General features: G+C 65.7%; 189 protein-coding genes and 3 pseudogenes (1 of these 192 cut by a window edge). 87 read left to right on the forward strand and 105 right to left on the reverse strand.

The features are described 5' to 3' along the window. Positions 1-411: 411 nt before the first annotated feature. The 3 genes from AC6CIE_RS16325 to AC6CIE_RS16335 form a co-directional block, all read right to left on the reverse strand. Positions 412-1,398 carry a LysR substrate-binding domain-containing protein gene (locus tag AC6CIE_RS16325; protein WP_498092867.1) on the reverse strand — a complete coding sequence of 329 codons (987 nt, stop codon included), beginning with the start codon at positions 1,396-1,398 and terminating at the stop codon, positions 412-414. Between the two features lie 103 nt (positions 1,399-1,501). Further along, positions 1,502-1,933: a RidA family protein gene (locus tag AC6CIE_RS16330; RefSeq protein WP_498092869.1), complete on the reverse strand. Its 432-nt coding sequence runs from the start codon at positions 1,931-1,933 to the stop codon at positions 1,502-1,504. A 106-nt stretch (positions 1,934-2,039) separates the two neighbouring features. Beyond that, complete coding sequence (locus AC6CIE_RS16335) at positions 2,040-3,497, reverse strand: 2-hydroxymuconic semialdehyde dehydrogenase (protein ID WP_498092871.1); 1,458 nt, start codon at positions 3,495-3,497, stop codon at positions 2,040-2,042. A 153-nt stretch (positions 3,498-3,650) separates the two neighbouring features. Between AC6CIE_RS16335 and AC6CIE_RS16340 the strand changes: the two genes are divergently transcribed. Next, positions 3,651-4,136: a MarR family winged helix-turn-helix transcriptional regulator gene (locus AC6CIE_RS16340; RefSeq protein ID WP_175122589.1), complete on the forward strand. Its 486-nt coding sequence runs from the start codon at positions 3,651-3,653 to the stop codon at positions 4,134-4,136. 291 nt (positions 4,137-4,427) lie between these two features. On the opposite strand, the pseudogene AC6CIE_RS16345 reads toward AC6CIE_RS16340, so the two are convergent. The 7 genes and pseudogenes from AC6CIE_RS16345 to AC6CIE_RS16375 form a co-directional block, all read right to left on the reverse strand. Continuing rightward, positions 4,428-5,321, reverse strand: a pseudogene (locus tag AC6CIE_RS16345) (YihY/virulence factor BrkB family protein); the annotation flags it as partial. Between the two features lie 240 nt (positions 5,322-5,561). Then, entirely contained in the window at positions 5,562-7,202 is a 1,641-nt protein-coding gene (gene groL, locus AC6CIE_RS16350) for a chaperonin GroEL (RefSeq protein WP_175122591.1), read from the reverse strand. Between the two features lie 39 nt (positions 7,203-7,241). After that, a complete protein-coding gene (gene groES / locus AC6CIE_RS16355) occupies positions 7,242-7,529 on the reverse strand; it encodes a co-chaperone GroES (protein ID WP_006221616.1) in 288 nt (95 codons plus the stop codon). 230 nt (positions 7,530-7,759) lie between these two features. Further along, the gene (locus tag AC6CIE_RS16360; RefSeq protein WP_498092873.1) at positions 7,760-9,046 is read right to left on the reverse strand and encodes an aspartate aminotransferase family protein; all 1,287 of its coding nucleotides are present in this window, start codon (positions 9,044-9,046) and stop codon (positions 7,760-7,762) included. 60 nt (positions 9,047-9,106) lie between these two features. Then, positions 9,107-10,588, reverse strand: a complete 1,482-nt coding sequence (locus AC6CIE_RS16365) for an NAD-dependent succinate-semialdehyde dehydrogenase (RefSeq protein ID WP_498092875.1) — start codon at positions 10,586-10,588, stop codon at positions 9,107-9,109. 11 nt (positions 10,589-10,599) lie between these two features. Next, on the reverse strand, positions 10,600-10,950 hold the full coding sequence (locus tag AC6CIE_RS16370; protein WP_175156048.1) for a cupin domain-containing protein: 351 nt from the start codon (positions 10,948-10,950) through the stop codon (positions 10,600-10,602). 113 nt (positions 10,951-11,063) lie between these two features. Next, positions 11,064-11,948, reverse strand: coding sequence for a LysR substrate-binding domain-containing protein (locus tag AC6CIE_RS16375; protein WP_498093383.1), 885 nt, complete (start codon positions 11,946-11,948; stop codon positions 11,064-11,066). 163 nt (positions 11,949-12,111) lie between these two features. Between AC6CIE_RS16375 and AC6CIE_RS16380 the strand changes: the two genes are divergently transcribed. The 6 genes from AC6CIE_RS16380 to AC6CIE_RS16405 all read left to right on the forward strand — a co-directional run bounded on the left by AC6CIE_RS16380 (position 12,112) and on the right by AC6CIE_RS16405 (position 19,139). Further along, positions 12,112-13,578 carry an aldehyde dehydrogenase family protein gene (locus AC6CIE_RS16380; protein WP_498092877.1) on the forward strand — a complete coding sequence of 489 codons (1,467 nt, stop codon included), beginning with the start codon at positions 12,112-12,114 and terminating at the stop codon, positions 13,576-13,578. 58 nt (positions 13,579-13,636) lie between these two features. Further along, positions 13,637-14,305, forward strand: coding sequence for a haloacid dehalogenase type II (locus AC6CIE_RS16385; protein WP_175156046.1), 669 nt, complete (start codon positions 13,637-13,639; stop codon positions 14,303-14,305). After that, positions 14,302-15,573, forward strand: coding sequence for an NAD(P)/FAD-dependent oxidoreductase (locus AC6CIE_RS16390; protein ID WP_498092879.1), 1,272 nt, complete (start codon positions 14,302-14,304; stop codon positions 15,571-15,573). The genes AC6CIE_RS16385 and AC6CIE_RS16390 overlap by 4 nt, the downstream gene beginning before the upstream one ends. A gap of 83 nt (positions 15,574-15,656) precedes the next feature. Then, positions 15,657-16,607 carry an ABC transporter permease gene (locus AC6CIE_RS16395; protein ID WP_498092881.1) on the forward strand — a complete coding sequence of 317 codons (951 nt, stop codon included), beginning with the start codon at positions 15,657-15,659 and terminating at the stop codon, positions 16,605-16,607. Between the two features lies 1 nt (position 16,608). Next, entirely contained in the window at positions 16,609-17,463 is an 855-nt protein-coding gene (locus AC6CIE_RS16400; RefSeq protein WP_498092883.1) for an ABC transporter permease, read from the forward strand. A 2-nt stretch (positions 17,464-17,465) separates the two neighbouring features. Then, positions 17,466-19,139 (forward strand): ABC transporter ATP-binding protein, encoded by a 1,674-nt coding sequence (locus AC6CIE_RS16405; protein WP_498092885.1) that lies wholly within the window; start codon positions 17,466-17,468, stop codon positions 19,137-19,139. A 49-nt stretch (positions 19,140-19,188) separates the two neighbouring features. Here AC6CIE_RS16405 and AC6CIE_RS16410 read toward each other — a convergent pair whose 3' ends face one another. After that, complete coding sequence (locus AC6CIE_RS16410) at positions 19,189-20,595, reverse strand: ABC transporter substrate-binding protein (RefSeq protein ID WP_498092887.1); 1,407 nt, start codon at positions 20,593-20,595, stop codon at positions 19,189-19,191. A 376-nt stretch (positions 20,596-20,971) separates the two neighbouring features. Here AC6CIE_RS16410 and AC6CIE_RS16415 point away from each other — a divergent pair, with 376 nt between their 5' ends. The 5 genes from AC6CIE_RS16415 to AC6CIE_RS16435 all read left to right on the forward strand — a co-directional run bounded on the left by AC6CIE_RS16415 (position 20,972) and on the right by AC6CIE_RS16435 (position 28,829). Beyond that, a complete protein-coding gene (locus AC6CIE_RS16415) occupies positions 20,972-23,026 on the forward strand; it encodes a hydantoinase/oxoprolinase family protein (protein WP_498092889.1) in 2,055 nt (684 codons plus the stop codon). Between the two features lie 3 nt (positions 23,027-23,029). Continuing rightward, positions 23,030-25,030 (forward strand): hydantoinase B/oxoprolinase family protein, encoded by a 2,001-nt coding sequence (locus AC6CIE_RS16420; protein ID WP_498092891.1) that lies wholly within the window; start codon positions 23,030-23,032, stop codon positions 25,028-25,030. A 195-nt stretch (positions 25,031-25,225) separates the two neighbouring features. After that, on the forward strand, positions 25,226-26,557 hold the full coding sequence (locus AC6CIE_RS16425; protein WP_498092893.1) for an NAD(P)/FAD-dependent oxidoreductase: 1,332 nt from the start codon (positions 25,226-25,228) through the stop codon (positions 26,555-26,557). A gap of 123 nt (positions 26,558-26,680) precedes the next feature. After that, positions 26,681-27,685 (forward strand): Bug family tripartite tricarboxylate transporter substrate binding protein, encoded by a 1,005-nt coding sequence (locus AC6CIE_RS16430; protein ID WP_498092895.1) that lies wholly within the window; start codon positions 26,681-26,683, stop codon positions 27,683-27,685. Positions 27,686-27,740: 55 nt separating this feature from the next. Next, complete coding sequence (locus AC6CIE_RS16435) at positions 27,741-28,829, forward strand: tartrate dehydrogenase (protein WP_498092897.1); 1,089 nt, start codon at positions 27,741-27,743, stop codon at positions 28,827-28,829. 33 nt (positions 28,830-28,862) lie between these two features. Here the strand turns inward: AC6CIE_RS16435 and AC6CIE_RS16440 are convergent, their stop codons facing one another. Both AC6CIE_RS16440 and AC6CIE_RS16445 read right to left on the reverse strand, forming a co-directional pair. Continuing rightward, positions 28,863-30,215 (reverse strand): ATP-binding protein, encoded by a 1,353-nt coding sequence (locus tag AC6CIE_RS16440; RefSeq protein ID WP_498092899.1) that lies wholly within the window; start codon positions 30,213-30,215, stop codon positions 28,863-28,865. A gap of 31 nt (positions 30,216-30,246) precedes the next feature. Continuing rightward, entirely contained in the window at positions 30,247-30,912 is a 666-nt protein-coding gene (locus AC6CIE_RS16445) for a response regulator (protein WP_498092901.1), read from the reverse strand. A gap of 277 nt (positions 30,913-31,189) precedes the next feature. On the opposite strand from AC6CIE_RS16445, the gene AC6CIE_RS16450 reads away from it, so the two are divergent. After that, positions 31,190-32,851: a methyl-accepting chemotaxis protein gene (locus AC6CIE_RS16450; RefSeq protein WP_498092903.1), complete on the forward strand. Its 1,662-nt coding sequence runs from the start codon at positions 31,190-31,192 to the stop codon at positions 32,849-32,851. A 207-nt stretch (positions 32,852-33,058) separates the two neighbouring features. Here the strand turns inward: AC6CIE_RS16450 and AC6CIE_RS16455 are convergent, their stop codons facing one another. Next, positions 33,059-33,928 (reverse strand): LysR family transcriptional regulator, encoded by an 870-nt coding sequence (locus tag AC6CIE_RS16455; protein ID WP_279970733.1) that lies wholly within the window; start codon positions 33,926-33,928, stop codon positions 33,059-33,061. A gap of 148 nt (positions 33,929-34,076) precedes the next feature. Between AC6CIE_RS16455 and AC6CIE_RS16460 the strand changes: the two genes are divergently transcribed. Beyond that, a complete protein-coding gene (locus AC6CIE_RS16460) occupies positions 34,077-35,531 on the forward strand; it encodes an MFS transporter (protein ID WP_498092905.1) in 1,455 nt (484 codons plus the stop codon). Between the two features lie 79 nt (positions 35,532-35,610). Further along, positions 35,611-36,351 (forward strand): SDR family NAD(P)-dependent oxidoreductase, encoded by a 741-nt coding sequence (locus tag AC6CIE_RS16465; protein WP_498093385.1) that lies wholly within the window; start codon positions 35,611-35,613, stop codon positions 36,349-36,351. Positions 36,352-36,484: 133 nt separating this feature from the next. Here AC6CIE_RS16465 and AC6CIE_RS16470 read toward each other — a convergent pair whose 3' ends face one another. Then, complete coding sequence (locus tag AC6CIE_RS16470; RefSeq protein ID WP_498092907.1) at positions 36,485-37,438, reverse strand: aromatic alcohol reductase; 954 nt, start codon at positions 37,436-37,438, stop codon at positions 36,485-36,487. 93 nt (positions 37,439-37,531) lie between these two features. Here AC6CIE_RS16470 and AC6CIE_RS16475 point away from each other — a divergent pair, with 93 nt between their 5' ends. Beyond that, on the forward strand, positions 37,532-37,957 hold the full coding sequence (locus AC6CIE_RS16475) for a winged helix-turn-helix transcriptional regulator (RefSeq protein WP_218342934.1): 426 nt from the start codon (positions 37,532-37,534) through the stop codon (positions 37,955-37,957). Positions 37,958-38,049: 92 nt separating this feature from the next. On the opposite strand, the gene AC6CIE_RS16480 is transcribed toward AC6CIE_RS16475, so the two are convergent. Next, the gene (locus tag AC6CIE_RS16480) at positions 38,050-38,997 is read right to left on the reverse strand and encodes an amidohydrolase family protein (protein WP_498092909.1); all 948 of its coding nucleotides are present in this window, start codon (positions 38,995-38,997) and stop codon (positions 38,050-38,052) included. A gap of 46 nt (positions 38,998-39,043) precedes the next feature. Beyond that, positions 39,044-40,048 carry a tripartite tricarboxylate transporter substrate-binding protein gene (locus AC6CIE_RS16485; RefSeq protein ID WP_498092911.1) on the reverse strand — a complete coding sequence of 335 codons (1,005 nt, stop codon included), beginning with the start codon at positions 40,046-40,048 and terminating at the stop codon, positions 39,044-39,046. A 150-nt stretch (positions 40,049-40,198) separates the two neighbouring features. Here AC6CIE_RS16485 and AC6CIE_RS16490 point away from each other — a divergent pair, with 150 nt between their 5' ends. Further along, positions 40,199-41,089, forward strand: a complete 891-nt coding sequence (locus tag AC6CIE_RS16490; RefSeq protein ID WP_498092913.1) for a LysR family transcriptional regulator — start codon at positions 40,199-40,201, stop codon at positions 41,087-41,089. 75 nt (positions 41,090-41,164) lie between these two features. Here AC6CIE_RS16490 and AC6CIE_RS16495 read toward each other — a convergent pair whose 3' ends face one another. Further along, a complete protein-coding gene (locus AC6CIE_RS16495; protein ID WP_498093387.1) occupies positions 41,165-42,394 on the reverse strand; it encodes an MFS transporter in 1,230 nt (409 codons plus the stop codon). Between the two features lie 97 nt (positions 42,395-42,491). Here AC6CIE_RS16495 and AC6CIE_RS16500 point away from each other — a divergent pair, with 97 nt between their 5' ends. Together AC6CIE_RS16500 and AC6CIE_RS16505 are read left to right on the forward strand one after the other, a co-directional pair. Continuing rightward, complete coding sequence (locus tag AC6CIE_RS16500) at positions 42,492-43,322, forward strand: AraC family transcriptional regulator (RefSeq protein WP_498092915.1); 831 nt, start codon at positions 42,492-42,494, stop codon at positions 43,320-43,322. A 206-nt stretch (positions 43,323-43,528) separates the two neighbouring features. Next, positions 43,529-44,512 (forward strand): Bug family tripartite tricarboxylate transporter substrate binding protein, encoded by a 984-nt coding sequence (locus tag AC6CIE_RS16505; RefSeq protein ID WP_175122599.1) that lies wholly within the window; start codon positions 43,529-43,531, stop codon positions 44,510-44,512. A gap of 26 nt (positions 44,513-44,538) precedes the next feature. Here the strand turns inward: AC6CIE_RS16505 and AC6CIE_RS16510 are convergent, their stop codons facing one another. After that, positions 44,539-46,089: a hypothetical protein gene (locus AC6CIE_RS16510; protein WP_498092917.1), complete on the reverse strand. Its 1,551-nt coding sequence runs from the start codon at positions 46,087-46,089 to the stop codon at positions 44,539-44,541. Between the two features lie 247 nt (positions 46,090-46,336). Here AC6CIE_RS16510 and AC6CIE_RS16515 point away from each other — a divergent pair, with 247 nt between their 5' ends. Continuing rightward, on the forward strand, positions 46,337-47,284 hold the full coding sequence (locus tag AC6CIE_RS16515) for an alpha/beta hydrolase (protein ID WP_498092919.1): 948 nt from the start codon (positions 46,337-46,339) through the stop codon (positions 47,282-47,284). 90 nt (positions 47,285-47,374) lie between these two features. On the opposite strand, the gene AC6CIE_RS16520 is transcribed toward AC6CIE_RS16515, so the two are convergent. From AC6CIE_RS16520 to AC6CIE_RS16550, 7 genes are all read right to left on the reverse strand, one after another. Continuing rightward, positions 47,375-47,842, reverse strand: coding sequence for a YybH family protein (locus tag AC6CIE_RS16520; RefSeq protein WP_175122611.1), 468 nt, complete (start codon positions 47,840-47,842; stop codon positions 47,375-47,377). Between the two features lie 17 nt (positions 47,843-47,859). Then, positions 47,860-48,855 carry an ABC transporter ATP-binding protein gene (locus tag AC6CIE_RS16525; protein WP_218342943.1) on the reverse strand — a complete coding sequence of 332 codons (996 nt, stop codon included), beginning with the start codon at positions 48,853-48,855 and terminating at the stop codon, positions 47,860-47,862. Further along, on the reverse strand, positions 48,852-49,841 hold the full coding sequence (locus AC6CIE_RS16530; RefSeq protein ID WP_498092921.1) for an ABC transporter ATP-binding protein: 990 nt from the start codon (positions 49,839-49,841) through the stop codon (positions 48,852-48,854). Before AC6CIE_RS16530 ends, AC6CIE_RS16525 begins: the two co-directional genes overlap by 4 nt. Beyond that, positions 49,838-50,767, reverse strand: coding sequence for an ABC transporter permease (locus AC6CIE_RS16535; RefSeq protein WP_175184589.1), 930 nt, complete (start codon positions 50,765-50,767; stop codon positions 49,838-49,840). The genes AC6CIE_RS16530 and AC6CIE_RS16535 overlap by 4 nt, the downstream gene beginning before the upstream one ends. Next, positions 50,764-51,711, reverse strand: a complete 948-nt coding sequence (locus tag AC6CIE_RS16540; protein WP_254594196.1) for an ABC transporter permease — start codon at positions 51,709-51,711, stop codon at positions 50,764-50,766. The genes AC6CIE_RS16535 and AC6CIE_RS16540 overlap by 4 nt, the downstream gene beginning before the upstream one ends. Then, on the reverse strand, positions 51,698-53,176 hold the full coding sequence (locus tag AC6CIE_RS16545) for an ABC transporter substrate-binding protein (protein ID WP_498092923.1): 1,479 nt from the start codon (positions 53,174-53,176) through the stop codon (positions 51,698-51,700). The genes AC6CIE_RS16540 and AC6CIE_RS16545 overlap by 14 nt, the downstream gene beginning before the upstream one ends. A gap of 117 nt (positions 53,177-53,293) precedes the next feature. Then, positions 53,294-55,582, reverse strand: a complete 2,289-nt coding sequence (locus AC6CIE_RS16550; protein ID WP_498092925.1) for a molybdopterin-dependent oxidoreductase — start codon at positions 55,580-55,582, stop codon at positions 53,294-53,296. Between the two features lie 152 nt (positions 55,583-55,734). On the opposite strand from AC6CIE_RS16550, the gene pdxR reads away from it, so the two are divergent. Continuing rightward, entirely contained in the window at positions 55,735-57,231 is a 1,497-nt protein-coding gene (pdxR, locus tag AC6CIE_RS16555) for a MocR-like pyridoxine biosynthesis transcription factor PdxR (RefSeq protein WP_498093389.1), read from the forward strand. Here pdxR and AC6CIE_RS16560 read toward each other — a convergent pair. The 6 genes from AC6CIE_RS16560 to AC6CIE_RS16585 all read right to left on the reverse strand — a co-directional run bounded on the left by AC6CIE_RS16560 (position 57,220) and on the right by AC6CIE_RS16585 (position 62,851). Beyond that, positions 57,220-58,443, reverse strand: coding sequence for a benzoate/H(+) symporter BenE family transporter (locus AC6CIE_RS16560; protein WP_175184585.1), 1,224 nt, complete (start codon positions 58,441-58,443; stop codon positions 57,220-57,222). The genes pdxR and AC6CIE_RS16560 overlap by 12 nt on opposite strands. Positions 58,444-58,573: 130 nt before the next feature. After that, positions 58,574-60,124, reverse strand: coding sequence for a cryptochrome/photolyase family protein (locus AC6CIE_RS16565; protein WP_498092927.1), 1,551 nt, complete (start codon positions 60,122-60,124; stop codon positions 58,574-58,576). A gap of 16 nt (positions 60,125-60,140) precedes the next feature. After that, positions 60,141-60,749, reverse strand: coding sequence for a lipocalin family protein (locus AC6CIE_RS16570; protein ID WP_239211903.1), 609 nt, complete (start codon positions 60,747-60,749; stop codon positions 60,141-60,143). 151 nt (positions 60,750-60,900) lie between these two features. Further along, the gene (locus tag AC6CIE_RS16575; protein WP_498092929.1) at positions 60,901-61,626 is read right to left on the reverse strand and encodes an anti-sigma factor; all 726 of its coding nucleotides are present in this window, start codon (positions 61,624-61,626) and stop codon (positions 60,901-60,903) included. Beyond that, positions 61,623-62,192 (reverse strand): sigma-70 family RNA polymerase sigma factor, encoded by a 570-nt coding sequence (locus tag AC6CIE_RS16580; protein ID WP_498092931.1) that lies wholly within the window; start codon positions 62,190-62,192, stop codon positions 61,623-61,625. Before AC6CIE_RS16580 ends, AC6CIE_RS16575 begins: the two co-directional genes overlap by 4 nt. 113 nt (positions 62,193-62,305) lie before the next feature. After that, a complete protein-coding gene (locus AC6CIE_RS16585) occupies positions 62,306-62,851 on the reverse strand; it encodes a DUF3455 domain-containing protein (protein WP_498093391.1) in 546 nt (181 codons plus the stop codon). A gap of 214 nt (positions 62,852-63,065) precedes the next feature. Here AC6CIE_RS16585 and AC6CIE_RS16590 point away from each other — a divergent pair, with 214 nt between their 5' ends. The 12 genes from AC6CIE_RS16590 to AC6CIE_RS16645 all read left to right on the forward strand — a co-directional run bounded on the left by AC6CIE_RS16590 (position 63,066) and on the right by AC6CIE_RS16645 (position 78,677). Further along, positions 63,066-63,611, forward strand: a complete 546-nt coding sequence (locus AC6CIE_RS16590) for an RNA polymerase sigma factor (protein ID WP_175122623.1) — start codon at positions 63,066-63,068, stop codon at positions 63,609-63,611. Continuing rightward, positions 63,608-64,279 carry an anti-sigma factor gene (locus AC6CIE_RS16595; protein ID WP_175122624.1) on the forward strand — a complete coding sequence of 224 codons (672 nt, stop codon included), beginning with the start codon at positions 63,608-63,610 and terminating at the stop codon, positions 64,277-64,279. The genes AC6CIE_RS16590 and AC6CIE_RS16595 overlap by 4 nt, the downstream gene beginning before the upstream one ends. Before the next feature lie 117 nt (positions 64,280-64,396). Further along, on the forward strand, positions 64,397-65,329 hold the full coding sequence (locus AC6CIE_RS16600) for an acyl-CoA desaturase (protein ID WP_286937391.1): 933 nt from the start codon (positions 64,397-64,399) through the stop codon (positions 65,327-65,329). Between the two features lie 2 nt (positions 65,330-65,331). Further along, the gene (locus tag AC6CIE_RS16605; protein WP_175184580.1) at positions 65,332-66,597 is read left to right on the forward strand and encodes an NAD(P)/FAD-dependent oxidoreductase; all 1,266 of its coding nucleotides are present in this window, start codon (positions 65,332-65,334) and stop codon (positions 66,595-66,597) included. Continuing rightward, positions 66,594-67,370 carry a DUF1365 domain-containing protein gene (locus AC6CIE_RS16610; RefSeq protein ID WP_498092933.1) on the forward strand — a complete coding sequence of 259 codons (777 nt, stop codon included), beginning with the start codon at positions 66,594-66,596 and terminating at the stop codon, positions 67,368-67,370. Before AC6CIE_RS16605 ends, AC6CIE_RS16610 begins: the two co-directional genes overlap by 4 nt. Further along, entirely contained in the window at positions 67,367-68,641 is a 1,275-nt protein-coding gene (locus AC6CIE_RS16615) for a class I SAM-dependent methyltransferase (protein ID WP_498092935.1), read from the forward strand. The genes AC6CIE_RS16610 and AC6CIE_RS16615 overlap by 4 nt, the downstream gene beginning before the upstream one ends. Further along, entirely contained in the window at positions 68,638-69,405 is a 768-nt protein-coding gene (locus AC6CIE_RS16620; protein ID WP_175184578.1) for a DUF1295 domain-containing protein, read from the forward strand. The genes AC6CIE_RS16615 and AC6CIE_RS16620 overlap by 4 nt, the downstream gene beginning before the upstream one ends. Positions 69,406-69,416: 11 nt before the next feature. Continuing rightward, on the forward strand, positions 69,417-70,499 hold the full coding sequence (locus tag AC6CIE_RS16625; protein WP_498092937.1) for an SAM-dependent methyltransferase: 1,083 nt from the start codon (positions 69,417-69,419) through the stop codon (positions 70,497-70,499). Between the two features lie 11 nt (positions 70,500-70,510). Continuing rightward, positions 70,511-71,029: a lipocalin family protein gene (locus tag AC6CIE_RS16630; protein WP_175122630.1), complete on the forward strand. Its 519-nt coding sequence runs from the start codon at positions 70,511-70,513 to the stop codon at positions 71,027-71,029. Positions 71,030-71,114: 85 nt separating this feature from the next. After that, positions 71,115-71,474, forward strand: a complete 360-nt coding sequence (locus AC6CIE_RS16635) for a Rap1a/Tai family immunity protein (RefSeq protein WP_498092939.1) — start codon at positions 71,115-71,117, stop codon at positions 71,472-71,474. A 271-nt stretch (positions 71,475-71,745) separates the two neighbouring features. Next, on the forward strand, positions 71,746-77,841 hold the full coding sequence (locus AC6CIE_RS16640; RefSeq protein ID WP_498092941.1) for an autotransporter outer membrane beta-barrel domain-containing protein: 6,096 nt from the start codon (positions 71,746-71,748) through the stop codon (positions 77,839-77,841). Positions 77,842-77,936: 95 nt separating this feature from the next. Next, positions 77,937-78,677 (forward strand): hypothetical protein, encoded by a 741-nt coding sequence (locus AC6CIE_RS16645; protein WP_498092943.1) that lies wholly within the window; start codon positions 77,937-77,939, stop codon positions 78,675-78,677. A gap of 80 nt (positions 78,678-78,757) precedes the next feature. On the opposite strand, the gene AC6CIE_RS16650 is transcribed toward AC6CIE_RS16645, so the two are convergent. The 8 genes from AC6CIE_RS16650 to AC6CIE_RS16685 form a co-directional block, all read right to left on the reverse strand. Next, the gene (locus tag AC6CIE_RS16650) at positions 78,758-82,063 is read right to left on the reverse strand and encodes an autotransporter outer membrane beta-barrel domain-containing protein (RefSeq protein ID WP_498092945.1); all 3,306 of its coding nucleotides are present in this window, start codon (positions 82,061-82,063) and stop codon (positions 78,758-78,760) included. A gap of 422 nt (positions 82,064-82,485) precedes the next feature. Beyond that, the gene (locus AC6CIE_RS16655; protein WP_498092947.1) at positions 82,486-84,549 is read right to left on the reverse strand and encodes a tetratricopeptide repeat protein; all 2,064 of its coding nucleotides are present in this window, start codon (positions 84,547-84,549) and stop codon (positions 82,486-82,488) included. A gap of 65 nt (positions 84,550-84,614) precedes the next feature. Next, complete coding sequence (locus AC6CIE_RS16660; RefSeq protein ID WP_498092949.1) at positions 84,615-86,969, reverse strand: TonB-dependent siderophore receptor; 2,355 nt, start codon at positions 86,967-86,969, stop codon at positions 84,615-84,617. Between the two features lie 201 nt (positions 86,970-87,170). Further along, positions 87,171-88,121: a FecR domain-containing protein gene (locus tag AC6CIE_RS16665; protein ID WP_498092951.1), complete on the reverse strand. Its 951-nt coding sequence runs from the start codon at positions 88,119-88,121 to the stop codon at positions 87,171-87,173. Further along, complete coding sequence (locus AC6CIE_RS16670; RefSeq protein ID WP_498092953.1) at positions 88,118-88,627, reverse strand: sigma-70 family RNA polymerase sigma factor; 510 nt, start codon at positions 88,625-88,627, stop codon at positions 88,118-88,120. The genes AC6CIE_RS16665 and AC6CIE_RS16670 overlap by 4 nt, the downstream gene beginning before the upstream one ends. A 155-nt stretch (positions 88,628-88,782) precedes the next feature. Further along, positions 88,783-91,566 carry an autotransporter family protein gene (locus AC6CIE_RS16675; RefSeq protein ID WP_498092955.1) on the reverse strand — a complete coding sequence of 928 codons (2,784 nt, stop codon included), beginning with the start codon at positions 91,564-91,566 and terminating at the stop codon, positions 88,783-88,785. Between the two features lie 127 nt (positions 91,567-91,693). Continuing rightward, complete coding sequence (locus AC6CIE_RS16680) at positions 91,694-92,704, reverse strand: Bug family tripartite tricarboxylate transporter substrate binding protein (protein WP_498092957.1); 1,011 nt, start codon at positions 92,702-92,704, stop codon at positions 91,694-91,696. A 45-nt stretch (positions 92,705-92,749) separates the two neighbouring features. Continuing rightward, complete coding sequence (locus AC6CIE_RS16685) at positions 92,750-93,892, reverse strand: mandelate racemase/muconate lactonizing enzyme family protein (RefSeq protein ID WP_367353099.1); 1,143 nt, start codon at positions 93,890-93,892, stop codon at positions 92,750-92,752. Positions 93,893-93,974: 82 nt separating this feature from the next. Here AC6CIE_RS16685 and AC6CIE_RS16690 point away from each other — a divergent pair, with 82 nt between their 5' ends. Beyond that, positions 93,975-94,868: a LysR family transcriptional regulator gene (locus AC6CIE_RS16690; protein WP_367353098.1), complete on the forward strand. Its 894-nt coding sequence runs from the start codon at positions 93,975-93,977 to the stop codon at positions 94,866-94,868. Positions 94,869-94,897: 29 nt separating this feature from the next. Further along, the gene (locus AC6CIE_RS16695; protein ID WP_498092960.1) at positions 94,898-96,532 is read left to right on the forward strand and encodes a thiamine pyrophosphate-binding protein; all 1,635 of its coding nucleotides are present in this window, start codon (positions 94,898-94,900) and stop codon (positions 96,530-96,532) included. Positions 96,533-96,612: 80 nt separating this feature from the next. Here the strand turns inward: AC6CIE_RS16695 and AC6CIE_RS16700 are convergent, their stop codons facing one another. After that, on the reverse strand, positions 96,613-97,794 hold the full coding sequence (locus AC6CIE_RS16700) for an MFS transporter (RefSeq protein WP_498092962.1): 1,182 nt from the start codon (positions 97,792-97,794) through the stop codon (positions 96,613-96,615). A 283-nt stretch (positions 97,795-98,077) separates the two neighbouring features. On the opposite strand from AC6CIE_RS16700, the gene hisD reads away from it, so the two are divergent. The 5 genes from hisD to AC6CIE_RS16725 all read left to right on the forward strand — a co-directional run bounded on the left by hisD (position 98,078) and on the right by AC6CIE_RS16725 (position 103,053). Further along, a complete protein-coding gene (gene hisD, locus AC6CIE_RS16705) occupies positions 98,078-99,397 on the forward strand; it encodes a histidinol dehydrogenase (protein ID WP_452001925.1) in 1,320 nt (439 codons plus the stop codon). Continuing rightward, on the forward strand, positions 99,394-100,161 hold the full coding sequence (locus AC6CIE_RS16710; RefSeq protein ID WP_498092965.1) for an SDR family NAD(P)-dependent oxidoreductase: 768 nt from the start codon (positions 99,394-99,396) through the stop codon (positions 100,159-100,161). The genes hisD and AC6CIE_RS16710 overlap by 4 nt, the downstream gene beginning before the upstream one ends. Beyond that, on the forward strand, positions 100,158-101,171 hold the full coding sequence (locus AC6CIE_RS16715; RefSeq protein WP_498092967.1) for a LacI family DNA-binding transcriptional regulator: 1,014 nt from the start codon (positions 100,158-100,160) through the stop codon (positions 101,169-101,171). The genes AC6CIE_RS16710 and AC6CIE_RS16715 overlap by 4 nt, the downstream gene beginning before the upstream one ends. An 81-nt stretch (positions 101,172-101,252) precedes the next feature. Then, positions 101,253-102,239: a Bug family tripartite tricarboxylate transporter substrate binding protein gene (locus tag AC6CIE_RS16720; RefSeq protein ID WP_498092969.1), complete on the forward strand. Its 987-nt coding sequence runs from the start codon at positions 101,253-101,255 to the stop codon at positions 102,237-102,239. 25 nt (positions 102,240-102,264) lie between these two features. Continuing rightward, positions 102,265-103,053, forward strand: a complete 789-nt coding sequence (locus AC6CIE_RS16725) for an HpcH/HpaI aldolase family protein (RefSeq protein ID WP_498092971.1) — start codon at positions 102,265-102,267, stop codon at positions 103,051-103,053. Positions 103,054-103,055: 2 nt separating this feature from the next. On the opposite strand, the gene AC6CIE_RS16730 is transcribed toward AC6CIE_RS16725, so the two are convergent. From AC6CIE_RS16730 to AC6CIE_RS16745, 4 genes are all read right to left on the reverse strand, one after another. Then, positions 103,056-103,952, reverse strand: a complete 897-nt coding sequence (locus tag AC6CIE_RS16730; protein ID WP_498092973.1) for a glycerophosphodiester phosphodiesterase — start codon at positions 103,950-103,952, stop codon at positions 103,056-103,058. Then, positions 103,942-105,546, reverse strand: coding sequence for a hypothetical protein (locus tag AC6CIE_RS16735; RefSeq protein ID WP_175137588.1), 1,605 nt, complete (start codon positions 105,544-105,546; stop codon positions 103,942-103,944). Before AC6CIE_RS16735 ends, AC6CIE_RS16730 begins: the two co-directional genes overlap by 11 nt. Before the next feature lie 2 nt (positions 105,547-105,548). Then, complete coding sequence (locus AC6CIE_RS16740) at positions 105,549-106,421, reverse strand: hypothetical protein (RefSeq protein ID WP_498092975.1); 873 nt, start codon at positions 106,419-106,421, stop codon at positions 105,549-105,551. Positions 106,422-106,605: 184 nt separating this feature from the next. After that, positions 106,606-107,064: a hypothetical protein gene (locus AC6CIE_RS16745; protein ID WP_175122654.1), complete on the reverse strand. Its 459-nt coding sequence runs from the start codon at positions 107,062-107,064 to the stop codon at positions 106,606-106,608. 229 nt (positions 107,065-107,293) lie between these two features. Between AC6CIE_RS16745 and AC6CIE_RS16750 the strand changes: the two genes are divergently transcribed. The 4 genes from AC6CIE_RS16750 to AC6CIE_RS16765 all read left to right on the forward strand — a co-directional run bounded on the left by AC6CIE_RS16750 (position 107,294) and on the right by AC6CIE_RS16765 (position 111,026). Then, positions 107,294-107,887 carry a hypothetical protein gene (locus tag AC6CIE_RS16750; protein ID WP_498092977.1) on the forward strand — a complete coding sequence of 198 codons (594 nt, stop codon included), beginning with the start codon at positions 107,294-107,296 and terminating at the stop codon, positions 107,885-107,887. Between the two features lie 27 nt (positions 107,888-107,914). Next, positions 107,915-108,580: an RNA polymerase sigma factor gene (locus AC6CIE_RS16755; RefSeq protein WP_175122656.1), complete on the forward strand. Its 666-nt coding sequence runs from the start codon at positions 107,915-107,917 to the stop codon at positions 108,578-108,580. After that, the gene (locus tag AC6CIE_RS16760) at positions 108,580-109,308 is read left to right on the forward strand and encodes a hypothetical protein (protein WP_498092979.1); all 729 of its coding nucleotides are present in this window, start codon (positions 108,580-108,582) and stop codon (positions 109,306-109,308) included. Before AC6CIE_RS16755 ends, AC6CIE_RS16760 begins: the two co-directional genes overlap by 1 nt. A 65-nt stretch (positions 109,309-109,373) precedes the next feature. After that, positions 109,374-111,026, forward strand: a complete 1,653-nt coding sequence (locus AC6CIE_RS16765; protein ID WP_498092981.1) for a caspase family protein — start codon at positions 109,374-109,376, stop codon at positions 111,024-111,026. Positions 111,027-111,062: 36 nt separating this feature from the next. Here AC6CIE_RS16765 and AC6CIE_RS16770 read toward each other — a convergent pair whose 3' ends face one another. The 8 genes from AC6CIE_RS16770 to AC6CIE_RS16805 all read right to left on the reverse strand — a co-directional run bounded on the left by AC6CIE_RS16770 (position 111,063) and on the right by AC6CIE_RS16805 (position 116,938). Beyond that, entirely contained in the window at positions 111,063-111,449 is a 387-nt protein-coding gene (locus AC6CIE_RS16770) for a VOC family protein (RefSeq protein WP_498092983.1), read from the reverse strand. 171 nt (positions 111,450-111,620) lie between these two features. Then, positions 111,621-112,415, reverse strand: coding sequence for an SDR family NAD(P)-dependent oxidoreductase (locus tag AC6CIE_RS16775; RefSeq protein WP_498092985.1), 795 nt, complete (start codon positions 112,413-112,415; stop codon positions 111,621-111,623). 18 nt (positions 112,416-112,433) lie between these two features. Then, on the reverse strand, positions 112,434-112,940 hold the full coding sequence (locus AC6CIE_RS16780) for a 2,4'-dihydroxyacetophenone dioxygenase family protein (protein WP_481144585.1): 507 nt from the start codon (positions 112,938-112,940) through the stop codon (positions 112,434-112,436). A gap of 21 nt (positions 112,941-112,961) precedes the next feature. Further along, positions 112,962-113,981, reverse strand: coding sequence for a LacI family DNA-binding transcriptional regulator (locus AC6CIE_RS16785; RefSeq protein ID WP_498092988.1), 1,020 nt, complete (start codon positions 113,979-113,981; stop codon positions 112,962-112,964). 59 nt (positions 113,982-114,040) lie between these two features. Further along, positions 114,041-114,571: a VOC family protein gene (locus AC6CIE_RS16790; RefSeq protein WP_498092990.1), complete on the reverse strand. Its 531-nt coding sequence runs from the start codon at positions 114,569-114,571 to the stop codon at positions 114,041-114,043. Positions 114,572-114,597: 26 nt separating this feature from the next. Further along, complete coding sequence (locus AC6CIE_RS16795; protein ID WP_498092992.1) at positions 114,598-115,362, reverse strand: SDR family NAD(P)-dependent oxidoreductase; 765 nt, start codon at positions 115,360-115,362, stop codon at positions 114,598-114,600. A gap of 53 nt (positions 115,363-115,415) precedes the next feature. Further along, positions 115,416-116,378, reverse strand: a complete 963-nt coding sequence (locus AC6CIE_RS16800) for a Bug family tripartite tricarboxylate transporter substrate binding protein (protein ID WP_498092994.1) — start codon at positions 116,376-116,378, stop codon at positions 115,416-115,418. Positions 116,379-116,497: 119 nt separating this feature from the next. Then, positions 116,498-116,938, reverse strand: coding sequence for a nuclear transport factor 2 family protein (locus AC6CIE_RS16805; protein WP_481144581.1), 441 nt, complete (start codon positions 116,936-116,938; stop codon positions 116,498-116,500). Between the two features lie 241 nt (positions 116,939-117,179). On the opposite strand from AC6CIE_RS16805, the gene AC6CIE_RS16810 reads away from it, so the two are divergent. After that, positions 117,180-117,740, forward strand: a complete 561-nt coding sequence (locus AC6CIE_RS16810; protein WP_498092996.1) for a TetR/AcrR family transcriptional regulator — start codon at positions 117,180-117,182, stop codon at positions 117,738-117,740. 43 nt (positions 117,741-117,783) lie between these two features. Continuing rightward, positions 117,784-118,692 (forward strand): SDR family oxidoreductase, encoded by a 909-nt coding sequence (locus AC6CIE_RS16815; RefSeq protein ID WP_498092998.1) that lies wholly within the window; start codon positions 117,784-117,786, stop codon positions 118,690-118,692. Positions 118,693-118,767: 75 nt separating this feature from the next. On the opposite strand, the gene AC6CIE_RS16820 is transcribed toward AC6CIE_RS16815, so the two are convergent. Continuing rightward, complete coding sequence (locus AC6CIE_RS16820; RefSeq protein WP_498093000.1) at positions 118,768-120,564, reverse strand: methyl-accepting chemotaxis protein; 1,797 nt, start codon at positions 120,562-120,564, stop codon at positions 118,768-118,770. A 298-nt stretch (positions 120,565-120,862) separates the two neighbouring features. On the opposite strand from AC6CIE_RS16820, the gene AC6CIE_RS16825 reads away from it, so the two are divergent. Together AC6CIE_RS16825 and araD are read left to right on the forward strand one after the other, a co-directional pair. Next, positions 120,863-121,948: a mannonate dehydratase gene (locus AC6CIE_RS16825; protein WP_175122659.1), complete on the forward strand. Its 1,086-nt coding sequence runs from the start codon at positions 120,863-120,865 to the stop codon at positions 121,946-121,948. 6 nt (positions 121,949-121,954) lie between these two features. Continuing rightward, positions 121,955-123,688 carry an L-arabinonate dehydratase gene (gene araD / locus AC6CIE_RS16830; protein WP_498093002.1) on the forward strand — a complete coding sequence of 578 codons (1,734 nt, stop codon included), beginning with the start codon at positions 121,955-121,957 and terminating at the stop codon, positions 123,686-123,688. A 73-nt stretch (positions 123,689-123,761) separates the two neighbouring features. On the opposite strand, the gene AC6CIE_RS16835 is transcribed toward araD, so the two are convergent. Beyond that, complete coding sequence (locus AC6CIE_RS16835) at positions 123,762-124,748, reverse strand: LacI family DNA-binding transcriptional regulator (RefSeq protein WP_254594926.1); 987 nt, start codon at positions 124,746-124,748, stop codon at positions 123,762-123,764. Between the two features lie 229 nt (positions 124,749-124,977). On the opposite strand from AC6CIE_RS16835, the gene AC6CIE_RS16840 reads away from it, so the two are divergent. Next, complete coding sequence (locus AC6CIE_RS16840; RefSeq protein ID WP_175122662.1) at positions 124,978-125,955, forward strand: Bug family tripartite tricarboxylate transporter substrate binding protein; 978 nt, start codon at positions 124,978-124,980, stop codon at positions 125,953-125,955. A gap of 38 nt (positions 125,956-125,993) precedes the next feature. Next, positions 125,994-127,190: an L-talarate/galactarate dehydratase gene (locus AC6CIE_RS16845; protein ID WP_286937448.1), complete on the forward strand. Its 1,197-nt coding sequence runs from the start codon at positions 125,994-125,996 to the stop codon at positions 127,188-127,190. 138 nt (positions 127,191-127,328) lie between these two features. On the opposite strand, the gene AC6CIE_RS16850 is transcribed toward AC6CIE_RS16845, so the two are convergent. The 3 genes from AC6CIE_RS16850 to AC6CIE_RS16860 are packed head-to-tail and all read right to left on the reverse strand — an operon-like array spanning position 127,329 to position 128,920. Further along, positions 127,329-127,622 (reverse strand): Dabb family protein, encoded by a 294-nt coding sequence (locus AC6CIE_RS16850; RefSeq protein WP_175122664.1) that lies wholly within the window; start codon positions 127,620-127,622, stop codon positions 127,329-127,331. Beyond that, the gene (locus AC6CIE_RS16855; protein WP_498093005.1) at positions 127,619-128,086 is read right to left on the reverse strand and encodes a nuclear transport factor 2 family protein; all 468 of its coding nucleotides are present in this window, start codon (positions 128,084-128,086) and stop codon (positions 127,619-127,621) included. Before AC6CIE_RS16855 ends, AC6CIE_RS16850 begins: the two co-directional genes overlap by 4 nt. Before the next feature lie 24 nt (positions 128,087-128,110). Continuing rightward, entirely contained in the window at positions 128,111-128,920 is an 810-nt protein-coding gene (locus AC6CIE_RS16860) for an RraA family protein (RefSeq protein ID WP_498093007.1), read from the reverse strand. A gap of 203 nt (positions 128,921-129,123) precedes the next feature. Between AC6CIE_RS16860 and AC6CIE_RS16865 the strand changes: the two genes are divergently transcribed. Beyond that, positions 129,124-130,710, forward strand: a complete 1,587-nt coding sequence (locus tag AC6CIE_RS16865; RefSeq protein WP_498093009.1) for an IclR family transcriptional regulator domain-containing protein — start codon at positions 129,124-129,126, stop codon at positions 130,708-130,710. Positions 130,711-130,785: 75 nt separating this feature from the next. Here the strand turns inward: AC6CIE_RS16865 and AC6CIE_RS16870 are convergent, their stop codons facing one another. From AC6CIE_RS16870 to AC6CIE_RS16900, 7 genes are all read right to left on the reverse strand, one after another. Continuing rightward, positions 130,786-131,520: an SDR family NAD(P)-dependent oxidoreductase gene (locus tag AC6CIE_RS16870; protein WP_175122668.1), complete on the reverse strand. Its 735-nt coding sequence runs from the start codon at positions 131,518-131,520 to the stop codon at positions 130,786-130,788. Between the two features lie 13 nt (positions 131,521-131,533). Continuing rightward, a complete protein-coding gene (locus AC6CIE_RS16875; RefSeq protein WP_498093011.1) occupies positions 131,534-132,523 on the reverse strand; it encodes a sensor domain-containing diguanylate cyclase in 990 nt (329 codons plus the stop codon). Positions 132,524-132,599: 76 nt separating this feature from the next. Beyond that, a complete protein-coding gene (locus AC6CIE_RS16880; RefSeq protein ID WP_498093013.1) occupies positions 132,600-134,177 on the reverse strand; it encodes a serine hydrolase in 1,578 nt (525 codons plus the stop codon). Between the two features lie 7 nt (positions 134,178-134,184). Beyond that, on the reverse strand, positions 134,185-135,357 hold the full coding sequence (locus AC6CIE_RS16885; RefSeq protein WP_498093015.1) for a hypothetical protein: 1,173 nt from the start codon (positions 135,355-135,357) through the stop codon (positions 134,185-134,187). Then, the gene (gene ampH, locus AC6CIE_RS16890; RefSeq protein WP_343738660.1) at positions 135,354-136,499 is read right to left on the reverse strand and encodes a D-alanyl-D-alanine-carboxypeptidase/endopeptidase AmpH; all 1,146 of its coding nucleotides are present in this window, start codon (positions 136,497-136,499) and stop codon (positions 135,354-135,356) included. Before ampH ends, AC6CIE_RS16885 begins: the two co-directional genes overlap by 4 nt. 150 nt (positions 136,500-136,649) lie before the next feature. After that, positions 136,650-137,564, reverse strand: a complete 915-nt coding sequence (locus AC6CIE_RS16895; protein ID WP_254594928.1) for a GAF domain-containing DNA-binding protein — start codon at positions 137,562-137,564, stop codon at positions 136,650-136,652. A gap of 132 nt (positions 137,565-137,696) precedes the next feature. Then, on the reverse strand, positions 137,697-138,698 hold the full coding sequence (locus AC6CIE_RS16900; RefSeq protein WP_175122672.1) for a LacI family DNA-binding transcriptional regulator: 1,002 nt from the start codon (positions 138,696-138,698) through the stop codon (positions 137,697-137,699). A gap of 208 nt (positions 138,699-138,906) precedes the next feature. Here AC6CIE_RS16900 and AC6CIE_RS16905 point away from each other — a divergent pair, with 208 nt between their 5' ends. From AC6CIE_RS16905 to AC6CIE_RS16935, 7 genes are all read left to right on the forward strand, one after another. Continuing rightward, positions 138,907-140,049: an L-talarate/galactarate dehydratase gene (locus tag AC6CIE_RS16905; RefSeq protein ID WP_175137596.1), complete on the forward strand. Its 1,143-nt coding sequence runs from the start codon at positions 138,907-138,909 to the stop codon at positions 140,047-140,049. Between the two features lie 82 nt (positions 140,050-140,131). Beyond that, positions 140,132-141,094, forward strand: a complete 963-nt coding sequence (locus AC6CIE_RS16910) for a Bug family tripartite tricarboxylate transporter substrate binding protein (RefSeq protein ID WP_175122674.1) — start codon at positions 140,132-140,134, stop codon at positions 141,092-141,094. Between the two features lie 74 nt (positions 141,095-141,168). Then, complete coding sequence (locus AC6CIE_RS16915) at positions 141,169-142,803, forward strand: Na+/H+ antiporter (RefSeq protein WP_175122675.1); 1,635 nt, start codon at positions 141,169-141,171, stop codon at positions 142,801-142,803. Positions 142,804-143,037: 234 nt separating this feature from the next. Then, a complete protein-coding gene (locus AC6CIE_RS16920) occupies positions 143,038-144,183 on the forward strand; it encodes a muconate/chloromuconate family cycloisomerase (RefSeq protein ID WP_498093018.1) in 1,146 nt (381 codons plus the stop codon). 74 nt (positions 144,184-144,257) lie between these two features. Continuing rightward, positions 144,258-145,193, forward strand: coding sequence for a catechol 1,2-dioxygenase (gene catA / locus AC6CIE_RS16925; RefSeq protein ID WP_175137599.1), 936 nt, complete (start codon positions 144,258-144,260; stop codon positions 145,191-145,193). Between the two features lie 91 nt (positions 145,194-145,284). After that, positions 145,285-146,628 (forward strand): MFS transporter, encoded by a 1,344-nt coding sequence (locus AC6CIE_RS16930; RefSeq protein WP_498093020.1) that lies wholly within the window; start codon positions 145,285-145,287, stop codon positions 146,626-146,628. A 12-nt stretch (positions 146,629-146,640) separates the two neighbouring features. Beyond that, a complete protein-coding gene (locus AC6CIE_RS16935) occupies positions 146,641-147,420 on the forward strand; it encodes a 1,6-dihydroxycyclohexa-2,4-diene-1-carboxylate dehydrogenase (protein ID WP_175137600.1) in 780 nt (259 codons plus the stop codon). A 2-nt stretch (positions 147,421-147,422) separates the two neighbouring features. Here AC6CIE_RS16935 and AC6CIE_RS16940 read toward each other — a convergent pair whose 3' ends face one another. Both AC6CIE_RS16940 and AC6CIE_RS16945 read right to left on the reverse strand, forming a co-directional pair. Further along, on the reverse strand, positions 147,423-148,298 hold the full coding sequence (locus tag AC6CIE_RS16940) for a hypothetical protein (RefSeq protein WP_495602901.1): 876 nt from the start codon (positions 148,296-148,298) through the stop codon (positions 147,423-147,425). Between the two features lie 9 nt (positions 148,299-148,307). Beyond that, entirely contained in the window at positions 148,308-151,313 is a 3,006-nt protein-coding gene (locus tag AC6CIE_RS16945; protein WP_498093023.1) for a T6SS effector BTH_I2691 family protein, read from the reverse strand. 347 nt (positions 151,314-151,660) lie between these two features. On the opposite strand from AC6CIE_RS16945, the gene AC6CIE_RS16950 reads away from it, so the two are divergent. Further along, positions 151,661-152,179 carry a nucleotidyltransferase family protein gene (locus AC6CIE_RS16950; RefSeq protein WP_239214731.1) on the forward strand — a complete coding sequence of 173 codons (519 nt, stop codon included), beginning with the start codon at positions 151,661-151,663 and terminating at the stop codon, positions 152,177-152,179. 60 nt (positions 152,180-152,239) lie between these two features. Here AC6CIE_RS16950 and AC6CIE_RS16955 read toward each other — a convergent pair whose 3' ends face one another. Continuing rightward, entirely contained in the window at positions 152,240-152,698 is a 459-nt protein-coding gene (locus tag AC6CIE_RS16955) for a response regulator (RefSeq protein ID WP_239214730.1), read from the reverse strand. Between the two features lie 319 nt (positions 152,699-153,017). Between AC6CIE_RS16955 and AC6CIE_RS16960 the strand changes: the two genes are divergently transcribed. The 4 genes from AC6CIE_RS16960 to AC6CIE_RS16975 are packed head-to-tail and all read left to right on the forward strand — an operon-like array spanning position 153,018 to position 159,129. After that, positions 153,018-156,449 (forward strand): response regulator, encoded by a 3,432-nt coding sequence (locus AC6CIE_RS16960; protein ID WP_498093025.1) that lies wholly within the window; start codon positions 153,018-153,020, stop codon positions 156,447-156,449. A 33-nt stretch (positions 156,450-156,482) separates the two neighbouring features. After that, positions 156,483-157,322 carry a CheR family methyltransferase gene (locus AC6CIE_RS16965; protein WP_218342983.1) on the forward strand — a complete coding sequence of 280 codons (840 nt, stop codon included), beginning with the start codon at positions 156,483-156,485 and terminating at the stop codon, positions 157,320-157,322. Positions 157,323-157,345: 23 nt separating this feature from the next. Further along, positions 157,346-157,933: a chemotaxis protein CheB gene (locus AC6CIE_RS16970; protein ID WP_498093027.1), complete on the forward strand. Its 588-nt coding sequence runs from the start codon at positions 157,346-157,348 to the stop codon at positions 157,931-157,933. Positions 157,934-157,953: 20 nt separating this feature from the next. Further along, the gene (locus tag AC6CIE_RS16975; RefSeq protein ID WP_175122685.1) at positions 157,954-159,129 is read left to right on the forward strand and encodes a hybrid sensor histidine kinase/response regulator; all 1,176 of its coding nucleotides are present in this window, start codon (positions 157,954-157,956) and stop codon (positions 159,127-159,129) included. Here AC6CIE_RS16975 and AC6CIE_RS16980 read toward each other — a convergent pair. Then, entirely contained in the window at positions 159,126-159,794 is a 669-nt protein-coding gene (locus AC6CIE_RS16980; protein WP_498093029.1) for a nucleotidyltransferase family protein, read from the reverse strand. The genes AC6CIE_RS16975 and AC6CIE_RS16980 overlap by 4 nt on opposite strands. A gap of 186 nt (positions 159,795-159,980) precedes the next feature. On the opposite strand from AC6CIE_RS16980, the gene paoA reads away from it, so the two are divergent. The 5 genes from paoA (at position 159,981) to AC6CIE_RS17005 (ending at position 165,460) form a co-directional block, all read left to right on the forward strand. After that, a complete protein-coding gene (gene paoA / locus AC6CIE_RS16985) occupies positions 159,981-160,637 on the forward strand; it encodes an aldehyde dehydrogenase iron-sulfur subunit PaoA (RefSeq protein ID WP_217469429.1) in 657 nt (218 codons plus the stop codon). Next, positions 160,634-161,584, forward strand: a complete 951-nt coding sequence (locus tag AC6CIE_RS16990; protein WP_175122688.1) for an FAD binding domain-containing protein — start codon at positions 160,634-160,636, stop codon at positions 161,582-161,584. Before paoA ends, AC6CIE_RS16990 begins: the two co-directional genes overlap by 4 nt. Before the next feature lie 4 nt (positions 161,585-161,588). After that, entirely contained in the window at positions 161,589-163,790 is a 2,202-nt protein-coding gene (gene paoC / locus AC6CIE_RS16995) for an aldehyde oxidoreductase molybdenum-binding subunit PaoC (RefSeq protein WP_498093031.1), read from the forward strand. A gap of 30 nt (positions 163,791-163,820) precedes the next feature. Next, positions 163,821-164,270 carry a DUF6389 family protein gene (locus AC6CIE_RS17000; protein ID WP_498093033.1) on the forward strand — a complete coding sequence of 150 codons (450 nt, stop codon included), beginning with the start codon at positions 163,821-163,823 and terminating at the stop codon, positions 164,268-164,270. Between the two features lie 143 nt (positions 164,271-164,413). Then, positions 164,414-165,460, forward strand: coding sequence for a hypothetical protein (locus tag AC6CIE_RS17005; RefSeq protein WP_498093035.1), 1,047 nt, complete (start codon positions 164,414-164,416; stop codon positions 165,458-165,460). A gap of 12 nt (positions 165,461-165,472) precedes the next feature. Here the strand turns inward: AC6CIE_RS17005 and AC6CIE_RS17010 are convergent, their stop codons facing one another. Beyond that, positions 165,473-166,516 carry a hypothetical protein gene (locus tag AC6CIE_RS17010; RefSeq protein ID WP_498093037.1) on the reverse strand — a complete coding sequence of 348 codons (1,044 nt, stop codon included), beginning with the start codon at positions 166,514-166,516 and terminating at the stop codon, positions 165,473-165,475. 330 nt (positions 166,517-166,846) lie between these two features. Between AC6CIE_RS17010 and AC6CIE_RS17015 the strand changes: the two genes are divergently transcribed. From AC6CIE_RS17015 to AC6CIE_RS17035, 5 genes are all read left to right on the forward strand, one after another. Further along, entirely contained in the window at positions 166,847-167,896 is a 1,050-nt protein-coding gene (locus tag AC6CIE_RS17015; RefSeq protein ID WP_498093039.1) for a hypothetical protein, read from the forward strand. A gap of 363 nt (positions 167,897-168,259) precedes the next feature. Continuing rightward, the gene (locus tag AC6CIE_RS17020) at positions 168,260-170,422 is read left to right on the forward strand and encodes a TonB-dependent receptor (RefSeq protein WP_498093041.1); all 2,163 of its coding nucleotides are present in this window, start codon (positions 168,260-168,262) and stop codon (positions 170,420-170,422) included. Continuing rightward, the gene (locus AC6CIE_RS17025) at positions 170,422-171,621 is read left to right on the forward strand and encodes a PepSY-associated TM helix domain-containing protein (protein ID WP_239214704.1); all 1,200 of its coding nucleotides are present in this window, start codon (positions 170,422-170,424) and stop codon (positions 171,619-171,621) included. Before AC6CIE_RS17020 ends, AC6CIE_RS17025 begins: the two co-directional genes overlap by 1 nt. Positions 171,622-172,075: 454 nt before the next feature. Next, on the forward strand, positions 172,076-173,530 hold the full coding sequence (locus AC6CIE_RS17030; RefSeq protein WP_286937487.1) for a DUF1254 domain-containing protein: 1,455 nt from the start codon (positions 172,076-172,078) through the stop codon (positions 173,528-173,530). Positions 173,531-173,615: 85 nt separating this feature from the next. Then, a complete protein-coding gene (locus tag AC6CIE_RS17035) occupies positions 173,616-174,392 on the forward strand; it encodes a hypothetical protein (protein WP_498093043.1) in 777 nt (258 codons plus the stop codon). Positions 174,393-174,413: 21 nt separating this feature from the next. On the opposite strand, the gene AC6CIE_RS17040 is transcribed toward AC6CIE_RS17035, so the two are convergent. Continuing rightward, positions 174,414-175,028 (reverse strand): ABC transporter ATP-binding protein, encoded by a 615-nt coding sequence (locus AC6CIE_RS17040; RefSeq protein WP_175184512.1) that lies wholly within the window; start codon positions 175,026-175,028, stop codon positions 174,414-174,416. A gap of 141 nt (positions 175,029-175,169) precedes the next feature. Here AC6CIE_RS17040 and AC6CIE_RS17045 point away from each other — a divergent pair, with 141 nt between their 5' ends. After that, positions 175,170-175,955, forward strand: coding sequence for an enoyl-CoA hydratase (locus AC6CIE_RS17045; protein WP_498093045.1), 786 nt, complete (start codon positions 175,170-175,172; stop codon positions 175,953-175,955). 315 nt (positions 175,956-176,270) lie between these two features. On the opposite strand, the gene AC6CIE_RS17050 is transcribed toward AC6CIE_RS17045, so the two are convergent. From AC6CIE_RS17050 to AC6CIE_RS17060, 3 genes are all read right to left on the reverse strand, one after another. Next, positions 176,271-176,447 (reverse strand): DUF3606 domain-containing protein, encoded by a 177-nt coding sequence (locus AC6CIE_RS17050; RefSeq protein WP_175184510.1) that lies wholly within the window; start codon positions 176,445-176,447, stop codon positions 176,271-176,273. 71 nt (positions 176,448-176,518) lie between these two features. Continuing rightward, positions 176,519-178,600, reverse strand: a complete 2,082-nt coding sequence (locus AC6CIE_RS17055; protein WP_498093047.1) for a DUF8189 domain-containing protein — start codon at positions 178,598-178,600, stop codon at positions 176,519-176,521. 171 nt (positions 178,601-178,771) lie between these two features. Next, complete coding sequence (locus AC6CIE_RS17060) at positions 178,772-179,992, reverse strand: MFS transporter (protein ID WP_175122702.1); 1,221 nt, start codon at positions 179,990-179,992, stop codon at positions 178,772-178,774. A 795-nt stretch (positions 179,993-180,787) separates the two neighbouring features. Between AC6CIE_RS17060 and AC6CIE_RS17065 the strand changes: the two are divergent. Together AC6CIE_RS17065 and AC6CIE_RS17070 are read left to right on the forward strand one after the other, a co-directional pair. Continuing rightward, a pseudogene (locus AC6CIE_RS17065) lies at positions 180,788-181,192 on the forward strand (hypothetical protein); the annotation flags it as partial. 225 nt (positions 181,193-181,417) lie between these two features. Next, positions 181,418-181,921, forward strand: a pseudogene (locus tag AC6CIE_RS17070) (YadA C-terminal domain-containing protein); the annotation flags it as partial. A gap of 11 nt (positions 181,922-181,932) precedes the next feature. On the opposite strand, the gene AC6CIE_RS17075 reads toward AC6CIE_RS17070, so the two are convergent. The 19 genes from AC6CIE_RS17075 to AC6CIE_RS17165 all read right to left on the reverse strand — a co-directional run bounded on the left by AC6CIE_RS17075 (position 181,933) and on the right by AC6CIE_RS17165 (position 205,489). Then, the gene (locus AC6CIE_RS17075) at positions 181,933-185,058 is read right to left on the reverse strand and encodes a DUF6519 domain-containing protein (RefSeq protein WP_498093049.1); all 3,126 of its coding nucleotides are present in this window, start codon (positions 185,056-185,058) and stop codon (positions 181,933-181,935) included. 25 nt (positions 185,059-185,083) lie between these two features. Next, positions 185,084-187,186 (reverse strand): phage tail protein, encoded by a 2,103-nt coding sequence (locus AC6CIE_RS17080; RefSeq protein WP_498093051.1) that lies wholly within the window; start codon positions 187,184-187,186, stop codon positions 185,084-185,086. After that, positions 187,183-190,368, reverse strand: coding sequence for a putative baseplate assembly protein (locus tag AC6CIE_RS17085; protein WP_498093053.1), 3,186 nt, complete (start codon positions 190,366-190,368; stop codon positions 187,183-187,185). Before AC6CIE_RS17085 ends, AC6CIE_RS17080 begins: the two co-directional genes overlap by 4 nt. Beyond that, positions 190,365-192,821 carry a baseplate J/gp47 family protein gene (locus AC6CIE_RS17090; RefSeq protein ID WP_498093055.1) on the reverse strand — a complete coding sequence of 819 codons (2,457 nt, stop codon included), beginning with the start codon at positions 192,819-192,821 and terminating at the stop codon, positions 190,365-190,367. Before AC6CIE_RS17090 ends, AC6CIE_RS17085 begins: the two co-directional genes overlap by 4 nt. Beyond that, positions 192,818-193,180, reverse strand: a complete 363-nt coding sequence (locus AC6CIE_RS17095) for a GPW/gp25 family protein (protein WP_175122708.1) — start codon at positions 193,178-193,180, stop codon at positions 192,818-192,820. Before AC6CIE_RS17095 ends, AC6CIE_RS17090 begins: the two co-directional genes overlap by 4 nt. A 12-nt stretch (positions 193,181-193,192) precedes the next feature. Then, positions 193,193-193,516: a hypothetical protein gene (locus AC6CIE_RS17100; protein WP_175137628.1), complete on the reverse strand. Its 324-nt coding sequence runs from the start codon at positions 193,514-193,516 to the stop codon at positions 193,193-193,195. Between the two features lie 13 nt (positions 193,517-193,529). Further along, the gene (locus AC6CIE_RS17105) at positions 193,530-194,045 is read right to left on the reverse strand and encodes a phage baseplate assembly protein V (RefSeq protein WP_175122710.1); all 516 of its coding nucleotides are present in this window, start codon (positions 194,043-194,045) and stop codon (positions 193,530-193,532) included. Beyond that, complete coding sequence (locus tag AC6CIE_RS17110; protein ID WP_175122711.1) at positions 194,042-195,169, reverse strand: hypothetical protein; 1,128 nt, start codon at positions 195,167-195,169, stop codon at positions 194,042-194,044. Before AC6CIE_RS17110 ends, AC6CIE_RS17105 begins: the two co-directional genes overlap by 4 nt. Further along, positions 195,162-195,506, reverse strand: a complete 345-nt coding sequence (locus tag AC6CIE_RS17115; protein ID WP_498093058.1) for a LysM domain-containing protein — start codon at positions 195,504-195,506, stop codon at positions 195,162-195,164. Before AC6CIE_RS17115 ends, AC6CIE_RS17110 begins: the two co-directional genes overlap by 8 nt. Then, positions 195,503-196,156, reverse strand: coding sequence for a hypothetical protein (locus tag AC6CIE_RS17120; protein WP_498093060.1), 654 nt, complete (start codon positions 196,154-196,156; stop codon positions 195,503-195,505). The genes AC6CIE_RS17115 and AC6CIE_RS17120 overlap by 4 nt, the downstream gene beginning before the upstream one ends. Continuing rightward, complete coding sequence (locus AC6CIE_RS17125; protein WP_175137629.1) at positions 196,153-196,422, reverse strand: hypothetical protein; 270 nt, start codon at positions 196,420-196,422, stop codon at positions 196,153-196,155. Before AC6CIE_RS17125 ends, AC6CIE_RS17120 begins: the two co-directional genes overlap by 4 nt. Positions 196,423-196,430: 8 nt before the next feature. Beyond that, a complete protein-coding gene (locus tag AC6CIE_RS17130; RefSeq protein WP_498093062.1) occupies positions 196,431-197,579 on the reverse strand; it encodes an eCIS core domain-containing protein in 1,149 nt (382 codons plus the stop codon). A gap of 8 nt (positions 197,580-197,587) precedes the next feature. Then, a complete protein-coding gene (locus tag AC6CIE_RS17135) occupies positions 197,588-197,836 on the reverse strand; it encodes a hypothetical protein (RefSeq protein WP_498093064.1) in 249 nt (82 codons plus the stop codon). After that, positions 197,827-199,770 carry an ATP-binding protein gene (locus AC6CIE_RS17140; RefSeq protein ID WP_498093066.1) on the reverse strand — a complete coding sequence of 648 codons (1,944 nt, stop codon included), beginning with the start codon at positions 199,768-199,770 and terminating at the stop codon, positions 197,827-197,829. Before AC6CIE_RS17140 ends, AC6CIE_RS17135 begins: the two co-directional genes overlap by 10 nt. Beyond that, positions 199,767-201,059, reverse strand: a complete 1,293-nt coding sequence (locus AC6CIE_RS17145; protein ID WP_498093068.1) for a Pvc16 family protein — start codon at positions 201,057-201,059, stop codon at positions 199,767-199,769. The genes AC6CIE_RS17140 and AC6CIE_RS17145 overlap by 4 nt, the downstream gene beginning before the upstream one ends. Beyond that, positions 201,056-201,880: a hypothetical protein gene (locus tag AC6CIE_RS17150; RefSeq protein WP_175137633.1), complete on the reverse strand. Its 825-nt coding sequence runs from the start codon at positions 201,878-201,880 to the stop codon at positions 201,056-201,058. Before AC6CIE_RS17150 ends, AC6CIE_RS17145 begins: the two co-directional genes overlap by 4 nt. Continuing rightward, positions 201,877-202,602 carry a hypothetical protein gene (locus tag AC6CIE_RS17155; RefSeq protein ID WP_498093070.1) on the reverse strand — a complete coding sequence of 242 codons (726 nt, stop codon included), beginning with the start codon at positions 202,600-202,602 and terminating at the stop codon, positions 201,877-201,879. The genes AC6CIE_RS17150 and AC6CIE_RS17155 overlap by 4 nt, the downstream gene beginning before the upstream one ends. Positions 202,603-202,614: 12 nt before the next feature. Further along, positions 202,615-203,139 carry a phage tail protein gene (locus AC6CIE_RS17160; protein WP_175137634.1) on the reverse strand — a complete coding sequence of 175 codons (525 nt, stop codon included), beginning with the start codon at positions 203,137-203,139 and terminating at the stop codon, positions 202,615-202,617. Positions 203,140-203,206: 67 nt separating this feature from the next. Continuing rightward, positions 203,207-205,489 (reverse strand): phage tail sheath family protein, encoded by a 2,283-nt coding sequence (locus AC6CIE_RS17165; protein ID WP_498093072.1) that lies wholly within the window; start codon positions 205,487-205,489, stop codon positions 203,207-203,209. Between the two features lie 460 nt (positions 205,490-205,949). Here AC6CIE_RS17165 and AC6CIE_RS17170 point away from each other — a divergent pair, with 460 nt between their 5' ends. Beyond that, positions 205,950-208,523 (forward strand): carbohydrate-binding family V/XII, encoded by a 2,574-nt coding sequence (locus tag AC6CIE_RS17170; RefSeq protein WP_498093074.1) that lies wholly within the window; start codon positions 205,950-205,952, stop codon positions 208,521-208,523. Positions 208,524-208,597: 74 nt separating this feature from the next. On the opposite strand, the gene AC6CIE_RS17175 is transcribed toward AC6CIE_RS17170, so the two are convergent. From AC6CIE_RS17175 to AC6CIE_RS17190, 4 genes are all read right to left on the reverse strand, one after another. Beyond that, positions 208,598-209,791 (reverse strand): hypothetical protein, encoded by a 1,194-nt coding sequence (locus AC6CIE_RS17175; RefSeq protein ID WP_175184500.1) that lies wholly within the window; start codon positions 209,789-209,791, stop codon positions 208,598-208,600. A 55-nt stretch (positions 209,792-209,846) separates the two neighbouring features. Continuing rightward, positions 209,847-210,575 (reverse strand): hypothetical protein, encoded by a 729-nt coding sequence (locus AC6CIE_RS17180; protein ID WP_498093076.1) that lies wholly within the window; start codon positions 210,573-210,575, stop codon positions 209,847-209,849. Positions 210,576-210,613: 38 nt separating this feature from the next. Further along, on the reverse strand, positions 210,614-212,341 hold the full coding sequence (locus tag AC6CIE_RS17185; protein WP_498093078.1) for an alpha/beta hydrolase: 1,728 nt from the start codon (positions 212,339-212,341) through the stop codon (positions 210,614-210,616). Positions 212,342-212,443: 102 nt separating this feature from the next. Continuing rightward, complete coding sequence (locus tag AC6CIE_RS17190; RefSeq protein WP_498093080.1) at positions 212,444-213,103, reverse strand: glutathione S-transferase family protein; 660 nt, start codon at positions 213,101-213,103, stop codon at positions 212,444-212,446. Between the two features lie 167 nt (positions 213,104-213,270). On the opposite strand from AC6CIE_RS17190, the gene AC6CIE_RS17195 reads away from it, so the two are divergent. Next, positions 213,271-214,035, forward strand: a complete 765-nt coding sequence (locus AC6CIE_RS17195) for a class II aldolase/adducin family protein (protein ID WP_175137640.1) — start codon at positions 213,271-213,273, stop codon at positions 214,033-214,035. Positions 214,036-214,079: 44 nt separating this feature from the next. Here the strand turns inward: AC6CIE_RS17195 and AC6CIE_RS17200 are convergent, their stop codons facing one another. The 3 genes from AC6CIE_RS17200 to AC6CIE_RS17210 form a co-directional block, all read right to left on the reverse strand. After that, entirely contained in the window at positions 214,080-214,868 is a 789-nt protein-coding gene (locus AC6CIE_RS17200) for a hypothetical protein (RefSeq protein WP_498093082.1), read from the reverse strand. A 163-nt stretch (positions 214,869-215,031) separates the two neighbouring features. Continuing rightward, on the reverse strand, positions 215,032-215,493 hold the full coding sequence (locus AC6CIE_RS17205; protein WP_175122728.1) for an SRPBCC family protein: 462 nt from the start codon (positions 215,491-215,493) through the stop codon (positions 215,032-215,034). A 159-nt stretch (positions 215,494-215,652) separates the two neighbouring features. Further along, complete coding sequence (locus tag AC6CIE_RS17210) at positions 215,653-217,221, reverse strand: FAD-dependent monooxygenase (protein ID WP_498093084.1); 1,569 nt, start codon at positions 217,219-217,221, stop codon at positions 215,653-215,655. 332 nt (positions 217,222-217,553) lie between these two features. Between AC6CIE_RS17210 and uvrA the strand changes: the two genes are divergently transcribed. After that, positions 217,554-220,190 carry an excinuclease ABC subunit UvrA gene (uvrA, locus tag AC6CIE_RS17215; protein WP_498093086.1) on the forward strand — a complete coding sequence of 879 codons (2,637 nt, stop codon included), beginning with the start codon at positions 217,554-217,556 and terminating at the stop codon, positions 220,188-220,190. A gap of 6 nt (positions 220,191-220,196) precedes the next feature. Next, positions 220,197-220,646 carry a GNAT family N-acetyltransferase gene (locus AC6CIE_RS17220; protein WP_498093088.1) on the forward strand — a complete coding sequence of 150 codons (450 nt, stop codon included), beginning with the start codon at positions 220,197-220,199 and terminating at the stop codon, positions 220,644-220,646. 25 nt (positions 220,647-220,671) lie between these two features. Here AC6CIE_RS17220 and AC6CIE_RS17225 read toward each other — a convergent pair whose 3' ends face one another. Then, complete coding sequence (locus tag AC6CIE_RS17225) at positions 220,672-221,454, reverse strand: bestrophin-like domain (protein WP_498093090.1); 783 nt, start codon at positions 221,452-221,454, stop codon at positions 220,672-220,674. A gap of 155 nt (positions 221,455-221,609) precedes the next feature. Here AC6CIE_RS17225 and AC6CIE_RS17230 point away from each other — a divergent pair, with 155 nt between their 5' ends. The 3 genes from AC6CIE_RS17230 (at position 221,610) to AC6CIE_RS17240 (ending at position 224,428) form a co-directional block, all read left to right on the forward strand. Then, the gene (locus tag AC6CIE_RS17230) at positions 221,610-222,659 is read left to right on the forward strand and encodes an NADP(H)-dependent aldo-keto reductase (protein WP_175137646.1); all 1,050 of its coding nucleotides are present in this window, start codon (positions 221,610-221,612) and stop codon (positions 222,657-222,659) included. Between the two features lie 285 nt (positions 222,660-222,944). Beyond that, positions 222,945-224,009, forward strand: a complete 1,065-nt coding sequence (locus AC6CIE_RS17235; protein WP_498093092.1) for a polymorphic toxin type 44 domain-containing protein — start codon at positions 222,945-222,947, stop codon at positions 224,007-224,009. 8 nt (positions 224,010-224,017) lie between these two features. After that, positions 224,018-224,428 carry a hypothetical protein gene (locus AC6CIE_RS17240; RefSeq protein ID WP_498093094.1) on the forward strand — a complete coding sequence of 137 codons (411 nt, stop codon included), beginning with the start codon at positions 224,018-224,020 and terminating at the stop codon, positions 224,426-224,428. Between the two features lie 433 nt (positions 224,429-224,861). Here AC6CIE_RS17240 and AC6CIE_RS17245 read toward each other — a convergent pair whose 3' ends face one another. Then, positions 224,862-225,665: a metallophosphoesterase gene (locus AC6CIE_RS17245; protein ID WP_498093096.1), complete on the reverse strand. Its 804-nt coding sequence runs from the start codon at positions 225,663-225,665 to the stop codon at positions 224,862-224,864. Between the two features lie 109 nt (positions 225,666-225,774). On the opposite strand from AC6CIE_RS17245, the gene AC6CIE_RS17250 reads away from it, so the two are divergent. Both AC6CIE_RS17250 and AC6CIE_RS17255 read left to right on the forward strand, forming a co-directional pair. Beyond that, complete coding sequence (locus AC6CIE_RS17250) at positions 225,775-226,179, forward strand: lysozyme inhibitor LprI family protein (RefSeq protein ID WP_175122735.1); 405 nt, start codon at positions 225,775-225,777, stop codon at positions 226,177-226,179. After that, positions 226,176-226,895, forward strand: coding sequence for a DNA-3-methyladenine glycosylase I (locus AC6CIE_RS17255; RefSeq protein WP_498093098.1), 720 nt, complete (start codon positions 226,176-226,178; stop codon positions 226,893-226,895). Before AC6CIE_RS17250 ends, AC6CIE_RS17255 begins: the two co-directional genes overlap by 4 nt. Positions 226,896-226,972: 77 nt before the next feature. On the opposite strand, the gene AC6CIE_RS17260 is transcribed toward AC6CIE_RS17255, so the two are convergent. Both AC6CIE_RS17260 and gvpU read right to left on the reverse strand, forming a co-directional pair. After that, complete coding sequence (locus AC6CIE_RS17260) at positions 226,973-227,668, reverse strand: pentapeptide repeat-containing protein (protein ID WP_239212992.1); 696 nt, start codon at positions 227,666-227,668, stop codon at positions 226,973-226,975. 5 nt (positions 227,669-227,673) lie between these two features. Further along, complete coding sequence (gene gvpU, locus AC6CIE_RS17265) at positions 227,674-228,120, reverse strand: gas vesicle accessory protein GvpU (RefSeq protein WP_175122738.1); 447 nt, start codon at positions 228,118-228,120, stop codon at positions 227,674-227,676. Positions 228,121-228,291: 171 nt separating this feature from the next. Between gvpU and AC6CIE_RS17270 the strand changes: the two genes are divergently transcribed. Continuing rightward, positions 228,292-228,666 (forward strand): hypothetical protein, encoded by a 375-nt coding sequence (locus tag AC6CIE_RS17270; protein ID WP_495602957.1) that lies wholly within the window; start codon positions 228,292-228,294, stop codon positions 228,664-228,666. Positions 228,667-228,717: 51 nt separating this feature from the next. Here AC6CIE_RS17270 and AC6CIE_RS17275 read toward each other — a convergent pair whose 3' ends face one another. Then, entirely contained in the window at positions 228,718-230,070 is a 1,353-nt protein-coding gene (locus tag AC6CIE_RS17275; protein ID WP_175184481.1) for a ParB/Srx family N-terminal domain-containing protein, read from the reverse strand. 190 nt (positions 230,071-230,260) lie between these two features. Between AC6CIE_RS17275 and AC6CIE_RS17280 the strand changes: the two genes are divergently transcribed. Beyond that, positions 230,261-230,686: the 5' portion of an ankyrin repeat domain-containing protein gene (locus AC6CIE_RS17280; RefSeq protein ID WP_239212988.1), read on the forward strand. The gene runs 258 nt beyond the window's last position; the window shows 426 of its 684 coding nt (coding positions 1-426); the start codon lies at positions 230,261-230,263; its stop codon lies off the right edge, out of view.

Here is a 230,686-nt window from a genome sequence, read left to right on the forward strand (position 1 = left end):
ACGCACCCGGCTGCGATGAAATCAGCTTGGCGGCCGGCGGGGCGGGTTGGGTTCTTGAGGTTTTTGTCCGCGTCGGCGCGGGTTTGAAGCGGCTTGCGGTGCCCGCCCCACACCGGCCGCGCGGGCGGCCTGGTGGGGCTTACGCGGCGTCTTGCGTCGTCGTTATGACGCTTCGCGTGTGGCTGCGATTAGGAGGGTGCGTGACGCCGCAGCGCCGGCCTCAAACCGGGAGTGTCAGAATTTTTGTGTTCTAAGCATTTGCTCTGACGTGCATCATTAGCTAGCCAGCCGGCTCTCATACGAGGTGTCTGACACCCCTGCATTGACGTACCGCATTGAGCCGGTGCCTCCCCGGTGTCTGACACCGGCCTACGAAGCTCGGTCGCCATCAGCCATCGTGCGGCTCCGGTCTTAAATATTGCTCGTCGGATCTTCCGTCGGCGCTAGCCGCTGTGCCGTAATCTGCTTCAAATAATCCACCAGCCGCTGACAAGCCGGCGTCAACGGCCGATCGGCTCTGATCGAATACCCCACATCCCCAAACGCGCCAAACACATTCGTAGGCAGGCGTGCCAGGATGCCCATCGAAAGAAACTGCGCCGCAGCGTCATAGGGAATAAGCGCCAGCGCGTCGCTATGCATCAGCACGCCAATGTTGGTCAAGAGTGACAGCGACTCAACATGCCGCGCAGGCAAACGCAATCCCGCGTCAAAGAACGTGCGCTCTATCGACGCTCGCAGCGGCGACGTCGGCGCGGGCAGGATCCAGATGTGATCCATCAAATCCGCCAAGGCCACATCCGGGGCGCCAGCCATCGGATGACGGGCGCCGACGACCAGGCACAGGTCTTCGTGGTAGAGCTTGTGATGATCGACAGCGACGCCGGAGATCGAAGCCATATCCGCGCCGGGCAGGCGGCCGACGACGATATCTACGTCGCCGGTGGCGAGCGCGGGCAGCAATTGCGCGGAGGGGCCTTCGCGGACAGTGACCTGGATACCGGGGTGTTCGGTCATGAGGCGCGCGATGGCTTCGGGCAGGAGTTTGGCGGAGGCGGCAATCAAGGTGCCGACGACGACGTGGCCGCTGGCGCCGCCCAGGACGGCGTCGATGTCGTCGGCCATGTAGCGCACTTCGGCCATCATGGCGTGCACGCGGCGGCCCAGCACGAGGGCGAGTTCGGTGGGGGTGACGCCGCGGTTGGAGCGTTCGAACAAGGTCGAGCCGAAGAACGCTTCGAGGTCGTGGATGGCCTTGGTGACGGTGGGTTGCGTCAGGTGCAGTTCGCTGGCGGCGCGCGACAGCGAGCGGCGCGCCAGGACGCGTTCGAAGATCTGGAGCTGATGCAGCTTGAGCTTGTGGCTCAGCGCGTTGGGCGTTATGCGGAAGTTCGACATCCGTGCGGCCGCCCCGGCGCGCAGCCGTGGACGATGATCCTGTTCCCTGGGTGAGTCCGACATGCCGCCGCCCTTGGTGCGTTGTCCGGATCGCCGGGGTGGGCTAGCGGGCGGCGGGCTTGTAGGCGACGGCTTTTATTTCGATCAGCAAATGCGGGTGCGGCAGCTGGTGCACCGCAACCGTGGTGCGCGCCGGACCGTCGGCGTCGAAGAACTCGCCGTAGGTCTGATTGTATCCACCGAAGTCGTTCATGTTGACCAGGAAAGTGCTGATCTCGACGACGTCGGCAAGCGTGGCGCCGGCGGTGGCGAGGATGTCGCGGATGTTCTCGATGACGGCGCGGGTCTGTGCGCGGATGTCTAGCGTGGTGGTGCCCATGGCGTCGACCTCGGCGCCGGCGATGCGGTTGTCGGGCAGGCGCGAGCTGGTGCCGGAGACGTACAGGAAGTCGCCGGCGCGTTTGATGTGGGGATACTTGCCGCGGGGCGTGGCCTTGCCGGGGACGACGGTGGCGGTGGGGATAGGCTGGTTCATCTTGCGGTCCTTTGTGTCGAGGTGGCAGCGCTTGATGCTGACGTTGCCGGTGCGGGGTAGTGCTGTCGGAGCTTGATGCAGAGGTTTGAGGGGCGTTCTCGCGTTATCAGAGCTTGATGCAGACGTTGGTGGGTTCGGTGTAGAAGTGCAGCGAGTGGCGTCCGCCTTCGCGGCCGATGCCGGAAAGGCCGCTGCCGCCGAATGGCGTACGCAAGTCGCGGAGGAACCAGCAATTGACCCACGCAAGGCCGACCCGCATGGCCTGGGCGACACGGTGGCCGCGCGTGAGGTTCTGGGTCCAGACGGCGGCGGCCAGGCCGTAGCGGGTGTCGTTGGCCAGGCGGATGGCTTCGTCCTCGGTGTCGAAGGGGGCGATGTGGCAGACGGGGCCGAAGACTTCTTCCTTGATGCAGCGGGCGTCTTCGGACAGGCCGGTCCAGATGGTGGGTTGCACGTAGGCGCCTTCATCGCGGGCGTCGCCGAAGACGGGCACGCCGCCGCCGGTGACGACCGTTGCGCCTTCCTCGCGGGCGAGGGCGAAGTAGGACAGCACTTTTTCGCGATGCTCGCGCGAGACGAGCGGTCCCATTTCGGTGTCTGGGTCCAGCGGCCAGCCGATGCGCATGGCGCGCGCGCGGTCCGCGAGCGCGCCGACGAAGCGGTCGTAGATCGGGCGCTCGACGTAGACACGCTCGGTGCACAGGCAGACCTGGCCGCAGTTGGCAAAGACCGAGCGCGTGACGCCGTCGACGGCCGCGTCGAAGTCGGCGTCGGCGAAGACCAGTGCGGCGTTCTTGCCGCCGAGCTCGAACGACACGGGTTTCACGCCGGGCGCTACAGCGCGCATGATGGCGGCGCCGGTGGAGGATTCGCCGGTGAAGGTGATGCCGTCGATGTCGGGATGCGTGGTCATGAATTCGCCGGCCGAGTTCGGGCCAAAGCCATGCGTCAGGTTCAGGACGCCGGGCGGCAGGCCGGCGTCGTGCGCGACTTCGGCGAGCAGGGTGGCGGTGGACGGCGTGACTTCGGACGGCTTCATGATGACGGTGTTGCCGAACGCCAGCGCGGGCGCGACTTTCCAGGTCAGCAGCAGGAGCGGCAGGTTCCAGGGCGAAATCACGCCGACCACGCCGAGCGGCTTGCGGTAGGCGTAGTTCAACGCCTGGCGGCCGTCGGGCGTGTCGGTCATATAGCTTTCCATGTCCAGCGTGCGCGCCAGTTCCGCAAAGGTGCGGAAATTGGCCGCGCCGCGCGGGATGTCGATCTTGCCGGCCCAGCCGATGGGCTTGCCGGTGTCGCCGATCTCGGCTTGCAGGAAGTCGTCGAACCGGCGCTCTATGCCGTCTGCCAGCGCCAGCAGGTAGTCGGTGCGCGCCGCCACGGGCAGCGCCGCCCAGGCGGGCAAGGCGCGCCGCGCCGCGATGACGGCGCGGTCGACCTGGTCGCGGCTGGCTTCATGCACCTGTGCGATCAGTTGCCCGTCTACCGGACTGTGTTTGTCGAAGGTGGACGCGCCGTTTTCGAAGCGGCCGTCCAGGTAGTTGCGCAGTTGGCGAGTCGGCATCGGCGTATTCCCGTTGGAGTCAGATGGGGTGGTTCATATAAATACGTATACGTACTATATTGGCGGATATTAGGCAGAGGGCGAATCCAAGTCAATGCGCATTTGCGAGGACGGCTGCGCCTACAATCGCCAGGCACATTCCATGGACGCCAGATGACCGCCGCTTCCCGATCCGCCCGACCGGCTTCCGCCCGGACCCTTAAGGAATTTGACCTGACGCATGTGGCGTCGCACTTGCTGCGCCGTGCGCATTTCCGGGCCGAGGCGCTTTTCACGCAGGCGTTTCCGGACGAAGACCTGACCCCGCGCCAGAAGGCGTTGCTGGTCACGGTCTATCAGAATCCCGGCGCGACGCAGAATCGCATCGCCGAGCTGATCGCGCTGGATCGGAATTCCTTTGCGGAAATGATCGCGCGGATGACGAAGAAGGGGTACGTGCGCCGGACGCGGTCGGCGGAAGATGGACGCGCTTATGCGCTGGAGATTACGCCGGAAGGGGCGGCGCTGCTCGCGCGTGTCCTGCCCCGAGACGCGGAGGTGGAGGCGCAGGTGCTGGCGCCAATTCCGGAGGAATTGCGGCCGGTGTTCCTGCAGTGTTTGCGTCTGATGGCAGGTTTGGAAACCGCGCCCGCGCCTTGATGCGGACGCCGCAGATATCGCGGCGAGTCAGCTCTCGCTTTTGGGAACTGGCGCAGGCGGGGGCGTTTGAGAAGACGCTTGCGAGGGCGCTTGTGGATAGGTCGGCGCAGGCGCTTGAGGATGCGCCTGCGGAGGCATTTGCGAAGACGCTTGCGAAGGCGCCTGTGGATATGTCGACGCGGGCGTTTGAGTATGCGTCTGCGGAGTCATGTGCGAAGACGCTGGAGGGACCGGGTGTGCGCTTGCCGGTGCAGGCGTCGGCGACGACGTGCGCGGCGGCATCTGCGCGGCTGCCTGCCGCGGCCGTTCCACCTTCCCAAACCGCAACGCAAACTGGCGCGTGAACACGGCGCCAAAGAAGAAGATCTGCGCGGAATACCAGATCCACAGCAGCAGGGCGATCAGCGAACCCGCGGCGCCGTAAGCGGACACTGCGGCGCCGCGGCTCAAGTACAGCCCGATGCCCCACTTGCCCAAGAGGAACAGGGCGGCCGTCACGACGGCGCCCGGGATGACGTCCGGCCACGAAATCCTGGCGCTGGGCAGCAGCTTGAAGATCACGGCAAACAGCGCCGCCACGACCGAAAACGAAAACAGGTTGGACGCCCACTCCGCCACGATCGAGAAGGTCGAATTGGCCCAGAGCGAGCCATAGATGCCGCGCGCAGCAGCAAGCGCGGCGTTCACGGTCAACGACACCAGCAGGAACAGCGCCAGCACCAGCACCAGACCGAACGACAGCAGGCGGCTTCGCACCAGCCCTTTAATGCCGCTCTTCTGGTTGGCCTGCACTTCCCACAACTCATCCAGGCTGGCCTGCAATTCCGCGAAGGCGGTGGTGGCGCTGAAGATCAGCACGCCGATCGACACCATGGCCGCAATCCAGCCGCTGCCGGATTCGTGCGCACTGGCAAGTACCGTCTGGATCACCTCGGCGCCGCGCTCGCCGATCAGGTCGCGCAACTGCGCAAACAGTTCGGAACGCACGGCTTCTTCGCCAAAGAACGCGCCCGCCACCGCAATCACCAGCAGCAGCATCGGGGCCAGCGAAAACACCATGTACAGCGCCAGTGCGGCGCCCTTGCTGGACGCGCGATGGCTGGACCATTGCTTGGCTGAGTCCATCAGCAAACCGCCGATCTGTGAGGGTCGCAGTACTTGCAGAACGGTTCTGGGCAGTCGCATGGCGCAATGTCTCGGTAGGGCGAGCCTTCATTGTAGGGACGCGTACAAGCCCCAGATACGGTCAGATTGTTGGCAAACGTTTTCAAACGCCGGGATATTTGCCGCTACTGAAACAACACGCAAAGTATCGGGCGCCATTTCGGTGCGCAAAAAAAAAACCCCCGGGGCGAAGGACCGGGGGTTTTTCGGATACTGCATTCCCCGGCCGAAGCCGGGGAGGCCTTGCAAGAACAGCGGGACTTAGAAGTCCATGCCGCCCATGCCGCCCATGCCGCCGGGCATGGCCGGAGCAGCGGGCTTGTCTTCAGCCAGTTCAACAACGGCGGCTTCGGCCGTCAGCAGCAGGCTGGCGACGGAGGCAGCGTTTTGCAGGGCGGTGCGGGTCACCTTGGTGGGATCCAGCACGCCTTGCTCGACCAGGTCGGTGTACTCGCCGGTCGCGGCGTTGTAGCCGTAGTTGCCCTTGCCGCCCAGCACGTTGCTGACCACCACGCTGGCTTCTTCGCCGGCGTTCGTGACGATGGTGCGCAGGGGTTCTTCCACAGCACGCAGGATCAGCTTGATGCCGGCGTTCTGGTCAGGCGTGTCGCCCTTCAGGTCAGCGATGGCTTGCTTGGCACGCAGCAGCGCAACGCCGCCACCAGCCACAACGCCTTCTTCCACTGCAGCGCGGGTGGCGTGCAGGGCGTCTTCGACGCGAGCCTTCTTTTCCTTCATTTCGACTTCGGTGGCAGCGCCAACGCGAATCACGGCAACACCGCCGGCCAGCTTGGCCACGCGTTCTTGCAGCTTTTCACGGTCGTAGTCGGACGTGGCTTCTTCGATCTGCACGCGCACTTGCTTGACGCGGGCTTCGATGGACTTGCTGTCGCCAGCGCCGTCGATGATCGTGGTGTTTTCCTTGCCCACTTCGATGCGCTTGGCTTGGCCCAGTTCAGCCAGACCGGCCTTTTCCAGCGACATGCCGGTTTCTTCGGAGATCACCGTGCCGCCCGTCAGGATGGCGATGTCTTCCAGCATGGCCTTGCGGCGGTCGCCGAAGCCCGGGGCCTTGACGGCGGTGGTCTTCAGGATGCCACGGATGTTGTTCACAACCAGGGTGGCCAGCGCTTCGCCTTCGACGTCTTCCGCGATGATCAGCAGGGGACGGCTCGACTTGGCAACTTGTTCCAGCACGGGCAGCAGGTCGCGGATGTTGCTGATCTTCTTGTCGAAGATCAGGACGAACGGGTCGTCCAGGACGGCAACTTGCTTGTCCGGGTTGTTGATGAAGTAGGGCGACAGGTAGCCGCGGTCGAATTGCATGCCTTCGACGACGTCCAGCTCGTTTTCCAGCGACTTGCCGTCTTCGACGGTGATGACGCCTTCCTTGCCGACCTTGTCCATCGCGTCAGCGATGATCTGGCCGATGGAGGTGTCGCTGTTGGCCGAGATGGAACCGACTTGGGCGATTTCCTTGCTGGTCGTGACCGGCTTGGATTGCTTTTGCAGTTCAGCGACGGCGGCGGCGACAGCCTTGTCGATGCCGCGCTTCAGGTCGATCGGGTTGAAACCGGCAGCAACGTACTTCAGGCCTTCCTGAACGATGGCCTGGGCCAGCACGGTGGCGGTCGTGGTGCCGTCACCGGCGTTGTCGGAGGTCTTGGACGCGACGTCCTTGACGAGTTGGGCGCCGATGTTTTCGAACTTGTCCTTCAGTTCGATTTCCTTGGCGACGGACACGCCGTCCTTGGTCACGGTCGGGGCGCCGAACGAGCGCTCCAGCACGACGTTGCGACCCTTGGGGCCCAGGGTGGTCTTGACAGCGTTGGCGAGAACGTTCACGCCACGGACGATGCGCACACGAGCGTCATCACCGAACAATACTTGCTTGGCAGCCATTTCTTAGCTTCCTTCGAAAATTCGTTTGAGGCGGGAGATTTACTGAACCACGGCGAGGATTTCGTCCTCGCGGATGACGAGCAGTTCTTCGCCATCAACCTTCACGGACTGGCCGGCGTACTTGCCGAACAGAACCTTGTCACCAGCCTTCAGGTCGACCGGCAGGATCTTGCCGTCTTCGGTCTTCTTGCCGGGGCCGACGGCCACGACTTCACCCTGGTCGGGCTTTTCAGCGGCGCTGTCGGGGATGACGATGCCCGAGGCAGTCTTGCGCTCGTTTTCGAGGCGTTTGACGATCACGCGATCGCCCAGGGGACGCAAGGCCATGAGGAACTCCTGTTAACTAAATGAAAGAGGTGGTCGGTTGCCCGGGAGGCGTTAGCACTCACCGGAGTCGAGTGCTAATTATAGGGATGATGTTCTGAGGTTCAAGGGGGGGCGGGGCGCTGTTACATATTTGGGCGCCAGGGCAGGGATCCCGGCGTCTTGGTGATCAGATAAAAAACGGGGCGCCGGCGGTAGACACCGCCGAACGCCCCGTTTTGTGCAAGGTTGGCCTACTTTCTGCGAGCTTTAACGATGGCGTCGCGCAAAATCTGTAGCGCTTCTCGTGCCAGTTCGGGTGGGGTATTCAGGGGGGCCAGCAAACGTACATTGTTGCGCTCCACCCCACACTTGATGACGAGCAGCCCCCCTTCGCGGCATCGATCGATCACCGCTTGAGCGAACGCAGCATCCGGCCGGAAAGGATCGCCGTCCATCACGAATTCCAGCGCGAGCATGGCGCCCTCGCCGCGCACGGTGCCAATTTCGGGGAACTCGGCAGCCATGGAATCCAGGCCAGCGCGCAGTGATGCGCCGAGTTCGCGACCTCGTGCAAGCAGGTCCTCTTCCTCAAAGACGTCAAGGACCGCGAGGGCTGCCGCGCAACCAAGGGGATTGCCTGCGTACGTGCCGCCGAGGCCGCCTGGCGCAGGCGCGTCCATGATCTCTGCGCGCCCCACGACACCGGCAAGAGGCAAGCCCCCGGCGAGGCTTTTCGCAACGGTCACCAGGTCGGGTTGGATTCCTGCAGTTTGGAAGCCAAACATCGTGCCGGTACGCCCGAACCCGGCTTGTATTTCATCCACGATGAGCACAATGCCGTGCTTCGTGGTGAGGGCACGAAGCGCTTTCAGGAATTCGGCGCCGGCAGGCAAAAATCCGCCGTCGCCCTGGACCGGTTCAAGAATGATGGCTGCGACGCGTTCCGGCAGGATTTGCGTCGCGAAGAGATTGTCCAGTGCCCGGAGGGCGTCCTGGCTGGACACGCCACGGTACGGATCGGGATAAGCCGTGTGATACACCTCGCCCGCAAACGGCCCGAAATTCTGCTTATAAGGCGCGCTGAATCCGGTCAGCGTGGATCCCAGAAGCGTTCGCCCATGAAAGCCGCCCCGGAACGCGATGATGCCCGGCACGTTGCGGTAGGCGCGAGCAATCTTCACGGCGTTTTCCACCGCTTCCGCGCCTGTGGTCACCAGCAGGGTTTTGTAGGCCTCATCGCCGCCCACCAATTTGTTCAGCCGGGCTGCAAGATCAACGTACACGTCGTAGCCCGCGACTTGGAATGCGGCGTGCGAGACGCGTTCCAGCTGTCCGCGCACGGCCTCGACCACCTTGGGATGATTATGTCCGACGTTGAGCACGCCGATTCCGCCTACGAAGTCGATGTACCGTCGGCCTTCGACATCCCAGACCAGGGAGCCTTTGGCCTTGTCGATGAAGATGGGATGAGCGGTGACGACGCCGTGAGGAACACTCTGTGTGCGCGCGTCGACGTGGGATTGATTTCCGCGTGGCATGACTTTGATACCTTGAAAATTAGAGATGAGGGCTGTTCAGGCTTTAGGCAGGGAAGCGTGTCAATCGAGCTGACCCTGGCAGACATACTTGATGTGCATGTACTCATCCAGGCCGTGACGCGACCCTTCGCGGCCATAGCCCGAGTCTTTAACCCCGCCGAACGGGGCAGCTTCGGCGGCGACCGCACCTTCGTTGATGCCGACAATTCCCGCCTGCAGTTCGTCTGCCAGTCGCCAGATCCGGCGAACGTCGCGCGAATAGAAATACGCGGCAAGCCCGAAGGGTGTGGCATTGGCGGCCTCAACCACTTGCGATTCGTCGGCAAAGCGCGTGATCGGTGCGATCGGGCCGAAGGTCTCTTCGCAGGAGCACGCCATGGCGGCGTCCACATTCGTCAATACCGTGGGTGCGTAATAGAACGCACCCTGTTGGCCTGCACGAACCAGGCGCTCGCCACCCGTCTCAATCTTCGCGCCCCGCGCGACCGCATCCCGTACATGCCGCTCGATCTTGTCGACCGCCCGCGCGTTGATCATCGGGCCGATCTGGGAAGCCGGCTCATCGGCCGGGCCGACCTTCAGGTTCGACACGCGATCGACCAGTTTTTTGACGAACGCGTCATGCACGGCGTCCTGGACGTAAATACGGTTGGGACAGACGCACGTCTGCCCGCCATTGCGGAACTTCGCCGCCATCAAACCGTCGACAGCAGCATCGATGTCGGCGTCGTCGAAGACGATGAACGGTGCGTTACCTCCCAGTTCAAGCGACAGCTTCTTGAGCGTGTCTGCCGACCGGCGGGCCAGATGCTTGCCGACCGGGGTTGAGCCGGTAAAGGTGATCTTGCGCACGCGGGCGTCGTCCAGCCAGACGTCCACGACTTCACTTGCGCGCTCGCGTGAGGCCGTGACGATGTTGAGAACGCCGGCTGGAACGCCGGCCTCCTGCGCAAGCTTGACTAGCGCGAGCGAGGTCAGCGGCGTGTCTTCGGCCGGTTTGCAGACGACCGTGCACCCGGCAGCCAAGGCAGGGGCGATCTTGCGGGCGATCATCGCGGCCGGAAAGTTCCACGGCGTGACCGCGGCAATCACGCCCACCGGCTCACGCAGTGCAAACATGCGGCGTCCTGGGGTTGGCGCGGCGATGATCTCGCCGTCGGCGCGTGTGGCCTCTTCGGCAAACCACTCGACATAACTGGCGGCATAAGCGACTTCGCCCTTGCCTTCCGCGAGGGGTTTGCCCTGTTCGGTCGAAATAAGGCGTCCGAGGTCTTCCTCGTTCGCGACGATCAAGTCATTCCACCGCTTGATGATCTGGGCCCGTTGTTTGGCAGGCACTTTGCGCCAGCTACTGAACGCCGAGTGAGCGGCCTGCAACGCCGCTTCGGCATCCTGCGCGCCGCTGTCGGCGACCGTGGCGAACGTCTCGCCCGTTGCGGGATTGGACACAGGGAAAGTGCGGCCCTCTGCGGCGGCGCGCCAATGGCCGTCGATGAAGTTCGACTCTTGCAGGAGGTCCGCGCGCTGGAAGCGGAATGGCATGTGGATTCTCCTCACTGGGCAAACACGACAAACACTTTGCGCAGTGTCTGCTTGATTTCCCAGACGCCGCGCGTGTGCGCGGGGAAGAACAGGGTGTCGCCCGCCCGGATTTCATGGGCATCTTCGCCCTCCGGCGTAAAGGTGCACTCACCTGCCAGGATGTGCATCAGCTCGGCATTGGCCAACTGGCGGTTGAAGCGTCCCGGCGAGCATTCCCAGACGCCCGTTCGGTTCTCTCCCGCGCCGTCCAGCGGCACATGCAGGGTTCCGGTACGACTGGGGGGTTGGGTTTGCGATGCGGCGAGGGGGCCGTCATCGGGTAACGCGATACCCGATGATTGCTTGAGGACGGTGATGCTCATGTGAGGCTCCGGAAAGCTGCAACTTGCAGCCGAACACGCGAAGCCTAAGAGTGCCCGTCAGATGTCGTCAAATAATAATTTGGCGCGAGCCTATGCAGTTTCGATATGCGGCGCTACATGACGCATTCGCGCATCGCGGAAGCAAAAGCCTTGGCCAGCATGTTGGTGGGACTGTTGAGCGGGTACACAAGATACGTCGGAAATTGGACGTCTGGTTTGAAGGTCAGCATGGCGATCTGCCCGCCGTAATTGCGCGCGACGAGAGGGTTCGCCACGCTGACGCCCATGCCGCAAGCGACCATGTGGCAGATGGCCGCAGCGAAATGCGATTCGTACGCCAGCACACGCTTTTCTTCGCCGTCCACCTGGCATGCGGCGTCGATTTTTTTGCGCATGGTGTCGCTGGCCCGCAAGGACAGGAATTTTTCGCCTGCCAGGTCCTTGGCGGTGATGGGCCGCTTCTTTTTGGCCAGGCGATGGTCCGGATGGGTGATGCAAACGCCCACGTTGTCCTTCACCACCTCGTACTCAATGCTGGTGTTGTTGAAGATCTCGGAGGCGATGCCGACATCTGCGTAGCCGGTCGTGACCCATTGGCAGACGCTGACGGAATCGGTCACCTCCAACGTCACGTCCACGTCGGGATACGCTTTCGAAAAGAGATTGATGGCGTCCGGGGCGACGACCATGGCCATCGAAGGCACGGACGCGATTCGCAGCCGCCCGGCACCGCGCTTTCGAATTGCGTCGGCCGATGACTCCAGTCCGCGCAGGCCGGCAAAGGTTCGTTCGACGTCGCGGAAAAAAACTTGCCCCTCGAGGGTAGGGACCAGTTTGCCCGCATGTCGCTCAAACAGCTTGAGGCCGATACGCCGCTCCAGCTGCCCGATCACCCGGCTGATGTTCGGCTGAGACGTATGTAGCTCTTTGGCCGCCTGGGTCATGGAAAGTGACAGCATGACCGCTCGAAAGGCCTCGACTTGGCGGAAGTTCAGCATCGGCATACCCCATATCAAAAGCGTATACGGTCCGATTGTATGTGAATTAGTCATATGCCTGGGTTTTTTCTAGAATCCTTCAAGGGTCGTAGATTTCAGCCTGATGAACAGTCAAAAGACCTGCAGTTAGAGCTTGTGGCCCGCGCGCCGAAGGACGGATACGATGGATTTCGAACCAGACTCGATAAGGGTTCCAACGGGGCATTTCATCGGTGGGCAGCTAGTCACCGGCGGCCCCGCCATCGACGTCCTGCGGCCGTCCGACAGCCGTGTCATGGGGGCTATCCCCGACGCGACAGCGGACCAGGTTGATCGTGCGGTGCAAAACGCGCATGAGGCCTGGCGCACCAGCGGCTGGGGTAGCCGGGCGCCTCGGGAGCGGGCGCGAGTGCTGATGCGCTGGGCCGATCTGCTGGAGGCAAACGCCATGGAGTTGGCGCAGCTCGAGGCGCTGGGTTCCACGCGTCTCATCAAGGACGCCTATCAATTCGACCTTCCCTTTACGGCCGAGTGCATCCGCTTTTTTGCCGAATGCGCAGACAAGTTTGGTGGCGATGCCGTGCCAACCCGCGCGGATAGCTTGGGAATGGTGTTGCCGGAGCCCTATGGTGTCGTGGGTGCCGTGGCGCCCTGGAATTTTCCGCTGTCGATGGCGTCCTGGAAATGTGCCCCCGCGCTGGCGGCGGGAAACGCCATCGTCCTCAAGCCTTCCGAGTTGACCCCTTTTTCCGCCCTGCGATTTGCCGAACTGGCCGTGGAAGCAGGCTTGCCGGCTGGGGTTTTCAACGTCGTTCAAGGACGGGGAAGCCAAGCCGGCGCCGCGCTGGTGCGTCACCCGTTGATCGGCAAGATTTCGTTCACGGGATCGACTGCAACGGGCGCCGCCATCATGAGCGACTGTGCAAGGCATGGCACCAAGCCCGTGACCTTGGAGCTTGGCGGCAAAAGTCCCCAGCTCGTCTTTGACGATGCAGGCGATGTGCCGGATCTTGCGGCCCGGATCGTAAAGGGGTTCACCTCCAACGCGGGCCAGGCGTGCGTGTCGGGAACGCGGTTGATCGTTCAGCAGGGCATCTCCTCGCAGCTTGTCGATGAGATCACACGGCAGATTGCCCATTTCCAGCCGGGCCCGACGTGGCGCGCGGCGACGAATTTTCCCCCCTTGATCAACGAGACGCAGGCCAGGAAAGTCCATGCTGCGGTGCAAGGCGCGATGGCCGACGGCGCCCAGGCGCTGTGCGGCGGCGACTTTTTCGACGTGGATTTGGGCGGACATTTCTATCAGCCCACGCTCCTGGCGGGCGTGGATGCCGGCATGGCCGCGGTACGTGAGGAAATCTTCGGCCCTGTCCTCACCGTGCAGACCTTCGGCGATGAGGAGGAGGGCCTGGCTCTGGCCGACCATCCGACCTACGGCCTGGCGGCGGGCGTTCACACGCAGAACATCAGCCGGGCGCTGCGTGCGGTCCGCCGAATTCAAGCGGGCACGGTGTGGGTAAACAGGTTCGGACGTACGTGGGATTTCATCCTGCCCACCGGCGGATTCAAAGGATCGGGATTGGGCAAGGACCTCGGGCGCCAAGCCTTTGAGGCGAACCTCCGATACAAGAGCGTGCTTGTCGACTTCTAGCAGTTCTATGCTGGCTTGAGCCAGCAAACCCTTCCAGCGATTTTTCGAAGGCAACATCATGGCCATCTTCAAACCGAAGTACATCACGTTCGACTGCTACGGCACGTTGACCAACTTTGACATGGCGGGCGCTGCCCGCGCCCGCTACCAGGACCGCGTCAGTGCGGCTGACATGCCGGGGTTCATCGAGAGTTTTCGCGGCTATCGCCTGGACGAGGTGCTTGGCGCCTGGAAGCCGTTCCGCGAGGTCATCTGCAACGCCGTCGAGCGCACGTGCAAGCGGTGGGCCGTCGCCTACGATGAGGCCGATGGCCTCGCTATCTACAATGCCGTGCCCACCTGGGGGCCGCATCCCGATGTGCCCGCCGGCCTGTCGGAGGTCGCGAAGGAATTCCCTCTCGTCATCTTCTCGAACGCCGCCAATGCGCAGATCGGCCACAACGTCGAAAAACTGGGCGCGCCGTTTCACAAAGTTTTCACGGCCGAGCAAGCACAGTTCTACAAGCCACGGTACGGCGCCTTCGAATACATGCTCGATGCGCTGAACTGCGGGCCCGAAGATATTCTGCACGTCTCCTCCAGCCTGCGCTACGACCTGATGTCGGCGTATGACCTGGGGATTAAGAACAAGGTGTGGGTCAATCGCGGCCATGAGCCCGCCAACCCCTTCTACGAGTACACCGAGATCAAGAATATCGGTGGTCTGCCTGCCGTCGTCGGTCTATGAAGCTCGCTCCTTACTGGCTCGATACCGCGCCGGCCTTTACAGGCGGGGCAACGGACTTGCCCGCCCGTGCAGACGTCGTGGTCGTGGGCGCCGGCTTTACCGGTCTCTCCGCCGCGCGATCACTGGCGTTGGCTGGCGTGGATGTCGTGGTCCTGGAATCCGGAAGAATTCAAGGCGAGGCTTCCGGGCGCAATGGCGGACATTGCAGTCCCGGCACCGCGCAAGGGTTTGCCGACCTTATCGAGAAGTATGGGTTGGACACCGCGCTGCGCTATACCCGGGCGTATGACGACGCGGTCGAGTTCGTCGAACACGTCATTGCCGAAGAGCGCATCGATTGCGATTTTTCGCGGTGTGGCAAGTTGAAGCTCGCCAGCAAGGCCAAGCACTTTCCCGGACTGGTTCGTAATCACGACGCGCTTCGCCGGCATGTCGGCGCGCCTGTCGAGGTGCTTTCCGCGGCGCAAGTGCGCGAAGAACTGGCATCGGACGCCTTCCATGGCGGGATGCTCGATCCGCGCGGCGCCCAGATGCACATGGGCAAGTTCGGTTCTGGCCTGGCGACGGCTGCAGTGCGTCATGGTGCACGCATTCTCGAGAACACCGCGGTAACCGGCTTGACGCGTGTTGCCGGCGATCAGTACCGGGTCACCACCGGAAAAGGGGAGATCCACGCCGACCGCGTGTTGCTGGCCACCGGACGATCGGATCACGGCCCCTTCGAGTGGTGGCAGCGCCGCATCGTGCCCGTTGGCAGTTTCGTGATCGTGACCGAGCCGATTCCGGATCTGCTCGATCAGGTGCTTCCGCGGCGCCGCAACTACGTCACGAGCCTGAACTTCGGGAACTACTTCCGAACGACGCGGGATCACCGTCTGGTTTGGGGCGGGCGCGCCCGCTTTGCCAAAAGCAATCCGGCTTCCGACAGGAAGAGCGGCAAGATTCTGGAGCAAAAGCTGCAGCAGTTGCTGCCTGCGATGAACGGCGTCCGGATCGATTACTGCTGGGGAGGGCTGGTGGAGGCGACCGCGGACCGGCTACCAGGGGCAGGGCAACACGACGGCCTCTATTACGCTTTGGCCTATAGCGGACATGGCACGCAGATGTCCGTGTATCTGGGCGACCTGATGGCGGACATCGTGCGTGGCGTTCCGCGCAAAAACCCCTGGGCCCGCGAAGATTGGCCTGCAGTTCCCGGGTACGCCGGCCGCAATTGGTTCTTGCCGCTGGCGGGACTGTACTTTCGCTTCAAAGACGCGTTTTATTGATAGATCGTCCTGCGCGCTCTGGCGCGAAGCGTGCGATCCGTCAATCGAAGGACTGGTGATGGTTTTGAAAAAGGCAGGTCGATATGAATAGTCTCATTCTGCGCATGGTCTGTCGGCGCATCGGGATTGGACTAGTCACGCTGTTCATCGTGTGCGCGCTGGTGTTCTTCATGTCCAGCCTGCTTCCCGGTGATGCCGCGCAGATGGCGCTGGGACAAGCGGCGACGCCCGAGACCGTGGCTGCGCTTCGGGCTCAGCTCGGCCTGGATCAACCCGCCGTGTTGCGCTTCTTCACGTGGCTTGGCAATTTCATGACCGGCAACTTCGGCATCTCGTATGCGGGGGGCGTGCCGGTAAAGACCATCGTCGCGCCGCGGATTCCGAACTCCCTGATGCTGGCCGCCGCGGCGACGGCAGCATCGGTTCCCATCGCGCTGTTCCTGGGAATCCTGTCCGCCATGTATAGGGGGTCTCGCCTGGATCGCGTCATCGGGATCGGCACGATGTCGGTGGTGGCCGTGCCCGAGTTCCTGGTCGCCACGTTGGCGGTGCTGATCTTTGCCGTGCAACTGCGGTGGATGTCTGCGCTGTCCTTGGGAGCGGACGTCTCCACGGTCGCGGGGTTCTTCAAGGCGTATGGCCTGCCCGTACTGACCTTGTGCTGTGTGGTGGTGGCCCAGATGGCCCGGATGACACGCGCCGCGCTGATCAATCAGCTGGACGCCGCCTACGTGGAAATGTGCGTCCTCAAAGGCCTGAAGCCCACGCGCATCGTGCTGCGTCATGCCTTGCCCAATGCAATCGGCCCCATCGTCAACGCCATGGCGCTGAGCTTGTCCTACCTGCTGGGTGGGGTGATCATCGTGGAGACGATTTTCTCTTACCCGGGCCTGGCCAGCACCTTGGTCGACGCGGTGAGCAACCGGGATCTTCCCGTCGTGCAGTTTTGCGTGTTGTTCTTCAGCGCGTGCTATCTGTTGCTGTTGTTGGTCGCCGATATCTTTACGATCATCTTTAATCCAAAGCTGCGCTGACATGACGACATTTCTACACCTTCCTCGCTCATGCGGACGCTTCTTCCTGTCGCTTTCCCTGGCCGGCCGGATAGGACTGAGCATATCGGTCTTCTGGATCCTCATTGCGATTTTTGGCCCCTGGATCGCCCCGTACGGCGCACTCGATTTCGGCGACGGGCCCATCTTCGGCACCTGGACTGCCGCGAATCCCTTGGGAACCGACTTTCTGGGCCGGGATCTGCTGAGCCGGATTCTGCTGGGCGCGCGTTACTCGATCGGCCTGGCGCTGGTCGCAACATTACTGGCCAGCGTGTGCGGCACGCTGCTGGCGTTGATTTCTGTGGTGATCGGCGGATGGATTGACGAAGGACTGAGCCGGGTGATGGATTCCCTGCTGATCCTGCCCAGCAAGATCCTGGCGCTTCTGATGGTGGCCATCTACGGTTCTTCGCTGCCCGTGCTGATTCTGACGGCTGCGGTGGTGTACATGCCAGGCGCCTATCGCATTGCCCGCTCGCAAGCGCTGGGTTTGAACGAAATGGAGTACGTCACGGTTTCCCGCCTGAACGGGGAAAGCAAACTGTACATCGCGTGCAGGGACATCCTGCCCAACATGATTCATCCGATGATGGCCGACTTTGGACTGCGCTTCGTCTACAACGTGCTGATGCTCAGCGGCCTGAGCTTTCTGGGGCTGGGCGTGCAGCCGCCCAACGCGGACTGGGGATCGTTGGTACGTGAAAACCTGTCCGGCCTTGCGTCGGGGGCGCCGGCCGTGCTGATGCCTGCGGTCGCCATTGCCACGTTGACGATCGGCGCCAATCTGTTCATCGACAGCCTGGCGATCCGCAAGCGCTCGCGCGCAGGGAGTTAAAGATGACTAATCGCTTGGTTGATGTTGACGATCTGCGGGTCGTCGCCCGCGGCGCCGACGGCCGCGAGCATGAAATCGTCAAGGGCGTGAGCTTTTCCATCAATGAAGGCGAGGTGCTCGCCCTGATTGGAGAATCGGGGTCGGGAAAGACGACCATTGCGCTTTCGTTGCTGGGTTACGCCAAGCCGGGTTGCCGGATAGCGGGAGGCCGAATCCAGGTGGGGAGTTCCGAGGTGACCTCAGCCTCGCGCAAGGAGCTGTATGCGCTGCGCGGCACGCGTGTGGCGTACGTGGCGCAGAGCGCATCCGCCTCCTTCAATCCTTCCCTCAGAATCATCGACCAGGTCATCGAAGGCGTGTGCGTGCATGGGCTGATGGATCGGAAACAGGCGCGTGAAAAGGCGATCGGGCTGTTCCAATCCTTGGCGTTGCCATCTCCTCAGACGATTGGGGATCGATACCCGCATCAGGTGTCCGGTGGGCAGCTGCAGCGGCTGATGGCCGCGATGGCGCTGATGTCCGACCCGCAGGTGGTAATTTTTGACGAGCCCACGACGGCTCTGGATGTCACTACCCAGATCGAAGTGCTGAATGCGTTCAAGCAGGCGATACAAACGCTGCGCATCAGTGCGGTTTACGTGTCGCACGATCTCGCCGTCGTGTCCCAGGTCGCGGATCGGGTGTTGGTCCTGCGCAATGGCGAAATGCAGGAGCAGGGCGAAATCACGACGATCATCGAGGCGCCTTCGCATCCTTACACGCGTAGCTTGATGGCGGCCGCGCTGCCCGTATCGCGGTTGAGCGACGGCGATGCCCGGCACGCCGCGGAGCAGGCGCCCCTGCTCGAAATCCGTGGCATGACCGCGGGCTATGGCAAGCGCAATGCGGCAGGGATGCCCGCCGTGAAAATTCTGGATGATGTCAGTCTGGTTGTCCGGCGCGGCACTACCATGGGCGTGATCGGCGAGTCGGGCAGCGGAAAATCCACGTTGGCCTATGTGGTCGCCGGTTTGCTGGCGCCCGCGAGGGGCGAGGTGATCTTTGACGGCGCACCTTTGCCGGGCGAGCTTCGCGATCGGAACAAGGATCTCTATCGCCGGATTCAGCTGGTGTTTCAGAATGCCGATAAGGTATTGAATCCCTCGCACAGCGTGGCCGAAATTCTGGCCCGCCCGCTCAAGGTATTTGAACGCTGCGCACCCAACCAGATGGCCGCGCGCGTGGCGCGCATGCTGGATATGGTGAAACTGCCTTTGTCGGTGGCGCAGCGGCGTCCCGCCGAGCTGTCCGGCGGACAGAAGCAGCGCGTCAACCTGGCGCGGGCGTTGGCGGCCGACCCCGAACTCATCATCTGCGATGAAGTCACCTCGGCACTGGACACGGTGGTGGGCGCCGCCATTCTGGATCTGCTGGTGGAACTGCGTCACGAACTGCAGATGTCCTACATTTTCATCAGTCACGACATCTCGACCGTCAGAACGACTTGCGATGACATCACCGTTCTGTACCAGGGCCGGAAAGTCGATGAATGCCCGCGGGATGCGCTGCTGACGCAGCCGCGTCATGCCTACACGGACATGCTGATCGACTCCGTGCCGGAATTGCGGCAGGGGTGGCTGGAAGCGGCCAGCGTGCGAATGCGGGACCGCCGGGCGCAGGTGACCGTGCCGGCTTAGGACGGCAAATAAAAAAAGGGGGGCCGAGCCCCCCTTTTCTATTGGCCGCTTACGCCCGCCAGATGGATTCGGCCAGCCGGAATCCCATGTTCATTCCCGAGGGATTCGGCACATAGCCCCGGATGTTCTTGGACATCGCGTCCAGAATCGCCGTGAAGACCGGAATGACGGTGCCCGAACTTTCGTGAACCAGCGTCTGCATATCGCCGTAAATGGCTTTGCGCTTGTCGAAGTCTCCTTCCGCCCGGGCCGAGTCCAACAGCTGATCGAGCTTCGGCTCTTTCCAGTGCGCCTCGTTGGTGCTGGACGTCGACCGATAGAACAGATCGAAGATCATGCCCACATTGGGACGGTTGGAGATTGAACCGTAGGTGATGGGAAACTTGGTCCAGTACGTCGACCAGTAGCCATCCGTGGGCACTTGCCTGACCTTGAAGTTGAAGCCCACCTTGGCGCCGAACGCCTGCAGAAACTGTGCGCCCTCGACAGACGTGGCGATGCCGGGTTGGCAGATCACCTCAAGTGTCTGCCCCGCCAGGCCGCTCTTTTGCATGTGGTACTTGGCTTTGTCCAGGTCGAACGGACGCTGCGGCAGGCCTTCGAGGAAGTAGGGATCCCAAGGGGCGACAGGGTGGTCATTGGCGATGGCGCCGTAGCCCTGCATCACGCCATCAAGCATGCGCTTGCGGTCCTGCATGTAGCGCACGGCCGCGACGAAGTCCTGATTGCCTGCAATGGGATGGTCTTGCCGCAGGATGAGGTCGGTATACAGGGGCAGCTTGTTGACAACCAAGTTGACGTTCTTGCTCCCCTCGACCTGCTTGGCATAGCGGGTTTCGACAAGCGCGCAGATGTCGACGTCGCCGGCGAGGACAGCGTTGACGCGCGCGGCATTGTCGGTAACCCCAAAAATTTCCACCGAGTCCAGATGAGGCAGCCCGCTCTTCCAGTAATTGGGGTTGCGCTTTGCGGAGAACTTGCCGCCAGCCGTGAACGAGTCGATCTTGAAGGGGCCGGTGCCGACGGGCTTGCTGAAGTCGGTGGTTCCATTCTTCACGATGAGGAAGTAGCTGCTCCCCAGCACCGACGGCAGATCGAAGTCAGGTTTGGCGATGGTCAGCGTCAGCTCATGCTTGCCCACCGCCTTGATTTCCTTGAACCCATTGGCGATCGCGATGGCCTTGGACGCCGTTGCGGGATCCTTGTGACGCGACAGGGAATAGACCACGTCCTCGGCAGTCAGCTCCGAGCCATCATGAAACAGTACGCCCTTCTTGATCGCGATGTTCCAGTTTGATCCATCGCTGCTTTCGATGCGTTCGGCCAGCGCGAGGTCAGGCTTCATCGATGCGTTGAATTCGGTCAGCGCGTTGAACAGGCAGAACTGTTTCGTCCAGTCCGCGGAGTGGGCCCCTTTGGCAGGGTCCAGCGTGTCCGATACGGAACTGTTTTGCACTGCGATTTTGACGTTGCCCCCTTTTTTCGGCGTTTCTTGCGCCCAAGAGAGTGAGGGAAACTGGGCCAATGCACCGGCGGTCGTGCAGATGGAGATAAAGCCTCGCCTTGTCGTTTTCATGGTACTTCCCCTTCTATATATGCCTAGCGGTGTCACTGCAGCGGTTTGTGCCACGATCAAGTCTATGAGCGAAATTTCATGTCCTCAAATAAATCTTTCTCGACACTCCATGCGCTTTTGATATGGGCGTTTCGCACCCGCCAAACTCATATCAAAACCGCATGGCCTCCCGCCACATACGAATTTGTCATATGGAATCCCAGTTCTTACACTCGTCTGCAATCACAACACCTCTCGCAATAAGGTAGGCAAGACGATGGGCTTGAGAATCGGAGTTGATATTGGCGGATCGTTCGCTGACTTTGCGGTCCTGGACGAGGCGGATCGCACGATCCGGACCTTGAAGGTCTTCTCGCGCCCGGATGACCCGGGCAGTGAGGTGCTGGCAGGCATGAAGCAGCTGACCGAACGTTACGGGATTGAGCCGTCGGACGTCGCGTACTTCACGCATGGCACAACCGTCGGCGTGAATGCGGTCGTGCAGCGCAAGGGGCTCAAGCTGGGGCTGATCACGACGAAGCACTTCGAAGACGTGTTGGAGATCGCGCGCCTGAAGATCCCCGATATGTACCACCTGAAGTCCAAGCGTCCCGCTCCCCTCATCACGCGGGATCGCGTCGTGGGTGTGGTCGAGCGCATGGCTGCCGACGGCACGGTGGAAACACCCGTGGACGAAGCCAGCGTCCTGGCCGCGGCGAAAGCGCTGCAAGCCGCGGGATGCGAAGGCGTGGTGGTGTCGCTACTGCATTCCTACCGCAACCCTGCGCACGAGCTTCAGGTCAAGGAGCTGATTCAAGGCGCGCTCCCGGGCATGTTCGTGTCGTGCTCGCACGAAGTCTGGCCGATCATCCGTGAGTACGAGCGCACGCTGACCGCCGTCATCGGCGGCTACGTGCAGCCGCGCGTTTCGCACTATCTGACCAGTCTGCAGGCAGCACTGAGCAAATCGGGCGTGGGCGTCGATCTGAAGGTCACCAAATCCAATGGTGGCGTGATGAGCGCGGAGTACGGCAAGAACAACTGCGTGCAGATGATTCTCTCGGGCACGGCGTCCGGGGTGATTGGCGCGGCATACGTATCGCAGCAATGCGGCGTCAAGCGCTGCATGAGCCTGGACATTGGCGGCACCACGGCCGACATGGCGCTCATCATCGATGGCGAGCCTCAGTACGCAACGGGCGAATACATCGGAGACTTCCAGATCCACATTCCGTCGGTGTCCGTATCTTCCGTGGGAGACGGCGGCGGCTCCATCGCGTGGGTTGACCGTTTCGGGGTGCTGAAGGTGGGGCCTGACAGCGCCGGCTCCAATCCCGGACCGGTGTGTTACGGCCGCGGCGGCACGCAGCCCACCATCACCGATGCGTTCGCGGTCCTGGGCGTGATCGGCAATGCGGAGCTCGGCTACAACGCGGTCAAGGTGGACGTGCAAGCCGCTCGCGATGCCATTGCGCCCCTGGCGGAAAAGCTGGGCAAGGATCTCCTGGCCACCGCGGAAGCGATTGTCAACGTGTCCGTCTCCAGCATGTATGCGGGCGTGAGTCGCATCATCTCGCGTTTCGGTGTGGATCCGCGCGAATTTACGCTCATGCCGTTTGGGGGCGCCGGGCCGATGATGGCCTGCTACCTGGCTCGCGCCTTAAACGTCGGGCAGCTGCTGGTGCCGACCACGCCTGGCGTGTTGTCCGCGCTGGGCGGCTTGATCGCCGACTTGAAGAACGATTTTGTGAAGACCACGTACTACGACTTGACCGAGGACACCACCCGGGCGCTGCAGAAGGAAATGCACCTGCTCGAGGCCCAGGCGCGCGAATGGTTGTCCGCCGAGGGCGGAGACCCGGACAAGGCGTCGATTCAAGTGTCGGCTGACATGCGGTACCGCGGCCAATCGTTCGAAATCGACACGCCGCTCAAGCCGGACTGGCTGCGCGATGGCGACATGCGCGAGGTGAGCGCCGCTTTCCACACTGAGCACCGGCGCCTGTATGGCCACAGCGACGAGGCAGCTCCGCTTCAGGTCGTGGCATTGCGTCTGGTCATCACCTCGCATACGCCAAAGCCCCAACTGCGAGAAATCGAACGTGCGAAGGACGCCAGCATTCCGTCCAGGACCGTCGAGGTGTGGCTGGATGGCGCGCTGCGCTCGGTTCCGATGTACCGCCGTGCCGACCTGCTCGCGGGCCACACGTTTGATGGCCCGGCCATCGTGGCGCAGGACGATTGCACCACGACGGTTCTGCCTGGGTACAACGTCCATGTGGATGCGTACGGCAATCTGGAAATCAAGTCTGTGGATCAAGCTGGAGCATAGGTCATGAGTTTCGATAAATCTACCCTGCAAATTTTCGCCAATTACTGCGTGGCGGCCGCGGAAAGCATGGCCTATACCTTGATCCGCACGGCCCATTCGGCCTTCGTCAAGGAAACGGAAGACTTCTCCTGCACGCTGATGACGCCGGAAGGCCTGACGTTCGCGTCGCCCAAGACGCTGGGTGCAACGTGGTATCCCGGTCTGGACTTCGGTTCCGTGATCCAGATGACGGGACCCTTCGAGCCGGGCGATATCGGCATGACGAACGACGCGTACAGCGGCTATGTCGCCACGCACACGCCGGACATCATGATGTGGAAGCCGGTCTTCCACAACGGCGAGCTGATGTGCTTTGTTGGTGGACACATTCACAATACCGATATGGGCGGGGCAGTGCCGGCGTCCCTGTCTCGGACCCTGACCGAGGTTCAGCAAGAGGGCATCCGCTTTCCGCCGTCCAAGATCGTGCGCGCCGGCGTCTTGAATGAGGACCTCGTGCGCCTCATGGAGATCAACGTGCGCGCACCGGAGCAAAACCGGGGCGATCTGAACGCGCAGATTGCGATGTTGATGACGGGTGAGCGCCGCATCCTCGAAATCATCGAACGCTTTGGCGCGGATGCGTTCAAAGAGGGCATACAGGCGCTGCTGGACTATTCCGAAGAGCAGGCGCGCACGCTGGTGTCGGACATACCGGATGGCGACTACCCGTTCGCGGAGTACGCGGATGAGGACTCGGCCAACGGCAAGCCGCTGCGCGTGATGCTGACCCTGCGCGTTCGGGGCGGGGATCTTGAGTTCGACTTTACCGGCAGTGATCCTCAGTTGAGCTCATCGCTGAACATGCCGACAGGGGGCAAGGAGCGGCATGTGCTCGCCCTGGTGGGGCTGAACTATGTGCTCTATACGCTGAACCCCGACCTGCTGCTTAACGCGGGCATGCTGCGTGTCGCCACCTGCGTGTTGCCGGAGGGTACCGTGGTCAATCCGCTTGCGCCCGCCGCGGTGGGGATGCGTAGTCTCACCTGCAAGGTGGTTCAGTACGCCACGATCGGCGCGTTCTCCCGGGCGATTCCTGACCTGATGCCCGCGTCCCCGGCCGGCGGCATGAGCATTGTCAACGTGCGCACCACGTCTTCCGACGGCCGCAGTTTCATCGCCGCCTTGGGTCCTGTTGGCGGCGGCGCGGGTGGCGCGGCCGAGGGGGATGGCTCGGAAGCGTCGGGCGCAATCGTCGCGTTCCTGCGCAACACGCCCGTCGAGATCAACGAAGCCGAAGTGCCTATCCAGATCACGCGCTACGGACTGGTGCCGGACAGCTCGGGAGCCGGGCGGCATCGGGGTGGCCTGGGCACGGTCATGGAGTTCAAGGTGTTTGCGCCCAACTCCATCGTTACTGCCCGAAACCGAGACAAGTCTCGATTCGGATCGTGGGGCGTGCTGGGCGGAAAGGCCGGCGCGGTGTCCCGTTTCACGCGTAATCCCGACACCGCGCACGAAGAAGATCTTGGCGTGAGCGATCTGATTCACTGCCAGCCAGGCGACGTGATCCGTCTGGAGGGTTGCGGTGGCGGCGGTTACGGCCCGGCGTTCGAACGGGACCCGGAGAGCGTGCTTCGCGACGTGCAATGTGGCTATGTTTCGGTGGCCGCCGCTGAATCCGAGTATCAAGTGGTGATCGTCGACGGCCGCATCGACGCCGAGCGCACGCAAGTGCTGCGCCGCCAGGCTGAGAGCAAACGGCCGGCGCAGTATCCGCACTTCGATTACGGCCCTGGCCGGGATGCGTTCGAGCAGTCTTGGACCGCAGAGCGTTACGACTCGTTGACCAGCGTGCTGGCATCGGTGCCGCCGAACTGGCGCCATTTCCTCAAGCACAAGATCTTCAACGAGCTGGAAGTCATGGAAAAGGAGGGCACGGTGCCCGAGAGCGGCGACGTCGTTCGATCCATCTTTGAGCGGGTGCGCAAGCAATACGTCCAGCTGCAGGCGGTTGGCAATTGAGGTGAAGACTTGCGTGCGGCGGTTGCCTTGGCCGTCGCCGTGAGTCCGCCGCCTTAGCGCGTACCGCACATATTTCTTTGAAGAATGCCTTCCGACGACTTTCTGGTCGTCGGCGGGTACCGCTGCGTCTTCATTCTGTTGATCGTTGGCTGATTGATGCGCCTATCGCAAATGCAGGATTCTGCTCAGTCTAAGATGAAACAATCCTTATTGACCATTGAAACCGGCCATACGTTGCCGGAACGGCTGGACGTCGCGGTAATCGGGGGCGGCGCGGCGGGTGTTGCAACCGCCTATGAACTTGCCAAGTTGGGAAAGAAGGTCGGCGTGTTCGAGAAAGGTCGCATAGCCGCCGAGCAGAGCAGCCGCAATTGGGGATGGTGCCGCACGCTTGGTAGGGATACGCGTGAATTGAGCCTGGCCAAGCTCAGCGTTCAACGCTGGTCCGAGCTGTCGTCCGAGATCGACGCCGACGTGGGATTCCGGGCGCCAGGCATCACATTCGTGACGCGAAGCGAATCGGAGTTGGCCGGTTGGCAGACGTGGTACGAGTTCGCGCAACGGTCGGGTGTTGAATGCGAAATGCTGTCCAGGGCACAGGCAAACAGCCTGTACGCGCAGACGGGAGAGCCCTGGATCGGCGGCGTGCGGACCATGAACGATGGCTACGCAGATCCGTCGCGTGCCATCCCGTTGTTGGCCCGGTATGCCGCCACGCATGGCGTGGCCGTTTTGCAGAATTGTGCGGTCAATGATCTCTACTACAGCGCCGGGCAGCTGGCGGGGATCGTCACGGAACGCGGCATCGTTCGCGCGGACTGTGTCGTGCTGGCTGGCGGCGCCTGGTCGTCTTTGTTTTGTCTGAAGCAGAAGGTGGTGTTGCCCACCCTGAACGTCCATTCTTCCGCCTCAAAAACGCGGAATGACTTTCGGCTGCCCTTCAACGGTCCCCTGAAAGCCCCGGAGTTCGCCGTACGCGAGCGCACGGGGGGCGGCTACATTCTGGCAAAAAGCGGCCGGGGTACGGCGCATATCGTGCCCAATAGCCTGCGGTACGGCATGCGGTTCAAGGGGCTGATCGCCAGCCGCCGCAAGAATCTCAATGTACGGTTTGGCCGGGAATTTTTCTGTCAGCTTTGGAACGAATTCTCTTATCTCTATTTGAACCGGTCGCCATTCGTCAATAACCGGATCCTGGATCCGAGCCCTGATATGTCGCTGGTCCGATCTGCCTACGAAGAGGCGCAGCGCGTGTTCCCCGAGTTGGGCCCGGACATGCTGGACTACGCCTGGGGTGGGGCGATCGACAACACGCCGGACGGCATTCCCATCGTCTCCCCATGTGACGCGATACCAGGTCTCTTTCTGTGCACGGGATTCAGCGGGCATGGGTTCAGCAGCGCGACGGGCGCAGGGCGAATGTTGGCACGCCTTATCCACAGCGGCCATCTTTCCGATGAACTCAAACACCTCTCGCATGGTCGATTCCTGTCCGGTGAGGTGTTGGCCCCGAACATCATTTATTGATAGGCAGGGTATGCAGGACACGTAGGAGATTTCAACCGCGGTAATGTGCTTGTCCCGTACTGGCGCCGGCTTTGAATACCAACCGGCGCATCACCGTCGGGCAATAAAAAGGGGAAAAAAACCATGAATTGCAATCGAAGAGATTTTCTGCGAACGGTAGGCGGGTCTGCGGCCATTGCGCTGATGCCATCGGCATTTGGCGCGAATCAGTCTTCTTATCCGGATCGAACGATCCGGCTGCTGGTCCCCTTTTCAGCGGGCAGCAGCACCGATATCGCGGCGCGGACGTGGTCCGAACAGTTGGCGAAGGGCCTGAATCCGGCGTCGGTGGTCGTCGAAAATCGGGCGGGTGCGGGCGGGAACATCGGCGCCGCCGTGGTCGCGCACGCAGCCCCTGACGGATACAGCCTGCTGTACAGCTCTGCAACGACGTACTGCATCAGCCCGTTTGTTTACCCTGACCTTGCGTACAACCCTGAGCGTGACTTTGCGCCGATCGCGGTAACCATCAGCGTTCCCGTCTTTCTGGTGGTCTCCGGGGACAGCGACATCAAGAGCTTTGATGACCTGGTCAAGGCGATCAAGGCCAAGCCCGATCGGCATAGCTATGGTTCAAACGGCGTCGGCACGTCGGGTCACATCGCATGCCGGCGCTTCGCCAGTCTGATCGGGCAGCCCGATCTCTTGCATATTCCCTACAAGAACGGTTCTCAAGGCGTCATGGCGGACGTGATCGGTGGCCGTATCACTTATGCGGTCGATCCCTGGTCGGTGGTGGGTCCGCAGATCGAGTCCGGACGCCTGCGCGCGATCGGCGTCAGCAGCCGCGAGCGGTTGTCAGTTGCCCCCAACGTTCCCACGTTGACCGAACTGCTGGGCCAGGACTGCGTCGTGGTGACATGGAATGGTTTGTGGGCGCCGAAGGACGTATCGTCGGAGATCATCGCCCGGCTGCACGCCGCGATGGATCAGGGACGGGCCGCTGAAGGCCTGGCGGCGCGTTTCGAGCGTCAAGGCACGCCATTGATGCCAAGAATGACGCTTGAGCAGACCGGACAGTTCATGGCTGAAGAGACACAGCGCTGGAAATCCCTGGTCGAACTGACAGGCGTTCGAATCACAAGCTGAAGTCTTTAGGACTTTCGGCATTTTCTATTTTTGAGTCATTCCTATGAGCAACACCATGAGACGTTACCGCGTCGCCGCAATCGCAGGCGACGGCATCGGCAAAGAAGTGATGCCCGAGGGGCTGCGGGTGATGAAAGCCGCCGCGCAGCGCTTTGGCATCGAGCTTGAAATCGTGGAATACGATTGGGCAAGCTGCGACTATTACGTCGAGCACGGACAGATGATGCCCGACGATTGGAAGGACCAGCTTGCCGGCGTTGACGCCATCTACTTCGGCGCCGTGGGTTGGCCGGACACGGTCCCCGATCACGTTTCGTTGTGGGGCTCGTTGCTGAAATTCCGTCGGGAGTTCGATCAATACATCAACTTGCGCCCCGTGCGGCTGTTTGCCGGGGTGCCCTGCCCGCTGGCGGGGCGTGCGCCCGGCGACATCGATTACTTCGTGGTGCGCGAGAACACTGAAGGGGAGTACACGTCGCTGGGCGGCGTGATGTACGAAGGAACGGATCGCGAGATCGTGATTCAGGAGTCCGTCTACTCCCGCCACGGCGCGGACCGCGTCTTGAAGTATGCGTTCGACCTGGCCAATCGCAGAAGCCGCAAGCGCCTGACCGTGGCCACCAAATCCAATGGCATCGCGATCAGCATGCCGTGGTGGGACAAGCGCGCCGACGCGGTGGGTGCTGCCTATCCGGAAGTGTCCGTGGACAAGCAGCATATCGACATTCTGTCGGCCCGGTTCGTGCTCCAGCCTGACCGCTTCGATGTGGTCGTGGCTTCCAATTTGTTTGGCGATATCCTGTCGGACCTCGGGCCCGCCACGACGGGAACCATTGGCCTTGCGCCCTCCGCCAATTTGAATCCGGAACGCGCCTTTCCGTCGTTGTTCGAGCCCGTCCATGGCTCGGCGCCCGACATCTATGGCAAGAACGTTGCCAACCCTATCGCCATGATCTGGTCGGGGGCGTTGCTGCTGGACTTCCTGACTGAAGGTGACGGCGCAGGCCGAGCGGCGCACGATTGCGTGGTCAGCGCTATCGAGACGATTCTGGTGTCCGGTCCGCATACCCGGGATCTGGGCGGTGCTGCCAGCACCACTGAGGTGGGGCAAGCGATTGCCGCGCTAGTCCGTGGGGATCGCTGAGCGGCGATAGCACACGGCAGGCGGCGGTTGTTGCTAACGCACTACCGCTGCCATTGCCAGCGCGTCGAACGAGACCGAGAACGACGCTCCTTTGCCGCCGATCCCGGTTCCCACGCGTATCGTCGCCTGGTGTCTGCCGGCAATGCGGGCGACCAGTGACAGCCCGATGCCGCTGCCCGGCTCGGTCGAGCCCGGCACGCGATAGAACCGTTCGAAGATCCTGCCGCGCTCCGGAAAGGGCACGCCCGGACCGTCGTCCAGGACGGTCAGGGTGACGCGCCCTGCGGTCTCGGCGCACTGGATCAGCACAGTACCGTCGTGCGCGCTGTACCGGCAGGCGTTGTCCAGCAGGTTGCGGACCAGAATTCCCAGCAGGTCCACATGGCCCAGCACGCGGCAGGGCTGCAGATCCATCACCAGGCGCAGACCTTTCTCACTGGCGATGGTATGCAGGTCGCGCGCCACCAGTTCAGTGATTTCTTCCAGCGCGATCGCGGTCATCTGGCTTTCCACATCGCCCGACTCCATGCGGGCAAGGTCCAGCAATTGCTCGACGAGGCGGGCGCTGCGCTGCGTGGTTTGACCCATTTTCCTGAGCTGCGTCTTTAGCTCGGCCATGTCTTCGGTGTGCAGGGCGTTCTCGGTTTGAACTGTCAGCACGGCCAAGGGTGTGCGCAACTCGTGGGCCGCGTTGCTGAGGAAATTCCGTTCGTTCTCCAGGACGGATTTCAGGAGCGCGTGTTGCTGATTGAAGGCGACGATGAGGGGACGCACTTCTACGGGAACCTGCTTTTCGCAGAGCGGGCTGAGGTCGGTGGCGTGGCGTTGCCGCAAGGCGCGCGTGATCGCCGAGACCGGTTTGAGGGTGACGCTGCTGATCACCAGCGCTCCGCCACCCACCGAAAGCACCAGCACCAGGGTGATGATTGCCCCCAGGGTGAAGCGGTCGTTGAACAGCTGTTGATAATGCGAAAGGGACGCCGCGACGACCATCTGCGTTTGCGTTTCCGGGTCGACTTCGGAGTACACGCGCCAGCCATCTCCGTCCACGAACCGCGTGAAAAAACCGTGTTCTCCCAACTGCGCAAGGCGGTCGTGCGGCGCACCCTGCGAGCTGAAGATAGTTCGACCGCTCGCCAGGTCCAGCGCAATCATCACGTGCTTACCCGACGGAGAAAACCATTGCCGGTGCGGCGGGCCGAGGGCGCCTTCGGTCGCAATGTGTCCCGATGCCGCCGCTGCCGTCAGGAGCGCAATCTGCGCGGTGCTCATCAAATCCCTGTCTCGGCCGCCCGTGTTTTCGCGGATGACGTCGGTCCAGTACAACGAGAACTGAATCAGCCAAGATAGCAGCAGTGTGGTGGCGATCCCCAGCAGCAATCGCACGCGTAACGATTTCGGCCCAACCATCTGTGTCTCAGGAATCGTTCCGAAGCCGATATCCAAAACCGTGCACGGTTTGAATCAGATCGCCACCCACCTTTCTACGCAGTTGGTGCACGTAGACCGCCACGGTGTTGCTTCCGGTTGCGCCGCTGGTGCCGTAGACCTCCAGCTCAAGCGTCTCTCTGGAAACAGGGTGGCCGTTGCGCTGGACCAAGGCCTGCAAGGTTCGAAACTCGTGACTGCTCAACAGGACCTCTTTGCCGTGCAGCGTCGCGAAGTGATTGGCGGGGTGCAGGGTCAGCCCGGCACACGACATGACAGGCGCAACATTGCCCTTGCTTCGCCGGACAACCGCACGCATGCGCGCGAGCAATTCCGATACGGGAAACGGCTTGACCACGTAGTCGTCAGCGCCGGCATCCAAGCCCGCGATGCGCTCGCTCAACCGGTCCCTGGAGGTCATGATTATCACGGGCGTGATGTCGTAGCGGGCGCGCATGAAACGCAGTATGTCAAGGCCTGATCCATCGGGTAAGCCCAGGTCCAGAAGCACGACGTCGAAGTTGTGGTCGACGAGCTGCACTTTGGCCACGGCCGCTTCCTGGGCGATCACCACGTCGGCGCCATCACGTACAAGCGTCGTCGTCAATGCTTCGGCAAGCATCGAGTCGTCCTCAATCAACAAGGTTCTTGGCATTCAGCGGTCCAAATTCAATAAGCAGAGCCGAATCATTGTGGGCCAGCGGCTTTAAAAAAATCTTAATGGACCGGCGTGGGATGCGGGCAGGTGAGTCGCCGCATCGCGTGGCTGTCCGTTGTTCCAACGCCACGTGACGCCGGCAGGCGCCAGTCGGTCGTGGGCGGCGGGGGTGGTTAAGAAAAAACTAAAACGAGGTCGCCACAATGAGGAGGACACGGGTGAAAAAGCGCCTGCGTTCCGATTACCTTGAGAAGTCATTTGCGACGCAACAACAATGAAGAATCTAAGAATCTCCGCCAAACTGGCTCTGGCGTTCTCTGCAATGGTGCTGATGATGATCGTGCTTTCGAGCATCAGCTGGTATCGGTCAGGCGTGCAAAGGGATGCCACGGACAGCCTCATCAGCGCCCGCATTCCCATCAACCAGTCGCTGGCAGCCTTACGGGATCAGGTGCGTGTGCAGGGGGTGCAGATGCGCAACCTCTTGATCTTCACTGATGCCGAGCGGGTGGCCGAGGCCCATCGCAGAATCGTGGAAAGCCGCCAGGCGGTCGTCGCCGAATATGAGTTTCTAACGGGGGCGATCACGTCCGAGGAGGGGCGGCGGACGCTGGCGTCGATGAAGGATGCACGAGCCAAATTCGTGGTGAGCGGCGATGCGCTTCTCGATTTGATCCGGAGGGATCAGAAGGCCGAGGCGACGCGCAACCTGATCGATGCCTTCAGGCCGGTTCAGCTGGCCTATGAAGCATTGATTCATGCGCAGATCGAGGTGCAGGCCAGGCTGACGCAAACGAGCAGCGCGTTGGCGGAAGAGGCCAGCGACAGCCTGCGCCGGGATATCCTCTTGAGCGGTCTGCTGGCGGCCGTCATGGGCTCGGCGCTTGCGCTGTTGCTCATTCGATCGATCACGCGTCCGCTGTTGCGCGCGGTCAGGGCGGCCGATGAAGTCGCCGCCGGGGACCTTGGCAACTCGTATGCCGAAGACCGCAAGGACGAAGTCGGCCTGTTGCTGGACGCGCTTGAGCGCATGCGCACGAGCTTGGCGTCGACGGTCAAATCGGTGCGCCACAATGCTGAAAGCGTGGCTGCGGCAAGTGCGCAAATCGCGGCCGGCAACAACGATCTGAGTTCGCGTACGGAAAACCAGGCCAGCGCGCTGGAAGAGACCGCCGCATCGATGGAGCAGCTGGGCACCGCCGTGCGCCAGAACGCCGATAACGCCCAGGCCGCGAACCGGTTGGCGATTGCGGCGTCCGATGTGGCGCAGAAGGGCGGAAAGGTGGTCGCAGAGGTGGTCACGACGATGAATGACATTCGTGACGGGAGTTCGAAGATCTCGGACATTATCAGCGTCATCGACGGCATCGCGTTTCAGACAAACATCCTCGCGCTGAATGCGGCGGTGGAGGCGGCCCGAGCAGGAGAGCAGGGCAAAGGCTTCGCCGTCGTCGCGGGAGAAGTCCGTTCGCTGGCGAAACGATGCGCCGATGCGGCCAAGGAGATCAAGCAACTGATCTCGGCAAGCGTCCAGCAGGTGGAGGAAGGCACAGTCCTCGTGGACCACGCCGGGACGACGATGGCCGAGGTGGTCGATTCGATTCGTCACGTCACGAGCATCATGGCGGAGATCAGCAATGCCAGTGCAGAGCAGAGCACGGGCGTCGGCCAGGTGGGACAAGCGGTCATGCAGATGGACGAAGTGACGCAACAGAACGCAGCGCTCGTCGAAGAGATGGCCGCCGCAGCAAACAGCCTGGCCGATCAGGCGTCCGCGTTGGTGCGCACCGTGGCGGTCTTCAAGCTTGGCGCTGCGGGTGAGCGGGCCGCTTCCGCCGTCGATGGCATGGGGGCGGGGCGGTCGGATTCGCCTCGCGGCGGCGATTCGCGCCCTCGCGGCGCGGCCGGTGTCGAAGTTTGGACAACCTGCGACTGACGTGGGATTCACCGCTTCGTAGCGTTTGGCGAAGGCGGCCGGTCCGGTAGGCATCGCGTCCAGAAAGGCGCCTGCAAACTTCTCATGGATGTCCGGCATCTGCATGACGCGCTTCAGATGCTGCGAAAGCGTCATGGTTAGAGTTTTGCGGGTTCCGGAGTCGGCGCTGGATTGCCATCCCCCGCGGCTGGATCTGCGAGCCTTCGCTCAAGGCGCTGGAATGCTGGTGTTCGACAGCATCATGTCGGCGATATCCAGCATCACCCGCAAGCGATCCATGTGCCGCAGGTCCTGGTGGTAGCCGACCCATATATCCCGCGTGGGTGGTTCATCCGGCGTGTGCAGGCGCTGCAATCCGGGAACTGCATCGCCTAGCGGCCGTGGCAGCACCGCGATGCCCACACCCCTCAAACACATCTGCGCCTGCACCGAACGATTCGTGCTTGTGAACGCGCGCCGGCAGCGCGGAAACCTCTCCAGCACCCAAGCCACATCGGGGAAATGCGACTGGGCGGTGTTCATCAGAATGACGCCCACTGATGCGGGATCCTCCTGCAAGGCCTGGGCGGTTGCCGCCGACGCATAGACGCCATATGACATGCGCATCAGACGGCGCTGGACAATATCCGGTTCGGTGAAAGGCACGATGCGAAAGGCCACGTCGGCCTCCCGCCGTGAGAGATCGAGTAAGCGATGGCTGGCAATCACTTCCGGCACGACAGCGGGATGGCGGTGGGTCAACTCGACCAGGACGGGCGCCAGGACATAGCCGGCGAACCATTCCGCGGAAGAGATTCGCAGGATGCCTTCCAGGCGCTGGTCGTTGCCGGTCAGACGCCTTTCCATGGATAGCGCGGAATCTTCCATGGACTCCGCCAGCGCCCGCACGTTGTCACCGGCATCCGTGAGCACCAGGCCATCCTTTGTTCTTCGAAAGAGTGCCTGCTTGGCTTTCTCCTCAAGCACCTTGATGCGGCGACCCACTGTCGGATGACTGACGTTCAGTGTCCGGGCCGCGCCGCCGAAGGATCCGCTGCGAGCAACCGCTAGAAAGATGCGAACGTCATTCCAATCCATGCCAATCCATTGCGTACAAAAATGTACGGAAAATATACATGGATGTCAGTGTCCGAACAACATTGTTCAGAGGATCATGCGTTCCATGAAATGTCCTGGCGAACCGTTGCGCTCACGCTCAGGCACATCTGATTTGGAGCCTCAAGCTATGAATATTGAACCCCGCCACGTTGCAGGCGCGCTCGAAGCAGCGCTGGCGTCATCCGAACGCGCGGCTGGGAAAGCCGCCGCTGATCCCCGTCGCTGGCTCGCTTTGGCCGTGCTGTTGACTGGCACGCTCCTGCCGCCTTTGGACTTCTTCATCGTCAACGGGGCGCTGCCCGCCATACGGACCGACCTGCAAGCTTCTTCCGACGTCTCGCAGTTGGTGATCTCGGTGTATGCCGCCGCCTATGCCGTCACGCTGATCCTGGGAGGTCGTCTGGGGGATCTTTATGGCCGCAAGCGCGTGTTTATCGCGGGCATGCTCGGCTTTGGCGTGGCGTCCGCGTTGTGCGGCCTGGCGCCGTCCCCGGGCATGCTTGTCGCCGGCCGGCTGCTGCAAGGGATATCTGCCGCGATCATGGCGCCGCAATCATTGGCATCGATACATGCCATCTTTCCGGCAAGCGAAAAGAATCGCGCGCTGAGCCGATATGGTGCGACTTTCGGCTTCGCCTCGGTGGGGGGGCAATTGCTTGGCGGAGTGCTGGTTTCGACGAGTCCGTGGGGACTGGGGTGGCGCAGCGTCTTTTTGATCAACCTTCCCATCATCATCGTTGCCATTCCAGCTGCAATGAGGTTGCTGCGAGAAACTCGTGACGAACATTCGCCACGCCTGGACGTGCCCGGCGCGGTGCTGCTGGCGATAAGCTTGCTGGCGCTCGTGGTTCCGCTTATCGAAGGGCAGCAACATCATTGGCCCTGGTGGTGCATCGTGCCGCTGGCGGTGAGCATGCCGTTGCTATGTCTCTTCTGGAAGTACGAACGGGCAGAGGAGCGCGCCGGCAGAACTCCACTGGTCCTGCCATCGCTTCTGGCCGTGCGCGGGTTACGACGCAGTTTGGCATCTACGTTCCTTTTCTATGCGCTAGCCGCGTTCTTCCTGGTGTTCGCCGTGTACGAACACGCCGGCCTGGGCCACGACGCGATGACAGCCGGCCTGGCCATCCTGCCGCTTGGCGTCGGGTTTTTTCTTGGTCCGCTGTGCAGCCCGCACATCGCTCGGCAAATAGGCTCACGCACCGCCGGGTTCGGCATGGTTCTGGAGGTGCTCGGTCTCGTCATGGTCGCAGTGTTGGCGCTGGCCAGTGCGCCGTCCTGGCTGGGGTTGCCCTTGTTTTTGATTGGCGCCGGGCAAGGCATCGCCCTTCCTGCGTTGGTGCGCTTGAACGTGGACCATGTGGAAACACGCTGGGCCGGGTTGGCCTCGGGCTTGGTAAACGCCACATTGCAGATCAGCGCTGCAGTAAGCGTCGCCTTGGTCGGCGGTCTATTCATCGCGATCGCGCCTGATGGGGCAAGCGTTCAGGACGTGCAGCTTGGATTTGCGGTGGCCTCATTGGCGATAGCCGCATCACTGGCGCTGGCCGCCGCATTAAGTTGGAAACGCCAAGAGATATGAAAGATCGAGAATCCTTTTGCATCATGGATGCATGCTTCCGAGAGAACCCTCTGCTATGGACACTGCTTTGAAGAATTCCTTGCCAGGTCTTGCCCATAAGCGGGCGCTTGTCACCGGCGCTGCGCGTGGCATCGGCGCGGCCATTGCGCTCAAGCTGGCCGAAGACGGCGCGGACGTCGCTATTACGTACGAGAAATCAGTGGGGAAAGCCGAGGCGCTGGCTGCCGAGATTCGCGCCCTCGGCCGCAACGCCGTCGCGATTCAGGCCGATGCTGCCAGCCCTGACGCCGTGAAGGCCGCGGTAGATAGGACCGTGGATGAACTGGGGGGCCTGGACATCCTCGTCAACAACGCCGGCGTTTTGATTTCAGGCCCGTTTTCCGAGCAGTCGCTGGAGCAGATATGCCTGCAGCTGGACGTCAATGTGCGCGGCGTGTTCATGACCACCCAGGCCGCGCTGAAATACCTTCCTGATGGCGGCCGCATCATCACGATTGGCAGCAATGCCGGCTTGTCGGTGCCATTCGCCGGCATCGCAGTCTATGCGGCGACCAAATCCGCGATGGAGAGCTTTACGCGCGGACTTGCGCGTGAGCTGGGGCATCGTGACATCACCGTCAATCTTGTCCGCCCTGGCCCCATCGACACGGACATGAATCCTGCCGACGGCCCCCTCGCCGCATCCGTCTTGCCAAGCTTGTCTATTGCCCGCTACGGAAAGACCAGGGAGGTCGCCGAAGCCGTCGCCTTCCTGGCGGGGCCGGGCGCCGCATATGTCACCGGGTCGGGAATTCTTGTCGATGGCGGCATAAGCGCGTGATGCGGTCTTTTGCTGGGATGCACGAGGTAATGATGTGGCGGTGGCGGCCGCAGAAGCTGCTTCCCGCATGGGCAACAGCTTCCTGTTCCGGTTGGCTGCCGCATTCTGAGCTTGCCAGATGCCTGTCGATTGTCTACTTGGATCGGAGTGACCCGAGATGTGCGTCAATCCACGACGCGACATCGGTGACCGGAATCCCTTTGCGCTGATTGAACGTCCCGCCCTTGTCCCATGACATACCCCTGCCTTGCGCAAAGGCTGCGCGGTATTTGCGCATCATGTTCTGCGGGTCGCGCGCCAGTTCATCCAGCAAATACTCGACGCTCCAAGCCGAACGCTTGAATGGACGCCCGAGGCCCGCTTGCAGCTTGTCGGCGACTTCACCGTACGTCACGGTGTCGCCGGCAAGATACACAATTTCGTTACGGATACGAGGCGTGGCGAAGACGATTTCGGCGGTCAGCGCGCCAATGTCCTCGGGGGTCGTCAGCGTTACGGCGGTGTCGAGGGTACCAAGCGCATGGACGGCATCGTTCTGCAAATCAACGACTCCGAACTCAGGCTCAAAAAGGTAGCTCATGAACATGCCGGTCGAGATGATGACCCACTCGGTCTGCCGCTGACTGCGCAATAGTTCGCGCACGTCCAACTGAGCGTCGAAAATGTCTTGCGGACCTCCACGACCGATCACGTCAAAATCGACTCCGAATTGCCAAGGGAAGTACCGCGGAATGCGTGCCTGCAAGGCGGCGCGGGCGAGCTTCATCGGAGTGTCGATTCCCGCTGCGTAGCCGGCACAACCAATCACAGTGTCGTACCGCGCGAATACAGCCGAGAGCTCGTCGATGGAGCTCTTAACAAGATCGCCTGACACGACCTCAATCCCGAGGTCTCGGATCTCCGCGATATCATTTCGCTTGTTTGGCTCGCGCGATTCGATGGCGCTCGCGCGCAATAGCACGTTGATCCTTGCGCCCTCGACGTCTTTGGCTTTGCGCGCAAGATTGCGCAGCACCGGAAGGCCGAGTTCGCCTGCCCCGAGCACCAGAATGTTTTTAGACGTAGCGTCAAGGTCTGTTTGGTTCATGATGAAGCCCACTTACGATTGCGTTGAGGCAGTCTAGCAATGCTTCATCGTGGATGTAAGAAGGCACACGCGTGATACTGGGAGCTGGATGCGATGGATCGAGACGAAATTCTCCGATACTCACAGACCGTTTGTGACGGCCTGCGGGATGATGACGATGGGCTGCGGCGAGAGGTACTCGCACATGCCGGAAGCCGCTGGTCTCTGGGTGTTGTCCACACGCTCGGCGTGTATGGAAGGTTGCGGCATGCCGAGATCGGCAGGCGCATGCATGGCGTCACGCAACGTATGCTGACGCTGACCTTGCGGCAGCTCGAGCGGGACGGCTTGGTGCTTCGGCATGACTTCGGAGAGGTGCCCCCAAGAGTCGAGTACGAACTCTCCGATACGGGCATGGAGTTGCTCGTCCGCATGGTTCCGTTGTGGACCTGGATTGTGGAAAATGCGGACCGCTTCCGGGAATCGCGGCAAAATTTCGACAGGCTGCAGAGCGCGGAGGGGAAAAGCCGCTCTGCATGAGTTGATTCCGCGATTTCCGTCTCGGCCAGGGTGTGGTCGAGATGTCGACGAATCAGCGCGATAAGTGCGGCACTCGGGGGCGCGTGCCCGGCTCAAAAGTCATAAAGCCGCGCCGCGTTATCGACCAGGATCGCCTGCTTCTCCGCTTCGCTAACCCACGCGCAGAACGCTGACAGCTGTTCGCCATCGTCAATCGGATGCAGCGGTTCGCTGCGATCACGCGTGCGGGCCACGCCCGGCCAAGCCCCCGAATGCGGCCAGTCGGTGCCCCACAGCATGCGATCAAGCCGCGTATCGGTCAGCGCTCGTGCGATCTCTCGCGCCTCGATGGGCGGGCGGCCATCTTGCCAGACCGTGAGGCGGTACGGGGCAGAGAGCTTCACGTACACATTGCCTGACGCCACCATCTCCAACAGCGCATCGAACCCGGGCTGGCCCGTGCCGGCAACAGCGCTAGCCAGTGCGAAATGATCGATCACCACAGGCACAGGGCAGTCGCGCAGCGCGGGCGCGAGCGCGGTGACGACCGGCAGCGTGGTGTAGATCTGCACGTGCCAACCCAGGTCGACAACCTGTTCGGCTGTTCGCGCCAGCGCATCGCGCGCGATGGCCGGATCCTGCTGGCCGAATGATTGCAGGTTGACGCGTGCGCCTCTCACGCCCGCCGCATGCAGCGCCCGCAAGCCGTCGCGCGAGATATCGGGCGCCAGGACCGCGACGCCGCGGGATGCATGGCCTGCCTCATTCAGGGTGGCAAGGGCGTCGGTCATGCACCGATTGTCGGTGCCTTGCGGGCTGGCCTGCACGACGACAGCGCGGTCGATCCCAAGCGCCGCGTGCAGCGCAAGCAGATCATCGGTCGACGCAAGCCCCGGCATGAACACGCGGTTTTCGGCCAGCGGGTAGCGGTCGAACGGACCAAAGATATGCACATGGCAATCGCAGGCGCCGGGCGGAACTGTGCCGGTGACCGGGCTGTGACGGACGCCCAGCACGGTGCGCGGGTCGTCGGAAGAGGCGGCAAGCTGGGTACGGCTCATGGGATGCTCGGGAAGATGATGGGGAAGGGCGTGAACACGGCCGCGCTCAGGGGTTCTGCTTGATGCCGGCTGTCTGGATCAGCCGCACCCATTTGTCGCGATCGGCCTGGTAATAGCGGGTGAAGGCCGCCGGGCTGTCATCGGAAAGCGCGTAACCCTGCGCCTCCAGCTTCTCGCGCACATCCGGCAGGCGAAGCACACGACGCACTTCCGCGTTCAGCGCGTTGACGACGTCGGGGGGCGTGGCGGCGGGTGCAAGCAGGCCGAGCCAGGTCGCGACCTCATAATCCTTCAGGCCCGCCTCTGCCGTGGTCGGCAACTGGGGCGCGAAGTCAACGCGCGCCTTGCTCGTCACGGCCAGGGCGCGCAGGCGCTGGTCCTTCATGTAGGGCAGGGCCGTCGAGGCGTTGGCGAACATGAACGGCAACCGGCCCGCCAGCATTTCGGTGATGCAGGCTTGTTCGCCCGCAAACGGGATGCTGTGCAATTCGATGCCCGCCGTCTGGGCAAACAGCACGGCCGCCATATAGGGCGAGGTGCCGATGCCGCCCGAGCAGAAATCGATCTCGCCCGGCGCAGCCTTGGCCTGGGCGATGAGCTCCTGGACGGAGTTGGCGCGCAGCTTCGGCCCGGCCAGCAGCACTTGCGGCGCACTGCCCACCAGCGCCACGCCGGTGAAGTCCTTCATGGGGTCGAACGTTGTCACGTTCTGCAGCGTGGGCGCGACGGCGACTGTCGTCTGGCTGGCGAGCAGCAGGGTGTTGCCATCGGGCCGCGCGCGGGCCACGTAGGCCGCCGCGATCATGGAGGCGGCGCCGTTCTTGTTTTCGACCATCACGGCGCGCCCGCCCACCTGCATGTGCTGCGCGACGATGCGGGCCACGGTGTCGGGCGCGCCACCCGGCGGCGCACCGACGACGATCCGGATCGTGCCGCCCGCCGGGGTCTCGGACAGCGCGGGCGCTGCGCAAGCCAGCAAAGCGCTTCCCAGCAGCGGCGCGAACAGGTTAGCCAGCAGCCTGCGTGGGTGTGCGCCAGGTTTCGTTTGCATCGGTGTCTCCTCGCTGTATTGCCGTGCGCCGCATCCAGGCCGCGCCGGCTGTTGTGATGTTGGAGCCAGTGTCCGATGCGCCGGTTGATATAGTCAAATATATAAATTGAGTCATTTCATACATGAATGTGTATGAGCACCGAGGTTCACATGAACAAACGCGAAATGGCGCTTTTCGAAGCGGTGGGGCGCACGGGCTCCGTCACCTTGGCGGCGGCCGCCACCGGTATGTCGCAGCCGGCGGCGAGCGCGATGCTGAAGTCGTTGGAAGACAAGCTGGGCTTTGCCCTGTTCAGCCGCGACAAGCGCCGGCTGGCGCTGACCGCCGAGGCACGCATGCTGCTGCCGGAGATCGTCCATGCCTTGGCGGCGATGGACAACGCCGAACGGGTGGCGGCCAGCATGCGGGGCGGGGCGCATGCGCGGCTCGACGTCGGGGCGGTGGCGGCGGTGGGCGCGAGCATTCTGCCTGGCGCGATGGCTTGGTTGCAGGCTCGCGAGCCCGGTGTGCGCGTCAGCGTGCGCACGGACATGACGCTGGGCGTGGCGGGGTTGGCGGCCGATCAGCGCATCGATATCGGCATCGTGATCGGTTCGGCGGCGCTGCCGAACGTGGGCCAGCGCACGCTGGCGCGGCTGAGCTTGCAGGCTGTGATGCCGGCAGGCCACGCGCTGGCGGATCGCCGCCGTCTCGCATTGGCCGACCTGGCGGACATCCCGTACATCTCACTCAGCCGGCACTTGCAGGTGGGGGCGCTGACGGCGCGGCAGTTCGAGCAGGAGCGCTTGCCGTTTCTGCCGGTGATCGAAGTGAATCAGTACTCGGCCGCCTGTGCCTTCGCGGAACGCGGCCTGGGCGTGGCCATCCTGGATAGCATGAGCGGCCTGTATGCGCGGCGACACGGGCTGAGTGTCGTGCCCGTCGATGTGGAAGGCGGGCTTGACCTGGACATCGTGTGGCCGCTGAACCGCGGGCTGGGGCGTGTGGCGCGGCAGCTCGAGGCTGGATTGGTGCAGGAGCTGTCGCTCGCCGCCGAGTAGGCGGGCGTCAACCGGGGGCCGCGTTCGAATGTCAGCTCGCGCCAGTCAGGCGCGAATTGCTTGTGGCATGTGGCTTCACCGGCTCAGTGCGACGGCCTTTCTCCGCATGGCGACGCCAAGGGCGGCGACGGACAGCGCCAGCGGAATGAATGACACCCACAGCACCGTGTTCCAGCCGAAAGCCGACAGCAAGCCCCCCGATGAGAAGGAGCCGATGGCCATCAGGCCGAAGACGATGAAGTCGTTGAGGGACTGGACACGTGTCTTCTCCTCGGGGCGATGGCATTCCAGCACCAGCGCGGACGCGCCCAGAAACCCGAAGTTCCATCCCACGCCGAGCAGGATCAGTGACCACCAGAAGTGCATGACGTCGATACCGCCGAGACCTACCGCAGCCGCCACGCCAATCAACACGAGGCCCATGGTTGCGATCCGTCCCGCACCAAAGCGGGAGATCAGTCTGCCGGTGAAGAAACTGGGCGCGTACATGGCAATGACATGCCACTGCAGTCCCAGGTTGGCGGACTCCTGCGAGTGGCCGCAGATGTGCATTGCCAGCGGTGCGGCCGTCATGAGGAAGTTCATGAGCATGTAAGAGACCGCGCCAGCGATCACTGCGGCGATGAACCGCGGTTGCAGCGCAATCTCGGAAAGCGGGCGTCCGCCCGCGACCTCCGCGGCAGTGGGCGCGGGCAATCTGACGCCGAGAAGAATGAACGCGGAAATCGCTGCAACCGCCGCTTGCGCCAGAAACGTGGCGGCAAACATGTGCGGTGGCCACAGGTTCATCGTCCAGGTGACGAGTTGTGGCCCGACGACCCCGGCGGCGACGCCACCCGCCATGACCAGGGATAGCGCGCGCGCCCGTCGCTTGGGCTCCACGCCGTCCGCGGCGGCGAAGCGGAAGGACAGGACCACTGCCACATAAACACCGCCGAAGAACGTGGCCAGGCTGAACAGCCAGAAACTTCCGATCATGACCGCCAGCATCGCCAGCAGGCCGGTGAGCACGCCAGCTCCGGTGCCCAGCAGAAATGCCGCACGCCGGCCGTGGCGCCTGGCGACGGCGCCCATCGGCAGCGTGCATGTCGCCATGCCGACGACAAAGATGGAAATCGGCAGGGTCGCGAGCATGGGCGTCGGGGCAAGCATGTTGCCGACGATGGAGCCCGTTGCATAGACCACCACCGAATTCGCGCCCGCCAGGGCTTGGGCGGTGGTCAGTCGCCAGATATTGCCTTGTTGAACGCCCTCGGGCAGAACGGCGGGGCGATCATGCCCTGGGGAGGCGCTACTTTGTGTCATTGCGGTGAACGGTGTGGGACGGGTCAGACGCATTACAACGCAAAGTTACGTAGGCGATCTATCGACAGATTGCCAAGTTATATAGAATCGGCGACATATGAACGCGCTCATGCAATGGAAAGCCATTACGGCCCCCGCCGACTTCCGGCCGCCGGCGCCAATGACCATGAGGGTGCAGTCCATTGGCGCGCGGGATTACTTTGCCGCGCATACGCATGAATGGCACCAGGTCGTATACGCCGTCTCTGGCGTCCTCATGGTCACGGCAGACGACCATTCTTTCGCCATCTCCCCAAACCAGGCCGCCTGGATTCCGTCCGGGACAGTCCATAGCGTCGGTTCTTTTCTCGGCGCCGAGTACCGCAGCCTGTGGCTCGCCGACCATCCCGGGGGAACGCTTTCCCAGGGCGGGGTGGCAGTCTTTGGCGTGTCTGCGCTGTTGAAAGCGTTGATCGTTGAGGCGGCGGCAATTCAAGGGCGCTCGGACGAAGACGAATACTTCGGTCGGGTGTATCGGTTGGTGCTCGACCAACTGTGCCGTGCCACCCCGATTTCATTGGTGCTGGCGTGGCCGGCGAGCCGCCCGCTATTGACCATTTGCGAAGCCTTGTACAACCGGCCGGCCGATCAAAGGAGCCCGGAAGATTGGGGCAGGGAATTGGGGATGTCCGGGCGGACGCTGGCCAGAAAATTCCTTGCGGAAACCGGGTTGACGCTGCGCGACTGGCGGCGCCGGCTGAAGTTGTTCAGAGCCATCGAGCTATTGGAAAGTGGTCTCGACGTAACGGGGACTGCTTTGGAACTCGGCTATGGTTCCACGTCGTCTTTCATCTTTGCGTTCCGGACGGAGATGAAGTGCAGCCCGATGGCGTATATGCGAGCGCGGGCGCCACACCGTGACGTTGCGCCCATCCGCTCAGAAGGTTGAATTCAGTGAACAGCAGGACCACGAGGCGCCTCGCTTTTACCCGGGGAATTAGGGTTATTCCGGGATTCTTTATGCTTAAACTTTTGTGAAGAATGGGCGGCGGATGCAGGGCCGCCGCCGATAAGGCATGAAGGCGGCTCACCGTGGTGCGGCACGTGACGCACCGTGCGCGACATTGCGGGGTGACGCCCCATCTGGAGAATCGCATGCTGCTGCGTAGACGTTGTCTGGCCGTGATGATGCTGGCGCTGACTGGCTGGACAACGGGTAGCCATGCGCAGACGCCGTCTCAGGCCTGGCCCACCAAACCCGTGCGCCTGGTCGTGGGACTGGCACCGGGCGGGCTGGTCGATGTACTGGCGCGCACCGTGCAGCCGCACTTGGCCGAGGCCTTCAAGCAGACCGTCATCGTGGAGAATCGGGGCGGTGCGGGCGGCAACGTGGCGGGCGCCGAGGTGGCGCGCAACGGAAAGGACAACCACACCTTCCTGCTCAATCCCTCGACGACCGAGTCGGTCAACCCGCTGATGTTCGCCAACATGCCGTTCGATCCGCAGCAGGATTTGCGGCCGGTTGGCTTGCTGGCCAACAGCCAATTGTTCCTGTTTGTCCGGTCCTCGCTCGGCGTCAATACGCTCGAGGAGTTCGTGGAATACGCGCGCAAGCGGCCCGATCCGCTCAATTATGGTTCGGCCGGCAACGGCACGACGCCGCATCTGGCCGGCGAACTGCTCAAGCAGGCGACGGGCATGCAAGCTACCCATGCGCCGTATCGCGGCGTGGCGCCGGCGATACAAGACCTGGCAGCGGGCCAGATCGACTTCGCGTTTGGCCCTGCGACGGTCTTTCCCATGGTGCAAGCGGGCAAGTTGAAAGTGTTGGCGGTGGCAAGCCGGCAGCGCGCTGCCGTGGCGCCCGACATTCGAACGTTCTCCGAGGTCGGCATCGACGGTGTTTTCGCGGACAGCCTGTTCGGCGTGTATGCCGCCTCGGGCACCCGAGATGATGTGGTCGAGCGCATGAACGCTGAGCTCAACAAGGTGCTTGCGCGGCCGGACATCCAGAAGCGCTTTCTGGATGCAGGCGCCGAAGCAATACCGCTGAGCGCGGCCGATTATGCCGCGCGCGTGCAGGAAGAGAAGAAGCTGTTCGCGCCGTTGATGAAATCGTTGGGGTTGAAGGAACAGTAGATCGCACAACGATGAGCGTGCCGCACTTAAAAGTCCCGCACCTCATCCACCGCACGATCCAGCGCATCGCGATCCAGCACGGCCGCGTCTTCACCCGCGTCCTCGATGAGCTTGGCCTGGACGGCGTCCAGGATGCCCATCAGCGCCACGTAGATCTGATCGCGTTCCACGGTTTCGATGAAGCCGGTGCGCCGGTCGAGCGCGTTGAAGCCTTCGGTATATGTCCGAACGATCTCGGACAGGGTCGCCATCAGCGCTTGCGCATCCGCGGCGTGGGTCGCGGCGGCCTTCAGGGCGTCGGCGCGGGTCTTGCGGTACAACGCGGCGGCTTTCTTGGCCTGGGCGGCCGTGATGTGTTCGCTGCCGTCCCATTCGCGAAACGGATTGTCCAGGTTCGCGGCCAGCCATTCGGGCTTGCGGGGCTTGCTGACTTCCAGATCCAGACCTGCCGCTGCGGCTTTCTTGTAGTCCTTCTTGGCCTGCGCCAGGATCTCAGCGGGCATGCTCGTGAGCCAGAGCGATTGCAGCTTGGGCCAGGCGTCCGGCCCGGGCAGGCGGCTCTCGGCAGGCGGGAACACGTCGTTGATCAGGATCATCGCCAGCTCGCGCAAGGCCGCCAGATGCTCGATGCCGGTGGCCACGCCGGGGGCGCCCCATACATACAGCGAGTGCAGGTGCGGAAAGATACGCGCGACCTCGGCGCAGTCCAGCGTCTTCATGCCGCGCAGCGAGATCGCGCCAAGGCGCGTCAATCCGGCGCCGGACCAGATGGCGTTTTCGCGTTCCAGCCGCAACCACATGCCGTCGTCTTCGGCGTGCACGACCAGGTCGGGATGCACTTCACTGCGCAGCGACAGCGTGTTCAGCCCGTCATTCAAATAGAGTTCGCGCACGCCGGTCACGTCAATCGCGACCCGCCCGAACGAGGTGCCGCGCAGGTCGACGACCGGCTCGCCGAAACTGGCGTATTCCAGTTCGCTGAGAATCGGCTTCGTGCGGGCCCATTCGATCAGCCCGGGCACGGGCGCATCCACGTGCAGCTTGATCAGCAAGGGCATGTCGTCGAACGTCGCGAGCGACGGCGCGGCGAGCAGCGCCGCGCTGTCCAGGCCGCGCATGGCGCGCGTGATCGTGCGGCCCGGTTGCTCCAGCACTACGGTGTTATCGGGCGTATCCGCGTGGGCGGCCGCTTTGAATCGCGCACGGACGCCGGCGTCGATCGCGTTCCAGCGGCGCTGGTTGTAGAGCATGTCGCCACTGGACCAGCCGCCGGAATACGAACGTGATTCCTCGGTCACGAGCGGCTCGCGCCAGCCCACGTGCTTGGCGTGCGCGGGCACCGGCCCGCTGATCCACGTATGGTCCACGCGGTCGCGCCAGAAGTAGAAGTCGAAGTGCGCCGGCCGCATCGCGGCGATGTCGGCGTCGCCGGGCAACGCGCTGCCCACCCAGTCCAGGCTCAGCACCGCGATCTCGGCGTCCGCGCCGTCACCCTTCACGTGCGTGATTTGCGAGGCGGTGTAGGCCTGCAGGCGGCGGTTGAACGTCACGTAGATATCGCCGGGCGTGTAAGACATGCGGGGGGCTTCCGATAGGCATTCAAAGAATGCGCAGTATACGGTTGCGATCTGTCCCCGTGGATCGCGCACCTTGGCCCCTGTCGCGCAGGCGCCGCCATCGCAGGCTCGGGGGAACACCTGCCTTCCGCTGCAGGTTAAAAGCATATGTCTGAATCGTATTTGGACGCCTGAGGCCGGGGTGTCCATACTGAGCGGTTTTGGCCGCCGCCGTCGGCCAGCCTTCCTTCATTGCATCGGACGCATCATGAGCACCCTGTCACCCGAAGTACAAGCCGCCCAGGCCTTGGGCCGTGAAGCCGGTGTCGGCACCCCCAACGTGCTGACCACCCCGCTGGATCAAGTGCGCCGGCAGGCGCGCGGCTATCAGATCTGGTTGGCTGGGGACGTGCCCGAGGTCGGGCGGCTGGTGGAGCATCGGCTGGATCATCTGCCGGTGCCGGCGACGTTGCGGCTTTACTATCCCGCGGGCTCGGAGGGCAAGGCGCTGCCGCTGTATCTGCATCTGCACGGCGGCGGGTTCGCGCACGGGGATCTGGAAACATTGGATCGCTGGAAACGCGAGATTGCCAATGAGGCCGGTATCGTGACGGGCGGGTTGGAGTATGCGCTGGCGCCCGAAGCACGATACCCGGTGGCGGTGGAGCAGGTGGTGGGGGCGGTGCGCTGGCTGCATGGCAATGCGGCATCGCTGGGCCTGGATGCCGGACGCTTGAGCCTGGGCGGAGAGTCTGCTGGCGGCAATCTGACGCTGGCGGCGGCGCAACGGCTGCGGGATGCGGGCGAGCCGCTGCTGCGCGCGATTGCGCTGATCTACGGCATGCTGTCGGCGCGTCGTGATACGCCTGCGCAGCAGGAACTGGGCGATGGCCGCTTTGGGTTGTCGACCGACAAGCTGGATTGGTTCTGGCGCCAGTATGTGGCCGATGAAGCGCAATTGCAGGACCCTGGCGTTGCGCCGCTATTGGGCAGCGTGCAGGGTCTACCCCCTGCCATTCTGCAAGCCGCCGAACTCGATCCCTTGCTGGACGACACCAAGGACCTGGCGCAGGCGTTGCGCGAGGCGGGCGCGCAGCCGTGGCAGAAAATCTACCCCGGCGTGCCGCATAGCTTCATCAGCATGACCCGCATCCTGCCTCAAGCGCAGGAGGCCCGCTCGGATCTGGTGCGGCAGTTGCGTCTGCTGCTGGCCTGAGCGCCTTGGTTGACCGATCCTGATGCCACGACCACAGCGTCGCGGCATCAGGCCGAAGAGGGTGGCATCCTAATCGGGGCGAGGTCCCGCTCAACTCCGAACGGGCTTGTTTCCGTGAGACACGCTGGGCGTATCGCGGAACAGCGACATGTGCGTGTGCGTCGCCACCCACGGATCGCCAACGTTTTCACGCGCGAACGACACGGTGGCGCGGCCCAGGCGGTCGAAGGTCTTGCCGTCCGGGTGATAGCCGATCGAATCCCACACCGCCGCACCGACGGCAAACAGGCGGTCCGGCGACACAAAGGTCTGCACGTCGTCCAGACGCCACAGGAACTTGTCGATGCTGAACCACACGTTGCGCCACTGGTTTTTCTCGGCATGATCGCGGCCATGCACGAAGTTGGTGTACGTGCCGAACGCGACAAAGTCTTCCGCGAACAAATGGCGCGCCGCCGCGTAATCCACGGCTTGGACATGGTCGGACAGTTCCTTGAACCAGGCGCGCACCGCGTCGGCGTCAGCCGGATCGACAGGGGTCAGAGCTTTAACAGACATGGTTTCTCCATGAAAAATTACGAGGAAATCGGGGCGGCGCCGGGAAACCAGCAAGCCACTTTGTGTTCGCCCGCCATGGCCATCAGCGGCGGCGCTTCCTGGCGGCAACGTTCAACCGCCAGGGGGCAACGCGGGTGATACCGACAGCCTGACGGCGGGGACATCGGGCTGGGCGGTTCACCCAGCGCCACCGGAAACGTCCGACGGCCATCGCGATGGCGTTCCGGTTCGGGTACGGCAGCCAGCAACCCGCGCGTATAGGGATGCAGCGGCCGGTCATAGACATCGTCTCGCCGACCGGTCTCGACGATCTGGCCGGCATACATGATGGCGATGCGATGCGAGATATGCCGCACCACCGCCAGATCGTGCGCGATCAGCAGGAAGGATAGGCCCAGCTCCTGCTGCAAGTCCTGGAACAGATTGATGATCTGCGCCCGCACCGACACGTCCAGCGCCGACACGGGTTCATCGGCCACGATCAACTCGGGCTGGATCGCCAGCGCGCGGGCAATGCCGACGCGCTGACGCTGACCGCCGGAGAATGCATGCGGATAGCGCTTGGCCGTATCGGCCGGCAGGCCGACCTGCGTGATCAACTGGGCTACGCGCGCTTCGAGCGCACGCCGTCCGGCTGACCAGCCATGCACGATCAAGGGTTCGGCGATCGCATCAAACACGGTGTGACGCGGATTCAAGCTGGTGGTCGGGTCCTGGAACACGAGCTGCATGTGCCGCCGCAGCTCGCGCAATTGCGCGGTGCCAGCGGTGCTGATGTCTTTCCCCTGAAACCGGATGGACCCCGACGTCAACGGCGTGCGGCGCAGGACCGCGCGGCCCAAGGTGGTCTTGCCCGAACCGGATTCGCCTACCAGGCCCAATGTTTCACCGCGCGCCAGTTCCAGCGACACCCCATCGACCGCGCGCGCGGTCATGGGCCGGCTGAACCAGCCCGCCGAGCGCACCGGGTAATGCACACGCAAATCCTCTACCTGCAACAGGGGCGCCGTCATGCCAGCTCCTTCCAGACCGGTGCAAACGGCCGCACACAGGCGGCCAGACGTCCGGGCGATAGCGATTGCAACGGCGGCCGGGCGGCGCAGGCCGCATCGGCGCCCGGGCAACGTGGCGCGAAGTCGCAATAGCTGCGGCGCACGCGCGGATCGGGCGGCACGCCGTCGATCGCCGTCATGCGGGGCTGGTTATCCGACAGCCGCGGCGTCGCGCGCAGCAGACCCGCCGTATAGGGATGGGCGGGCTGCTCGAACAAGGCATCGGCATCGCCCACCTCCACCAGACGGCCGGCATACATCACGGCCACGCGGTCGGCTACTTGCGCCACCACGCCCAGATCGTGCGTCACCAGCAGCACCGCCAGTTTCAGGCGGGCTTTCAATTCGGCCAACAGTTCCAGGATTTGCGCCTGGATCGTGACATCCAACGCGGTGGTCGGCTCGTCGGCAATCAGGATCTGCGGATCGCAGGCCAGCGCCATGGCGATCAGGATGCGTTGCCCCTGGCCGCCGGAAAACTCGTGGGGCAGGCGCCCCAGGCGCTCGGCCGGTTTGGGGATCCCGACCTGCTCCAGCAGACCGATGATGCGCGCACGGCGCGCTGCGGCATCCAGCGCGGTATGGCGCTCCAGCACTTCATCGATCTGTGTGCCGATGGTCAGGAGCGGATTCAGCGCGCTCATGGGATCTTGAAACACCATGGCGATGCGCCGGCCGCGGATGTCTTCCAGTGCGCGCTCCGGCAGGGTCAGGAGATCCTGGCCGTCAAACACCACGCTGCCGCCAGCCACCCGGCCGGGCAAGGTGGTCAAGCCCATCAACGCCAAGGCGCAGGCGCTCTTGCCGGATCCGCTTTCGCCGACCAAGGCCAGCGTTTCGCCGGCATGCAGTTCAAAGGACACGCGATCGACCGCATTGACACTGCCCTGGCGGGTCAGGAACTCAACGCTCAGGTCACGCACGGTCAACAGAGGCTGCGTTGTCATCGCCCCTCCTTGGCAAGCAGTTTGCGGGCAAAGTCTTTTTCGCGTTCCCGCGGGTCCAGCGCCAGGCGCAGGCGGCTGGCCGCCAGGTTGACGCCCAACACGGTCAGCGCGATGGATAGACCCGGAAAGGTCGCCAGCCACCACGCGCTGGTCAGATAGTTGCGGCCGTTGGCCACGTCCAGGCCCCACGATACGCCCGGCGGTTGCACGCCGACACCCAGAAACGACAGGGCCGCCTCGGCCAGCACGACGCGCGCGAACTCCAGCACCATCAAGGTGATCAGCGGCGCGGCCAGATTGGGCAGGACATGGCGCAGCAGGATGCGCGCCGGCCGCGCGCCAGCCATTTCGGCGCTTTCGATATAGGGCAGCTGGCGCACCGACAGCACCACGCTGCGGATCTGCCGCGCGTAGACCATCCAGCCGTTCAGGGCCAGGGCCAGAATCACCGTTCCCGGGCCGGGACCCAGAATCACGAGGATCACCAAAGACAGCAGCAGCCCGGGGAAGGCCACATGGATATCGACCCAGCGCATCAGCACGGCGTCCACCCGCCCGCCGGCGAAACCGGCAATCAGCCCCACCAGCACGCCCACGCCGGCTGAGATCGCCACCACGGCGGCGCCGATGAAGATCGACAGCCGCGCGCCGTGCAGCACCCGGCTCAGCACATCGCGGCCCAGATTGTCCGTGCCCAGCAGATTCGCCAGGCTGCCGCGTTCTTCCCAGGCCGGCGGACGCAGGCGTGCCGACAGCTTGATCGTGGCGGGGTCATAAGGCGCCAGCCACGGCAGGATGATGGCAACGGCCGCCAGCGCCAGCAACAGCACCACGGCCAGAATCCAGCCGCGCTGGCGATCCGACAAGGCACGCCAGCCACGTGCCGCCGGTGCGGACACCGGCACTTCCCACACAGGCGTGCTCATACCGCGATTCTCCGGTCCAGCACCCGGTACACGATGTCCAGGCAGAAATTCAGAATCACGATCAGGAAGGCGATGAAGAAGACCACGGCCTGCAGCAGCACCAGATCCTGGCGCTCGATGGCCTGCACCGCCGTCTGGCCCAGCCCCGGCCAGGCGAACACGGTTTCGACCACGACGGTATGGCCGGCCAGCATGGCGGCGAATTCCCAGCCCAGCAGCGCGACCGTCGGCACGGCGGCATTGCGCAAGGCATGCACCAGCACGACGCGCCGCGAGCGCAATCCCTTGGCGCGCGCCGTGCGCACGTATTGCGAATTGAGTTCATCGATCAGCGCCGAGCGCAACATCATGGCGATGCGGCCCAAGGCCGGCAGCGCTAGCGTCATGATGGGCAGCACGGCGCTGGCCGCGGTGTCCGAACCCGATGAGGGCAGCCAGTTCAAGGTCACGGCAAACAGCAGGATCAGCAGCAAGCCCAGCCAGAACTGCGGCAGGGACAGACCGCTCAAGCTTAGGAACACCGAAATGCGGTCCGCCCATTGCCCGGGCTTCAGGGCAGCGGCAATGGCCAGCGGCACGCCCAGCAGCACGGCGACGGTCAGCGCGCCCAGGCACAAGGTGAGCGTGCCCGACAGGCGTTCCAGCACGATGTCCACGGCCGGCCGGTGTTGCCAGAGCGAGTCGCCGAACTGAAAGCTGGCGATGTCGCGCAGATAGTGCAGGTACTGCAGCCAGATCGGCCCATCCATACCCAAGGCGCGCGCCAGCACGGCGCGGTCTTCGGCCGAGGCATCGACCGGCAGCATGGCCTGCACCGGGTCGCCGATAAGCCGCGTGACGACGAACACGATCGTCGTCACGCCCAACACGACCAGCAAGCCTTGCAGAAAGCGGCCCAGCAAAAAGCGCGGCAAGCCGCGCCCGCCCTGATCAGTCGGTGACACGGAAGTCCTTGAGCGGAATCAGGCCGTCGACGCGCGGCGAGAAATCCACCCGCTTGGACAAACCGAAAATCTCGCCGCCATCGAGCAGGAAGACGAGATAGGCCTGATCGCGGCCGATCTGCAGCGCCTTGGAATACAAAGCCTGTCGCTTGGCGGGATCGGCTTCCTGGCGCGCGTCTTCGATCAGCTTCTTCAGCTCGGCGTTGTCGTTGGCGGCTGCGACGCCGCCTTCGGCGTAATAGGCGCTGAGCGTGCGATCCGCGTCCAGCAGCTGGTTCGAATGGCTGCTGCTGATCTGCGCTTCGGTCGGCACGCGGTTCTTGTTCAGCGCGTCCAGGTATTCGGCCCAGGCCAGCACACGGAAGTTGACCTTCAGGCCCGCGGCCTCCCAGTAGGCGGCAATGGTTTCCGCCAGTTCCTTGTCTTTCAGCCAGCGGCCCGAGGGGGCGTAGAGGTCGATGCTTTTGCCATGGGCGCCGGCGGCTTTCAGCAGCTCGGTCGCGCGCTTGGGATCGTACGGATAGGGCTTGATGGAGGCGTCATAGCCAAACCAGCCCGGCGCCAGCAATTGGCCGTGCGACACAGACGCGTAGCCGCCATAGAGGTCGTTGGCCAGCGCTTCCTTGTCTACCGCGTAGTTCAAGGCCTGGCGCACGCGCACGTCGGCCGTCAGGCCTTTCAGGGCGTTGAGCGACACAAAGGGCAGGTCGGTGCCCTTGAGCGTCACGGCCTTGGCCACGCGCTTGGTGTCTTCCGGCAGCAGATTGGTGATGAAGTCGAAATCGCCGGCGCGCAGGCCAGACAGGCGCGTGCCGGGTTCGGCGACGAAGCGATAGGTGGCGCGGTCGACATTGCCGACGGCCTTGGGGTTCCAGTAACTCGGGTTCTTGGTGAGGACGATGCGATTGCCCTTGGACCATTCCGTCAGCACATAGGGGCCGCTGCCCACCGGCTTCTGGCTCAGGCTGCCATCGGCGGCCGCGGCTGGCGACACGATGGTCAGCCAGGACAGACGCGCGGGCAGCGCCGGATCGGCGCCGTTGGTGTGCACCTTGACGGTCACGGCGTCCACGGCCTCGGCCTGCTTGATGCCAAGAAAGAACGGACGCTGGCGCGAGGCGGTCTTGGGGTCGACGATGCGGTTGATGCTGGCGGCCACGGCAGCGGCATCCAGGGGCTTGCCGTCGCTGAACTTGAGGTCCGGACGCAGCGTGACCTCCCAGGTCGTCGCGTCGACCTGACGGGGCAGGGCCGTCGCCAATTGCGGCACCAGCTCGCCGGCGGGCGTTCGGGTCAGCAGGGTTTCGAAGATGTTGCGCGACACGGCGCGCTCGGAGCCGTCCTGCGCCGTCTGCGGATCCAGCGTCGAGGGCTCGGTGCCCAGCGCCAACGTGATATCAGCCGCCTGGGCGGCGCTCAGCACCGACGCAGACAGCAGCAAACCCAATAACTGGTTAAGGCGCATGGCGCACTCCGGATCCATCGTAAATAAGGAAAACGAAGTTTGCCGTCAGAAAATCAAACGTGCCGTTCTAAGGATATGTCGCGGAATTACTTGACTGCCGCGGGGCGGGTTGCGGTGCTACGCCGCCCCGGACAGCAACACGGGCAGTTCCCAGGCCCGATGCTGCACCGGCTCGCCCAGATACTTTTCCACCTGCACCAGGGCGGTCTGGGCGCTGGGGCCCTGCGTCAGCCGCGAGGTTCCGATGTCCGCGGTGAGTGCGTTCGGATTGCCATGCCTGTCCAGAGGGCCGTCGGGATCCGACCAGGCGCCCGTCGCCATGATCACGACGCCGCGCGACAGTCCGTCGTCCAGCACCGCACCCGCCAGACAGGCGCCACGGTCGTTGAACACCCGCAGCACATCGCCTTCGCTGATGCCGCGCTCGGCCGCATCCAGCGGGTTGATCGCAATGGGCTCATGGCCGGACACCTTGCCGGCGCGCGACAGGCTGGCGGGATCCAGTTGGCTGTGCAGCCGCGTGCGCGGTTGATTGGTCAGCAGATGCAGCGGCCATTGCTCGGCGGCCGGCGCGCCCAGCCATTCGGTCGGCGGCAGCCAGGCCGGATACCCGGGGCAATCGTCATAGCCATAACCGGCCACCGCTTCGGAATACAGCTCGATCCGCCCGGACTTTGTGTACAGCGGGTTGGCGGCTGGGTCCTGCCGAAAGCGCTCAAACAGCACGTAGGGCGTTTCGGGCGGCGGCACTTCGGCATGCCCGCGCGCCCAGAAGGTGTCGAAGTCAGGCAGTTCCACGCCCCGCGCCTGGCATCCCGCCCGCATGCCGTCATAGACATGCCGGCACCAGCCGGGCACATCGCGCCCCGCGGTGAACGCCTCGCCAAAGCCGGCGCGGCGCGCGAGTTCCGCGAAGATGTCGAAATCGTTTCGTGCCTCGCCTTGCGGCTCCACGGCGCGATGCATGGCGAACACGTAAGGATCGCGCGACGACCCGCCCACATCTTCGCGCTCGAGCGCCGTCGTGGCGGGCAGCACGATATCGGCGCGCCGTGCCAACGGTGTCCAGAGGGACTCGTGCACGATCACCGTCTCGGGCTTGTTCCAGGCCTGCCGCAAGCGATTCTGGTCCTGATGGTGATGGAAGGGATTGCCGCCGGCCCAGTAGATCAGCTTCACGTCCGGATACACATGGCGCCCACCATTGAATTCGTATTCCGTGCCCGGCGCCAGCAGCATGTCCGCGATGCGCGCGACCGGAATCGCCAGGCCCGACGGGTTCTTGGGCACGGGAATCTCCGGCCCCGGCACCTGGCGGCGCGGCTGGCCGACGCCGTTCAACGAGGCATGGCCAAAGGCAAAGCCGCCGCCGGGCAGGCCGATCTGGCCGAGCATGGCCGCCAGTCCGATCAATGCCCAATACGGCTGCTCGCCATGCTGCGCACGCTGCAAGGCCCACGCAGCCGTCAACAGGCTGCGCTGCTGCGCGGCCTCGCGTGCCAGCGCCGCAATGCGGGTCGACGGAGTGCCGGTAATCGCCGCGGCCCACGCCGCATCCTTGGGCTGGCCATCGGCATCGCCGCGCAAATACGCGGCCCAGCGCGCGAACCCGGTGCAATGGCTGGCTAGAAATGCTTCGTCGTGAAGGTCCTGGGTCAGCAGGGTATGCGCCATGCCCAGCATCAACGCGGTGTCGGTATTGGGCCGTATCGGCAGCCACTCGGCCGCCATTTCGGCGGGAATGTCGGCCCGGGTGGGGCTGACCACCACCAGCTTGATGCCGCGCCGCTGGGCCTCGCCCAACCATCCCGGCAGGTTGTGCAGACCTGCGCCGCCCGACGTCACCTGGCTGTTCTTGACCGGAATGCCGCCAAACGCGATCAGCACCCGGGTGTGTTCCAGCACGCTGTCCCAATCGGTCACATCGCCGCTGACGGGCGAGGTGGTGCCGATGACATACGGCAGCAGAAACTGCGCCGCGCCCCAGCTGTAATTGCCGATCTGATCGACGCAGCCGCCGCCCAGGAACAGGAACCGCCGGATCAGGCTGCGCGCATGATGGACCCGCCCGGCCGAGGACCAGCCATACGAGCCGCCAAATATTCCGGCCGCACCATGCTTGGCGCGCACGCGCGCCAGCTCGCCCGACACGAGGTCGAGCGCGCGGTCCCAGGAAATTTCGATGTAGTCGTCGCCCTCGCGGTCGCGGCGGCCTTCAAGCCAGCCGCGCCGCACCGCGGGACGGCGCACGCGCAGTGGCGAATGCACCATCTCGGGAATGGAATCCAGCATGGGCGAGGGCGCCGGATCCGGCCCAAAAGGCTCGCAGCCGACCAGGCGGCCGGCTTCGGTAATTGCCGTGAAGGCGCCCCAATGCGCGAGCGAGGGGTGACGCGTACGTGCCATGCGGAAAACTCAGAGTGCTTGATCGTCGAAATCATACTGCGGCGGGTGCAGGCCCGATGCATCACCTTCGCGGGCATCGCCCGGCAGTGACTTAGAATGGCCGGTCAGGATCGGCCATTTCCGTGCCGATCAGCAGACCGTTCAACAACCGTATGGCAACGACATTCCAGCTGGATACGCTCAAGATTCAAATGAACGAGGCGGCGCTCCAGCGGTTGGATCTGCATCAGCGCATCCAGCGGGCGCTGCGCGCGCTGATCCTGGACGGCGCGCTGGGACCGCGGGTCAAGCTGCCCGCGACGCGCAGCTTGGCCAAGTCGCTGGGCGTGTCGCGCGACACCGTCGAAAACGCCTACGTGCAACTGCATCGCGATGGCTACATCGTCCGTCGCGAGGGCTCGGGCAGCTATGTGTCCGAGACGGTGGGAATCGAACTGCGGGGCGCGACGCGCAAGCGGGCAAGGCTGGAGCGCAAGCCCGGCGCGGCGCAGCCGGGTGCGGGTCTGAGCCGGCGCGGGCGGGCGATCCTGGATAGCGGCGGCGTGTCAGACCAGCAGGTCGTCAAGGCGTTCGCAACCGGGCTGCCCGAGACGCGCACGTTTCCCACTGGCGTCTGGGAACGCCTGCAGCGCCAAGTCATGAAGGACAGCCGCAGCCACGTGCTGCTGCATGGCGAACCGCAGGGCGCTGAACCGCTGCGCCGCGCCATCGCTGCCTATCTGAATCTGGAGCGTGGCGCCAAAGTCGTGCCCGAGCAGGTCCTGGTGCTCAGCAGCACCCGGCAAGCGCTCTTCCTGTGCGCGCAACTGCTGGCCGACGCCGACAAGCCCATCCTGATGGAGAACCCCGGTTACTTTGGCGCCCGCAAGTCGTTCGAGGCCGCCGAAACGCGGGTCGTGCCGATAGACGTCGACGCGCAGGGCATACGCATGGACCTCCTGCGCGCGGACCGCAGCGGCGCCAGTTGCGTGTATGTGACCCCGTCGCACCAGTATCCGACGGGCGTGACGTTGTCGCTGGAACGCAGGCTGGAGCTGATCGGTTGGGCCGCCGACCATGGCAAGTGGATCATCGAGGACGACTACGACAGCGAATTCCATTACGACGGTTTGCCGACTGCTTGCGTGCAGGGTCTGGACCGGCATCAGCGCACCTTGTACCTGGGTACGTTCAGCAAGACGCTGTTTCCCGGCCTGAGGATGGGATACATGGCGCTGCCGCCCGAACTGGTCGACGCCTTTTCACGGGCGCGCAGCATCATGGACGGACACACGCCGCAGATACTGCAATTGACACTGGCCCGCTTCATGGAAGACGGTCATTACCATTCGCACGTGCGGGCGATGCGCAAGCTGTACGCGGGGCGCCGCGAGGTTCTGCTGGCGTCGCTGGTCAAGCGGCTGGGCCACGTCGTGCAGGCCGTGCGTCCCCCCGGCGGCCTGCAGATCCCGTGCCTGCTCGAGCCGGGCTGGTCCGAGGAAAGGACCCTGCTTCTGGCAGAGCGCGCCGGCCTGCGCCTGCCCGGCCTCAGCCGGCTGTATGCCGGCCCGTACAAGCAGCCGGGCTGGCTGTTGGGCTATGCGTCGTTGACGGCCTACGAGATCGAGGACGCCGTGCTGCGTCTGGAGAACGCGCTGTCAAGGGCTTGACCGGCCTTGATTGGGCAGCATGGCGTGCCGTCCCTGAGGGCCGCCGTGCATCAGCAGATGCGCGGTCAGGCCGGCCACCAGGCCCCAGAATGCGCCGCCCACGCCTAGCATCGTGACGTTCGCGGCGGTGGCCAGAAAGGTGATGAGCGCCGTCTCACGCGTGCGCGCGTCGGCCATGGCGTTGGCCAGGCTGCCGCCAATCGCGCCAAGCAAGGCAAGGCCGGCCAGTGTGGTGATGAATGCCTTGGGCAGCACCATGAACAGTGTCGCCAACGTAACGCCGAAGGTGCCGACCAGGATGTAGAACGCGCCGCAGGCCAGACCCGCGATGTAACGCTTGGCGGGATCTTCATGGGCGTCCTTGCCGGTGCAGATGGCGGCGGTGATTGCCGCGACATTGAATGCGTGTGCCCCGAAAGGCGCCATCACGAGCGAGCCCAGTCCCGTCACGGTCAGGATCGGATTCGCGCTGGTCCGGTAGCCATCGTTGCGCAGCACCAGCATGCCGGGCATGTATTGACCGGTGAGGGTGATGATGAAAAGGGGCAGGGCAACGCCCAGCGCGGCCTGCAGCGAGAAGCCGGGCATTTCGAACACGGGCGCCGCCAGGCGCAGATGGACCGCCGAGAAGTCGATCCGGCCCTGCGCGATGAGCAATGCGAGGCCGATGGCCAGGATGCCGATCACGGCGAAGCGCGAGGAGAAGCGCTTGAGCAGCGCGTAGGACACCACCAGCACGATCACCAGCAGGGGGTCGGCGCTGGCGCCGCCAAAGGCATTGACGCCAAACTGCAGCAGGATGCCCGCCAGCAGTCCAGCGGCGATGCCAGCCGGGATCCTGCGCACAAGCTTTTCGAATGCACCCGACAGTCCCAGCACGATGAAACCCAGCGCCGACAACATGTACGCGCCGATGACTTCCTGATAAGGCGTGAACGGCATGACCGTGGCAAGGAACGCGGCGCCGGGCGTGGACCACGCCGTAATGATGGGCGCCTTGTAGCGCCAACTGAGCAGCGCGCCGGTCACGCCCACCCCAATGGATACCGCCCATACCCAGGAGGTGGTCTGCGCCGGCGTCAAGCGGGCCAGCTCTGCCGCCTGAAACACCAGGACAAAGGTGCCGCCATAGTTCACCAACACCGATATCAGGGCCGCGACGGTGGGGGAAAGGAAGTCGGCGAGTCGGATACCCGCCCGAGGTGCTGTCATGAATCACTCCGCATTCAAGGGGCGCCCGGCCGCGGGCCGGACTTGAACGGGGAGTCTATGGGGGGCGCGGCAGGTTGATACCTGCCACATCCCGCCGGGCGGGCAGACCGCTTCTGAAGTGGAACCTTTCTTAAAGCTCGTCCAGGCGTGTCAACGTCAGCGCCGCGTGCTCACGCAACGCCGTCTGCGCGTCCTCGGGCATGTCCCGCCAGCGTTGGTACACCATGGCCAGGCGCCGGTTGTCCTTGAGCTGCGGTTGATGGCGAGCAAAGAAATCCCAGTACAGCGCGTTGAACGGACAGGCGCGCTCGCCCGTCTTCTGTTTCCTGTCGTACGAGCATCCACGGCAGTAATCGCTCATCCGGTCGATGTATGACGCACTGCCGGCATAGGGTTTCGTGCCCAGCAGACCACCGTCGGCAAACTGGCTCATGCCAACCGTGTTGGGCAGTTCGACCCATTCGAACGCATCGATGTACACGCCCAGATACCAACGGTGCACTTCGGCAGGGTCCAGACCGGCCAACAGCGCGAAGTTGCCGATAACCATCAGGCGTTGGATATGGTGCGCGTAGGCGTTGTCCAGCGAATTGCCGATGGCGTCGCGCATGCAGCGCATGGTGGTCTTTCCGGTCCAGAACCACGTCGGCAGCGGGCGTGTGTGCGCCAAGGCGTTGCGCGTCTCGTAACCCGGCATGTGCGCCCAATACACGCCACGCACATATTCGCGCCATCCCAGGATCTGCCGGATGAAGCCCTCGACCGCTGCCAAGGGCGCGCGCCCCGTTTCGTAGGCGGCCTGCGCCTGCCGCACCAGCTCGTCTGGGTGCAGCATCTTGGTGTTCAGGGCGAATGACAACTGCGAGTGAAACAGGCGCGGATTGCCCGCGCTCATGGCGTCTTCGTAAGCCCCGAAGTTGGGCAAGGTGTGCTGGATGAAATGATCCAGCCACGCTAACGCCTGCGTGCGATTCAACGGCCAGCGGAAGTGATCGGCTTGCGGATTTCCAAAGCTTCGCACGCCTGCCTGACACACCGTTTCCCACAACGCGCGATGGTCATGCTCGGGCCGCGCGTCCGGCGGCAGCGGCGGCGTTCCAGGCCAGGACTTGCGGTTGTCGTGGTCAAAGTTCCATCGGCCGCCCGCGGGCGCGCCCGATTCGTCCACGAGTACGCCATGGCGCTGGCGCATATGACGGTAAAACGTCTCCATGGGCCAGTTCTTGCGTGGGGCGAAGAACTTGGCCACCTCGTCACGCGTCGTGTAGAAGTGCTCGCTGTCGGCTTCCCGGACAGAGAATGCTTGCGACGCACTCCAGGCGCCAAGGACTTCGCTGACGCGCCACTCATCGGGCTGCTGGTAGTCCAGTTCTCGGGCGCCATAGTGGGCCATCAACGCTGCCAGATTCTGGGTGATGTTCTGCCGGTTGCTGGGATTGTCGATGGCGACATACCGCACGCGATGTCCCGCCTCGCGCAGATGCCGCGCGAAATCGCGCATGGCGGCGAATATCGCCAGGATTTTTTGCGCGTGGTGCAGCACGTAGTCCGTCTCTTGACGCACTTCCGTCAGCACATACACGACGTTCGGGTCGGTCCGGGCGAACCAGCTGTGCAACGGGTTCAACTGGTCGCCGAGAATCAGGCGCAGGGTGTGCGCCCTCGCGCGCTCGGATGTCATGGCGCGCGGCTTTGCATCAGGAGGCCGGTTCAAGTGGCGGCTGTTCGCGATCCTGGCTGACCCAGATGAATGCGTCGGTATCCAGGCCCAACGCCTTGGCGCGGCGCAGGATGTCGTCGCGCGTATTGCGGCCCAGCGTCTTGTCACGCGCGAGAATCCAGGCGTAGCTGCGATCCGGGCCGACGACCAGGGCCCAGCGGTAATCCGGGTCCAATGCGGCCACATGGTAGCCGCCATAGAAGGGGCCGAAGAACGACACTTTCAGCGATGCCACCGACGGGTCACCCGTGAAGCGGGCTCGCCCCTGCGCCGAACGCCAATCGCCTTGCGAACCCTTGGCCGGGTCGAACCCGCGGTTGATGACGCGCACGGTGCCGTCGTCTTGCAGCGTGTAGTGGGCGGTGACGTCTGTCATGCCGCGTTCGAAGCTGTGGTCCAGCCGCGCGATTTCGAACCAGCGTCCTTCATAACGATGCACGTCGAAGGAGCCAACGGGTGTCACGCCTTTGGGCGGCGTCGTCGCGGCACAGCCATACAACGTCAAACCCAACAGTCCCAAGGCCAGCCACGGGGCGACGCGCCGCAACGGGTGGATGAAACGACGACCGGCTTCTGCATGGCGCATGAAAAACCTCCGCTGAATTTGAATCTCGGAAATTATATTTGCGGGGGTCTGCGCCCTTGGTTCCAGTTCGGAAAGAAAGGAAACAATTCATGGGCTTCGCGCCGGCTTCAGGTCCGGTGCCTGGGCCGGCGCCGATTCAGGCGCGCCGGCGCTACATCACCTTTACCGCGCGGCCGATGAACTGGATCGGACCGGTCGGCTTGCCGGTGGGCGACCCGGTGGCCGGTTCCAGCGTCAGCTCAAACAACTGATTCGGTTCCAGCGGCGGCAGCTTGTCCAGCGGGATGCGCACCGGCTCGCCCGGTTTGATCAGGCCCAGCGAGACCGGACCGGCCCAGCCGTCGGCCTTGGTCCAGAATTCCAGCGCACGATCGGCCGGCACCTGCATGGCCGCGATCGGCACCAGTTGCACGTCGCGCTGACCGGCACTGGCCTGCACGACCCAGCCCGGCGTTTGCGACTGGGGCGCGACCAGCACCACCATGTACTGCACGGGACCCGGCGCGGGCGCGGGCCGCAGCGCCAGCGTGCCGGCCAGCACCAGGGCGGCAGCCAGGCCGCTGGCGGCCGCACCGCGCCAGAAGAACAGGCTGTCCCACCAACCCGGGCGCGCCGGGTGCGCGGCTTGCGGGGCCGCGCGTTGACGATTCAGCGTGTCCGCAATGCGAGGCCACAGGCCCGGCGACGGCTCGATCGGCTCGGCCAGGCTGCTGAGCGGCAGCAGGCGTTCTTCCCAGCGGTCGACGGCGGCGCGCAGCGCGGCATCGTGCGGCAGGCGGGCGTTGACGTCGCGCCGGCGTGCGGCGGACAAGGTGCCCAGCACGTATTCGCCGGCCAGTTCATCCAGGTTGTCGGGGGAAGGGGACGGGGCGCTCATGCCAGGCATTCCTTCAGCGCTTTCAGGCTGCGCTTGATCCAGGCTTTGACGGTGCCCAGCGGCGCGCCCAGGCGCTGCGCGATTTCACTGTGCGACAGGCCTTCCACGTAGGCATGCAGCACGCAGTTGCGGCGCACGGGTTCCAGTTGTTCGAGGCACGGGCCGATGCGGCCGGCGCTGTCGCGCCAGTCGAAGGCGTCGCGCGTGTCGTGCCAGGCGTCCATTGCGTCGCGAGCATCCAGCGCGGCGGCGGTGTCGTCGTCGACGGCGGTTTCGTGGCGGCCGTCGCGCACGGCGTTCAGCGCCAGGTTGCGCGCGATGCTGTAGATCCAGCCGCGGGCCGAACCGCGCGTGGCGTCGAAGCTGCCTGCCCGACTCCAGATATTGACGAAGGCGTCGTGCACGATGTCTTCCGCCCGGGCGCGGTCTCGCATGATGCGCTGCGCGACGCCCAGCAGACGGGGGCCTTCTTGGCGGTACAGGGCCTCCAGCGCCGAGCGGCGTCCCGCGGCGCACTGCTCGAGGGCCGCGGTGTAATCGAAGTCCGGATCAGGTCGGTTCGGCATGCGCGCAGAGCAGGAAGGGGTGGGCACGGACCGGGCTGACAAGCCCCGGGCGGCGGCGGATCCAGGCATGTTACCGGAGTCCCGTTGCCGCCAGGGGGCCTGCCTGCCCGGTGTCAGTTGGCCTTCCAGAAGATGTAGTCGGCCTGGTAAGACACCTGGCTGCGTTCGCCGGCCTTCGTGCAAGGCGTCTGCGGCGCCAGGCCGCCCTTGAGCGCCGTGCGCTGGATATACGTGACGCCGGTCAGGGCGCCCGCGCCCATGGCGGGATTGGCCTTGACCAGTTGATAGGGAAGGTTGCCCGCGCCGGCCGGCGCCACGGCGACCTGCGTGCCGGTCAGCTTGGAGCCGTCCGCGGCTTCCCAGGTGGCGGGCGGGCCATAGTAGGTGCCGACCTGTTTGCCCTGGCGGTCTTTGAGCACCGCCTTCGGACCGGCGAACACCCATTCCATCTGGTCCTTGGCGTCGGCCTTGGCGCGGCATTCATAGGTGATGTCGCCCGTGCCCACGGTTTCCCATGCCACTTTGTGGCCGGCGGGCACCTGAACAGAAGCGGGCAAGGCGTCTTGCGAGGCGGCCAGCGCCGGGGAGGTGTGCAGCATGCCGCAAGCGGCCAGCATTGCGGCCGCGAAAAGGCCGTTGGCGGGGGTGTGGCGAGTCATCATGAGCGGTCTCCTGCGCAGTAAAACGCTGCGGATACGGCGCACGGAATGCGCGCCGTTGCAGGTACTACACGCGGGAGCCGCAGTTGGATGCAGGCCGCGGAAAATATTTCGCGGCCTGGACTTGCCTGTATCATCCGCTGCAAGACATCCATCCCCCGAGCGCCGTTTTGTCGTCGCGCGGCCTGAATGCCAGTGACCCCGGATAGCCGCCATGCCCGATCCGCTTCGTCTGCAGGCTTTGATACAGGAGTGCGCTCGCGGCCAGGAGTCCGCGCTGGCGGAACTCTATCGTCAGACTTCCCCGCATCTGTTCGCGCTCGCGGTACGTATATTGCGGCGAAGCGACTGGGCAGAGGAAGTCCTCCAGGACAGCTTCATCAATATCTGGCGCAATGCCGCCCGCTATTCATCGGAGCAGAGCCAAGTCATGACCTGGATGACGCGCATCGTGCGCAACCGTTGCATCGACATGCTCCGCCGGCCGGACCTGGAACGCCCCGACGCCGACGGCGCATTGACGCAGGCCTGGGCCGATGACGCGCCCGGCCCGTTCGAACGCTTGCAACGCGACCAGGACGGCCAGCGTCTGGCGGACTGCCTGAAACAGCTCGAAGGTCAGCAACGCGCGGCCATCGCGCTGTCCTTTTTCGATGACCTCAGCCACAGCGAGATCGCCCGCCGCCTCGAGGCCCCGCTGGGCACGATCAAGAGCTGGGTGCGGCGCGGCATGGACCGGCTCAAGAGGTGTCTGTCATGAACTACACCAATCCTCAACTGCGCGAGCGGCTTGCCGCGGACTACGTGGCCGGCGCCATGCGCGGGGGCGCACGCCGCCGTTTCGAGGGCTTGATGGCCGCCGACGCCAACCTGCGCCGCCAGGTGCGCGAATGGGAAAACGACATCTACCCCCTGTTGTGGTCGCTGCCGGCCCGGGTGCCGCCGCGCCGCGTGTGGCGCGCCATCGAATCGCGCCTGAAGCCGGGGGGCGGCCGTGGCTGGCAGGGCCTGGCATTCTGGCGCGTGGTCAGCGGCGCGCTGGCGGCCCTGCTGGTGGCAGGGGTGGCTATCTACCCGATGCAGGTTGACCGCGCCGCGCGCACGCAGCTGATGGCGGTGCTGCAAAGCCCCGAGGCGCAGGCCATGCTGGTGGTGCGCGCCGACGAGCGCGGCGGCCTGCACGTGCATGCCTTGCAGGATCTGGCCTCGCGCGCCGACGGCAAGGCCCTGGAGCTCTGGGTGATTCCGCCGGGACAGGCGCCGATATCCGTCGGGGTGGTGGCCCCCGATGGCCAGACGGCGCTGCCGCGCGCCCAAGGCCTGGAAGGCGGGCAGACCCTGGCCATCACGCTCGAACCGCCGGGCGGGTCGCCGTCGGGCAAGCCCACCGGCCCGGTCATCATGAAGGGCGACGTGCTCAAGATCTGAGCCGCTTCTTGAGCGGGGCCGCGCGCTTGCCGCGGCTCGCTTCGCACCAGGGTTTTCACCTACGCATCCGATGCTGTGCCGGGACCGTATATCCCCCTACGTTTCCCACAGGACAGCATGATGCGCTCCATTCTTACCGGCTGGACCGCTTCGATGCGGCGCTGGGTCGATACGCAGGCGCAGGACGCGCCAGGCGGCGATCCCGATCGCATCGACTGGACCCGCGCCCTGCCTTTTGCCTTGCTGCACGCCGGCTGCCTGGGTGTGCTATGGACCGGGGTCTCGCCGGTTGCGCTGGTGGTGGCGGGGGCGCTCTACGCGGTGCGGATGTTCGCCCTGACCGGCTTCTATCACCGCTATTTCTCGCATCGCACATTCCGCACGTCGCGCGGCATGCAGTGGGTGTTCGCCGTGCTGGGGGCATCGTGCGCGCAGCGCGGTCCGCTGTGGTGGGCGGCCCATCATCGGCACCACCATCGCCATGCCGACGATGCGCATGACCTGCATTCTCCGCGCCATCACGGCTTCTGGTGGAGCCACATGGGCTGGTTCCTGACGCGCCGCGCCTTCGCCACCGACCTTGCGCGCGTGCCGGATCTGCGCGGCTTCCCCGAACTGCGCTGGCTCGACCGCTTTGACGCCGCGGTGCCGCTGGCGCTGGCGGTGGGGTGCTACGGATTGGGGGCGCTGTTGGCGCGCGTGGCGCCCGGCCTGGGCACGGACGGGCCGCAGATGCTGGTGTGGGGCTTCTTCATTTCCACCGTGGCCCTGTTCCACGCCACCGTCACCATCAACTCGCTGGCGCACCGCTACGGCAAGCGGCGCTATGACACCACCGATGACAGCCGCAACAACGTGTGGCTCGCGCTGCTGACGTTCGGTGAGGGCTGGCACAACAACCATCACTTCTATCCGGGATCGGCGCGTCAGGGTTTTCGTCCGCGCGAGATCGACATCACCTGGTACGGCCTGCGCCTGCTGGCCGCCACCGGCCTCATCTGGGACCTGAAGGCCGTGCCGGATTGGGCGCTGGCCGCTGCCAAGGAGTGAGCATGCGCATCGCCATCATCGGTTCGGGCATCGCGGGACTGGTCTGCGCCTGGAAGCTGGGCCGCGACCACGATGTCACGCTGTACGAGGCCAACGACTATCTGGGCGGGCATACGCATACGCACAGGGTCGAACAGGGCGGCCGGCGCTATGCGGTCGATAGCGGATTCATCGTTCACAACCCGCTCAATTACCCGCATTTCACAGCGCTGCTGGAGGAGTTGGGCGTGGCGTCGCAGCCCACCACCATGAGCTTTTCGGTGCACAAGGAAGCGGACGGTCTTGCCTATAACGCCGCCTCGCTGGACACGCTGTTCTGCCAGCGGCGCAACCTGCTGTCGCCGCGATTCCTGGGTATGGTGCGCGACCTGATCCGCTTCTACCGCGAGGCGCCCGCGCTGCTGCGCGCCCCGGAGCCGGGCCCTACGCTGGGCGAATACCTGGCGCAACACCGTTACGGTGAGGCGTTCCGCACCGACCACCTGATTCCGATGGCGTCGGCGCTGTGGTCATCGCCGGCCTCGCGCATCCTGGCGTTCCCGGCGCGATACCTGGTGCGGTTCATGGCGAACCACCAGATGCTGCGCCTGAGCGGCCGGCCGCAGTGGCGCGTGGTGCAGGGCGGATCGCGCCGCTATATCGACGCCATGCGCCGGCAATGGACGGTGCGCGAGCGGCTGAACTGCGCCGTGCGCGCCGTCCGGCGCCTGCCGGGCGGCGTGCAGGTCATGACGCCCGATGGCCTGGACCACCATGACGAAGTGATCTTCGCCTGCCACAGCGATCAGGCGCTGGCGCTGCTGGCCGACCCGACGCCGCAGGAACGCGAGGTCCTCGGCGCCATCGCCTACCAGGACAACGATGTGGTGTTGCACACCGACGCGCGCCTGTTGCCGTATCAGCGCAAGGCCTGGGCCGCCTGGAACGCCTACGTGCCGGCCGATCCGGACGCGCCGTGTTCGGTCAGCTATTGCATGAACCTGCTGCAGGGCATCAGGTCGCCGCAGCCCTTCGTCGTGACGTTGAATCGCAGCGATGCCATCGATCCGGACACGGTGCTGGCGCGCATGCGCTATCACCACCCCGTGTACACCCACGAAGCCGTGGCCGCGCAGTCGCGCCGCGCGGAGATATCGGGGCGCCGGCGCAGTTGGTACGCCGGCGCCTATTGGGGCTGGGGCTTTCATGAAGACGGCGTGGCGAGCGCGCTGGAGGTCGTGCGCGGCATCCTGGAACAGCCGCGGGTGCGGGAGAGGGAGGCGGCATGATCCAGCAGAGCGCCGTCTACGAAGGCCGGGTGACTCACCGGCGCCACCATCCGCACGCGCATGGCTTCGGCTACCGCATGGCGCAGCTTTACCTGGACCTGGATGAGATCGACCGCGTGTTCCAGGATCGCTGGCTGTGGTCGGTAGAGCGCGCCAATCTGGCGCAGTGGCGAAGGGCCGATTATCTCGACGCCGGCGAAGGCCTGCCGCTGGCGCAGGCGGTTCGGCAACGCCTGCGGGCGCATCTGGGAGACATGCCGGACGGGCCCATCCGACTGCTGGCGCACCCCCGCTACGCCGGCTACGTCTTCAATCCGGTGAGCTTCTATTACTGCTTTGACGCGGATGGCCAGACGCTGGCGGCCATCGTGGCCGAGATCACCAATACGCCGTGGAAGCAGCGCCATTGCGTGGTGCTGCCGGCCACCGCCGCCGAGCGCGAGGGTGACGCCCTGGCCTGGCGCTTCGACAAGCGCTTCCACGTATCGCCATTCCTGCCGATGGATTGCGCTTATGACTGGCGATTCAACCTGCCCGCCGACGACCTGCGGGTGCACATGCGGGTCAGCCGGGCAGGCGTGGCGCAGTTTGACGCGCGTCTGGATCTGCAGCGCCGCGCCTTGGATGGCGCGGGGCTGGCGCGCCTGCTGTGGCGCTACCCGTTGATGACGCTGCAGGTCATCGGCGCCATTCACTGGCAGGCGCTGCGTCTGTGGCTCAAGCGCAATCCCGTCTACGACCATCCCCGCACGCCCAACGGAGAACCGCGATGAAACCCATGACGCCCTCGGAACATGCCTCGGTCGCGGCCAGCCGCCGCGCCAGTCCGCTGGAGCGGCTGTTGCGCCAGCGTCTGTTTGCCAGCCTAGCGGCACTGGACCATGGCCGGCTGCTGATCGAAGACGGGCTGGGCAGCGTCACGCTGGGCCGCGGCGAGCCGTGCGTGCGCCTGACGGTCAGTGACCTGGGCTTTTACCGGCTGGTGGCCGCGCAAGGCAGCGTCGGCGCGGGCGAGGCCTACGGCGACGGCCTGTGGCGCTGCGACGATCTGGTCGGATTGGTGCGCCTGTTGGTGCGCAACCGCGACACGCTGGACGCCATGGAGTCGGGGCTGGCGCGGCTGGCGGGATGGGCGCTGCGTCGCTGGCATGCCGGCAACCGCAATACCCGCGACGGCAGCCGCCGCAACATCGCCGCCCACTACGACCTGGGCAATCCGTTCTTTGCGTTGTTCTTGTCCGACGACCTGATGTATTCGTCCGCGCTGTGGGCTGACGGCGATGACACGCTGGAGGCGGCGTCCCATCGCAAGCTGGCGACGATCTGCCGCAAGCTGGCGCTGCGTCCCACGGACCGCGTGGTGGAGATCGGCAGCGGCTGGGGCGGCTTGGCCATCCACGCGGCGCGTCACTACGGCTGCCACGTCACCACCGCCACGCTCTCGCGCGAGCAGCATGACCTGGCGGTCGAGCGGGTGCGCGCCGCCGGCCTGCAGGATCGGGTCAGCGTCGTGCTGCGGGACTATCGCGATCTGCAAGGCCAGTACGACAAGGTGGTGTCGGTGGAGATGATCGAAGCCGTTGGCGCGAATTACCTGGAGGCCTATTTCGCCAAGGTCGCCAGCCTGCTCGGCCCGCATGGCCGCGCGCTGATTCAAGCCATCACCATCGAGGACCACCGCTATGCGCAGGCGCTGGCCTCGGTGGATTTCATCAAGCGCCACATATTCCCGGGCAGCTTCATTCCGTCCATCGATGCCATGCTGCGCGCCAAGACCCGCGCCTGCGATCTGGCGTTGGTGCACCTGGAGGACTTCGGTCAGTCGTACGCGCGCACGCTGCAGGCCTGGCGCGAACGCTTCCTGGCGCGGCAGCCCGAGGTGCGGGCGCAAGGCTTCGACGCGCGCTTCAGCCGCTTGTGGGAGTTCTACCTGGCGTACTGCGAAGGCGGCTTTCGCGAACGCTCCATCGGCGTTGCGCACCTGCTGCTGACGCATCCGCAGGCGCGCCCTGAGGGCGAGCGCTGGGTGCGGGAGGCGCCATGACGACCTGGCAACAATGGTTCTGCATTGCGCTGGGCATGATTGGCGCCATGACGTTGGCTTGGCGCTGGCAGCGCCGCCGCGCCAACGCCGGCATCGTCGACGTGGTGTGGGCGCTGGGCATGGGCGCGGCGGCATTGCTGATCGCCGCCACTGGCGCGGGCAGTCTTGCCGCCAGGCTCGCGCTGGCATTGATGGCTGGGGTGTGGTCGTTGCGGTTGGCTTGGCATCTGTGGCGGCGCGTGCGCGCAGGCGAGGACGGCCGCTATCGTGCGCTGCGCGAGCATTGGCAAGGTCACCAGGGCAAGTTCTTCGGCCTGTTCATGTTCCAGGCCGGGCTGGTGATGCTGTTCTGCCTGCCCTTCCTGGCGGCAGGCGCCAGCCCGGCGCAGGGCTGGCCCGTGGCGCTGGCCCTGCTGATCTGGCTGGCGGCCCTGTCGGGCGAGGTAATTGCCGACCGCCAGCTCGACCACTTCCGCGACAACCCCACCCACCGCGGCCTGACCTGCCGGGTCGGCCTGTGGCGCTATTCGCGCCACCCCAACTATTTCTTCGAGTGGTGCCATTGGTTCGCCTACGTCGCCCTGGCGTGGGGATCACCGCTGGCGTGGCTGTCCTGGCTGGGGCCGGTGCTGATGTATGTGTTCCTGCGCTGGATCAGCGGCATTCCGTTCACCGAGCAACAGGCGCTGCGCACGCGCGGCGACGACTATCGCGACTACCAACGCCGCACGCCGGCGTTCTTTCCCTGGTTCCCGAAATCCTGACGAGGCATGCCATGACGACCGCGACGCTGCACGACACTCCGTTGCCCACCGACCGCCCCGCGCCCGGTCTGCTCGGCCTGGCCGAGCGCGGCCTGTTGCCCGATGGGTTGCTGCGCCTGGGTATGCGGCGCCTCTGCGCCGAGCGTCTGGCGCAGGAATACGCCGGCGGCATCGAGGCCTGGACCGAGCGCGACCGCCAGCTTATCGCCGGCCTGCGCACCAGCGCCGTCGCCATCCACACCGATGCCGCAAACGCCCAGCATTACGAATTGCCGACCGCGTTCTTTCAGCTTTGCCTGGGCGCGCGCATGAAATATTCAAGTTGCCTTTACCCGACGGGCAGCGAAACGCTGGACCAGGCCGAAACCGCCATGCTGCGCCTGTATGGCGAGCGCGCCGAGCTGGCTGACGGCCAGGACATCCTGGAGCTGGGTTGCGGCTGGGGGTCGCTGACGCTGTGGATGGCCGAGCGCTTTCCCAACGCACGCATCACCGCGGTGTCGAACTCGGCCACCCAGCGCCAGCACATCGAGGCGCGCTGCCGGGAGCGCGGCTGGTCGCATGTGCGCGTCGTGACCTGCGATGTCAACGTGCTGGCGCTGCCCGCCGCCGCGTTCGACCGCTGCGTTTCGGTGGAAATGTTCGAGCACATGCGCAACTACCAGGACCTGATGGCACGCATTGCGCAGTGGCTGCGGCCCGGCGGCAAGCTGTTCGTGCACATCTTCGCGCACCGCGAGCGCGCCTATCCGTTCGAGACCGACGGCGCCGGCAACTGGATGGGACGGCACTTTTTTACTGGCGGCATCATGCCGTCGGCGCAGACGTTGCTGCACTTCCAGCAAGACCTGCGACTTGAGGAGCGCTGGTTTCTCGACGGCACGCATTACGCCCGCACCGCCAATCACTGGCTGGTCAACCAGGACGCGCGCCGGGAAACGGCGCGGGCGGCGTTGGCAGACGCTTACGGCCCGTTCTTGGCCCGCTTGTGGCACCAGCGCTGGCGCATGTTCTGGATGGCCTGCGCCGAACTCTTTGGCTATGACGACGGCCAGCAGTGGGGCGTGGCGCACTACCGCTACACGCGGCCTTGAGGAGAACCATCATGTTGCGAAACCTGTGTATTGGCGTGACGGCCCTGCTGGCCGGCTGCGCGTCGCCGCCGCCCATGCCGCCGGTGGCTCACGTGGACCTGAACCGTTTCATGGGCGATTGGTATGTGATCGCCCACATTCCCAGTTGGCCCGAGCGCAATGCCTACGACGCCGTGGAAAGCTATCGGCTGCTGCCGGACGGCCGGGTGCAGACGGATTTCCGCTACCGCGATGGCAGCTTCGAGGCGCCCATCGACACCATGCACCCGGTGGCCACCGTGCGGCCCGGCACCGGCAATGCGGTATGGGGCATGCAGTTCATCTGGCCCATCAAGGCCGAGTACGTCATCGCCTACCTGGACGAGTCGTACCAGATCACCATCGTTGGCCGCTCCAAGCGCGATTACGTCTGGATCATGGCCCGGGTGCCGTGCCTGGATGATGCGGTCTATGCCGATCTGCTGAGCAGGGTGACGGCGTTGGGTTATACGGAAGCGCCGCGCAAGGTGCCGCAGCGTTGCGAGCGATGATGGCGGACGGGCGGGCTTGGCCGCCTTCGCGCCTGCGCTATCCTTCGCTCCAATGCCCATGTCGTGGCGAAGAGGAACGAAGACAATGAGACGCGTGGCGCTGATCTGCATGCTGTCTGCCTCGGTGGCAAGCCAGGCGCAGGAAGTCCGGACCTGGCATTTTTCCGGCGCCGACCTGGTCGCCGCCATGGAAGGAAAAATGCCGTCGGAGATTCGCGATGCCTCGCTGGGCCGCCAGTTCTCGTCGGCGTATGCGCAGGCCTATGTGAGCGGGATTGCCGATCAGACGCAAGGATCGCTCTGGTGCACCCGAAGGGGCGTGCTGCCGCATGAGTTGAAGGACAGGGTGCACAGCTATCTGACTGCGTTGCCAGACAGCCGCCTGAAAACGAACGCCGGACCGCTGGTTGGGGAGGCGCTGGCGCGTTCGTTTCCTTGCCGTTAAGGCCACCGTTGTTGGCGCGCACCAATGCGTTGGCGCCGCCCCGGCAGCATCCTGACCGAAGTGCAACATTGCTGTGCAAAGGCACGCGTCCCTGGTAAAAATCCCGAAGCCGAAAAAATCAGAAAACTTATGCGGCCCGTTGTTACGGGTTTGCGCCGAGGGGATGACGATGGGCAAGCCGACTGCAAAGCGACCTTTGCGAGCCAGAGCCGCTGCATTGGGGGGCCTCGAACCGCGCCGTTCGCTGCTGCGTCCGCCAGATTGGCGCGAGATGCTCTCCGTCACGGCCGTGGGACTTGTCATGGTGCAACCGGCGGCCGCGGCGCTGAGTTGCCCATCGGTCGACACCAACCCCTCCAATTCCACCACCTGCACCATTTCGTCCAGCCAGGGCGGGGCCGGCGCGCAGGTCAGCGTGGTCAATACCGCCAGCGCCGGCACCGGCGACAACGTCGGCGGCTATGGCGGCAACTACACAGTGATCAACAACGGCGCGGTGTTGCAGCCCAGCGCCCCGCAGGGTGGCATCTTTGTTCGCCTGACGGGCGGCGAGGGATCCAGCGATACCAGCAACAATGCGACGAATGGCGGTAACGGCGGCACCATCACCGTCAACAACAACGGCGGGACGATCACGGTGCAGAACTCGCCGACGTCCAGCACCCAGGGCAGCGGGCCTGGGATATGGGCGGATTCGGGCGCGCAGTTCGGCATCTATGGCGCCTCGGTCGGCGGCATCGGCGCCAATGCCAATGAGACGGTGATCGGCGGGGGCAACGGCGGCCGGGGGGGCGACGGTTCCGCCGTGACGATCACGAATAGCGGCAACGTCAGTGTGTCGTACCTGCCATATGGCGGCGTCGGCCTGTACGGCGCCAGCATCGGCGCGGTGGGCGGGAATCAGGACAGCGCGGCGACGGGGGATCAGAACGGCGGCGGTGGCGGCAACAGCAATATCGTCAATATCAGCAACACGGGCACGGTCTCGGTCAGCGGATCCGCGGGGCGCTATGCGTGGGGCATCGGCGCCGAATCCATCGGCGGCGATGGGGGGCACGACAACGGCAGCGGCGCCAGCGCCGGAACGGCCAATGCGTCGAACCCTACGATCATCACCAATAGCGGCAACGTATCGGTCAATGTCAGCGGGTCGGCCCTGAGCAGCGTGCGCGGCCTGTCTGTGCTGAGCCAGGGCGGCAACGGCATGACGTCCGAGGACGGCAGCGACAACGGCGGCACCGGCGGCCAGTTCGGCGCGATGACGGTCGTGAACAACGGACAGGTATCAGTGGCGAGCTCGTCAACGGTCCAACCCGCCAGCCTGTCGCAGGTGTCCGGCGGAATTGTCGTCATCGGGCTCGGCGGCAATGGGGGGATGGGTCCGCAGACGATCACCAACACCAGCGGCGAGGTCGGCGGATACGGCGGCGGCAATGGGGGCACCACGACCAGCGTCACGCTCAACAGCGGATCGTCGATTACAACCTCCGGCAACTACATCCCCGGCGTCAGCGTCATCACGCAAGGCGGCAACGGCGGCGCGGGCCGCGAGGACAGCAATGGCGCGGTCGGCGGCAATGGCGGCACGGTGAGCGTCGCCATGAATGGCAATGCCAGCATCCGGACCAATGGTTTGCAGTCCACCGGCATTTCGGCCAGCAGCCTGGGCGGTGCGGGCGGCGGCGTCGAAACCAGCAGCGGCATCATCGACTTCACGCCCGAGAATGCGGGCAGCGGCGGCGCGGGCGGCGCAGTCACGGTCACGACGACCGGCGGTTCCATTCAGACGTTGAACGATTACTCCATCGGCATTCTCGGCCAGTCGATGGGCGGCATCGGTGGCGCCACCACGGCCAACTTCGAACTGTTCGGCAACGCGGGTGCGAATGCCGGCATCGGCGGGGCCAGCGGCTCGGTCACGATCAACAGCCAGTCGTCCATCTCGACGACCGGGCAGTCGTCGCACGGGATTTCGGCGCAGGCCATCGGCGGCGGCGGCGGAACGGCGGGCGTCAGCAGCGGCATCGTCGCGTTGGGCGGCGCGGGCGGCACCGCGGTGTCCGGCGGCACGGTCAACGTCAGCCAGTCCGGTGCGTTGAGCACCAGCGGGGCGGGCTCGATCGGGATGCTGGGTCAGTCTATCGGTGGCGGCGGTGGGGACGGCGGTGCGGCAAGCGGGGTCGCCGTCATCGGCGGCCAGGGCGGCGGCGGCGGTAACGGCGGCGCGTCCACCGTGGGTCTGAACGGCTACACCCTGAACACAAGCGGCGATCATGCGTACGGCATCGTGTCGCAATCCATCGGCGGCGGCGGCGGGACCGGCGGCGCCGCGTCTTCCTACGACGCCAGCGTCGGGTTTGCCATGTCGGTCGCAGTGGGTGGCACCGGCGGAAGCGGAGGCGCGGGCGGCACCGCAGCGGGCAATGTATCCAACGCGAGCCTGACGACCGGATCGTCGGGCACCGCCAATGGCGACGCGCACGGCGTGGTCGTGCAGTCCATCGGCGGCGGGGGCGGAGCGGGCGGCGCCTCCGTGGCGAAAGCCTTGGCGATCGCCGTGCCGGACGAGGATGCGTCGTTCGGCGTTGCGGTGACCTTTGCGATGGGCGGCTCCGGGGCAAGCGGGGGCGCGGGCGGCACGGCGTCATCGGCCATCAATAATTCGATCCTGACGACCTATGGGGCGAATTCGCAGGGCGTGCTGGTGCAATCGATCGGCGGCGGCGGCGGTCTGGGCGGCAGCGCCTCGGCGCTGTCGACGCTGGTCGGCACGGGCGACTCCGTGGGCGGCACCGTGCAATCGACGGTGGGCGGCAGCGGCGGGTCCGGCAGTTACGGCGGCAACGCCACGCTCAGCCTGGCGGGCAGCACCATCACCACGTGGGGCGACTCCGCGAATGCGCTGGTGGTGCAGAGCATCGGCGGCGGCGGGGGCGCGGGCGGCGTGGGCTCGGCCACAGGCCGCAGTCCCAATGTGGACGCCAACGTATCCATCACGGCGAACGTGGGCGGCAGCGGCGGCGCGGGCGGGCAGGGCGGCACGGCGGCGCTCACCGTCGATCCCGCCAGCACGATCGTCACGCACGGCGACGGCGCGCGCGCGGTGTTGGTGCAGTCCATCGGTGGCGGTGGCGGCGCATCGCAAGGCGGTCAGGTGGGCCTTGCCGTCAATAGCGAAAGCGAAGACGGCTCGACCGATGTCAGAGGCACCGTGTCCGTCGGTCGTGGCGGTTCCGGCGGCGGCTACGGTGGCTCGATCAACCTGAACAGCGATGGCAACGTCACCACCCATGGCGCGGATGCGGACGGGCTGCTGGTGCAGAGCATTGGCGGCTCGGGAGGCCTGGGCGGTGCGGTCGGCGGAACCAGCGAGAACAATTCGTCGGAATCGCTGGACGATTCCGGCACGACGTATCAGTTCAACGTGTCAGTGGGCGGCAACGGCGGCGCGGGGGGCAATGGCGGCGCGATTGGAACCACTTCCAACGCCGCGAGCATCGGCGCTTCCACGAACACGTTCGGGGACTACGCCGACGCTGCGGTGCTGCAATCCATCGGTGGCGGAGGCGGGGCGGGCGGCGCATCGACCGCGTCTTCAAGCATCTCTTCGTCCAACGTGTCGATATCCGTGGGCGGTTCGGGCGGAAGCGGCGGTGCGGGCAACAGCATCGTGGCGTTCCTGAACGGCAACGGCACCAACAGTTTCAACACGGCCGGCTATGGCGCCATGGGCATCGTCATGCAGTCCATCGGCGGCGGCGGCGGCATGGGCGCCACCGGATCGCCGTTGGCGCATGGTTCGCTGCGCGTCGGGGCCACGGGTGGCGGTGGAGGATCGGGCGGCGGCATCACGGTGACCAGCGCCAGCTATGCCTCCATCCAGACCACCGGCGACAGCGCGCACGGACTGGTGTTGCAGTCGATCGGGGGCGGCGGCGGCATTGCGATGGCCGGCAGCACGGCATCGGCCGCCAATCCCGGCAGCCAGCAGTTCAGCCTGCACGCGGGCAGCAACGGCCTTGGCGGTGCGGGCGGTTCGATCAACGCGTCCACCGGCCTGAACCTGAACACCTATGGCGACCGGGCCATCGGCGTCATCGCGCAGTCGATCGGCGGCGGCGGCGGGATCGTGTCGTCCGGCACGGCGACCGGCGTGGGCGCGACGGTGCTGGGCGGCGGCAATGCCAACAGCGGCGCGGTAACCCTTGACCTGCAGTACACCCTGAACACGCATGGCGCCGGCGCGCACGGCGTCGTGGCGCAGTCCATCGCAGATGGCGGCGGCATCCTGGGCGACACGACGAAACTCATCACCACGAACTCGGCCGGGTTCCTGCCCACCGCATTCAGTTCCGGTACCGCCGGCAACGTGTCGGTGTCCTACAACGGACGGCTTTCGACGTCGGGCGCCAATTCCTACGGCATCATCGCGCAGTCGATCGGTGGCGGGGGCGGGCTGGCCGGCGGACCGCAAGGCGGCTTTGCCGGGTCGGTGGGCGGCAGCACGGGCAATGCAGGCAGCGTGACCGTCAACCAGAGCGGGACACTGAGCGCGACGGGGTCGGACTCGACCGGCATCATGGCGCAGAGCCAGGGCGGTCAAAGCGAACAGAGCGTCACGGTCAATATCAACGGCAGCGTGGCGGGCGGCACGAACAGCGGCAAAGGCGTGTGGATACTGGGCGGGCGCAACAACGTGGTGAACGTCAATGCGGGCGGTTCGCTCAGTGCGTTGTCCAACACGGCGCTGACGTTCAATGGCGATTCCTCCACGGCGGCCGGATCCTTCCTCACCTTCAACGTCTACGGCACCGTCTCCGGCAACGTGTATTGCGGCAACACGGATTCCTATGACGCCTGCAACTACATCGTGCAGTCCGGCGGTGTGGTCGACGCGGCGGTGGCTTACCAGGCCAACGTCACCAACTCGGGACTGGTCGTGATCGGCTCGCCGGGCCAGTTTCAGACCCTGACCGTCAGCGGCGATTTCAAGCAGTCGCGAAGCGGCGTCTTGCGCGCCGACGTGGATTTCGACCAGATGCGCGCGTCGCAGATGGTGGTGCAGGGCAACGGCGATCTGAACGGCAAGGTCGACGTGCTTGCCGCCGCGCTGCTGCCGGACCGCGAGTTGACGGTGCTGACGGTGCAAGGCGATTCCCAAGGCAGCGTGGATGCCGTGGACAGCCCGGTCTTCGATTACGCCACCCGCCAGGTCGGCCAGACCACGCGCATCCGCGTGGCGGGGGCGGACTTCAATGCGCCGTCGATGGGCCTGAAGTCCGACCAGCGGCAGGTCGCGGCTCAACTTCAGCGCATCTGGGATGCCGGCGGCAATGTCGCGCTGGCGCCGCTGTTCGGGCAGTTGGACCAGATATCGCGCCAGGGCGCGGGCGCTTACCGGGGCAGCGTGGCCAGCCTGTCGCCGGGCGTGACGGCCGCCACGGCGGTGCAGTCGGCCGCCAACCTGGGGCAATTCACCGGCGCGATGATGTCGTGCCCCACCTTCACCGGCGTCGATGCCTTTACCGGCGAGCAGAACTGCTTCTGGGGCCAGGTCACGGGCCGCTACACCAACCAGGACGGCAGCAAGGGCACGGCGGGCTTTGACTACGACACGGTGACCTATCAGTTCGGCGGCCAGCGTGAAGTCAGCCCGGGCTGGTTCGTCGGCGGCTCGATGGCCTACGAAAACAGCAAGGTGCGCGCTTCCGACGGCGGCGTGCGCGGCAATGGCGACAGCGGCTACGTTGGCGCGGTGGTCAAGCGCGAGCAAGGCCAGTGGGTATTCTCGGCGGCGGTGGGCGGCGGCTACGGCGGCTATCGCATGGATCGCAACATCGGCATCGCGGGATACCAGGACACGCTGACCAGCCGTCCCGATGTCTATGGCTTCAACGCCCGTCTGCGCGCCGCGCGCACGTTCGCGTTCGACAAGATGTATGTGAAGCCCTACCTGGACTTCGATGCCAGCTATACCCGCATGCCGGGATACAAGGAGTCCGGCTCGAATCCGCTGGCCTTGTCGGTCGACAGCAGCGACCAGTTCATCCTGGGGCTGTCGCCGATGATCGAATTCGGCGGCCGCGCCGAGCTGCCCAACGGCGCCATCCTGCGGCCGTTCGTGTATGCAGGCGTGTCTTTCCTGTCCAAGGACGATTGGACGTCGACCGCCCGCCTGCGCGGCGCGCCGGCTGGCACGGGATCGTTCGAAACGTCGCTGCCCATCGACAACGTCGTGGGTAAGGTGGGCGCGGGCCTGCATGTGGCGCGGGCAGGGGGCGTGGATTTCCGGCTGCAGTACGACGGCCAGTTTTCGGAGCGGGTGCGCAGCAATAGCGGGACGTTGAAGGTCATGGTGCCGTTCTGACGCGCGGGGCGCGGGGCTTGTCTGCATGCAGCCGGGCTCGTCTGCATCCAGCCTGCCTCTGCGCGTCAAACTGCCCGCGTCAGATCGGGTACGCTGTGACGCTCGCAAATCCGGGAAGTCTTGATATGTGGCGCGCGATTTTCAAAATGTCGTTGGCGGTGGGTTGGGGGCTTTGGCTGGCCGCCATGGGGTGGTTCGCATTTGGTATGGGGCGTTACATACCATCCGCCGACGCGACGCTGACGCCGATCATGCTGACGGCCGGCCAGACGGCGCGGGCCGAGGTTTACCGCATCCGCGAAGCGCCGCTGTGGATGGAGGCGCGATTCGGTGGTCCGATGGGCCGGGACCGACCTGAACTGGGAGATCCCGCGACGCGCATCGGTGCGCCGGACGCGAAGCCGCGCAACGTTAATCCCGGAGAGCCGGTGCGAATCCGCGTGCGCGATGGCAAGGGGCTGGACATCGTGGTGAGCGCGGCGCCGCGCAGTGGCTCCAGCGCCACGCATTTCTATCGCAAGCTCTGGCCTGAAAGCCATGCCGACGGCGCGCAGCTTGAGACCGCGCCGGGATTTCCGATGCTGGCGAAGGGGGCGTCGGATCTGACCTTCACGGTGGAAGAGGTTGGACCAGCGCTTCAAGGCGAGCAGATCGAACTGGAGATCAGCGCGCCCATCGGGTTGAAGCGTACGGCGCCGGGGTGGGATGACGTTTCCGCCTTCATTTTCTGGCCGTTCTATGCCGCGATTTTGGGCGCGTGGGCGCTCATATGGGCAGGGCTGACGTGGTGGTATCGCCGACGGAGCCGGCGGACGGCGAAGCGGGCGTTTGCCTGAATTCAAAGCGACAAGGCCCACGCAATTGCGTGGGCCTTGTTGCTTGCCGGGGCGGCTGAAATCCCGAATGCCGCCGCGCTTTAGAACCGGTACGACGCTTGCAACTGGAACGTCTGTCCCGACACGTTGCCGGTGTCGAACAGGCGGTCGTAGCTGGCGGTCAGGTCCATGGCCTTGCTGACGGGCAGCGTCAGGCCCAGGCCCGCCGAGAACATGCCGCGCGAAGGCGCCACGCCGGGCAGCGTGAAGCCGGTGCCGTCGCTCGCCGTAGCACGGAACTCGCGGTTGGCGTCGAGGGTTTCGTAGGCGTAACCGACGCGGGCTTCGACGAGGGCAGGCTTGTCCGACTTCATGTTGAAGGGCAGGCCCACGACGAGTTGCGCATAGGGCTGCAGGCTGTTGAAGTCCTGGGCGCCGACATCCAGATTCTGGCTGGTCGAACCCGTTTCGCTGAAGCGTTCGGTGTGCAGGTATTGATAGCGCAGGCCGAGACGGGGCGTGATCGTGAGCGGGCCGGCAGCCAGCGGCAGGCTGGCTTGCAGGCCGGCCGTGATTTCCTGGCCGTCCGAGTCGCCCCGGGCCTTGCCCGGGCCGGGGAAGGACCGGCGCGTCTGGAGGAAGTCGTAGGCGGCGCCAACCGTCGCGGCGATGGTGACGGCGCCCACGCGGCGGCTGCCGTAGCCTGCGATGCGCAGGGTGTCGATCTTGCCGGTTGCCTCATCCTCGGTCACGTCGACGTGGCTGTAGCCCCCCGCGACGCCGACCGTCCATGCGCCAACCTGCTGATCCAGGCCGGCCAGAAAGCCGTAATGGCGATCCTTGTAGCTGGGGGCTTCGTCGTTGCCGCGCACGTTGACGCTGTTGGAGACGATCTGGGCCCAGGCTTGGCGGCCGGGGCGCGCGCAATTGGCGGGCGTCGCGGCGTCCGCGCAATCCTGGCCCAGGCGCGCGAGCAGCGTGTCGTTCACGCGCTGGCCTTCGCGGATGGCGGCCGAGGCGACAGCGCCGAAGATCGTGGCGTTGGTGGGGGCGATGACGACGGTCCCGCCGCCAGTGTCCGTGCCGCCGCCGGTGTCGGCGCCGCCGCCGGTGTCCGTACCGCCGCCGGTATCCGTGCCACCGCCAGTATCCGTGCCACCGCCAGTATCCGTGCCGCTGGCGGCCAGGGTGAGGGTGCTGCCGTCGGCCAGGTTCTGCACGCTTTGCGCCAGTTCGGCCGGCGCGTTGCTGGTCACGGACGCGAAACGGCCGGTGACGCTGGCCGCGTCGACGATGCGGAAGGATGTCGCGCTGTAGGTGCCCGGGCCGTACAGCACGTTCAGGGTGCCGGCCAGGGTGGCGGTGCCGCTCACCTTCAGTTGCGAAGCAGCGGTGGGGCTGACGTCGATGAACAGCGTGCCGGTCGGGGACTGCGTGTAATTGCCCAGGATCGTCAGCGTGCCGATGGAGCCGCCCGGACGCACGATACCGTCGTTGGTCACATTGCCGCCGATGGAGCCGTGCCCGCGCAGTGTGCCTGCGCTGCCGACGGCCACGTCGCCCAGGATGCTGGCAGTGGGATGCGCGGCATCGCCGATCTCAAGCGTGCCCGCGGACACCGAGGTGCCGCCCGAGTAGGTGTTCACGCCGTTCAGGATCAGCATGCCGCTGCCGGTCTTGGCCAGCGCGCCGCTGCCGTTCAGCGTGGAATCGATGATGGCGGTGGCGTTGGCATCGACCTCGATGGCCGAGGTGGCCGCCGCCAGCCCGATGACGTCGCCGGTGACGCGGTAGCCATCGGTGGAGAACTGCATGCCATTCACGGCGATTGCGCCGTGGCTGGCGTCGACCGTCACGGTGCCCGCCGTGCCGCCGAACACGGGCCGCACGTCGATCAGGTCGAGCTGGCCGTTGGCGGCGCCGTCGGTCGAGGTCCAGTTCTTGCCATTGGCCGTCCAGGTGCCGGAGCCGCCGGCAATCGTGCCGTCGGCCACGGTGTTGGCGCCGTCCCAGTAGTGGGTCTGGGCGTCGGGCGCGATGGTCACGGTCAGCGCGCCGTTCACGTCGCTCAGTTGGGCGAGCAGGCCGTTGTTGGTGGAAACGAAAGCCGTGTTGTTGGCATAGGTGCCGGACCCGGTCGGGCGCACGACCGTGTAGGACTGGCCATTGGCCAAACCCGTGCCCCCCAGGCTGATCGCCGCGCTGCTGATGGCCGCCGAGCCGTTCACGTCCAGGTAGCCATAGCTGCTGGTGTCGACGACATTGAAGGCCAGTCCGCCGCCGGTCTGCGAATAGTCGCCCGTGACGGTGATGGGGTTGTTGATCTGAAGGGTCGCGCCGGTGTTGATGACGGAACGGCCCACCGCAGCGATGTCGTTGTTCAGCAGCAGGTTTCCGCCCGAAAACACCAGGTTTGCGCCCGTCACCTTGATGAGGCCTTTGTCGGCCGCGCCCAGGCCGCCGCTTGCGCCGGTAAGGGTGCCGAAGACGTTGCCGCTGCCGCCTGCGATAGCGAGGGGGATGGCGCTGGCGGAGGTCAGGTCGCCCGCGATGAGGCCGCTGTTGGTGATCGTACTGATATAGCTGTTGCTATCGAGCTGAATCGCCGCATTCCGGCCGGTGATGGTGCCGCTATTGGCGAGCAGGCTTACGCTGCTGGCGCGGGACAGGTAGATGCCGGCATCGAACGACCCGCCCATTGCGCTGCTGGGCGCACCCACAATCAGGCCCATGTTGGTGATGGTGCCCGCCGTGCTGGCATCCATGAAGATGCCTGCGATGTCGCCAGAGATGGTCCCGGAATTCGTGAGCGTGCCTAACCGGGCGTTGTCCTGAGCCAGGATGCCTAGCTGGCCGACGATGGTCCCATCGTTTTGCAGCGTTTCGATGGCGCCATTTTCGGTGACCACACCGAACCCCGCGAGGAAACTGCCGATCTTGGCGCTTTGCAAGGTGCCGGTGTTGGTCAGGTTGCTGATCGTTCCGCCGTCGTTCCAGATGGCTGCAATCGTCCCTCCGAAGGAACTGTTGCTGCTGATCATCCCGGCATTGCTGATCGTGGCGATGCTGCCCTCATTGAAGATCCCGGCACGTGCGCCGGCGATGGAGCCGCCCGTGTTGTTGACCACGCTGGTGATGCTTCCGGATCCCGTATTCCGGATGCCGGCCACGGTGATGCCCGTTCCGGTGGACCAGATCAAACCATTGTTTTGCACCTGAGCCAGAACGCCGTCGTTCTGCATGCCCGCCAGTGTGCCAACGATGGTGCCGGAGTTCGTCAGCGTGCGGCCGGGGCTGGTGCCGGAGGCTTGCAGACCGATGTCGGCGCCGGAGAGCGTGCCGGTCCCGGTGACCGTAAAGTTACCGCCTGTCCATTCGATGCAGTCGGTGGAGCCGAAGAGCGTCACATTGTTCCCAAATGTGAGGCACCCCGCTGCATGGACCATGCCGGGAAGCAGGCTGGCGGCCACGAGGGAAACACCCGACAGAATTTGCGTCGACCGGGCAGGCGCCGCCCTCGAGCCGGCTCGCGCGGATGCCACGGGAAAAGAGGGGGTACGTTTTTTTCGGTGTTTCAGCTTCAAGGCAAGCTCCCGCCTGGGGCGACTTCGGTTGGAATGTGCGGCAACCGTTGGAGCTATGGACTATCCGCGCGACCGGTGCCAGGGTATGAGGCTAGACAGGCGGCCTTTTGCTGGGGCGTACTATCTCACCCCGCACATTACTGGCGATGCCGCGGTCTCAAAGGCCGCAATAATGCCGAGATTCAGGCCTTTTTCCGGTTGATACTTCGGGCGCGCCGGCTTGGGCGCCGGTTGCGCCCGCATGTTCAGACCTGGCCGCGGTGAAACCGGGTTGCCAGCGCCTGGCCCACGTCGTGCATGACCCGCTTCCAATCGCCCGGCGCGGGCTGGCGAAACAATTGCAGCGACGGATACCAGGGGGAGTCAGACCGCTGCAACAGCCAGCGCCAGTCGGGCAGGAAAGGCAGCAGCACCCAGGCGGGCCGATTCAATGCGCCGGCCAGATGCACGGGCGAGGAGTCGACCGAGACGAGCAGATCGGCCAGCGCCAGGACCGCGGCGGTGTCCTCAAAGTCGGCGATCTCGGCATCCAGCGGCACGATGTTCATGCCGGCCGGGGCCGTGGCGGCCTGGGCCGCGGCAGGGCCTTTCTGGATGGCCAGGTACGTGATGCCGGGCACGGCCAGGGGCGCCATGTCTGCCAGGGCAAGAGACCGGTTGGCGTCGTTCGAATGCGTGGGTCTGCCTGCCCAGGCCAGCGCCACCCATGGCCGTGGCAAGCCGGCCAGCCGCTTGCGCCATTTCTCGACGCGGGCCGCATCGGCCGACAGGTAGCCGACCTGGCCCGGCAGGTCGGCCATGCGCAGGCCGATCGCCATGGGCAGGGACATCAGTTCGCAGTGCTGGTCGAACGGCGGGGGGATCTGTCCGCGCGGGAAGGCGTCCGGGCCGACGAGGCGCCGGGCGAAGGACAGCAGGTCGGGATGGACTTCCAGCACGACACGCGCGCCGCTGCGGGTCCGGGCCGCGTCGATCAGGCGCATGAATTGCAGCGTGTCGCCGTACCCCTGCTCGTCATGAATGAGCAGCGTCTGACCCGCGATGCGGCTGCCGTCCCAGCGCGGCCGCTGCACCTTGCGGTCCATCGCCGCGGTATGGGAAAGGCTGTAGCGCCAACGGTATTCCGGCCAGCCGCGCTCGAAATCCCCTTGCAGCAAGCGCGTTTCGGCCAGGTCGAATCGGGCGGACAGGTTGCCGGGCATGGCTTTGGCGAGCATGGTCTGAATGTCAGCGGCTTCCTGGACGCGCCCTTGAAATTTCACTGCCAGACCGAGAAGGCGCCAAAGTGCGGCGGGCGCGCCGCGCGGGTCCATGTTCTCGCGCAGTAGCCGCTCGGCTTCGGCGTTCTGTCGCTCAGTCAGCAGATCGCGGACGTGGCGCGCCAAGTCTTCCAAGTCTTGCGCCAGCGCAGCGCCTGGGGCGGCTGCTGCGGCCGGGTGTGCCCCAACTGGCGCCGCGTCCGTCGACGCCGCCAGCGCTTCGCCTGGTGCTGCCTGCGAGCCGCATGCCGTCCGCAAGCGCGTGCGCAGTTCGAGCGCCTGCGGGTGGCTGGGCGCGAAGGTCAGCAGCGCTTCGGTCCATTGCAGCGCTGTTGCGGGCCGCGACCGCGCCGCTTCGATTTCCGCCAGATTGATGTACGCGTTCGCCAGGCGCGGGTTGCATTCGATGGCGCGCTGCCCGGCGTTTGCCGCGGCGTCGTAATCGCCTAGTTCGCGCAGCACGAAGGCGAGGTTGCTGTGCGCCTCGGCGTAGTCGCCGCGCAATGCGAGCGCCTGGATGTAGCGCTGGCGCGCTTCGTCCAGGCGATTCACGCCCGTGTACGCGTTGCCGAGGTTGTTGAAGGCTTCCGGACTGTGCGGTTGAAGTTTCGCCACCCGCTCAAGACAATCGACGCTGTCGGCGTGGCGCCCGGACTCCTGCAGGATGATGCCCAGGTTGTTCCACGCCATGACCAGCCCGGGTTCTCGTTGCGTGGCATGGCGCGCGGCGGCCTCGCCTTCAGCGAGCAAACCTTGCTGCCGGCAGATTTCGGCCAGGTTGCCGAAGTAGACCGCGGGCGCGGCGTCGGTCTTGCAAGCGTGCCGCAGCAGGTCGAGTGCCAGCGCCGGTTGGCCGTGCGTATGCGCGATCAGGCCCAGCAGATGGGAGGCATCGGCCTGTCCCGGCGACGCGGCCAGAATGCGCCGGCAGAGGATTTCCGCCTGGGCCGCCTGCCCGGCGCTCCAGTGGGCATGGGCCTGTCGCAGGGCTTCAGGCAGGGAAAGCAGCTCGCCTGTCGTCGGCGTGGGCGGTGCGGGCTTGGGGGCCATGGTGAGACCAGCGGCCGCCGCTCAGGGCGGCCTGAAGGGAAACGTGAAGCGCAGATTCTAGTGCCTCAATACTGATACCGCACCGTCAGCATCACGCTGCGCGGCTGGCCGTAGTAGTTTTGCCGCGAGGCGCCGCCAAGCTTTTCGTAATACTTGCGGTCAAACAGATTGTCGACGGTGAGCGTGCCTTCGACGTGGCGGTTGTATCGATAGCCGATCTGGGCCGAGACGAGCGCGTAGCTTCCCTGATCCCAACGCACGTTGCCGCTTTGCAGGTAGTTGCCGCTGTTCCAGCGTACGCCCGTGCCGACGCTGAAGCCTTCCAGCGCCGGCTGGGCGAAGCGGTAGCGGGTCCAGAGGTTGATGGCGTGACGCGGGGTGATCGTGCTGTACGACAGTCCTTCCTGAGCTTGGCTTGCTTCCAGGTATTTGGTCTGCGTGTAGGCGTAGCCAGCCACGATGTCCCAGTTGGGAAGCGGCGATCCGCTGATCTCGGTCTCGAAGCCCTGGCTGCGCACCTTGCCCGCGGCCACCGAATACATCGGGTTGTTCAGGTCGCTCATTGCCCGGTTGCGGTCCACGATCTGGAACAGGGCGGCATGCGCGTTGAGCGCGCCGTCCATGAACGCGCCTTTGACGCCCGTTTCGATCTGGCGTCCCACGCGCGGCGACAGCGTGCTGCCTTGCGCATCGATTTCGGTCTGCGGCTGGAAGATGCTGGTGTAGCTGGCGTAGGCGGAGAGCTGCGGCGTCAGTTCGTACACCACGCCGGCATACGGAGAGGGGCGCGCGTCGATGCGCGTCGTCGCCTGGCTGAAGTCGCCGAAGTACTGGTTGGCGTTGCGTGCGTCGTTCTTCCACCACGACAGGCGGGCGCCCGCGATGACCTTCAGATGATCGGTCGCCTGGATGTTCGCGCGCGTGTACAGGCCGAATTCGCTGGTGCGGCCGTCGTTGCCGTTGACCTGTTCCATCTCGGGCTGTGGCATGTCGATGACCGGGTCATTCACGTTGGTCGGGAAGATCGTGCCGCCGCCGTAGTTGAATTGCTTGCGCGTATAGCTGTAGTCGGCGCCCACGAGCACGCTGTGCTCGCGGCCGAAAGCCTCGAACGGCAGGTTCACGTGCGCATCCGCGCCCGTGGTTTTCCAGTGGTTGCGGTACGACCAGGCGATGAGGTTGGTGTCTCCGGTGACCGGATCGACGGCGCGGTTGGGCCAGGTGGTCACGCGCGTCGGGGTGTCGGTGTCGCGATGAAAGACGCTTGCCTTCATGGAGCCGCCGCCATCCAGCCGGTGTTCCAGATCGGCAAAGACCTCGGTGGTTTCTTCTTCGATGCGGTTCCATTCGGCGCTGAGATTGGTGCCGCGGCGCACGTCGAGCAGCGAGCCGTCGGCGTACGCGGGCAAGCCGAATGCCGGCGTAACGCGGGAGCGTTGGTGCGTGATGCCAGCCGCCAGCGTCGTGGCGGATGTCAGGTCGGCCTCGACGATGCCGTAGAGCGTGGGCCGCTCGGAACTGACGCGGTCGACGAAGGACCCGCGGTCTTCGTAGGCGGCAATGAAGCGGCCGCGGACCTTGCCTTCGCTATCGAACGGCGTGCTCAGATCGGCCACGGCGCGGTAGTAGTCCCAAGACCCGACGCTGGCCTGCGCGCCAAAGGCGAATTCCTGCATGGGGCGCTTGCGCACCAGATTTACGCTGCCGCCGGGCTCGCCGGTCCCTTGGTAGAGCCCGGAGGGGCCGCGCAGCACTTCGATGCGATCGTAGATGGCAAGGTCGAAGCCCGCCGACAGGTTGCCCGCGCCGGCCGGGGCGCGCATGCCGTCCACCTGGATCGAATCGAGCGAGTAGCCGCGAGAGATGAACCCGGAAATATTGCCGCCGCTGGATAGCGTCTCGACGGTCATGCCGGTGACGTTGCGCATCGCGTCCGAGAGGCTGTTCAGGTTTTGGTCGTCGAGCTGCTGGCGCGTGACGACGGACACCGACTGCGGAATTTCCTTGAGCGTCTGCGTGCCCTTGCCGATGGTGACGGCATTGCTGGTGTACGAGCCCGTGCCTTCGCTGGTGGCGCGCTCGGCCGCCCCGGTGACGGTGACGGGCGCCAGTTGCGTGACGCCGCCTTGCGGCACGGCCTGCAGCGCGTAGGTGCCGGCAGCGCTGGGCACGGCACGGTAGCCGGTGCCCGCGAGCAGGCGGTCGAAGCCTTGCTGAACGTTCATCTCGCCAGAGATGCCCGGGCTTTGGCGGCCGGCGAGCCAGGCGGGGTCGTAGACGATCTGCACACCGGCGGCGGCCGCGTAGCGCGCCAGCACGGCGTCGAGCGAGCCCGCGCCGATTGCGACGGTACGCATCTGGGAGGCCGGCGCCGCGCCGGTCTGGGCCGCGGACTGTGCGCCCGCGGTGGCGCTTGCCATGGCCGTGCACCAGAGCGCCGTCCAGATCATTGCCTTGCGGGATCCTCTGCCCCGCGCTGCGCGTACACGTGCCATCACTCTTTCATCCTTTCATCGTCAAGCAAGAAGCGCCCGCATCCCCTTGATGCGGTCTTACTTCCTACTCCGCACGACAACGAAAAAGTGATCACCTCGACGCAAAATATTTTTCCCGGCGCTGGCTCAAGCGCCGGCCGGACCGACCGATAGCCAGTAGCGGGTGACGCGTTGCACGGCGATCGGCAGGCGTTCGGCCAAGGCCTGCAGTGCCGCATCGGTATCGCGCAGCGACAGTGCGCCGGAGACCCGCAAGTCCGCGACCTCTGGCGCGCAACGCAGAAAACCCGGGCGATGGCGCGCCAGCTCGGCCACCACGTCGGCCAGCCGCTGGTCGCGCACGACCAGCATGCCTTGCTCCCAGAGCGCTGCGCTGTCGTCCACGGGGGCCAGCGCGCCGGGCTGACCCAGCGTGAAGCTGCCACGTTGGCCGGCGTCGATGCGCAGGGGCGTGCCATTGGCGGGGCGCGCCACCACGGCATGCTCGAACACCATGACCTCGGTGCGGTCGTCGATCAGACGCACCGAGAAGCGCGTGCCCAGCGCCTGCACCTCGCCCTGCGGGGTCTGCACCACGAAGGGCCGGTAGGCGGCCTGCGATTCCTGGCCGGTGGTCACCAGCACCTCGCCGGCCACCAGCACCAGACGGCGTTCGCCCGCGCCGTAGCGCAGGTCGACGGCGCTGCCGCTGTTCAACACCAGCCGCGTGCCGTCGTCGAGCTGACGTGTCAGTTGTTCGCCCGCGGCGGTGCGCAGGTCGGCGCGCCAGGAGGGTGCCTCGCGCCAGGCCATCCAGCCGGCCGGCGCCAGTACACCCAGCCCCAGCGCCGCGCGCAGTACGGCACGGCGGCCCTGACGCTTGCGGGTCTCGCGCAGCACGCGATGGCCGATGTGGGCGGGCAGGCCTTCGAACGCGCCCAGCACCTGCTCGGCGCGGACCCAAGCCTGCGCGTGGGCCTCGCCCTGCGCCAGCCAACGTTCAAATGTCCGTTGCGTGGCCGCGTCGGCGGGCTCGTAGCGCAGCCGGATCACCCAGTCGGCCGCTTCCTCCAGCAACAGGTCGCCCGGCGCGCTCATGCGGCGGCCGTCATGCACGCCATCAAGGCCTTGCGCAGATGGCGCCGCACGGTGATCACGGGTTTGCCAGTTTGTTGGGAGATTTCCTGCAGCGTCAGTCCGTCCAGTTGCGCCAGCAGGAACATCTCGCGCGTGGCAGCGGGCAGGCGCTGCAGCATGGCGTCGATCGCCACCAGCGTCTGCACGATCATGAGGCCCGTTTCCGGAGATGGCACCTGCGGCTCGGGCAGGTGCGCGATGGCGTCCAGATAGGCCTGCTGCACCGCGCGGCGGCGCCAATGGTCGATCAGCAGGCCCTTGGCAATATGCGTGATCAGCGCGCGCGGCTCCTCGCGCAGCACCGGCGGCCGGCGCGCGGCCATCAGCCGCACGAACGTGTCCTGCGCCAGATCGGCCGCGTCGCCGCTGTCGCCCAGCTTGCGATGCAGCCAGCCTTGCAGCCAGCCATGGTGATGGCGATAAAGCTGCTCGACTGCGGGGAGGGAAAGAGAGTCGGTAGATTGCAAGATGCCCAGCAGTCTACCGAATGCGAATAAGAAATACTATTAATTGGGTGGCGGAAAGCGCGGGAGCGCGGCGTGTGCGCAACAGACGCAGCCGGCCTCGGGCCACACAGCGGCAAGGCGGACGGTGGCAAGCCGCCCGCCTTGTCGTGGCTCGCCTAGAACGCGATCCGGATGCCCGCCGTCGCAGAAAGCGCGTAGCTGCCGGCGAAATCGGTGTCGGCGGCCACTTCGCCGTAGAAGTTGTAGCGCTCGTCGTGCCGGTGGTTCACGCCAAGACCGATGCCGGTCCAGGTGCGCCGCATGCGGCTGTCCACCGGCACGTCCGCCACGTGCATGCGGCTGCCGTCCAGGAATTCGTGCTTGACGTTGACGATGCCGTAATAGTTCGCCTGCTGCTGCCGCCCGCGGGCGTCCTGCCAGGATTGCTTGTAGTCCAGCGCCAGGCCGACACGTCCCTGCAGGCTGCTGGTCCGGTTGTTGTCGATGCGTGCGCCGAACGTGTCGTCGAAGCTGCCGAAGCGGGCCGTCACGTAGCTCAACTGGGCCTGAGGAACCAACGCGAAGCCGTCATCCAGCGCGAAAGCCTTGCCTCCTTCCACACTGAAGACATACGCCTGCGCCTTCTGGCCGTCTTCCAGCTTTCCCGCGAGGCGCGAGCGCAAGTCGCTGTCGAACAGGTTTGCCTGCGCCTGGGCGTCCACGTACGCGCCGTCCTTGCCGTACCACGTCAGTGTCGTGGCCAAGCCATAGGACGTGGTGCCGATGCTGCCGTTGCCGAAAGATGAGGAGGCGCGGGTGTTGGCCGAGCCGTAGTGCATCGCCAGCCCGGCGACCAGGCGCGAGTCGGCTTGTCCGGCATAGAGGTCGCGGTCGATGCCGAACTGGGCTTTCCAGCCGTCGATGTTCAGCCGCTCGAGCGTTGTGGAGGCGGAAGGCTTGAACTGGCCGCCCGAGCCTTCCAGCCGCACCCAGGCGCCGTCGCGGCGCGAGTCGGCTGGGTCGTACTGGCGGTTGCCGACGCGCTGGCGCAGCGTGGAAGGCTGGCTCAAAAGCAGCAGCGTGTTGGCATAGGCCTCGTAGACCGGGATGCCGGGCTGATAGAGCAGGGGACCGTCAGGGCCTGCCGAACCGCCGCCGGGAGGCGCCGTGGGCACGCCTGGGTTTGGCTCACCGGGCAATGGCGTGCCCGGTGCTGGATCGGTGCCCGGTCCGGGGACCGTCACGTCCTTGAGCGAGGACCGCAAGTACCAGTTGCCGTCCGACGATTCCTTCTGCAGGACGTAGCCGTAGGCCCCGGCGACGATGGCCGGCTGGCCGCCGATGACGTAGTCGGGATTGGACAGTTGAAACTGCCCCGCCGACAGTCCGTTCACCTGCACGACCTGGATGCCGCGCTGCGTGGCGGCGCCCGAGCCGCCGGCGTTGGTGATCTGGACCGGCGTGGCGCCGGACGTTGCACCAGTGATCACCAGCTTGTCGGTGGGCGAGTTGTCGTCGCCGAGACGGGTTCGGATTCTCAGGTCTCCGCCGGAGGCGGCGTAGTCGCCGGCTATCGTCAGCGTGCCGAAGCCCGTGCGCGGACCCGGCGCGATCGTGCCGCGATTGACGGTGGCGCCGACGCGGCCGGTGCCGGTCAGCCGCGCGCCCGCGTCGACCTGCACCGGACCGCCCAGCGCGCCGTCAACCTGCAGCGTCCCGGCCTGCACCTGCGTGATGCCCGAGAACCCGGTGCTGTCGGCGGTGAGCGTCAGGATGCCCGCGCCCAGCTTGTTGAGGCTGGACGTGCCGGAAAAGGCCGAATTGACGCCGACGTCATACGTGTTGGTGTCGAACCAGGCGCCTTCGCTGCCCACGGCCTGCGTGTCGAAGCCCGCCAGAAAATCGGAGGTGTTGCGCAGGGAACGCAGGATGCCGCCATCGAGATTCAGGGTGGCGCCGCCGTCGCCCTTGTTGACCGAGCCCGTTTCGAGGATGCCGCGGCCGGTGGCATCGCCCTGCAGGTTCAGGGTGCCGGTGGCGCTGTTGTCAACGGCGATCCATGTGGCGCTGTCGGCTCGCACCAGACCGCCCTTGCTGATCGTGAGCGTACCGGTCCCGCTGTTGCCTACGTCCACGCGATCGGTCACCTTGATCGTCGCGGTATTGGCGGTTGCGCTGGACACGGTGACGGTGCCCGTGCTGCCGGCCCGGTATCCGATGAAAAGCGTGGCCGAGGCGCCCGGAGCGCTCGACCCCTCGGTGCTGACCGATGCGCCATCGCTGACGGTGAGCTCGCCCGTGCCTTCGAAGCCGACGTAGATGTTGTTGAAGGGATCCCACACGGAATCGCGTCCGGTCACGAGGACGGAGCCGTTTCCGCCGCTGTACTCGCCGATGAGCGCTTGGCCGCTATGGACGGCCGCCCCATTCTGGACGATCAACGTACCTAGGCCGGCAGAGCCCACGCGGAAAGCGTTGGGGGTGGCAAGTGTCCAGCTCGAGCCCGCGTCCGACACGGTTACCCTGCCCAGGCTGCCACCGTCCGAGCCGATGACAGCCCAGTCGCCGGAGGCGACGCCGCCGTTCAGGACCGTCATGATGCCGGTACTGCCCAGCTGCGTGCCGATGTTTGTTCCGCCTGCGGTGATCCAGGTGGATGCGTTTCCGGCGCCGTCCTCGCCGGAGACGCTGATCGTACCCAACCCACTCAGGGCATTGCCGATGTAGGCCCAGTCATTGACTACCCTACCGCCGTTATCGATATTCAGGACGCCCAAGGACGACTCGCCGACGACCAGGTCGCCGCCGACGAGCCAGGTGGGAGATTGCACGGGCGAGGGCAAAACGTCGCCCGTGCCCGAGACGGACTGCGCGCGCGCGGTCGCCACGCAACTCAACGTGCAAAACAGGCCGGCTAGCGCGCGGGCATAGGGTGAAAAACGGAAGTCTCCTTTTGCCATGCCATGCCTCCACTTTGTATCGGGATCGGTTATCTATCGCCTCTACGGGCGATTACGGCAACTTGCGGCGTGATCTTAAGAAGTGAGGGTGTTCGGGCGTCACCGGATTCGGGCGGCCTGACGCGCATCAGTCCATCTTCAACCCCGCAGTTTTGGCGACCGTTGCCCATTTCTGAATCTCGCCGGTAATGAACGCGGTGAAATCCTGGGGGCTGCGCAAGGTGACGGCGTTGCCGGTGGCCTTCAGCGGCTTGACCACTTCCGGGTCGGTCAATGCGGCCCCGGTGGCCTGCGCCAGCCGGTCGCGTATGGCATCCGGCAGGCCAGCAGGCGCGGACAGCCCCGTCCACGACACGGCGTCGAAATCCGGAAAGCCGGATTCGGCGACCGTCGGCAGATCCGGAAAGAGCAGGCTTCTTGGGGCGCCGGTCGAGGCCAGCACGCGCAGCTTGCCCGCGCGGACATGCGGCTCCAGGGTGTCAGCGACCATGACCAGGATGGGGACCTGCCCGCCGATGACATCGGTCACCGCCTGCGAGGCGCCCTTGTAGGGGATGTGCTGCACCTTCAGGTCGGCCCGTTGTTTCAGGAGTTCGAAGGCGAGGTTGCCGGAAGAGCCGGCGCCCGGGCTGGCGTAGTTGTATTTGTCCGGCGATTGGCGAAGCAGGCTAACCAGTTCCGCGAGCGTCTTGGCCGGAAACTCGGGGTTCACGGCAATGACGTTCGGACTGGAGGTGACGCTGCTGAGGTGGGTGAAGTCCTTGAGGGGGTCGTACGGCATGGACGCGTACAGGGCAGCGTTGGCCGCGTGGGTACCCACGCCGGACATCAATAAGGTATAGCCGTCCGGCTTGGCGCGTGCGACAAATGCCGAACCGATATTGCCGCTGGCGCCCGCGCGGTTTTCCACGATGACCGATTGGCCGAGCTGCGTGGACAGCGCGCGAGCCAGGATCCGCCCCGTGACGTCGGTGGTGCCGCCAGGTGGAAATGGCACGATCAGCGTGATCGGCTGGCTGGGCCAGGCGTCAGCGGCATGTACGGGGGGCGCGAACGCGGCTGGCAGGGCCAGCGCCGCAAGCATTGCGGAAAAGCGGCGGCGCGACAGCCGTGCGCGGTTGCCATTGAGGTTGTGCATGTTGTCTCCTGTTCTGGTTTTGATTGGGGGCGTGCAGGCGGCGCGTCAGGGTTCGATGCGCCAGTGCCGCACCGTCCAAGGTTCGAACTGGTCTGGCGTGAAGTCCATGCCGAGGCCAGGACCGTCGGGTAGCGCCGCACATCCGTTGGACTGAATCGCCGGGCCGGCCAGCGCGATGAGCGGATTGCCGGTCACGTCGTACTCCACGAACGGATAGCTGGCCCACGCGCCGCCGCGCGACGGCATCTGTGTCGCCGCGATCTGCAGCGAGGCCAGAAAGTTGATGGCGGTGCCGAAGGCATGCGGCATGACGGCGATGTCCCGGCTTTCCGCCAGGGCCGCGACCTTGCGATAGCCCGTGAAGCCGCCGCATACGCCTAGGTCCGGTTGCAGCACGCCGACGGCGCCGGCGCGCAGGAAGGCGTCGAAGCCGGCCAGGCTGCCGATGGCTTCACCGCCGGCGATGGCGCAGGCGGTTGCCTGGGCGGTGGCGGCGTAGCCGTCCAGGTTCTCCGGCGCGACGGGCTCTTCGATCCACAGCGGGCGCGCCGGTTCAATCAGCGCAGCGGCCAGACGCGCCGCCGCCGTGCCGTAGCCCTGGTTCATGTCGAGCATGAAGTCAGCGTCGGGGCCGATCAGCGCGCGCACGTGCTGCGCCATGACGGCATCCGCCTGCGGAGAGACACCCGCGCGCGGCTTGACCGCCTTGAATCCCTGGCTGAGCAGCGATTCGATCTCACGGGGATAGTTGCCATAGGGGTCATCGCCCTCGGCAATGAATGGCCCGCTGGCGTAGCACGGCAGTTCACGCCTCACCGCGCCGCCCAGCATCTGCGCGATGCTCACGCCGTGTGCGCGGGCCGCGATGTCATGCAATGCCATGTCCAACGCGGAGATGGCCATCATGGCCGGCCCGCGCTTGTCATAGCCGATGCGCGGCACCAGGTCGGCGTAGATCGCGCCGTGATCGAGCGCAGACCGGCCGCACACCAGCGGGCCAAGCTGCTGCTGGATCAAGGCCGCCGCGGCCCATGGCGAGGAGAAGACTTCCCCCCATCCCCGAAGCCCGTTGTCGGTGCGGATTTCCAGCGCCAGAAACTCGCGTTTGCGCATGAACGTGCGCGCGTTGCCGAGCGGCACCCGGGGTGTATAAGCCAGGTGGTAGCCGTTGATCTGAGTGACTTTCAAAATGGATGCCGAGCTGATTGGGATCGGTCCAGTTTGGAGCTCGAGTAGCATACGGTCAAATACATAGCCAATGCTGTTTCATATGAAATCCCTTATACGTCCGCGCGAGATGGAGCTGGTGGCCGCGATCTGCCGCACGGGTTCGGTGACCCAGGCCGCAGAGGCGTGCAGCCTCACGCAGCCGGGCGCCAGCGCCATGCTCAAAGAGCTGGAAGTCCGGTTGGGGGCGACGTTGTTTTCGCGGCGCCACCGACGGCTGGAGCTGACGGCGGCGGGGCAAGCCTTGCTGCCGGAGATCACGCATGCGCTGGCGGCGCTGGATGCCGTCGACAAGCTTGCGCAAAGCCTGGGGAACCGCCGGCGCGAACAACTGATCATCGGCACGGTGTCCGCCACGGGCGCCAGCGTGCTGCCTGCAGTGCTTAAACAGCTGCAGGACGCGGATCCGCTACTGTCTGTGGTGCTGCGCGTGGGAACGGCCGCTGAAGTCGTCGAGATGGCCATTGCGCAGCGCATTGACCTTGGCGTCATCCTCGGGGCGGGGGCGCATCAGCACGCCAACTTTGAAAAGATCGCGGATCTGGGCCTGGTTTGCGTCGTGCGTCCGGACCACGCGTGGGCGTCGCTGCCGGAGGTCACCGTGGATATGCTGGCGTCGGAGCGGTTCATCGGTCACAGCCGCCACCTTCCGGTCGGCGCGCTGACGGCGCAGGTGCTGGAGGAGGCTGGCCTGTCCTGCCGCCCCGCGATTGAAGTGATGCAGTTCTCCGCGGCGTGCGCGCTGACGGATGCAGGGTGCGGTCCTGCGGTGCTGGAGAGCGTGACGGGGGAATATGCCCGCCGTTTGGGTTTGGTCCCGGTTCCCCTGAATGCAGGAAGAACGCTTTCGCTCAGCCTGGTATGGCCGCAGGGAAAAGGCATGAGCGGCGGCGCGCGCTTCGTGAAGCAGGCGCTGTCGCAAGCGCTGGTGGCATAAGTCCTAAACGCAATCTCAAGGAGACGTACGTGCTGGGTTCTGAATTGATCATTCGCTCGCTTCGCCGACGGGGCGTCACCACCATCTTCAGCCTGTCCGGCAATCAGATCATGCCGCTCTACGACGCGTGCATCGACGCCGGCATCCGCATCGTTCATGTGCGGCACGAAGCGGCCGCCGTCTTCATGGCCGATGCGTGGTCGCAGATCACCGGCGAGCTCGGCGTGGCGATGGTCACGGCGGCGCCGGGCCTGACCAATGGCCTCGCGCCGCTGTACTCGGCCTCGCAGGCGGAGAGCCCGGTGCTGCTTATCTCAGGCGATTCGTCGGTGTCGGAGGACGGCTCGGGTGCGTTCCAGGAGCTGGACCAGGTCGCCATCACGCGGCCGTTGACCAAGTTGTCGGTGCGTCCGCAGTCCGCGGCAGAACTGTGCCCCGCGCTTGAAGATGCCATCACGCAGGCGCTTGCACCGCGTCTAGGTCCCGTCCACGTGGCGCTCCCGTTTGATCTGCTGACGGCCGAATCGGGCTTCGCTGATCTGCCGCAGGCGCCGGCAGATCAGCCGGCTGTCGCGCTGGATGCGGCGTATGTGGATCAACTGGCTGAACTGCTAAATGCCGCACGCCGCCCGCTGGTATTGGCGGGGCCGACGAGCGCGCGATCGCATGGTCGTTCCGCCCGCGCGGCTGCGCAAGCCACGCTTGGCCTGCGCATCATTCCGATGGAAAGCCCCCGCGGGCTGAAGGATCCTTCGCTGGGCGCGTTGGCCGGCATCATGCCAAGCGCGGATCTGATCGTGCTGGCGGGAAAGTGCCTGGACTTCACGCTGGGATTCGGCGGCACGGGCGCGCTTGGCGCCAACGCACGCGTCGCGGTGATCGACCCGGATCCCGCGATGCTGGAACGCGCGAGCCGTCTTCTTGGCGAGCGTCTGGTGCTGGCGTTCCAAGCTGACCCGGTTGCGGCGCTAGCCGCGATACGGGCGGCGCAAGCTTCGGCCGAACGTCTGGCGTGGCAAAAACAGGTGGATGACGCGCTGCGCAGCCGGACGATCAAGGCGCCGTCCGCGCCTGTCGAGGGAGCGGTGGGCCCGCGCGCGCTGTGCGAGACCGTGCAGGCATTCCTGGCGTCCGCGCCTGATCCGATCCTGATCTGCGACGGCGGCGAGTTCGGCCAGTGGGCGCAGGCGTTCTGCCAGGCGCCGGTACGCATCATCAACGGCATGTCCGGCGCGATCGGGGCAGGCGTCTGCTACGCGATCGCCGCGAAGATCGCACGGCCCGAAGCCACGGTGGTCGTCATGATGGGCGACGGCACCGCCGGGTTTCATTTGATGGAGCTGGATACGGCGGTGCGCGAAGGCGCGGCGGTCATTGCAGTGATCGGCAACGACCTGCGTTGGAACGCCGAACATCTGATCCAGATGCGCACCTATGGTCCGCAGCGGCTGATCGGCTGCGAGCTTTCACCGACGGCGCGGTATCACGACGTCGCGTCTGCGCTGGGCGGCGCGGGGTTTGCAGCCCACGACGTGGACGGTCTGGCCAACGCGCTGAAAGGAGCCGCCGACAGCGGTCTGCCAGCTTGCATCAATGTATCGCTGGCTGGCGAGGCCGCGCCGGTTTTCAACGCTGGATTGATGGCGTCGACAAGCGGACATTGAGCGGGGAGCTGGTCAGTGTCCGCGAAAATCGCGCGCTCTGGGTGGCTGGCGGATCAGCACATTGCCAGCGAAGGCGGGCGCTATGCCGACGCCCGCCGCGGCAGCCACCGCCAGAACACCCCCGCCGCCACCAACCCCAACGTTCCCACGCCAAACGACGCGCCGCCCAGCGACAACAACGCCGTCAGCGCCGACAACGCCACCGGTCCGCCGCTTGCACCCAGATCGGCCATGAACCGCCAGATGCCCAGAAACTGCGTGCGCGCGCCGGGCGGCGCGGCATCCGCGCCCAGCGTCATCACGATGCCGGACCCGATGCCGTTGCCGAAGCCCAGCAGCAGCGACACCAGGATGAAGCTCGTCACGCCGCTGGTCAGCGGGATCGCCATCAGGCTCAAGCCCATCAGCAGCGTGCACGGCAACGCCACCCACAAGCGGCCGCGCTGGTCCATGACCTTGCCGGCGGGATAGAACACCGACATGTCGACGGCCGCGACCAGGCCGTAGACAAGCGACGTGGTCGTGGCGTCCAGCCCAAGATGGTCTGCCCACAGCGGTATCACCACCTGGCGCGACGCGCGCAGCGCGCTGATCAGCATCACGCCTATGCCCAGCGTGGCGTACACGCCGCGATGGTCGCGCGCGACTTCGCCGATGCGCGCGCGCGGCGCGCCGGCGGCCTTGGCGTGCGAGGGTTCGATGTCGGGCGCCTTGATGGCGATGAAGCCCGCGCCGAGCATGGCGCAGACGGCGATCCAGTACGCGCCGTCCAGCCCCATGAAGTGAATCAGCGCTGCGCCCGCGAAGGGGCCGATGAAGGTGCCAATGCGGGTTGTGCCGCCCAACGTGGACAGGGCGCGCGCACGGTACGTCATCGGCACGACCTCGATCATGTAGCTTTGGCGCGCCAGCTGGAACACCGATTGCGCGCAGCCCTGCATCAGCATGGCCAGCGCCAGCACCCAGAGATGCGGCAGGCCGATCACCAGCAGCAGACCAGTTACGCTCAACAGCGCGGCGCCGGCCATGGCGCGCTTTTCGCCGAAGCGTTCAGTGATCAGCGCGGACGGTATGTTGGAGAGCAGCGAGCCGACGCCGATGAGCGCGGCGATGAGACCGGCGGCCGCAAACGACGCGCCTTGTTCCCGCGCGGTGAGCGCGATCACGGGAAGAATGGCGCCGTTGCTGATGCCGTAAAGCAGCGACGGGCCGAACGCCGGCACGGCGATCTGCTTCAGATTGAATGATTCGGGATGCGACATGAGGGGAGGGCGTGAGCACGGCCGCTTGCCGTCCGCCTCGCGTTTGCGCGTGGGCCGGCCCGGCGGTCATCGATGCGGAATTCCGTGAGTGTAGCGAAAGCGCTCGGCGGCCGGCTGTCAGCAGCCTGACAGCGCATTCGCGATTGTGCCGCGATCCCGCGCAAGGGGAAGCGAAGGGTCGGCGTGCGCGCGATCTCCGGGTTTCTCCCTATTTGCATACGTATGCAAGGCTTTGAAAGTGCCCTGCATCGATGAACTTTCAACGCTTGCAGGACCCGAGACCATGATCCGTTATCTGAAGCGCGGCCGGACCGCCGCCGTCAAGACCGACGACGACGCCAAGGTGCGCGCCACCGTCGAAGACATCATCCGCGACATCGAAACCCGTGGCGACGACGCCGTGCGCGATTACAGCCGCAAGTTCGACAACTGGGACCCGGCGGACTTCCGCCTGTCGCGTGCCGAGATCGACGCGGCGCGCAAGCAGTTGTCGGCGCGCGAGATCGAGGACATCGCATTCGCCCAAAGCCAGGTCCGCAACTTTGCGCAGATCCAGCGCGACTCGATGCGCGATGTGGAAGTGGAAACCTATCCCGGCGTGGTCCTGGGCCACAAGCACGTGCCGATGAACGCGGTGGGCTGCTACATCCCGGGCGGCAAGTATCCGCTGCTGGCCTCGGCGCACATGAGCGTCCTGACCGCCAAGGTGGCGGGCGTCAAGCGCATCGTGTCCACGGCGCCGCCGTATCAGGGCAAGCCGCATCCGGCCATCGTGACCGCCATGGACATGGCGGGCGCGGACGAGATCCTGGTGCTGGGCGGCGTGCAGGCCGTGGTGGCGATGGCGGTGGGCACGCCCAGCGTGGCGCCCGTGGACATGCTGGTCGGCCCGGGCAACATGTTCGTGGCAGAGGCCAAGCGGCAGTTGTACGGCCGGGTGGGCATCGACCTGTTTGCGGGACCGACCGAGACGCTGGTGATCGCCGACGACAGCGTGGATGGCGAGCTGTGCGCCGTCGACCTGCTGGGCCAGGCGGAACACGGCCCTACGTCTCCTGCGGTGCTGCTGACCACCAGCGAACAACTGGCGCGCACCACGCTGGCCGAAGTCGAGCGCCAGCTGTCGATCCTGCCGACGGCGGGCATCGCGGCCAAGGCGTGGGCCGATTGCGGCGAGGTCATCGTCTGCGACAGCGACGAGGAAATGCTGCAGGTGGCCGATGACCTGGCGTTCGAGCACGTGCAGGTCATGACACGCGATCCCGATTACTTCCTGAACCGGATGACGAACTACGGCGCGCTGTTTTTGGGTCCGCGCACCAACGTCAGCTTTGGCGACAAGGTGATCGGCACCAACCACACGCTGCCGACGAACCGCAACGCGCGCTACACCGGCGGCCTGTGGGTGGGCAAGTTCCTCAAGACCTGCACCTATCAGCGCGTGCTGACGGACGAGGCCAGCGCGGCGATGGGCGAGTATTGCTCGCGCCTGTGCCACATGGAGAATTTTGCGGGCCACGGCGAGCAGGCCAACATCCGCGTGCGCCGCTATGGCAATCGCCCCGACCTGCCGTGGTATCGGCCGGTGGAGGCCCAGGCATGATTGCGCTGCCCAAAGGACCGGACTTCCGCCTGGACGGACGCCGCGCTCTGGTGACGGGCGGCAGCGGCGGCATCGGACTGGCGGCGGCCGCCGCGCTGGGCCGTGCGGGCGCGCATGTGACGGTGGCGGCCCGGCGCGAGCCGGAGCTGGCGCAAGTGTGCGACGCCTTGCGGGCCGAAGGCATCGGCTGTGCGCCGCTGGTGCTGGACGTGACGGACTCGGCCGCCGTGGACCAGGCGGTCGAGGACGCCGAGCCCTTCGACATCCTGGTCAACAACGCGGGCATGAATCGTCCCAAGCCGCTGGTCGAGCAGTCCGACGAGGACATCGACGCCGTGCTGGACCTGAACGTGAAGGCGGCCTTCTACACCAGCCGGGCTGTATCGCGCCGTCTGCTGCAGGAAGGCCGTGCAGGGTCCATCGTGAATGTGTCGTCGCAGATGGGGCACGTGGGCAGTCCACGCCGCACGCTGTATTGCGCCAGCAAGCACGCGCTCGAAGGCATGACGCGTGCCTTGGCGTGGGAGTTGGGCGCGGCCAACATCCGCGTGAACACCGTGTGCCCGACCTTCATCGAAACGCCGATGACGGCGGGCATGCTGGAGCAGCCCGGTTTTCGGGACTGGGTCTGCGCGCGCAACGCGCTGGGCCGCGTCGGCCGTCTGGACGAAGTGATGGGCGCCATTGTGTTCCTGGCCAGCGACGCGTCCAGTCTGGTGACGGGCAGCGCGCTGATGCTGGACGCAGGATGGACCGCGGCATGAGGACCGCGCCCCGCGCGCAGGACGTGGCGGATCTGGCGCAGGTGTCGCAGTCCGCCGTCAGCCGCACGTTCACGCCCGGCGCCAGCGTGTCCGAAGAGACGCGGCGCAAGGTGCTGGCGGCCGCGCAGAAACTGGGCTATCGGCCCAACGCGCTGGCGCGTAGCCTGATCACCCGCCGCAGCCGCATCGTCGCATTGGTGATGAGCTATCTGGAAAACCAGTTTTATCCGCTGGTGATCGAGCGGCTGTCGCAAAAGCTGCAGAAAGAGGGCTATCACGTGCTGATGTTCATTGCCGAGGTGGACGAGGCGGCCGACGGCGTGCTGGCCGAGATCCTGCAATACCAGGTCGACGGCATCGTCATGGCCTCCGCCATGCTGTCGTCCAACGTGGCGCGCAGTTGCGCAGAAGTCGGCGTGCCGGTGGTGCAGTTCAATCGGGTCTCGATTCTGGGCGGTCTGGCACGTCACGCCAGCAGCTCGGTCACGTCCGACAACTATGCGGGCGGCCAACTGGTGGCGCGGCTGCTGGCGGACCGCGGCTACCGGCGCTTTGGATTTCTGGCGGGGCTGGAGGATTCGTCGACCAGCATCGAACGCGAACGGGGCTACCGGGATGCGTTGACCGAGTTGGGCCACGACGTCGCCTGCCGCGAAGTGGGCCACTACGACTTCGATCTGGCGCAGGCCGCGGTTCGCCGAATGTTTGCCGCCGACCCGCCGGACGCGCTGTTTGCCGGCAACGACCACATGGCGATTGCGGCGCTTGACGTGCTCCGTCAGGAGCTGGGACTACGCGTGCCTGAAGACGTGGCCGTCGTGGGCTTTGACGATGTGCCGCAGGCTGCCTGGGGCGCGTATCGCCTGACGACCGTGCGTCAGCAGGTCGAACCCATGGTGGACGCTACCGTCGCGCTGCTGCGCGAACAGATGCAGGCCGAGCTGCGGCCGCGCGACATCGTCATTCCCTGCAGCCTGGTTGAACGCGCGACGGTCCGGGCGGGCCCCTGAAGATTCGCTATTCCCCTTTTTCCGGCACTACCCAATGAAAGCGCGCACAGACCGCGCTCATCGACTCCAGGAGACAAACGCATGCGCAGCATTTTTGTACGCACCCTGACCGCCTTCGCGGCCATCGGGTTGACCGCCAGCATGGCCCACGCCCAAGGCGGCGCGCCCGCCTGGCCGACCAAGAACATCCGATACATCGTGCCGTTCTCGCCGGGCGGCGTGTCCGACGGCGTCGCGCGCCTGATGGCCGAGCAGTTGAGCGCTCGTCTCGGGCAGTCGGTCATCGTCGAGAACAAACCGGGCGTGTCCGGCATTGTGGGCACACAACAGGTGGCCCGCGCCGAGCCCGATGGCTACACCATCGTGGGCGGCACCATCACCACGCATGCCGTCAATCCGTTCTTCATCAAGTCGCTGGGCTATGACCCGGTCAAGGACTTCACGCCCGTCAGCCTGGTGGGCATGGTCAGCAACGCATTGGTGGTGCGGGCAGACAGCCCATTCAATACGGTGCAGCAGGTGATCGACGCCGCGCGGGCCGATCCGGACGGGCTGACGTACGGCACGGCCGGCGCGGGCACGTCGCAGCATCTGTCGGGGCAGCTCTTTCAATCGATTTCGGATACGCGCCTGCGCCAGATCGTCTACAAGGGAGGATCGCAGTCGATGGTGGACCTGATCGGCGGACAGATCGACATGGTGTTTGAAACGGTCGCGGCCGCGCGTCCGATGATTGATGCCAAGCGGGTGAAAGTGCTGGGCGTTACATCGGCCGCGCCGCTGGCGGATCTGCCGGGTGTCAAGCCGCTGGCCGAACTGGGGTTGCCGGGCTTTGCGATGCAGTCGTGGCAGGGCATCTTTGCGCCGGCGGGCACGCCCGCGCCGGTGGTGGAGCGCCTGGGACGCGAGATTGCGGCCATCGTCAACACCCCCGACGTGCGCGCCAAGCTGCTGACGCTGGGCGTGGCGCCCGACGGCCGCGGCTCGGCGGAGTTTTCGCAGTTCCAACGCAGCGAAATCGAAAAATGGGGCAAGGTGATCAAGGACGCCGGCATCCAGGCCGACTGACCCCGCCCCGACACAGGAGACTTGCATGACCGACCCCCGCTTCCCGCTGGACGGCCGCCTGCCGGACATGCTGCGCAGTGGCAAGCCGCTGCGCGGCCTGTTCAACGGATTGCCCAGCCCGGCCATCGTCGAGATGTGCGCGTACGCCGGCTTTGATTTCATCATCCTCGACAACGAGCACGGCAGTGCCGATTTCGGCATGACCGAGCACATGCTGCGCGCCGCACGGGCGACGGGCATCGTGCCGATCGTGCGCTGCTTCGAGCAGGACTTGCCGCGCATCCTGGACATGGGCGCAAGTGCCGTGCAGGTGCCCATGGTGGAAAGCGCCGAGCAGGCACGGTGTCTCGCCGGCATGATCCACTATCCGCCAGTGGGCCGCCGCGGCAGCGCCTTCAGCACGCGCGCGGCCGGTTACGGGGCCTTCGGCGGCGCCGGGCACACGCAGCGCAGCAATGACGGCATCGGCTTCATCGCCATGATCGAAACGCCCGAGGCCATTGCGGCGGCGGGCGAAATCGCGGCGGTGGATGGCGTGGATGCGGTGTTCATCGGACCCAACGATCTGGCGCATGCGATGGGCCACGGCAGCGACTGGAATGCCGAACCCGTGCAACGCGCCATCGCGGCCGGACTGCGCGCGATCGCCGGGGCGGGCAAGTGTTCCGGCATCATCGCGCTGACGCCGCAGGACGAGGAGAAGTACGGGGCCATGGGCGCGCGCTATTTTGCCAACGTGTCGACCAGCATCATCACGCGCGCGCTGGCGCAGGCCGCTTCGGCGGGACGCGAGGCGAAGCCGCCCGCCTATTGACGCTATCCGCCCACCGCCCGGCAGAACGCCTGCGCATCGCCGTCGATGATGACGCCGGACGGCAGATAGCCTTCGCGTTGCTTCGTGGCGCGCAGTTGCTGCGCCAGGGCCGCATCGCCACCCACCGCGTACACGAAGACGCGCACGGATTGCGCGGCGGCATCACGCAGCAGTTGCGGGTTGGCAGACAACGTCAGGGCGTCCACATGCACGCCCACGGGCGCGCCGACGGTGGCGGCCAGATTGGCCAGCCACTGGCGCGTCAGCTTGGGCGCGGTGGCGCGCTGCGACACATACTTGCCGAGCGGGCTTGCGCCCAGGGAATCCGCGTGGCGCGGGTCGAAAACGATCAGGCCCAGATAGCCCTGCCGGTCGGTGCCGCGCACGCAGCGCAGCGCCTCGGGGAAGGCGGACGTGATCATCCAGTTGCCGTGCGGCAGCGCGGTCTTCATGCCGGCGACCAGCTTGGACACCGGCGCGCAGTCGCGGTAGACGACCTTCAGTTCCGCATTGAAGGTCTTGGCGGGCTGCGCGGCGGCGACGCGCAGCGCATCAGTAAGGAAAGGCGGGGGCGCTCCGCCGCCGGCGCCCGTCAACTTGGCGTCGCGCCATTGGTCGCTGGACAGTTGCAGCACGGCCTTGCGTCCGACGCCGCTTACCGTCCTGCCGGTCAGCAGGTCGTGGTGCAGCACCCAGACGCCGTCCTTCAGGCGCTGCATGTCGATTTCGACGCCATCCCATGCGCCGGCATAAGCCGCGCGAATCGAGGCCAACGAGTTCTCGGGCAGCGCGGGCGCGCCGCGATGCGCATGCACCTGCATGCCCAGGCACGCGGCGCTGACGCCGGACCAGGGCAGGGCGGCGGCCAGCAGCGCGGCTATCAGACGGCTAGCTCGCATCGCCGTGGTATCCGAACCGGAAGCCGCCCAGCACCGTCGTGCGCACGGCTTCGTTGAAAGGATAGGTGTAGGCCTGGCCCACGACGATCACGTGCGCCACGTTGGCCAGCACGCGGCGCCGCAGCGCCTGACCGATCGACTCGTCATCGCGCCCGCCTTCGACGCGCGACATCTGCTGGAAGAGTTCACTTTGCGTCACGCCGTTCTGCATGAACGAGAACGCCGTCCAGACGCAGGCCAGCGTCAGCACCAGCGCCAGACCCGCTGCGCGCGTGGCGGTGCGCCCCGGCTGCTGGCCGGCGGGCGTGCGCAGCCAGACGACGAGTTTGACGATCAGGTAAAGCAGCTTGCCGAAGTGGCCCACCGCACCCAGCAGCGAGAACAGCAGCGCAACCGGCGGCACGATGGCCGCGCGCGCGGCGTCTTCGCCCAACTGTTGATGCTGGCCGCCGCGCGCAAAGTCCGCGCTGCTGGCGGAAAAGCGCGGCATGGCTTCGTCCACGGCCCGGTCCAGCATGCCGTCGTACAGCCGCTTGAAGCTGGCGGCGTCGGTGTAATTGGGCGCGACGTTCATGGTGGCCGGCACCATCAAGGTCTGGCGCAGCAGCTTCTGCACGCCGGGGCGCGCCACGAAGTCTTCGTACGACAGACCGGGCGGAATCGCATCGCCCTCGACATGCACCGTGCGGCTACGCATGGTCTTCCAGTATTGCTGCGCGACCGCTTCATTGAAGGTGGCCCGGTCGTGCGGCTGCCAGCCGGCCGGCACGGGAATGCGTTTGCGCACGTCCTGCACCACGCGGCCCTGGTAGCGGGCCGGCACGCTGTCGGGCGTCCAGCCGCGGCGCGACAGGTTGCGGCGGTAGTCGCCCCACGCGCGATCCTGTTCGCGCGCCAGGCCGATGTCCGACGGGACGGGCACGCCGGCGTATTTCTTCCAGCGTTCGGCGACGGACTGCATCACGCTGGTGTAGACCTGGTGATAGCCGCGGATGCCCGGGGACGTCATGCGGACTTCGCGGTCATCGAAGGTGAAGGTCTTCATCTGGCGCTGCAGGTCGGTGCGGATGACTTGGCGCTTCTTGGGTTCGACCTTTTCATCCAGATTGTCGATGTTGGTCAGCAGCACCTGGAACACCGCCAGGAACGCCTTGCCCTCGGGCCGCGCGTAGATGCCGTCGTCCACCAGTCCGTCCAGATGCAGGTCGCCCTGCACCAGCGAGCGTTGCAGCAGCCCGGCGTTGGTGGCAATGCGGCGGAACTCGCCGTCGCGCGAGTCGACCAGCACGTTCACCATCATCTTGATGGCGCTGAAGACCAGCAGCGCGGTCACGGCGCAGGCCACCGCAATCTTCAGGTAAGACGGCCGGCCGCCGGTGGCAAGCCGCCGGGTCAGCATGAGCTGCAGCACCACCAGCGCGGCGGCGATGCCGGACAGGGTGCGGCCGAAGAACTCCAGTTCCTCGATATCGTGCGGCGTGGCGCGGCTGCCCACCACATCGAGCAACCGGGCGTTGAAGCCGAGTTCAAAACTGAGGTAGATGACCGTCAGGACGATCAGGAACAAAATCTGGCGAATCTGGGCCTGGCGCACGATCAATCCCTCAGGTCCAGACGGGTCGAGGTGATTTCCTCTTCGGGCAGGTCCAGCTTGGCGGGTGTGCGCGATGCCGCGCCCGAGCTGGGTGTTGCGGGCGCGTCGCCCGTGGACACGCGCTGCGGGGGCGGCGGCACCACGCGGCCAGCGGATGTGTCACTGCCGGCCGTCTGTGTCTGCACCGCGGCGGGCGCATTGGGTGGCGAACGGCGGCCGCCGCTGGCCGGCTTAGCCGCCTTGCCCGATCGCGCGGCCGGCGCGGCGGGCGGCGGATAGACGCCATGTAGCCGGATCGAATCCATGTACCCGGGCGGATACAGCGACTCGTCGGCAAACGGCTTGGCGCGCGGATTCAAGCCCGCGACACTCTTCACGTTGCCGCGGCGCATCCGGCCATCCTGCGTGTAAACAAAGCGCTCGATCGCCGAGCCCTTGGGAAAGTCGAACGTCAGCGCGCTGCGGTCGTCCTGGACCAGCACGACGGGCCGGTCACGGCAATTGCCCACGTCCCACGACAACACGTCGGACCCCTCGATGGCCAGCACGGTATAGCGGTAATCGCAGTTGCGGCGCTGGGTCTCGATGACGACCACGGTGCGCGGGCCAATGTTTTCGGTCCGGGCGATGCGTGCGGACTCAACATTGTTCAGGGGCACCACGCGCTGGTTGCCTGATAGCTTCACCGAGAAGTTCTTGCCTTCACGGCGCAGGGTGCCCAGTCCGCCGTCCTGCAGCGGGAACTGGCCGATCTCGGTGCCGAACAGGGCGGCGGTGTCCACGCCGAACACGTAGTTGCCCCGCGAATTGGTCTTGACGGCGCAGGCGGACAGGCCCGCCAGCAAGAGGAAGCTGGCCGCAAGGCGAAGGATCAACGAACGGGATACGTGCAGGCGCGATGACATCATGTGAAGGCGGAAAACCGGGCGCCACACGGGCGCCTTTTTCGTCAAAGCCCTGCAATGTATCGCAAAGTTACAACGCAGGACCAGACTTGTTTCAATTGCGCCGGGCGCGTCGCGCCGTGCGTCGTCGCAAACCAGGCGCGGGTTTGGCGCGTCAGTTGGCGGCCTGCTTCAGTTCCATCGACAGTTTCACCAGTTCGTGCACGCCATTGCGAATGGCGGACACGGTGCGGGCCACGGTGGCGCGCAGCAGGGCGATGTCGGGCAGGGTGTCGGGCGCGGCCACGAAGCTTTCCACCGAGGCCGAGACGCGCGCCGGGCGATCGGCGTCCTCTTGCGGCAGCGTCAGCTTGATGGCCTTGCACCGGTTGTTCACGACGTTGATGACTTCAAGGAATTGGCCGCGCGTCAGGTTCAGTTCGTCAGCCTGTACGAAGGCGGGGTAGACGAGGCGCAGGAATTCCGGGTCCGAATCGCTCAGGCTGAAATACATGATGCCCATGTCGGGATGCTTGAAGACCACATCGCCTTGCTCGTCAAAGCTGGCGACGAGGCCCAGTTCTTCTTGCACCACGGTCTGGTACAGGGTGGACAGCGGGGTGGGGGTGGACATGATTCAACGCTCCGTTGGTGGTAAGTGGGAAAAAAGACGAGCCCATGACCCTTGCTACGCGCCGTCTTGAAAAAGGTTCGAAAAATTTAGCGACGAAGGATAAACCGAACCCGGCAAATCAATTGGCCGAAAAAAGGGCGAAAAAAAATCGAACCTTTTGTGCCGCTGCGCGTAGCGATCAGTACCGGCATCCATACCGGCATCCGCCTCACGCAAAAAAGGAAACACCATGCAGGACAAAGCACAAGACGTATTGATGCAGGCAAAAACCCACGCGGCCCGGTGGGCAGCGATTGCGGTTCAGCGCGTCAACCGGGGCGACGCGGCGGGCGCGTTGCTGTTTCTTCTGGGCACCACGCTCTTCGCGGTGGTCTCCATGCGCATGATGGGATCGGGCGTCAGTCTGAGCTTCTACGACCTCCTGCGCTTGCAGAACGGCGGCAGCGTGCAGGGCGCGATGGCAGGGCAGGGGGCCGGCGCGGGATTCTATGCCGTGTTGTGGCTGCTGGCCGTCGTGGGGCCGCTGCTGCCTTCGCTGCTGGACCAGCGCGCGGCGCGCCTGGGCTACTTTGCGCCGCTGGCGTTGTGGATCATCGCGTTGGCGGGCGTGGTCTCGCAGGTGCAGGAGTTCATGAATGCGACGCGCCAGTTGTCGGGTTTCATGGGCAGTTCGCGCGCCGGCCGCAGCCTGGCGGGCGACATGGCGTCCAACCTGTGGAGCGGCCTGTCGTTCGGGTTCGGCTTCTATCTGTCTGTCGCCATTGCGCTGGCCTTTGCTGTCCGCGGGGTCGCCGCGCTTGATTTTCCGCCCCTGCGCAGCTAAGGTGCCGCAGCCCCAAGAACCTGAATCATGAACACGCTCGAATCCAAGCGCTACGTCATCGACAACGTCGACGCGCTGTTGCGCATCATGCACGCCGACCCGCGCTACGCGCTGGCGTTCCGGAACAAAGCCGAGCAGCACATCACGCTGAAACTGCGCAGAAAGTTCTTCAACGCGCCGCCCGAAGGCGTGGTGGACGCGTTCAACAACGCGCTCATGAAGTTTCTGCAGACGCGCAGTTTCAAGGACGAGGTCCTGCTGCACGGCCAGCCCGAGGGCGGATGGACGGCGCATGAACTGGCCGTCAGCAAGCTGGGCGGCTACCTGTACCGCGGATCGCTGCACGAGCTGATCCAGTATCACCGCCGAACGCGGCACGAGGTGCAGTGGGCGGGTCCCGACGACGGCGGCGATCGGGACGACACGGCGTTTGACGACGCGCGGGATGTGGCGGATGACTCGCTCTTTGCCGACCCCGCGCAGGCGTACGAGCACCTGTCGGTCGTCAAGCGCATGCGCGACTGCCTGAACAAACTCAGCGACACGCTGAAAACCACCATGTTCCTGTACCTGGACGACATGCCGATGGAACAGATCGCCCGGCAGCAGGACCTGCACGTGCCCACCGTGAAGAGCCGCCTGCACGCCGCGCGCAAGCTGGTGACGGAATGCACCCGCAAGGGGATGGACTGATGATGGCTGAAGACCGAGTGCTGTCGTATCTGTCCGGCGAGCTGGACGCCGATGCCCGCCGGGCCTTCGAAGCCGATCTCGCGCGCGATCCCGCATTGCGGGAGGAACTGGAGGCGTGGCGCAATCTTGCCGAGGCGCGCCAGCTTGCGCATAACGAGATTGGGCAGGGGGAGCGCGATGCGGCTTTCTTGCGTGCGCTGGCGCAGCGCGTGGAGGCTGCGCCTGCGTCGGCGTCTGCCGAATCTGCGTCCGCGTCTGAGCCTGCGTCTGCCAAATCTGCGCGTGCGTCAGCGTCTGAGCCTGCGTCTGCGCGCGCGCCGGTGTCTTCGCACGCGCCGGTGTCGCGCGTGCGGCGCTTGTGGCAATGGCTGTGGCCTACGCCCGCCAGCCCGTTGATGCCGCTGGGCTGGGCGCTCGCGATCATGCTGTCCGTCGTGGTGATCCAGCAGGCGCCGGTGCAAGGTCCCGCGGTTGTCCTGTCCGACGACGTCCTGACGCGCGGCGGTGCATCTTGTCCGCGGCTGGTGGTCGATCTTCCCGACGCCCTGACGGCGCGGCAGTTGCGCAATACCTTGTCCCAGTACGCGGTGGCCATCGTCGACGGGCCTGATGCGGACGGGCGATACGTCCTGGCCGCTGCGCGTGAGTCGTCGCTGCGCGATGCCGCGACGGCGCTGGGCGCGCTGTCAGTCACGGCGGCGCCAGCGGGCGCGTGCCCCAAACCGTGAGGCCCCGCGCAAGCCCGAGATAACGTCCAGTCCCTCCCGAACAAAAGTCAGGCCCCGAATTCTCTATGAAGCCCAACAAAGAACCTGCCCTTGCCAGCATGCCGGTCGCGCGGCCGCAACCCCTGATGCGGCGGCGCCTGCTGGCCGCGCTGGTCGGCGCGGGGCTCTACGGCGGGCACGCTGGCGCCGTGCTCGCGGCGGGAGCGAATGCGCGGGGGCTGAACAACCGGAACATGATGGACGAGGAGCCGGCCCGCTCAGGCGCGCCCGCACCCCAGCCGACCACGCCTGCGCCAGCGCCGGACGACGGGCCTTCCGCAGCGGCGACGGATCGCAAGGCCGAATCGGATGCCAAGGCGCAAGCTGACCTTCAAGCCGACCCCCAAGCCGACCCCCAAGCCACGCCCGCCAAGCGCCGCTACGCGCTGGTGATCGGCAACGCGCGCTACGCCGTTCCCGCAAACGCGCTGGTCAACCCGGTCAACGACGCTCGCCTCATCGCGGACTCACTGCGCCAGCGCCAGGTCGATGTGACCCTGCTCACCGACCTGACCACGGCGCAGATGGAAGCCGCCGTCGACGACTTCGCCCTTCGCGCCACGGGCGGAGATCTGGCGCTGATGTACTTCGCCGGACATGCTGTTGCGGTGGACGACGTGAATTATCTGTTCGGTGTGGACCTGCCTTTGCCGCTGGGTGAAGTGCGCATCCGCACGGCCCAGCAAAGCTCGTTGAGCCTCAAGCGCGTGTCGCAAGCGCTGCGGCGTGCCAATGTCCGCGCGCGCCTGATGGTGCTGGACGCCTGCCGCACCAACCTGACCCGCGGCACGCCTGGCGCGGGACTGGTGCATGCCGTTCCCGCGGGCGGTGAACTTATCGCCTTCTCCACACAGCCCGGCGCCACGGCCGAAGACGGCTTTGGCAACGACGGCCCCCGCCACAGCCCCTACGCGTACTACTTCGCGCAAGGACTGCGCACGCTGCCCGGTTCCGCGCCGGTGGAGACCTTCTTCAAGCAATTGACCGCCGACGTGCAGGTGGCCACCGCCTACCGGCAGATTCCGCACTACGCCAGCAGCCTGGTCGGCACCGTCACGTTCACCACGCTGGCGGACGGACAGACGCCCGCGACGCCGGGGGCGTCCGGCGGTCAGACGGCGCAGGGCCGAGGCCCGTCCCCCACGCTGGGCCGCGATCTGATCAAGGCGCGCATGAGCGCCTGGGAGTACGAAATCGAACGCGGCGCGCAGTATGTGGACGAGCCCCGGCTGGCGTCGTTGCAGGCGCGCGCCAAGGCGGGCGACGTGGTCGCAATGACCACCTTGGGGCTGATCGCCGAAAACGGCGAGCACGTGCAACAGAACTACCCCGTCGCCGCCCGCTGGTATCAACGCGCCGCGGATCAAGGCTTCGCGCCCGCGCAGACCTATCTGGGCGAGCTGACCGGCATGGGCCGGGGCGTGCCCAAGAACTACGCCGTGGCCGAACGCCTGTTCCGCGATGCGGCCGAGGCAGGACATCGGCGCGCGGCGATGGACCTGCTGGATGTGCGCGCGCGCATGGGCGAACCGATCGACCCGCGCGAGTGGGCGAAGGTGCTGCAGGACGCCGCCCTTAATCCGGTCGGTTTTCCGATGCCCGGCATGGCGCCCATTCAGGGCCTGCCGGACAACCCGTGGATGCGCGCGCTGGGTGTGCGCCCGCCCGGCCAGCCCTGAACCCGGTGGCGGCGCGCGTATGACGTCGCAGGCGCGTCAGACTGGGCGGTGATACACCGCCTCGACGTTGTAGCCGTCGGGGTCCAGGATGAAGGCGCCGTAGTAGTTCGGATGATATTTCGGCCGTAACCCCGGCGCGCCGTTGTCGCGCCCGCCGGCCGCCAGCGCCGCCCGATGAAAGGCGTCGACCTCATCACGGCTGCGCGCGCGGAACGCCACATGCACGCGCGGCGTGCTGGGCGTGCCCTCATGAATCCAGAACTCGCCGCCCGGGTCGCCCGCGTCGTCGGCCTCGCCAACGCCAAAGCCCATGCCCGTCGCCAACGCCTTGCGCGGCACATACCCCACCGCCGCGAGCGCGCTCAGGTAGAAAGCCCGGCTGCGCGCGAAGTCGCTGACGTGAATCTCGATGTGGTCCAACATACGCTGCTCCTGGGAAAGGCGGCCGCGTGGGCCGGAGAGGTCAGCATAGGTGAGGGGGCGGGGCGAGAGCGCTTCGATTTGCAACGTGGCGATACGTGGTCGCGCGCAAGGAAAAGAAGGCCGTCAATGCAGCCGCGGCGGATGCGTTGGCAATGACGACCTGCTACCCGCTCAAAGACTGGAGCCCCCATCAACCACCATCAGACACCCCGTCACATACGCCGCTTCGTCGGACGCCAAAAAAAGCGCTGCGTTCGCGATATCCCAGGGACTGCCCTGGCGCCCCATCGGACATCGGGCATCGCGCGCCTTATGGCCTTCCGTTGCGGCTTCCTCCGAGGCATAGAGCGCGTCCGCATGCGGCGTGCGGATCATGCCGGGGATGATGCAGTTGCAGCGGACCTGATCAGCGGCGTACTGACGCGCAATGACCCGCGTCATGTGGTTCACGGCCGCCTTGGCCGTGCTGTACGACAGGAACTGCATCGGACTCCATTTCAGGCTGGCCGTCGACGACACGTTGATGATGGCGCCGCCGCCGCGCGCTTTCATCTGCGGCAGGAAGGCGCGAGCCATCGCCATGGAACCTCGAACGTTGACGGTCATGACGCGATCCCATTCGTCATCCTGCACGGCCAAGAGATCGCCCTGGATTTCGATGCCGACGTTGTTGTGCAGGATGTCGATGCCCCCGTGACGGCTTGCCACGTCGTTCGCGGCCAGCTCGATCTGCGCGGAGTCGGTGACGTCTAGCGCCATAGCCTCAGCAGCGCCGCCTTCCGAACGAATACGTTCGACAGTCTCCTGCGCCGCCGCCAACGAGCGGTCCGTGCATATCACGGTGGCGCCTTCTTGCGCGAACCGGATTGCACAGGCGGCGCCGTTGCCAACTGAATCCATTGACGAAAACGCGCTTCTCAACGTGCCCGCGCCGGCGACGAGGGCGATCTTGGATTTCAATCGCATGGTGGATCGTCTCCCGGGTCAGTCGCGCGTGAACTCGGCGCCGCCCTTCGGACGAATGTAGCGAGGCAGCGGCAGCCCGGCCTTCCTGGCGGCGTCGATGATGGAGTCTTCGATGGCGCCCGCGTCGCGGATGTTTGCAAATTGACCGTCGATGAAGTTGATGTTGGCCCCGAACACGACCATGAACCCTTCCGCCGGCTCCGTGGCGTTTTCGGGCACGGAGAAGGTGTGTACGGATCCACCCGGCTCGTACAGATAGCTGCCGGCCGTCTGCGGGTCGTTCGGATATTCCAGGTAGTTCCACTGCCCCTTCGTCGTGAAGAAGTGGACGACGCCCGTGTGGAAGTGGGTGGGAAGGCGGGTTCCCGGAGCGAACTTTCCGTACAGGACCCATACCCCGTTTTCCCGGTCGAGGAACAGCGGGATGATCGAGGAGCCGGGAGCGGCGCCGGGCAACTGCACGCCGTCTTCGATATTGACGGTCAGCAGACGGTCTTGGTGGGTCTCTGTGTACGGAAGCGTCATGGATGTTCCTTGGTTGAAAGGTCAACTGGGGGCAGCGGGAGCGCACGATTCGCGCAATATCAGCTGCGTTTTGATGACAATGCGATCGCCGTGCTCGGAAGGCGCCTGACGATCAAGTTGTTTAAGGACCTGTTGCGCCGCGCAGGTGCCCATCGCTTCCAGGTCCCAGCTCAGCGAGGTGATGGACGGGCTGAACAGGCGCGACAGATCGGTATCGCCGATGCTGATGACGCTTATATCGTTCGGCACCGAATCGCCGGTGTGCCGGAGGGCTTGCAGCACGCCGGACAGAATTCGCGTGCCCAGGCATACGAACGCCGTGGGCCGGTTGGCGTGAGACAGCAGGGACATGGCCTCGGCGAACGCAAACTGCATTGCCGATTGTTCTGCCCGGATCAACGCGGCGTCGGGCGAGATGCCATGGACGTCAAAGGCATGCCGGAAGCCGGCAATACGCTCCTTGCCAGTGCGCAAGGCCGTGCCTGGCGTAAGCAGGGCGATCCGGCGATGGCCCAGGTTCAGCAGATACTGCGTCGCCTGGAATGCACCGGCCGCGTGATCCACATGGATGCCAACCGAGGATTCCCCGAACTCCCTGTCCAGCGCGACGACCGGAATCTCTTGCGATAGCTCGTCGATAAGTTCAGCGGATTCACTTTCGCAGGGGCCTAGGATCAGCGCGTCGACCCGTCGGCCGCGAAAGATCTCGACCAGCGACGCTTCCCGCCGTCGCTCGTTATGGGTGCTGGCGACCAGCAACGAGTAGCCTTCGGCTTGGAGCGCCATCTCGGTCGCGGTGATGATGCGCGCGTAGAGCGGGTTGGCCAGGTCGGACACCAGCAGCCCGATCACGCCGGAAGACTTCGTTCGCAGGCTTCTTGCGACGGCGTCGGGGCGATAGTCAAGACTGCGCGCGGCCTGCTCGACCGCGGCGATGGCGGACTCGCTGACGCGTCCCGTGCGGTTGAGCGCACGCGATGCCGTTCCCAGGGAAACGCCGGCCTTTCTGGCAACATCGCGAATGGTGATCCGGTCTTTCATGATTGAGTTGTGTCCGTGCCGAAAGTGGCTAACATACACCGTCTTTGGCGCGCGGCTTGCTACGTGCGTGGGCGGATCGGCGCCGACCCATCCCAGGTTTCGCTGGCCTTTCTGATCTCCTCGAAGTACTCGCCTTTTCCGCCTTTCATTTCCGACACTTCGATCATTCCGCTGGGCAGATCGGGATGAACGAAGTACGAGAATCTGCCGCGCGTGCCCATCCTGCCGCCATGGCCCTCCACGTAGCCGCGCGCGGTCAGGTGGCTGCAGAATTCGTCGAAGTGATCCAACGTCCAGAAGGCGACGTGCTGAGCACACTCTCCGCTTGCGCGCAGTGAATCCAGATACAGCGAGGGCGCGTCATCCCGTTGCTGAATCAGTTCGATCTGCATGGGCCCCGAGTTGGCCAATGCAATGGAGAGGCGGGGAGGGCGAGATTCCTTGCCCTGATAGCGGAACTCGGTGGTTCCCACGTCTTCCTTGTAGAACCACGGTCCGACGCCCAGCACGTCAGACCAGTGCTTCATGGCCTTTTCGATGTCGCGAACGACATAGCCCACCTGCCGCACGCCACCCAGAATCCTGCTCATATCGCGTCCTTGATCATGTTGCTTCCTTAGTTCATGTGGGCGCCGCCGTTTATGTCCAACGTCGTGCCGGTGATGTAGCTTGAGAGATCGCTTGCCAGAAAGAGGCAACCGCCGGCGATTTCATGCGGACGCCCGGCCCGTCGCAGTGGCCAGCCTTGGGCGGCTTCGTCCTTGCTTTCGTCCGAGCGCCCGGTCCGGGAAAAATCGGTCGTGATCAGTCCGGGGGCGATTGCGTTGGCGCGGATCCCGTGTGGGCCGAACTCCTTGGCCATGGCGCGGGTGATGCCCTGGACGCCAGCCTTGGCGGCGCAGTAATGGGCCCCGCCAAAGATGCCGCCGCCGTTCTGGGCGGAAAGCGACGAAATCGAGACGATGCTTCCCGCCTGCCGCGCAATCATCAGCGGCGCGACGGCTTGGGTCAGATTGAAGACACCGGTCAGGTTCACCCGCAGGATCCGGTCGAAGTCCAGCGGCGTTATTTCCTGGAACGTCGCCTTCTGCGTGATGGCGGCATTGTTCACCAGCACGTCGACGCGTCCGCCGGCCCAGTCGGCAACCGAATCAATCGCCGCGCCGCATTGCGCGGCGTCGCCGACATCGCAGACAAGCGCAATCAGCCGGGACGCGGGCGCGCCCAGGTCGGCGGCGCTTTCTTGTATGCGCGTCTCGTCAAGGTCCAGGATGGCCACGCGTGCGCCATGCTCAAGAAACAGTCTGGCGGTGGCTTTGCCGATGCCTTTGGGATGAGCGGCGCCGGAGATGACGGCGACGCGGTCTTCAAGCAGGTTCATCGAAATCTCATGAAGGCGGTCGGCGACAAGTTCACTCGTCGCCAAAGGGTGAATTACTGGGGTTTGATGCCGGCGTCATTGGCGACCGCGCGCCATGCTTCGATGTCGGCGACGTTGGCTTGCTCGTGCGCAGGTCCGGATACGTAGTGCGCGGTAATTCCTAGCCCAAGCAACTTGGCGGCGACGTCCTGTTCCTTGAGCACCTTTTCCAGCGTGCTGGATAGCTTGGCCACGACAGGCTTCGGCGTTCCGGCAGGGACGTACATCGCCCAGTTCAGCTCGCGATCGAAATCGATGCCCTGTTCCTTGTAGCTCTGGATGTCAGGCACGCTGGGAGAGCGCTGGGTACAGACCGCCAGCCCCTTGACCTTGCGCTGCGTCACCATCGGGGTCGCGGTGGCCATGTCGACGAAGCCGATGTCCACATGACCGCCCATGATGTCGGTCATGATCTGCGTCGTTCCCTTGTAGGGGACGTGCTGCATCTTCAAGTCGCCTTTCTGCACCAGGACTTCACCGCAGAAGTGGCCGGTGGAGCCGACGCCCCAACTGGCGTACTGCACCGGGTTTTTCCGGGACGCGGCCAGCTTCTTGAGTTCGTCGATATTGTTGGCGGGAAAGTCGTTGTTGGCCACGACCATGATTGCCGAATTGCCGATGGCGCCCAGCGACGTGAAGCTCTTGATCGGGTCGTACTGCAGGTCCTTGTAGACGGACGGGGACAGGATGTGCGTCGTCATGCCGCCGATCGTGATCGTGTAGCCGTCAGGCGCCGACCGCGCGACCGATGCGATGCCGATCGTGCCGCCGGCGCCCGGCTTGTTTTCCACGATTACGGGCTGCTTCAGTTCGGCGGCAAATCGCTCTGCCAGGATTCTGCCCAGCGTGTCGCCACCGCCGCCGGCGGAGAAAGGCAACAGCATGCGGATCGGTCGATTCGGGTAATCGTCGGCGTGAGCAGTACCCATGCCGAGCACAGCGAGCAGCGCGGCCGCTGCGGCGGACAGCTTCATCATTGTTGTCTCCTCGAGTTGGATTCCTGGTGCAGCGCCCGGTCGGCCTGCCCTGGTTTTTATGTGCTGATCAATGTCATGCCTTGCGCCTTCCCGTCTCCTGAACGGGAAAGCCGGTCCCGCTACAGCAACCCGAGCGAACGCAGCTTGGCGTTCTGACAGGTGTAGGGGCGTTCGCAGATCACCTTGTCCGAATTCGGCGCGAATTCGAAGGTGGCGGCCATGCGTACGCGGAACTTGCGGCCGGTCGGCTCGTAGGTCTTGCCATCGACGGTGAAGGGGCCGGCGTGCGTGCCGGAAAGCCAGAACTCCACCAGCACCGTGTCCGTGCCTTCGGCGGCGGCGACCGCGATGATCTCGTTCTTCAGGTCGGGAAATGAGGCGCGCGACGAGTGGAAGTAACCCATGACTTCCCGCTCGCCGTCGAAGACTGCGCCGCTGGAGTGCATCTCATAGCGGGGGTGTTCAAAGGTGTCGATGACCTTGTCCCATTCCTGCGTGCACTCCAACGCCATGTGGTCCACCACCGTCTTGACTCTTGCTGCCTGCAACTGTTCGCTCATGATTTTGCCTGTTGTGGAAACGTTTCCGCAGAAGTATGTGCGTTTGATTTGCGGGAAAAAAGCTAGGGATTACGCTAATTGGTGGAAACGATAACGCAGATGGTTTGCGAACCGGCGCAAGCTGGCCGCCAGATGGCGTGAAGTTGACAAAAGGAACGTAAATTGTCAATATGCGCAGGTTGTTTCCACGGCGGCGCTGCTGCACGCCAGACCGATCGCCGGCAAAGAGGATCACTCGGGCATGGCTCCAAAGATTTCCCCTGAAGAGGCCGAAGCACGGCGCGTCACCGTACTGAAGGCGGCGCGCTGGTGTTTTCTGAATTTCGGCTTTGCCAAAACGTCGCTGGATGACATTGCAAAGCGCGCAAACATCTCGCGGACGTTGCTGTACCGGACATTCAAGGACAAAGAAGACATCTTTGCCGCCGTCTTTGAATACTGGCTGATTTCCCGCCATTCCGAAGCGAAGGCCGCGGCAGCGCGCAAGGGGCCCGCCGCCTCACGTCTGCGCGAAGTCTGCCGGCTCATGGTCTACGAGCCGTGGGATGACATGGCCGGGGCGCCGATGGCGGCAGAGTTCTATGACGTCTGCGACCGGATCAATCCGGACGTATCCGCGCATCATGAGCAAGTCGTTCTGGATTGTGTGACGTCGATTCTGGGTGATGCGTCGGCGGCGGAAGTGTTCGTGCTTGCGCTGAGCGGAATGCTGGCGGACAAGCCCGCGCCCGCGACGCTGCAGGACAGAGCCGCACTGCTGATAGATCGCTTCTCCAACGCGGCACGTAACGCGGCCAAGTAACCCATCGCCGCCTGCATGGCGCCTTTCTGCATTCCCCACCTCAATGACAAAACCGACTTCAGAATTCCAAGATCTTTCGGGCAAGGTCGTATTGATTACCGGCGCCACTGATGGTCTGGGAAAGGTCGCCGCGTTGCAGTTCGCCAAGCTGGGGGCGTCGGTAACGATGCTTGGGCGCAACCGTGCCAAGACCGAGCTGGCCGTGCAAGCGCTTAAAGCGCAAAGCGGCAACGACCAGATCGACTTCATCTTGTGCGATCTTTCACGCATGGCCGACGTTCAACGGGCGGCACATGAGTTCCGATCCCGACAGCAGCGGCTGGATATCCTGGCGAACAACGCCGGCGCGATGTTCAAAAAGACGTCGCTTACCGAAGATGGGTTCGAGGTGACGTTCGCACTGAATCACCTGTCCCACTTTCTCTTGACGACCTCACTGCTGGATCTGATACGCGCGACACCGGGCGCGCGTGTGATTTCCACGTCGAGCGCAATGCAGCAGCGCGGCGACCTTGTGCTCGACAGGGTTGCGCATGCGGAAAACAGTTCCTTTATTCGGGCTTACGGCACTGCGAAGCTGTGCAACATTCTCTTTACCAAAGCGCTGCAGCGGCGCCTGGGGTCAGCGGTGGCGGTCAATTGCTTTCATCCGGGCATCGTCCGCACCAATTTCGGCGCGTTCCAGGAAGATTTTGGATTGTTGTTCAACCTGGTCTTCAAGCTGTCCCTGCCGTTTGCAAAGTCGCCGGCGCAAGGCGCGGATACGCTCGTCTGGTTGGGTGCTTCGCCAGAGGCGGCGTCGTTGCGAGGAGCGTATCTGACCGATCGTCGCGTCATTCGACCTCAGAAGCAGGGGCTGAGCGACTCGCTTGCCGACGGGCTGTGGGGCCTGAGCGAGAAGCTGTGCGCGTCGGCATTGGCCCGCAGCGCGCTGGCCGCGTCGCCGGCCTGACATGTCGAGGCTTGACGGGCGACGCGCCATGCAATGCAACGGGGCGCGCAGCGCGCGCCCCGTTTGAACTACCGATCAGAAACTCTCCCAATCATCATTCGACTGCGCGGGCTTGTTGTCGCCCGGCACGCGCAGCGGTGCTTTCGCTTGCGGCGCGGGCTTGGCGTCGGCGCGGCGAGTGTCCGCCGGCTTGCCAGCGGCCGCACGTGAAGATGCCGGCTTGGCCAAGACGCGCTGCGGCTTTGCAGGCTGGCTAACTACAGACTGCACCTCCCGCACCTGAGCAACCTGCGGCTGCGCTACAAAACGCGGCGCATCATCCTCGGCAAGACGGAACACACTGACCAATTTCACCAGCGTCGCCGCCTGCGAATTCAAGCTATGCGCAGCGGCGGCCGATTCTTCCACCAGGGCGGCGTTCTGCTGCGTGGTCTGGTCGAGCTGGTTGATGGCATCGCCCACTTGCGAGATGCCTTGTCCCTGCTCGTGCGCAGCAGCGCCGATTTCGGCGATCAGGTCGGCAACGCGGCGCACCTGCGTCACGATGTCGTTCATGGTGCTGCCGGCTTCGCCGACCAGGTTCGAGCCGGCTTCGACGTTGCCCACGCTGTCGCTGATCAGCTGCTTGATTTCCTTGGCGGCGCTGGCGCTGCGTTGGGCCAGTGCGCGCACTTCGCTGGCCACGACGGCAAAGCCGCGGCCTTGTTCGCCCGCGCGGGCCGCTTCAACGGCGGCGTTCAGCGCGAGGATGTTGGTCTGGAATGCAATCGAGTCGATGACGGCGATGATGTCGACGATCTTGCGCGAGCTGGCCGAGATGGCGTCCATGGTGCTGACCACGTTCCCGACCACTTCGCCGCCGCGTGCGGCGGCTGCGCTGGCCGAGCCGGCCAGGCTGCCGGCCATTTGCACGGATTCCAGGTTCTGCTTCACCGCGGCATTCATCTCTTCCATCGAGGCCGCGGTCTCTTCGACGTTGGCGGCCTGTTCTTCGGTGCGCTGGCTGAGGTCGGCATTGCCGGACGAGATCTGCGTGGCGCCCGTGGCGATGGACTCGCTGGACTGGCGCACCTGGCTCACCAGTTGCGCCAGGTTGGCGCGCATGGCGTCCATGTTGGCCAGCACGCTGGTCTGGTCGCCTTCGCGGCGTTGCACGCGCACGGCCAGATTGCCCTTGGCGACTTCCTGGGCGATCTGGGCGGCGTAGGCGGGCTCGCCGCCCAGACGGCGCATGACGGAGCGCACCAGGCCCAGACCCAGGATGCTGCCGATCAACGCGCACAGCACGATCAGCGCGGTCAGCGTCCAGAACGTGCGTTCGACTGCGGCGGCGGCGTCTTCGGTGTCGAGGCGGGCCAGTTCTTCCTGGCGCTTGGCGGCTTCCATCAGGATGTTGCGCGCGGCGACATGCAGCGCGGCCGAGTCCTTGTGCAGGACGGTCATCGCGGTCGGATCGTTGCGGTCGGCAAGGCCCTTCACGTCGTTGACGGCCGCCTTGTAGCGGGTCCAGGTGTCGGCCAGCTTGCCGCCGAGCTCGCGCAGGGCGGGGTCCTGCTCCTGCTGCAGACGGTCACGCGCCTGCAACACGGATTTTTCGGATTCTTCGTTCAGGCGAAGTTCGTTCTGGCGGCCTTGCGGATCGGTGTTCCAGATGTAGACGTACATGCGCCGGAAGTGCGTGGCGCCTTGGCGGGCGGCGTCGACGACGACGCGCAGCGGCATGACGGTTTCCGTGTACATGGCGCGCTGCTTCTGGCTGATGCTCCAGAGCTGCTGCATGGCGATGGCGCCAACGGCCACCAGCATCACGATGAAGAACAGCACCAGTGCGGTCAGGCTGCTCCGGAGAGAGAGATTTCTGAGTTTGGACATGATGGGCACGCGACGGGGGCGCGGAATGCGCCCTCCACCTGGGCACTACAGCACATCATGTTGCGGTGCAATACGGGGAATTGCAGGGGAAAAACGCGAGTTGAGCGCCGTCTGCGGGTTGCTGTTCCGATATGCGGGAATTGAGCGCATCGCGATGCTCCTGCCGGTTCCACTATCTGAGATTTCTACGGGAGCCGGACGGTTTTGGTCTGTTCCAGCGCCTTGCCTGCGCCGTGCCGGACAACCCAGAATGGACACGTGTTCACCCGTTCAAGCATCGACCGACCTTGGAGTCCTCATGTACATCAGCGAGCAACTGCTCAACCCGGACGAACGCCGGCTGCGCCTGTCAACGCAACTGGGGGTGCAAAGCGTCGTTCTCGATAACCGCGGCACGGAGCTGGTCTCGGCGGAAAATGGCGTCGGCGCTTGGGATGCTGTGAAGCTGGGCGAGTATCGGAAATGGGTCGAAGGATTCGGACTGAAGCTGGATGTCTTTGCGTTGGATGTCGGCTCCATTCTTCTTGATTCCCTGGTCGACCTGGACAGCGCGCGGCGTCAACGGAATACGTTGGCCGACAACATCCAGAAGGCCGCAGATGCGGGCATCAGCTGCCTCAAGTACAACGTGCAAATGGTAGGCATAACGCGCACCGGGTTGAAGCCCGGGCGCGGCGGCGCAATGAATTCAGGCTTCACGTACGCGGAATACTCGTCTGAAGACGATTGCAAGCACTCGTACTGGGGGGTGGGCTATCCAGGACACCAGGAAGAGGGCGGATCTGCGTCGGTGATGTTGTGCGGCCAAAAGATGGCGCGTGACGTTCCTCCTGTGACCGAGCAAGCGGGTTGGGATGCCATCGAGTTCCTTGTCGAAGGATTGGTGCAAGCTGCCGACAAGGCCGGTGTCAGGCTGGCATGCCATCCGCACGATCCGGCATATCCGATTGGCGGGCTCAACGGAATCGAGCATGTAGTGGGTTCGGTTGACGGGCTGCGGCGGTTTCTGGCGTTGTCTTCAAGCCGGAACCACGGGCTCAACTTCTGCCAGGGGACGGTCGCAGAGATGTTTGCGCGGCCGGCTGAGCACATGATCTCCGTCATTGAGGAGTTCGCGGCGACCGGGCGGATCTTCATGGTGCATTTCAGGAACATCCGCGGCGGTTATCTCGATTTTCAGGAAGTATTTCCGGACGAGGGCGACGTGGATATGCTCGAGGCCATCAGGGCGTATCAGCGGGGCGGGTATTCGGGACCGCTATGCCCGGATCATGTGCCGGTTTCCGAGATCGACGAAGGGCGCGAGCGCTTCATGGCGTTCGCGCTTGGCTATACGCGTGGGCTATTGCAGGCGGCCGGCGTGTGGTCGGCGCCGGGGCGTTGAACGGCGATGACGGACACGATCAAGCTGCGTAGCCAGCGGTGGCTGGCGAACGACGATTTCCGGACCGCGAATCACCGCAGCCGGTTCATGCAGATGGGCTTCGAGCGAAAAGATTGGGAAGGCAAGCCTGTCGTGGCCATCATCAACAGTTGGTCGGAGTTCAATCCCTGCCATTCGCATTTCCGCCAGCGGGTCGAGGACGTCAGGCGCGGGATCTTGCAGGAAGGAGGTTTTGCGCTGGAGATGCCCTCGATGTCGCTGAACGACGCGCTCGTCAAGCCGTCGGCGCTGCTCTATCGCAACATGATGGCGATGGAGATCGAGGAAATGATCCGCTGCTATCCGATTGACGCCGTGGTGCTGATGGGCGGGTGCGACAAGACCACGCCAGCGATGCTGCTTGGCGCGATCAGCGCAGGCGTTCCCGCGATCTTCCTGCCGGCCGGACCGATGCAACGCGGCCATTTCGGCGGCAGGACACTGGGATCGGGGTCTGATGCCTTCAAGTTCTGGGACGAACACCGCGCCGGCCGAATTTCCGATGCGCAGTGGGAAGGAATAATTGGCGGCATTGCGCGTGGCCCCGGGACGTGCATGACGATGGGCACTGCAAGCACCATGACCGCAATCGTCGAAGCGTTGGGGATGTCGTTGCCAGGCGCCTCCAGCATCCCGGCGGTGGACGCGGCGCACCAACGCCTGGCGGCGCAGACGGGACGACGCATCGTGGGAATGGTGCTTGAGAACCTGCGTCCGGCCAGGATCCTCACCCGCTGCGCATTTTTGAACGCCATCACGGTCGCGATGGCGATGGGATGTTCGACCAACGCCATCATCCACATCATCGCCCTCGCGCGTCGCGCGGGACACGCGGACGTGGGCCTGGAAGACTTCGATCGAGCAAGCCGTCGCGTGCCCGTGATCGCCAACATTCGGCCCAATGGTGATAGTGGGTATCTGATGGAGGACTTCTTTTTGGCGGGCGGCTTGCCTGCGTTGATGTCGCGTCTGGGGGCGCTGCTGCATCTGGACGAAATCTGCGTGACCGGGGAAAGCCTTCGTGTCCACGTGTCGCCGGCGCAGGTGTTGAACGAGGATGTCATTCGTCCGCTGGCGCGACCGGTATATGGGGAGGGGGCGTTGGCGGTGCTTCGGGGCAATCTTGCGCCCGATGGATGTGTCATCAAGCCCAGTGCGATGAGTCCGAAGTTCATGAATCACCGAGGTCCCGCGCTGGTGTTTGACGACTATCCAAGCCTGAAGCGCATGCTGGACGATCCGGATGCGGAGGTGACGGAGGACCACGTGATCGTGCTGCGCAATGCTGGTCCCAAGGGCGGCCCCGGCATGCCGGAGTGGGGAATGATCCCCCTGCCTTTGAAACTGATCAGGCAGGGCGTGCGCGACATGCTGCGCGTCAGCGACGCACGCATGAGCGGAACCAGTTATGGCGCTTGCGTCCTGCACGTCGCACCCGAGGCTTGGGTCGGCGGCCCGTTGGCCTTGGTGCAAACTGGCGACCTCATCGTGGTTGACGTGCCGGCGCGACGCATACGGCTGGATGTCGAGGACGCCGAGCTGGACCGCAGGCGGGCTGCGTGGGTTGCGCCACCCGCTCGCTTCGGCAGAGGCTATGGCCGGATGTTTGCCGAGCACATCTTGCAGGCTGACCAAGGCTGCGACATGGACTTTCTATTGACGCAGACTGGGGCGTCCGCAGGCGAACCAGACATTTTCTGAATTCCGTTTCATCAGTTCCAAAGTCTGAGACGAAACGGCCCGTTGGCGAAGGCGGGTTATGGCGGGGCTGCCGTCACGTGCTTTTCCTCTCGATGATCTCGAACCCGAGATCCACGCTTTTCGCGTCGATTGTGGCGTTGCCCAGGCGAGCCAGCAACATCCTTCCGGCCTGTTCGCCCATCTCGGCGCGCCGGATGCGAACGGTGGACAGGGAAGGAAACGCTGCACGGGAGATGGGCAGGTCGCCAAAGCCCATGATGGCCAGGCGGCCTGGAACGCTCATCGCCTTTTGCGCGCACGCGAACAACACGCCTGCCGCCAGCAGGTCGTTGTTGCAGAACACCGCCGAGATGTCGGAGCGGCGTGCCAACATGCGGTCCAGGCAAGGCCCGGCCGCGTCGATCTGAACCGGCGGGGGGACAAACTCGGCTTCGACATCGGACAGGCCGGCAGCCCGTGCTTCTGCCTGAAAGCCTCGAAGCCGTTGCCGAGCGCGCGTTTCGTCGGCGCCAAGAAAGGCTAGCGTCCGATGGCCTCGGGAGATGAGGTGACGTGCTGCAGCGCGGCCTGCCTCCACATTCGAGAAACCGACTGCCATGTCGATGAGGGTGGATGGACCGGCGCCGGGCAGTCCCCAGGTTTGCACGACCGGAATCCTTGCGCGCTGCAATTTCAGTCGTAAGGCCTTGGGTTGAGAAAGGCCGGTCAGCACCAGACCGTCCACGCGGCGGCCCAGAAAGGTGTCCACCAGTGCCGCCTCAACGTCCTTGCTGTAGCCGCTTTGGCCCAACAACAACTGATACCCATCCTTGGATAGCGTCTGCGCCAAGGCGTCCACCGTCTCGGCGAAAACCAGGTTGGAAATCGTCGGCACGATGGCGGCGATGATGCGGGACCGATTGGATGCCAGACCGCCAGCCATCAGGTTGGGCACATAGCCCAAATGGTCGATGGCGCTGCGCACGGTGGCCAGCGTGTCGGGGGACACCTTGTCGGGTGTGTTCAACGCCCGCGAAACCGTGACCAGGGAGACGCCCGCCTGCCGGGCGACGTCGCTCATTCGTGCATTTCCGGGCGCCTGCGGGACTTGATGGGACTTTGAAACGGTGGACATGATTCAACGGCGGAAAGAGAAACGCGCGGAAATTCCAAAGTGTGGGACGCACGAGCAAATGGAAATGGGGGGTGGATTGCCAATTCCCGGAAGGCGTTCAAAATGAAAGCGCTTCCATGATTCTATACAGAACAAATCCATAAATGGCGGCTACGACCGCATAGGAGACAACCAAATGAGCCGTAGATCCCTGCTTGTTGCCTTGGGCTTGGTGGCCAGCCTGGCCGCCCTGCCTGCCGTGGTCCAGGCGCAATCCGACTATCCGTCGCGTCCCGTCAAGATCGTTGTTCCGTTTCCCGCTGGCGGCACCAGCGACCTGATGGGCCGCCTGATCGCCGATGTGCTGGGACGCGAACTGAAGCAGCCGTTCGTGGTCGAGAACAAGGGAGGCGCTGGTGGCGCGATCGGCACTGAGCAGGTGGCGAGGGCGCAGCCCGACGGCTATACGTTGCTGCTATCGGGAATTGGCAGCAACGCCATCATCCACGGCTTCATGCCCAAGCCGCCGTACGACTCGAACACTGATTTTGTCCACATCTCGCAGTTGGCCGCCGGGCCGAACGTGCTGGTCGTCAACCCCACTTTTCCCGCGAAGACCCTGCAGGAGTTTGTCGCCTGGGTCAAGGCGAACCCCGGAAAGTTCGACTATGGCCAGGTCAACGCCTCGTCGGGCCACGTGACCACCGAATACATGAAGCAGGTGGCGGGACTGGACATGGTGGGCATCCCCTACAAGGGTGGCGCTCCCGCGTTGAACGATGTCCTGGCGGGCCAGATCCCCGGGATGTTCACCAACCAGGATGCGGTGCTGCCGCACGTTCAAGCGGGCAAGTTGCGAGCCTTGGCGGTGACCAGCCTTGAACGCAATCCGCTCTATCCGGACGTGCCTACCGTCGCCGAGTCCGGATATCCAGGGTTCAGCGCGGTGTCATGGACGGGACTGTCCGCGCCCAAGGGAACGCCCGCTGCCGTCGTCGCAAAGCTCGAGGCCGCGATGGTCAAGGGCTTCTCGGACCCCGCCGCACGTGCCAAGTTGGAAGCAAGCGGTTTCGTGGTGGTCGCGTCGCGGTCCGCCGATTACACCCGCTTCGTCAAGGATGAAATTGCTCGTTGGGAACAGGTGGTTCAGAAAGCTGGCATCAAGCTCAACTGAATAGCCTTTTTTGTTGATATCTATCCGGAATTGTTCAAATGAAAGCTGTCCAATCAAACATTGTTTCTTACGCCAAGACCGACGCAAACGCGCGTACTGCGGCTGAAAGCGGCGATCGCATCGAATGGGTAAAGGTGTCGCTGGTGTTCTTGCCGCTTGCCACGCCAGTGAGCGATGCCAAGGTGTTGACCGGCAGGCAGAAGCCGTTGACCGAGATCGCCTTCATCTTTGCCGAGATCCGGACCCGCGACGGACATGAAGGCATCGGCTTTGGGTACTCCAAGCGCGCTGGCGGTCCGGGCATGTACGCACACGCCAAGGAAATCGCTCCGAATCTGCTGGGCGAAGACCCCAGCGACATCTCCAAGCTATTCACCAAGCTGCTTTGGGCCGGCGCTTCGATGGGCCGCAGCGGTCTGACGACACAGGCGATCGCGCCCTTCGACATTGCCCTGTGGGACCTGAAAGCCAAGCGCGCAGGGCTGCCGCTTGCGAAGCTGCTGGGCGCGCACCGCGACTCCGTGCAGTGCTACAACACGTCGGGCGGATATCTGCACACGCCGCTGGATCAGGTGCTGAAGAACGTCCAGATATCCCGTGAGAGCGGCATCGGCGGCATCAAGCTCAAGGTCGGTCAGCCCGACCTGGCGATCGATGTCCAGCGCGTGGGCGAGGTGCGCAAGCTGTTGGGCGGCGACTTCCCCCTGATGGTGGACGCCAATCAGCAGTGGGATCGGCAGAAGGCAACGCGCGCCTGCCGTGCCTTTGAAGATTTCGATCTGACCTGGATCGAAGAGCCTTTGGACGCCTACGATTTTGAAGGCCATGCGCAATTGGCTGAGCGCTTTGATACCGCCATTGCGACGGGAGAAATGCTGACCAGCGCGGGCGAGCATGCGCAGTTGATCATGGCTGAAGGCAGTGACTTCATTCAACCGGACGCGCCGCGTGTGGGCGGAATTACTCCGTTCCTGGAGATCATGGCGCTGGGCGCATTCAAGGGCCGCAAGCTCGCACCCCACTTCGCAATGGAAATTCACCTGCACCTGGCGGCCGCGTATCCGATCGAGCCATGGCTCGAACACTTCGAGTGGCTCGGGCCGATGTTCAACGAGCAGATGCACTTGCGGGACGGCCGTATGTATGTGTCGGATCGGCCCGGGCTGGGTTTCTCGCTGAGCGAGCAGGCCATTGCGTGGCGCGCTGACTTTGAAGAGTTCGGCAAGCGTCCCTGAAGGGGATGAGGGCGAGGCGGCGTTGGCCGCCGCCGCTTTTTTTGTCGGCAGGCAGACAAGAACCGTTCAGAAAGGAAACGCGCCAGCCGAAAGGCTGGCGCGTTCTCCTGCGGAACTTGTCTGAGGGCTGTATTCGGCCTACACCGTGTAATCGACCGCGGCCCAGTCGAAGTAAGGTTTCAAGTCGGCCACCAGCGCAACGTGCAGCGGGTGGAACAGGTAGGCATCGAGCTCGGCCGCATTGTCGACCTCGGACTCCAGAACGTAATCCCAACTGATGGGGCGCGTCAGCTCGTTGGCGGCGACACGCCAGAATCGGATTGCCGGAATCTGGGCGCCCAGGTCGCGCATGCGCGCGGCTAGTCTGGTTTCAAGGCCGGCGTCGCGATCAACGCCGGGACGCCGGCGAAAGAGGACGATGTGCCGGATCATGCGCGTGCCTTCGTTGCGCTTTCCAGGTGATATCGCCGGCCGGCGTAGTCGAAGTCGACCAGTTCATTGATGCGCACGGATGGATCGGCGGGCGAGGCGTAGTACGCGCGGATCTCGGCGATCTTTCCCGTCGTTGGATCGAAGTCGTACCATTCCGCGCCGCGCAGGGCGGTGCCGCTCTTGTTCTTCCAGTGCGTCCATTCGATCATGGCCTCGGGGGAGTCGTGGCTGACGATGATGCGTTCGATGGTCCACTGTGAACCCAGCGTCTCCACACACCACACCCATTTCTTGGCGATGGTGTCGGCGGAGCGCCAGGGGACTTCCGGCAGGCCCGCCGGGAAGTAATGGACGGCATCGGGCGTGAAGCAATCGACCAGCGCGTCATAGTCGCCGGCATTGCAGGCGTCGAAATACCGGCGGATTAACGCGGCGTAGTCGTCGGGGGTGAATGGGGCGTTCATGGATGCTCCTGAATTCAGTTGGAATCAACGGCTGCTCGCGGGTTTGGCCGCTGGAATCGCGGGGCGGCCGTCGGCGACCCATTGCTTGAACTGCGCGCGCGTGGCGTCACCGGGCGGGTAAAGGCCCCACAGCGGCTCACCGGCTTGCACGCGCAGCGCGAGATACGCTTCGATGTCGTCACGCTTTTCACACAGGTCGGCCATCTCTTCGGCCATGTGGGCGGGGATGACGGTGATGTTGTCGCCGTCGCCGTGGATCACGTCGCCAGGGTAGATCGCTACGCCAGCGCAACCGATCGGCACCTGCAGGTCCGCGACGTGGTGATAGCTCAGCCGAGTGGTTGCGGTGACGCCAGTGCTCCAGATCGGAAAATCCATCTGGCTCAATTCCGTGCCGTCGCGGAATGTACCGTCCGTGATGACGCCTCGCGCGCCACGCATCATCATGCGCGTGATCAGCATGTTGCCCATGGACGCGGCGCGGCCATCCTTGTTGCTGTCAATGACCAGCACGTGGCCCGGCTCGATCTGCTCGACGCCGACCCATTGCAGGTTATCCGCGGAGGGCGACGTCGTCAGGTTGCCGTAGACGTCCACATCCTCGCGCGCGGGGATGAAGCGCATGGTGTAGGCCCGGCCGGCAAAGGGCTTGATCTTCTTGTTCAGCGGTTTGAGTCCATGCAGGACGGGCTGGCGCAGACCCTTGATATAGAGCTGGGTCGTCAGCGAGCCGCTGGTCGCGCGGGCCAGACGATCCAGGACAGAGTCGGGGACGTAAGGCGCCGGTTCGCGCTGCGGAATTTCGGCGAGGGGAGGGGGATTGGAGACGCTCATGATGGCTGGCTGTCAGTGTGAAGTGGGCGGGAAAGCTGCGGTTTGTCCCAAATGGTGAGACGTGCCGGGATGATTATTTACGCCACCGCGGCGCGGCATCCGTTCATGGAATGGTATTGAAGTTGTCTCGAACTTAATATGCTGGGGAGCCGGCGTGAACCGCCGAACTCGGCGCTTTTTTCCACATACTGAGACTTCATGCGATGACGGCGAATACTGGTGATGGAACTGGATCTCTGGAGAAGGCCATCGATATGCTGGAGGCAGTGGGAGCGGCGACGGACGGGCTCAGCCAGACCGAGCTGGCCACGCAGCTTTCGTTGCCCCGGACAACCACCTACCGCCTGCTCGCAACGTTGGTGGCGCGCGGCATGCTGCGCCGCGATCCGCTACGCAAGGTCTACCGTCTTGGTTTTCGTTGTTTCGAAATGGCAAGGCAGGCTTACACGATGCCGGATCTGGCGGCGGCAGCGGCCTTGGAGATGCGGGGTCTGCGCGACTTGACCGGAGAGACCTGCTATCTCGCCACTTTGGACGGGCTCGAGGTCATTTCGCTTGAACGGTGCGATGGCGCGCACAGTGTGAGATCCGCGGCGGTTCTGGGACAGCGAAAGCCGGTTCATTGCACAAGCCAGGGCAAGGCCATCCTGTCCGTGATGCAAGCCGCATCGCGCGAGGAAATCGTCCGCGATATGACGCTGAAATCTTTCACGCCGCATACCATCACTGATCGCAGACGCCTCAATGCGGAACTAAAGATCACCGCCGCCCGGGGCTATGCCATCGATGACGAGGAAATCGTGGAGGGCGTGCGCTGCGTGGGGGCGCCTATCGTGGACGCAGCGGGCGTCGTGCGCGGAGCAATCAGCGTGGCGGGGCCGGCCTATCGGCTGACGCGCGCCAGGGTTGAATTGCTGGGGCTCGAAGTGGCGCAGGCGGCGCGACGGGTAGGGGCACAGCTCGAGACGGTAAAGCCGCCCGCGGACGAGACCGCGGCTGTTGCGATTCCCGGCCCCTGGGCCTTTCAAGGCGCACATCCGCAATGGAGCGAGGACCGCACGGTGCTGTATTGGGCCGATGTGCTCGCGCCGTCGGTGCGGCGGCTTGATATGACCAGCAAACCGCCGCGCGACGAACTGATCTACCGCTTGGAAAGCCCGATAAAGGGGTTGTTGATTGAACCGGAGGGGATGCTCGTTGCCGGCGGGACCAGCGCGGTGCAGATCACCTCGGACGGCTCCATTACGCCGCGCGCGGCATGGCCGCGTGGGACGTTGCTGGCATTGTGTCCCGGGATCCGCGCCGGCGAGGCCTGGGCTGCCTTGGAGCAAGAGGATGGCATCGGCTGCGTAGTCGGCGTGATCACGCTGGCCAACGGGAAGTTTGAGCCAAAGTGGACGATCGCCGAGCCCGTGCAGGCGTTGCGATGGGGCGCCAAGGATAGCGAACTCTACGCCGTCTCACCGGAATCTGGCGCGGTCCTTATCCTGCAACCGGGTCATGAGGGCGTGAGGCGCCTGGCCAGCATGCCAAAAGGGTCGGGCCTGCTCAGCGGACTTGCGCTGGACGACGATGGCGGTATCTGGACGGCGCTTTGCGACGGCTGGAGCGTGGTTCGTTTCACGCGGGATGGGGTGCTGGACCGAGTGGTCGGTTTGCCGGTGCCATGTCCGACGGACCTGGCGACGGACGGCGCGCGCATGATCGTGACAACGTCGAGGCATCAGGTCGCGCTCGATACTCTGGCAAAGGCGCCCATGTCGGGATGCCTGTTTGAATTTTCGATTTAGACGGCCCGAAGGCGCTCCCGTTTGAAGGGGAGCGCTTTGCGTCGTATCAGGCTGCGGCGAGTGCGCGGGCCCTGCTCAAGGCAAACTGAGCTGCGCCGTCCGCCCGCCATCCACCGTCCACACCTGTCCGGTCACGAACGCCGCTTCGTCAGAAGCCAGCCACGCCACCAGGCCAGCGACCTCATCCGGCGTGCCGGTCCGCCTGACCGGATGGATGCGCTGCACCGATTCCCGGAAGCGCGCGGGGTCTGGCAGCGTGTTGATGAAGTCATCGTTGAGCGCCGTGTCGATCCATCCCGGCGCCACCGCGTTGCAGCGGATGCCGTCCTGGCCGTGGTCGATGGCGACCGCGCGGGTCAGGCCATGCAGGCCGGCCTTGGTCGTGGCGTAGGCGGCATGCATGGGGTTGGCGCCCAGGCCCTCGATGGAACTGATGTTGACGATATTGCCGCGCGTCGTCTTCAAGTACGGCAGCGCCGCCTTGATCAGCACGAAGGGCGTGGTCAGGTTGACGTTCAGGGTCCGCTTCCAGTCGGCCAGCGAGGTGTCTTCGACCAGCGCTTCCTGCATGACGCCGGCGTTGTTCACCAGCACGTCCAGCTTGCCGGTCCGGCGGATGACTTCCTCGATCACGGCGGCGGCGCGCACGGGATCGGACAGATCGGCTGCGATGGCTTCGAACTCGTCGTCGGCCGAGCGTTGGGCGGTCAACACCCGGGCGCCTTCATCGCGAAAGCGTCTTGCGATGGCCTGTCCGATGCCGCTTCTGCCGCCGGTCACCAGGACGACCTTGTCTTCAAATCTATTCACTGCGTTGCGTGGTTCAGGAGTCTTCAACGCCTGGCAGGATAGCAGGCGTCTGCTCGGCCGATTCCCACTGCACGTGTTCGATGCGGTTGCGGCCGTTGGCCTTGGCCAGATACAACTGCTGGTCGACGGCCTTGATGAAGTCCGCGCGCGTGGCCTGGTCTTGCGGCACCACCGTGCCCGCGCCGACGCTGACCGTGATACGTCTGCCGTGCGGCGACAGCGCATGCACGATGGCTTTTTTCTGCAATTGGCGCTGGCAGCGTTCAGCGACCTTCCGCGCGACCTCGGCATCGGCCTCGGGCAGCAGCACGACGAATTCTTCACCGCCGTAGCGCGCAACGAAATCGCGCGGACCGTCCAGCGCCAGGCTCAGCGTTTCGGCGATTTCGATCAGGCACTTGTCGCCCTGGGTGTGGCCATACAGGTCGTTGTATTGCTTGAAGAAGTCGACGTCGAAGAGCAATACCGACAAGGGCTGGCGTTCGCTGCGGGCGCGCTCCCATTCCAGTTCGAAACTGCTGTCGAAGCGCCGCCGGTTGGCGATGTTGGTCAGGCCGTCCTTGAAAGACAGCACCTCAAGTTCTTTCTGCAGGCTGAGCAGTTTCTCTTCGGTCTTCTTGCGCTCGGTAATGTCGAACATGAAGCCGATCAGGGCCTCGGGCTCGCCGCTTTCCGTGCGCACGACGTGCACCACGTCGCGGATCCACACGTAGCCGTTGTCCTTGGTCAGCGCGCGGTAGTCGGCCTCGTGGTCGACGCCGGCCTGGGATTGCGAGACGCAGAAATTCACCACGTACTCACGATCCTCGGGATGCATGCGCATCGCCCAGTCCTCGACGGTGACCCAGCTATCGGTGCTCCAGCCCAGCAGCGCTTCGATCTGGGGGCCGATGTAGGCGAATTTCATCGTGGCCCAGTCGATCTTCCAGGGAATCGCCTTGGTCGATTCCAGCAAAGTCCTGTACACCGCGTTGTCGTTGAGAAGCGTGCTGTCGTCGGCCATGCTTGATCCTTCCGGGATTCCGAGGAACGAGCACTGTAGCCCGAAGCGGGGACTGATGGGGATCTGCCGGATTCAGCTACTTCCGGACCCAGCCCCCCAACCCGCTGTCGTTGTAGTACTTGATGTCAAAGCTTTGTGCCTGCCCGTTTGCCATCTTGAAGACGATGGACGCCCGCGAGGCGAGCATTTCGGCTTCACCGGCCGGCGAAAAGGCGAACGTGTCGCCGTCCCAATGGCGCACGGGAAAGCGCATGTCCTTCGGTCCCAGCACCAGGGTCAGCGCGCCGTAGGCTTCCTCGATCCGCGCGGGGCCGTAGTAGGGGTTGTCGAACGTGCCGGTGTACTGCGACAACGCTTTTGGTGCGGCGGGCTTGGCGGGATCGGGCTTGCCGGTCAGGTCCGCCTGCGGTTCGAACAACTTCTTCATGGCGCCGTTGTATGCCGCATACCAGTCGCGTGTGGACTTGCCGTACAGCGCCGTGTCGGTGAACGTGGCCACCACGGCTTCCGCCGCGCCGACCGGCGCGCCATTGGTCAGCACGACGATGCCGATGCCGGCGGAGGGCACGATGCGGAAGGTGGTGCCCGTGCCCACCAGGAAGGCGCCGGAATGCCCCATGGCAGGGCGTCCGCCGGTTTCCGTGTTGACGTTGAAACCAAAGCCATAGAAGCCGGACCGCGTATTCAGATCGGGCGCGGGGGCGCTGAAGGCCTGCGGCGACAGGGCGGGCAGCAGCGCGCCGGGAGCGGCCAGTGGCTTGCCCTGGTGTTGGCCATCCGCCAGCAGCAGTTTCAGCCACTGGGCCAGATCCACCACCGTGGAGGACACGCCGCCCGCGGGCGCCTGCGCATCGGCGTTGCGCTTGCCTACCTGCACGAAGCGGCCATTCTGGTAGGCGTGCAGCAAGGCGCGGTTGCCGTGCGACTCGAAGTCGGCGTAGCGGTAACTGGTCGAGGCCATGCCCAGCGGCTTGAAAAGCTGTTCGTCGGCCAGCTGCTCCCACGGACGTCCCGCAATCTTGGCGATGGCCTCTGCGCCGATCGTGGTGCTGAAGTTGGCGTAGTGATACGACGTGCGGAAGGGAGTAAGCGGCAACAGGCGCAGGCGGGCGATGACCTCGTTGCGGGAAAAGCCCAGGTCTTCCAGATCGTCGCCGGCCGTGGGCGGCAGCCCGGTGCGGTGCGCAAAGAAATCGCCGATGGTGGCGTGCTCGGACACATAGGCGTTGCTGAGCGCAAAGCCCGGAAGATGACGCGACACGGGGTCGTCCCACGTGGCCTTGCGCTGCGTGATCTCGATGGCGGTCACTGTCGCCGACAGCGACTTGGAGATGGACGCGATCTGGAACACGGTATTGGCATCCACCGGCGCGTCCTTGCCGACCTCGCGTGTGCCGAAGCCTTGCGTCAGCACGGTCTTGCCGTCGATGACGACCGCGACGGCCAGGCCCGGCACCTGGCTGCGTTGCATGATGTCCTTGATGATGCCGGGCAGGTCCTGCACGGCGCGTTCGCGGCTGCCGGCAGGAATCGTGACGGCGTCCGCCGGCGGGTAGTCGGCGGGGGTAATCGGCACGGGTTGCGACCAGGCTGACGTGACGCAGCCCAGGGCAAGAACGATCGTTGCGGTGATGCGCGTGGTTGTGCTGTGCATGTTGGCCTCAGAATCCTGCTTGGTAAGCGATGCGAAAGACGCCCTGGTTGAGGCGCAGGGCCTGGTCGCGCTGATGCGTGATCCCGGCCTGCACGATCAACCCCGAGGGCGTGACGTAGGTGACTGCGCCCGATACTCCCCAATCCGTACTGTCCAGCAGGCCATACCGGGCCAGCGTCTGGCCGCCGCCGGTCAGCTTGCGCACGGCGGCCGTCGCGGTGACCTGCCAGCGGTCTCGAGACAACGACACCGAGGTTACGCCATTGCCGTTGGAAACCGGCGCGCCGCGAAAGGCGCTGGAATAGGTAGCCTCGTTGAACCAGTTCAGGTGCCATCCGTCATCCAGCGGCGTGTCGTAGCTCAGCCGGGCCGATACCGTGTTGGCACTTTCGCCCTGGTCCGGATCCAGGTGCAGCCGGCCCGCGTCCACGCCGCCCGATATGCCCGCCAGTCCGGGTAGATCGCGGAAGTCGTACGAAAGGATGAAAGACTTGAGCTGGTCGCTGAACAGCGGCGGCTCGTCGGGGCCGAGCAGGCCGCCGTCCAGGCTGAACCTGCGGTTCATAGCGGTGTTGTCGCGCTTGAACAGCAGGGCGGCCACGGAATGCGTGCCGCGGCCCGACGTATCCAGCGTGTAGCGTCCGCCCACGCCGATCGAGCCGCGGAATTCCGAGTTCTCGTTGAAGCCCGAGTACAGGCCGTCCACGACGTGCCAGGCGTCGCCAAAGCCCAGATCCATCTTCCCGCCGTACAGCGCATAGTTGTCGGCGGTGTAGGCGGCGAACAGGTTGTCCAGGTTCACGCCCAGATCGGAAAACGCGTTGTCCTTGGTGTCGTTGGTGGACGAGTTGAACGTGGCCTTGGTGCGGATCGAAAACTCGCGCGTCAGTTGCAGCACCAGCGCGGCCTCGGCGGTGGGCTGCACACTGCTCCAGTGCGAGCGCGGAAGCTGGCCGTTGTCGTCGTGCACGCCAAAAAAGCCGGTGTAGCCGGTCATCAGGAGGAACCTGCCGTTCAGGCGCGGATACGATTCGTCGCCATCGGCCAGGTCGCTGTAGGGCGTGAGAAAGATCTCGGTCTTGAAAATGTCTCTTGCCTCTTGCGCCGACGCGCCGTGCGCGGCCACGGCAAGCAGCGCCGCCGCCGCGGTCTGGCGCAACGCACGATGCAGACGCTTCACCGCGCCAGCTCAGCCGCCAGTTCGCGCACCTGCGCATGGATGTTGTTGAACATCCCGAAATTCACGCGGCTGGCGACGACGAACACGCCCAGGTCGCGGTTGGGCGACAGCACCACGTACGACATGAAGCCGCCAATGCCGCCGCTCTTGCCCAGCAGGAACGGCGAGCCGTTGCGCGGCAGCGTCACCACCCAGCCCAGTCCCATGCCGTCGGCATCCGTGACCTCCGTGCCCACCACGGATTTGAGCCCGTCGTAGGGCAGCCACATCGTGTGCGCCAGCAGGGCGTTCTCGCGGGCCTGTCTGGCGCCATCCAGATGCCAGCGCATCCAGCGCACCATGTCGTCGGCCGTGGCGTAGACGCCGGCGCTGGCATACATGATGTCGGGCGCCACCGCATTGGGGTCGGGCTTGTCGAAGGGATCGAGGCCCGTCATCAGGCGCTTTTTCTGTGCGTCGTTCAGCAGGTTGGTGGCGTCGGTCATGCCGGCGGGCTTGAAGACCTCGTTGGCAAGCACGGTCGAATAGTCCGCGCCGCCGGCCTTGGCCAGCGCGTCGCCCAGCAGGCCATAGCCCAGGTTGGAATACAGCGTGGTGGTGCCGGGCACGTAGGCGGGCTTGTGGCTGCCCATCCACTTCCAGTAATAGGCCCGGTCGAAGACGGCGAACGGATTGTCGGAGGGCTTGGCGTCCGGGTCGGGCAGTTCGCGCGGCAGGCCTGCGGAATGCGTCGCCAGGTCGAGCAGCGTGATCGGGCGGCCGTTGGCATCGACCTTGGCATTGTCGGGCGCGTACTTCGAGAGGGGATCGGTCAGCTTAAGCTTGCCCTTGGCGGCCAGCGACGCCAGCACGTCGCCCGCAAACACCTTGGACACCGACGCGATCCGGAAGATCGATTTGCCGTCGGGTTCGACGCCGCTGCCCGGCGCGGTTTCGCCATAGCCCTGGACCACCACGTCATTGCCGCGGACCGCCGCGATGATCAGGCCCGGCGCGCCGCCGTTCAGATACATCTGCATGCCGGCCATGGACACGGCATCCTGCAAGGCCAGGTCGGCGGCCTGGGCGTGGCCTGCGCCCAGCGCGCAGGCGGCGCTCAAGGCAAGTACGGGGATGCGCGGGAGAAGGCGGGACGTCAGCATGCGGTTCTCACTGAAGGGGCGAGGAACGGGTGTCCCAGCGCATGCCGCGATGATCCCAAAATCCCGGTGCGTAGCCACCAGCGTCAGGACGAAACAACATCCCGGCGTGATGAATGGCATATTGGCCGGCTTGGCCCGTGCAGCCCCGCCTCAGATCCCCATGCGTTCGCGCAGCGGCTTGCGGTACGAGCGCGACACCGGCCACGTGTCGTCCACGGCGCGCATCCGGATCTGCCATCGGTCAACGCTTCTGCGGTCCACGTCCATGACATGCAACGCGTTTGCAATCGCGGTGCGGTGCACGCGAAAGAACGTCTTCTCGGGCAGGAGGGTCGACCAGACGCCGAGCGCGCGCGAGTCCAGTACCATCGAGCCGTCGTCCAGCCAGATCTCGCTGTAGTTGCCGGCCGAGCGCACGCCGACGATGGCTTCCGGCTGAACGCCCCGGACCACGCCGCGCATGCTCAGGTAGACGACCGATGCGGCGGGATTGCCCAGCGGCGCCCGCGGGCGGCCGCTGCCGTACTTGGCCTGGCCGATCAGATTGGCGCATTGGTACAGCGCGCCGACCTCGCCAGCGGTCCAGTGGCGATGCCGGACGGTGGTGTCGAAACCGATGATGCCTTGCAGCTTGCCGTCAAGGCACACCGGCACGCTGAGCACGCTCTTGTTGCCCTGGCGCTGGAATTCGGCCTGGATGGCGCGCGCGGTGCGGGGCAGGTCGTTGACGTCGTGGATGGCGACCGCCTGCCCCTTGACCATGAACCGGTGCAGCCAGGCGATCAGCGTGGTCGGCACATCCTGCAGTTCGGCGACGAAGGGCTCGGTCTGGCCGCGGCACCATTCGTGGGTATTGCGCAGCCGCAGCATGTCGGGGCGGTACTCGATCATCCAGGCGCGGTCGATGTCCGAGGTTTCGCCCATGTAGGCAAGCTGCTCCGAGATCGCATCGTCCGCGGGCAGCTTGAGCAGGCTCATGGCGCAGTGATAGAGCCAGTCCGATGACGGGTTGGGTTGGAGGAGGGTGACGGGGTGAGTCTGGTACTGGCCAACATCATCCTTCACGGGCGGTTCCTTCTGAGGCGGCAGGGCGCTTCGGGGGCGCGCTGTCGGACGCGCGCGGCTCGGCGGGATTTTCCTACCGGCGGCGCGGTCTGACAACCGCCCGTGGCGGCCAGCGTTCAGCCAGGTGTCTGGCTAAGTCGCCGCACAGGCGCCCGTCGATTCGCGCTCGACGATCCGGAATCCCACATCAATGACAGGCTCTGGCGGGGTCTCGCCCCGGCATCGCGCCATCAGCACGCGCGCGGCCTGGGCGCCGATGTCCGCGCCGTCGATTTGCACGGTGGTCAGCGACGGCGCCAGGTGCGCGGCGAAGTCGGCCCCGCCGAAGCCACAGACCGCCAAGTCTTGCGGCACGCGCAGGCCGCGCACGCGCGCCTCGGTCAGCACGCCTTCGGCCAGCGCGTCGGCGCTACAGAAGATCGCCTGAAGGCCGGGCGACTTGTCGAACAGTTCGGCCGCAGCGCGCCGGCCCGACGCCACGTTGCTGGGCGCCGGAACGACCGCCGTGGGCACGTCGTGGCCCAAGGTTTCCAGGAAGCCCGCGCGGCGCACGGCGGCGCGCTGGTCGTCGCCGGTGGCCAGTCCCACGTTGCGCCATCCCTTGGACAGGAAGAATTCGGCGACGGCGCTGCCCACCTGCCGATGTGAAAAGCCGACCAGCATGTCGAGCGGGCGTTCGGTCAGGTCCCAGGTCTCGACCACCGGAATGCCGATCTCCCGCAGGCGGTGCGCGGCGGGGATGTCGCTCAACAGGCCGGCAACGACCACGCCGTCGACGCGCCGGCCCGCCATGGCGTTGAGCAACGCTTCCTCGCGGCCGCGGTCATAGCCCATCTGTCCGAGGATGAGCTGGTAGCCCTCGCGGTCGAGTTCTGCGGTCAGGGCTTCGATGGTGGGCAGAAATTGCGGGACCGAAATGATGGGCACCAGCGCCGCCACGGTGCGGCTGCGCCGGGACTTCAGGCCGCCCGCCAGCAAATTGGGGATGTATCCCGTTTCCGTAACGGCCTGCTGGACGCGTGCGATGGTGGCCTCGGACACGCGGCCCGGATTGCCGAGCGCGCGCGAGGCGGTAATGAGCGACACGCCGGCCGCGCGGGCGACGTCATGCAGGGTGATGGATTTGGGTTTCATGGAACGGGAAGTACGGGTTTGTACGGATCGCGCGCTGGCTTGCCGCGAATTTTGGACAACGTTATCATGAACGTCAGCTGCAACGTTTTAATCCTGCCGCCAGCCAAGCTCCGCACATCGGCGCTTTTTATTTGGCCGCAAATGACAACGTTGTCCATGCGCCACCGTCGTCCTCGCAGGACCCGTTCCAGACACCCGGAGAATTCTCATGACCGCCACTTCCAACGCCGACCGTATCGCCTGGTTGCGCATCTCGTCGTGCTACCTGCCGCTGGCCACCCCGATCAGCGATGCCAAGGTGCTGACCGGCCGCCAGAAGCCCATGACCGAAGTCGCCATGCTGTTTGTCGAAGTGCAGACCGAAAACGGCGACGAGGGCATTGGCCTGAGCTACTCCAAGCGCGCCGGCGGCCCCGGGCAGTTCGCCCACGCCAAGGAAATCGCGCCCGTCCTGATCGGCGAAGACCCCAGCGACATCGGCCGGCTCTGGACCAAGCTGTGCTGGGCCGGCGCGTCCGTGGGCCGCAGCGGCCTGTCGACCCAGGCCATCGCCGCCTTCGACGTGGCGCTGTACGACCTGAAGGCCCGCCGCGCCAACCTGCCGCTGGCCAAGCTGCTGGGCGCCTATCGCGATTCGGTTGCTTGCTACAACACGTCGGGCGGGTTCCTGCACACGCCGCTCGAACAACTGCTGGTCAACGCCAGCGCGTCGCGCGAACGTGGCATTGGCGGCATCAAGCTGAAGGTCGGTCAGCCTGACCGGCAACTGGACATCCGGCGCGTCGAAGCCGTGCGCAAGCATCTGGGCGACGACGTGCCGCTGATGGTCGACGCCAATCAGCAGTGGGACCGCCCGACCGCGCAGCGCATGTGCCGCATCTTTGAACAGTTCAACCTGGTGTGGATCGAAGAGCCGCTGGACGCCTACGACCACGAAGGCCACGCCGCGCTTGCCGCGCAGTTCGACACGCCGATCGCCACCGGCGAAATGCTGACCAGCGCGGCCGAACACAGCGAGCTGATCCGCCACCGCGCCGCCGATTACGTGCAGCCCGACGCCCCGCGCGTGGGCGGCATCACGCCGTTCCTGAAGATCCTGTCGCAGGCGGAACAGGCCGGCGCGATGCTGGCGCCGCACTTCGCGATGGAACTGCACGTGCACCTGGCCGCCGCGTATCCGACCGAACCGTGGGTCGAGCATTTCGACTGGCTGGAACCGCTGTTCAACGAGCGGCTCGAGATCCGCGACGGCCGCATGCTGGTGCCGACCCGGCCGGGCCTGGGCATCTCGCTCAGCGATCAGGCGCGCGCGTGGACGCGCGACACGGTCGAAGTCGGCAAGCGGGCCTGAACCCTTTCCGGTCCCGCTGTCTTGCGGCGGGACGCCATGCACGACCAACGGCGCGACAGACGCCAACCCAGAGGAGACTCGCATGAAAAAATGGTTCACCACGCTCGCGCTTGGCCTGGCCGTCTCGGCGTCGGCCCAGGCGCAGAACTGGCCCGCCAAACCCGTCACGATGCTGGTGCCGTTTCCGCCGGGCGGTTCAACCGACCTGATCGCCCGGACGGTTGCGCCCAAGCTGCAGGACAAGTTCGGCGGCACCTTCGTGATCGAGAACAAGCCGGGTGCGGGCGGCACGCTGGGCGCGGGCCAGGCCAAGCGCGCCGCGCCCGACGGCTACACGGTGCTGGTGTCGTCGCTGGGTCCCTTCGTGATCGGCCCGCATCTGGTCAAGGAGCCGGGCTACAACGCGCTCAAGGATTTTGAATACATCACGGTGGCCGTGCAGGCGCCGAACGTGCTGGTGGTCAACGCGAATTCGCAGCTTCGCGACATGAAGGGCGTGCTGGATTACCTGAAGTCCAATCCGGGCCGCATGACGTTCGCGTCGGCCGGCAACGGCACCTCGGATCACCTGACGGCCGAACTGTTCTGGCAGGAGACCGGCACGCAGGCCACGCACGTGCCGTACAAGGGCGGCGCGCCGGCCATCGTGGATCTGCTGGGCGGGCAGGTCGACGCCAGCTTCAGCAACATCAACACCTGCCTCACGCACATCCAGTCGGGCAAACTGCGCGCCATCGCGGTGACGAGCGCGAAGCGATCGCCGCTGCTGCCCGACGTGCCCACGATGGAAGAGCTGGGCCTGAAGGGCGTGACGGTGACGTCGTGGCAGGCGTTCGCAGGTCCCAAGGGCATGCCCGCCGACATCCGCGACAAGCTGCGCGCCGGCATTGTCGACGCGCTGAACGACCCGTCGGTCAAACCGCGCCTGCTGGAGCTGGGCTTTGAAGTCGTCGGCAACACGCCGGCCGAATTCACCAAGTTCCAGGCCGAGGAATTTGCCCGCTGGAAGAAGGTGATCGAAGTGGGCAAGATCACGGCGAATTGATTGCACGCCCCCAGGAGCCAAGGTAACGTCGCACCGCGGGCATTCGCCCGCGGATCGACGTTCAGGGGTTTGCATTGGGGACTTTCACCGTAGTCATGGCGATGCTGGTCGCCGTTCTGTTCAGCGGCGTGCTGGTCCGGATGTTGCCGTTGGCCGTCCCGCTACCTTTCGTGCAGATCGGTCTGGGTTTCGTGATCGCGGCCGTGTTCCAGCGTGGCGTGCTGATCGAACCCGAGATCTTCTTCCTGTTGTTCCTGCCGCCTCTGCTTTTCCTTGACGGATGGCGCATATCGAAGCTGGCGGTCCTGCGCGAATCCTCTTCCATCATCCAGCTCGCGTTCGGTCTGGTGATCCTGACGGTGATCGGCGTGGGATACCTGATCCACTGGATGATTCCCGACGTCCCGTTGCCCGTGGCGTTCGCCATCGCGGCCATCGTGTCGCCGACGGACCCGGTGGCGGTCGAAGCGATTTCCCGGCGCGTCCATATCCCGCGCCGCATGATGGCCATCCTGGAAGGCGAGGCGCTGTTCAATGACGCCAGTGGCCTGGTGGCGTTTCGCTTTGCCGTTGCGGCGGCGGCGACCGGCACGTTCTCGCTAGCGCAGGCCACGATGTCGTTCTTCTGGGTTGCCATTGCCGGCCTGTCGATCGGGGCCGGGCTGACGTGGCTGATCATGCAATTGCGGACCATCTACACGCGCCGGGTGGGCGAAGAGCCGGGGTCCGAGGTGCTGCTCAGCCTGCTGACGCCTTTCTTCGTCTATTTCGTGGCCGAGCACGCCAACGCCTCGGGCATCCTGGCCGCGGTATCCGCCGGCGTCATGATGAGCTATTCCGAACTGTCGGGCCGCGCACTCGCGGCCACTCGCATGGAGCGCAGGGCCGTGTGGAACACGGTGCAGTTCACGCTGAACGGCATGATCTTCGTGTTGCTGGGTGAGCAGTTCCCCACGATCTTCGCCGGCCTGGCAAGCGCCGCGAAAGAGGCAGGCGGCCAATCCCTCTGGTGGTTGCCCGTCTATGGACTGGCCGTCTGCCTGGGCCTGGTGCTGTGCCGGCTGCTGTGGGTGACCGTGTCGCTGAAGCTGAGCGCGATGGCGGCCCGCCGCCGTGGCGCCGAGCCGCCCGAGGTCGGCGCGCGCGTGATCCTGGCCGTCTCCGTGGCGGGCGTGCGCGGCGCGGTGACGCTGGCCGGGGTGATGACGCTTCCCTTTGCGCTGGACAGCGGCGCGCCGTTTCCGGCGCGCGATCTGGCGGTGTCGCTGGCGGCCATGGTCATCGTGTTTTCGCTATTGCTGGCCAGCGTGGCCTTGCCCCCCTTGATGCGCGGGTTGCACTTTGCGCCGAACAGCCGCACCGAGCGCGAGGCATCGCTGGCGCAGGACGCCATGCTGCGCGCGGCGCTCGACAGCGTTGCGGCCGGCGCAAGGCGCCGGGGCGTGGAGAATCCGGAAAACGCCGCGCTGTATCTGGAGGTGGCGGAGAACCTGAGCGGCGCGTTGCGGCGGCAGTCCGGCGAGGCGGCGGACGTGGCCGATACGGAACGCCTGGGCAGGCAGATCGCCATCGAGCGCGAACTGAGGCTGGAAGCCATTGCCGCTTCCCGCGAGGCGGTTTTCCATCTGGCTCGTACACACCGCATCTCGGATTCGCTGGCGCGGGAGCAGGGGCGGCTGCTGGATCTGCACGAAGCGCATCTGCGGTAGCCGCGGGTGCGCGCCCACGGGGTACGGCTTGGTCGCTCATGATCCGCGTGACGATATGTCGACCCGCTTCAGATCGGTCAGACCCTTAAAGTATTGAGAATTCCTGGAAGCCCTCAGTGCGTTCGTAGATTATTTATGCTCTAAAGGTATCAATTCGGATTCCCAAAGTATTGGACGCGAAAAGTCGCCGGGTTCTATAAACGCCTCGTGACCATCCCTTATCCAACGCCGTCCATGTCTGCAGCCACCATCGAACGCATCGAAACCTGTCTCGTCGACCTTCCCACCATCCGTCCGCACAAGCTGTCGGTGGCCACGATGTATGGCCAGACGCTGATGCTGGTGAAGGTGTATTGCAGCGACGGCGTGGTGGGCATTGGCGAGGGCACCACCATCGCCGGCATGGCGTATGGTCCGGAAAGCCCCGAGGCCATGAAGCTGTCGATCGACGCGTACTTCGCGCCCGCCATGATCGGCCAGGACGCCACCCGCGTGCAGGCACTGATGGCGCACGTGGGCAAGCTGGTCAAGGTGAACCACTTTGCCAAGAGCGCGCTGGAAACCGCGCTGCTGGATGCGCACGGCAAGCGCCTGGGCGTGCCGGTCAGCGAACTGCTGGGCGGCCGGCGCCGGGATCGCGTGCCCGTGGCGTGGACGCTGGCGTCGGGCGACACGGATCGGGACATTTCCGAGGCCGAGCAGATGCTGCAAGAGCGCCGCCACCGCATCTTCAAGCTGAAAATCGGCGCCCGTGATCCGAAGGTCGATATCGCCCACGTGGCCGCCATCAAGCGCGCGGTGGGCGAGCGCGGCGCGGTGCGCGTCGACGTGAACATGGCGTGGAGTGAAACGCAGGCGGCGTGGGCGATTCCCGCGTTGGCAGAGGCCGGTTGCGAGCTGGTGGAGCAGCCCGTGGCCAGCGCTGCGGCCCTGGCGCGGTTGATGCGCCGGTTCCCGGTGGCGTTGATGGCCGACGAGGTATTGCAAGGCCCGGACACCGCGTTCGAGATCGCGCGCCAGCACGGTGCGGATGTCTTCGCCATCAAGATCGAGCAGAACGGCGGCCTTTTTGCGGCGCAGCGCGTGGCGGCGATCGCGGACGCGGCGGGCATCGAACTCTACGGCGGCACGATGCTGGAAGCTGCGGTCAGCACGGTCGCGTCGGCCCACCTGTTTGCCAGCCTTGCGCATCTGCAATGGGGCACGGAGCTGTTCGGCCCCTTGCTGATCACCGAGGAAATCCTTGCGCAACCGCTGGACTACAGCGACTTCGAATTGACCGTGCCCGCCGGACCAGGGCTCGGCATCGAGCTGGACCACGCCCGCGTCAAGCGCTTCACGCGCGACGGGCTGGTCAAGGTCACGAACAAAAGCCATTGAGAAAACCTGGCGATGCGGCGCATGCAACGCCGCATTTCCCGACCCATACCAATAGACAAACCCTGGAGACAGACATGAGCCTCGACGTATTCAACACCCCGGAAGTGCAGGACCTGCTGAAGGCCGCGACCAACATTGCAGGCAGCGAGGGCAACCCGCGCTTCAAGCAGATCCTGAACCGCCTGTTGAGCGATCTTTTCAAGGCCATCGACGACCTGGACATCACGCCCGACGAGGTGTGGGCCGGCGTCAACTACCTGAATCAGCTGGGCCGCGACGGCGAGGCCGCGCTGCTGGCCGCCGGGCTGGGCCTGGAGAAATTCCTGGACGTGCGCATGGACCACGAGGACAAGCTGGCCGGCCTGGACGGCGGCACGCCGCGCACCATCGAAGGCCCGCTGTATGTCGCAGGCGCGCCCGTGCAGGACGGCGTTGCCCGCATCGATCTCGATCCGGATGCGGACGCCGGCCCCCTGGTGATCCGTGGCGTCGTGCGCGATACCAACGGCGCGCCGCTGGCCAATGCGGTGGTGGAGTGCTGGCACGCGAACTCCAAGGGTTTCTATTCGCACTTCGACCCGACGGGCGCACAAACCGACTTCAACCTGCGCGGCGCTGTGCGTACCGACTCGGATGGCAAATATGAGTTCCGCACGCTGATGCCCGTCGGCTACGGCTGTCCGCCGCAGGGCGCCACCCAGCAGCTGCTGGACGCGCTGGGCCGCCACGGCAACCGCCCGGCGCACGTGCACCTTTTTGTCAGCGCCGACCAGCACCGCAAGCTGACGACGCAATTCAACATCGAGGGCGATCCCCTCATCTGGGACGATTTCGCTTACGCCACCCGCGAAGCGCTGATCCCGCCGGTGACCGACAAGACAGGCGGCGCCGAACTGGGCCTGAAAGCCGACGCGTACAAGGAAATCGAATTCGACGTCGTGCTGACGGGCCTGCTGCAAGGCAAGGACAACCAGATCGTCAATCGCCTGCGCGCCTCCGCCCAGGCCTGAACCCGGCAGGCATCGCCACCGCGCGATGCCGCCATCCGACATTCATACCCATACCGATAACGGGCTCCGCGCGAGCCCGGGGGAGACTCTCATGGCCTCAACAATCTCCATTCCGAGCCTGATCGATCAGGAACGGATGGGCGCCTTTCAATGGCGCGTCCTGATCCTGTGCTTTCTGATCGCTTTGTTTGATGGCTTCGACACGCAGGCAATGGCGTTCACCGGGCCCGCGATCCTGACGGCGTTCAAGCTGCAGGCCGGCGAACTGGCGCCGATCCTGACCGCCGGCATCGTCGGCATGACGGTGGGCGCCATGACGTTGGGCCTGGTGGGCGACCGTATCGGCCGCCGTCCCGCCGCGCTGATCGGTGTGGCCGTCTTCGGGCTGGCGACGCTGTTGACGGCCGCTGCCACGGAGACGTGGCAGATTCTGGCGCTCCGGTTCATCGCCGGGCTGGGCATGGGCGGTTGCACGCCCATCGTGCTGGCGCTGGCCGCGGAATACGCGCCGGCACGCCATCGTGGCGTGGTGATCACCGGCGTGTTGCTGGGTCTGCCCGCGGGCGCCATGCTGGGCGGCCTGTTGGCTGCGCGCATGCTGCCCGTGATCGGATGGCAAGGCATCTTCATCGTGGGCGGCGTCGCGCCGCTGTTGCTGTTGGCGGCGCTGATGGTGCTACTGCCCGAGTCCCTGCAATTCAAGGCGATGCGCGGTGACACGGCGGGCCAGGGGTATGTCGCCCGCATCCTCGCGAAGATCTCGCGCCAGCCGCTACCGGCCGGCATGCGCTTCACGGTGCCGGAAGACGCGACCATCCGCGCCAGCGTCAAGGCGCTGTTCACCGACGGTTATGCCCGCAAGACGCTGGCGATCTGGTCCGTGTATCTGCTGAACTGGGTGGCGTGGTTCATGCTGCTGTCGTGGCTGCCTACGGTGCTGAAGGCGGCGGGTCTGCCGGCCGACCAGGCGCCGATGGGCACGTTCACCGTGAATCTCGTGTTCATCGTGTGCGCCTTCCCGCTGTCGTACCTGATGCCGCGCGTGTCGACCCGCACGCTGCTGATCGCCATGTTCGCGCTGGGCATCGCGGTGTCGCTGGGGCTGGGCTACGCGGGAACGGACTGGACGCTCGTGTTCATCCTGATCGGCGCGGCGGGCCTGGGCATCGGCGGCCAGCAGCTGGCGCTGAACTACCTGGTCATCGGCGCGTATCCGACCGCACTGCGCGCCACGGCGACGGGCTGGTCCATCGGCGTGGGCCGCGCCGGTGCCATCATCGGCTCGGCCATCGGCGGCAGCTTCCTCGGCTGGTTCGGCCCGTCGGGCTTCTTCATGGTGCTGGCGGTTCCGCTGGCGGGGGCGCTGCTCGCCGTGCTGGCTGTGGACAACAAGTCGTCGCAACCCGTGCCGGGCGAGCTGTCGCGCGCACATTGACCGGGAGCTTGCATGAATCGCTTTGAAAACCAGATCGCGCTGGTCACCGGCGCGGCCCAGGGCGTCGGACGCGCCACCGCCAAACGCCTGGCAGCCGAAGGCGCTGCGGTCGTGCTGGTCGACCGCGCCGCCGAACTGGGCGAGGCCGTGGCCCGCGAGATCCGCGAGGAGGGCGGACAGGCGTCGTTCATCGACGCCGACCTCGAAACCCACGCCGGTGCACAGCGGATGGTGCAGTACACGCTGGACACGCACGGCCGAATCGACGTGTCCGTGCACAACGTGGGCGGCACGATCTGGATGAAACCGTTCTGGGAGTACACGCCGGACGAGATGCAGCGGGAGGTCACCCGTTCGCTCTGGCCGACGCTGTGGTCGTGCCGCGAGGTGATTCCGGTAATGAAAAAGCAAGGCCGGGGCGCCATCGTCAACGTCGGCTCAAACGCCACGCGCGGCATCTACCGCGTGCCGTATTCGGCATCCAAGGGCGGCGTCCACGCGGCCACCGTCTGCATGGCGCTCGAACTGGCCGAATCCGGCGTGCGCGTCAATTGCGTGGCGCCGGGCGCCCTGGACAACGGCGTGCGCGCCATTCCGCGCAACACCGAAGCCCCCTCGGATCAGGACCGCATCTGGCAAGGCGAGATGTACACGGACTGCCTGGCCGGCACGCCCATGCATCGCATGGGCAGCATGGAAGAGGTCGCGTCAGCGATCTGCTTCATGGCGGCGCCGGAGGCGTCTTACATCACGGGGCAGGTGATGTATGTGGCTGGGGGGCATGTGGGGTGAGGTCATGCCCTCGCCGTCGGTATGGGCGGCTGTGCGGCTTGGACCTTCAGTACTCGACAAGCCGCATACCAGCACAGCGCGCAGAACATGTTGTAAGGAAAGAGCAACAGCCACAGAGGCAATAGCCAGTTGTTTTTTCCTTGCGCTTCATTCGGTTGGCCATTGCGCCAAGGTACGTATCGGCGCCAGGCTTCGGCGGGTGTCAGATAAATACGGTGGTCGGGAGCAAGCCACCAGTTGGATTCTGCGGGTTTGGGTAATTTGTTGGGACCTTCATCCATGAATAATCGGATGAACTCCCATACTTGAGCGACATACAACACGCGCGGGTCGATCGGTTGGTTACTTTCGGTGGATACAAATAGTGATTCCAGTCTTTTCCCTTTCATCTCGGGCTTAATTGATTCAACCGGCATTTTAATTATTAGCGAATGCGTCACGATCACTCCTGCTCCCGTGAATTCTGATTTCGACACCATGCCTCCAATGGCAGAGGTCCATGCGCCGGATATCACCCTCCCACGATCGCTGTAGCTGACGCGCTTATCGAGTCTGGAAAATATTATGTCCGATCTTTTTTTAATAAAGCTAACGCTGAGCGTGAGCATCAAAAAGAAGAAAAGCGCAATCAGGAAAATACACAGAATTAACACATAATCGAACATTGCTTGCCCAATGAGCGCGGCAGTTAAATAGGTTGTGAGCCCAATAAGTGTCGCGACTAATCCCGCAGCATACTGCTTTCCCGACGATGCAGATTCCACAGTCCATGGGTTTCGTATACGTAAATAGGCGTTATCGATACTGACAAGCTGGTCGCCAATTGCTGGCTGAACACCAGCACCATCCTTGCACGTCCAAATCCAATCTGTTGCCATAATTAGTGCTCAATCGCTCAAACTGAACGAGGCGCCGACGACCGCCGTTTCGTCCAGCCCCTGGTTGGGTTTGTAATCGACGGTCATGAACATGCCGTCGAACTTTTCACCTTTTACATGGTGACGCAATACCAAACCGGCAGCAGTCTCGATGCACTCTGGCTTTTGGCTGTATACCGTAATCTTAGGTCTTCCAATACTTGACGTCGGCCCATTTCTTTCGCCATGGGTGTTACTCACAAGCGCACCTTTCCACGTGCTCTGTCCCTGGATAAAGCCGGGTAGAAGCACAACGAACTCGACCTCATCTTCAGCAAACCACCTATCACGCCACTCGCTTTCCATGCCTTCCAAACCGATCGACTCGGCTTGATCGGAGTCAAGCAGGATTGGAGCGAACGATGCTTGATACCAATCCTTAGTTTCCGATATCAATTCTTTATATCTTGGGAGCCTGCGGTCTCCATCAAGCGGAATCCCCGATCGCTCTTTACCATCATTTTTTAGGTTTCCAAACTGGCACCGTGCAGCCCAAAGCTCCATCGGAGAGAAGGCTTGTGCGGCGGCACGAGAATGGAGCCACATGCCGCCGACGATGAGGGCTGTGCCCGTGAGAATGACTGCCGCTGCAATCCAGCCAAGAACTGGAACCGGCGCAGATGCTCCCGCGGTTGAAGTCGCAGCATAGATCGCAGAGGCAATCGCACTACTTTTCGCGATCGCACCGGTGCCCATCGCTACGGATATTCCTCCGGCGTAGGTGTAGTTTGCGGCTATCTGGTTGCCTCCTTTTTTAAGCTGGTGGCCTTTCTGTATGTCGGTGATTAAACCCAGAAATATGCCCGGACCCACGATAAGCCTGCCGTACAACTTCGACGATATGAAATTATTTAGTGCGATGGAAAACCCAAGTCCGGGAATCCGGTAGCCCATTCGTGCCATTAATGCGATGTATGTGATTCGAGTTCCCAGCACTGCTACACTCAGCGAACCTATCACCCCTAATATTGCTGACGCAAAATTGGTGGCGTTCTCATGTGAGTACTCTCTTTCCAACGTTTTTAGTGCATACCCAAGATTGATAATATTGAAGTAGACCATGCCAATGTTAAAGCCAGCTCCCGTGGCTGTGGCGCTTAAAGATCTAAGCGTGGGCTTTGCTGTGACCGTCTGAGTGCGCTCAATCACTACGGTCCTGTTACCCTCAACTTTGATACGGCTTGTACGGTTGACTTCCTCCATCCCCTTTTTCAGGAAATCATCTACGTCCTGGGAAACGAGACTTCCTGCGGTTGTTGTTTTAGTTGTATCGTAGCGACCAGCCAATAGTCCCAAAATCTTTTCCATATTGGCCTCCCGCGCTGCCGCGTGAACTTGTTCGCGAAGGTTGCGGCTCGCATCCCAACGGGTTTTCCCCTTGAGCCGCTTAAGCACGACCGTGGTAACCGTTTGGGCGGTCAGATCGGTAACGCCCTTGATCGCTGGAAATTTAAGGGCAAGTTCGGAGATGATGGAGTCTGCGGCTCCAAGTATGGTTCCAACTGCATCTGCCTTTTCTTGAAAAGGGTTGTATGCGGCCAGAGATACATAGAGGGGGCTTCCTGGGTCATCACACCATTTTTCTAGCCGTTCGTACCTGGCGTCTCCATCGTCGCTGATAGAGAGCGATTGCGTCATGCTCTGCATCATCAACGTAATGGACAGTTCTAACGCTGCCGCAGATTGACGGTTGTCCCGATCGAAGGCGCTAAAGGCGGCCGCCAAACTCCTAGGGTCCGACATATTTATGGATTCCGCCGTCGATAGCCAACAGTCATGATCCGCACACGCCTTGTTCAATTCATGCATCATCACCTCTAACTGCGCATCAGCCTCTTTTCGTTGCCTCAGGAAGTCGAAGTACAACGCGGTGTCGATTGTTTTGGCCAGCCGCGCACCGGACGGGGAAATTCTCTCGTCCGTCAGAACTTCGTATTCGATTTGTTCTAGCGACGGTATGGGTCGATTGGTGCGCTGATTTCGATGCCACTCGTGTCTTGCTGATGCGATCTTCGCGGCGTCTTGTCCAGAAGCGCGGAACATGGACTTCAGGGACTCGGTCAGCAAGAATGCGGTCAGGTTCTTGTGATGAAACTCTGAACTTGCCAAGTGGATTTGGTCGACGTCCAAGCTTAGACAGTCGGGCAAGTGATGGGGACTTGCACCTTCAGCACGCTGATCAGGCCTGCGTTTCAAATCCGTAATCTGATGCTGGTACGCTGCGGCGATCAAACCCAAATCGAGGCTGATCGCCTCGGCGTCATTGAGTGCGACCACCGCAGGTACGCGCGGCTGCGTGAAACGGTAATGGCTGCCTTGGGCGATAAATGTGGCGACCGACAGTTCATCTTCGCTCGCATGACAACTCCATTTCAGCGGCAGGCGCTGCTCTAGGGGCTTGAAGTCTTCCACCCATTCAGTCAGGGCGTTGGCCGGAAGTAAGTGGGCCTGGCCAGAGGGTGATTTGACGCCGGAGGTCAGTTCCACCATATCCAAAGCGCGCATGTGAAGCTGGCGCGCTTCAGGATTCTTGGTAATTCGGGCCGTCATGGCATTGGTCCACAGATGTGTGCTGTAGCCGATCCATACCTCCTTGGCGGTGTCGGGGCTGGTGTCTGCCCACACCCATCCCATGCGCGCGCCTGTTTTGTACTTGTTCTTCTTGTCGTAGTCCTCCAGACCCGTGTATGTCAGCTCCTGATAATGGCCCTCACCATCGTGTTCATGGATGACGAGCGATTCGCCCTTGGGGCCTTTCATGAACACGTAGACGTATCCCGGGCGAAGCGCGCGCAAGGTATAGGAGGAAAGCTGCAGCCGCTGGAAGCTTGCCTCCAGCTTGAAGCCGGACTCGGCATACCGATATAGCGGTGCCCCATCCGCATTCGGAACAATCGCATATCGGATCGGAAGGATTGGGATGCGTGGGCAGCAGGCCGGCGCCGACGTCGCGCCGCCGGCCGTTGACTTTGACATGGATGGATTCCTCTGCGCGCTGATTCAAGGCCGCCAATAGGAACGCGTCCATCGCGAACAGGAATAGCGACGGACGCGCATGAAATGCGCCTCCATTACTCCACACGTCCCTGCCGCTGGATATCAGACAAAAACTATTCTTCGGGGTGAACGATCTGATTGTTCAAAGGTTTGGGGGCTGCCATCGATGGCACTTGTCCGATCAGACGCGGGATAATGCCGGCTTTGGCTCGTTCGATGTATGGATGCAGCCCGGTCTTTGCCCGCTTTCTGCGTGGCATTCAGTCTGTCACCCCGGAGTAACATCCACGCGCATGACAAGGCGACGAGTTCTAGAGTCGATGGTGATGGCAGACGCTGCGCGCATGTGTGCGCTGGAGGCAGTGCGTGATCTTGATTTGACCGATTGCTGGATCGGCGCCGGGTTCGTGCGCAATCTGGTGTGGGATTCGTTGGCCGGGTTTGCGTCGCCGACACCGCTAAACGACATTGACGTCGTATGGTTTGGCGACGGTGCCGAAAGCTACGCTGATGATAGTCAGCTTGAAAGGCGACTGGGAAGTATTGCGCCGGGTTATCCGTGGTCCGTAAAGAACCAGGCGCATATGCACCGCCGCAATCACGACCGTCCCTACCTTTCGACAATCGACGCGCTGACGCAGTGGCCGGAAACTGCAACGGCCGTGGCAGTTCGCCTTGACCGCGACGGGCGTATCCAGGTCCTGGCGCCATACGGCCTGGATGATCTGTTTGCGGGAGTGATTCGGATGACGCCGCGCTTCAAGACTGAAAAGCGGTCAATACTGGACGAGCGTTGGCAAGCGAAGCAATGGCATCTGCGGTGGCCTTTCCTGCGCTACGCGTAAGGATGCACAAATCGGCCGTGGCGTGAGGCTGGATTGTTCGACACGCCGCTTCGGAGAACGCTACGCTGCGTGAGCCAGGCATTCCTGGCCCGCGCCGCCCAAGCGGCTGAGCGACGCCGGCATTGCGCCAGTGTTCGAACGATGGCGCGGCTGCGGCTGGGATTTCTGGGTCAGGCGGCGAACGGCCTTCAGTACTTCCTCCGGGCTGGCCGGTTTGCGCATCAACACGGCGCGGCCCGCGCACGCTTCCAGGATCTCGTGTTCCGGCCGGCCGCTCAGCACCAGCACCGGCGTTTCATGCAGATAGGCGTTGTCCCGCATGGCGGTCAGGAGGGCGGCGCCGTCCATGCCGGGCATGGACAGATCGGTGATGACCAGGTCGGGGCGCAGGGCGATCATCTGCTGCAGCGCGGTCAGGCCGTCGGTATGCGTCGTGACGTCATAGCCTTCGCTGGTCAGGAACTCGCTCATCAGGGCGACCAACGTGGGTTGGTCGTCCACCAAAAGAATCTTCGTCATTTTTTTCGGTGCCACGGTGGGCAGGAATTCGGTTGTCTGCGCGGCCGGCTGTCCCCGGGTTCAGGCGGGGTGGGTTGAGGGCTTGCCAGCAAAGGCGGCAGGCGCACGGAAAGGCGGCCGGCAGATCGGGAAGCCGAATCCTAGGGCATGGCAGGGCCGCGTTGGTGTAGTAGTTGTATCCATACGCAACCCAGCTGCGCACATACCTGTATAGTTCGCCAGTGCGCAGGATGGTCTGCGGGCTTCTCCGTCCCTATAATTCTTCGCACTCTGCCTTAGCGCAATCCGCGCGCTTTCCCTGAATTGGTAAATCGATCTCATGCTGAAATCGCCGCAGCCGGCCAGTCGCCTGGCCTTTCCCCGCACTTTGATGGCCGGTTTCATCCTGGCCGCACTGGCCACGCTGGTCATCGCCTTCGTCAACGTACGCTCGGCGGACACCCGCGCGCGTGCCGTCCAGTCGATGGACCGCGCGACCGAGTCGCTGCGTCAGCTCAGCCTGTTCAATTCGGCCCTGAAAGACGCCGAGATCGGCCAAAGGGGTTACCTGCTGACGGGCGACCCGGCCTACCTGGAACCGTATGTGCGCTCCGTGCCGCTCATCGAGCAGCGCCTGGCCGTCGTGCAGGAGTTCTCGCAACAGGACGCCACGCAGCGCCGGATTGCCAATGACATCGCGGGCATCACGAAGCAAAAGCTTACCGAGTTGAACAACACCGTCGAGATGCGCCGAGCGGGCGACGTCGAAGGCGCGCTGGCGGTGGTGCGGACCGATTCGGGCAAGGAGGCGATGGACCGGCTGCGCGATCTTGTCGGCGACCTCTATACGTCACAGATGCGCCGGGTCGAGCAGGAGCGCGACGCCTGGAGCGATGCGGCCACGATTTCCACCTACTATTCCTGGGGCGGCGCCCTGGTGCTGCTGGTCCTGATCTTTGCCTCGGCGCTCATGACCATCCGCGAGTATCGCGTCAAGGCGCGCCAGGCCTGGGTGACAACGGGCCTGTCGGGCCTGAGCATGCGGCTGCGGGGCGACCAGCGGCTGGACGAGATCGGCCGGCGCGCCCTGGACTATCTGGCCGAATACCTGAACGCCAGCGTCGGCGCGGGTTATGTGGTCAACGGTGACGACCTCGAGCTGTTCGGCGGCTATGCGGTGCCGCCGGAAAGACTGCCCCAGAAGATTTCCACGGCGCAGGGCCTGGTCGGTCAGGCGGCCGTGTCGCGCAAGCTGCTGCACGTGCGCAACGTGCCCGCCGGCCACCTCGAAGTCTCGTCCGCCACGGGCCGCTCGAATCCGGTCGAACTGGTGATCGCACCCGCCATGCAATACGAGCGCGTGTACGCCGTGATCGAGCTGGGTTTCAACCATCCGGTCAGCGAGGGCGAACGCAGCCTGCTGGAAGGCGCGTCGGAAATGCTGGCGTCGGCTATCCGGGCCGGCATGGATCGGTCGCGGCTGGAATCGCTGCTGGCGGAAACGCAGCGCCAGTCCGAAGAGCTGCAGACCCAGCAGGAAGAACTGCGTGTCAGCAACGAGGAACTGGAGCAGCAGAGCCGCATCCTGCAGGAATCGCAGGCGCGCATGGAACTGCAGCAGACCGAGCTGGAGCAGACCAACCTGAATCTGGAATCGCAGACCGAGCAGTTGCTGCGGGTGCAGAGCGCGCTGACCGACAAGGCCCGTCTCTTGACGCAGGCCAGCCAATACAAGAGCGAGTTCCTGGCCAACATGAGCCACGAGCTGCGCACGCCGCTCAATTCGACGCTGATCCTGGCCAAGCTGCTGTCCGACAACAAGACGGGCAACCTGTCGGCCGAGCAGGTCAAGTACGCGCATACCATCCACGCTGCCGGGCGCGATCTGCTGGCGTTGATCAACGACATCCTGGACTTGGCCAAGATCGAGGCGGGCCAGGCGACGGTCGAGATCGAAGACGTTGCCGTCACCCCGGCGCTGCAGCGGCTGCTGGAACCGCTGCGGCCGCTGGCCCAGGAAAAGGGCCTGGCGCTGGAGCTGGACATTGCGCGCGACGTGCCGGACACCCTGCGGACCGATCCGCAGCGGCTGGGCCAGGTGCTCAAGAACCTGCTGTCCAACGCCATCAAGTTCACCGAGCAGGGGTTCGTCGCGCTGCGCGTCACGCGGGCGCCGGGCCGGATGCTGTCGTTTGCGGTGCACGACACCGGTATTGGCGTGGCTCCCGACCAGCACGAACTGATTTTCGAGGCATTCCGCCAAGCCGACGGCAGCACGCACCGCAAGCATGGCGGCACGGGGCTGGGTCTGTCGATTTCGCGCGATCTGGCCAAGCTGCTGGGCGGCTCGCTGTCGCTGGTCAGCACACCGGGGCAGGGCAGCGTGTTCACGCTGCTGCTGCCGATGAACATGCTGGTCGTGTCGACCGCCCCGGCGCCGCGCGAGGGCGCGGAGGCGCCTACCACGCTGGCAGGCCCGGCTGGCGCCATCGCCGCCCCGCCCGCCGCGCGCACCGAGCCTGCCCAACCGGCGGCGCTGGCCCAGTCAGCCGAGCCACTTGAGCAGGAGCCGGGCGAGACCTTTGCCCGAACCATCCTCGTCATCGAGGACGACGAACGCTTTGCGGGCATCCTCGCCGATCTGGCGCACGAGATGGGCTTTGGCTGCCTGGCCGCGCACACCGCGACGGAAGGCCTGGCGCTGGCGTCGCAGCGGCGCCCCGATGCCATCGTGCTGGACGTCAACCTGCCCGACTTTTCCGGTCTGGGCGTGCTGGATCAGCTCAAGCGCAACCCGAACACCCGCCACATTCCGGTGCACATCGTGTCGGTGGCCGATTACGCGCAAGAGGCGCTGGTGCGCGGGGCGGTGGGTTATGCGCTCAAGCCGGTCAAGCGCGAGGAACTGGTTCACGCGCTGCACCGCCTGGAAGCCAAGTTCACGCAGAACGTGCGGCGCGTGCTGGTCGTCGAGGACGATGACCGCCAACGCGACAGCGTGCGCGAACTGCTGGCGCGCGACGACGTCGAAATCGTGCTGGCGGCCAATGCCGGCGACGCGCTGGCGCTGCTGCGCGACACCACCTATGACTGCGTGGTGATGGACCTGAACCTGCCCGACATGAGCGGCTACGAACTCCTGCGCGAAATGGCAGAGCAGGAAAGCGTGTCGTTCCCGCCCGTGATCGTGTACACGGGCCGCGCGCTGTCGCGCGACGAAGAGCAGCAGCTGCGCCGCTTCTCCAAGTCGATCATCATCAAGGACGCGCGTTCGCCCGAGCGCCTGCTGGACGAAGTGACGCTGTTCCTGCACCAGGTGGAAGCCGAGTTGCCGCCGCAGCAGCGCCAGATGCTGGAGCTGGCGCGCAGCCGCGACACGACGCTGGAAGGCCGCACGGTGCTGGTGGTGGAAGACGACGTGCGCAACGTGTTTGCGCTGTCCAGCATCCTGGAACCCACCGGCCTGCACGTCGAGATTGCGCGTAACGGTCGCGAGGCGCTGGATGCGCTGGGCCGCGCCGGCGTCAACGGCCACCGTGCGGTGGACCTTGTGCTGATGGACATCATGATGCCGGAGATGGACGGCTATACGGCCATGCGCGAGATCCGCGCACGGCCCGAGTGGCGCCGTCTGCCCATCATTGCCCTGACGGCCAAGGCCATGAAGGACGACCAGGAAAAGTGCCTGGCCGCCGGCGCCAACGACTACATCGCCAAGCCGCTGGACGTCGAGCGCCTGCTGTCGCTGGTGCGCGTCTGGATGCGCAAGTAAGCCCGACCCGGCCACGACACAGCGATCACGCCCATGCCTAATCAAAACAAGGCGAACATCGAAGACATCGAGCAGCGATTGCTGCTCGATGCGATCTATCACCGCTACCACTACGACTTCCGGGAGTATGCGCAGGCCTCGCTGAAACGCCGCCTGCGCACCGCGCTGGGCGAGTTCGACTGCAAGACGCTGTCGCAGCTTCAGGACCGCGTGCTGCACGAGCCCGCCGTGTTCACCGGCTTGTTGCAGTACCTGACGGTGCAGGTCAGCGACATGTTCCGTGACCCCAGTTATTTCCTGGCGCTGCGCAACGAGGTGGTGCCGATCCTGCGCACCTATCCCTCGATCAAGGTGTGGGTGGCCGGGTGCAGCACGGGCGAGGAAGTCTATTCGCTGGCGATCCTGCTGCACGAGGAAGGGCTGCTGGACCGCGCGCTGATATACGCCACCGACATCAATCCGCACGCACTGCGCGCGGCCGAGCAGGGCGTGTTCGACCTGGAGCGCGCAGCGGCGTTCACGGCCAACCATGCGCAGGCCGGCGGGCGCAACTCGCTGTCGCACTACTACACCGCGCGGTACGGCCGCGTGGTGTTCGACAAGACGCTGCGCGAGCACATGGTGTTCTCCGATCACAGCCTGTCGACCGACAGTGTGTTTGCGGAAGTGCATCTGGTCTCGTGCCGCAACGTGCTCATCTACTTCGAGCGCGATCTGCAGGACCGGGCGCTGGGCCTGTTTCACGATGCACTGGTTCATCGCGGATTCCTGGGCCTGGGGTCCAAGGAGTCGGTGCGATTCACGGCGCAGGCCGACGGCTTTGACGAATTCGTGATGGCCGACCGCATCTACCGTAAAAGGGCCGACCTGTGACCACGCGCGGGCCGGATCTGTCCGTGGACGCTTCGGACGCCTGGGACGCGATCGTCATCGGCGGCTCGTCGGGCGCTATCGACGCCCTGAGCGTTCTGCTGCCGGCGCTACCCGCAGGCCTTCAGGCGAGCGTGATCGTGGTCCTGCACCTGCCGTCCGACCGCCGAAGCCTGTTGAGCGACATCTTCAGCTATCGCTGCGCCTTGCCCGTGCAGGAAGCGCAGGACCAGCAACCGATACAGCCTGGGCACGTGTATTTCGGGCCGCCCGGCTACCACCTGCTGGTGGACCGGGGGCCGCGCCTGGCGCTGTCGATCGACCCGCCGGTGCATTTTTCACGGCCGTCCATCGACGTGCTGTTCCAGTCCGCCGCCGATTGCTATGGCGAGCGGCTGCTTGGCGTGCTGCTGTCCGGCGCGAATGAGGATGGGGCCGAAGGCCTGGCCGCCATCCATGCCGCCGGCGGCCACGCGCTGGTGCAGGCGCCGGCGTCGGCGGCGGTACCTACGATGCCCGACGCCGCCCTGACGCTGGTTCCGGCGGCAAGGGCGCTGACGCCCGACGAGATTGCCGCCGTGTTCGCGCAGTTGCCCACAAGGCGGCTGCCCTGAAACCCAAACGCATTGACACCATGATCCCGACATCAGCCCCATCCCGCGACGACCGCATCAAGTGCCTGCTGGTCGACGACGTTCCGGAGAATCTGATTGCGCTCGAGGCGCTGCTGGCCAGCGACCGTGTCGAGGTGCTGAAGGCCCAGTCCGGCCCGCAGGCGCTGGAACTGCTGCTGCGCCACGGCGACGTTGCGCTGGCGCTGCTTGACGTGCAGATGCCCGACATGAACGGCTTCGAACTGGCCGAGCTGATCCGCGGCAGCGAGCGCACACGCCACATTCCGCTGATCTTCATCACCGCGGGCTCGCGCGAACAGAACTGGCAGTTTCGCGGTTACGAGAGCGGCGCGGTGGACTTTCTGTACAAGCCCGTCGACCCGTACATGCTGCGCACGAAGGCCAACGTGTTCTTCGAATTGCACGAGCGCAAGCGTGCGCTGGCGCAGCAACTCGAAGAGCGCACCGAAGCGCTGCGGGTCAACGAAATGTTCATGGCCGTGCTGAGCCACGATCTGCGCACGCCCTTGCAGGCCATCATCATGGGCGCCACCGTGCTGCAGCGCCAGGGCGACGACGAACGTGTGTCGAGCCTGGCGCGGCGCATGCTGCAAAGCAGTGAGCGCATGTCGTGCCTGATCGAAGACCTGCTGGATGTGACGCGCATTCGCCAGGCGGGCGGGCTGACGCTGGCGCCCTCGGAACTGAACATGGGAGCGCTGGTCGAGCGCACGCTGGACGAGGTGCGCACGGGCTTTCCCGATCGCCAGGTGGCGTCGCACTGCCGTGGCGACGCGGCCGGCGCATGGGACGGCCAGCGCATTTCGCAGGTGATCGCCAACCTGGTGGGCAACGCCTTGCACCATGGCAGCAAGACCGCCCCGGTGCGGGTCGAGGTCAATGGCGAGGACGCCAACGAGGTTGTCGTCACCGTTTCGAATGGCGGCACCATTCCGCCGGAGCTGCTGCCCCATCTGTTCAACCCATTCCGCAGCGGCGCGCGGCGGCCCGGCGGTCACCACGGACTGGGTTTGGGCCTTTTCATTGCGCAGCAGATCGTGGTGTCGCATGGCGGCTGCATCAGCGCGGACTCGCGTGACGACGTGACGAGTTTCCGCGTGGCCCTGCCGCGGCGCGCGGCGTCGGCAGGCGCGGCGGTGATCGCGCGGCCGCGCGGCGACGCGACGCCCGCCTAGGGCGGCGCAGACGGTCCACCGCATCCAGCGGTGGACAGATCATCCGGTGTATCCACATCGGCGCATACGCCCGCATCATCGACCGCCAGCTCGGTCACACCATGACGGGCCAATACGGAACGTGCGCCCACATCCCCCGCCAGCGCCGCAAGCGCCGGCCAGATCGATCGCTGAAACGCGACCGGATGGCCGCGCTGGCCCTGCCATGTCGGCGCGACGATGGGATGCTCCCTTGCCGCTTCTGCAACGCGCAGGAAGGTATCCGCGCGGATCCAGGGCATGTCGCCAAGCGCGACAAGGCAGGATTGCACGTCCGGGCTTGCGGTGCGCATGACGTGCCGTGCGGCCGCTGCAAGACTGTCGCCCATGCCACCGTTCGTGCCATCGGCGTAAGGGCCTATCGTGACCACCTCGCATCCGGCTTGCGCCAGGAGTGCCGCGGCGCAGTCGTTGTCCGCGCGGACGACCGCCACGACGCCGGCCGCCGCGGCCAGCAGGGACGACGCGGCCGCCATGACTACAGGTGTGCCGTCTGCAAGGGGCGCGAGCAGCTTGTCCTGGCCCGCGGCCGCGCTGGCAAAGCGCCGGCCGTGTCCGGCAGCTAGCAGGATGCCCACGCAGCGAATGCGCGCGGGGCTGTCCGGATTGGTTTCGAGATCGAACATTTTCTTGTCAAACGGGCGTGGCGGCCGGGCGGTTCCCGTCGCTATCATCGATTGACGACGATCTTATCGGGAAATTCACCCCGTTTTCACGCGAGACGCAGCGCGGCACCCGGTGTGCCGTGGGCGGCGCCGCCAGGAACACGGTTTGCTGATAGCGCGCGCTGATGGCGAGCTGCGGCCCGCCGAATGCTCACAGGAGTTCCAGCCTTGGAAAATTCCATCGATATCAAGATTTCGCGGCGCAATCTGCTCAAGGCGGGCGCCGCTTCAGCCACCGCACTCGGGACAACAACCATGTCCGCAGCCCAAAGCGCCGCGCCGGCGCACAACCTGACTACCACGGTCACGCTGCAGGTGAACGGCCGCACACATGAATTGGCGCTGGATGTGCGCACCAGCCTGCTGGACGCGCTGCGCGAGCACCTGCACATGACCGGCACCAAGAAGGGCTGCGATCATGGCCAGTGCGGCGCCTGTACGGTGCTGCTGGATGGCAGGCGCATCAATGCCTGTCTGACACTGGCCGTCATGCACGACGGCCAGCAGATCACGACCATCGAAGGGTTGGGCACGCCGGGCGCGCTGCATCCGCTGCAGGCCGCGTTCGTCAAGCATGACGGATACCAGTGCGGTTACTGCACGCCGGGGCAGATCTGCTCTGCGGTCGGCATGCTGGACGAGGCCGCAAGCGGGATGCCCAGCCATGTCACCGGCTCGTTGACCGAGCGCCCGTTGCTGACGCCCGAGGAGATCCGCGAACGCATGAGCGGCAACATCTGCCGTTGCGGGGCGTATTCCAACATCCTGGACGCCATCGAAGACGTCGCGGAGGGCAAGGCATGAGATCGTTCACGTACGAGCGTCCCGGCACCGATGCCGAAGCCGCTGCCAGCGCGGCTCGCGAGCCGCGCACGCGGTTCATTGCAGGCGGCACCAATCTGCTGGACCTGATGAAGATTGAAGTCGAAACGCCCGTCCACCTGGTCGATGTCAACGGCCTGGGCCTGGACCGCATCGAACCCACGGACGACGGCGGGCTGCGCATCGGCGCCGTGGTGCGCAATGCGGACCTTGCCGCCCATGACGTGGTGCGGCGTGATTATGCGGTGCTGGCGCGCGCGCTGCTGGCTGGCGCGTCGGGGCAGATCCGCAACCGCGCCACGACCGCCGGCAATCTGCTGCAACGCACGCGCTGCCCGTATTTCTACGACACCAACCAACCCTGCAACAAGCGCGTGCCCGGCAGCGGCTGTTCCGCAATCGGGGGCGTGTCGCGCCAGTTGGCGGTGATCGGCGCCAGCGACGCCTGCATCGCCACGCATCCCAGCGACATGGCTGTGGCCATGCGCCTGCTGGACGCGAAGATCGAGACGGTGCGTCCCGACGCCACGCGGCGGGTGATTCCCATCGCCGATTTCTATCGCCCGCCGGACGGCACGCCGCATATCGAGACCCATCTGGCGGCCGGCGAACTGATCACTGCGGTGGTGCTGCCCAAACCGCTGGGCGGCAAACACCTCTACCGCAAGGTGCGCGATCGCGCGTCGTTCGCCTTCGCGCTGGTGGCGGTGGCCGCCGTCGTGCAGGACGATGGCACCGGCAGGGTGGCGCTGGGCGGCGTGGCGCCGCAGCCCTGGCGCAGCGAAGCGGCAGAAGCGTATTTGCCGGACGGCGCGGCGCGCGTGACCGATGCGCTGCTGTCCGGCGCCAAGCCGACGCCGGATAACGGTTTCAAGCTGACGCTGGCGCGCCGCGCGCTCGGTTCGGTCTTGATGGAAGCGAGGGCGTGAACTCATGAAATTCGATACTCCCGCGACACAGAACCCGATCGATCAGCTCAAGGTCGTGGGCCAGCCCGTCGATCGCATCGATGGACCGCTCAAGACCAGCGGCCAGGCCCCTTACGCGTACGAGCACCACGACATCGCGCCGAATCCCGCGGTCGGCTACGTGGTGGGCGCGGGGATTGCCAAGGGCGCCATCACGGCCATCGATACCGAGCTTGCGAGCCGGGCGCCGGGTGTACTGGCCATCGTGACCGCGCAGAATGCCGGCAAGCTGGGCAAGGGCAAGATGAACACGGCCACGCTGCTGGGCGGTCCGGACATCCAGCACTATCACCAGGCGATTGCGTTGGTGGTGGCCAATACGTTCGAGCAGGCCCGCGCGGCCGCCAAACTGATTCGCGTACAGTACGTTCGGCGCGAGGGCGCCTTCGACCTGGCTGCGCAGAAGCGGGACCACGGCGACGCCGGAAAGCACATCCCGAAAACGGACGCGGGCGACTTCGACGCTGCGTTTGCCGCGGCGCCGGTCACGGTCGAACACACCTACACCACGCCCGACCAATCGCACGCGATGATGGAACCGCACGCCTCGCTTGCAGTCTGGAAGGGCGACAAGCTCACGATATGGACTTCCAATCAGATGATCGCCTGGGGGCGGTCCGATGTGGCCAGGACGCTGGGCATTCCCAAGGAGAATGTGCGCCTGATCTCGCCCTACATCGGCGGCGGCTTCGGCGGCAAGCTGTTCGTGCGGGCGGACGCCTTGCTGGCGGCGCTGGGCGCCCGAGCGGCCGGCAGGCCGGTCAAGGTGGCGTTGCCGCGTCCGCTGATCATCAACAACACGACGCACCGGCCCGCCACGATCCAGCGCATCCGGCTGGGCGCTGGGCGCGACGGCAAGCTGACGGCGATCTCGCATGAGAGCTGGTCCGGCGACCTGCCGGACGGCCAGCCCGAAGAGGCCGTGCAGCAGACCAAGCTGCTGTATGCCGGCGCCAACCAGCGCACCGCGCTGAACCTGATGACGCTGGATCTGCCTGAAGGCAATGCGATGCGCGCACCCGGCGAGGCGCCCGGCATGATGGCGCTGGAAATTGCCATCGACGAGATGGCGCAGGCGCTGGACATGGACCCCGTGCAATTTCGCGTACTCAACGACACGCAGGTGGATCCCACCGATCCGTCGCGGCCGTTCTCCCAGCGGCGTTTCGTCGAATGCCTGCAGACCGGCGCCCGGCATTTCGGCTGGGATAAGCGCGATCCCAAGCCCGGCGCGCGGCGCGAAGGACGTTGGCTCATCGGGCTGGGCGTGGCCAGCGCCTTTCGCAACAACCTGGTGACCAAGTCGGCCGCGCGCGTGCGGCTGGACGCGGCGGGGCGCGTCATCGTTGAGACCGACATGACCGACATCGGAACGGGCAGCTACACCATCATTGCGCAGACCGCCGCCGAGATGCTGGGCGTGCCGCTGTCCCGCGTGGTGGTGCGGCTAGGCGATTCGGCCTTTCCCGTATCCGCGGGCTCGGGCGGGCAGTGGGGCGCGAACAGTTCGACGGCGGGCGTGTATGCCGCCTGCGAAAAACTACGAACGCTGATCGTGGAGCGATTGGGATTCGACGCGCAGGGCGTGGTGTTCGCCAACGGCGCGGTCACGGATGCCAGCGGACGCAGCGCGCCCCTGACGCGCGCGGTGTCGGGCGGCGAGCTCATTGGTGAAGACGCCATCGAGTTCGGCGACCTGGACAAGAAATTCCAGCAGTCCACGTTCGGCGCGCACTTCGTGGAAGTGGCCGTGGACGCCGCCACCGGCGAGACCCGCGTGCGCCGCATGCTGGCGGTCTGCGCCGCAGGCCGCATCCTCAATCCCAAAACGGCGCGCAGTCAGGTCATTGGCGCGATGACGATGGGCGTGGGCGCGGCATTGATGGAGGAGCTGGCGGTTGACCATCGCGCGGGATTCTTCGTGAATCACGACCTGGCCAGCTACGAGGTCCCCGTCCATGCCGACATCCCGCGCCAAGAGGTCATCTTTCTGGACGAAGACGATCCGGTGTCTTCGCCCATGAAAGCCAAGGGCGTCGGAGAATTGGGGCTGTGCGGCGTGGCGGCGGCGATTGCCAATGCGGTGTACAACGCGACCGGCGTGCGCGTGCGGGATTATCCCGTGACACTGGACAAGCTGTTGGCGCAGATGCCGTCCGACGCGTGATGCGATGCCGCCGTGCGCTATGCTGGCGCGATGACAAAACACGACTATCAAGACGCGCTGCGCCGCATCCTGGACGCGCACACGGCGGCCGCCTTGCGCACGCTGGCCGGCATGTTCGCGCGATTGCCCGAGAAGGCGCGCGAAATCCAGTTCGGCATCTTTCCCGACCAGGGCGGCGAGGGGACTTTTTCGGTGGTGATCGGCCTGGAAGGGCCGGATCTGTATGTGCTTAACAAAGCCATCGAAGGGTACCGCGATCTCTTTGACGTCGTGCACGGCGAAGCGGGGTTGGAGCCGCCGGTGCCCATGTTCTCGAGCGAGCCGGCGTTCTGCGTGCAAGACGCGATCGCCGACGTGGCGGCCGATTGGGTTGAATCGCTATGGGAGCAAGGCGGCCGCCTCTTGTCGCCCGTGCCGGCGATGGTGTATGCCCAAGACGATTACGGTACCGACCTGCCGCGCGCATTGCCGGGGACATAAGCGGGTTTCGTTCAACACAGATCAAACAGTCCGGCCGTTTTTCGCCGGCGTGACATCAAGCCTATTTAGAATGCCGGCGGGCGCAGACCGCCCGGCGCGCGGCCATGCCGCGCGTCTCGAATCATTAATAGGCTTGATCACTCATGTACCGTCACTCCCGCTTGCGCAGCCGCATCGCGCAATCGCTCCATCGTCTTTGCGCGGTGTTGACTGTTCTTCTGCTGGCGGCGCTGCTTGCGCCGGCCGCGCACGCGCAGTCTTCGGCGCCGCTTCAGTGCGGACTGTACGAGTACGACGGCGGAAGGGGCCAGATGCGGGTGCTGAGTTCCAACCTCATCCGCAAGAGTGCGCTGAACGGTCCCGAGCTGCTTTACTACAAAATCGAAAACGGCAAGCTGGGCTTCTATAACCTGGACCTTGGCCTGGACGATGAATACAAGCTTTCCCCGGATGGCAAGTCGATCGACGTGGGCTTTGAAATGGTCTACGCGCTGAAGACCTCCGCGCCGTGCGCCGCGCCCACGGAACTGCCGCAGACCAAGGTCTGGCCGCTGTGCTGGAAGGCGGGCATGATGGAATGCCTGGACGCGTACAACGAGACGTCCGTCAAGGAACTGGAAAGCATGTGCGCAAGCGGCCTGCCGTTCGTGTGCAAGAAACTGCCGGACGCCTGGCGCGAAGCCGGCGGGCTGGAACCCGGCGAAGGCGGCCAGCCCGCGCCGCTGGGCGAGGCGGCGCACAAGACGCTGCAGGCCGCGTGCCTGAAGGGCATCTCCGCCAGCACGTGCACGCTGGCGGCCGAAGAAGCCTGGACCGCGGGCCGATACCTGGATGCCCGGCCCATGCTGGAACATGCGTGCGCGGCGCCGATCGCCAGTCCCGATGCGTGCACGCTGGCCGACAGCCTGGCGCCGCTGACCACCGAGGCGTTGGCGCAGGCCGCGCCGGCACAACTGCCGCAGGGCACCTTCAAGCGTCCGATCGGCACGTTGCGCAAACTGGTCTTCGGGGCGGATGGCGTGGTCAAGGACGACGGATCGCTGACCATGAAGGCGCGCCGGGAAGGCGGCCTGATCAAGATGCAGCACAACCAGCGCGGGGACTTCGTCCTCAAGCCGCTGGGTGACCGCTTGCTGCTCGGGGTCGATGACTGGAATCGTCTGGCGCTATTCGTGCGCGCTGACAATTAAAGCCTGTCGCCATCACCCCGGCAGGCGGCGTAGCTGCAGCTTGCCGGTGGCGAAGGCGAATTCGTACGCGTACACGGCGTCGATGGCGTAGGCATCGGGGCCGTGCGGTGCGTCTTCCGCGACGATGCCGCGCAGCACAGTGCGCCCGTCGACGCGGTCCAGCACGGCGTAGGCCGTGTGGCCTTGGCGCAGACCGGCGTCGCGCAACCGGTCTGCGATGCGATACGCCTGCAATACGTTCATACGCGGCTGCACATAGATGCCGTGGCGCGCTTTGAAGTGATTGTCGGCGCGCAGCGTGGCGATGGCCGTATAGCAGGCCTCGCGCAGGCTCGCTTGCCGCTCAGTCACGATATGCGGCGCGGGCAGGGCGGTGGCATCGACCATCCACCATGCGTCGGCCCCGTCTTCCAGGCTTTGCAGGAAGGTTGCCGGCTCGCCGCCGATGAACTCGATCCGCCCGTGATAGCCCTTGTCGAGCACTGCCCGATACTCGGCGCGTTGCGTTGCGGGGAGCAGGCTGATCGTCGGTTCCGGGGCAAGACCGGCGTGCGCAATGCGGCCCAACGCCCGCCACGCCGCGTCGTCCAGCATGGCGCTGTCCTGGCGCAACGCATCCATATCCGCAAAGACCGCCACCCTCCAGCGTGCGCTGCCGTAGATGGACGTCGCCTGCAACGAGAACGCATCGCCCTGCAAGCCCAGCGCCTGCAATTGCGCCAACGCCGCCTTTTGCCGCGCCACGTGCCGGTCTTTTTCCTGACGCGCGGCGTCGATGCGGCCGGTCAGCGTGGCCAGCCCCTCGTCCGGTCCCAGCCGCACCATGAATTGCTCGGTGTCGATGCGGTCCTGCAGATAGATGCCGTATACGCCGTTCCAGCGGGCCAGCGGCGCCGAGGGCCGCAGCGGACGCATGCTGACGATGTGCAGGTCGGCGCCGTAGTGGTCCGTGATCGTGCGTTCGACGTCGCGTATCGGGCCTTTGCCGGTGCAGGCGCCCAGCAATGCGGTGAACAGGCACGCAATTGCCGTCAGCCGCTTTCTTGTGTTTGTCATCGGGACTTTCGTGGCTGGCGCCCGGGCGGGCGCCGCTCGGCTGCAAAGAGCGCGAGTGTAACGAACCGGGCGACGGTGGCACGGCTTTCGCCGCAGTACGCATTGATGGCGGACAAGCCGGTGGGGTATCCAGTCCCCGCCCAGGGGAGCGAAACATTCGCAACAACGTTTTACGGCGTGCGGGGCACGCACGCCCCGTAGTCTCGCCAAGATGCATCGTCTGGCCTGCCACCATGTGTTTCAGCTGCCAAACCGGATGTTGCGATCCGTATGCAACCCGGTAGGATGCGCGCACATTGCTCCAGTCCATTTCCACCGAGGATCGATCCCATGTCCCTGCCGCGCCCGCAACTTGCTCTTTGTGCCCTGATGCTCGCCCTGACCCTGTCGGGCTGCGTCACGATCCCGGATTCGAACGGCGCGGGCACCGCAGACGACAAGCGTTATGGGCAACTGGTCGATCTGATCGGCGAGGCGATGAAGGACGGCATGGCGGTGGTGTTGGTTGCGGACCTGATGCCGCACGCCACGTTGAAGGACGCCATGAAGATGACGACGTGGACCGGCAATACCGTCTGGATGTTCGAGCCCGATCCGCGCATCACGTTCGGGCGCAAGTTCCAGAACAACTCGCTGCAACGCGACAAGGACACGACGTACCTGTTCAAGGCCTTCGAGGTCCACATCCTGCCGCCTGGCAAGTACCTGCTGACGGGCGGGGACGACTACAAACTCAATGCCAGGCTGGACGACATCGGCGCGCGCGCCGGCGCGGTGGGCTCGGGCCGTGGCGCCAATGGCACCACCTATCTGTCGCCGGAGCTGTATCGCGAGTTCTACAAAGAGACCAACTGGCACGAAGGCACGACGGGCAGCCAGACGCGAACCGAAAAGGTCTGCACGGCCGTGCACCGCGCATCGGGCGCCTGCGTGGCCTGGGGCGAGCAGCAGGTCACCGAGACCACGCCCGGATCGCGTGCCGGCTACTACGAAGACACCACGTCGCGCGACATCCCCGCCATCAAGGTGCAGTCGCGCGTGGTGCCCAAGCTGGCGCTGGCCAGCTTCACGCTCAAGGGCGGCGACCTGGTGCTGAGCCAGCGCATGCACATGAGGACGCCCAGCTACAAGTTCAAGCAGTCCGCGTGCCGCGCAGTCGATCCGAAGATGATCGAATGCCCGCTGGAGGACTTCACGGTGTACACGTGGCCGGCGCCGATGGACTTCGCGCAGAAGTACTTCGCGCAGCGCACGAACCTGACCGACGCGCAGCGTGAGCTGCTGGCCAAGCTCAAGCCGATGCAGATCACGCCGTTGGGCAAGCAGGGCATGCAGGATCCGGTGTGGGGCGTGCCGCTGTCGCTGGGCAACCGGAAGTAGGCCGGATCGGTCCACAAGCTGCGGGCCGCTGGCCAAGTGCCGTGGCACCGCAGGGCATCCGTTTTCGCGCATAAGCGAATCGCGAAAATTTCATATTGAATGAGTTTGATTCTTAGTTATACTCGGACACATCTGTGCGGGCGGTCACGCCGTTCGTGCGATCTCCGGTCTACGTACCAATGCAGCGGGCGTTTCGGCTTCGGCGGAACGTTTCGGTACGCCGGCGGGCCGGCGCATAAAGACAATAAAAACCAGCGTTGACAGCATCACCCAAGCGCATTCCTCGAGCGACGACGCATCGACGGGTTGACCGTCGAACGTCCGCCGCGCCCGCCGTCCTTCGTACAGAACCTGGAGCACTGCATGCCTGTCCCCACCCGTCGCCGCAAGCTCGCGATCGCCTTGTCCGCCGCCCTGGGCGCGCCCACCGCTTTCGGCCCCTCCGCCTTCGCGCAGTCGTCCGGCGCCAATCCGCCGGTGCCTCAATTGCCCGCCGTCACCGTGACGGGCGCCAGCGAGAACAAGCCGGATGAAATGCCGCCGGTCTACGCGGGCGGCCAGATCGCGCGCGGCGCGCGGTTGGGCATGCTGGGCAATGTGGACATGATGAGCACGCCATTCAACGTGACGGCGTACACGTCGGAACTGGTGTTGAACCAGCAGGCGCGCAGCCTGGCGGACGTGATGGCGAACGATCCCGGCGTCGTCAGTGCGGGGCCATGGTTCTTCGACAACTTCAATATCCGCGGCTTTGTCGTCAACCGCGCGGAGATCGGTTTCAACGGCCTGTACGGCATCGCCAATTCCGAAGGCGTGCAGCTTGAAGGCTTGGAGCGCATCGAAGTTCTCAAGGGGCCGAGCACGCTGCTCAACGGCAGCGCGCCGCGCGGCACGGCGGGCGGCGCGATCAACCTGGTGCCCAAGCGGGCGGACGACACGCCGCTGACGCGTTTTACGACCAGCTATGTGGGCGACGCCAACCTGGGCGCCAATGTGGACATCGGCCGGCGCTTCGGCCAGGACAACAAGTTTGGCGTGCGGCTGAACGCGGCCTATCGCGACGGAGAAGGGTCGGTCGACAACGAGAAGCCGCGCGCCTCGAACGTGACGCTGGGGCTGGACTACCGTGGTGACCGGCTGCGCGCCAGCGCGGATCTGGGCGCCAGCAACCAGAAGGTCAGCGGCGCGCGGAACAATTATTTCGTCACGACCGCGTTTCCGCCGTCGGCGCCGCGCGGCGACATCAATCCGTATCCGTCGTGGTCGTACCAGGACAAGGATTATGCGTTCGCCATGGTGCGCGCCGAGTACGACCTGACCCGCAACTGGAGCATCGGCGGCGCGTTCGGTCTGGCCGAGACGACGCGCAAGGCCAATTCGCCGTGGGGCGTCATCATCAACGACGCCGGCGACCTGGATTTCACGGCGTTCGGGCTGAAGGAACGCAACAAGACGCGCAGCGGCGAGTTGAACACGCGCATCCAGTTCGACACCGGCCCCATCAAGCACAGCGCCGTGCTGGCCGTGACCGACTACGACTCGAAGGTCAGCGGCTATCAGCCGCAGTCGTCGTGGAACGAGTTCAGCAACATCTATCACCCGACCAGCCTGTCGGAGCCCGACAACTTCGGCCTGAACGGCACGATGGTGCCGCAGAACGACATGACGTTGCGCAGCTACGCCATCACCGACACGCTGTCGATGCTGGACGAGCGCGTGCTGCTGACGCTGGGCATGCGCCATCAGAAGATCGACGTGAATTCCTATGTCTGGAATACCGGCGTGTGGCAGTCCAACTACACCCGCAGCGCCAACACGCCGGCGGTAGGCCTCGTCGTCAAGCCGACCGACAAGCTTTCCCTCTACACCAACTACGTCGAGGCGCTGGCGCAGGGCGCCGTGGCGCCGGCCACCGCGGTGAACGCGGGAGAGGTGTTCGAACCGTTCGTATCCAAGCAGTTTGAAGTGGGCGCCAAGATGGACTGGGGCACGTTCTTCACGTCGCTGAGCGCCTTCCAGATCAAGCGGCCCAGCGGGTTCCTGGGCGCGGACAACGTGTATCGCCTGGCGGGCGAGCAGCGCAATCGCGGGCTGGAATTGTCCGTCGCTGGCGAGGCTGCGCGCGGCCTGCGGCTGCTGGCCGGCGTGGCGTGGACGCGTGCCATTCTGACCGAAACCCCGGGCGGTGAATTCAACGGCGCCAAGGCGTCGGGCGTGCCGACGTGGTCGGTCAAGCTGGGCGCGGAATACGACATCGCGCAGGTCCCCGGGCTGACCGCGACAGCGCGCATGATCTACACCTCTTCCATCCCGTGGGATGCGGACAACAACGCAACCGTGCCGGCCTGGACGCGTTTCGACGTGGGCGCACGCTATGCAACCCGCATCGCCGACCGCAACGTGGTGTTCCGGGCGGCTGTGGAGAACGTGTTCAACCGCCGCTACTGGGATTCGTCGCCCGCGTACCAGATGGTCACGTCCGCCGCACCGCGCACGTACATGCTGTCGGCCAGCGTCGACTTCTGATGGCCGCAGGCCGGCATTGGCTGGGAGAGCGCCAGACCTGGGTCTGGCTGCACCGCTACGCCGGTCTGCTGACCGCGCTGTTCCTGACGGTGGCGGGGCTGACCGGCAGCATCCTGGCGTTTGGCCACGACATCGACGCGTGGCTCAATCCCGGTTTTCACCAGGCGCGTTCCACTGCGCCGCCGCTGGGCTTTGATGCGCTGGCGGCGCGCATCGAGGCATCGGATCCCGCGCTGCGTGTCGACTACGTGACGCACGATGGCACGCCCGGCCGCACGGCGCTGGCGTTCGTGTCGGCGCGGGCCGGACGTCCGCCGCTGAGCTATGACGAGGTGTACGTCGACCCGGGCACCGGTGAGATCCAGGGCAAGCGTTCGCGCCGGGCCTGTTGCCTGCAGGCCGAAAGCTTCGTCCCGTTCATGCTGCAGATCCATCACAGCCTGTATGTGCCGGGCTTGTGGGGGTGGTGGTTCATGGGCGGCATCGCGCTGATCTGGCTGGTGGACAGCTTTGTGGGCGTTTACCTGACGTTGCCGCGCGGCGGGCTGCGCATGGCGAAATGGAAGCCCGCATGGCTTATCAAGCGCGGCGCGGGAGCGTACCGGCTGAACCTGGACCTGCATCGCGCCTTTGGATTGTGGCTATGGCTGGCGCTGGTGCTGCTGGCGCTGAGCAGCGCCTACCTGAACCTGCGCGAAGAATTGTTCCGGCCGGCCTTGTCGGCCGTGTCGACGCTGACGCCGATTCCCACGGCCAGCACGCCGGCCGCGGGGTGCGATGCGCTGTCCGTAGTGGGCTTTGACGCCGTTCGCGCCCGCGCCAACGCGTATGCTGAGGCGCAGGGGTGGCCGCAGCGCGTAAGCGGCGTCAGCCACTTCAGCGAACTGGGCTTGTACCTGGCGCTGCTGTGGCCGTCGCATCACGACCGGGGGCAAGGCCTGGGATCGCCCATGCTGTACTACGACGCGCACACCGGCGCGCGGGTGGGGGTGACGCAACCCGGCCACGGCACCGCGGCCGACGTCTTCACGCAGATGCAGTTTCCGCTGCACAGCGGCCAGATCGGCGGGCTTGCCGGCCGGATCGTGGTCTGCGCGCTGGGGCTGGTCGTTGCGATGCTGAGCGTAACCGGCGTGGTGATCTGGTGGAAGAAGCGGCGGTCGCGGGAAGTCTCGGACCAGCGTGCGGGGCGCGGCTGACCAGGGCGACGCCCCAGCTGGCCGGATTGCTACCAATGTCGGATGGTCGTAGTCATTCCGGCTACTTGAGTGGCTGAAAAACTGCGCATAGATTGACCAAGGCCGATTTGCCGTTGTGCGAGTCGGCCGTATGGATGGTCCGCAGCAGAAAGTGTTCAGTGGTGCGTTTTCTCTGTCTTTGTCAGGGAGCCCATTCTTGGACGTCCACCTCCTTCGTGCAGGCCGGTGCGCCTCACGCACACGCCGTCTATCCCCGTTCGCGCCGCTCCATACCGCCGCCTCGTTTTGCGGCGGCGCACTGTCGTCCCTTTCCCCTCGTTTCCACTGACCTTGATCCACGGAGCGTGCCCGCCACATCGACACCGAACGCGCATTAGCTAGAAAAAACATCGTCGTGCATGTTGGAAGTCCCCTCAGTGAACTTCGCCAAACACATCCATTAGGAGCGACAACAATGAAGCTAACTCGCCGCAAACTGAACGCAGGGGGATTGGCCCTGCTGGCTGCAGGATCGCTGGGGCCGGCCTTCCGGGCCTCGGCCGCCGCCTCGGAAGGGCTGGTCGCCAATCTGCCTGAAGCCGATGACCGTTTCGTCCTGGCCACCGACGCCTACATCTACGCCTACCCGCTGGTGACCATGGAGATGACCCGCCGGGTGATCACCAACGTCGCCGAACCCAAGGGCACGCGCGCGCCGATGGGCCAACTCATCAAGTTGCGTCAGTACCCGGACGCCAAGTTCCGCGACGTGACGGCGCCAAACGCCGACACGCTGTACACCACGGCGTTTTTTGATGTGGGCGACGAACCCTGGGTCGTCAGCCTGCCCGACCTGAACGGCCGCTACGCGCTGTTTCCGCTGCTGGACGGCTGGACGACCGTGTTCGACGTGCCCGGCAAGCGCACGACTGGCACGGGCGCGCAGACCTTCATCGTGACGGGGCCGGGCTGGGAAGGAACGGTGCCGCAGGGCATGAAGCAGTGCAAGTCGCCGACAAGCATCGTCTGGCTGCTGGGCCGCATCTATTGCACGGGCACGCCCGAAGACTACGCCGAGGTGCACAAGCTACAGGACCAGGTGAAGCTTGCGCCGCTGAGCGGCTGGGGCAAGGACTGGAAGGCGCCGCAGGGCAAGGTCGATTCGGCCATCGACATGAAGACGCCGGTGCGCGACCAGGTCAACAACATGGATGCGACCGAGTATTTTTCGCTGTTCGCGCAACTGCTCAAGCGCAATCCCCCGACGGTGGCCGACGCGCCCATGGTCGAGAAACTGGCGACGATCGGCATCGTGCCGGGCCAGGATTTCGACAAGTCCAAATTGCCCGCCGATTTTGCCAAGCGTGTGCCGGAAACCGGCTTCGCACGCATCATGGCGCACTTCCGGTCCAACGATGGCGACATCCAGCACATCGATGGATGGGGCTTCACGACCAAGACCGGCATCTACGGCACCAACTATCTGCAGCGTGCGCTTATCACCGCGATCGGGCTGGGCGCGAACCGCCCGCAGGACGCGGTCTATCCGACCTCGTTGCGCTCGGCCAATGGCGCCATCCAGCGCGAATACAACGGCTCGGAAAAGTACGTCCTGACCTTCCGCAAGGGGCTGGCACCACCCGTGTCGGGATTCTGGTCGCTGACCATGTATGACCAGAACTACTTCTTCGTCGATAACCCGCTGAACCGCTATTCCATCAGCGAGCGCCAGCCGCTCAAGCGCAAGCCCGATGGGTCGATTGATCTGCTGATCCAGAACGAATCGCCGGGTCCGGAGATGGAGTCGAACTGGCTGCCGGCCCCCAAGGGCCGGTTCATTCTGATGATGCGTCTGTATTGGCCGAACGAAAGCGATCCTTCCATCATCAATGGCTCGTGGACGGTGCCGCCGGTGCGGCGCGTGAGCTGACGCGGTCATGGCGGCAGGGCGCGCCCAGGACCTTCCGGGGTGCGGCCCGCCTGTCTGCATACGCCTTCGGGCCGGAGGATACGCGATGAAAATGCACGTCTTTGCCTGTGCGGCATGCACCGCGCTGCATGCCGGAACCGCGTTTGCGGCCGAGCCGCAGACGGCACCCGCCGTCGACGCAGCAGTTTCCGACGAATGGAAGTTCTCGGTGTCGCCGTATTTATGGGCGCCGGCGCTGTCCGGGAAGATCACGCATCGGCGGCTACCGCCCGTCGACGTCGATGCGAGCTTCGACAAGATCTTCGACAACCTGGATTTCGCGGCCATGCTGATGGGCGATGCGCGCAAAGGCCGGTACAGCATCTTTGGCGACCTGCTGTACGTGAAGGTCGGCGCGCAAGGCGACACGCCGCGGGGAATTCTGGCCGACAGCGCGGACGTGAAGAACGAGTCGTTCACGGGCATGATCGGCGCGGGCTATTCCGTGCTGGACAGGTCAGAGCACAGCCTGGACGTGGTAGGCGGCCTGCGGGTCTGGTCGGTGGACAACAGCATTAGGTTCAATGGTCCGCTGACACGGGGCACAAAGCACAGCGACAGCGCGACGTGGGTGGACGCCATGGTGGGCGTTCGCGGCACCTACAACTTTCATTCCAGGGCCTATCTGACGGGCTGGGGCATGATCGGGGCAGGGGGCGCGCAGGCGGACTGGGACCTGGGGCTTGGCGTGGGCTACAACTTCAACAAGTCGGTGTCGGCCACAGTGGGATACCGCGCGATGGGCGTGGACTACGAACGCAACGGCTTCAAGTACGACGTGGTGTTGCAGGGGCCGATCGCGGGGGTGACGATCCGGTTTTGAACGACGTGCCCCGCAGTGGGTTCAGCGCAGGTCGGCCACGTTGACGGTGGTGGCGCCGCAGGCCTGCACCAGTTCAGGGTCGTGGCTGGCAAACAGCACGACGCGGTCTTGCGCCCAGCGCTTGAACACCTCAGCCAGCACGCCGCGCGCCTGGGCGTCCAGCCCGTTGCTGGGGCCGTCGGCCACGACGACCGCCGGATTGCCCAGCGCGGCGGCGGTCAGGTAGACCTTGCGACGCGTGCCGGTGGACATCTGCTCGAAACGCTTGTCCAGATGCGGCTCAAGACCAAGCTGGCGGGCCAGTTCCCATATCGAGTCGTCCAGCGTCACGCCTTTGGCTTGGGCCGCCTGTTCCAGCAGGCCGCGTCCCGTCTGCTCGGGAAACGCCATGCAATTGTCCGGCACCCAGGCCAGGCGGGACTGCGCAACTTGCGGCGCGTCGCGCAGCGAGTGGCCGTCGATGTGCACGTCGCCGCTGTCCGGCGCGAGGGCGCCGGCGATGATGTTCAGCAGGCTGGACTTGCCGGTGCTGTCTTCTTCGCACAGCGCCACGCAGCCCGGCGCAAAGGTATGCGTCAGTCCCTGGAACACGATGTAGTCGCCGTAGCGCTTGCTGAGATTGTCGATGCGTAGCATGCGGCAAGTGTACGAGAGGAACGCGTTCCGCGGCCACTGGAAGGCGAGGCCGTATTCGATCGGGTCGAGCAGGCCATGGGTTGTCGTGTCCGGACCCGGCCGTTAGCATCGGCGGCTACCCGCCAAAAAACCGGAGACTTCATGACTGCGCCCATTCCTGAATTCACCCATGCCGTCGTAACGCGCGACGCACGCGGCGTCTATACCCTGCAGATCCACGATGCCAAGAGCCTGAACATCCTGGCGTCGGCCGTCACACTGAGCCTGACCGAGGCGGCGCGCTGGATCGCGGCGCAGGATGACGCGCGCGCCGTGGTGATCCGCGGGACGGGCGAGAAGGCCTTCGTGGGTGGGGCAAATATTCATGAAATGGCCGAGCTGGACCCGCCCGGCGCACGTGCCTTCATCACGCGGCTGCGCGACCTCTGCGATGCGGTGGCGGACATTCTCGTGCCGACCATTGCCCGGTTGCCCGGCTTTTGCCTCGGCGCCGGCATGGAGCTGGCGGCCGCCTGCGACATCCGGCTGGGGTCGGCGGACGGCGTGTTTGGTATGCCGGAGGTGCGCGTCGGGATTCCCTCGGTGATCCATGCGCTGTTGTTGCCTGCGTTGATCGGCCAGGGCCGGACCAATTGGCTGCTGCTTACCGGCGAAACGGTGGACGCGGCGCAGGCGCGGGATTGGGGGTTTCTGGAGTTCCTATGCGAGCCCGGAGGGCTGGACGCGCTGGTCGAACAGACCGTGGCGCCGATTGCCGCCAGCGGCCCGCGTGCCGTGCGGTCGCAGAAGGCCTTGCTGCGTTACTGGGCGGAATCGTCGATTCAGGCCGGTTTGGACCGTAGCGTCGAGGCCTTTGGTGAAGCCTTCACCACCGACGAGCCGCGCCGGTGCATGGCGCCGTTTCTGGCGCGCAAACGGCATCGCTAGGCAAGAAGACGGTGCGCTGCAACCGGCCCCGCAGGACGCGCGCCGCGGTGCGTGCGCAAGAGGGTTTCGCGCATTCAGACAGGAACGCCATGTGCTGACGTTCAAGGATGTCACGGCACAAGGAGCCGACATGATTGCCGAAACGAACGAAATGGAATGCTGTATCGATAGCTGTCTGACCTGCTATCGCACGTGCGTAAAGACCGCAATGACTCATTGCCTGGAGGTGGGGGGCGAGCACGTTGAAATGGCGTCTTCAGCGATCGGGAAGACGGGTACGCAATGACAAGCCCCGCAAACGGGGCCTGCCTCAGATCACTTCCGGAGATGCTCGCGCACGGCCGTGGCGGATGGCCCGACCGCTTTCACGGCGTCGCGCAGTTGGGCTTCGCTGACGCCGAGCGCCTGGGTCCAGTAGCGCAGCTCATGCGGTTCATTGACGTTGATCCGGGAACGGTCCTGGGGACCGCGTTTGCTCAGGTCGTCTGACATGTTTCTATCCTCCGGGTTGAGACGCCCCGGAGGTCAGCAAGCGTCATGCCCGCGCCCAGCGGGCATTTTTGTCATTGCACGCGGGTCGGCGTCGCCACGCGTGAGGTCTGGGCGGGCATGCGCTCGACCGTCAGCGCAGCCGGTTCAGCCGTGGATGGCCGGACCACGACGGCCTTGTTTGCGCTGGCGGCGCCCAGATTGGGCAGATCGGCAGGCCGTGCGGCCACTGCCGTGAACGGGCCGCCGCCGCTGGCCGGAACGCCGTCCAGCGTCAGGTTGGCAGCCCAGACGCCACGTTGGCGCGACAGCACCTGGTAGCGCTGCGGTGCGCCGGCGGCGCGTGCAACCAGATACAGCGTGCCGTCGACCAGGCTGATGGCGGGTGGCGATGCGGCTTCGGCGTCCAGCTTGCCAAGCTTGCCGTGTTCAAGCAGCCAGAGCTGTCCGCCCGCGCGCTCCAGGATCGCGAGCACGACGTTGCCGGCGTTGTCGGCGTGGATGGCGGGGCGGCCGATGTAGGGCACGCCCAAGTCGGCCGGCGCGCTCCAGTCCATGTTCAGGTCGGTGGTGTCGCCGGCTTCGACCAGCTTGGTCAGGTGGTTGTTGGCGCGCTGGCGGAAGTAAAGCTCGACGCGGTCTTCGTGGTTGCGGATGGCGGCCAGTCCGCCGGCCGCTTCCGGCGCGGCGACGTGGCGCCAGCCTTGCCATTCCGACCGTTGGCCCTTGGCGGCCGGGAGCTGGCGGGTATAGAAGAGTTCGCCTTTGGCGGCGATCGCAAACACGACGTAACGTCCATCCGAACCGCGCGCCGCGGCCGGTGAGCCCGATGCGCCTTCCAGCGGCGGCAGCGCCTGCCAGGTGCTCCAGCTGCCATCGATGCCGGACGGCGTGATCCAGTGCAGCACGCCGTCATAACCCAGCGCGACGGCGGCGGCCTCGCCGCGCGGCGCGACGGCGGGGATCTGCGTGACGCGCAGGCCGCCGAGCGCCTGCCACCCCTGCCAGGTGCCGTCATGGCGCTGTTTGTTGGCCCAGACGCCGCCCAGCGGGTCGCGCGCCATCAGGCCGGCCGTGCCGTCGGCGTGGGCAAACGACACCACGGGGCCGGTGGTCCGGCCGCCCAGGCTGTGCCAGCGCTTTTCGCCGGAATCCCAGCTGTTCACGGCGGCGTTGGTCTCGCCCGCGGCAAACACGACGAGTCCGCCGCGTCCGTCGGGGTAAACCTGCGGGGCAACGTCGTGCCGGGATACGTAGTAGGCGCGCTGCACCCACGCGGCGGCAGGTCCGGCGGGTTCCTGGCAGCCCTTGGGGCCGGCGCAATAGTGGTAGTCGTTCCAGGCGTAGTGCTGGAAGATCACCGACTTGCTGGCGATTTCCGACTCGGCCAGATTGGTGGCGCGTTCCTGGCTGGGGTAATCGATATAGCCGGTCTCGGCATAGTTGCCGGGCGCCCGCAGCATGGCTTCGCGCGCCAGCCGGGCGCTGGCGATGTGGTCGGGGTGGCCGTGGCCCGCGCAGCGCCAGCACAGCTGGGTGTACGGCACGCTGATCGTGTCGTCCAGGTGCCGTACGGTGGTGGGGCCGTACTGGCGGATCATTTCGGCCAGCGTGTCCACAAGCTGCTCGCGCGTGTAGACCTCGGCGTGCGGGCCCAGCGTGTCCACGCTTTGGTTGGGTTCGGACTCCGTGCGGCTCAGCGGCGTCAGGCTGCCCCAGCCCTTGCCCAGCCAGGGATCCTTCAGGCGCATGTGCCACAGCTGCACGCGCGGGTTGCCGGTCAGCGTGAAGCGCGCAATCTGGCGGCCCGCGACGATGCCGGTGTCTTCCTTCCATGCGTCGGGCTGATGCGCCATGTAGGCGTAAGCGGCGCGCACGCCGCGCTCGCGACCCAGCATGTAGCCTTCGCCTTCGCCAGCGTCGCTGGCGGTCAGGTAGACCAGGCGCACGCAGCCGCCGGCCTCGATGTTCGAGGCGACGTCCGGATTCATGAAGAGCAGGTCATCATCCAGATGGGCAACGAAGGCCAGGTCCTTGATGCCGTGGCATTCGGCCAGCGTCGGTGGCGCGGCCAAGGCGTGGGTGGAGAAGAGGGCTGCGGCCAGGCAGCAAAGCGCTTGGCACAGCGGGCGCAGCAGGGCAGTAAAAACGGGCATAAAAAAAGCGCTGCATGTTGGAGGTGCAGCGCGTCTTGTGGGTGGTAAAGAGTGCGGAAAGTATAGCTGCGGCGCGGCCGCGGGCTGCAATAGGCGCTTGCCCGGTGTGGCGTCGGGCCGACGTTTTGCAATGCGATAAATGGGGACGTCCGAATGGCGTCCCCCATTCATTCAACGCGCCGATTCGGTGCTGACCACCAGCTTGTCCGCCCGCGCCGAGCGCGTCCGGCGTTCCAGCATCACCGCCCACAGCCACAACGGCATGCTGGCGATGGCGAGCAGGCTGCCGACCCAGCCGGTCGACGTCCATCCGAACCCGGCGGCAATCGCGAGTCCGCCCAGGAACGGCCCGAGCGCGTTGGCGGTGTTGAACGCGGAATGGTTGAGTGCCGCGGCCAGCCCCTGCGCGTCGCCCGACACGTCCATCAGGCGCGTCTGCAACACGGTGCCCAGCGCGCCGCCCACGCCCACGAGAAACACGTTCAGCGTGATCAGCCACACGTTGTGCGCCATGAACGGAAACAGGGCCAGCACCACGGCAGACCACAGCAGCAACAGGCCGGCCGTGCGCATGACGGCGCGATCGGCAAACACGGGCACGACCATGTTGCCCACCGTCAGGCCGACGCCGAAGGCGCTCAGCACCAGCGGCACCGTGGCGGGAGAGACCTGCGTGACGGCGGTCAGCGTGTCCGCCAGGTAGGTGTAAATGGAGAACAGCCCGCCGAACCCGACCGCGCCGATGGCCAGTGTGATCCACACCTGGCCGCGGCCCAGCGCGCTCAGTTCGCGCAGCGGGCTGGCGTGCGGATCGGCGGCCGTGTCCGGGGCATAGGCGCGCACGCTCAGCATGGTCAGCACCGCCAGCAGCGACACCAGGCCGAAGCTCCAGCGCCAGCCGATGACCTGACCCAGCCAGTTGGCCAGCGGCACGCCGACGATGGTGGCGACGGTCAGGCCCAGGAACACGCGGCCCACGGCCACGGTCCGCCGGTTGGCGGGCACCATGGAACTGGCCACCAGCGAGGCGATGCCGAAGTAGGCGCCATGCGGCAGGCCGCTAAGAAAGCGGAAGAACAGCATCCAGTGGTAGTTCGGCGCAATGGCGCTCAGGCCGTTGCCGATGGCGAACAGGCCCATCAGTGCGATCAGGAGCCGGCGGCGCGGCATGCGGGCGCCCAGCACGGCAAGGATGGGCGCGCCAACCACGACGCCCAGCGCATACGCGCTGATCACATGGCCGGCGGTGGGGGCGTCAATGCCCAGCGACTGCGAGAAGTAGGGAAGCAGGCTCATCGTCGCGAATTCGGTGGTGCCGATCGCGAAGCTGCCGATGGCTAGCGCCAGCAGCACCAGGGCGGGCCGGTGCTGCGCGGAAATGGGATGGGACATGAAGACTGGAAGGAGAGGATTGCGGAATGCTGCGATGCAACAGGGGCATTGTAGAGGGCCGAACCTGTCATTTGCATGTCGGGTTGTCTTGCCGTCGTCACTGGATGTGAGCCGCGGCAGGGCGCAACGTGCCGTGGCGCCCGCGCGATGACCTTCGCGCTTCTTGATATTTGTTCGTTTGCAGGCCCCAACAATAAAAAAGCTTCGATGGTTACGTGGTCGGACGGTCGGTAGTTTGAGAGAGAAAACCTCTCCCTCAATCAATCAGGTGAATTGCTTGAACGGACCTTTTTCGACAACGAACGCGCATCGGCGCGGGGTGGACACGCTATGGACCTCATCATTTCAACCGTTCGCAACGTAAAGGCAACCGTCTGCAAGGCAGAAAGAAACGCAAGCAACGCAACCTTGAATAGATGCACGGCAACGGCACCTGCCGAGTCCGCAGTTGGCCGAATTCTCCGCAAGCCGCGAAAGGAGCGCCTGGCCGCATCCGCCGCGGCTTTTCTACTAGGCGGCGTGGGCAATCTCGGTCTGGTCTCGGTTGCCCACGCGCTAGGCGGAGAGCTACAGCTGTGCAACGTAACCACTTCGACGGGGTATGAATACGACTTCAACGCCGGACCCGCGACGTGGGTATCCTGTGCCTCCCAGGAGGCATTCTCGCTGAACAACGACCAGAGCAATAACGGGGGGACGGGACTTGCCGGTTCGACGGCCCGAATCACTGGCTACGGCGATGGCACGCTGGAACTGAAGGGCGAAAACGGCATCTCGATGCTGAACGGCGTCAACATGAACGGCAACCGGATCACCCAGGTCGGCGTGGGTGTACTGTCGTCCACCAGTCAGGAGGCGGTGAATGGATCGCAGCTTTACGCCACCAACCAGCAAGTGCAGTCCAACAGCGCGGCCATCACAACCTTGGGCGGGTCGGTGGCGCAGAACACGGCAACCCTGAACACGCTGACCACCAACCTCAACAACGGCGCCGTCGGCCTGGTCCGGCAGGATGCGGTCACGGGCGCCATTACCGTGGCTGCCTCCTCGGGCGGCAATGTCATCGACATGACGGGCACTGACGGCACGCGCACCGTCACCGGCGTCGCCAACGGCGTCATCTCGGCAACCAGTACGGACGCCGTCAATGGCAGCCAGCTCTACGCCCTTACGCAACAGGTCGGCCAACTGAATGCCGCCAATGCGTACGTCAGCGTCGACGGCGCGGGCGATGGCAGCGACAACGCGGCAGCGGGCGCAGGCACGATGGGCGCGGCGGTCGGGGCCAACGCGACGGTCACCGCGTCCAACGGCGTGGCCGTCGGCGCCAATGCATCGGCGGCAGCGACCAACAGTGTGGCGCTGGGCGCGGGTTCGGTGGCCGACCGCGCCAACACCGTGTCTGTCGGCGCGCAAGGCGCCGAACGCCAGGTCACCAATGTGGCGGCCGGCACGCAAAGCACCGATGCCGTGAATGTGGGTCAACTGAACCCCGTGGTGGCCGGCCTGGGCGGCGGTGCGCACATCGACACGGCCACGGGCGCCGTCACCGGCCCGGCGTATCAGCTTAATGGCCAGACGTACTACAACGTCGGCGACGCGCTCGGTTCGCTGGACACCACCGTGCAACGCAACCGCGAAGGCCTGGCCCGTCTGGACAACCGCATCGACCAGACCAACCGCGCCATCGACGACGTTGCGCGCAACGCCTATTCGGGCATCGCGGCCACCACGGCGCTGACCATGGTGCCGGAAGTCGATCCGGGCAAGCGGTTTGCGCTGGGCGTCGGTGCGGCCACGTATCGCGGCTACCAGGCCGTTGCAGTGGGCGCGTCGGCACGTGTGAACGACCGCGTCAAGCTCAAGGCCGGCGTGGGCATGGCCTCCGGCGGGCCCACGGCCGGGATCGGCGCGTCGATGCAGTGGTGATGGCCGCGGGATCACACCGTCACGACATTCAACCCGCCGTTCGCCAGCACTTCCGGATTCGCGCCTGACACAAACAACCGGAAATCGTTGTGCGCGAAGTTGCCGATCACCTTGGCCTGCGTGGCGATGAGGGCGCCCGCGTCGCCGTTGGTCAAGAGGTTGTTGCCGGTGACGGCGGCGTCGAATGCCGGGAAGTGGCTGTAGGCCTCCAGCGCGTTGTCGGCGGCGCGCAGGCAGCGCCACGCGGCGAATTCGCCGCCCGTCTGGATGATGGTCAGCATGGCGCGCGCCGCTTCAGCGCCGAGCCGCAGGCTGGAAAGGTGGTTGCTTTGCAGCGTCAGCGTGCCGTCGCCTTCGGGCACCATCTTGCCCGTGCGGATGCCGCCGCCCAACAGCTTCAACTGATCCGTCGTCAGTTCCGGAAAATCTCCTGATTCCGCAAAGAGCGCGATGCCGCCGCGCAGTCGGTTGTCGCGCACAGTGGTGTCGGCGTCGTTGTCCAGCAGCGCCAGCGCGCAGGACATCGGATCGGCCAGCAGCGCGGCGGCAAGCGCGGCGATGGCGGGGCGCAGGCGCTTGGCCGCTGGCGTTTCGCGGCCCAGCTGTGTGGCCAGCGTCGTCAGGGCCGACTGGATGCGCGGCGTCATCGTCAACGCGTTGCCGGCGGCGCCGGCGCGCAGCAGCGCGGCGATCTCGGTCGTCATCGCCTTGCGCGCGTCCAGGGGTTGGCGCGACAGTGCCGAGGCGGCGCGATCGTCGTCATCGTCCAGCACTGCCTCGGAGGAAAGCGCGCGCTTTAACGCGGCCAGCGTCGGGGCGCGGGTGAAGAGCTGGTCGAGGCGTTCGGCGTTGCCGCGGCCGGCGGCATAAAGACGGCAGGTCTCGATGTGCACGCGCCGGCTGCCGTCGACCCGCACCAGGCTGTTGCCGGGCCCGGCCGGCCCCGCGCAGTCGACGCGCGACAGCCGCAGGTCGGCGCATTGGTTGAAAGCGATCGCCGCCGGTTGGCCGCGCCGCGTGATCACCAGGTCGGCGATGGACACGCTGGCAAAGCCGTCCAGGCTGAACATGCGTTCATCCAGCATCAGCCGGCTGGCCGGGCCGCACCCATGGAGCATCAGGCGCACGCGCGGCCCCTTGATGATGAGGTCATCGTCCAGCTTGTGTTCGCCGGGCGTCAGGCACAGGCAGATGTCCATGCGGTCCTGTCCGATGAGCGTGCGCAGCGCTTTGTCCAGCGTCGGGAAATCGCCCGCCGGGCCGACGGTAAGGCAGCAGCCGCCGCCGTGCGTGCGCCGGCACAGCGCATCCAGGGCTTCTTGCACCGAATAGGCTTGTTCCGCGAGCAGGTCCGCGCAGTTGCGCGGGTCATAGGCCACCTCGGACGCCAGCGCCAGGGTTGCCGTGTAGCGCAGCGGCAGGTAGCGATCAGGCGCGGGCTGGCCCGCGCGCAGCAGTTGCGCCGTGGCGCGTTGCACGGGGCGGGCGGCATCGCAGGCAAGGGACCAGGCGATGGACGCCACGCCGTCGGCGCCGGTCGCCACGTCCTGCGTGGCCGTGCCATTGGGCAGGCGGCCGGCGTCCACCGTAAAGCGCACGACGGCGCCCGCCACCGGCAGGCTGCCGTTGGCCACACCCGCGCGCAACTCGGAAGGCAGCGGCACGACATCCGGCGTCATGGCGGGATGGGGCTTGACGCTCTGCCCGTCGCCGCCCGCGTAGTAAAGCTGAGTCAGTTCCGTCAACGCGGGAAAGAGCGGGCGGCAGTCGCTGATGGCGGTCCACGCGCCGCCCTGCCAGCGCAGCAAGGCCAGCCGCGCAAACGCCCGCAGGATCCCGGCGGGCGCGTTGAAGGCGGGCTTGCCGTCGGGCATCTGCGGCCATTCGATGGAGGCGGTGGCGGTGCGCGCGGGAATCAGCCAATAGTCGCCCACGCGCAGGCGGCCTGGGGAAAACTTGATTTCGACGCCGTCCTGCTCCAGCTCCACCCAGCCGGCGTTGGCGCTGTTGATGGGCGCGGGCGTGATTTCCGCGACGCCGTCCCAACGGCGCACGCGCGGATTGGACGGAAAGCGCGCCGCATCCAGCGCGTGGCCGATCAGGCTGGCCGGATCGATGGTGACCGTGTTGCCGTCGGTGCGCACCACCTGCGCCAGCGGGCCCGGCTGTCCCAGCAGTTCGTGCGTGTCATCCAGAAATTCGACCCAGCAGCCCGCGGTGATGGCCAGCACGTCGTCGCGGCCGATGCTGGCAACTTCAAATTCGTTGGCCACGGGGTCGTCCAGCCAGCGCACCACACGCGACAGGATGCTGCCGTTCTCGCGCGACCACTTGTAGCGCGCTTTGCCCGCGCCCGCGCCGTCCTGGTGGATCTCGATGCGGTAGAGATGGTTTTCCAGCAGACGGTAGCCGGCGTCGGGCGGCAACTGGCACGGCGTCTTGGGCGGCACGCTGGCTTCGGCGCGCGCGGCCATGCGCGCATCGGGCGGGGCGATCAGCGCATCCCACGCCGGCAGCGCCGACAGGCAGGTGAGGGCGGCGTCGGGCGCGCCGACCTGCATCAGCTTGACCTGCCACACCGTCTTTTCGCGGGTGGCGGTGTCGGGGCCGCCCAGCGCGACCTCGCGCATGCTGGTGTCGCCGGCAGGCAGGTCGAGCGTGCACAGGTGGCGCTGCCAGGCTTCCAGATAGGCCAGGTACATGCCCTCGGGCGGCGGCGCGGTTTGCCCGTTCGATCCGAAGACGACGACACCGTCGATGTCGGCCGGCGTGAGGGCGGGCGGCGGCAGCGGCAGGACGGACGCGCCAGCCGGCAGCACGGGCGATGCCGTCGGCGGCATGTCGGGCTGCTTGGCCACGGTGGCGGGCTGCGGGTTTTCGCACAACAGGCCGTCCAGATAAAGGCGACCGGTCGACAGCGACAGGTCTTTACCGGCAGGCGCCAACGCAAAGCCCGGCGCGGCCAGCGGCACGCCCACCCGGCCGACCGTGTCCGCCGTCTCGGTTTCGATGCGGCGGTTCAGGATGTCCTGCTGTTCGTTCCAGTCCGAATCCATCTGCACGCGGCCCTGCTGCATGCGGACGGCCCGGTAGCGCCGGGCGGGGTCGAAGGTGAGGCGGCTGAGATCGGCTTTCATGGTGTTGTTCCCGAAGACAGGGGGCTCAGTTCACGGGGATCAATCCCGCTTCGAGTCCGAAGCGCAGATACTCGTCCAGCGCCTGCCGCAGGTTGGCTTCGCGCTGGGCTTGCAGCAGGAAATTCCAGGCGCCCATTTCGGCGCCGTTGTCCGCGCCTTCGCGGATCTCGAGCGCGCAGCCGCGCGCCAGTTGGCCGTAGGACGGCGATCCGAACTGCGTGGAGGTAAACGAGGGGGCCACGCGCGCCGCCGCGCGCTTGGCGGCTGCGGCGCCCAGGTCCTGCATGGCCAGGTCCGGCTGGCAGCGGTAGCGTCGGGGCGTGACGGACGGCATGGGCACGTGGCAATAGCGCACGCAGCCTTCCTGGCGGCGGTTGATGGCGAGCGGGCCGCCGAACAGCGTGTTGGACGCGTCGAGCCGCCCGGCCGCCACGCGCCCGAACAACGTGCTGGCCACGACGCGCAGGGCGCTGTCGTCCACGTCGACCGCGGCAGCCGCGCTGCCTTGCGCATCGATCAGGCACGCGTCGATCTCGACGGCGGCAAGCGGTGTCGCGCAGCGCACCGGCCCGCTGATGCAGCGCGTAAGGCTCAATTCAAGTTCCGGCGCCGCGCCGCTGTGGCGCACGCCGCCGCGCGCGGGCGCCAGCGTGCAGTGGCGCAGCGCCACGGCACGCAACGTGCCTTCCAGCCGCAGGCGGCCATCGACCAGCAGCCCGTCGAGCCGCACGCGCGTGCTGGCGTTGCCGCGCAGCCGCCAGTCGCCCCGCAGCACCGGCCGTCGCAGCGGGGCCGCCTCGATCATCAGATGCGTGTCGGGCAGCACCAGATCGGGTGCGATGGCTTCGGTGCCGTCGTGGTCCAGAACGATGCGCACCCGCCGGCCTGCCTGCACCGCGGCCAGCGCCGCCGCCAGCGTGGGCGTGGCCGCCGAGGGCACGCGCAGTTCGGTGTCGAAGGTGTCTTCGGACGCCGCGTCCGCGTCATCGCCAACCGGGGCGCTGCGGTCGTACGGACCCGCGCCAATGTCGCCGGGAAAGCCATACGCAAAACGCACCTGCGCCGATTGCGCGGTGACGCCGGGCGGCAGCGCAAGGCGTCCGCGGTGCGGGTCCAGGCCCACCAGCACGCCGCCCGCAACAGGGAAGCTGCGGTCCGGCCGCCCGGGCTTGCGCGCCTTGACCAGCAGCGACGCGTCGGGCCGGCGCCAGTCCTCGGGGGAAACGCCGGGGATGGGCGCCAGGTTGCAGATGACCAGATGCTCGGGCGGCACGGCCTGTCCGTCCAGCCACACCTGCACGACCGGCCCGCCGCCGCTCTCGGCAAACCCCCCTTGCGGCGGCGCGTCGCCATCGGTCAGCGCCTGGCGGCGCGCTTCCAGTTCGGCGTGCAGATCGCGCCAGGACAGCGGTTCGGGCACGTTGACCGGCTCGGCCAGGTGGTCGATGTCGGTCTCCGTGCGTGGCCGGTTGAACAGCGGCTGGTCGCGGCCCAGCGGATCGATGGTGTAGAAGCCATCGCGCGTCGTGGCGGGGGCGGCGTCGCCGCGCTGGACGGTGTAAGACTGCAGCCGCCACAGGAACAGCGCGACGTTGGGCAGGTTGTAGCGCCCGGCTGGCAGTGCGCGCACATCGGCCGTGTGCAGCTCGGCGCCAAAAGGACCGTCAACGCGTTCCATTGCGCGGGAATCGCGCAGATCCGGTGTGCGCAGCGCGTGCGGGCGCGGATGGTTGACGTGCTGGGTGGTGGCGACGCGTTCAAAGCACTCGGACACGCGGCTGCGCCAGCCCGTGGCGTCGGCGGCAAGTTCTTCCAGCACCAGTGCGGTGCCCTTGCGCCGGCGCAGCCGCAGCGTGTTGGCGACCAGCGCGCGGGGTGAGAACGCGGCGCCGACGGGGTATAGCGCGCGCACGCCCAGCAGATCGCCCAGGTACGGCACCACCCAGTCGTCGCAGGTCTCGATGAACCAGTTGTCGTAGAGCCGGTCCACGTCGGCGTCCACCAGCGCGCCCTGGCGCGCCAGCACGTCCAGCAGCGCGCGCAGCGGGCCGCCGGCCGCAGCGTCGCGTTCACGGTAGAAGGCCGGCAGCAGGGCCATCAGCGCATCGGCATCCAGGCGGGTGTTCATGTGCGCTCCGTGAGCAAGATGTTCGCCGGGTCAGGGCGCAGCAGTTCGGCCGGTTGCAGGCTGCCTTGCTGCCACCGCGCGGTGCGCGCCGGCAGCGTGGCGCCGGGCCCGTTGCTGCGCCGCGTGGTGACGGGGGACAACCCCGCGCTCAGTCCCGCACCCGGTCCAGAGCCCAGCCCCGGGTTCAGTCCAGTATTCAGCCCCCCCTCCAGCACCAGCGAATCCAGATCCACCCACTGCACGCCCGGCACGCCTTGCAGCACGGTCAAGACTTCCGCGCCGTGCACCGGCTGACCGAATGCGCGCGCGGCAAAGCCAAAGGCCTCCAGCACGCGGGCGTGGGCCGCCTGCAATACCTTGGGCGTCTCGTAGCGGGGATCGATGCCCAGACCGGCCCGCAGGCCGAAACCCAGATAGCGGCACGGCGCCACGCGCAGCGGCTGGTAGGGCGGCCGCGCCCCATCGATGGCCGCGAGCAGATTGCGATACAGCGCGCCGGCTGGATCCAGCGCGGCGCCGTCCTCGCCGGCGACGGTCAGATGCACGAGCCGTTGTTCCCCGTCCCACAGCCACACCGCCTGCGACTTGCCGATGCCGGTGAACGCGGCGGAAAAATCCTCGAAGTCGCGCAGCGAGACGATGCGGTCCAGCGTGCGCACGCGCAGCGGCGCATTGCGGCGGGCGGCGTCGCCGGCTTCGGGATCCACCCCGCCGGTGGCGGCTGCCGGATTGACGACCGCCTTGACGCCCGGCGCGCGCGTGAGCAGCACGTTCAGTTGACCGCGCGCGACGTTGCCTTCGCGGCCCAGGCCGACGCGATAGCGCGCCTCTACATTGCCCGACCCCGACGGCAGCCGCGCGCCGTGCAGGCCGTCGCCGAACTGCACCGTGGCGCCGCCGCTGTCGTCCAGCCGCAGCAGATAGGCGCGATCGTCCGGCGCCAGCTCCGTGATGCGTGGCGCTTCGGTCCACAGCAGGCCATCCACGCGAACTTCCAAGCTGCTCGCTGCGCCGCTCGCCGTGGGCGCGGGCACGAAGGTCAGCGGCTTTTGCTGCAGCGTGAAACGCTGGAACGCCCGGTTGCCGGCGCCGCTGCCCAGCACCTCGGGCTGGATGCGCATCTGCCGGCTGTCGCCGTGGCTGGCCGGCGCGACGTTGGCGTTGATGCGCACCGTGGCGGGCAGATAGGCGTGCGCCAGATCGGCGTCCAAGTGCAGCGACGTGCGGCCGCCAGCGCTGTCGTTGCGCTGGATGCGGACGATGTCGCTGGCTTCAGCCAGCGTGACCGTGGCGCGCGCGCCGTCCTCGAATTCCAGATCCGCGCTGGCGCGGTCGCGCGCCACGCGCACGTTGGCCAGCGCGTCGCCGCGCAACAGCCGGTCGCGTGGCGCGATGTTCGCGGCGTCGGCCTCGTCCAGGATCAGCCCCGACACCGCCAGCACGCGGTCTTGGGGCAGGTCGGGTTCGTACGACGCCAGCACCAGCGCGTGGCCCTGCGTGAGGCCGGACGCGGGGCGCACGCCCCAGTCCAGCGCATCGGATTCGCCATAGGCGGTGGTCTCGCGCACGGCGTCGTTGAACTGTTCGCGCAGGCGCTCCCCGCGCAAGGTCAGCCGGGTGGTCGGCCCGGCCAGCGCAAAGCCGGTGCGCGCGTCGGGGCCGGCGTCGGCAACGCGGTAGAGCTCTTCATACCCTGGCATGGACAGCACGGCCCAGCCGCCGGCCACCCATTTCGGATAGACGGCGTCCAGGTGCACGCCGTGCACGTCGGCGGGGAACAGGCTGGCGGCGGGTATCGTCTGGCGCGCCAGGCCCGGTCCGGCCCACGCGAGCGCAAGGGTGGCGTCGCCGCTGGCCTCGTAGTAGTCGATGCGGATGTCGTGCTTGCGGCCTGCCGTGAGCCTGGCGCTGGCGCTGTACTCGGTAGGCGATTGCTCGCGCCACTGGTCGATGAGCAGGTTGCCGTCGACCCACAGCCGCACGCCGTCGTCGGCCGTGACGTGGAAGGTGTAGCTGCCGCTGTCCGGCGCGCGCACCCATCCGGTCCAGCGCACGCAGAAGTTGTCCGCGGGCATGCCGTCGCCGGGACCGCCCGCCGCCCACCGGAAATCCAGTTGCGGATCGGTGCGCGTCATCACCCGCTCGCTGAAGGTGCGGCCGCGGTAATACTCGCCGTACAGGCCGGACCCCGCGCCGCTGGCGCCCGGCGGATCGGAGATGTCGGCCAGCGTATAGCCCGGCCATTGGGGGAACTGGCTGAAGGACGGCTTGGCGTCGTCGGCCATGCCCAGATAGGCCGCGCGCAGTGTGGCGGGCATGGCGCGCCAGTCGGGCGCGTTGTAGCCGAACAGCCGCGCCTGCGCGCGCAGCGCGTAGCAGCGCGGATTGCGGCGGGCGGGCTGCACGTGCGGGGCCGCGCTGCCCAGGCCGCGTTCCAGCGAGATCAGCGTGTAGGCGGGCGCGCCGTCTTCGCCGGGGCCCGGCACATACTCGCGAACCTGTGTCAGACGGCGGAAATCCCAATTTTCGTTGCCCGGGTCGCGCACACGTTCGTCGCCGACGATCAGCACGGCGTCGCCGGCTTTGAGGCGCGTGGCCGCCCCGGCCAGGCACAGCGTGCGCGCGCCAAAGCGCGGCGGCGCCGGTTCCAGCCACGCCAGTTCCAGCGCGTTCCAGGCGGCGCGGGCCTCGACCGCCTGCAAGGTTTCAAACGTCTGCGCGCGTTCATCCTGCGCAGGCACGCTTTGCGCGCGCGTCCACGGCTCGATGCGCGCGCGCAGTGGCGCGCCGGGCGCGGTTTCCATCGTGAACGCCAGCCACGTCGTTGCCGCCACACCGGGCCGCAGTTCGTAGCCGATGGCCCGTGCCAGCGATTGCACGGACCGGCGCTCGGTCGCCGTCCGCAGATAGCCCTCGTTGCCGATGCGTTCCTGATAGAACGCCAGCACGTCCAGCACCGCAGCCCACGCGTCGAACAGGGCGATGACCGGGTCGTCACGGTCGCGTGTGGTCAGCGCGGCCAGCGCCGGCGACCGCGCCAGGTCGGCTGTCAGGCTGGCCAGAAACCGGCCATGCGTGCCGATGCGCAAGCGCAAGGCGGGCTGCCCCGGCGGGTTGTCCAGGTCTGATGGCGTCAGCGCAGGCTGGCCGGCGCAGCAGCCGCAATCGGCGGGGGTTGTCATGATCCGCCCTCCACGATGAAGTCGATGCGGCCGTTCTCGGGAAAGTTGGGGTCGCCGTCGGCGCGTAGCACTTCCAGCGGCGCAATCAGCAGGCGGCCGGTGTCCAGTTCGCCCGCGGGGTCGCGGCCCCAGCGCTGGAAGCGTTCGGCCCGCGCCGACGCGACCCCCGGCACCGCCATGACGGCGCGCATCAGTGCCGACAGCGCCAGCGGCGTGCCGAAGGTGTAGCGGTCGGGATGAAAGAAGCCCGGCCGGCCCGCGCGGTCCAGGCCCGCGGTGAAGGCATCGCGCAGCGCCGCCTTGACGTCCGCAGCAAAGTGGCCCGGCGCGGCGCAGACGCGCACCAGGATGTCGAGCGGCACGTGCACGGGATCGGAGAATTCCAGGTCCTGTCCTGCCAGCCGGAAGCGCTCCATGAAGGCGCGCAGCGTGGCGCGAAAGGGCGCGTCCACCTCCCGCCCGCCGCGCCGGTCGACGGTCAGAAAGACCGTGTGCCAACTGCCCGTCCAGCGCAGCCGGGCGGCCGCGCGCTGCACCTGCGGATGGCGTTCGGCGAGGCGCGCGTAGTCGTCGGCCGTGACCGCGCGCTCTTGCACCCGAAAGGCCTCGGGCGCGTTCAGCTTGATGGCGTCGGCCGGTTCCGGCGCCGCGCCGCCCTGCGCGGGCAGCGGATTGCGCACGCGCGCCACGCCCACCATCAGGTCCGCATCGTCGGTGACAAGCGCGCCGATGGCCTCGGCGCCCACGTTGCCCTCCGCTCCGCCGCCCAGCCGGTAGCGCGCCAGCAGGCGTTCGCCGGCCACGGGAGCGGCGCCGTAGCGGTTGTCGCCAAAGCGCAGCCAGGCCGCACCATCGGTTTCCGTTTCGACCACGAACTCGCGCGCGTCACGGGCGCTGGCCAGCAGGCTGCGCTGGGGCGACCACGCCGGGCTGGCGGGGGCGGGCACGTCGCCGGGCTGATCGGCGTCGTCCGCCTGCAGCGACATGCCGCTGGGCAGGGCGCGGCGCGGGTCCTGCGCCAGCGCCGCACCGGCGGGCAGCAGGGCGGCCACGGCGAGGTCATGCCGGTAGGGTTCGGCGCAGGCCAGGCCCGCGTCCGGCAGGCGGGGGCGGTAGGGCCGCGACGCGGGCGCGTCGCGCGCGGTGGCCGTGTCCGGCAGTAGCGGCGTCCAGTCGCGCTGCATGCCGTGGTCGGCCAGGACGACGTTGCCGCGCGCCACGGAAACGGCCCGCTTGACCAGCGCACCGCCGTCGTCGAACTCGCGGCTGACGCACAGCGGAAATGGCAGCGCGTCGTCCGGGTGCCAGGCGATCAGCAGCAGGTCGGTGCCGGTCAGGTCGTCGCGGCCGGCGCGGGTTTCAGTCAGGCGCACGGCCACGCGATGCGTGCGGTCGGCGTCGGCCTTGCGGCCCGTCAACGGGTCGATGGTTTCCTCAAACACCAGCACGTCGCCGGCGCCAAGCGTCAGCGGGGGATCGTTCACCAGCGCCGCCTGCGTCTGGCCGCGCGGCAGGCAGTAGGCGGGATCGGCGAAGTCATGCAGCAGGATGCGGCTATGCGCGGCGTGCAGCGTCAGGTCGTGCAGCGTCTCGAACACTTCAATGCCGGCCGCGGGCAGCCCGTCTAGCACGTCACGGCGGCGCACGGGCTCGGCAAGCGCGGCTTCGGGCGTGCTGGTCAATAGCGGCGTGCCCGCCGGGATGATCTTGCCGTCACCCTGCGCGTTCGCTTCGATCGCGACAAACACGCGCGCGTTGCAGCCGTCATGCAGGGGGTAGTCCAGAAGACGCGCGTGGCGCCGCAGCGAGGTCCGGCGGCGCGCGGTGTCCAGATAGGCCTCGGTGGCGGCGGCGTCCTGCGCGTAGGAAAGATGGTCGGCCACGTAGGCCAGCGTTTCCACGAGCGCCACGGTGAAATCGGCGGGATTGCGCTCGGTGAAGTCGGGCATGCTCTGCGACAGGCGGTCCAGCATCAAACGCCGGAAGCTCTCGTAATCCTTGGCCAGGTAGTCCAGCAGCGGCTCGGGCGGCGCCGGCGCATCGCACGCGTGCGTGTCGGCGCAGTCGAACTCCGACGGGCAGCCCGCCTTGAAGTTGATCTCGATGGTAGACAGGCACAGGTCAAAGCCCGGCGCGGGCGCGTCGGGGTCGGCCGGGTTGACGAGCGCGAGCGTGTACCACGAGAAGTCGCCTGCCTTGTCCACGGTCAGCCGGATCTCGTTGCCGGACAGCACCGGGTCCGCGGCCAGCGCGATGCCGCGAATGCGCGCGCCGCCTTCGATGCGCACGTGGGCGCGGCCGATGCCGGACACCGGATGCGCGCAGACCACACGCACCGTGCGCTGATCGGCCGCGTCAATTTCCACGAAGGCGATGCCGTTGTCGCCGGGCGGCTGCTGGGCGCGCAGCAGTTGCAGCCGGCGCGGGTTGGCGCTGCGGAACTGGCGGTTCATGGCACGTCGCGCGTAAAGCGCGCCAGACGCCGTTGCTGGCCTTGGCGCAGCACGTACTGCACGTCGACCTGCAATGTTGCATCGCGGTGCGCGACGTTGACGGATTCCACCGCGATGCGCTCGCCCAGCCATTGCTGCAATGCGCCTTGCACGCTCATCTGCACGGCGGCGGCCAGCGTGTCGCTGTTGGGCGCAAACACCAGTTGCAGCAGTCCGCAGCCGAAGTCCGGCCGGTTCACGCGCTCGCCCGGTACGGTGAACAGCACTTGCTCGATCATGTCGCGCACATGAGTGGCGTCGTCGGCATTACGGCTGCGGCCGCGCGCGTCGGGTTCGAATGGAAAGCGCAGGAGGGCCATGGCGATGCGTCCTTACATGCCCACGACGCGGGCCTGCGCCTGCAGGGCCAGCATCGGCGTGCCGGTGGGCATGCAGATCGACGAGCCCGCCTGCAGCGCGGCCGGCATCCCGCCGATCAGCACGCGCGTCGCGCCGGCGAGCCACATGCCGGTGACACACGGGCCGTTGCCTGACGGCGGCGGCGGAAACGCGCAGCCCGCGATGGAATACGTCGACAGGATGGTCACGGCCGGCTGGCCCGACAGCAGCACGCGCGGATTGGGCGCCGTGGGAATGGCCTGGCCGCCGTGCGAACACTGCACGGTGGCGCCGAAATGCAGCAGGGGTCCGGGCATGCTCTTGGCCTCCTCAGGTCACCGTCAGGGCGCCCTGGTTGATGTTGACGGCCGGACCGGCAAGCATCACCGTCGCGCCCTGGCCGTTGGACAGCGTGATGCCCACATCGCTGATCGAAATCATCGCGCCCGTTTTGGTCTTGAGCAGAATGCCGCCGGTGGGCCCCGGCAGATCGGAAATCATCAGCGTGTTCTGCCCGCCGGTCTGCAGCACGATGCTGGGCGAAACGGGCAGGCCGGCCAGCGCCAGCGCCGGGACTTCGGCGGCCGATCCCCAGAATCCCCCAACCCAGATCGGGTAGTCGGGCTTGCCCTGTTCAAACTCCACCCATACGCCCGCACTGACCTGCGGCACGACGAACACGCCGCTCTGCTGGCCGGCGAACGGCACGCACGGCATCGCCCAGCTTGAGACGCCCAGGCCCAGCACGTCGGGCACCTGCACCTGGATGCGGCCCATCTGCATGGGATCGACGTTGTTGATCACCACGCCGCGGAATTTGCCGTAGTGGCGTTGGGGTTCTGTCATGGCGGCACCAGGGGCAGGGTGGAGATCAGACCGTTGCGGGCCAGCGAGAATTGCTGCCGGAATTCGCCCGCCTTGAGCGAGCTGTCGACGCGCTTGACGTAGTACAGGCCATCGAACGCCAGCCCCGCGCCGCGCACGCCGACCAGTTGGCGCGACTTGAGCACATGGCCGTAGCGCAGCACGTTGAGCGATCCATCGGCGGTCACGGCGTCGGCAGTGGTGCCGGCGGCCATGGCCAGACCTTTGCCCAGCGCGGCGGCCGGCGACAGCTTGGCGGTGTCTTTCAGCAGCGTCAGCCCCTTGGCCAGCGGCGGCAGCAGGCCCAGCGGCGGGCTGGTCAGGCTGACGTCGGGAACGGGCAGCGGAATCGGAAACTTGGTCAGCGGATTCTGGATGAAGATGACCGGCAGCGCGGCGTCCGACTGGTTCACCGCGAACGACAGCGACTCGACATTGCTGTGCACGTCCATGCCCAGGTTGAGCGCGGGCTGCACCGGTCCCAGCCGGATTTCCGGTCCCCAGTACGCCACGTTGGCGCCGGGCAGCGGGCCGGGCTCGATGTAGAACACGTGGCCCACTTCCCGCGCCAACTGGCGTACATAGGCGAGGTCCGTGCCTTCGTGCAGCGGAATGCGTTCCACCGGAATCGGCACGTCGGTGAAGGGCGACGGCACGACCAGCGGCAGCATCCCGTACAGCGCGTAGCGGCCAATGATGGCGGCGACGCGGGCGGGCGGCGGCATGGCCGGGTAGGGCAGGCCGCTCATGTCCTGCTTGTCCATCGCCACCGTCAGGTCTTCGCCGGTGACGGTCAGGCGCGACTGGCCGGGCGCGTTGCCGTCCGTGATCTCCTGGCGCGTCACCAGCCCGTCCATCAGCACGGTGGGCAGCCCGTTCAGCGTGGCGATCAGGATGACGCGCAGCCACGGCACCTGGCCGCCCGCGATCACCAGCAGCGTATGCAGCGGCGAGCGGTTGCTGACGGAGAACGTGAGCTGGAATCCGCCCGGCCCGTCCGCGGACGACGACACCTCGACGCGCTCCAGGCCGTCCATGATGGGGCGGGGCGCAGGCACCGGCAGGCCAGGGCCGACCAGCAGCGTCAGGTGCACGCCGCTAAGCATCGCTGCATCCGAAGGGCGCACCACCGAAGGGAGAACCCAACGCGGCGGGCAGCGTCACGCGCAGGCTGCGCCCGGGCACTTCCAGCGCGGCCGGACGCGGCGCGTCGTTGCCGTCCGCCAGGCGCCAGAACTGCAGCGGATCGCCCAGCGCCGCAGCGGCAATCCGGTCCAGCCGGTCGCCTGGGGCGACCGCGACCTCGCCCACTGCGGTCAGCGCCGCCGGATCTGGCAGAAAGCGCCGGCGGAGGTACACGAGCGGCCGGCCGTCCGGCCCGGCCAATTCGGCCGTTGGCACGTCGTGGTACCGGCTGTTGGCAGGAAAGCGCTGCACGCTCATGGCAGGGACTCCAATCCGACGGAACCCAGGTCGCCCAGACCGGCCAGCGCGGCCAGCCGTTCCTTGCGCTGCTGATACACCAGGTACAGATGGCCGCCCTTGTCGCCAAAGCCCAGATCGCCCACGTGCAGCACGCGCAGGCCCAGCGACACCTTGGCGCGGATGGGATTGAGGCGCGCGTCGAAAGCCTCTTCGGTAATCGAAAAGTCCGTCACGCGCACCGGCACCACGCGCTCGCGGCTCCACACGAACAGGCTCAGCGGCGCGACCGTGGGCGCGATTTCCAGCGTGCCCAGGTTGGCGATCTGGTTGTTGCGGATGAGCGCGGCGCTGTCCGGGTAGACGATGGTCTCCAGCGCGGCCAGCTGCGCATGGATGCCCGTGTCGCGCGCCTGCGGATGATCGTCGGGAAATTCGAGCTGATCGGCGGCGTCCAGCTCGGCGTCCAGCCGGATCGTCTCGGACGGCGGACCTTTCAGGCGCAGCGGTTCGCCTGCCGCGCCGCCGTCGTCCACGCTCTGCGGCTGCAGCGAGCGCGTCAGGGTCTCGGGGTTGTATTGCAGCGATATCACGCGCTGCACCGCCCCGCTGGCCGGATCGATCAGGATGATGCCGCCGCGCAGCAGGCGGGGCGAAAGCGGTCCGCTCATGGATAGGCCTGCGGTTCCGCGGCGTTGCGTACGGCGGTGATGCGCTGCGCGCCCACCAGCGCTTCCGGCCAATGGCGCGCCGCGCTGAAGAGGTCGGGGCGGTAGTCGAACTCCAGCACGAAGCGCGACACCGGCACCCGCGCCACGCAGTCCAGTTCGACGGCGCGCAACTTGCCCGGCGGCTCGTCGACCATCGTGACGTCGGCGTAGCGCGTCTGGCACAGTTCCAGCACCTCGCCCACGGTCTTGCCAATCCAGTCTTCCATGGCGGCTCCTAGATCAGGTTCATGTTCTTGGGCACGGCGCTCGCGTCGTCCGGCCAGCAGGCGCGATAAAAGCAGATGCCGCAGCCGTCGACCGAGGCCCGCACGGCGGTCTCGACCTTGGCCTGGAACGTGCCGGTGGCGGCGGCAAACGCGTCGTTCCAGCGTGTCTTGAAATCGACGCCGCGCTTTCGGCAGTCGTACACGGCCTCGTAGTCCTGCATGTTCAGCGCGTAGTTGCAGCTGCCGGCGCCGATGTACTTCACCCAGCCCTGGCTGCCCGCCATGAAGTTGGCCACGTCGGCGCCGGAGAACGCGACGCCCAGCTTGGATCCTTCCGAGCTGCTGTACGGGTGCGTGTGATAGGTGCCGAGCGTGTAGTCGCCCTTTTTCTCGGCGGGCAGGCTGATGCTGCCGCCGCCGCCCGATCCGGTGCGGATCACCCGCTTGCCGTCCTTGTCGGACACGATGCGCCCGCCATGTTCCTGCACGGTGTCGCCGCCGTGGCCGGACTTGGACCAGGCTTCGTTGACCGCGTCATACACGTCGTCCGGCATGGTGTGCGTGGTGGGGCACTTGCGCGCCTCGGCTTCGGCCACGCGCAGATCGCCCATGCCGGCGCGCTGCACGGTCTGCGCCAGGCCCGGCGCCGCAGCGGGCCGTGACAGGCTGTGCGCGGCGCGGTCGGCTTCCGCTTCCTGCGGCGAGTGCGACGGGCCCAGTTCCAGCGGCAGCCCGGGACGGTAGCGCCCATGCTGCTGCACGACGTGCGCCAGCTCGTGCGCCAGCAGGTCGCGGCCCTGGCGTGTGCCCGGCGCGTAGCGGCCCGCGCCAAAGGCGACATGCGCGCCGACGGTCCAGGCCTGCGCATCCAGCGCGCGCGCCGATTCCGCGGCCCGCGCATCCGCGTGGATGCGCACGCGCCCGAAATCGTGGCCGTAGCGCCGCTCGAATTCCATCCGGTCGGCGGAGGCCAGGGGCTGACCCGCGCTGCGCAGCACGTCCTCGACCTGCTCGGGCACCGCTGATTTTGCACGACCCGAAGTCGACGAGGAGGCGCACGTCGACTTGCCGCCGCAACCGCAGGCGCATCGCCGCATCACCAGGCGCGAGCGCGGCGGTGCGGTGTCCGGCCGCGGCGCGAACAAGGACGTTCTCATGGCTCTGCTCAATGCTTCAGATGAAACGTGTCCGCGATCGCGCGGCCCGCCTGCGTGCCCGTCTGCGTCGGTTGCGCGCCGTCCGCCACGGTGCGTACCGCTTCTGCATGGGCATCGGCGGCCGCGCCGCCGTTCTGCGCCGCCCGCCGGACCAGCTCGTGGACCAGGGCGGCAACGAACGCATTGCGTTGGGCCGCGTCATGGCTCGGCAGGCTGAGCGCGCGGATATGCAGGTGAATTGCGGATTTCATGGCCATCCCCTCGTTTCGGCATCGGCCAGCGGCCGTTCCCGTTTGGCGGCTTCAGCGTGCGCGGCTTGCAGCACGTGAGCCATGGTGACTTCGGAGCCGGCGTCGGCGGCCAGAAAGGCCGCGTTCAGCGCGACGTTGCGGATGCTGCCGCCCGTCAGGTTCAGGCGCGCCAGTTGGCGCGGATCAAGATCGCGGGTAGGCGTGGCGGCCGGGAACACGCCGCGCCAGATCCGCGCGCGCTGCTCCAGGTCAGGAAACGGAAACTGCACGACAAAGCGCAGCCGCCGCAGAAAGGCGCTGTCCAGGTTGGACTTCAGGTTGGTGGTCAGCACCGCGAGGCCCCGGTACGACTCCATGCGTTGCAACAGGTAGCTGATTTCGATGTTGGCGTAGCGGTCGTGGCTGTCCTTGACCTCCGAGCGCTTGCCAAAGAGCGCGTCTGCCTCGTCGAACAGCAGGATCGCGCCGCCGTCTTCCGCGGCTTCGAAGAGGCGCCGCAGATTCTTTTCGGTCTCGCCGATGTACTTGCTGACGACGGCGGACAGGTCGATGCGGTACAGGTCCAGCCTGGTTTCGCGCGCCAGGACCTCCGCGGCCAGCGTCTTGCCCGTGCCGCTTTCGCCGGTGAACAGGGTGGCAAGACCCAGACCTCGCGACTGCGCGGCCGCGAACCCCCAGTCTTGATGGACCCGATAGCGCTGGCGCAGATGCGCGGCGATCTGGCGCAGCACGGCGCATTGCGGCTCGGGCAGCACCAGGTCGTCCCAGCCTGCGGCCGGCGTCAGACGTTGCGCCAAGCCGTCCAGCTTGCGGCGGCTGGCCTGCGCGCAGCCCTGCCACAGCACGGCGGCCGGATCGGCGCCGGGTTCCTGCAAGGCGGGGGCGAGCGCGGCGGCGGTGCGCTGCAGGGTCCGCGAGTCCAGCCCGAACTGGCTGGCCGCCTGGTCCACGGCATTGCCGACTTGCGCGGCGGCTTGCGGCCCCAACGCCTGCCGCCACAGCGTTCTGCGGTCGGCCTCTTGCGGCCGGGAGACGGCGCACGGGCGCGAGGCCGCGCGCAACGTGACGGGTTCGCGCACGCCCACGAGGCACAGCCCGCCGGCCTGTTCCACCAGATGCCGCGCCGCCGGCGTCAGGCCCTCCGAGGCGTCGATGAACAGGGCGGCCCCCAGCAGCACGGCCTCGCGCTGCCAGAGCGTCAGCATGATGTTGCGCTCGGCGGCGTCCGCCGGCACGTCTTCTACCTGCAGCGCCAGGCACGCGAGGCCCGCAGCATGCGCGGCGCGCGCCGCCACGTCTTCCTGCGCACCGGGGTCATCGCCTTCCAGCACAAACACCGGCAGCGGCGTGCCTTGCGCGGCGGTGACCTGCGCGGCGATCTGTTTCGCCGCCGCTTCGTGCGCGGTCGCCGTGTGGGGCAGGGGCAGCGCCGGCCGCAGTAGCGGGCGCAGTCGCGCGTCCGGCTCGTTCAGGCCGGCCAGGTAATGCAGCACGCGTTCGTCGATGCGCAGGCGCGCGGTGCTCAGGTCGGCCGTGTCGTCCACGTCCAGCAGGCGCCAGCGGCGCAGCGGACGCTGCGGCGACAGGGCGCTCCAATGCGCGCCTTCCAGCTCGGCCAGCGCCAGCGCGAAGCTGGCATGACGCTGGCTGCCCGATCGGCCGTTCGCGTGGGCGCACAGATCGGCCAGCACCGCGTCCATCTCGATGCCGGCGCACAGCAGCAGCAGATCACGCTCGAACGCCGACAGGCCGAAGGTGGCCGTCAACTGATCGATGGCCGAGTCGCCGTGGAGCGCGGCGCGCGCCTGCGCAAGCTGCTGCGCGCCGTGGCGCGGCGGCCGGCTGCCGGGCTTGCGCAGCCTTGTGCGCAGCCGCGTGAACTCGGCGGCCAGCAGTTGTTGGTTGGCTTCGATCCAGTCGGTGGGCGCGCGCGCGTTCATGGCAGCTCGATCTGGCGGTCAAGATAGCGGACGGGGACCGCCTCGCGGTCCACCAGCGGGCTTTCAATGCCGTCCACCCGCAGCCGCACCAGAAATCGCGTGCCGGCGGGCGGCGCGTCGCGCCATTCGAAGATGAGCGCGCTGGCGGGTGCGGTGGCGGGTTCAGCGGGCAGCTCGCGGTCGCCCAGCAGCAGGCTGGCCGCCTGGCTGGGCAAGAGCGGCGGCGCGATGCCCAACGTGATGCGCACCGTGTCCGCGTTGCGCGTGGCGGCGGCCGGCGGCAGCACGGGCTCGGGCGCCAGCACCAGCGCCAACTGATTGCTGTCGCGGCGCAGGCCGGTATCGCTGGCCTGCACCGTGGCATGCACGCGATAGACGCCGACCGGCAGGTCCGACGGCATCGTCAGCCGCAGCCATGCGTCCGTGCCGGCCTCGACGGGCACGTTGCGTTCGGCATCCAGCGTTGAATGGCGCAGCGTCACCGTGCGCGCCAGGCCATCCAGATGATGACCCTGCAACGTCACGGCGCCGCCGGGCACGGCAACCGGCTGCCTGCCCGCGGGTTGCACCGATAGCAGCGTGGGCAGCGGCGGCGTCAGGCCGGGGAACACCAGCACACCCCGGTCGCGCGGCGTGCCGGGAATGGCTTCCCCGCGTGTCAGCACGGGCAGGGCGCCGCGCGCGGGCCGCCTGGACTCGATCAGCACCACCGACACCTGAAACGCGGCGGTCGGGCGGTAGTGCGCCTGCAGGGCGGACCACAGGCGCGACATCTCTTCCGCGCCCAGCGCTGCCGGGGTGATCTTCAACAGTTCGATCTGACTGGCCAGGTCTGCGCTGCGCAGGCTCTGGTAAACCGTCGGCAGAATGGCGCCATCGACCACGTCCGGATCCAGCGCGCGGCGCACGGCCTCGCGCGGCAGCACGGCCGATTCGTGCAGCAATTGCAGCGCATAGCCCAGCAGCACTTCCGCCTGCAGCTCGGCGCGGCCATACGCGGTCAGCAGATAGTGCAGGTCCAGGGCCAGCGGCGGATTCGCGATGCGATCGCCTGCCGGATCGCGCGACGGCAGCGCGGCATTGCGCCACGCAGCGTTGGGCGTGACCTGATGCAGGAAGAGGTTCAGTTGCGGATCTTCCTGGTTGTCCAGCGACACCGCGTCGGGCGCCAGCGCGGATACCTTGACGCCCGCGCCCAGCGCGTCCGTGACCGCGTGGTCGATCATGCCCGAGTCGAGCAGGTCCTTGATGACGGCGGTGACCGCCGCGATCGCCAGCGCGTTGCTCATGGCAGCCCCGCGCGTCTGGCGGTCAGGTAGGCGCGCAGCGACAGCGCAGACGATCGCGGGGCGGCGGGCGCCGCGCGTTGGGGCGGGGGGGCGACTTCCAGGCGGTCAATGGTGATGTGGACGTCGGGCGGAGAGGGCGGCAGCGCGGGAAGGCGGGAGGCGGACGCCGCATCGGCGGCGTGGCTTCTTGCGTTGCGTGCGTTGGGGCCGGCAAGTTCACGTGCCTCGGCGGACAAGGCCGCGTCGCGTGGGGCAGCAGGGCGGGTACTGTCAGTGACGTCGTGCTCGCCTGACTTTTCCGCCGGTAAGGGCGATGTGATTGGCGATACGGCTGCGGGGCGGGTCTGCCGGTCGTCGGCGGCGTGTTTGTCTGCCTCGATGGACCGAAGCGCGCGCGATTGGCGAACCGGCGAGGGCGCATCTTGATCACCGCGCGCCGGGTTGCGTGGGGGCACGTCCGCGTCGGCGATCGGCGCTGTCACGCTGAAATGCGTGCGATGCCGGCGTGTGTCATGCGCCGCGTCAGGCCCATTCGCGCCCGCCGCATCAACGTTCCATTCTGTCTGGCCAATCCCACCGGAATCCGCAGCGTGCAACGGCGTCTGCGCGAAGCTGGCCACGCTGGATCGCGCGTCGTCTCTGCCCGCCTGGACGCGCGCGTCCGACGCCACCTGCGCAGCCCCCAGCCCCTGCGTCTCTCCCCGCCAGTCATCACGCGGCACGGTCCCGGCAAGCGCCACGGCCCGCGGCGACGGCGCGCTGCGCAGGCGCGGTGCGGAACCCACGCTGCGGCTCGCAAGCTGGCGCAGGAAGCCGCTCATGGCAGCGCCTCGCTGTCGGCCAGTTCCAGATACGCGGCGCGCCGGGCAGGTCCCAGCGCCAGCACCTGCGGTTCGGTCCAGCCGTAGGCGCGCGCCAGACGATGCACATCCCGCAGCAGTCCCCGCGCGCAAAGACTGATGTCGTCCCACACGCAGGCGTCGGCGTCCAGCGCCACGGTCCACGCGTGCGCGCAGTCCGCGCAGCGCAACGACAGCTCGATGTTGGCGGCGGGATCCAGCGCTTCCATGCGCGCTTCGATGTCATCCAGCGCCGCACCCTGCGGCAAGTCGGCGTCGGGCGGTGCGCCAACCCGGCACGCACGCAGCAGCAGCGCAAGCGCCGCGTCGCTGTCGGTGGCCACCGCGGCCTGCGCCTGGTCGCGGCTGCTGGGCAGACGCCATGCCGCTCCATGCGCGTCGAACATCGGCTCGGCCGATGCGCGATCCGGCGGCGGGGACACCGATTCCAGCAGCGTGGCCACGTTTAGGTCGAACGCCATCGCCGCGCCGCATGCCGGACAATCGGCGCAAGCGGCCAGCTGCGGCCCGAACGTGGCTTGCCGCAGGCGCAGCAGCGCCAGGTTCCGCCATCCGACCGGCCGTGACGCGACATCCACGTCGGGCATTGCCTCGGCAAGCGCAAGCAGGCCGCGGTCTATCGGATGACAGTCACGGCCCGCCTCCCACAGCGCAAGAATCTGCGATTCGATCAGGGCGTTCATCGCGGCGCTCCATCAGACCGGCTCGACGAAACTCGGTTCGGATGGCTCGGCGACTTCGTAGTCGCGTTCCCATCCTTCGTTTTCCAGCTTGATGGTCTGAATGGCGACCGCGTTGGCGTTCGCATCCAGATCGGGAATCGCCTGGTATTCCGACACCCAGCAGCGGAACACCTTGTAGGCCAGGACGAGCTGCCCGGCTTCGTTGTAGACCTCGATAATGAGGTCCTTGCGGAAGTTCTTCAGCGACACCTCGCTGCCCAGGCCCGATCCAAAGTTCCACACCTTGTTGGCCCACTGCTCAAATTCGCGGTCGTGCGTGACGCCGCGTTCCAGCGTCACCGCCTCGAATTTGCTGCGGCCTGGCGATTTGCGTCCGCTGGACGGGTCGCCGCCTTCGCGGTGCTCGACCACTTCGGTGCTGCGCTTGAGCGCCGACACCTTGCTGACGCCGGCCACGTAGCGGCCATCCCACTTCACCCGGAATTTGAAGTTCTTGTACGGGTCGAAGCGCTGCGGATTGACGGTGAACTGCGCCATGGCAATCTCCTGGTAACCGTGGTCGGCAAACGCGCCGGGCCGCATGCGGCGCCGGGGCGTGCCGGGCTCAGGCCTGTATCTGGCCGGCCAGTTGCTGGATGCTGATGACGACGAACTCGGCGGGCTTGAGCGGCGCAAACCCCACCAGGATGTTGACCACGCCGCGATTGATGTCGTCCTGCGTGGTGGTTTCCCGGTCGCACTTGACCAGATAGGCCTCGCGCGGCGAACTGCCCTGGAAGGCGCCTTGCCGGAACAGCGTGTTCATGAACGCGCCGATGTTCAGGCGGATCTGCGCCCATAGCGGCTCGTCGTTGGGCTCGAACACCACCCACTGCGTGCCGCGATACAGCGACTCTTCGAGGTAGAGGGCCAGGCGCCGCACGGGTACGTACTTGTATTCCGAGGTGAGTTGGTCTGCCCCGCGCAGCGTGCGCGCGCCCCAGCACACCGCGCCATACACCGGGAACGTGCGCAGGCAGTTGACCCCCAGCGGATTCAGGCTGCCGTTCTCGCCGTCCGTCAGCGTCGCGGCCAGCGAGATGACGCCGGTCAGGTTGGCGTCGGTGCCCGCGGGCGCCTTCCATACGCCCCGGTTGCCGTCGGTGCGCGCATACACGCCGGCGACGGTGCCACACGGCGGCGCCAGACGCGGCTTGCCGTTCTTGAGCGGGTCGGACACGTACGTCCACGGGTAGTAGACGGCGGCGTGATCCGACTTGGGCAGCGCCGTGCCGTTGGCCACTGCCACCATCGCCGCCGGATCGGTGGCGGTGGGCGGGGCATCCACGATCATGAAGGCGCGCCGCTCTTCGCAGTACGACGCGGCATCGGCCAGCACGCCGCTGTGCGTGATGGCCGGCAGGCAGAGCAGATTGAAGATGGCGGCGTCTTCCAGGGCGTACAGCCCTTGCCGCAGCGCGCGGCTGCCGATGAACGCGGCATAGACGTCGTCCGGCCCGTACGGCGTTTCGGTGCCGCCTTCCAGCAATGCATCAACCGGCGGCGGCGAGGCGACGGCGCCGGTCAGCAGATGCAGCGAGGCGGCCAGGTCGTTGGCCGGCGCGGCCGCGACCGCGATGGTCGAGCCCAAGCCGCGCGAGCCGCTTGCCAGCACCAGCGTGCTGCCCTGCACCCGCGCCGTGAAGTCGCGGAAGGCCGGCGTGCCCGGCCGCAGCGCGCGCACGGCGGCCTGCAGGCGCGCCGCCACGTCTTCCAGTTTGGCGGCCAGCGAACCGCCTGCGGCGGTGGCGTCACCCAGACTGACCAGTTCCGGTCCAAGGCCATCCAGCGTGATGCGCAGGCTGGTGTGCGTGGCGTCGGGCAGCGCGTCCAGGTCGGTCGCGCCGAAGGCATCGCTGGTCAGCGTTGCCGCATCAGGCGTGGGCGCGGGGCGGATGATGGCCGCGCCGTCGGTTTCGACGCCGCCGGCCAGCGACCCCAGCATCAGCACGCCCGCGGCGTTGTTGCGCGCGCCCGGCAGCACGCGGACGCTGGCGTTTTCGCCGCCCGCGCCGGACGTCATCACCAGCGTGTTGCCGTTGCGCGCGGCGGTGAAGTTCGCCAGCGCCGGCCGGCCCTGCGCCTGCGCCCGCACCTTGGCCTGGATCGCCGAAGCCAGCGCGGTCAGACGCTGCGTCGCGGTGCCGCCGGCTATGTCGCCAGGCAACGCGATGCTGACGCCCACGGGTTCCAGCCCGTTCACGGCCACGCGGAAATCGGTGTGCGTCGCATCCAGCAGCGTTTGCACGTCGCCCAGCGTGCCGCTGACGCTGGTGCCCGCCGGCAGCGCATCCAGCGCGCCCTGCGACAGCATCCGCTCCAGTCGGACGAGCTGCGATACGCCCTGCACCAGATCCAGCAGATAGCGCGGATCCTTGGCGTTCAACGAGACGTTGGCGTAGCTTTCCGCCCGCCCGTCGCTGCCGCGGATGAACTGGATGTTGAAGGTGCTGGAGGGCACCGCGGTGGCGTGGTCGACGCGGACCTGGATGCTGTTGCCGGATACGCCGGGGTCCAGCGCGCGCACCGTCAGCACGTCCACCGCGGTTGCGCTGCGCAAGGTGCGCTGCGCGGGCGACGCTTCCTTGACCACGCGCACGACCCAGGCGTCCGTGCCGCCGTTCACGAAGAACTGGCGCACGGCATAGCCCAGCTCGGAATCGTCGGCCAGTCCGCCGAAGGCGCGTTCATAGTCGGAGAAACTGAATATCCGGACCGCCTTGTTGACGGGACCGCGTGGGGCCGCGCCCAGAAAGGCGGCGACCGAGGTCGCGACCCCGGCAATCGTGCGAACGCCGCTGGGAATTTCCTGGATATAAACCCCGGGATGGGACAGGGTAAGGGCCATGAGCTGCTCCTTCACACGGCTGTCAGGATCAATGTCCTGGCCGCAGGAGAGGCTTAGAGAGCCGCCAGCGCGCCACGGGAGACGGGCAGGAGAAGGCTGGCGATTCGCGCGAGGCTTGCGCGGGATGGCGGGCGTTGCGCCGCTCTAGTTGGATTGCAGCGGAAAGGCAATCGGGCAAAAGCAGCAAGCCCTGGTAGGAACGAGTTATAGAAGTTCTGATTGATGCGATCAATAGCTTTTTAACGGCGTTAACCATCTGTTTCTTATTCAGGGGGCGGTCAGCCCCGGTCTTGCCGCAATTGAACCCCGGGGCGCGCTGGCGTATAACCCGAAGCGACGCCGCCCGCGATCATCCGGGCGGCGGAACGCCCCAGCCGGTTTGGCAGGCGGCCAGAACCTCAAGGAGCGTGAGATGAATTGCGTGTCCCGAATGCTGCATTTGCATGACTGGTTTTCCCGCTTGCCTGCCACTTCCGGCGATGCCGCCCGACGCCTGCGCATGACGCGCGTTGTCCTGGGCGTGGCGGCCGGAACGTCGCTGGCGTTTGGTGCCGCGGCGCAGCCGCAGAATGCCGGCCAGCCTGCGTCAGCCCCCGCGACCCAGACTGCTGCCGCGCAACAGGGCGCCGGCCAACAAGACTCGTCCGCCGCGCGCGCGCTGCAATGGCCGCGTAGCTTCACCGCACCCGACGGCAAGCGGGTCGAGCTGTACCAACCGCAGATCGACACCTGGACCGCCGACCGCCTCACCGGCCGCATGGCGGTGGCGGTGGGACCGGCCAAGGGCAGCCCGACCTACGGCGTCGCCGAGTTTTCCGCCCGCGCCGACGTGAACAAGCCGGCCGGGCTGGTGCGCCTGTCAGACATCCGCGTCGAACGCGTGCAGGTGCCCACCGCGCCGCAGGAGGCCGCGCGCCTGCGCACCGAACTCGAAGCCCGCATCCCCGCCAACGGCGTGGTCACGCCATTGGATGCGCTGCAACTGAGCTATGCGCTGTCGCAGAACAACCCGCCCGCCAAGACCGTGCCGGTGAACAACACGCCGCCGCGCATCATCTACCGCACGGTGCCGGCGATCCTGGTGCTGGTTGATGGCGCACCCGCGTGGACCCAACTGCCCGACACGCAGGGATGGCGCCGCGTCATCAACACCCGCGCGCTGATCCTGGGCGACAACGCCGGCCGGTTGTACCTGCAGGCCGCGGGCCACTGGTACGAAGCCGGCGACATCAACGGGCCGTGGCGCACCGTGGCGCAACCGTCGCCCGCGCTGCTTGCGGCGGCAGACGCCGCGCGACGCGGTCCGGCGGCGGACCCGTTGATGCCGCACGACGGCAAGGCGCCGCACCGCGCGCCCGATGTCGAAGTGTCGACCGTGCCCGCTGAACTGCTGATCACGATTGGCCAGGCCGAGCTGCGGCCGGTGCCGGGGACTTCGCTGCTGTCGGTCACCAACGCCGACCACGCCGTGTTCATGAACCCGGGCGACAACCGCTACTACCTGCTGGTGTCCGGCCGCTGGTTCCGAGGCGCGCGGCTGGAAGGGCCATGGTCGTATGTGCCGGGCAAGGACCTGCCGCGCGATTTCGCGCGCATTCCGCCGCGGGATCCGCAAGGCGGGGTGCTGGTGTCGGTGCCCGGCACGCCGCAGGCGCGGGAAGCCGTCATTGCGTCGACCATTCCGCAGACCGCCACCGTGTCGCGCAGCGCCGCCAAGCTGCAGGTCGAATACGCCGGCGGCGCGCCGGTGCTGCGGCCCATCGACGGCACGACCCTGCACTACGCGACGAACTCGCCGGTGCCGGTCATCCAGGCGGAAGGCCGCTATTACGCGCTGTCGAACGCGGTGTGGTTCGTGTCGGACTCGCCAACCGGACCGTGGCGCGTGGCCGACCATGTGCCGCCGGCCATCTACGCCATTCCCGCCAGCTCGCCGCTGCATTACGTGACCTATGTGCAGGTCTACGGCGCCACGCCGCAAAGCGTGGTGTTCGGCTATTCACCCGGCTACATGGGCGTGGTGGTGGCGCCAGACGGCACCGTCGTCTACGGCACGGGCTATTCCTATCCGCCCACGATCGTACAGAACACCTGGGTCGGCTATCCGCCCAGCTATGGCTACAACGCCGCCTTCGATTCGGCCGCGGGCTTTGCCTTCGGGTTTGCCGCCGCCGAGGCCTGGGGCGGCGCCGCGCCGTACTGGGGACCGTACTATGGCGCGCCCTATTGGGGCGGCGTGGACGTCAACAAGGTCGACGTCTACGGCGCCTGGGGCGGTTCCGGCACGGTCACGCACGCGGCCGGCTGGAACGGCTGGACGGGCACCGAGTGGCAGGGCGCCCACGCCGAAGGCTACAACCCGCAAACCGGCGCCGCGTTTGAAGGCACGCGCGGCGCGGCTTACAACGAGTACACGGGCAACGCCGCCGCCGGACGCCGGGGCGCCTACACCGATCCGGTCACGGGCGCATCGGGCGCGGGCCGCGCGGGCGCGGTCGAGAACGACGACGGCCAGTGGGCCGCGGGCCGGCAGAACGTGCGCACCAATGCCGACACCGGCCGCACCACGTACTCCGCCGCCAGCGCGACCGGCACGGCGGGCCAAGGCGCCGACAGCGTCGACCGGCGCGGCGCCACCTACAACCGCAACACCGGCAGCGGCGCGGCGTGGAACAACGGCAACGTGTATGCGGACCACAACGGCAACGTCTACGAGCACAACGACAACGGCTGGCAGCAGCACACGTCGTCGGGGTGGCAGCCCGTTCAGCCGAACACGCAGTCCAATTACCTGAACGCACAGCGCCAGGCGCGCGATTATTCGACGCAACCGGGCGGCATGGATGGCGGAGGCTGGCAGAACCGCATGAACGAGTCCGCGGGCGGCTGGCAAGGCCGCAGCGACGGCGGCTGGCAGGGTCGCGCGGAGGGCGGCTGGCAAGGGCGCGGGGAGGGCGGCTGGCAGGGCCGCGGGATGGAGGGGCGCAGCTTTGGCGGGTTTGGCGGGTTCCGGGGCGGCGGCTTCCGGCGTTGAGCCGGTAGGGGCAGCGCGCTCACGTCGCGCGCAACGCGTGCCGGCTCGGCGGCCGGCACGCATGTTGTCTGTGGTCAGTCCTGCACCAGGTACGCCTGTCCGCCCGGCTTCAGATACGCGGCCAGATCACTGAACGGCACCTGCGCCAGCGTCCCAAGACACACGCCCGACGCGTGCCCCACGCCCGACACCGACAGGCTCAGCGCACCCGGAGCGCTCGCGCCCAGCGCAAGATACGTGGGCCAAAGATCCCAGCAGCCTTCCTTGGAGCGGTCTTCCGTCAGGCCCGCCTCGTCGCGCGCCGCCAGGGTTTTCTGTACCTGGCCGGCAAGTTCCTTCAGCGCGGGGCGCGGTTCGCGGTTGTTCGGCTCGTAGGCGTCGAACACGCGGTTCCAATCCAGGGTTTCGCCGCGCAGCAGGTCCAGCGTGTAGGGATCGAAGTGATTGTTGGGATGCGCGCCGCCACAGTCCAGGCTGCCGGACTCGGTCACGGTCATCATCGCGCTGGACAGCCACGGCACCTTCACGACCTCTTCCTCGTAGTTGCCCAGCGTTCCCGCGGACGGGCCGTCGCTGGTGTAGGCCGTGGCCTTGCAGGCCAGTGCTGCGTGGCTCATGCGCCAGTGGCGCTGTTCGAGCAGATGGTTGACGCGTGCCATGACCGCTTTGTCCGGATGCCGCGACAGGCGCGGATAGCTGAACTGCGTGCGCGGATCGCGCCACATGCGATAGGCCACGGTGGCGCTGCCGATGTCGTCGCCGACCGGCTCAGCATGACCCGCTAGTTTGAGCGTGTCGTAAGGCACGCGGGCCGCGTCGATCTCTACGCCGAACTCGATGCCGCCATCGGGCGTCAGCGCGCTGGCGTCGTACTGCGCGGCACGCTTGAGCGTGAAGCTGCGTTGCTCGCCCGTGCGCGTGTCGATCCAGACCCCCCGATAGCCCTGCGCGTCGAGCGTGCCTTGCCAGGTGGCGGCAGGCTTTGCGCCCGGCTGTTTGGCGGCCTGGTACGTCAGCGGCTCGGCCAGCGATTTGACGGTGCCTTTGAGCGGAATGTCGACGCCGTTCTTGGGATAGAAGTAGCGTCCGGTCAGCTCGCCGTCGGCGGCCGCGCTGTCCAGCTCCATCACGATGTCGCCCACGCCTTGCAGCGTGCCCGTGTAGACGGTGCGCTCGGCGGCGCTGGCCTCGCCGGGCGCCTGCAGCAGCAGGGCCAGCGCCAAGGCGCCAATCGGAATCGAAAGCGGGCGTGCAATGGGAAAGGGCATCTGCGTGGTGGACCCTGAGACGTGGGCCGGTCAATATACTCGACGCATCAGGGCTTCAATCTGCTGACCGCCACTGTCCAACGCTGGGGTCCACGCCAACGCGCCGGCCATCTGCCCAGACCTGTTCCTCATCCAGCCGCGACGCCGCTGCGGTGTCGATGTCGAAGACAATGCCAAGCGCCAGTGCGACCGCCGGATCTTCGATCGGCAGCTCCCAGGGCAGAAAGAGTTGCGACAGATCTTGGTCATCGGCAAAGTCCGCATCGTCGTACCCGCTTTGATGCCGGCGAATCACGGCGTGCGGCTGGCAGGTGTCGAAGACGATGGCCACGCCGCGCGTGAGCGCAATGCGGTGGCCGGTGCCGGGAAAATGCACGTCCAGGCCCTTGTCGTCGGACAGGAACAGATTGCAGAACGCCGCGCTGCCGTATTGACCGCCGTCGTGGTGATAGCGCGCGCCGCGGCAGGCCATCAGCGCCATGTCGCTGGCGCCCAGCACATCGCCCAGCCCTTGCGCGCGCGTCCAGTCGCGCATGGCTTGCACGCACTCGCCGAATTCCGGCCAGCGCGCGCGGGTGCGGGACACCGGCATCTGCTCGACGTCGCCGGGTTCGAGCAGCAGTCGCGTGCGGATCTCGCGATCCCAATCGGCCAGCAGACGCGCCGGCGGCGCGGGCACGTTCAGGTGGCCAGCGAGCAGCCGGCTGCTGACGCTGCGGCTGCGCAAGACGTCATCGTGCGCGTAAAAGAACGACGTCAATCGGTCCTGCAATGGGTGATTCATGACTGCAATGGGTGATTCATGAGCTGCGCCTGCCGCGCCTAACCTCCGCGTCCTTCATAGGCGCCTTCGTCGCCGTCCTCGTCTTCCATCGCGGCCTGCGCGCGTTCCAGCAGATAGCGCTTCAGGCCTTCAAGGCCATCCGGCGTCCAGTCCGTTACGCCGGTCACCGCAACCCATGCATCCACATAATGCTGCGGCGCATAGACGTGTCCATAGCCCATGGGCGTCGCCGTGCCCACCGCCATGTCCAGCGCCAGCTGCAACATCGTCACCACGGGATACCAGCGCAGCTCGGGCGACACGTCCGGTCCCATCGGCGCGTTCATCCACGCGGGCGGACGGTACAGATCGCGATAGTCGAAGAACGTGACCGGGTCGCTGGCGTATTGCAGGTAGACGACACGCATCGGCCCCCACGGCGCGTCGGCCGGCACGGGTGATCCGTGCTGGTTCATGAAGCGCACGAAGGCGCCATCGCGCAGCTCGGGCAGCCACGCGGGCGAGCCGGGATTGCGGGCGTCCGTGATCTTGCGCCAGACCCGGCTCTCAAAGGGCGGGCCGCTCCAGAGCGCGCCCTGGATCGGATCGCCGATCATCTCGAACAGTTCGGCCGAGCCGGCGGAGTTCATGGCGCCCAGGCTCAGGCCATGCAGATACAGCCGGGGCCGCCGGTCCTTGGGCAGCGTGGTCCAGTGGCCATACACCGCCTGGAACAGGGCGCGCGCCGCCTCGGCGCCGTATTCAGGCTGCGCCAGCAGCGATAGTGGGCTGGACAGGTACGAATACTGCATTGCCACGCTGGCCACGTCGCCATTGAGCAGGTATTCCAGCGAGTCGGCGGCGGCGGGGTCGACCCATCCCGTGCCGGTCGGCGTGATGACGACCAGCACCGAGCGGTCGAAGGCGCCGACGCGCTTCATCTCGTCCAGCGCAAGCTGCGCGCGGGCCTGCGGCGTGGCCGCGCCGCGCAGGCCGACATAGACGCGGATGGGTTCCAGCGCCTCGCGTCCCGACTGCGTGGTGATCTCGCTGGCTGTCGGGCCCGACGCGATGTATTCGCGGCCCGCACGGCCCAGTTCATTCCAGCGGATCAGCGACGCCGGACCGCCCGTCTTGTTATCGGCGGTCGGCTGCGGGCGTTCGGGTTCCAGCAGCGCGTCGAATTCTTTGAACGAGGCGTCCAGCACGTGCAGCGCGCCGCGGAAGAACACGTCGGTCGCCAGCAGCCAGAAGATCAAAAGGGCGATGGCCGCGCCCGTGACGTTGGCCACACGCCGCGGTACGACACGCCGCACCTGCCGGGTCAGATAGCGCGCCATCAGCTTGAACAGCCGCGCCAGCGCCAGCAGCACGGCGAACGTCGCGAGGGCGATCAGGCTGACCTTGATGGGATGTGCGCTGGTCACGGGTTCCATCTGCATCAGCGCGCGGATGGTGTTCTGCCATTCGGCTGCGCGGCCCAGGAATACGATCGCCACGGACACGCACAGCAGGCCGATGACGGCATTGATGATGCGCGCGGTCCGGCCGCGGGGCTCGGGCAGTTCCATGTAGGCCCACAGCCAATGCCACAGCACGCCCAGGCCATATCCCGCGGCGAGGCAGGTGCCGGCCAGCACGCCCTGCGTGACGTGGGTGCGGGGGATGAGGGTGGGCGTCAGCGCCGCGGCAAAGAACAGCGTACCGAGCATGAGGCCGACGCCGGATAGGGACTCCAGGTGCGAGCGCAGGAAGGTAGGCAGGTGGCGGGGCAAGGTCTGCTGCACGGTGGGGGTCCTCATCCGGGAGGGAATGGCGGGGATTCTCGCACGTTGCCGCGCGATGGTCGCGGGTGACGATGTTTGCGGGTGCCGATACGGACGGTGCTGTCAGTCGCGGTCGGGCGCGCCCAGCGGAAAGAGCGTCCGGTAGGGCCGGGCCTCGTCGACCGCCCGCGCGAACGACGGCCGCGCCAGCAGCCGCGCGCGATAGGCCCGCAGATGCGGATAAGCGTCGGCGATCGGGTGGGTCCAGTCGGCGTAGAACAAGGCGGGCGCGGCGGCGCAGTCGGCCAGCGTGAAGTCCCCGCCCGCCGCCCATGTGCGCGTCGCAAGCTGCGCGTCGATCCAGGCGTAGGCCCGTTCCAGCTTCTCCGCGGCCAGCGCCCGCGCTTCGTCACGCCTGGCGGGATCGCCGGTCAGCGCGCCGTTCACCGCGTGCTGCATCCAGTACATGACGTGCAGGTCGAAATAGCGGTCCAGAAAGCGCACGTCCAGCGCGGCCATCGGGTCGGCGGGAATCAGCCGGACCGGGCCGGGGTGGGTCAGTTGCAGGTATTCGATGATGATGCCGGACTCGGCGACGTTGCGTTCGCCGTCGACCAGCAGCGGAAACTTGCGCAGCGGCCAGCGCTCGATCCAATCGGCGGCATGCTGGGGCGTGTCGGGCCCGATGCTGCGGAACTCGAACGGCGTGGCGTTTTCGTACAGCGCGATCAGTGTCTTCTGCGTGTACGACGAAAAGGGATGACCGTAAAGTGCAGGCAGCATTCTCGGAGTCTCCTCGGACGTGGCTCACAGGTTAATGGGTCTCGGGCTGTTTCACCAGACGGACGCCGCCGCGACGCCGCCGTGCGCGCCGGGCGCGAAAAGGAATACAGTGCATGACGGATCCCGGCGCAACGGCGCGGGGCCGACACCAACAATACGGAGACAGGATGGATACGGCAGGCAAGCAGGGCGCCAGCGTGCGCGAACAGGTCGGCGAAACGGAATGGCAGGTCCGCAAGGACCTGGCGGCGTTGTACCGGCTGGTGGCGCTGTTCGGGTGGGACGATCTGATCTTCACGCACATCACCGCCAAGGTGCCGGGCACGGAGCATTTCCTCATCAACCCCTACGGGATGATGTTCGACGAGATCACCGCGTCCAGCCTGGTCAAGATCGACCTGCACGGCAACAAGGTGATGGACTCGGAATACGACATCAATCCCGCCGGCTTCACCATCCACAGTTGTATCCATGCGGCGCGCAAGGATGCGATGTGCGTGCTGCACACGCATTCGATCAACGGCGTGGCGGTCTCGGCGCAGAAGGCGGGCCTCTTGCCGCTGTCGCAGTTCGCGTTCATCGTGCTGCGCTCGCTCAGCTACCACGACTACGAAGGTCTGGCGCTCAATCCCGACGAGCAGCCGCGCCTGGTGCGCGACCTGGGCGCCAACAACTACCTCATCCTGCGCAACCACGGCCTCTTGACCGTGGGTCAGAGCATGGCCGAGGCCTTTCAGGCCATGCATCGGATGGAAGCCGCCTGCATGGTGCAGGTGCGCGCCCAGGCCGGCGGCGAACTGACCCACATTCCCGCGGACATCCTGGCCCGCGCGGCGGTGGAGTCGCCGGCTGACCGCGCCCACAAGGCCCAGCTGGCGTGGCCGGGCCTGCTGCGCCGGCTGGACCGGCGCAATCCGGGCTACGCGGAATAAGCGTGAAGGCCGGTGTCTGACACCGGCCAGCAGCACACCTCCGTCTACTTCTTCGCAGCCGGATCGGCGGACAGGAACTCGGCGCAATCCGGCAGCGGCGTGGCCGGCTGGTATGTCGCGTCGCCGGCATTCCATGTGTAGGTGACGGTGTAGCTGCATTGCTTGTCCGCCTGCGGCGCGAGCTGCGCCTTGGTCAGGGCGGGCCGCGCGCTGGAATCCGCCAGACGGCTGGCGCCGGCTGGCGAGCGGGTGGCCTGCGTCTTCACCAGCAGATCCGGCAATTCCTTGCCCGGCAGGGCCTTCAACGATGCCGTGAACTGATAGACATCGCTGCATTGCCCGGCGCGCTTTTCCTGGTCCGCCTCGTTGAAGCACGCCCGGATGGAGGCATCGGCCGAGTACGGCATGACGAGCACCAGGCTCGCGCCGGCCTGCTCGCCCAGATTGACGTCGTACAGATACAGATCCCGGCGTTCGAATCCGCCGCCCGAGAACGGGGTCGACGCCTTGAAGTCCGGCTCCGCCGGGCCGATCACGCCGACCAGCGCCCGCTCTTCGCTCAAGCGGATCAGTTCCGGCCAGACCTTGAAGTCCTTGAAGTCGGGAATGTCGGGCGAGTCCCAGAACCGGTAGTCGGCGCGCAGGGTCCTGCTGGTCGCGAAGGGCCCGTTTTCGCTGAATGCGCCGTCCGTCTTGATGCCCACGCACCAGTCGGTCTGGGCGTTGCAATACAGCTTGTTGTCCGCGTTCAGCTTCAGGGGCTCGGTATCGGGGGCGGCCAATGCCGCGGCGGGCAGGGCGGCGCAGAGCAGCAGGGCAAACACTTTTGACACGATTCTTCCTTCTTGTGGGATGCGCGCGGGCCGGTATGTTACGGCCCGCGCAGCGCCGCTGGGGCGCGCCACATTTTGTAGGGAGCCGGGCCATTGCGCGCGACCCGATGGTGTCAAAAGATGAACAAACGTATCGGAGTCGATGCTGTTCGCGCCGGCGGCCTCAGTCGCGCACCGGGCCGTCGGGCGTATCGGTTTCCACCAGCCGGGCCAGTTGCAGCAGCGATTCCTGCCAGCCCAGGTAGCACATCTCGGTCGGGATGACCTCGGGAATGCCCTCCTGCACGATGGTCAGTTCCGTGCCGCACGAGACCTGCCGCAGGTTGATGGTCGTCGTCATCTCGCCCGGCAGGGCGGGATCGTTGAAGCGGTCCGTGTAGCGGATCTTCTCGCCTTCCACCAGCTCCAGGTATTCGCCGCCGAACGGCTCCAGGTGGCCGGTGGCGAAGTTGCGAAAGGCCATCCGGTGCTTGCCGCCCACGCGCGCGTCCAGTTCCTGGACCGAGCAGGTGTAGCCATAGGGCGGAAGCCACTTGGCGACCGCGTCGGGTTCCAGAAAGGCGCGATAGACGCGGTCGGGGGAGGCGCGCAGGACGCGCAGGTGTCGTACGGTTCCGGTAGTCATGGTGTAGTCCGCCTTGAATTGAGGGTGGGTGCATGACTACGACGAACCGCCGGCACCCGGATCGACAGGATTTTTGCTGGGGATTTCCCTAGGTCCTCGAGCTGCGCCCGGGAGCTGCGTCCGATCTCGTCGAGCTGCACCCGGGGACGCCGCGTCCGATCACGCCCGCAGCCGTTCAATGTACGCCGACAGCGTCTCGGCGTGCCGCTGCTCGGCGCGCAGGCCGACGTGCCCGTCCGCCCGCACCGCCAGCAGCATCATGTCGCCCACGCCCATCCGGGCCGCGGTGGCGGGCTCCAGGTAGGCGTCCACGTCGGTCACGCCATCGCTGGCGGTCAGGGAAACCACCACCTCGATGATGTAGCCGTCAGCCAGCGCCATCAGCTGGCGGCGCAGGTCCGACAGCGGCTGCTGCGGTGTGCCGGGGCCGCCAATCAACAAAACGGTATGCCCGCGCCGCCTGGCGTACTCGTGCAGCTTGCCCCGGCCGCCGGTGGAAAACCGCACGTCGATATGGTCCGGCAGCCGCTGGCCCGGCCAGATGGCCTCGTGCCGGTCACCCATGACGATGGGCGACCTCGCGTAGTCGATGTCGAGTTCGGCTTCCGACACGGCCTCGCGGTGCCGCGCCTCGGGGTCGCCGAAGGCCGCGCGGATCGCCAGATCGCGCGCGCGCCGCTCTGCGTTGCCCTGCGCCATCTGCGCGCTTTCGGCGGCATCGCCCGACGCCATCACCATGTCGGCCACGGGCCGGCGTTCGGCGTGATAGCTGTCCAGCAGCGCGGGCGAACAATGTCCCTGGCAGACAAGTGCCAGCTTCCAGCCCAGGTTGTAGGCATCCTGCAGGCCGGTGTTCATGCCATGTCCCTGCGCCGGGCTGCACGTGTGCGCGGCGTCGCCCGCCAGCAGCACGCGGCCGGACCGGAACGCGCGCGCCACCTTGGTGTGGCATTCGAAGCGCGCCGGGTGCGAGACGTTGTAAAAGCCGGCGTCGGGCAGGTAGCGCCGCAGCGTGGACAGCGCGTCCTCGACCAGGTCCGACTCCGCGGAGCTGGGACGCAGGTAGACGCGCCAGCGCTCGCCGGGAAGCGCGGTCAGAATCACGGGAATCTGATCCAGGTAGGCGTAGTTCGCCTCGAACGCCTCCGGCCAGTCGGGGATGGTGGCGTCGAACACGGCCCACGGCTGGTTGATGTCGTGGCCGTCCTGCTCGATGCCGGTCAGCATCCGCACGGTGCTGTGATGCCCGTCGCAGCCGACGACCCACTGCGCCAGCACCTGCGACAGCTTGCCGCCGCGCTCCACGGTGGCCAGCACGCCGTCTTCCTGTTCCTGCAATCCCACCAGCTTCGTGGCGCGCGTGACCTTGCCGCCCAGCCGCGCCAGATGGTCGGCCAGCACCGTCTCGGTGACTTCTTCCGAGATGCCGATGTTGAAGGGATAGCGGCTGCCGGCAAGTTCCAGGTCGATGATGCCCAGTTCGCTGCCGCCCGCGTGAATGCGGGCGCGCCGCTGCTTCACGCCCGCGGCCAGCAGGGGTTCGATGATGCCCAGCGCATCCAGGATTTCAAGTGAACGCGGATGCACGACGGTTGCGCGGTCCCAATCCAGCGGGCGTTCGTGCGCATCGATCAGCAGGCAGTCAACGCCGCGGCGCTGCAATTCGGCGGCGGTCAACAGGCCGGCCGGGCCCGCGCCCACGACCAGGACGGAAATCGAGATCACCATGTCTTGCCCTCAGCAATGTGGTCATCAAGTCCTGCCGCAAGGGATGCAGCCTGCCCGGCAGTCGGAAGCAGCGCGGTCGCGCCGATGCTGCCGGCAGCACGACAAAGGCGGCGCATTGCGCCGCCCCTGCCGTTTCGCGTGTTGCGAAATTAAAGCAGCGCCGGGGCGCCGTCAACGGCAATGCGCGGCGCCGCGCGCGAGTGGGGGGGCACCTCGTTCCGCGGTATGGATGCATCAGTGCGCGCGGTCTCATGCGATGGGATGAGGCGCCGCTCGCCCGGTTGGCCACGCCCGCGAAGGCATCCGCCGGCCGGTCCATTACTATTTCAGCCATGAGCCAGCGCAAGAATCCTTCGAAGCCGGGCCCCGATGCCTGCATCCGCGTGCGAGGCGCGCGGGAACACAACCTGAAGAACGTGGACGTCAGCATCCCGCGCGATGCGCTGGTGGTGTTCGCCGGCGTGTCCGGGTCGGGCAAATCGTCACTTGCATTCGGCACGCTGTACGCCGAAGCGCAGCGCCGCTACCTGGAATCGCTGTCGCCGTACGCCCGGCGCCTGATCGATCAGGTGGGTGTGCCCGACGTCGACGCGATCGACGGCCTGCCGCCCGCCGTGGCGTTGCAGCAGCAGCGTGGCACGCCGAACGTGCGCTCCACGGTCGGCAGCGTCACCACGTTGTCGAGCATGCTGCGGATGCTGTATTCGCGCGCCGGCACCTATCCGGCGCGCCAGCCCATGCTGTACGCCGAGGACTTCTCGCCCAACACGCCGCAGGGCGCCTGCCCGCATTGCCACGGCCTGGGCTACGCGTACGACGTGACCGAGGCATCCATGGTGCCGGACCCGTCGCTGTCCATTCGCGAGCGCGCGATCGCATCATGGCCGCCGGCCTGGCATGGCCAGAACCTGCGCGACATCCTGGTGACGCTGGGCTACGACGTGGACAAGCCGTGGCGCGACCTGCCCAAGAAGGACCGCGACTGGATCCTCTACACGGACGAGCAGCCCACGGTGCCGGTCTACGCCGGTTTCACGCCTGCCGAGACGCGCGCGGCGCTGCGCCGCAAGACCGAACCCAGCTACATGGGCACCTATACCGGCGCGCGCCGGTACGTCATGCACACGTTCGCCACCACGCAGAGCGCCATGATGAAAAAGCGCGTGGCGCGCTTCATGACCGGCGCGCCCTGCCCGGAATGCGGCGGCCGGCGCCTGAAGCGCGAGGCGCTGTCCGTGACGTTCGCGGGCCTGGACATCGGCAGCCTGTCGCAACTGCCGCTTGCCCGCATCGCAGAGGTTCTGGCGCCCGCCGCCGAAGGCCGGTTCGACGAACACGCGGCGCAGTCTGGATCGACGCGCAGCAAGGCTGCGGGCGTGCGCGCCAACGCCAAACGCGTGGCGGCCGGCGGGCTGTCGCATGCCGGCAGCAGCGACGTGCGCCGCACGCCGGACCTGTCGCCCGAGAAGCGCATCGCCGCGCAGCGCATTGCACATGATCTGGTCGAGCGCATCGGCACGCTGCAGGCGCTGGGCCTGGGCTATCTGGCGATGGACCGGTCCACGCCCACGCTGTCGCCCGGCGAGTTGCAGCGCCTTCGGCTGGCCACGCAGATCCGCTCCAACCTGTTCGGCGTGGTGTATGTGCTGGACGAACCGTCGGCCGGTCTGCACCCCGCGGACGGCCAGGCGCTGCATCGCGCGCTGGATGAGCTGAAAGCGGGCGGCAACACGCTGTTTGTCGTGGAGCACGACCTGGACACGCTGCGCCGCGCCGACTGGCTGGTCGACGTGGGGCCGGGCGCGGGCCAGCACGGCGGGCAGGTGCTGTACAGCGGTCCGCCCGAGGGGCTGCGCAAGGTAAAGGATTCCGTCACCGCCAAGTACCTGTTCGACATGCGCCCCGCCAGCCGCCGCAACCCGCGTGAACCGGCTGGGTGGCTGGAGCTGCGCGGCATTCATCGCAACAACCTGCACGGCGTGGACGCGCGCTTTCCGCTGGGCGCGTTCACGGCGGTGACGGGCGTGTCCGGTTCGGGCAAATCCAGCCTGGTCAGCCAGGCGCTGGTCGAACTGGTGGGCGAACACCTGGGCCAGGAACTGCCGGCCGAGGAACCCGACAGCGACCTGCCGCAGCCCGGCAACCTGCCGCGCACCACGGGCCGGCTGCACGCGGGCGCGCAGGCCATCAAGCGGCTGGTCAATGTGGACCAGAAGCCCATCGGCCGCACGCCGCGATCCAATCTGGCCACCTACACCGGCCTGTTCGATCACGTGCGCAAACTGTTTGCCGACACCAAAGCCGCGCGCTCCCGCCGCTACAGCGCCGGCCGCTTCTCCTTCAACGTCGCGCAGGGACGTTGCGAGACCTGCGAGGGCGAAGGCTTCGTCCACGTCGAACTGCTGTTCATGCCCAGCGTGTACGCGCCGTGCCCCACGTGCCACGGCAGCCGCTACAACGCCAAGACGCTTGAAGTCGAGTGGAATGGCCGCAACATCGCCCAGGTGCTGGACATGACGGTGGACGAAGCGCGCGATTTCTTCAAGGACGAGGCGGTGGTGGCGCGCCCCTTGACGCTGCTGGCCGAGATCGGCCTGGGCTATCTGCGCCTGGGCCAGCCCGCCACTGAACTGTCCGGCGGCGAAGCCCAGCGCATCAAACTGGCCACCGAACTGCAGCGCAGCCAGCGCGGCAACACGCTGTACGTGCTGGACGAGCCCACCACGGGCCTGCACGCGGCGGATGTGGACAAGTTGATGACGCAGCTGCACGGCCTCGTGGATGCCGGCAATACCGTCGTTGTGGTCGAACACGACCTGCGCGTCGTCGCGGGCAGCGACTGGATGCTGGACGTCGGACCGGGCGCCGGCGAAGAGGGCGGCGCTATCGTCGCGGCCGGCACCCCGGAAGCCGTCAGCCGCGGCAACGCGGGCGTCACCGCCCCGTTCCTGCGGCGTTTTTTTGACTGAGGAAATATGGAGTTCACCTACCGTCCCGCGCGGGGCGAAGACGTTGCGGCCTGCATCGACATCCGGGGCAAGACCCGCGAGAACGCGTTTTCCGCAGCGGATCTCGCCGCGGTCGGCGTCACGCTCGAATCATGGACCGCGGCGGTCCAGGACGGCTCGCTGCCCGGCTACGTGGCCACGGTCGACGGCAAGGTCGCCGGGTACTGTTTCGGAGATACCGAAGCCGGCGAGATCGTCGTCCTGGCGCTGCTGCCCGACTTCGAGGGGCATGGCGCGGGCAAGACGCTGTTGAATCTGGTCGTGCGCGATCTGAAGGCGCTGGGCTTTCGGCGGCTGATCCTGGGATGCGCCAGCGATCCCGCCGTCCGTTCGTATGGCTTTTACCGGCACCTGGGCTGGACATCGACGGGCACGTTCGACGACCGGGGCGACGAGGTGCTTGAATTGCTTGCCTGAAACTTTTGCCTGAATGCCGGCCGCGCTATTGCTGCATTTCCTGGGCAAGTGTGGCCTGCATGCGTTCCATGCTCTCCTGACCGACTTCGATCAGGCCCCCGCTTGGTTGGTCGATATCCAGAATGAAGGTCAGCACCAACGCGATCAGGGCGGCGAACATGCCGGTGGAGATCGGCCGGCGCCGACCATACAGACCGGTGCCGTAGGCGATGTAGCCCATCGATCCGCCGGCCACGATAAAGAGCAGGTAATACACCGGCTCAGGCACGTGGTTCTCGAGCGCGACGCGGCGCTTTTCGTTGACCTGCGCCATCTCGTTGATGGCCTGGATGAACATGATGGTCGAGATGGACGGCGGATTCTCCGCCCGCTCCGCGACCGCCGTCCGGATCTGGCGTTCGATGCGGCGCGCGGTGGCGTTGGCGGCGGCAAAGCGAGGCGAATCCCGGTCCGCCAGGTGGTAGTCCAGTGATGCCGAGGTGTATTGGTGCAGCATCTTCGCCACGGTGGGCCGGTACTGCGCGGGAATGAGTTGCGAGCGCCAGTAGGCGTTGCCGATCGCGTTGGCCTCTTCCAGCACCAGGTTCTTGCGCGTTTCGAATCGTGTGACCGACATGGCGAACGTAAACCCCAGCAGCAGGGCCAGCAGGCCGAGCAGGGCGGTCTGCAGCGCGGTGATGTGCGTCTTGGCGGCCTCGTCGGCCGGCTTGCGCAGCCGGCGGCCAAGGCGATAGCCGACCTCGATGACGCCCAGGAAAATGATGAGCACGACGAAAAAGAGGATGACCTCGTCGACTTCCCGCAGCATGCCGTTTTCCCCCCGGATCGGATTTGCGGATCAGCGTATGCCGATTGCGCGGCGGCGGCAAGCGTGGCCGAACGCCGGGCCATCCTGTCAGCGAAACGCCAACATCTTGGAGTAAGGTGTCGCTTCTTAACCCCAAGACCCGCACGGAGCAGAACTTGAAATACCGCAAACTCGGCCGTACCGACCTGGATGTCAGCCTGATCGGGCTGGGCACCATGACCTGGGGCGAGCAGAACACCGAAGCCGACGCGCATCAGCAACTGGACTACGCGCTGGAGCGCGGCGTCAACCTGGTCGACGTGGCCGAGATGTATCCCGTGCCGCCCAAGCCCGAAACCCAGGGGCTGACCGAAACCTACATCGGCACGTGGCTGGCCAAGACCGGCCGCCGCCAGGACATCGTGCTGGCCAGCAAGGTGGCCGGCCCCGTGCGCGATGCCAAGCGCCCCGGCCACATCCGCGACGGCAAGACCTTCCTGGACCGCAAGAATCTGACCGCGGCCCTGGACGCCAGCCTGAAGCGCCTGCAGACGGATTATCTGGACCTGTATCAGCTGCATTGGCCCGATCGCACCACCGCGACGTTCGGCCAGCTCAACTACCCGTGGGTCGAAGACGAGCACACGGTGCCGATCGAAGAGACGCTGTCGGTGCTGCAGGACTTCGTGCGTGCCGGCAAGGTGCGCCACGTGGGCGTATCCAACGAAACCCCGTGGGGCGTCAGCCAATTCCTGCGCCATGCGCAGAATGCCGACCTGCCGCGCATCGCGTCGATCCAGAACGCGTACAGCCTGCTGAACCGCGTGTACGAGATCGGCCTGTCGGAATTCACGCACCACGAAGGCGTGGGCCTGCTGGCGTATTCGCCGCTGGCAATGGGCATGCTGTGCGGCAAGTACCTGGACGGCGCCAAGCCGGCCGGCGCCCGCCTGACGGTGTACACGCGCTTCACCCGCTACAGCAACCCCCAGGCCGAAGCCGCCACGCGCGAATATGTGGAACTGGCGCGCAAGCATGGCATCTCGCCGACGCATCTGGCGCTGGCTTGGGTGAATCAACGCCCGTTCGTCACCAGCAATCTGATCGGCGCAACGTCGCTGGAGCAGTTGAAGGAAAACATCGACAGTGTTGATGTGACGTTGTCGGCTGAGGTGCTGGACGCGATCAACCAGATTCACGTGCGGCACCCGAATCCGGCGCCTTGAGGCGTGCGGGGCGGGACGGGAAGCCGTTCATGCCCTGATGGAAAGCGGTTGATCTCCTTGGAGGTCAACAACCGAAAAGCTCACTTGCGAAAGCGGTGGGCTTTTTTTCATTTCCGAGGGGTAGTTCTGTAATGCAGTCGCTGGCACGCATGTTTCAAGCAGGGGGGATTCAAGTCGTGCGTCGCATCACGGGAGAAAAGTGAATCAGGCAATTTTCGCGTTTATCTGATTCAAGTCGGTTTCTGCGACGCTCAGACTTTGGCGCATCAGTAATTGCCTGGAGCAATGATGACAGCGCGCCCGATCATTCGTGTTGGTGACAAGACAACCCATGGCGGAACGGTGTTGGAGGGGTTTTCGTCCTACGACATCGACGGCAGGGCGGCAGCAGGGCTTGGTCACAAGGTGGACTGCCCAAAATGCAAGGGGGTATTTCCAATCATCGAGGGCGTGCCCAGCTTCGCGGTCGACGACAGCCTGGTCGCCATCGAGGGAATGAAGACCGCCTGCGGCGCTGCGCTGATCGCGAGCCAAGGGTTCGCTCGGGTGGACCCTGGGCCCGATGGGATTATTCGTGCGTTCAGCGATCCAAATCCCTCGGGAATTGGCTGTCCAGGGGGCGGCTCCTCGCCTGCTAAGTTTCCTCCGAATAGCCTGCGGAATATCACCTGCCATCACACTGACACAGCGGTCCCGCTGGCTGAATTCATTGTTCGGGAAATGAAGACCAACCCTTTTTCCATTGAGGGAAGGAAGATTTTCTCCGCGAACAGTGCGAATCCCCAAGCGCCCCATGCTGAATGGCAGAAGCGGCCGTGGTACTTACGGCTGGGCGAACCGCCAGACTTTGACGGAGCAGCAGCAGGACGAAAGGCGGCTGCATACGGTATGTGGGCGGAGAGGGTCGGTCCGGACCGGCCTTGGGACCACAAGCCGATCTTGACCCGCATGCTCGGCCAAAATCTGAACAAAGGTTGGCAGAAGTACGGCGACCACGACTATTACTTGGACATTTGGTCGAACATCCACTATGGCTACGTTGGCGTAGCACTGGGTTTTAGCGCTGTCGAACTGATAAATGGTGCGGGCCTGGCACAAGCCATGTTTGATGGCTGGACGAAGCAGACTCAACAGAATCACCCCGAAAATGGCCCCTGGCCCGCGAGCGCGGACGACCGGCCGGACCACATATCAATCATGCTGGGAATAGAGCTTGGTAATGAAGTTAAACCTCACGCGCTGACCGTGGCTACCTTGCTAGAAAAAATCAGCGCCGTGCCCGTTCCGTGGGGCACGTGCCGGGACAACGCAAAAAGGCTGCACAAGTGCGTCGGGAGTGGTCCGACATGAGCAGGCGCTTGATCAAGCGAATTGCAACTGCGTTGGTGGCGGCCCCGCTTTTGTGGATCTTGTTCCTATTTCATTGCCGGCCGGTTGTGGCGCTGCACTATTCACAAGAAGCTTCGGATTCGATCGGATTCTTCTTCATGGTGGACTACTCGACCATAAAGCGCGGGCTAGCCCCGGGGGAGACGGTAGTGATGCCTACTCCGATGTTTCCGCGGGCTGATATGCATTACCTGCTCTCGTTTCCGTTCGACAGTACAGACGCTTTGGAGATTAACCAGCCGTTCAGCCGGATCGATGTCTGCGTCGGCCCCGGAGCAACGATTCAGCGAACGGAGACCCGGCATGGTTTTCTTGCGCGGTTCACGCAGCCAAGTCAACCTTGCGAGCCCGCAGCACGCGAACCCACACGGCCGCGGTAGGGCGCGATGAATGAAAGCCAGATCATCACTGAGGCCGGGCTGCAGGGCAGTCTTTTATGCGTTGTGCGCTACCGTTCTGTTCGTGTATTTCTGCCGGCCGGTCGTGGCAATTCATTATTCAGCCGCCGCAAAGGAGCCAATCGGATATATCTACGACACCGACTTGTACCTTTCACGGGGCGCTCTTGATCCCGGCGAATCGAACGGTTATTTCGCAGATTGGCACCAGAGAAGCCCGACCACTGGACCGGAATCAGCGTCGTTAGGGAGAAGTGGGACGATGTAGAAATAAACGGACCGTTCAGCCGAGTGGATGTGTACGTGGGGCCGGATGCGAAAGTGCAACGAACCGAAATTCGATACGGCTTTTTTGCACGATTCACCACGCCGAAGGGTCATTGATCGACACCGCCGGGGTCCCCGGGGACGATGATCACAACTCCCACAATTTTCCGGGGTCGAAATCCGCCTGTTCCCCCTTCTTCGCATACCCCAGCGGATTCGCGATCACCCGGCAGCCGTCCTTCACGTAATCCTGCGCGCAGTGCAGATGCCCGTGAATCCACACGTCGGCCAGCGGCAGCAATCCATCCAGCGCGTTGCAAAACCCCGCCGTGCCCGGCGTGACGCCATAACGGGGATCAGCACTGCCCAATGTCGGCGCAAAGTGCGTGACCGCCACCGTCGTGCCGTCGAAGGGCACGCGCAGGGCGGCGTCCAGCCATTGTTGACAGGCCAGCCCCTGCTCGCGCATCTGTTCAGCCATGAAGGGAGCGCCATGGCGGCGCATCTCGGCCTTTTCCAGATAGAAGTCCGCCGCGCGGAAAGCCTTCGCTCGCTTCTTCAGCGCTTCACCCAGCGTGTCGTCCGGCGCCGCGAGCGCGTCGAAATCCGTCCACAGCGTCGTGCCCACGAAGCGCACCCCGCCGATGACGGTGGTCTCGCGTTCCAGCCACTGGATGCCCAGCGCGTTGCACAGGTCTTGCAGGCGCGCATGTGTCTCGTCGAAATCCACGTTGTCGTATTCGTGGTTGCCCGGCACGTAGAGGACGGGCGTCGGCCAGCCGTGGCGCGGCGAATAGTCGCCCAGGCCGAAGTCGTCCCGTTCCAGCCGCGAACCCTGACGGTACGAGCCGATGTCGCCGGCCAGCACGAGCAGGTCGGCGCCCGGCAACGGTTGTGCCACAAAGGTGGGATCGGTTTCAAGATGCAAGTCGGAAAGCAGTTGGATCTTCATGGGGGCTATCTTAGGCGACGGATAGCCGCGCTGCGCCTCGCCGGCATCCATGCGACACTTTCCCCCATGCGTTGACCACCCCAATCCCACCCCAAAAGGAGGAATTCCCATGCGTATCGTGTTTGCCGCCGCCGCGCTCCTGCTTGCAGCGGGGGCGCAGGCCCAAGTGCTCAAGTGTGACCAGGCGTCCACCCAGACCGACATGAACCTGTGCGCGGATCAGGCGTATCGCCAGTCCGACGCCGAGTTGAACGCTGCGTACAAGGAAGCGACGGAGCGCCTGAAGGACAGCAAGGACGCCTTGACGCAACTGCAGGCGGCGCAGAAAGCGTGGCTGTTCTTTCGCGATGCCGAATGCGCGTTTTCGTCGACAGGCGTGACGGGCGGCAGCGCCTATCCGATGGTGTTGAGCATGTGCCTGGATAAGCTCACGAAGGTCCGGACCAAGGAATTGCGCGCGTATCTGGCGTGCGAGGAAGGCGACACGAGCTGCCCGGTGCCGCGCAAGCCATGAGTGCTGCCGCGCAGAATGCCGGACATCAGGCCAGCCCGGACGTCAGCACTCCGAACACCAGCAACCCGGACATCGCCGACCCGGCCGCCGGCATCCCCGACACCGGCCTGATCATTGACGAGCATGGCAAGCCGCGTTGCTTCTGGCAGCCGTCCATGCCGGACTATCACGATCATGAATGGGGCCGGCCCGTCGTGGACGACCGGCGCCTGTTCGAGAAGATCTGTCTGGAAGGTTTTCAGGCCGGCATGGCGTGGATCACGATCCTGCGCAAGCGCGAGGCGTTTCGCGAGGCCTTTGACGATTTCGACATGGAACGGGTGGCACGTTATACCGAGCGCGACGTGGAGCGCCTGATGGGCAACGCGGACATCGTGCGCAACCGGGCCAAGATCGTGTCGGCCATCAACAATGCGCAGCGCGCGCGCGAACTGGCCGACGAGACCGGCTCGCTGGCCGGCTGGCTCTGGTCGCATGAACCGCCGCCGCAGGACCGACCGGCGGCGGTGGATCGGCATTATTGGGACAGCAATCCCACATCCAAGGCGTCGAAAGAACTCTCTCGCGCGCTGAAGCGGCGCGGCTGGACGTTTGTGGGCCCGACGACCATGCAGGCCTTCATGCAGGCCGTGGGCATGGTGAACGAGCACATGAGCGGTTGCGTCTGCCATGGGCAGATCGAGGCGGCGCGCGCGTACTTCTGGCGTCCGGGCTGAACCAATGCGCGGCAATGCAGGCGCTGGCGGTATCGCCGGCCTGCAAGTCCGCAAAGACGGGCTGCGTCAGAACCGTGTCAAACCACGCTGATGCGCAACTCGGCCAGCAACGCCGCCGCCTGCGTCTTGGAGATCGTCGCGCCGGCCAGCCGGGCGGCCGCCGTCAAGTCCAATCCGCCAAGGTCCGCTTCCCGCAGGTCCGCGCCTTCGAAGTGGACGTTTTTCAACGTGGCGTTGCGCAGGCTGCCGCCGTGAAACACCGTCTCGCGGAAGTCGCTTCCCGACAGGTCCGCGTCCGAGAAATCCAGCTGCAGCAGCTTGCACTTGCGAAACGACACGCCGCGCAGCAGCGCGCCGACCAGCAGGCATTCCTCGAGCGACCAGCCCAGGCACGCAATGCCATCGAAATCCGATCCGGTCAGCTTGCACGACCGGAACTTGGCGCTGGCCAGCCGCGCGCGGCGCCAATTGGCGTTGTTCAGGTCGCAGTTCTGAAAGAGGGCCTCGCTGGCGTCCGCCGACGCAAAGCTGGCCGACCCGCCGCGGCAGCGTAGCCATTGGCTGTCAGTCAGATCCGCGCCCTGGAACGAGGCGCCCGCAATCGCGCAGCCGCTGAACTGGAAGCCGCGCAGTTCCAGGCGCGAAAAGTCTGCGTCCTGGAAGTCGCAGTCCACGAACGACAGCGCCTTGCCTGCCGCCGTCTCGATGAGGGCCTGCATGGCCTTGCGGTCGATGTCCTGGCCCTCGATCGGCGCAGTAACGGGTTGCGTCATGCGGATCAGGCCGAGGCGTCGGACTGCAGACGGCCCAGGATGAACCCGTCGACGGCGCTCGTGCGGCCGCGCCACAGCGTCGGCTGGCCGGCGATGGGCGTGCCGTCGGCGGTGAAGAACAGGGCGTCCGCCAGGTGAATGTAGTTGGGCAGCGGATCGACGGGCTGGGGCAGGCGGAACACGTCGCCCAGTTCGGCCAGCGAGGCGTGCACGGTCTGGCGGGTGTCGGGGTCCAGCGATTCCAGCGAGCCCGAGAAGCTGGCCGCGAAGGTGTCGAAGTACTCGGCGCCCGAGACGATCGAGCCGGAGACCAGCATGCCGCCCATCTGCAACGTCACGCCAATGCTTTCGATCTGGCTGCCGTTGTTGACGAGGTTTACCAGGAACTGCAGGAAGGCGTCTGCGGCGGGCGTGGCGGCAGCGGGCTGGCTCGAAGGGGTGTCGATGCTCATGAGAAGGGTCTCTGGAAGATTTGCGAGAGGCACAAGATACTCGAAGGGCGCTAAAAATGGTCGGACCGCAATCCGGAGAGAAACGGGCGGTTCGGGCGGCTGACCCGGTTTTCCGGCAGCGCGGGCCGGGAGTATGTTGGCACCCTGACCGCCAATCCCTCCGGAGCATCCATGAGCAGCGTGAATTTCCTGGGTATCAATGCCGCCGCCGGCCAGTCCGCGCCGGCCGCCAAAAATGCCAACGCCAACGCCGGCGAAAGCTTCCGCGCGGCGTTTGCCGATGCCACCGAGCGCAATCGTTCTGCCATGGGCCAAGGCGTGTCCGGCGCCTCGCAGGCCGCGCCGTCGCAAGCCGAAAAGGAATTCCTGGACTACGCCGGCATGTCGCTCGAGGACAAGATGTTCTACGCGGCGCTGGCGAGCCTGGGCATTTCCAAGGAAGAATACGACGCCATGTCGGCCGCCGAACGCCTGGAAGTCGCCAAGAAGGTCGCCCTGGCGATGCAGCAATTGGCGAAGGCCGAGAACACGCAGGAAGTGCTCTGACGCGTTGACCGCCCGATGTGAAAAGGCCCGCTTGCGCGGGCCTTTTTCACCTTACCAGCCCCAGCAGGTGCCGGCTGCAGGCTTGCCGCAGGTGCGGTAGTTAACCGCGAACCACAGCTTGCCCGCGCCGCGCGGCGTGCCGTCGGACGTCTTGACGTCGTTGCGCGGCAGTTCTTCCAGCGTGTCGCGCGCCGTCTTGGTGGCCGAGCCGCTGGCGGCATTGGCTTCCAGGACGATGCGGCCCAGGCTGGCGGCGTCGCGGTCTTCGAACACGATGGCCGTGTCAGCCAACGCGCTCATCTTTACCGACGCATCGCGCACGGCGGCGGCGTAGCTGTCGTTGGCCCCGGTGGGCAGGATGTCCTTGTTCAGCGTACTGACCGCCAGGATTTCCGCGGGCGTTGCCGGCGCCTGCATCTTGTATTGGTCCAGGCCCTGCAGCTGCCCGGCCGCGGCCTGGCGGCGCAGCCAGTCGCCCCACAGGAATTCCGCGAATTCAGGCAGGTTGCCGTTGCTGTAGGCGATGTCGCGCGTGAAATACACCAGGGAGCGGTAGCGGTCTTCCTGCATGCCGCCGGGCTCCTGCGCACTAGCGAGGCCGACGCGCGTGGGCAGCTGGTCGACGGTGATCGGCTGGTTCTGGCCGTCACGCAACCATGCCCGGCGCTCGTCGACCAGACGCTGCCAGAAGGCCGCCGCGGTCGGGAGGTCGCTGTAGTTGGCGTCGACCTTCACCCACACGGGGAGCTTCGGGCCGCCATCAGAGATCTCGCGCAGGGACGAGAACGTGTGGTGGCCGTCGGTCAGGTACAGGTTGCCGTCCCAACCCACGATCACCGTCTTCAGGTTGGCCGTATTCGTGCCCGGCGCGTCCAGGCAGGTGAACGTTTCGGGCTGGTCCAGGCGCGCGGCACGGGCCTCGGCGATGCTCTGGAACTTCTGCGCGCGCTCGGCGCCGCCCACGTCCTCGCAATAGTCGTCGAACTTCTTGCCGACGGTGCGGTTCAGGTAATCCAGTTGCAGAACGGGGTCGGCTGCCCAGGTGGCGCGGTCGAAGTCGCCTTGCCAGCGGCCGAGCTTGTAATAGATCTGGTCGTAGCCGATCGCGGCCTGGGTCGGATGCAGTTCTTCGATGCGGACCTGGATGACGTCGCCCGCCTTCTTCTGCAGATAGGCCGTGTTGCGCGGAGGCGTTTGGGGTTCGGGTTCCGGTTCCGGTTGCGGCTGCGGCGTGGGCTGCGGCGCCGGGGTTTCAGCGACGGGCGGCTGGACGTCGTCATCGTCATCATCGCCGCCGCCATTGCAGGCAGCCAGGGCCAGCGGCAACAAAGCCAGGGCCAGGGCGCGCATCAGGCGCGACGGACGGAAAAGGGGAGAAAGCGCGGATTCGGTACGGGAGGGCATGGCAGTTCTTGGGGGCTGCGATCAGTAAGGGAGGCCGATCATGCCGGACGCGTGTTTCCTGCGCATTGCACGTCACCGAGAAACTGACCGAGCATAGGCCGCGCGCACGGCCGGGGGCAAGGAGATAATGGCAGCGCGTCCGGCACCGGACCGGGCGTCAAGCAGACACATACCAAGGAGGCTGCCGGCAATGGCTTACATCACATTCTGGCGCGTCTGCGTCGTACTGACGCTGAGCGCGATCGGCTTTGGCGCCGCCGCGGAAGACCGCGCCGATAGCGCGCGCGGCGCCCAACTGCTGGAGGCATCCGGCAAGGGCGATGCGGCGCGCGTGCGCCAATTGCTGGCAGAGGGCGCGCCGATCGAGGCGCGGGACGGGCAGGGCAATACGCCGCTGCTGCGCGCCACGCAAGGCAACCACGCGCAGGCCGCGGCGGCGCTGATCGACGCCGGCGCAAACGTGAACGCCCAGAACGGCATGCAGGACAGCGCATACCTGCTGGCGGGCGCGCAGGGCTATCGAGAGATATTGGAGCTGACGCTGTCGCATGGCGCCGACCTGAAAAGCACCAACCGCTATGGCGGCACGGCCCTGATTCCGGCGTGCGAGCGCGGT

Source organism: Achromobacter sp. GQ309, from assembly GCF_059759315.1.

Excerpts from the sequence above, each read along its gene's own strand:
- AC6CIE_RS16325 (WP_498092867.1), bottom strand. The coding sequence starts at position 1,398 with ATGTCGAACTTCCGCATAACGCCCAACGCGCTGAGCCACAAGCTCAAG.
- AC6CIE_RS16330 (WP_498092869.1), bottom strand. The coding sequence starts at position 1,933 with ATGAACCAGCCTATCCCCACCGCCACCGTCGTCCCCGGCAAGGCCACG.
- AC6CIE_RS16335 (WP_498092871.1), bottom strand. The coding sequence starts at position 3,497 with ATGCCGACTCGCCAACTGCGCAACTACCTGGACGGCCGCTTCGAAAAC.
- AC6CIE_RS16340 (WP_175122589.1), top strand. The coding sequence starts at position 3,651 with ATGACCGCCGCTTCCCGATCCGCCCGACCGGCTTCCGCCCGGACCCTT.
- groL (WP_175122591.1), bottom strand. The coding sequence starts at position 7,202 with ATGGCTGCCAAGCAAGTATTGTTCGGTGATGACGCTCGTGTGCGCATC.
- groES (WP_006221616.1), bottom strand. The coding sequence starts at position 7,529 with ATGGCCTTGCGTCCCCTGGGCGATCGCGTGATCGTCAAACGCCTCGAA.
- AC6CIE_RS16360 (WP_498092873.1), bottom strand. The coding sequence starts at position 9,046 with ATGCCACGCGGAAATCAATCCCACGTCGACGCGCGCACACAGAGTGTT.
- AC6CIE_RS16365 (WP_498092875.1), bottom strand. The coding sequence starts at position 10,588 with ATGCCATTCCGCTTCCAGCGCGCGGACCTCCTGCAAGAGTCGAACTTC.
- AC6CIE_RS16370 (WP_175156048.1), bottom strand. The coding sequence starts at position 10,950 with ATGAGCATCACCGTCCTCAAGCAATCATCGGGTATCGCGTTACCCGAT.
- AC6CIE_RS16375 (WP_498093383.1), bottom strand. The coding sequence starts at position 11,948 with ATGCTGAACTTCCGCCAAGTCGAGGCCTTTCGAGCGGTCATGCTGTCA.
- AC6CIE_RS16380 (WP_498092877.1), top strand. The coding sequence starts at position 12,112 with ATGGATTTCGAACCAGACTCGATAAGGGTTCCAACGGGGCATTTCATC.
- AC6CIE_RS16385 (WP_175156046.1), top strand. The coding sequence starts at position 13,637 with ATGGCCATCTTCAAACCGAAGTACATCACGTTCGACTGCTACGGCACG.
- AC6CIE_RS16390 (WP_498092879.1), top strand. The coding sequence starts at position 14,302 with ATGAAGCTCGCTCCTTACTGGCTCGATACCGCGCCGGCCTTTACAGGC.
- AC6CIE_RS16395 (WP_498092881.1), top strand. The coding sequence starts at position 15,657 with ATGAATAGTCTCATTCTGCGCATGGTCTGTCGGCGCATCGGGATTGGA.
- AC6CIE_RS16400 (WP_498092883.1), top strand. The coding sequence starts at position 16,609 with ATGACGACATTTCTACACCTTCCTCGCTCATGCGGACGCTTCTTCCTG.
- AC6CIE_RS16405 (WP_498092885.1), top strand. The coding sequence starts at position 17,466 with ATGACTAATCGCTTGGTTGATGTTGACGATCTGCGGGTCGTCGCCCGC.
- AC6CIE_RS16415 (WP_498092889.1), top strand. The coding sequence starts at position 20,972 with ATGGGCTTGAGAATCGGAGTTGATATTGGCGGATCGTTCGCTGACTTT.
- AC6CIE_RS16420 (WP_498092891.1), top strand. The coding sequence starts at position 23,030 with ATGAGTTTCGATAAATCTACCCTGCAAATTTTCGCCAATTACTGCGTG.
- AC6CIE_RS16425 (WP_498092893.1), top strand. The coding sequence starts at position 25,226 with ATGAAACAATCCTTATTGACCATTGAAACCGGCCATACGTTGCCGGAA.
- AC6CIE_RS16430 (WP_498092895.1), top strand. The coding sequence starts at position 26,681 with ATGAATTGCAATCGAAGAGATTTTCTGCGAACGGTAGGCGGGTCTGCG.
- AC6CIE_RS16435 (WP_498092897.1), top strand. The coding sequence starts at position 27,741 with ATGAGACGTTACCGCGTCGCCGCAATCGCAGGCGACGGCATCGGCAAA.
- AC6CIE_RS16445 (WP_498092901.1), bottom strand. The coding sequence starts at position 30,912 with ATGCCAAGAACCTTGTTGATTGAGGACGACTCGATGCTTGCCGAAGCA.
- AC6CIE_RS16450 (WP_498092903.1), top strand. The coding sequence starts at position 31,190 with ATGAAGAATCTAAGAATCTCCGCCAAACTGGCTCTGGCGTTCTCTGCA.
- AC6CIE_RS16455 (WP_279970733.1), bottom strand. The coding sequence starts at position 33,928 with ATGGATTGGAATGACGTTCGCATCTTTCTAGCGGTTGCTCGCAGCGGA.
- AC6CIE_RS16460 (WP_498092905.1), top strand. The coding sequence starts at position 34,077 with ATGAATATTGAACCCCGCCACGTTGCAGGCGCGCTCGAAGCAGCGCTG.
- AC6CIE_RS16470 (WP_498092907.1), bottom strand. The coding sequence starts at position 37,438 with ATGAACCAAACAGACCTTGACGCTACGTCTAAAAACATTCTGGTGCTC.
- AC6CIE_RS16475 (WP_218342934.1), top strand. The coding sequence starts at position 37,532 with ATGGATCGAGACGAAATTCTCCGATACTCACAGACCGTTTGTGACGGC.
- AC6CIE_RS16480 (WP_498092909.1), bottom strand. The coding sequence starts at position 38,997 with ATGAGCCGTACCCAGCTTGCCGCCTCTTCCGACGACCCGCGCACCGTG.
- AC6CIE_RS16485 (WP_498092911.1), bottom strand. The coding sequence starts at position 40,048 with ATGCAAACGAAACCTGGCGCACACCCACGCAGGCTGCTGGCTAACCTG.
- AC6CIE_RS16490 (WP_498092913.1), top strand. The coding sequence starts at position 40,199 with ATGAACAAACGCGAAATGGCGCTTTTCGAAGCGGTGGGGCGCACGGGC.
- AC6CIE_RS16495 (WP_498093387.1), bottom strand. The coding sequence starts at position 42,394 with ATGACACAAAGTAGCGCCTCCCCAGGGCATGATCGCCCCGCCGTTCTG.
- AC6CIE_RS16500 (WP_498092915.1), top strand. The coding sequence starts at position 42,492 with ATGAACGCGCTCATGCAATGGAAAGCCATTACGGCCCCCGCCGACTTC.
- AC6CIE_RS16505 (WP_175122599.1), top strand. The coding sequence starts at position 43,529 with ATGCTGCTGCGTAGACGTTGTCTGGCCGTGATGATGCTGGCGCTGACT.
- AC6CIE_RS16510 (WP_498092917.1), bottom strand. The coding sequence starts at position 46,089 with ATGTCTTACACGCCCGGCGATATCTACGTGACGTTCAACCGCCGCCTG.
- AC6CIE_RS16515 (WP_498092919.1), top strand. The coding sequence starts at position 46,337 with ATGAGCACCCTGTCACCCGAAGTACAAGCCGCCCAGGCCTTGGGCCGT.
- AC6CIE_RS16520 (WP_175122611.1), bottom strand. The coding sequence starts at position 47,842 with ATGTCTGTTAAAGCTCTGACCCCTGTCGATCCGGCTGACGCCGACGCG.
- AC6CIE_RS16525 (WP_218342943.1), bottom strand. The coding sequence starts at position 48,855 with ATGACGGCGCCCCTGTTGCAGGTAGAGGATTTGCGTGTGCATTACCCG.
- AC6CIE_RS16530 (WP_498092921.1), bottom strand. The coding sequence starts at position 49,841 with ATGACAACGCAGCCTCTGTTGACCGTGCGTGACCTGAGCGTTGAGTTC.
- AC6CIE_RS16535 (WP_175184589.1), bottom strand. The coding sequence starts at position 50,767 with ATGAGCACGCCTGTGTGGGAAGTGCCGGTGTCCGCACCGGCGGCACGT.
- AC6CIE_RS16545 (WP_498092923.1), bottom strand. The coding sequence starts at position 53,176 with ATGCGCCTTAACCAGTTATTGGGTTTGCTGCTGTCTGCGTCGGTGCTG.
- AC6CIE_RS16550 (WP_498092925.1), bottom strand. The coding sequence starts at position 55,582 with ATGGCACGTACGCGTCACCCCTCGCTCGCGCATTGGGGCGCCTTCACG.
- pdxR (WP_498093389.1), top strand. The coding sequence starts at position 55,735 with ATGGCAACGACATTCCAGCTGGATACGCTCAAGATTCAAATGAACGAG.
- AC6CIE_RS16560 (WP_175184585.1), bottom strand. The coding sequence starts at position 58,443 with ATGACAGCACCTCGGGCGGGTATCCGACTCGCCGACTTCCTTTCCCCC.
- AC6CIE_RS16565 (WP_498092927.1), bottom strand. The coding sequence starts at position 60,124 with ATGACATCCGAGCGCGCGAGGGCGCACACCCTGCGCCTGATTCTCGGC.
- AC6CIE_RS16570 (WP_239211903.1), bottom strand. The coding sequence starts at position 60,749 with ATGCGCCATGCAGAAGCCGGTCGTCGTTTCATCCACCCGTTGCGGCGC.
- AC6CIE_RS16575 (WP_498092929.1), bottom strand. The coding sequence starts at position 61,626 with ATGAGCGCCCCGTCCCCTTCCCCCGACAACCTGGATGAACTGGCCGGC.
- AC6CIE_RS16580 (WP_498092931.1), bottom strand. The coding sequence starts at position 62,192 with ATGCCGAACCGACCTGATCCGGACTTCGATTACACCGCGGCCCTCGAG.
- AC6CIE_RS16585 (WP_498093391.1), bottom strand. The coding sequence starts at position 62,851 with ATGACTCGCCACACCCCCGCCAACGGCCTTTTCGCGGCCGCAATGCTG.
- AC6CIE_RS16590 (WP_175122623.1), top strand. The coding sequence starts at position 63,066 with ATGCCCGATCCGCTTCGTCTGCAGGCTTTGATACAGGAGTGCGCTCGC.
- AC6CIE_RS16595 (WP_175122624.1), top strand. The coding sequence starts at position 63,608 with ATGAACTACACCAATCCTCAACTGCGCGAGCGGCTTGCCGCGGACTAC.
- AC6CIE_RS16600 (WP_286937391.1), top strand. The coding sequence starts at position 64,397 with ATGATGCGCTCCATTCTTACCGGCTGGACCGCTTCGATGCGGCGCTGG.
- AC6CIE_RS16605 (WP_175184580.1), top strand. The coding sequence starts at position 65,332 with ATGCGCATCGCCATCATCGGTTCGGGCATCGCGGGACTGGTCTGCGCC.
- AC6CIE_RS16610 (WP_498092933.1), top strand. The coding sequence starts at position 66,594 with ATGATCCAGCAGAGCGCCGTCTACGAAGGCCGGGTGACTCACCGGCGC.
- AC6CIE_RS16615 (WP_498092935.1), top strand. The coding sequence starts at position 67,367 with ATGAAACCCATGACGCCCTCGGAACATGCCTCGGTCGCGGCCAGCCGC.
- AC6CIE_RS16620 (WP_175184578.1), top strand. The coding sequence starts at position 68,638 with ATGACGACCTGGCAACAATGGTTCTGCATTGCGCTGGGCATGATTGGC.
- AC6CIE_RS16625 (WP_498092937.1), top strand. The coding sequence starts at position 69,417 with ATGACGACCGCGACGCTGCACGACACTCCGTTGCCCACCGACCGCCCC.
- AC6CIE_RS16630 (WP_175122630.1), top strand. The coding sequence starts at position 70,511 with ATGTTGCGAAACCTGTGTATTGGCGTGACGGCCCTGCTGGCCGGCTGC.
- AC6CIE_RS16635 (WP_498092939.1), top strand. The coding sequence starts at position 71,115 with ATGAGACGCGTGGCGCTGATCTGCATGCTGTCTGCCTCGGTGGCAAGC.
- AC6CIE_RS16640 (WP_498092941.1), top strand. The coding sequence starts at position 71,746 with ATGCTCTCCGTCACGGCCGTGGGACTTGTCATGGTGCAACCGGCGGCC.
- AC6CIE_RS16655 (WP_498092947.1), bottom strand. The coding sequence starts at position 84,549 with ATGGCCCCCAAGCCCGCACCGCCCACGCCGACGACAGGCGAGCTGCTT.
- AC6CIE_RS16660 (WP_498092949.1), bottom strand. The coding sequence starts at position 86,969 with ATGGCAAGCGCCACCGCGGGCGCACAGTCCGCGGCCCAGACCGGCGCG.
- AC6CIE_RS16665 (WP_498092951.1), bottom strand. The coding sequence starts at position 88,121 with ATGAGCGCGCCGGGCGACCTGTTGCTGGAGGAAGCGGCCGACTGGGTG.
- AC6CIE_RS16675 (WP_498092955.1), bottom strand. The coding sequence starts at position 91,566 with ATGGCAAAAGGAGACTTCCGTTTTTCACCCTATGCCCGCGCGCTAGCC.
- AC6CIE_RS16680 (WP_498092957.1), bottom strand. The coding sequence starts at position 92,704 with ATGCACAACCTCAATGGCAACCGCGCACGGCTGTCGCGCCGCCGCTTT.
- AC6CIE_RS16690 (WP_367353098.1), top strand. The coding sequence starts at position 93,975 with ATGAAATCCCTTATACGTCCGCGCGAGATGGAGCTGGTGGCCGCGATC.
- AC6CIE_RS16700 (WP_498092962.1), bottom strand. The coding sequence starts at position 97,794 with ATGTCGCATCCCGAATCATTCAATCTGAAGCAGATCGCCGTGCCGGCG.
- hisD (WP_452001925.1), top strand. The coding sequence starts at position 98,078 with ATGATCCGTTATCTGAAGCGCGGCCGGACCGCCGCCGTCAAGACCGAC.
- AC6CIE_RS16710 (WP_498092965.1), top strand. The coding sequence starts at position 99,394 with ATGATTGCGCTGCCCAAAGGACCGGACTTCCGCCTGGACGGACGCCGC.
- AC6CIE_RS16715 (WP_498092967.1), top strand. The coding sequence starts at position 100,158 with ATGAGGACCGCGCCCCGCGCGCAGGACGTGGCGGATCTGGCGCAGGTG.
- AC6CIE_RS16720 (WP_498092969.1), top strand. The coding sequence starts at position 101,253 with ATGCGCAGCATTTTTGTACGCACCCTGACCGCCTTCGCGGCCATCGGG.
- AC6CIE_RS16725 (WP_498092971.1), top strand. The coding sequence starts at position 102,265 with ATGACCGACCCCCGCTTCCCGCTGGACGGCCGCCTGCCGGACATGCTG.
- AC6CIE_RS16730 (WP_498092973.1), bottom strand. The coding sequence starts at position 103,952 with ATGCGAGCTAGCCGTCTGATAGCCGCGCTGCTGGCCGCCGCCCTGCCC.
- AC6CIE_RS16745 (WP_175122654.1), bottom strand. The coding sequence starts at position 107,064 with ATGTCCACCCCCACCCCGCTGTCCACCCTGTACCAGACCGTGGTGCAA.
- AC6CIE_RS16750 (WP_498092977.1), top strand. The coding sequence starts at position 107,294 with ATGCAGGACAAAGCACAAGACGTATTGATGCAGGCAAAAACCCACGCG.
- AC6CIE_RS16755 (WP_175122656.1), top strand. The coding sequence starts at position 107,915 with ATGAACACGCTCGAATCCAAGCGCTACGTCATCGACAACGTCGACGCG.
- AC6CIE_RS16760 (WP_498092979.1), top strand. The coding sequence starts at position 108,580 with ATGATGGCTGAAGACCGAGTGCTGTCGTATCTGTCCGGCGAGCTGGAC.
- AC6CIE_RS16765 (WP_498092981.1), top strand. The coding sequence starts at position 109,374 with ATGAAGCCCAACAAAGAACCTGCCCTTGCCAGCATGCCGGTCGCGCGG.
- AC6CIE_RS16770 (WP_498092983.1), bottom strand. The coding sequence starts at position 111,449 with ATGTTGGACCACATCGAGATTCACGTCAGCGACTTCGCGCGCAGCCGG.
- AC6CIE_RS16775 (WP_498092985.1), bottom strand. The coding sequence starts at position 112,415 with ATGCGATTGAAATCCAAGATCGCCCTCGTCGCCGGCGCGGGCACGTTG.
- AC6CIE_RS16780 (WP_481144585.1), bottom strand. The coding sequence starts at position 112,940 with ATGACGCTTCCGTACACAGAGACCCACCAAGACCGTCTGCTGACCGTC.
- AC6CIE_RS16785 (WP_498092988.1), bottom strand. The coding sequence starts at position 113,981 with ATGAAAGACCGGATCACCATTCGCGATGTTGCCAGAAAGGCCGGCGTT.
- AC6CIE_RS16790 (WP_498092990.1), bottom strand. The coding sequence starts at position 114,571 with ATGAGCAGGATTCTGGGTGGCGTGCGGCAGGTGGGCTATGTCGTTCGC.
- AC6CIE_RS16795 (WP_498092992.1), bottom strand. The coding sequence starts at position 115,362 with ATGAACCTGCTTGAAGACCGCGTCGCCGTCATCTCCGGCGCCGCTCAT.
- AC6CIE_RS16800 (WP_498092994.1), bottom strand. The coding sequence starts at position 116,378 with ATGATGAAGCTGTCCGCCGCAGCGGCCGCGCTGCTCGCTGTGCTCGGC.
- AC6CIE_RS16805 (WP_481144581.1), bottom strand. The coding sequence starts at position 116,938 with ATGAGCGAACAGTTGCAGGCAGCAAGAGTCAAGACGGTGGTGGACCAC.
- AC6CIE_RS16810 (WP_498092996.1), top strand. The coding sequence starts at position 117,180 with ATGGCTCCAAAGATTTCCCCTGAAGAGGCCGAAGCACGGCGCGTCACC.
- AC6CIE_RS16815 (WP_498092998.1), top strand. The coding sequence starts at position 117,784 with ATGACAAAACCGACTTCAGAATTCCAAGATCTTTCGGGCAAGGTCGTA.
- AC6CIE_RS16820 (WP_498093000.1), bottom strand. The coding sequence starts at position 120,564 with ATGTCCAAACTCAGAAATCTCTCTCTCCGGAGCAGCCTGACCGCACTG.
- AC6CIE_RS16825 (WP_175122659.1), top strand. The coding sequence starts at position 120,863 with ATGTACATCAGCGAGCAACTGCTCAACCCGGACGAACGCCGGCTGCGC.
- araD (WP_498093002.1), top strand. The coding sequence starts at position 121,955 with ATGACGGACACGATCAAGCTGCGTAGCCAGCGGTGGCTGGCGAACGAC.
- AC6CIE_RS16835 (WP_254594926.1), bottom strand. The coding sequence starts at position 124,748 with ATGAGCGACGTCGCCCGGCAGGCGGGCGTCTCCCTGGTCACGGTTTCG.
- AC6CIE_RS16840 (WP_175122662.1), top strand. The coding sequence starts at position 124,978 with ATGAGCCGTAGATCCCTGCTTGTTGCCTTGGGCTTGGTGGCCAGCCTG.
- AC6CIE_RS16845 (WP_286937448.1), top strand. The coding sequence starts at position 125,994 with ATGAAAGCTGTCCAATCAAACATTGTTTCTTACGCCAAGACCGACGCA.
- AC6CIE_RS16850 (WP_175122664.1), bottom strand. The coding sequence starts at position 127,622 with ATGATCCGGCACATCGTCCTCTTTCGCCGGCGTCCCGGCGTTGATCGC.
- AC6CIE_RS16855 (WP_498093005.1), bottom strand. The coding sequence starts at position 128,086 with ATGAACGCCCCATTCACCCCCGACGACTACGCCGCGTTAATCCGCCGG.
- AC6CIE_RS16860 (WP_498093007.1), bottom strand. The coding sequence starts at position 128,920 with ATGAGCGTCTCCAATCCCCCTCCCCTCGCCGAAATTCCGCAGCGCGAA.
- AC6CIE_RS16865 (WP_498093009.1), top strand. The coding sequence starts at position 129,124 with ATGACGGCGAATACTGGTGATGGAACTGGATCTCTGGAGAAGGCCATC.
- AC6CIE_RS16875 (WP_498093011.1), bottom strand. The coding sequence starts at position 132,523 with ATGGCCGACGACAGCACGCTTCTCAACGACAACGCGGTGTACAGGACT.
- AC6CIE_RS16880 (WP_498093013.1), bottom strand. The coding sequence starts at position 134,177 with ATGCACAGCACAACCACGCGCATCACCGCAACGATCGTTCTTGCCCTG.
- ampH (WP_343738660.1), bottom strand. The coding sequence starts at position 136,499 with ATGCTGACGTCCCGCCTTCTCCCGCGCATCCCCGTACTTGCCTTGAGC.
- AC6CIE_RS16900 (WP_175122672.1), bottom strand. The coding sequence starts at position 138,698 with ATGAAACCCAAATCCATCACCCTGCATGACGTCGCCCGCGCGGCCGGC.
- AC6CIE_RS16905 (WP_175137596.1), top strand. The coding sequence starts at position 138,907 with ATGACCGCCACTTCCAACGCCGACCGTATCGCCTGGTTGCGCATCTCG.
- AC6CIE_RS16910 (WP_175122674.1), top strand. The coding sequence starts at position 140,132 with ATGAAAAAATGGTTCACCACGCTCGCGCTTGGCCTGGCCGTCTCGGCG.
- AC6CIE_RS16920 (WP_498093018.1), top strand. The coding sequence starts at position 143,038 with ATGTCTGCAGCCACCATCGAACGCATCGAAACCTGTCTCGTCGACCTT.
- catA (WP_175137599.1), top strand. The coding sequence starts at position 144,258 with ATGAGCCTCGACGTATTCAACACCCCGGAAGTGCAGGACCTGCTGAAG.
- AC6CIE_RS16930 (WP_498093020.1), top strand. The coding sequence starts at position 145,285 with ATGGCCTCAACAATCTCCATTCCGAGCCTGATCGATCAGGAACGGATG.
- AC6CIE_RS16935 (WP_175137600.1), top strand. The coding sequence starts at position 146,641 with ATGAATCGCTTTGAAAACCAGATCGCGCTGGTCACCGGCGCGGCCCAG.
- AC6CIE_RS16940 (WP_495602901.1), bottom strand. The coding sequence starts at position 148,298 with ATGGCAACAGATTGGATTTGGACGTGCAAGGATGGTGCTGGTGTTCAG.
- AC6CIE_RS16945 (WP_498093023.1), bottom strand. The coding sequence starts at position 151,313 with ATGTCAAAGTCAACGGCCGGCGGCGCGACGTCGGCGCCGGCCTGCTGC.
- AC6CIE_RS16950 (WP_239214731.1), top strand. The coding sequence starts at position 151,661 with ATGGCAGACGCTGCGCGCATGTGTGCGCTGGAGGCAGTGCGTGATCTT.
- AC6CIE_RS16955 (WP_239214730.1), bottom strand. The coding sequence starts at position 152,698 with ATGACGAAGATTCTTTTGGTGGACGACCAACCCACGTTGGTCGCCCTG.
- AC6CIE_RS16960 (WP_498093025.1), top strand. The coding sequence starts at position 153,018 with ATGCTGAAATCGCCGCAGCCGGCCAGTCGCCTGGCCTTTCCCCGCACT.
- AC6CIE_RS16965 (WP_218342983.1), top strand. The coding sequence starts at position 156,483 with ATGCCTAATCAAAACAAGGCGAACATCGAAGACATCGAGCAGCGATTG.
- AC6CIE_RS16975 (WP_175122685.1), top strand. The coding sequence starts at position 157,954 with ATGATCCCGACATCAGCCCCATCCCGCGACGACCGCATCAAGTGCCTG.
- AC6CIE_RS16980 (WP_498093029.1), bottom strand. The coding sequence starts at position 159,794 with ATGTTCGATCTCGAAACCAATCCGGACAGCCCCGCGCGCATTCGCTGC.
- paoA (WP_217469429.1), top strand. The coding sequence starts at position 159,981 with ATGCTCACAGGAGTTCCAGCCTTGGAAAATTCCATCGATATCAAGATT.
- AC6CIE_RS16990 (WP_175122688.1), top strand. The coding sequence starts at position 160,634 with ATGAGATCGTTCACGTACGAGCGTCCCGGCACCGATGCCGAAGCCGCT.
- paoC (WP_498093031.1), top strand. The coding sequence starts at position 161,589 with ATGAAATTCGATACTCCCGCGACACAGAACCCGATCGATCAGCTCAAG.
- AC6CIE_RS17000 (WP_498093033.1), top strand. The coding sequence starts at position 163,821 with ATGACAAAACACGACTATCAAGACGCGCTGCGCCGCATCCTGGACGCG.
- AC6CIE_RS17005 (WP_498093035.1), top strand. The coding sequence starts at position 164,414 with ATGTACCGTCACTCCCGCTTGCGCAGCCGCATCGCGCAATCGCTCCAT.
- AC6CIE_RS17010 (WP_498093037.1), bottom strand. The coding sequence starts at position 166,516 with ATGACAAACACAAGAAAGCGGCTGACGGCAATTGCGTGCCTGTTCACC.
- AC6CIE_RS17015 (WP_498093039.1), top strand. The coding sequence starts at position 166,847 with ATGTCCCTGCCGCGCCCGCAACTTGCTCTTTGTGCCCTGATGCTCGCC.
- AC6CIE_RS17020 (WP_498093041.1), top strand. The coding sequence starts at position 168,260 with ATGCCTGTCCCCACCCGTCGCCGCAAGCTCGCGATCGCCTTGTCCGCC.
- AC6CIE_RS17025 (WP_239214704.1), top strand. The coding sequence starts at position 170,422 with ATGGCCGCAGGCCGGCATTGGCTGGGAGAGCGCCAGACCTGGGTCTGG.
- AC6CIE_RS17030 (WP_286937487.1), top strand. The coding sequence starts at position 172,076 with ATGAAGCTAACTCGCCGCAAACTGAACGCAGGGGGATTGGCCCTGCTG.
- AC6CIE_RS17035 (WP_498093043.1), top strand. The coding sequence starts at position 173,616 with ATGAAAATGCACGTCTTTGCCTGTGCGGCATGCACCGCGCTGCATGCC.
- AC6CIE_RS17040 (WP_175184512.1), bottom strand. The coding sequence starts at position 175,028 with ATGCTACGCATCGACAATCTCAGCAAGCGCTACGGCGACTACATCGTG.
- AC6CIE_RS17045 (WP_498093045.1), top strand. The coding sequence starts at position 175,170 with ATGACTGCGCCCATTCCTGAATTCACCCATGCCGTCGTAACGCGCGAC.
- AC6CIE_RS17050 (WP_175184510.1), bottom strand. The coding sequence starts at position 176,447 with ATGTCAGACGACCTGAGCAAACGCGGTCCCCAGGACCGTTCCCGGATC.
- AC6CIE_RS17055 (WP_498093047.1), bottom strand. The coding sequence starts at position 178,600 with ATGCCCGTTTTTACTGCCCTGCTGCGCCCGCTGTGCCAAGCGCTTTGC.
- AC6CIE_RS17060 (WP_175122702.1), bottom strand. The coding sequence starts at position 179,992 with ATGTCCCATCCCATTTCCGCGCAGCACCGGCCCGCCCTGGTGCTGCTG.
- AC6CIE_RS17075 (WP_498093049.1), bottom strand. The coding sequence starts at position 185,058 with ATGAAAGCCGATCTCAGCCGCCTCACCTTCGACCCCGCCCGGCGCTAC.
- AC6CIE_RS17080 (WP_498093051.1), bottom strand. The coding sequence starts at position 187,186 with ATGAACACCCGCCTGGATGCCGATGCGCTGATGGCCCTGCTGCCGGCC.
- AC6CIE_RS17085 (WP_498093053.1), bottom strand. The coding sequence starts at position 190,368 with ATGACAACCCCCGCCGATTGCGGCTGCTGCGCCGGCCAGCCTGCGCTG.
- AC6CIE_RS17090 (WP_498093055.1), bottom strand. The coding sequence starts at position 192,821 with ATGAACCGCCAGTTCCGCAGCGCCAACCCGCGCCGGCTGCAACTGCTG.
- AC6CIE_RS17095 (WP_175122708.1), bottom strand. The coding sequence starts at position 193,180 with ATGGCCCTCCTGCGCTTTCCATTCGAACCCGACGCGCGCGGCCGCAGC.
- AC6CIE_RS17100 (WP_175137628.1), bottom strand. The coding sequence starts at position 193,516 with ATGCCCGGACCCCTGCTGCATTTCGGCGCCACCGTGCAGTGTTCGCAC.
- AC6CIE_RS17105 (WP_175122710.1), bottom strand. The coding sequence starts at position 194,045 with ATGACAGAACCCCAACGCCACTACGGCAAATTCCGCGGCGTGGTGATC.
- AC6CIE_RS17110 (WP_175122711.1), bottom strand. The coding sequence starts at position 195,169 with ATGCTTAGCGGCGTGCACCTGACGCTGCTGGTCGGCCCTGGCCTGCCG.
- AC6CIE_RS17115 (WP_498093058.1), bottom strand. The coding sequence starts at position 195,506 with ATGAGCGTGCAGCGCTTTCCTGCCAACAGCCGGTACCACGACGTGCCA.
- AC6CIE_RS17120 (WP_498093060.1), bottom strand. The coding sequence starts at position 196,156 with ATGAGCGGACCGCTTTCGCCCCGCCTGCTGCGCGGCGGCATCATCCTG.
- AC6CIE_RS17125 (WP_175137629.1), bottom strand. The coding sequence starts at position 196,422 with ATGGAAGACTGGATTGGCAAGACCGTGGGCGAGGTGCTGGAACTGTGC.
- AC6CIE_RS17130 (WP_498093062.1), bottom strand. The coding sequence starts at position 197,579 with ATGAGAACGTCCTTGTTCGCGCCGCGGCCGGACACCGCACCGCCGCGC.
- AC6CIE_RS17135 (WP_498093064.1), bottom strand. The coding sequence starts at position 197,836 with ATGGCCATGAAATCCGCAATTCACCTGCATATCCGCGCGCTCAGCCTG.
- AC6CIE_RS17140 (WP_498093066.1), bottom strand. The coding sequence starts at position 199,770 with ATGAACGCGCGCGCGCCCACCGACTGGATCGAAGCCAACCAACAACTG.
- AC6CIE_RS17145 (WP_498093068.1), bottom strand. The coding sequence starts at position 201,059 with ATGAGCAACGCGCTGGCGATCGCGGCGGTCACCGCCGTCATCAAGGAC.
- AC6CIE_RS17150 (WP_175137633.1), bottom strand. The coding sequence starts at position 201,880 with ATGAGCGGCTTCCTGCGCCAGCTTGCGAGCCGCAGCGTGGGTTCCGCA.
- AC6CIE_RS17155 (WP_498093070.1), bottom strand. The coding sequence starts at position 202,602 with ATGAACGCCCTGATCGAATCGCAGATTCTTGCGCTGTGGGAGGCGGGC.
- AC6CIE_RS17160 (WP_175137634.1), bottom strand. The coding sequence starts at position 203,139 with ATGGCGCAGTTCACCGTCAATCCGCAGCGCTTCGACCCGTACAAGAAC.
- AC6CIE_RS17165 (WP_498093072.1), bottom strand. The coding sequence starts at position 205,489 with ATGGCCCTTACCCTGTCCCATCCCGGGGTTTATATCCAGGAAATTCCC.
- AC6CIE_RS17175 (WP_175184500.1), bottom strand. The coding sequence starts at position 209,791 with ATGCCCTTTCCCATTGCACGCCCGCTTTCGATTCCGATTGGCGCCTTG.
- AC6CIE_RS17180 (WP_498093076.1), bottom strand. The coding sequence starts at position 210,575 with ATGAATCACCCATTGCAGGACCGATTGACGTCGTTCTTTTACGCGCAC.
- AC6CIE_RS17190 (WP_498093080.1), bottom strand. The coding sequence starts at position 213,103 with ATGCTGCCTGCACTTTACGGTCATCCCTTTTCGTCGTACACGCAGAAG.
- AC6CIE_RS17195 (WP_175137640.1), top strand. The coding sequence starts at position 213,271 with ATGGATACGGCAGGCAAGCAGGGCGCCAGCGTGCGCGAACAGGTCGGC.
- AC6CIE_RS17205 (WP_175122728.1), bottom strand. The coding sequence starts at position 215,493 with ATGACTACCGGAACCGTACGACACCTGCGCGTCCTGCGCGCCTCCCCC.
- AC6CIE_RS17210 (WP_498093084.1), bottom strand. The coding sequence starts at position 217,221 with ATGGTGATCTCGATTTCCGTCCTGGTCGTGGGCGCGGGCCCGGCCGGC.
- uvrA (WP_498093086.1), top strand. The coding sequence starts at position 217,554 with ATGAGCCAGCGCAAGAATCCTTCGAAGCCGGGCCCCGATGCCTGCATC.
- AC6CIE_RS17220 (WP_498093088.1), top strand. The coding sequence starts at position 220,197 with ATGGAGTTCACCTACCGTCCCGCGCGGGGCGAAGACGTTGCGGCCTGC.
- AC6CIE_RS17225 (WP_498093090.1), bottom strand. The coding sequence starts at position 221,454 with ATGCTGCGGGAAGTCGACGAGGTCATCCTCTTTTTCGTCGTGCTCATC.
- AC6CIE_RS17235 (WP_498093092.1), top strand. The coding sequence starts at position 222,945 with ATGATGACAGCGCGCCCGATCATTCGTGTTGGTGACAAGACAACCCAT.
- AC6CIE_RS17245 (WP_498093096.1), bottom strand. The coding sequence starts at position 225,665 with ATGAAGATCCAACTGCTTTCCGACTTGCATCTTGAAACCGATCCCACC.
- AC6CIE_RS17250 (WP_175122735.1), top strand. The coding sequence starts at position 225,775 with ATGCGTATCGTGTTTGCCGCCGCCGCGCTCCTGCTTGCAGCGGGGGCG.
- AC6CIE_RS17255 (WP_498093098.1), top strand. The coding sequence starts at position 226,176 with ATGAGTGCTGCCGCGCAGAATGCCGGACATCAGGCCAGCCCGGACGTC.
- AC6CIE_RS17260 (WP_239212992.1), bottom strand. The coding sequence starts at position 227,668 with ATGACGCAACCCGTTACTGCGCCGATCGAGGGCCAGGACATCGACCGC.
- gvpU (WP_175122738.1), bottom strand. The coding sequence starts at position 228,120 with ATGAGCATCGACACCCCTTCGAGCCAGCCCGCTGCCGCCACGCCCGCC.
- AC6CIE_RS17270 (WP_495602957.1), top strand. The coding sequence starts at position 228,292 with ATGAGCAGCGTGAATTTCCTGGGTATCAATGCCGCCGCCGGCCAGTCC.
- AC6CIE_RS17275 (WP_175184481.1), bottom strand. The coding sequence starts at position 230,070 with ATGCCCTCCCGTACCGAATCCGCGCTTTCTCCCCTTTTCCGTCCGTCG.